This is a genomic window from Enterobacter sp. EGD-HP1 (genome assembly GCF_000733275.2).
Classification (GTDB): Bacteria; Pseudomonadota; Gammaproteobacteria; order Enterobacterales; family Enterobacteriaceae; genus Enterobacter.
In genome coordinates, this window is the sequence record NZ_AVOP01000001.1 from 339,864 (window position 1) to 565,120 (window position 225,257).

The 225,257-nt window shown below is 55.1% G+C and carries 236 protein-coding genes, 4 tRNA genes, 1 other RNA gene, 4 pseudogenes and 1 riboswitch (2 of these 246 cut by a window edge); of the genes and pseudogenes, 96 read left to right on the top strand and 149 right to left on the bottom strand.

Annotation, left to right across the window (positions count from 1 at the left end):
* From N037_RS01655 to N037_RS01710, 12 genes and pseudogenes are all read right to left on the bottom strand, one after another.
* Positions 1–261, bottom strand: partial view of a C40 family peptidase gene (locus N037_RS01655; protein ID WP_032638499.1) — the 5' end (the start) only. It extends 459 nt beyond the left edge of the window; 261 of the gene's 720 nt are visible here — the first part of the coding sequence; the start codon lies at positions 259–261; its stop codon lies off the left edge, out of view.
* Between the two features lie 2 nt (positions 262–263).
* Entirely contained in the window at positions 264–1,001 is a 738-nt protein-coding gene (locus N037_RS01660; protein ID WP_032638501.1) for a phage minor tail protein L, read from the bottom strand.
* A 55-nt stretch (positions 1,002–1,056) separates the two neighbouring features.
* A complete protein-coding gene (locus tag N037_RS01665) occupies positions 1,057–1,395 on the bottom strand; it encodes a phage tail protein (RefSeq protein ID WP_001704112.1) in 339 nt (112 codons plus the stop codon).
* Complete coding sequence (locus N037_RS01670) at positions 1,392–4,529, bottom strand: phage tail tape measure protein (protein ID WP_032638503.1); 3,138 nt, start codon at positions 4,527–4,529, stop codon at positions 1,392–1,394. Before N037_RS01670 ends, N037_RS01665 begins: the two co-directional genes overlap by 4 nt.
* On the bottom strand, positions 4,513–4,785 hold the full coding sequence (locus N037_RS01675) for a phage tail assembly protein T (protein ID WP_010429901.1): 273 nt from the start codon (positions 4,783–4,785) through the stop codon (positions 4,513–4,515). The genes N037_RS01670 and N037_RS01675 overlap by 17 nt, the downstream gene beginning before the upstream one ends.
* Positions 4,786–4,835: 50 nt before the next feature.
* Positions 4,836–5,267 (bottom strand): phage tail assembly chaperone G, encoded by a 432-nt coding sequence (gene gpG, locus N037_RS01680; RefSeq protein WP_032638505.1) that lies wholly within the window; start codon positions 5,265–5,267, stop codon positions 4,836–4,838.
* A 10-nt stretch (positions 5,268–5,277) separates the two neighbouring features.
* The gene (locus N037_RS01685; RefSeq protein WP_001704116.1) at positions 5,278–6,021 is read right to left on the bottom strand and encodes a phage tail protein; all 744 of its coding nucleotides are present in this window, start codon (positions 6,019–6,021) and stop codon (positions 5,278–5,280) included.
* Positions 6,022–6,030: 9 nt separating this feature from the next.
* Positions 6,031–6,432 carry a phage minor tail U family protein gene (locus N037_RS01690; RefSeq protein WP_001704117.1) on the bottom strand — a complete coding sequence of 134 codons (402 nt, stop codon included), beginning with the start codon at positions 6,430–6,432 and terminating at the stop codon, positions 6,031–6,033.
* Positions 6,429–7,007 carry a phage tail protein gene (locus N037_RS01695; protein ID WP_032638507.1) on the bottom strand — a complete coding sequence of 193 codons (579 nt, stop codon included), beginning with the start codon at positions 7,005–7,007 and terminating at the stop codon, positions 6,429–6,431. The genes N037_RS01690 and N037_RS01695 overlap by 4 nt, the downstream gene beginning before the upstream one ends.
* Positions 7,008–7,016: 9 nt before the next feature.
* Positions 7,017–7,259 carry a DNA breaking-rejoining protein gene (locus tag N037_RS01700; protein ID WP_231686662.1) on the bottom strand — a complete coding sequence of 81 codons (243 nt, stop codon included), beginning with the start codon at positions 7,257–7,259 and terminating at the stop codon, positions 7,017–7,019.
* 25 nt (positions 7,260–7,284) lie between these two features.
* Complete coding sequence (locus N037_RS01705; protein WP_001704120.1) at positions 7,285–7,611, bottom strand: DUF2190 family protein; 327 nt, start codon at positions 7,609–7,611, stop codon at positions 7,285–7,287.
* 82 nt (positions 7,612–7,693) lie between these two features.
* Positions 7,694–9,349: pseudogene (locus N037_RS01710) on the bottom strand (ClpP-like prohead protease/major capsid protein fusion protein); the annotation flags it as partial.
* A 370-nt stretch (positions 9,350–9,719) separates the two neighbouring features.
* Here N037_RS01710 and N037_RS01715 point away from each other — a divergent pair.
* Positions 9,720–10,871: a hypothetical protein gene (locus tag N037_RS01715; protein ID WP_032638512.1), complete on the top strand. Its 1,152-nt coding sequence runs from the start codon at positions 9,720–9,722 to the stop codon at positions 10,869–10,871.
* A gap of 186 nt (positions 10,872–11,057) precedes the next feature.
* Here the strand turns inward: N037_RS01715 and N037_RS25350 are convergent.
* The 8 genes and pseudogenes from N037_RS25350 to N037_RS23355 all read right to left on the bottom strand — a co-directional run.
* Positions 11,058–11,183, bottom strand: a pseudogene (locus N037_RS25350) (DUF1441 family protein); the annotation flags it as partial.
* Positions 11,184–11,395: 212 nt separating this feature from the next.
* Positions 11,396–13,312, bottom strand: coding sequence for a ClpP-like prohead protease/major capsid protein fusion protein (locus N037_RS01720; RefSeq protein ID WP_032638514.1), 1,917 nt, complete (start codon positions 13,310–13,312; stop codon positions 11,396–11,398).
* Positions 13,309–13,521 carry a hypothetical protein gene (locus N037_RS01725; protein WP_032638516.1) on the bottom strand — a complete coding sequence of 71 codons (213 nt, stop codon included), beginning with the start codon at positions 13,519–13,521 and terminating at the stop codon, positions 13,309–13,311. The genes N037_RS01720 and N037_RS01725 overlap by 4 nt, the downstream gene beginning before the upstream one ends.
* Before the next feature lie 150 nt (positions 13,522–13,671).
* Positions 13,672–14,037: a 4-fold beta flower protein gene (locus N037_RS24760; protein ID WP_156369698.1), complete on the bottom strand. Its 366-nt coding sequence runs from the start codon at positions 14,035–14,037 to the stop codon at positions 13,672–13,674.
* 366 nt (positions 14,038–14,403) lie between these two features.
* Positions 14,404–16,203: a DNA primase family protein gene (locus tag N037_RS01730; protein ID WP_032638519.1), complete on the bottom strand. Its 1,800-nt coding sequence runs from the start codon at positions 16,201–16,203 to the stop codon at positions 14,404–14,406.
* On the bottom strand, positions 16,200–16,523 hold the full coding sequence (locus N037_RS01735) for a DUF4222 domain-containing protein (RefSeq protein ID WP_032638521.1): 324 nt from the start codon (positions 16,521–16,523) through the stop codon (positions 16,200–16,202). The genes N037_RS01730 and N037_RS01735 overlap by 4 nt, the downstream gene beginning before the upstream one ends.
* A 4-nt stretch (positions 16,524–16,527) precedes the next feature.
* Positions 16,528–16,707, bottom strand: a complete 180-nt coding sequence (locus tag N037_RS01740; protein ID WP_032638524.1) for a hypothetical protein — start codon at positions 16,705–16,707, stop codon at positions 16,528–16,530.
* The gene (locus N037_RS23355; RefSeq protein WP_072163842.1) at positions 16,700–16,987 is read right to left on the bottom strand and encodes a host cell division inhibitor Icd-like protein; all 288 of its coding nucleotides are present in this window, start codon (positions 16,985–16,987) and stop codon (positions 16,700–16,702) included. Before N037_RS23355 ends, N037_RS01740 begins: the two co-directional genes overlap by 8 nt.
* 188 nt (positions 16,988–17,175) lie before the next feature.
* On the opposite strand from N037_RS23355, the gene N037_RS25015 reads away from it, so the two are divergent.
* On the top strand, positions 17,176–17,358 hold the full coding sequence (locus tag N037_RS25015; RefSeq protein WP_032638526.1) for a YlcI/YnfO family protein: 183 nt from the start codon (positions 17,176–17,178) through the stop codon (positions 17,356–17,358).
* Positions 17,359–17,512: 154 nt separating this feature from the next.
* On the opposite strand, the gene N037_RS01750 is transcribed toward N037_RS25015, so the two are convergent.
* From N037_RS01750 to N037_RS01785, 8 genes are read right to left on the bottom strand one after another with little or no spacing between them, the layout of a single operon-like run.
* A complete protein-coding gene (locus tag N037_RS01750) occupies positions 17,513–18,349 on the bottom strand; it encodes a DUF2971 domain-containing protein (RefSeq protein WP_032638528.1) in 837 nt (278 codons plus the stop codon).
* Between the two features lie 58 nt (positions 18,350–18,407).
* Entirely contained in the window at positions 18,408–18,638 is a 231-nt protein-coding gene (locus N037_RS01755; RefSeq protein WP_032638530.1) for a helix-turn-helix transcriptional regulator, read from the bottom strand.
* Position 18,639: 1 nt separating this feature from the next.
* A complete protein-coding gene (locus tag N037_RS01760; RefSeq protein ID WP_032638531.1) occupies positions 18,640–19,875 on the bottom strand; it encodes a tyrosine-type recombinase/integrase in 1,236 nt (411 codons plus the stop codon).
* Positions 19,823–20,410, bottom strand: coding sequence for a head maturation protease, ClpP-related (locus N037_RS25140; protein WP_231686663.1), 588 nt, complete (start codon positions 20,408–20,410; stop codon positions 19,823–19,825). Before N037_RS25140 ends, N037_RS01760 begins: the two co-directional genes overlap by 53 nt.
* Positions 20,355–21,854 carry a phage portal protein gene (locus N037_RS01770; RefSeq protein ID WP_032638537.1) on the bottom strand — a complete coding sequence of 500 codons (1,500 nt, stop codon included), beginning with the start codon at positions 21,852–21,854 and terminating at the stop codon, positions 20,355–20,357. The genes N037_RS25140 and N037_RS01770 overlap by 56 nt, the downstream gene beginning before the upstream one ends.
* Positions 21,851–22,066 carry a hypothetical protein gene (locus N037_RS01775; protein ID WP_001704123.1) on the bottom strand — a complete coding sequence of 72 codons (216 nt, stop codon included), beginning with the start codon at positions 22,064–22,066 and terminating at the stop codon, positions 21,851–21,853. The genes N037_RS01770 and N037_RS01775 overlap by 4 nt, the downstream gene beginning before the upstream one ends.
* Positions 22,063–24,165 carry a phage terminase large subunit family protein gene (locus N037_RS01780; protein WP_032638539.1) on the bottom strand — a complete coding sequence of 701 codons (2,103 nt, stop codon included), beginning with the start codon at positions 24,163–24,165 and terminating at the stop codon, positions 22,063–22,065. The genes N037_RS01775 and N037_RS01780 overlap by 4 nt, the downstream gene beginning before the upstream one ends.
* Positions 24,165–24,653 (bottom strand): DUF1441 family protein, encoded by a 489-nt coding sequence (locus N037_RS01785; RefSeq protein ID WP_032638541.1) that lies wholly within the window; start codon positions 24,651–24,653, stop codon positions 24,165–24,167. Before N037_RS01785 ends, N037_RS01780 begins: the two co-directional genes overlap by 1 nt.
* A 433-nt stretch (positions 24,654–25,086) precedes the next feature.
* Between N037_RS01785 and N037_RS01790 the strand changes: the two genes are divergently transcribed.
* On the top strand, positions 25,087–25,329 hold the full coding sequence (locus N037_RS01790; RefSeq protein ID WP_032638543.1) for a hypothetical protein: 243 nt from the start codon (positions 25,087–25,089) through the stop codon (positions 25,327–25,329).
* Positions 25,330–25,348: 19 nt separating this feature from the next.
* Here N037_RS01790 and N037_RS01795 read toward each other — a convergent pair whose 3' ends face one another.
* From N037_RS01795 to N037_RS01805, 3 genes are read right to left on the bottom strand one after another with little or no spacing between them, the layout of a single operon-like run.
* Positions 25,349–25,885 carry a hypothetical protein gene (locus tag N037_RS01795; protein ID WP_231686664.1) on the bottom strand — a complete coding sequence of 179 codons (537 nt, stop codon included), beginning with the start codon at positions 25,883–25,885 and terminating at the stop codon, positions 25,349–25,351.
* Positions 25,882–26,418, bottom strand: coding sequence for a lysozyme (locus tag N037_RS01800; protein ID WP_032638546.1), 537 nt, complete (start codon positions 26,416–26,418; stop codon positions 25,882–25,884). The genes N037_RS01795 and N037_RS01800 overlap by 4 nt, the downstream gene beginning before the upstream one ends.
* Positions 26,418–26,720 (bottom strand): hypothetical protein, encoded by a 303-nt coding sequence (locus N037_RS01805; protein ID WP_048338962.1) that lies wholly within the window; start codon positions 26,718–26,720, stop codon positions 26,418–26,420. Before N037_RS01805 ends, N037_RS01800 begins: the two co-directional genes overlap by 1 nt.
* Positions 26,721–27,303: 583 nt before the next feature.
* Between N037_RS01805 and N037_RS01810 the strand changes: the two genes are divergently transcribed.
* Positions 27,304–28,104, top strand: coding sequence for an FRG domain-containing protein (locus tag N037_RS01810; protein ID WP_032638548.1), 801 nt, complete (start codon positions 27,304–27,306; stop codon positions 28,102–28,104).
* Between the two features lie 45 nt (positions 28,105–28,149).
* Here N037_RS01810 and N037_RS01815 read toward each other — a convergent pair whose 3' ends face one another.
* The 5 genes from N037_RS01815 to N037_RS24540 all read right to left on the bottom strand — a co-directional run bounded on the left by N037_RS01815 (position 28,150) and on the right by N037_RS24540 (position 30,089).
* Positions 28,150–28,515: an antiterminator Q family protein gene (locus N037_RS01815; RefSeq protein WP_032638550.1), complete on the bottom strand. Its 366-nt coding sequence runs from the start codon at positions 28,513–28,515 to the stop codon at positions 28,150–28,152.
* Between the two features lie 72 nt (positions 28,516–28,587).
* Complete coding sequence (locus N037_RS01820; RefSeq protein WP_032638553.1) at positions 28,588–28,944, bottom strand: RusA family crossover junction endodeoxyribonuclease; 357 nt, start codon at positions 28,942–28,944, stop codon at positions 28,588–28,590.
* Entirely contained in the window at positions 28,937–29,230 is a 294-nt protein-coding gene (locus N037_RS01825) for a Ref family recombination enhancement nuclease (RefSeq protein WP_032638555.1), read from the bottom strand. Before N037_RS01825 ends, N037_RS01820 begins: the two co-directional genes overlap by 8 nt.
* Before the next feature lie 144 nt (positions 29,231–29,374).
* The gene (locus N037_RS01830) at positions 29,375–29,593 is read right to left on the bottom strand and encodes a hypothetical protein (protein ID WP_032638557.1); all 219 of its coding nucleotides are present in this window, start codon (positions 29,591–29,593) and stop codon (positions 29,375–29,377) included.
* A 172-nt stretch (positions 29,594–29,765) separates the two neighbouring features.
* Positions 29,766–30,089 carry a hypothetical protein gene (locus tag N037_RS24540; RefSeq protein WP_032638559.1) on the bottom strand — a complete coding sequence of 108 codons (324 nt, stop codon included), beginning with the start codon at positions 30,087–30,089 and terminating at the stop codon, positions 29,766–29,768.
* 363 nt (positions 30,090–30,452) lie between these two features.
* Here N037_RS24540 and N037_RS01840 point away from each other — a divergent pair, with 363 nt between their 5' ends.
* Both N037_RS01840 and N037_RS01845 read left to right on the top strand, forming a co-directional pair.
* Complete coding sequence (locus N037_RS01840; protein ID WP_069601930.1) at positions 30,453–31,121, top strand: epoxyqueuosine reductase QueH; 669 nt, start codon at positions 30,453–30,455, stop codon at positions 31,119–31,121.
* A gap of 187 nt (positions 31,122–31,308) precedes the next feature.
* Entirely contained in the window at positions 31,309–33,030 is a 1,722-nt protein-coding gene (locus N037_RS01845) for an AIPR family protein (protein ID WP_082440879.1), read from the top strand.
* A gap of 272 nt (positions 33,031–33,302) precedes the next feature.
* On the opposite strand, the gene N037_RS01850 is transcribed toward N037_RS01845, so the two are convergent.
* The 5 genes from N037_RS01850 to N037_RS01870 are packed head-to-tail and all read right to left on the bottom strand — an operon-like array spanning position 33,303 to position 36,372.
* Positions 33,303–33,962, bottom strand: coding sequence for a DUF1627 domain-containing protein (locus N037_RS01850; RefSeq protein ID WP_032638566.1), 660 nt, complete (start codon positions 33,960–33,962; stop codon positions 33,303–33,305).
* 17 nt (positions 33,963–33,979) lie between these two features.
* Entirely contained in the window at positions 33,980–34,720 is a 741-nt protein-coding gene (locus tag N037_RS01855) for an ATP-binding protein (RefSeq protein WP_032638568.1), read from the bottom strand.
* Between the two features lie 2 nt (positions 34,721–34,722).
* Entirely contained in the window at positions 34,723–35,640 is a 918-nt protein-coding gene (locus tag N037_RS01860; RefSeq protein ID WP_032638570.1) for a helix-turn-helix domain-containing protein, read from the bottom strand.
* A gap of 22 nt (positions 35,641–35,662) precedes the next feature.
* A complete protein-coding gene (locus tag N037_RS01865; protein ID WP_032638573.1) occupies positions 35,663–36,115 on the bottom strand; it encodes a toxin YdaT family protein in 453 nt (150 codons plus the stop codon).
* Positions 36,115–36,372: a transcriptional regulator gene (locus N037_RS01870; protein WP_050511208.1), complete on the bottom strand. Its 258-nt coding sequence runs from the start codon at positions 36,370–36,372 to the stop codon at positions 36,115–36,117. The genes N037_RS01865 and N037_RS01870 overlap by 1 nt, the downstream gene beginning before the upstream one ends.
* Positions 36,373–36,466: 94 nt before the next feature.
* On the opposite strand from N037_RS01870, the gene N037_RS01875 reads away from it, so the two are divergent.
* The 9 genes from N037_RS01875 (at position 36,467) to N037_RS01915 (ending at position 45,311) form a co-directional block, all read left to right on the top strand.
* Positions 36,467–36,862, top strand: coding sequence for a hypothetical protein (locus tag N037_RS01875; protein ID WP_050511209.1), 396 nt, complete (start codon positions 36,467–36,469; stop codon positions 36,860–36,862).
* An 855-nt stretch (positions 36,863–37,717) separates the two neighbouring features.
* On the top strand, positions 37,718–37,990 hold the full coding sequence (locus N037_RS01880) for a hypothetical protein (RefSeq protein ID WP_010429810.1): 273 nt from the start codon (positions 37,718–37,720) through the stop codon (positions 37,988–37,990).
* Between the two features lie 223 nt (positions 37,991–38,213).
* The gene (locus tag N037_RS01885; RefSeq protein WP_032638575.1) at positions 38,214–40,100 is read left to right on the top strand and encodes a hypothetical protein; all 1,887 of its coding nucleotides are present in this window, start codon (positions 38,214–38,216) and stop codon (positions 40,098–40,100) included.
* Positions 40,021–40,326 carry a DUF4060 family protein gene (locus N037_RS01890; protein WP_275990997.1) on the top strand — a complete coding sequence of 102 codons (306 nt, stop codon included), beginning with the start codon at positions 40,021–40,023 and terminating at the stop codon, positions 40,324–40,326. The genes N037_RS01885 and N037_RS01890 overlap by 80 nt, the downstream gene beginning before the upstream one ends.
* 61 nt (positions 40,327–40,387) lie before the next feature.
* Complete coding sequence (gene xisR, locus N037_RS01895; RefSeq protein ID WP_032638577.1) at positions 40,388–40,603, top strand: excisionase family protein; 216 nt, start codon at positions 40,388–40,390, stop codon at positions 40,601–40,603.
* Positions 40,603–41,889 (top strand): site-specific integrase, encoded by a 1,287-nt coding sequence (locus N037_RS01900; protein ID WP_032638579.1) that lies wholly within the window; start codon positions 40,603–40,605, stop codon positions 41,887–41,889. Before xisR ends, N037_RS01900 begins: the two co-directional genes overlap by 1 nt.
* A 73-nt stretch (positions 41,890–41,962) precedes the next feature.
* Positions 41,963–42,634 (top strand): two-component system response regulator PhoP, encoded by a 672-nt coding sequence (gene phoP / locus N037_RS01905; RefSeq protein WP_028019015.1) that lies wholly within the window; start codon positions 41,963–41,965, stop codon positions 42,632–42,634.
* A complete protein-coding gene (phoQ, locus tag N037_RS01910; protein WP_023335311.1) occupies positions 42,635–44,098 on the top strand; it encodes a two-component system sensor histidine kinase PhoQ in 1,464 nt (487 codons plus the stop codon).
* Positions 44,099–44,189: 91 nt separating this feature from the next.
* Positions 44,190–45,311 (top strand): ribosomal protein uL16 3-hydroxylase, encoded by a 1,122-nt coding sequence (locus N037_RS01915; protein ID WP_032638582.1) that lies wholly within the window; start codon positions 44,190–44,192, stop codon positions 45,309–45,311.
* Between the two features lie 85 nt (positions 45,312–45,396).
* On the opposite strand, the gene N037_RS24545 is transcribed toward N037_RS01915, so the two are convergent.
* Both N037_RS24545 and pepT read right to left on the bottom strand, forming a co-directional pair.
* A complete protein-coding gene (locus tag N037_RS24545) occupies positions 45,397–45,888 on the bottom strand; it encodes an REP-associated tyrosine transposase (protein ID WP_032638585.1) in 492 nt (163 codons plus the stop codon).
* Between the two features lie 96 nt (positions 45,889–45,984).
* Complete coding sequence (gene pepT / locus N037_RS01925; RefSeq protein WP_032638588.1) at positions 45,985–47,208, bottom strand: peptidase T; 1,224 nt, start codon at positions 47,206–47,208, stop codon at positions 45,985–45,987.
* Positions 47,209–47,445: 237 nt separating this feature from the next.
* Here pepT and potA point away from each other — a divergent pair, with 237 nt between their 5' ends.
* From potA to potD, 4 genes are read left to right on the top strand one after another with little or no spacing between them, the layout of a single operon-like run.
* Positions 47,446–48,594, top strand: coding sequence for a spermidine/putrescine ABC transporter ATP-binding protein PotA (gene potA, locus N037_RS01930; protein WP_197278569.1), 1,149 nt, complete (start codon positions 47,446–47,448; stop codon positions 48,592–48,594).
* Positions 48,578–49,435 carry a spermidine/putrescine ABC transporter permease PotB gene (gene potB / locus N037_RS01935; RefSeq protein WP_032638592.1) on the top strand — a complete coding sequence of 286 codons (858 nt, stop codon included), beginning with the start codon at positions 48,578–48,580 and terminating at the stop codon, positions 49,433–49,435. The genes potA and potB overlap by 17 nt, the downstream gene beginning before the upstream one ends.
* Complete coding sequence (gene potC / locus N037_RS01940; RefSeq protein WP_023335305.1) at positions 49,432–50,223, top strand: spermidine/putrescine ABC transporter permease PotC; 792 nt, start codon at positions 49,432–49,434, stop codon at positions 50,221–50,223. Before potB ends, potC begins: the two co-directional genes overlap by 4 nt.
* On the top strand, positions 50,220–51,254 hold the full coding sequence (potD, locus tag N037_RS01945; RefSeq protein WP_023335304.1) for a spermidine/putrescine ABC transporter substrate-binding protein PotD: 1,035 nt from the start codon (positions 50,220–50,222) through the stop codon (positions 51,252–51,254). Before potC ends, potD begins: the two co-directional genes overlap by 4 nt.
* A gap of 47 nt (positions 51,255–51,301) precedes the next feature.
* On the opposite strand, the gene N037_RS01950 is transcribed toward potD, so the two are convergent.
* Positions 51,302–52,531: an EAL and HDOD domain-containing protein gene (locus N037_RS01950; protein WP_032638594.1), complete on the bottom strand. Its 1,230-nt coding sequence runs from the start codon at positions 52,529–52,531 to the stop codon at positions 51,302–51,304.
* A 238-nt stretch (positions 52,532–52,769) separates the two neighbouring features.
* Between N037_RS01950 and N037_RS01955 the strand changes: the two genes are divergently transcribed.
* Positions 52,770–54,701: a methyl-accepting chemotaxis protein gene (locus N037_RS01955; RefSeq protein WP_032638596.1), complete on the top strand. Its 1,932-nt coding sequence runs from the start codon at positions 52,770–52,772 to the stop codon at positions 54,699–54,701.
* A gap of 44 nt (positions 54,702–54,745) precedes the next feature.
* Here N037_RS01955 and cobB read toward each other — a convergent pair whose 3' ends face one another.
* The 5 genes from cobB to lolC are packed head-to-tail and all read right to left on the bottom strand — an operon-like array spanning position 54,746 to position 59,684.
* Positions 54,746–55,567: a Sir2 family NAD+-dependent deacetylase gene (gene cobB / locus N037_RS01960; protein ID WP_032638598.1), complete on the bottom strand. Its 822-nt coding sequence runs from the start codon at positions 55,565–55,567 to the stop codon at positions 54,746–54,748.
* Between the two features lie 14 nt (positions 55,568–55,581).
* The gene (gene nagK, locus N037_RS01965) at positions 55,582–56,493 is read right to left on the bottom strand and encodes an N-acetylglucosamine kinase (protein WP_032638600.1); all 912 of its coding nucleotides are present in this window, start codon (positions 56,491–56,493) and stop codon (positions 55,582–55,584) included.
* Positions 56,494–56,546: 53 nt separating this feature from the next.
* Positions 56,547–57,791: a lipoprotein-releasing ABC transporter permease subunit LolE gene (gene lolE / locus N037_RS01970; RefSeq protein ID WP_023335299.1), complete on the bottom strand. Its 1,245-nt coding sequence runs from the start codon at positions 57,789–57,791 to the stop codon at positions 56,547–56,549.
* Positions 57,791–58,492 carry a lipoprotein-releasing ABC transporter ATP-binding protein LolD gene (gene lolD / locus N037_RS01975; RefSeq protein WP_008500772.1) on the bottom strand — a complete coding sequence of 234 codons (702 nt, stop codon included), beginning with the start codon at positions 58,490–58,492 and terminating at the stop codon, positions 57,791–57,793. Before lolD ends, lolE begins: the two co-directional genes overlap by 1 nt.
* Positions 58,485–59,684, bottom strand: a complete 1,200-nt coding sequence (lolC, locus tag N037_RS01980; protein WP_032638602.1) for a lipoprotein-releasing ABC transporter permease subunit LolC — start codon at positions 59,682–59,684, stop codon at positions 58,485–58,487. Before lolC ends, lolD begins: the two co-directional genes overlap by 8 nt.
* Before the next feature lie 256 nt (positions 59,685–59,940).
* On the opposite strand from lolC, the gene N037_RS01985 reads away from it, so the two are divergent.
* The 3 genes from N037_RS01985 (at position 59,941) to ldtC (ending at position 66,054) form a co-directional block, all read left to right on the top strand.
* Positions 59,941–61,014, top strand: coding sequence for an acyltransferase family protein (locus N037_RS01985; protein WP_032638604.1), 1,074 nt, complete (start codon positions 59,941–59,943; stop codon positions 61,012–61,014).
* Between the two features lie 149 nt (positions 61,015–61,163).
* Positions 61,164–64,610: a transcription-repair coupling factor gene (gene mfd, locus N037_RS01990; RefSeq protein WP_023335295.1), complete on the top strand. Its 3,447-nt coding sequence runs from the start codon at positions 61,164–61,166 to the stop codon at positions 64,608–64,610.
* A gap of 478 nt (positions 64,611–65,088) precedes the next feature.
* Positions 65,089–66,054 carry a L,D-transpeptidase LdtC gene (gene ldtC, locus N037_RS02000; protein ID WP_023335294.1) on the top strand — a complete coding sequence of 322 codons (966 nt, stop codon included), beginning with the start codon at positions 65,089–65,091 and terminating at the stop codon, positions 66,052–66,054.
* Between the two features lie 76 nt (positions 66,055–66,130).
* Here the strand turns inward: ldtC and bhsA are convergent, their stop codons facing one another.
* A complete protein-coding gene (gene bhsA / locus N037_RS02005) occupies positions 66,131–66,388 on the bottom strand; it encodes a multiple stress resistance protein BhsA (RefSeq protein WP_032639138.1) in 258 nt (85 codons plus the stop codon).
* Between the two features lie 244 nt (positions 66,389–66,632).
* Between bhsA and comR the strand changes: the two genes are divergently transcribed.
* Positions 66,633–67,268, top strand: coding sequence for a TetR family copper-responsive transcriptional repressor ComR (gene comR / locus N037_RS02010; RefSeq protein WP_023335292.1), 636 nt, complete (start codon positions 66,633–66,635; stop codon positions 67,266–67,268).
* 60 nt (positions 67,269–67,328) lie between these two features.
* Here the strand turns inward: comR and N037_RS02015 are convergent, their stop codons facing one another.
* From N037_RS02015 to hinT, 8 genes are all read right to left on the bottom strand, one after another.
* Entirely contained in the window at positions 67,329–67,868 is a 540-nt protein-coding gene (locus N037_RS02015) for a glycine zipper 2TM domain-containing protein (RefSeq protein ID WP_008500779.1), read from the bottom strand.
* Positions 67,869–68,061: 193 nt separating this feature from the next.
* The gene (locus N037_RS02020; RefSeq protein ID WP_023335290.1) at positions 68,062–69,366 is read right to left on the bottom strand and encodes an NAD(P)/FAD-dependent oxidoreductase; all 1,305 of its coding nucleotides are present in this window, start codon (positions 69,364–69,366) and stop codon (positions 68,062–68,064) included.
* Between the two features lie 240 nt (positions 69,367–69,606).
* Positions 69,607–70,149, bottom strand: coding sequence for an alpha/beta hydrolase YcfP (gene ycfP, locus N037_RS02025; RefSeq protein ID WP_008500781.1), 543 nt, complete (start codon positions 70,147–70,149; stop codon positions 69,607–69,609).
* A 34-nt stretch (positions 70,150–70,183) separates the two neighbouring features.
* Positions 70,184–71,209, bottom strand: coding sequence for a beta-N-acetylhexosaminidase (nagZ, locus tag N037_RS02030; protein ID WP_032639139.1), 1,026 nt, complete (start codon positions 71,207–71,209; stop codon positions 70,184–70,186).
* 11 nt (positions 71,210–71,220) lie between these two features.
* Complete coding sequence (gene thiK / locus N037_RS02035) at positions 71,221–72,045, bottom strand: thiamine kinase (RefSeq protein WP_032638608.1); 825 nt, start codon at positions 72,043–72,045, stop codon at positions 71,221–71,223.
* Positions 72,026–72,670 carry a penicillin-binding protein activator LpoB gene (gene lpoB, locus N037_RS02040; protein WP_155858078.1) on the bottom strand — a complete coding sequence of 215 codons (645 nt, stop codon included), beginning with the start codon at positions 72,668–72,670 and terminating at the stop codon, positions 72,026–72,028. Before lpoB ends, thiK begins: the two co-directional genes overlap by 20 nt.
* Before the next feature lie 13 nt (positions 72,671–72,683).
* Positions 72,684–73,058: a YcfL family protein gene (locus tag N037_RS02045; RefSeq protein ID WP_023335286.1), complete on the bottom strand. Its 375-nt coding sequence runs from the start codon at positions 73,056–73,058 to the stop codon at positions 72,684–72,686.
* A 1-nt stretch (position 73,059) separates the two neighbouring features.
* Positions 73,060–73,419 (bottom strand): purine nucleoside phosphoramidase, encoded by a 360-nt coding sequence (gene hinT, locus N037_RS02050; RefSeq protein WP_006809243.1) that lies wholly within the window; start codon positions 73,417–73,419, stop codon positions 73,060–73,062.
* Between the two features lie 349 nt (positions 73,420–73,768).
* Here hinT and fhuE point away from each other — a divergent pair, with 349 nt between their 5' ends.
* On the top strand, positions 73,769–75,958 hold the full coding sequence (fhuE, locus tag N037_RS02055) for a ferric-rhodotorulic acid/ferric-coprogen receptor FhuE (RefSeq protein ID WP_032638610.1): 2,190 nt from the start codon (positions 73,769–73,771) through the stop codon (positions 75,956–75,958).
* Between the two features lie 100 nt (positions 75,959–76,058).
* Here fhuE and ptsG read toward each other — a convergent pair whose 3' ends face one another.
* The 14 genes from ptsG to yceD form a co-directional block, all read right to left on the bottom strand.
* Complete coding sequence (gene ptsG / locus N037_RS02060; protein WP_023311158.1) at positions 76,059–77,492, bottom strand: PTS glucose transporter subunit IIBC; 1,434 nt, start codon at positions 77,490–77,492, stop codon at positions 76,059–76,061.
* A gap of 297 nt (positions 77,493–77,789) precedes the next feature.
* The gene (locus N037_RS02065; RefSeq protein ID WP_032638612.1) at positions 77,790–78,584 is read right to left on the bottom strand and encodes a metal-dependent hydrolase; all 795 of its coding nucleotides are present in this window, start codon (positions 78,582–78,584) and stop codon (positions 77,790–77,792) included.
* 10 nt (positions 78,585–78,594) lie between these two features.
* A complete protein-coding gene (gene holB, locus N037_RS02070; protein ID WP_032638614.1) occupies positions 78,595–79,599 on the bottom strand; it encodes a DNA polymerase III subunit delta' in 1,005 nt (334 codons plus the stop codon).
* Entirely contained in the window at positions 79,596–80,237 is a 642-nt protein-coding gene (tmk, locus tag N037_RS02075) for a dTMP kinase (protein WP_032638616.1), read from the bottom strand. The genes holB and tmk overlap by 4 nt, the downstream gene beginning before the upstream one ends.
* Entirely contained in the window at positions 80,227–81,249 is a 1,023-nt protein-coding gene (gene yceG, locus N037_RS02080) for a cell division protein YceG (RefSeq protein ID WP_032638619.1), read from the bottom strand. The genes tmk and yceG overlap by 11 nt, the downstream gene beginning before the upstream one ends.
* A gap of 2 nt (positions 81,250–81,251) precedes the next feature.
* Positions 81,252–82,061, bottom strand: a complete 810-nt coding sequence (gene pabC, locus N037_RS02085) for an aminodeoxychorismate lyase (RefSeq protein WP_032638621.1) — start codon at positions 82,059–82,061, stop codon at positions 81,252–81,254.
* Positions 82,062–82,181: 120 nt separating this feature from the next.
* Positions 82,182–83,423: a beta-ketoacyl-ACP synthase II gene (gene fabF / locus N037_RS02090; protein WP_032638623.1), complete on the bottom strand. Its 1,242-nt coding sequence runs from the start codon at positions 83,421–83,423 to the stop codon at positions 82,182–82,184.
* A gap of 91 nt (positions 83,424–83,514) precedes the next feature.
* Positions 83,515–83,751, bottom strand: a complete 237-nt coding sequence (acpP, locus tag N037_RS02095; protein ID WP_003857954.1) for an acyl carrier protein — start codon at positions 83,749–83,751, stop codon at positions 83,515–83,517.
* A 154-nt stretch (positions 83,752–83,905) separates the two neighbouring features.
* Entirely contained in the window at positions 83,906–84,640 is a 735-nt protein-coding gene (fabG, locus tag N037_RS02100; RefSeq protein WP_008500795.1) for a 3-oxoacyl-ACP reductase FabG, read from the bottom strand.
* A gap of 12 nt (positions 84,641–84,652) precedes the next feature.
* The gene (gene fabD / locus N037_RS02105; RefSeq protein WP_032638625.1) at positions 84,653–85,582 is read right to left on the bottom strand and encodes an ACP S-malonyltransferase; all 930 of its coding nucleotides are present in this window, start codon (positions 85,580–85,582) and stop codon (positions 84,653–84,655) included.
* A gap of 15 nt (positions 85,583–85,597) precedes the next feature.
* Positions 85,598–86,551 (bottom strand): beta-ketoacyl-ACP synthase III, encoded by a 954-nt coding sequence (locus N037_RS02110; protein WP_032638627.1) that lies wholly within the window; start codon positions 86,549–86,551, stop codon positions 85,598–85,600.
* 6 nt (positions 86,552–86,557) lie between these two features.
* Positions 86,558–87,592 (bottom strand): phosphate acyltransferase PlsX, encoded by a 1,035-nt coding sequence (gene plsX, locus N037_RS02115; RefSeq protein WP_059290957.1) that lies wholly within the window; start codon positions 87,590–87,592, stop codon positions 86,558–86,560.
* Between the two features lie 80 nt (positions 87,593–87,672).
* Positions 87,673–87,846, bottom strand: coding sequence for a 50S ribosomal protein L32 (gene rpmF, locus N037_RS02120; RefSeq protein ID WP_003857964.1), 174 nt, complete (start codon positions 87,844–87,846; stop codon positions 87,673–87,675).
* Between the two features lie 16 nt (positions 87,847–87,862).
* Positions 87,863–88,384, bottom strand: coding sequence for a 23S rRNA accumulation protein YceD (gene yceD / locus N037_RS02125; protein ID WP_014883375.1), 522 nt, complete (start codon positions 88,382–88,384; stop codon positions 87,863–87,865).
* Between the two features lie 140 nt (positions 88,385–88,524).
* On the opposite strand from yceD, the gene N037_RS02130 reads away from it, so the two are divergent.
* A complete protein-coding gene (locus tag N037_RS02130) occupies positions 88,525–89,109 on the top strand; it encodes a Maf family protein (RefSeq protein WP_032638629.1) in 585 nt (194 codons plus the stop codon).
* A gap of 132 nt (positions 89,110–89,241) precedes the next feature.
* On the opposite strand, the gene rluC is transcribed toward N037_RS02130, so the two are convergent.
* Positions 89,242–90,189, bottom strand: coding sequence for a 23S rRNA pseudouridine(955/2504/2580) synthase RluC (rluC, locus tag N037_RS02135; protein ID WP_032638633.1), 948 nt, complete (start codon positions 90,187–90,189; stop codon positions 89,242–89,244).
* 572 nt (positions 90,190–90,761) lie between these two features.
* On the opposite strand from rluC, the gene rne reads away from it, so the two are divergent.
* Positions 90,762–93,884 (top strand): ribonuclease E, encoded by a 3,123-nt coding sequence (rne, locus tag N037_RS02140; protein WP_032638636.1) that lies wholly within the window; start codon positions 90,762–90,764, stop codon positions 93,882–93,884.
* Between the two features lie 41 nt (positions 93,885–93,925).
* On the opposite strand, the gene N037_RS02145 is transcribed toward rne, so the two are convergent.
* Positions 93,926–94,828: a LysR family transcriptional regulator gene (locus N037_RS02145; RefSeq protein ID WP_072163846.1), complete on the bottom strand. Its 903-nt coding sequence runs from the start codon at positions 94,826–94,828 to the stop codon at positions 93,926–93,928.
* A 145-nt stretch (positions 94,829–94,973) separates the two neighbouring features.
* On the opposite strand from N037_RS02145, the gene N037_RS02150 reads away from it, so the two are divergent.
* Positions 94,974–96,188, top strand: coding sequence for an MFS transporter (locus N037_RS02150; RefSeq protein WP_032638642.1), 1,215 nt, complete (start codon positions 94,974–94,976; stop codon positions 96,186–96,188).
* A 73-nt stretch (positions 96,189–96,261) separates the two neighbouring features.
* Here N037_RS02150 and flgL read toward each other — a convergent pair whose 3' ends face one another.
* The 11 genes from flgL to flgB form a co-directional block, all read right to left on the bottom strand.
* Entirely contained in the window at positions 96,262–97,215 is a 954-nt protein-coding gene (gene flgL, locus N037_RS02155) for a flagellar hook-associated protein FlgL (RefSeq protein ID WP_023335271.1), read from the bottom strand.
* A 14-nt stretch (positions 97,216–97,229) separates the two neighbouring features.
* Positions 97,230–98,870 carry a flagellar hook-associated protein FlgK gene (gene flgK, locus N037_RS02160; RefSeq protein ID WP_023335270.1) on the bottom strand — a complete coding sequence of 547 codons (1,641 nt, stop codon included), beginning with the start codon at positions 98,868–98,870 and terminating at the stop codon, positions 97,230–97,232.
* A 75-nt stretch (positions 98,871–98,945) separates the two neighbouring features.
* Positions 98,946–99,899: a flagellar assembly peptidoglycan hydrolase FlgJ gene (gene flgJ, locus N037_RS02165; protein WP_032638644.1), complete on the bottom strand. Its 954-nt coding sequence runs from the start codon at positions 99,897–99,899 to the stop codon at positions 98,946–98,948.
* Positions 99,899–100,996, bottom strand: a complete 1,098-nt coding sequence (locus N037_RS02170; RefSeq protein WP_023335268.1) for a flagellar basal body P-ring protein FlgI — start codon at positions 100,994–100,996, stop codon at positions 99,899–99,901. Before N037_RS02170 ends, flgJ begins: the two co-directional genes overlap by 1 nt.
* 12 nt (positions 100,997–101,008) lie before the next feature.
* Complete coding sequence (flgH, locus tag N037_RS02175) at positions 101,009–101,707, bottom strand: flagellar basal body L-ring protein FlgH (protein ID WP_023335267.1); 699 nt, start codon at positions 101,705–101,707, stop codon at positions 101,009–101,011.
* 57 nt (positions 101,708–101,764) lie between these two features.
* On the bottom strand, positions 101,765–102,547 hold the full coding sequence (gene flgG / locus N037_RS02180; RefSeq protein ID WP_008500810.1) for a flagellar basal-body rod protein FlgG: 783 nt from the start codon (positions 102,545–102,547) through the stop codon (positions 101,765–101,767).
* An 11-nt stretch (positions 102,548–102,558) separates the two neighbouring features.
* Positions 102,559–103,314: a flagellar basal body rod protein FlgF gene (locus N037_RS02185; RefSeq protein ID WP_029740347.1), complete on the bottom strand. Its 756-nt coding sequence runs from the start codon at positions 103,312–103,314 to the stop codon at positions 102,559–102,561.
* Between the two features lie 20 nt (positions 103,315–103,334).
* Entirely contained in the window at positions 103,335–104,543 is a 1,209-nt protein-coding gene (gene flgE, locus N037_RS02190; protein ID WP_023335265.1) for a flagellar hook protein FlgE, read from the bottom strand.
* Between the two features lie 26 nt (positions 104,544–104,569).
* The gene (flgD, locus tag N037_RS02195; protein ID WP_023335264.1) at positions 104,570–105,280 is read right to left on the bottom strand and encodes a flagellar hook assembly protein FlgD; all 711 of its coding nucleotides are present in this window, start codon (positions 105,278–105,280) and stop codon (positions 104,570–104,572) included.
* 11 nt (positions 105,281–105,291) lie between these two features.
* Positions 105,292–105,696, bottom strand: a complete 405-nt coding sequence (gene flgC, locus N037_RS02200; RefSeq protein ID WP_032638646.1) for a flagellar basal body rod protein FlgC — start codon at positions 105,694–105,696, stop codon at positions 105,292–105,294.
* A gap of 3 nt (positions 105,697–105,699) precedes the next feature.
* A complete protein-coding gene (flgB, locus tag N037_RS02205; protein WP_023311135.1) occupies positions 105,700–106,116 on the bottom strand; it encodes a flagellar basal body rod protein FlgB in 417 nt (138 codons plus the stop codon).
* A 157-nt stretch (positions 106,117–106,273) separates the two neighbouring features.
* On the opposite strand from flgB, the gene flgA reads away from it, so the two are divergent.
* The 3 genes from flgA (at position 106,274) to flgN (ending at position 107,750) form a co-directional block, all read left to right on the top strand.
* A complete protein-coding gene (flgA, locus tag N037_RS02210; RefSeq protein ID WP_032638649.1) occupies positions 106,274–106,933 on the top strand; it encodes a flagellar basal body P-ring formation chaperone FlgA in 660 nt (219 codons plus the stop codon).
* A gap of 93 nt (positions 106,934–107,026) precedes the next feature.
* The gene (gene flgM, locus N037_RS02215; protein ID WP_023335261.1) at positions 107,027–107,320 is read left to right on the top strand and encodes a flagellar biosynthesis anti-sigma factor FlgM; all 294 of its coding nucleotides are present in this window, start codon (positions 107,027–107,029) and stop codon (positions 107,318–107,320) included.
* Between the two features lie 4 nt (positions 107,321–107,324).
* The gene (gene flgN / locus N037_RS02220) at positions 107,325–107,750 is read left to right on the top strand and encodes a flagella biosynthesis chaperone FlgN (RefSeq protein WP_023335260.1); all 426 of its coding nucleotides are present in this window, start codon (positions 107,325–107,327) and stop codon (positions 107,748–107,750) included.
* A 59-nt stretch (positions 107,751–107,809) separates the two neighbouring features.
* Here the strand turns inward: flgN and murJ are convergent, their stop codons facing one another.
* The 4 genes from murJ to rimJ all read right to left on the bottom strand — a co-directional run bounded on the left by murJ (position 107,810) and on the right by rimJ (position 111,645).
* Positions 107,810–109,345 carry a murein biosynthesis integral membrane protein MurJ gene (gene murJ / locus N037_RS02225; protein WP_023335259.1) on the bottom strand — a complete coding sequence of 512 codons (1,536 nt, stop codon included), beginning with the start codon at positions 109,343–109,345 and terminating at the stop codon, positions 107,810–107,812.
* A gap of 129 nt (positions 109,346–109,474) precedes the next feature.
* Positions 109,475–110,398, bottom strand: a complete 924-nt coding sequence (locus tag N037_RS02230; protein WP_032638653.1) for a Gfo/Idh/MocA family protein — start codon at positions 110,396–110,398, stop codon at positions 109,475–109,477.
* Between the two features lie 2 nt (positions 110,399–110,400).
* Positions 110,401–111,051, bottom strand: a complete 651-nt coding sequence (locus tag N037_RS02235; protein ID WP_023335257.1) for a YceH family protein — start codon at positions 111,049–111,051, stop codon at positions 110,401–110,403.
* Between the two features lie 9 nt (positions 111,052–111,060).
* On the bottom strand, positions 111,061–111,645 hold the full coding sequence (gene rimJ / locus N037_RS02240; RefSeq protein WP_008500822.1) for a ribosomal protein S5-alanine N-acetyltransferase: 585 nt from the start codon (positions 111,643–111,645) through the stop codon (positions 111,061–111,063).
* 236 nt (positions 111,646–111,881) lie between these two features.
* Between rimJ and mdtH the strand changes: the two genes are divergently transcribed.
* From mdtH to N037_RS02280, 9 genes are all read left to right on the top strand, one after another.
* A complete protein-coding gene (gene mdtH / locus N037_RS02245) occupies positions 111,882–113,090 on the top strand; it encodes a multidrug efflux MFS transporter MdtH (RefSeq protein ID WP_023335256.1) in 1,209 nt (402 codons plus the stop codon).
* Between the two features lie 123 nt (positions 113,091–113,213).
* Positions 113,214–113,774 carry a lipoprotein gene (locus tag N037_RS02250; protein WP_023311126.1) on the top strand — a complete coding sequence of 187 codons (561 nt, stop codon included), beginning with the start codon at positions 113,214–113,216 and terminating at the stop codon, positions 113,772–113,774.
* A 126-nt stretch (positions 113,775–113,900) separates the two neighbouring features.
* Positions 113,901–114,947: a dihydroorotase gene (gene pyrC, locus N037_RS02255; RefSeq protein ID WP_032638655.1), complete on the top strand. Its 1,047-nt coding sequence runs from the start codon at positions 113,901–113,903 to the stop codon at positions 114,945–114,947.
* Between the two features lie 74 nt (positions 114,948–115,021).
* Complete coding sequence (gene dinI, locus N037_RS02260; RefSeq protein ID WP_032638656.1) at positions 115,022–115,267, top strand: DNA damage-inducible protein I; 246 nt, start codon at positions 115,022–115,024, stop codon at positions 115,265–115,267.
* Positions 115,268–115,541: 274 nt separating this feature from the next.
* Complete coding sequence (gene bssS / locus N037_RS02265) at positions 115,542–115,796, top strand: biofilm formation regulator BssS (protein ID WP_008500827.1); 255 nt, start codon at positions 115,542–115,544, stop codon at positions 115,794–115,796.
* Between the two features lie 116 nt (positions 115,797–115,912).
* Positions 115,913–117,031 (top strand): N-methyl-L-tryptophan oxidase, encoded by a 1,119-nt coding sequence (gene solA, locus N037_RS02270; protein WP_032639140.1) that lies wholly within the window; start codon positions 115,913–115,915, stop codon positions 117,029–117,031.
* Between the two features lie 60 nt (positions 117,032–117,091).
* Positions 117,092–117,205 carry a YceO family protein gene (locus N037_RS23390; RefSeq protein WP_032638658.1) on the top strand — a complete coding sequence of 38 codons (114 nt, stop codon included), beginning with the start codon at positions 117,092–117,094 and terminating at the stop codon, positions 117,203–117,205.
* Between the two features lie 207 nt (positions 117,206–117,412).
* Positions 117,413–117,979 (top strand): cytochrome b, encoded by a 567-nt coding sequence (locus tag N037_RS02275; RefSeq protein WP_023335252.1) that lies wholly within the window; start codon positions 117,413–117,415, stop codon positions 117,977–117,979.
* A gap of 1 nt (position 117,980) precedes the next feature.
* Positions 117,981–118,559 (top strand): YceI family protein, encoded by a 579-nt coding sequence (locus N037_RS02280; RefSeq protein ID WP_024909002.1) that lies wholly within the window; start codon positions 117,981–117,983, stop codon positions 118,557–118,559.
* A gap of 41 nt (positions 118,560–118,600) precedes the next feature.
* Here N037_RS02280 and trhO read toward each other — a convergent pair whose 3' ends face one another.
* A complete protein-coding gene (trhO, locus tag N037_RS02285) occupies positions 118,601–119,650 on the bottom strand; it encodes an oxygen-dependent tRNA uridine(34) hydroxylase TrhO (RefSeq protein WP_032638663.1) in 1,050 nt (349 codons plus the stop codon).
* A 221-nt stretch (positions 119,651–119,871) separates the two neighbouring features.
* On the opposite strand from trhO, the gene N037_RS02290 reads away from it, so the two are divergent.
* The 3 genes from N037_RS02290 to N037_RS02300 all read left to right on the top strand — a co-directional run bounded on the left by N037_RS02290 (position 119,872) and on the right by N037_RS02300 (position 122,628).
* Positions 119,872–120,798: a Kdo(2)-lipid IV(A) acyltransferase gene (locus N037_RS02290; RefSeq protein WP_032638664.1), complete on the top strand. Its 927-nt coding sequence runs from the start codon at positions 119,872–119,874 to the stop codon at positions 120,796–120,798.
* 140 nt (positions 120,799–120,938) lie between these two features.
* Complete coding sequence (mdtG, locus tag N037_RS02295) at positions 120,939–122,156, top strand: multidrug efflux MFS transporter MdtG (protein ID WP_032638666.1); 1,218 nt, start codon at positions 120,939–120,941, stop codon at positions 122,154–122,156.
* A 97-nt stretch (positions 122,157–122,253) separates the two neighbouring features.
* Positions 122,254–122,628: a MysB family protein gene (locus N037_RS02300; RefSeq protein WP_023311118.1), complete on the top strand. Its 375-nt coding sequence runs from the start codon at positions 122,254–122,256 to the stop codon at positions 122,626–122,628.
* 6 nt (positions 122,629–122,634) lie between these two features.
* Here the strand turns inward: N037_RS02300 and N037_RS02305 are convergent, their stop codons facing one another.
* From N037_RS02305 to mdoG, 3 genes are all read right to left on the bottom strand, one after another.
* On the bottom strand, positions 122,635–122,862 hold the full coding sequence (locus N037_RS02305; RefSeq protein WP_024908995.1) for a YceK/YidQ family lipoprotein: 228 nt from the start codon (positions 122,860–122,862) through the stop codon (positions 122,635–122,637).
* A gap of 85 nt (positions 122,863–122,947) precedes the next feature.
* The gene (gene mdoH, locus N037_RS02310; RefSeq protein ID WP_032638668.1) at positions 122,948–125,476 is read right to left on the bottom strand and encodes a glucans biosynthesis glucosyltransferase MdoH; all 2,529 of its coding nucleotides are present in this window, start codon (positions 125,474–125,476) and stop codon (positions 122,948–122,950) included.
* Positions 125,469–127,022: a glucans biosynthesis protein MdoG gene (mdoG, locus tag N037_RS02315; RefSeq protein ID WP_032638672.1), complete on the bottom strand. Its 1,554-nt coding sequence runs from the start codon at positions 127,020–127,022 to the stop codon at positions 125,469–125,471. Before mdoG ends, mdoH begins: the two co-directional genes overlap by 8 nt.
* A 254-nt stretch (positions 127,023–127,276) precedes the next feature.
* Here mdoG and mdoC point away from each other — a divergent pair, with 254 nt between their 5' ends.
* On the top strand, positions 127,277–128,416 hold the full coding sequence (gene mdoC, locus N037_RS02320) for a glucans biosynthesis protein MdoC (RefSeq protein ID WP_032638674.1): 1,140 nt from the start codon (positions 127,277–127,279) through the stop codon (positions 128,414–128,416).
* 33 nt (positions 128,417–128,449) lie between these two features.
* Here the strand turns inward: mdoC and ymdB are convergent, their stop codons facing one another.
* The 5 genes from ymdB to csgB form a co-directional block, all read right to left on the bottom strand.
* Positions 128,450–128,992 (bottom strand): O-acetyl-ADP-ribose deacetylase, encoded by a 543-nt coding sequence (gene ymdB / locus N037_RS02325; RefSeq protein WP_023335243.1) that lies wholly within the window; start codon positions 128,990–128,992, stop codon positions 128,450–128,452.
* A gap of 106 nt (positions 128,993–129,098) precedes the next feature.
* The gene (locus tag N037_RS02330) at positions 129,099–129,419 is read right to left on the bottom strand and encodes a hypothetical protein (RefSeq protein ID WP_023335242.1); all 321 of its coding nucleotides are present in this window, start codon (positions 129,417–129,419) and stop codon (positions 129,099–129,101) included.
* 164 nt (positions 129,420–129,583) lie between these two features.
* Positions 129,584–129,916, bottom strand: a complete 333-nt coding sequence (gene csgC / locus N037_RS02335; RefSeq protein WP_023335241.1) for a curli assembly chaperone CsgC — start codon at positions 129,914–129,916, stop codon at positions 129,584–129,586.
* A 62-nt stretch (positions 129,917–129,978) separates the two neighbouring features.
* On the bottom strand, positions 129,979–130,431 hold the full coding sequence (gene csgA, locus N037_RS02340; RefSeq protein WP_032638676.1) for a curli major subunit CsgA: 453 nt from the start codon (positions 130,429–130,431) through the stop codon (positions 129,979–129,981).
* A 40-nt stretch (positions 130,432–130,471) separates the two neighbouring features.
* Positions 130,472–130,927 (bottom strand): curli minor subunit CsgB, encoded by a 456-nt coding sequence (csgB, locus tag N037_RS02345; protein ID WP_023335239.1) that lies wholly within the window; start codon positions 130,925–130,927, stop codon positions 130,472–130,474.
* Between the two features lie 762 nt (positions 130,928–131,689).
* Here csgB and csgD point away from each other — a divergent pair.
* From csgD to csgG, 4 genes are read left to right on the top strand one after another with little or no spacing between them, the layout of a single operon-like run.
* The gene (gene csgD, locus N037_RS02350; RefSeq protein WP_023335238.1) at positions 131,690–132,340 is read left to right on the top strand and encodes a biofilm master transcriptional regulator CsgD; all 651 of its coding nucleotides are present in this window, start codon (positions 131,690–131,692) and stop codon (positions 132,338–132,340) included.
* Positions 132,341–132,344: 4 nt separating this feature from the next.
* Positions 132,345–132,734 (top strand): curli production assembly/transport protein CsgE, encoded by a 390-nt coding sequence (csgE, locus tag N037_RS02355; RefSeq protein ID WP_023335237.1) that lies wholly within the window; start codon positions 132,345–132,347, stop codon positions 132,732–132,734.
* A 23-nt stretch (positions 132,735–132,757) separates the two neighbouring features.
* A complete protein-coding gene (gene csgF, locus N037_RS02360; RefSeq protein WP_023335236.1) occupies positions 132,758–133,171 on the top strand; it encodes a curli production assembly/transport protein CsgF in 414 nt (137 codons plus the stop codon).
* Positions 133,172–133,197: 26 nt separating this feature from the next.
* Positions 133,198–134,031 (top strand): curli production assembly/transport protein CsgG, encoded by an 834-nt coding sequence (gene csgG, locus N037_RS02365; protein ID WP_023335235.1) that lies wholly within the window; start codon positions 133,198–133,200, stop codon positions 134,029–134,031.
* Between the two features lie 43 nt (positions 134,032–134,074).
* Here the strand turns inward: csgG and N037_RS02370 are convergent, their stop codons facing one another.
* The 4 genes from N037_RS02370 to ghrA all read right to left on the bottom strand — a co-directional run bounded on the left by N037_RS02370 (position 134,075) and on the right by ghrA (position 136,990).
* Positions 134,075–134,557, bottom strand: a complete 483-nt coding sequence (locus N037_RS02370; RefSeq protein WP_072163868.1) for a DUF1097 domain-containing protein — start codon at positions 134,555–134,557, stop codon at positions 134,075–134,077.
* A gap of 96 nt (positions 134,558–134,653) precedes the next feature.
* A complete protein-coding gene (locus N037_RS02375; RefSeq protein ID WP_032638680.1) occupies positions 134,654–135,208 on the bottom strand; it encodes a TorD/DmsD family molecular chaperone in 555 nt (184 codons plus the stop codon).
* A gap of 21 nt (positions 135,209–135,229) precedes the next feature.
* Positions 135,230–135,967 carry a phosphatase gene (locus N037_RS02380; RefSeq protein ID WP_023335232.1) on the bottom strand — a complete coding sequence of 246 codons (738 nt, stop codon included), beginning with the start codon at positions 135,965–135,967 and terminating at the stop codon, positions 135,230–135,232.
* 84 nt (positions 135,968–136,051) lie between these two features.
* Positions 136,052–136,990 carry a glyoxylate/hydroxypyruvate reductase GhrA gene (gene ghrA / locus N037_RS02385; protein ID WP_032638682.1) on the bottom strand — a complete coding sequence of 313 codons (939 nt, stop codon included), beginning with the start codon at positions 136,988–136,990 and terminating at the stop codon, positions 136,052–136,054.
* A gap of 232 nt (positions 136,991–137,222) precedes the next feature.
* Here ghrA and N037_RS02390 point away from each other — a divergent pair.
* Positions 137,223–137,310, top strand: a tRNA-Ser gene (locus N037_RS02390).
* Between the two features lie 243 nt (positions 137,311–137,553).
* Here N037_RS02390 and N037_RS02395 read toward each other — a convergent pair.
* On the bottom strand, positions 137,554–138,459 hold the full coding sequence (locus tag N037_RS02395; protein WP_032638684.1) for a LysR family transcriptional regulator: 906 nt from the start codon (positions 138,457–138,459) through the stop codon (positions 137,554–137,556).
* A 109-nt stretch (positions 138,460–138,568) separates the two neighbouring features.
* Between N037_RS02395 and N037_RS02400 the strand changes: the two are divergent.
* The 4 genes and pseudogenes from N037_RS02400 to N037_RS23405 all read left to right on the top strand — a co-directional run bounded on the left by N037_RS02400 (position 138,569) and on the right by N037_RS23405 (position 140,544).
* A pseudogene (locus tag N037_RS02400) lies at positions 138,569–139,429 on the top strand (pirin family protein).
* A 20-nt stretch (positions 139,430–139,449) separates the two neighbouring features.
* Positions 139,450–140,127 (top strand): isochorismatase family protein, encoded by a 678-nt coding sequence (locus N037_RS02405; RefSeq protein WP_032638688.1) that lies wholly within the window; start codon positions 139,450–139,452, stop codon positions 140,125–140,127.
* Positions 140,128–140,274: 147 nt separating this feature from the next.
* A tRNA-Ser gene (locus tag N037_RS02410) sits at positions 140,275–140,362 on the top strand.
* A gap of 44 nt (positions 140,363–140,406) precedes the next feature.
* A non-coding RNA gene (locus tag N037_RS23405) (RtT sRNA) lies at positions 140,407–140,544 on the top strand.
* Between the two features lie 240 nt (positions 140,545–140,784).
* Here the strand turns inward: N037_RS23405 and N037_RS02415 are convergent.
* The 5 genes from N037_RS02415 to efeU all read right to left on the bottom strand — a co-directional run bounded on the left by N037_RS02415 (position 140,785) and on the right by efeU (position 147,266).
* The gene (locus tag N037_RS02415) at positions 140,785–142,290 is read right to left on the bottom strand and encodes an alanine/glycine:cation symporter family protein (RefSeq protein ID WP_029740193.1); all 1,506 of its coding nucleotides are present in this window, start codon (positions 142,288–142,290) and stop codon (positions 140,785–140,787) included.
* Positions 142,291–142,683: 393 nt separating this feature from the next.
* Complete coding sequence (phoH, locus tag N037_RS02420) at positions 142,684–143,475, bottom strand: phosphate starvation-inducible protein PhoH (protein WP_029740192.1); 792 nt, start codon at positions 143,473–143,475, stop codon at positions 142,684–142,686.
* 500 nt (positions 143,476–143,975) lie between these two features.
* Positions 143,976–145,259: an iron uptake transporter deferrochelatase/peroxidase subunit gene (gene efeB / locus N037_RS02425; RefSeq protein WP_032638690.1), complete on the bottom strand. Its 1,284-nt coding sequence runs from the start codon at positions 145,257–145,259 to the stop codon at positions 143,976–143,978.
* 5 nt (positions 145,260–145,264) lie between these two features.
* Positions 145,265–146,392, bottom strand: coding sequence for an iron uptake system protein EfeO (efeO, locus tag N037_RS02430; protein WP_032638693.1), 1,128 nt, complete (start codon positions 146,390–146,392; stop codon positions 145,265–145,267).
* A 40-nt stretch (positions 146,393–146,432) separates the two neighbouring features.
* Entirely contained in the window at positions 146,433–147,266 is an 834-nt protein-coding gene (gene efeU, locus N037_RS02435) for an iron uptake transporter permease EfeU (protein WP_023335223.1), read from the bottom strand.
* A 251-nt stretch (positions 147,267–147,517) separates the two neighbouring features.
* Between efeU and N037_RS02440 the strand changes: the two genes are divergently transcribed.
* Positions 147,518–148,702 carry a NupC/NupG family nucleoside CNT transporter gene (locus N037_RS02440; protein ID WP_032638697.1) on the top strand — a complete coding sequence of 395 codons (1,185 nt, stop codon included), beginning with the start codon at positions 147,518–147,520 and terminating at the stop codon, positions 148,700–148,702.
* Between the two features lie 72 nt (positions 148,703–148,774).
* Here N037_RS02440 and N037_RS02445 read toward each other — a convergent pair whose 3' ends face one another.
* Both N037_RS02445 and putP read right to left on the bottom strand, forming a co-directional pair.
* Positions 148,775–149,194 carry a DUF3574 domain-containing protein gene (locus tag N037_RS02445; RefSeq protein ID WP_032638698.1) on the bottom strand — a complete coding sequence of 140 codons (420 nt, stop codon included), beginning with the start codon at positions 149,192–149,194 and terminating at the stop codon, positions 148,775–148,777.
* Between the two features lie 115 nt (positions 149,195–149,309).
* Positions 149,310–150,818, bottom strand: coding sequence for a sodium/proline symporter PutP (gene putP, locus N037_RS02450; protein WP_023335220.1), 1,509 nt, complete (start codon positions 150,816–150,818; stop codon positions 149,310–149,312).
* Between the two features lie 422 nt (positions 150,819–151,240).
* On the opposite strand from putP, the gene putA reads away from it, so the two are divergent.
* Both putA and N037_RS02460 read left to right on the top strand, forming a co-directional pair.
* On the top strand, positions 151,241–155,203 hold the full coding sequence (gene putA, locus N037_RS02455; RefSeq protein ID WP_032638700.1) for a trifunctional transcriptional regulator/proline dehydrogenase/L-glutamate gamma-semialdehyde dehydrogenase: 3,963 nt from the start codon (positions 151,241–151,243) through the stop codon (positions 155,201–155,203).
* A 101-nt stretch (positions 155,204–155,304) separates the two neighbouring features.
* Positions 155,305–155,697 carry a lysozyme inhibitor LprI family protein gene (locus tag N037_RS02460; protein ID WP_023335218.1) on the top strand — a complete coding sequence of 131 codons (393 nt, stop codon included), beginning with the start codon at positions 155,305–155,307 and terminating at the stop codon, positions 155,695–155,697.
* A 72-nt stretch (positions 155,698–155,769) separates the two neighbouring features.
* On the opposite strand, the gene rutR is transcribed toward N037_RS02460, so the two are convergent.
* Positions 155,770–156,408 carry an HTH-type transcriptional regulator RutR gene (gene rutR, locus N037_RS02465; protein ID WP_032638701.1) on the bottom strand — a complete coding sequence of 213 codons (639 nt, stop codon included), beginning with the start codon at positions 156,406–156,408 and terminating at the stop codon, positions 155,770–155,772.
* 245 nt (positions 156,409–156,653) lie between these two features.
* On the opposite strand from rutR, the gene rutA reads away from it, so the two are divergent.
* From rutA to rutG, 7 genes are read left to right on the top strand one after another with little or no spacing between them, the layout of a single operon-like run.
* The gene (gene rutA, locus N037_RS02470; protein WP_032638703.1) at positions 156,654–157,745 is read left to right on the top strand and encodes a pyrimidine utilization protein A; all 1,092 of its coding nucleotides are present in this window, start codon (positions 156,654–156,656) and stop codon (positions 157,743–157,745) included.
* Positions 157,745–158,434, top strand: a complete 690-nt coding sequence (rutB, locus tag N037_RS02475) for a pyrimidine utilization protein B (RefSeq protein WP_032638705.1) — start codon at positions 157,745–157,747, stop codon at positions 158,432–158,434. Before rutA ends, rutB begins: the two co-directional genes overlap by 1 nt.
* An 11-nt stretch (positions 158,435–158,445) precedes the next feature.
* A complete protein-coding gene (rutC, locus tag N037_RS02480) occupies positions 158,446–158,832 on the top strand; it encodes a pyrimidine utilization protein C (RefSeq protein ID WP_010429508.1) in 387 nt (128 codons plus the stop codon).
* 7 nt (positions 158,833–158,839) lie between these two features.
* Positions 158,840–159,640 carry a pyrimidine utilization protein D gene (gene rutD, locus N037_RS02485; protein ID WP_032638706.1) on the top strand — a complete coding sequence of 267 codons (801 nt, stop codon included), beginning with the start codon at positions 158,840–158,842 and terminating at the stop codon, positions 159,638–159,640.
* Between the two features lie 9 nt (positions 159,641–159,649).
* The gene (locus N037_RS02490; protein ID WP_032638708.1) at positions 159,650–160,240 is read left to right on the top strand and encodes a malonic semialdehyde reductase; all 591 of its coding nucleotides are present in this window, start codon (positions 159,650–159,652) and stop codon (positions 160,238–160,240) included.
* 9 nt (positions 160,241–160,249) lie between these two features.
* Complete coding sequence (gene rutF, locus N037_RS02495; protein WP_023327078.1) at positions 160,250–160,744, top strand: NADH-dependent FMN reductase RutF; 495 nt, start codon at positions 160,250–160,252, stop codon at positions 160,742–160,744.
* A gap of 21 nt (positions 160,745–160,765) precedes the next feature.
* Positions 160,766–162,088 (top strand): pyrimidine utilization transport protein G, encoded by a 1,323-nt coding sequence (rutG, locus tag N037_RS02500; RefSeq protein WP_032638710.1) that lies wholly within the window; start codon positions 160,766–160,768, stop codon positions 162,086–162,088.
* Positions 162,089–162,198: 110 nt separating this feature from the next.
* On the opposite strand, the gene N037_RS02505 is transcribed toward rutG, so the two are convergent.
* A complete protein-coding gene (locus tag N037_RS02505; RefSeq protein ID WP_032638713.1) occupies positions 162,199–163,119 on the bottom strand; it encodes a DMT family transporter in 921 nt (306 codons plus the stop codon).
* A gap of 117 nt (positions 163,120–163,236) precedes the next feature.
* Positions 163,237–163,410 (bottom strand): general stress protein, encoded by a 174-nt coding sequence (locus tag N037_RS02510; RefSeq protein ID WP_024909630.1) that lies wholly within the window; start codon positions 163,408–163,410, stop codon positions 163,237–163,239.
* A gap of 390 nt (positions 163,411–163,800) precedes the next feature.
* Here N037_RS02510 and wrbA point away from each other — a divergent pair, with 390 nt between their 5' ends.
* Both wrbA and N037_RS02520 read left to right on the top strand, forming a co-directional pair.
* A complete protein-coding gene (wrbA, locus tag N037_RS02515; RefSeq protein ID WP_023335210.1) occupies positions 163,801–164,397 on the top strand; it encodes an NAD(P)H:quinone oxidoreductase in 597 nt (198 codons plus the stop codon).
* 20 nt (positions 164,398–164,417) lie between these two features.
* A complete protein-coding gene (locus N037_RS02520) occupies positions 164,418–164,645 on the top strand; it encodes a YccJ family protein (protein ID WP_008499832.1) in 228 nt (75 codons plus the stop codon).
* 33 nt (positions 164,646–164,678) lie between these two features.
* Here the strand turns inward: N037_RS02520 and agp are convergent, their stop codons facing one another.
* Positions 164,679–165,920, bottom strand: a complete 1,242-nt coding sequence (gene agp, locus N037_RS02525) for a bifunctional glucose-1-phosphatase/inositol phosphatase (protein WP_023335209.1) — start codon at positions 165,918–165,920, stop codon at positions 164,679–164,681.
* A 152-nt stretch (positions 165,921–166,072) separates the two neighbouring features.
* Here agp and N037_RS02530 point away from each other — a divergent pair, with 152 nt between their 5' ends.
* Together N037_RS02530 and N037_RS02535 are read left to right on the top strand one after the other, a co-directional pair.
* Positions 166,073–166,516 (top strand): winged helix-turn-helix transcriptional regulator, encoded by a 444-nt coding sequence (locus N037_RS02530; protein WP_032638715.1) that lies wholly within the window; start codon positions 166,073–166,075, stop codon positions 166,514–166,516.
* A 125-nt stretch (positions 166,517–166,641) separates the two neighbouring features.
* Positions 166,642–167,436 carry an SDR family NAD(P)-dependent oxidoreductase gene (locus N037_RS02535; protein ID WP_032638717.1) on the top strand — a complete coding sequence of 265 codons (795 nt, stop codon included), beginning with the start codon at positions 166,642–166,644 and terminating at the stop codon, positions 167,434–167,436.
* Between the two features lies 1 nt (position 167,437).
* Here the strand turns inward: N037_RS02535 and N037_RS02540 are convergent, their stop codons facing one another.
* Positions 167,438–167,797, bottom strand: a complete 360-nt coding sequence (locus tag N037_RS02540; protein ID WP_032638720.1) for a winged helix-turn-helix transcriptional regulator — start codon at positions 167,795–167,797, stop codon at positions 167,438–167,440.
* A 100-nt stretch (positions 167,798–167,897) separates the two neighbouring features.
* On the opposite strand from N037_RS02540, the gene N037_RS02545 reads away from it, so the two are divergent.
* On the top strand, positions 167,898–168,647 hold the full coding sequence (locus tag N037_RS02545) for an SDR family oxidoreductase (protein ID WP_032638722.1): 750 nt from the start codon (positions 167,898–167,900) through the stop codon (positions 168,645–168,647).
* Position 168,648: 1 nt separating this feature from the next.
* Here the strand turns inward: N037_RS02545 and N037_RS02550 are convergent, their stop codons facing one another.
* Positions 168,649–169,152 (bottom strand): DedA family protein, encoded by a 504-nt coding sequence (locus N037_RS02550; RefSeq protein ID WP_032638724.1) that lies wholly within the window; start codon positions 169,150–169,152, stop codon positions 168,649–168,651.
* Between the two features lie 159 nt (positions 169,153–169,311).
* Positions 169,312–169,481, top strand: a riboswitch (M-box (ykoK) riboswitch).
* Positions 169,482–169,541: 60 nt separating this feature from the next.
* Here N037_RS02550 and N037_RS02555 point away from each other — a divergent pair.
* Positions 169,542–170,543, top strand: coding sequence for a magnesium transporter (locus N037_RS02555; RefSeq protein ID WP_023335203.1), 1,002 nt, complete (start codon positions 169,542–169,544; stop codon positions 170,541–170,543).
* A gap of 84 nt (positions 170,544–170,627) precedes the next feature.
* Here N037_RS02555 and hpxK read toward each other — a convergent pair whose 3' ends face one another.
* The 7 genes from hpxK to hpxU all read right to left on the bottom strand — a co-directional run bounded on the left by hpxK (position 170,628) and on the right by hpxU (position 176,966).
* Positions 170,628–171,857: an allantoate amidohydrolase gene (hpxK, locus tag N037_RS02560; RefSeq protein ID WP_032638726.1), complete on the bottom strand. Its 1,230-nt coding sequence runs from the start codon at positions 171,855–171,857 to the stop codon at positions 170,628–170,630.
* Entirely contained in the window at positions 171,854–173,095 is a 1,242-nt protein-coding gene (locus tag N037_RS02565) for a pyridoxal-phosphate-dependent aminotransferase family protein (RefSeq protein ID WP_032638728.1), read from the bottom strand. The genes hpxK and N037_RS02565 overlap by 4 nt, the downstream gene beginning before the upstream one ends.
* A 13-nt stretch (positions 173,096–173,108) precedes the next feature.
* The gene (locus N037_RS02570; protein ID WP_032638731.1) at positions 173,109–173,846 is read right to left on the bottom strand and encodes an amino acid ABC transporter ATP-binding protein; all 738 of its coding nucleotides are present in this window, start codon (positions 173,844–173,846) and stop codon (positions 173,109–173,111) included.
* On the bottom strand, positions 173,827–174,483 hold the full coding sequence (locus tag N037_RS02575) for an amino acid ABC transporter permease (RefSeq protein WP_071787484.1): 657 nt from the start codon (positions 174,481–174,483) through the stop codon (positions 173,827–173,829). The genes N037_RS02570 and N037_RS02575 overlap by 20 nt, the downstream gene beginning before the upstream one ends.
* The gene (locus N037_RS02580) at positions 174,483–175,148 is read right to left on the bottom strand and encodes an amino acid ABC transporter permease (RefSeq protein WP_032638735.1); all 666 of its coding nucleotides are present in this window, start codon (positions 175,146–175,148) and stop codon (positions 174,483–174,485) included. Before N037_RS02580 ends, N037_RS02575 begins: the two co-directional genes overlap by 1 nt.
* A gap of 4 nt (positions 175,149–175,152) precedes the next feature.
* The gene (locus N037_RS02585; RefSeq protein ID WP_010429429.1) at positions 175,153–175,935 is read right to left on the bottom strand and encodes a transporter substrate-binding domain-containing protein; all 783 of its coding nucleotides are present in this window, start codon (positions 175,933–175,935) and stop codon (positions 175,153–175,155) included.
* Positions 175,936–176,126: 191 nt separating this feature from the next.
* Positions 176,127–176,966, bottom strand: a complete 840-nt coding sequence (hpxU, locus tag N037_RS02590) for a MurR/RpiR family transcriptional regulator HpxU (protein ID WP_032638737.1) — start codon at positions 176,964–176,966, stop codon at positions 176,127–176,129.
* A gap of 142 nt (positions 176,967–177,108) precedes the next feature.
* Between hpxU and hpxW the strand changes: the two genes are divergently transcribed.
* Genes hpxW through hpxZ form a run of 4 tightly spaced genes read left to right on the top strand, consistent with a single transcriptional unit; the run spans position 177,109 to position 180,668 of the window.
* Positions 177,109–178,692 (top strand): oxamate amidohydrolase, encoded by a 1,584-nt coding sequence (hpxW, locus tag N037_RS02595; protein WP_032638739.1) that lies wholly within the window; start codon positions 177,109–177,111, stop codon positions 178,690–178,692.
* Between the two features lie 10 nt (positions 178,693–178,702).
* Positions 178,703–178,891: an oxalurate catabolism protein HpxX gene (gene hpxX / locus N037_RS02600; protein WP_032638742.1), complete on the top strand. Its 189-nt coding sequence runs from the start codon at positions 178,703–178,705 to the stop codon at positions 178,889–178,891.
* Positions 178,888–180,285: an AtzE family amidohydrolase gene (locus N037_RS02605; protein WP_032638744.1), complete on the top strand. Its 1,398-nt coding sequence runs from the start codon at positions 178,888–178,890 to the stop codon at positions 180,283–180,285. Before hpxX ends, N037_RS02605 begins: the two co-directional genes overlap by 4 nt.
* Positions 180,282–180,668 carry an oxalurate catabolism protein HpxZ gene (gene hpxZ, locus N037_RS02610; protein ID WP_032638746.1) on the top strand — a complete coding sequence of 129 codons (387 nt, stop codon included), beginning with the start codon at positions 180,282–180,284 and terminating at the stop codon, positions 180,666–180,668. The genes N037_RS02605 and hpxZ overlap by 4 nt, the downstream gene beginning before the upstream one ends.
* A 73-nt stretch (positions 180,669–180,741) precedes the next feature.
* Here hpxZ and N037_RS02615 read toward each other — a convergent pair whose 3' ends face one another.
* From N037_RS02615 to N037_RS02635, 5 genes and pseudogenes are all read right to left on the bottom strand, one after another.
* Positions 180,742–181,032: a DUF6966 domain-containing protein gene (locus N037_RS02615; RefSeq protein WP_023335192.1), complete on the bottom strand. Its 291-nt coding sequence runs from the start codon at positions 181,030–181,032 to the stop codon at positions 180,742–180,744.
* Positions 181,029–182,180: a hypothetical protein gene (locus N037_RS02620; protein ID WP_032638748.1), complete on the bottom strand. Its 1,152-nt coding sequence runs from the start codon at positions 182,178–182,180 to the stop codon at positions 181,029–181,031. The genes N037_RS02615 and N037_RS02620 overlap by 4 nt, the downstream gene beginning before the upstream one ends.
* A 190-nt stretch (positions 182,181–182,370) precedes the next feature.
* Positions 182,371–183,270, bottom strand: a complete 900-nt coding sequence (puuE, locus tag N037_RS02625; protein WP_231686666.1) for an allantoinase PuuE — start codon at positions 183,268–183,270, stop codon at positions 182,371–182,373.
* A pseudogene (gene hpxA / locus N037_RS02630) lies at positions 183,188–184,062 on the bottom strand (allantoin racemase). Before hpxA ends, puuE begins: the two are co-directional and overlap by 83 nt.
* Positions 184,062–184,778, bottom strand: a complete 717-nt coding sequence (locus tag N037_RS02635; RefSeq protein WP_032638755.1) for a GntR family transcriptional regulator — start codon at positions 184,776–184,778, stop codon at positions 184,062–184,064. The pseudogene hpxA and the gene N037_RS02635 overlap by 1 nt, the downstream one beginning before the upstream one ends.
* A gap of 144 nt (positions 184,779–184,922) precedes the next feature.
* On the opposite strand from N037_RS02635, the gene N037_RS02640 reads away from it, so the two are divergent.
* Entirely contained in the window at positions 184,923–186,419 is a 1,497-nt protein-coding gene (locus N037_RS02640; RefSeq protein ID WP_032638757.1) for an NCS1 family nucleobase:cation symporter-1, read from the top strand.
* A gap of 104 nt (positions 186,420–186,523) precedes the next feature.
* Positions 186,524–187,840, top strand: a complete 1,317-nt coding sequence (guaD, locus tag N037_RS02645) for a guanine deaminase (protein ID WP_032638759.1) — start codon at positions 186,524–186,526, stop codon at positions 187,838–187,840.
* On the opposite strand, the gene uraH is transcribed toward guaD, so the two are convergent.
* On the bottom strand, positions 187,820–188,143 hold the full coding sequence (gene uraH, locus N037_RS02650) for a hydroxyisourate hydrolase (protein ID WP_032638761.1): 324 nt from the start codon (positions 188,141–188,143) through the stop codon (positions 187,820–187,822). The two genes, guaD and uraH, sit on opposite strands and share 21 nt — an antisense overlap.
* Positions 188,140–188,640: a 2-oxo-4-hydroxy-4-carboxy-5-ureidoimidazoline decarboxylase gene (gene uraD / locus N037_RS02655; RefSeq protein ID WP_023335184.1), complete on the bottom strand. Its 501-nt coding sequence runs from the start codon at positions 188,638–188,640 to the stop codon at positions 188,140–188,142. Before uraD ends, uraH begins: the two co-directional genes overlap by 4 nt.
* A gap of 239 nt (positions 188,641–188,879) precedes the next feature.
* Between uraD and hpxO the strand changes: the two genes are divergently transcribed.
* From hpxO to N037_RS02670, 3 genes are read left to right on the top strand one after another with little or no spacing between them, the layout of a single operon-like run.
* Entirely contained in the window at positions 188,880–190,034 is a 1,155-nt protein-coding gene (gene hpxO, locus N037_RS02660; protein ID WP_032638763.1) for an FAD-dependent urate hydroxylase HpxO, read from the top strand.
* A gap of 17 nt (positions 190,035–190,051) precedes the next feature.
* Complete coding sequence (hpxD, locus tag N037_RS02665) at positions 190,052–191,086, top strand: molybdenum cofactor-independent xanthine hydroxylase subunit HpxD (RefSeq protein WP_032638766.1); 1,035 nt, start codon at positions 190,052–190,054, stop codon at positions 191,084–191,086.
* An 11-nt stretch (positions 191,087–191,097) separates the two neighbouring features.
* The gene (locus tag N037_RS02670) at positions 191,098–192,033 is read left to right on the top strand and encodes a PDR/VanB family oxidoreductase (RefSeq protein ID WP_032638768.1); all 936 of its coding nucleotides are present in this window, start codon (positions 191,098–191,100) and stop codon (positions 192,031–192,033) included.
* A gap of 123 nt (positions 192,034–192,156) precedes the next feature.
* On the opposite strand, the gene N037_RS02675 is transcribed toward N037_RS02670, so the two are convergent.
* The 4 genes from N037_RS02675 to N037_RS02690 are packed head-to-tail and all read right to left on the bottom strand — an operon-like array spanning position 192,157 to position 197,081.
* Positions 192,157–192,738, bottom strand: coding sequence for a DJ-1/PfpI family protein (locus N037_RS02675; protein ID WP_032638770.1), 582 nt, complete (start codon positions 192,736–192,738; stop codon positions 192,157–192,159).
* Between the two features lie 23 nt (positions 192,739–192,761).
* Positions 192,762–193,952: a glycoside hydrolase family 88 protein gene (locus tag N037_RS02680; RefSeq protein WP_032638772.1), complete on the bottom strand. Its 1,191-nt coding sequence runs from the start codon at positions 193,950–193,952 to the stop codon at positions 192,762–192,764.
* 13 nt (positions 193,953–193,965) lie between these two features.
* Complete coding sequence (locus N037_RS02685; RefSeq protein ID WP_032638773.1) at positions 193,966–195,246, bottom strand: oligosaccharide MFS transporter; 1,281 nt, start codon at positions 195,244–195,246, stop codon at positions 193,966–193,968.
* A complete protein-coding gene (locus N037_RS02690; RefSeq protein WP_032638776.1) occupies positions 195,243–197,081 on the bottom strand; it encodes a DUF2264 domain-containing protein in 1,839 nt (612 codons plus the stop codon). Before N037_RS02690 ends, N037_RS02685 begins: the two co-directional genes overlap by 4 nt.
* A gap of 229 nt (positions 197,082–197,310) precedes the next feature.
* Between N037_RS02690 and N037_RS02695 the strand changes: the two genes are divergently transcribed.
* The gene (locus tag N037_RS02695) at positions 197,311–198,177 is read left to right on the top strand and encodes an AraC family transcriptional regulator (protein ID WP_023335176.1); all 867 of its coding nucleotides are present in this window, start codon (positions 197,311–197,313) and stop codon (positions 198,175–198,177) included.
* Between the two features lie 75 nt (positions 198,178–198,252).
* On the opposite strand, the gene N037_RS02700 is transcribed toward N037_RS02695, so the two are convergent.
* A tRNA-Ser gene (locus N037_RS02700) sits at positions 198,253–198,340 on the bottom strand.
* A 278-nt stretch (positions 198,341–198,618) separates the two neighbouring features.
* Between N037_RS02700 and N037_RS02705 the strand changes: the two genes are divergently transcribed.
* From N037_RS02705 to N037_RS02725, 5 genes are all read left to right on the top strand, one after another.
* Positions 198,619–199,755, top strand: coding sequence for a D-alanyl-lipoteichoic acid biosynthesis protein DltD (locus tag N037_RS02705; RefSeq protein ID WP_032638777.1), 1,137 nt, complete (start codon positions 198,619–198,621; stop codon positions 199,753–199,755).
* 128 nt (positions 199,756–199,883) lie between these two features.
* Positions 199,884–201,002, top strand: a complete 1,119-nt coding sequence (locus N037_RS02710; RefSeq protein WP_032638779.1) for an MBOAT family O-acyltransferase — start codon at positions 199,884–199,886, stop codon at positions 201,000–201,002.
* A complete protein-coding gene (locus N037_RS02715) occupies positions 200,999–202,432 on the top strand; it encodes an AMP-binding protein (RefSeq protein ID WP_032638781.1) in 1,434 nt (477 codons plus the stop codon). Before N037_RS02710 ends, N037_RS02715 begins: the two co-directional genes overlap by 4 nt.
* Positions 202,433–202,449: 17 nt before the next feature.
* Complete coding sequence (locus N037_RS02720) at positions 202,450–202,668, top strand: acyl carrier protein (RefSeq protein ID WP_008499867.1); 219 nt, start codon at positions 202,450–202,452, stop codon at positions 202,666–202,668.
* Positions 202,669–202,920: 252 nt separating this feature from the next.
* Positions 202,921–203,757 carry an alpha/beta fold hydrolase gene (locus N037_RS02725; RefSeq protein ID WP_032638783.1) on the top strand — a complete coding sequence of 279 codons (837 nt, stop codon included), beginning with the start codon at positions 202,921–202,923 and terminating at the stop codon, positions 203,755–203,757.
* Positions 203,758–203,801: 44 nt separating this feature from the next.
* On the opposite strand, the gene N037_RS02730 is transcribed toward N037_RS02725, so the two are convergent.
* The 4 genes from N037_RS02730 to N037_RS02745 form a co-directional block, all read right to left on the bottom strand.
* A complete protein-coding gene (locus N037_RS02730) occupies positions 203,802–204,509 on the bottom strand; it encodes an SAM-dependent methyltransferase (RefSeq protein WP_032638784.1) in 708 nt (235 codons plus the stop codon).
* 9 nt (positions 204,510–204,518) lie between these two features.
* Positions 204,519–204,776 (bottom strand): YjhX family toxin, encoded by a 258-nt coding sequence (locus N037_RS02735; RefSeq protein WP_032638786.1) that lies wholly within the window; start codon positions 204,774–204,776, stop codon positions 204,519–204,521.
* A 291-nt stretch (positions 204,777–205,067) separates the two neighbouring features.
* Positions 205,068–205,155, bottom strand: a tRNA-Ser gene (locus tag N037_RS02740).
* Between the two features lie 130 nt (positions 205,156–205,285).
* Positions 205,286–206,914 carry an ABC transporter substrate-binding protein gene (locus N037_RS02745; RefSeq protein WP_032638788.1) on the bottom strand — a complete coding sequence of 543 codons (1,629 nt, stop codon included), beginning with the start codon at positions 206,912–206,914 and terminating at the stop codon, positions 205,286–205,288.
* 269 nt (positions 206,915–207,183) lie between these two features.
* On the opposite strand from N037_RS02745, the gene yccA reads away from it, so the two are divergent.
* Together yccA and tusE are read left to right on the top strand one after the other, a co-directional pair.
* Entirely contained in the window at positions 207,184–207,843 is a 660-nt protein-coding gene (gene yccA, locus N037_RS02750) for an FtsH protease modulator YccA (protein ID WP_023335168.1), read from the top strand.
* Between the two features lie 87 nt (positions 207,844–207,930).
* Complete coding sequence (tusE, locus tag N037_RS02755; protein WP_014883264.1) at positions 207,931–208,260, top strand: sulfurtransferase TusE; 330 nt, start codon at positions 207,931–207,933, stop codon at positions 208,258–208,260.
* On the opposite strand, the gene yccX is transcribed toward tusE, so the two are convergent.
* From yccX to N037_RS02770, 3 genes are read right to left on the bottom strand one after another with little or no spacing between them, the layout of a single operon-like run.
* Positions 208,257–208,538, bottom strand: a complete 282-nt coding sequence (yccX, locus tag N037_RS02760; RefSeq protein ID WP_008499914.1) for an acylphosphatase — start codon at positions 208,536–208,538, stop codon at positions 208,257–208,259. The genes tusE and yccX overlap by 4 nt on opposite strands.
* Positions 208,539–208,549: 11 nt before the next feature.
* Positions 208,550–209,338 carry an AraC family transcriptional regulator gene (locus N037_RS02765; RefSeq protein WP_032638789.1) on the bottom strand — a complete coding sequence of 263 codons (789 nt, stop codon included), beginning with the start codon at positions 209,336–209,338 and terminating at the stop codon, positions 208,550–208,552.
* A 10-nt stretch (positions 209,339–209,348) separates the two neighbouring features.
* A complete protein-coding gene (locus N037_RS02770) occupies positions 209,349–209,906 on the bottom strand; it encodes a kinase inhibitor (RefSeq protein ID WP_023335164.1) in 558 nt (185 codons plus the stop codon).
* A 173-nt stretch (positions 209,907–210,079) separates the two neighbouring features.
* On the opposite strand from N037_RS02770, the gene rlmI reads away from it, so the two are divergent.
* Together rlmI and hspQ are read left to right on the top strand one after the other, a co-directional pair.
* Positions 210,080–211,270, top strand: a complete 1,191-nt coding sequence (gene rlmI / locus N037_RS02775; protein WP_032638791.1) for a 23S rRNA (cytosine(1962)-C(5))-methyltransferase RlmI — start codon at positions 210,080–210,082, stop codon at positions 211,268–211,270.
* A gap of 60 nt (positions 211,271–211,330) precedes the next feature.
* Positions 211,331–211,648 (top strand): heat shock protein HspQ, encoded by a 318-nt coding sequence (hspQ, locus tag N037_RS02780; protein WP_008499919.1) that lies wholly within the window; start codon positions 211,331–211,333, stop codon positions 211,646–211,648.
* Between the two features lie 33 nt (positions 211,649–211,681).
* Here hspQ and N037_RS02785 read toward each other — a convergent pair whose 3' ends face one another.
* Positions 211,682–212,095 carry a CoA-binding protein gene (locus N037_RS02785; RefSeq protein WP_008499920.1) on the bottom strand — a complete coding sequence of 138 codons (414 nt, stop codon included), beginning with the start codon at positions 212,093–212,095 and terminating at the stop codon, positions 211,682–211,684.
* 173 nt (positions 212,096–212,268) lie between these two features.
* On the opposite strand from N037_RS02785, the gene csgI reads away from it, so the two are divergent.
* Both csgI and mgsA read left to right on the top strand, forming a co-directional pair.
* On the top strand, positions 212,269–212,931 hold the full coding sequence (gene csgI, locus N037_RS02790) for a curli synthesis inhibitor (protein ID WP_032638793.1): 663 nt from the start codon (positions 212,269–212,271) through the stop codon (positions 212,929–212,931).
* A gap of 80 nt (positions 212,932–213,011) precedes the next feature.
* The gene (gene mgsA, locus N037_RS02795; RefSeq protein WP_023335161.1) at positions 213,012–213,470 is read left to right on the top strand and encodes a methylglyoxal synthase; all 459 of its coding nucleotides are present in this window, start codon (positions 213,012–213,014) and stop codon (positions 213,468–213,470) included.
* A gap of 58 nt (positions 213,471–213,528) precedes the next feature.
* Here mgsA and helD read toward each other — a convergent pair whose 3' ends face one another.
* Positions 213,529–215,583 (bottom strand): DNA helicase IV, encoded by a 2,055-nt coding sequence (helD, locus tag N037_RS02800; protein ID WP_032638795.1) that lies wholly within the window; start codon positions 215,581–215,583, stop codon positions 213,529–213,531.
* A gap of 123 nt (positions 215,584–215,706) precedes the next feature.
* Between helD and N037_RS02805 the strand changes: the two genes are divergently transcribed.
* Positions 215,707–216,153 (top strand): YccF domain-containing protein, encoded by a 447-nt coding sequence (locus N037_RS02805; protein WP_023335159.1) that lies wholly within the window; start codon positions 215,707–215,709, stop codon positions 216,151–216,153.
* Positions 216,154–216,172: 19 nt separating this feature from the next.
* A complete protein-coding gene (gene yccS / locus N037_RS02810; protein WP_023335158.1) occupies positions 216,173–218,335 on the top strand; it encodes a YccS family putative transporter in 2,163 nt (720 codons plus the stop codon).
* On the opposite strand, the gene N037_RS02815 is transcribed toward yccS, so the two are convergent.
* Positions 218,292–218,918 carry a TfoX/Sxy family DNA transformation protein gene (locus N037_RS02815; RefSeq protein ID WP_023335157.1) on the bottom strand — a complete coding sequence of 209 codons (627 nt, stop codon included), beginning with the start codon at positions 218,916–218,918 and terminating at the stop codon, positions 218,292–218,294. The two genes, yccS and N037_RS02815, sit on opposite strands and share 44 nt — an antisense overlap.
* A gap of 217 nt (positions 218,919–219,135) precedes the next feature.
* Here N037_RS02815 and sulA point away from each other — a divergent pair, with 217 nt between their 5' ends.
* Together sulA and ompA are read left to right on the top strand one after the other, a co-directional pair.
* Entirely contained in the window at positions 219,136–219,645 is a 510-nt protein-coding gene (gene sulA, locus N037_RS02820) for an SOS-induced cell division inhibitor SulA (RefSeq protein WP_032638797.1), read from the top strand.
* Between the two features lie 354 nt (positions 219,646–219,999).
* Positions 220,000–221,055, top strand: coding sequence for a porin OmpA (gene ompA, locus N037_RS02825; protein WP_023335155.1), 1,056 nt, complete (start codon positions 220,000–220,002; stop codon positions 221,053–221,055).
* A gap of 63 nt (positions 221,056–221,118) precedes the next feature.
* On the opposite strand, the gene matP is transcribed toward ompA, so the two are convergent.
* Positions 221,119–221,571 (bottom strand): macrodomain Ter protein MatP, encoded by a 453-nt coding sequence (matP, locus tag N037_RS02830; protein ID WP_008499929.1) that lies wholly within the window; start codon positions 221,569–221,571, stop codon positions 221,119–221,121.
* Positions 221,572–221,757: 186 nt separating this feature from the next.
* Between matP and N037_RS02835 the strand changes: the two genes are divergently transcribed.
* Positions 221,758–223,518, top strand: a complete 1,761-nt coding sequence (locus N037_RS02835) for an AAA family ATPase (RefSeq protein WP_032638801.1) — start codon at positions 221,758–221,760, stop codon at positions 223,516–223,518.
* A 68-nt stretch (positions 223,519–223,586) separates the two neighbouring features.
* Entirely contained in the window at positions 223,587–224,105 is a 519-nt protein-coding gene (gene fabA / locus N037_RS02840) for a 3-hydroxyacyl-[acyl-carrier-protein] dehydratase FabA (RefSeq protein WP_008499931.1), read from the top strand.
* Positions 224,106–224,176: 71 nt separating this feature from the next.
* Here fabA and rmf read toward each other — a convergent pair whose 3' ends face one another.
* The 3 genes from rmf to pqiB form a co-directional block, all read right to left on the bottom strand.
* On the bottom strand, positions 224,177–224,344 hold the full coding sequence (rmf, locus tag N037_RS23425; protein ID WP_013097261.1) for a ribosome modulation factor: 168 nt from the start codon (positions 224,342–224,344) through the stop codon (positions 224,177–224,179).
* Between the two features lie 256 nt (positions 224,345–224,600).
* Entirely contained in the window at positions 224,601–225,167 is a 567-nt protein-coding gene (pqiC, locus tag N037_RS02845) for a membrane integrity-associated transporter subunit PqiC (RefSeq protein ID WP_023335153.1), read from the bottom strand.
* Positions 225,164–225,257 carry the 3' portion of an intermembrane transport protein PqiB gene (gene pqiB, locus N037_RS02850; protein ID WP_023311025.1) on the bottom strand. It continues 1,547 nt past the right edge of the window, so only the last 94 of its 1,641 coding nucleotides appear in the window; its start codon lies beyond the right edge, outside the window; its stop codon occupies positions 225,164–225,166. The genes pqiC and pqiB overlap by 4 nt, the downstream gene beginning before the upstream one ends.

The following is a 225,257-nucleotide window of genomic DNA, read 5'->3' on the forward strand; positions in this document are numbered from 1 at the left end:
GCACTGGATCCGGTCCAGCTCTGAGGGCACCAGCCGAACCACATCCGGATGGGAATGAATGAGCATGATGATCTCACCGCGCGCGCGGGCAGCGAGCTGGTCTTCCGGGGAGAGCGTGAATGTCTCCTCGGGTTTATCGGCAATGTTGCGGCAGGGAATATAGATTTGCTGCTGGCCTGACTGAACAATCAGGCCGCAGGCTTCTTTGGGGTATTCAGCAGCGACGTGCTGACGGATAGCATCCAGCAATTTTTCACGCATTTTTATTTCCCCTGCAGGTTTGCAGCCGGAAAACCGCCGAACGGCAGCGGCGCGTCCGGGCCGTGACGATCCTGACAATCCTGCCGGCGGCCGCCACAAACATCTTTCGACGGGTCATCGGTCGGCGTACCGTCTTTGGTAAAGTATTTCGTGCCGTTGTAATCGCATCCGGTCCCGCTTCGGTACCAGCCCCGCATACACCAGGTGCAGACAGGAGTAATCTGCCGTGTCGGCAGCTGCAGGCTCTGAATATCGAAAGGAGAACACAGCTCGAAATCAACCTGTACCCGCGTCTCTGCGGTTTTAGCATTGACGTAAAAGAGCTGTACGCGCTCATCGGCCGGGCTGGCACCCGGATTACCGTTTTTCCAGTTGGCAGCATCGAGATACTTCGAAAGCGTGGTATGGATTTTGACCTTAGCCCTGACCATATCGTCATATTCAAGACACAGCGCGGTGACATAGTTTCCGACGTTCCCGATGGACAGCGTGGGCGTTGGCTGGGAACCTGTACTCGATAACTCCATCCCCTTCAGTTCGTAGGGATGGGGATCGTACTGGTTTCCCTGCCAGATAATGGCGGGCAGATTTGCTGCGGCGAAGGCTGCCCACCCCTCTTCCTGAATATTGTGCGCATGAAAACGCAGCACCTGATCCATACCGAATTCAGTGCCGTCGATCTCAATCAGCTGAATAACGCTGCCGGGCTCAAGCTGTTGGATGTCTGCCGTAAAACTCATACTCCCCCCATAAAAAAAGCCGCCCGGAGGCAGCTTTCAGTGTTTGTCGAGAAAATCAGGGCGCGAACGCCTGTTCAAAAGTGAAGGCCACAGTGGCTTTTTTCCCGGTAGGGAAAGAAACGCTGAACGAATCGGCCTTCATTCTGAACAGCTTTTTTTCCCCCCATGGAGTGGTCCACCAGAACGATTTAGTAACGTGAGACATCAGGAAAGCGCGCAGCGCAGCCGCCTCCTGTCTGGTGCCCGTCCAGTCCAGGTTCCACGTTTCCTGTTTGTCGTTGATCCCCATCCCCGCTATCTGTTTGTAGCCATCCCCGAACTGGGCCTGCAGCGTTCGGGCTGTTTCAGTACCCTGCGCTGTTTTTCGCGTGCGCCAGGTAAACGTGTCCGTCACTGTGTCCTCCTCGAATAAAGCACGCCGCCTGCGGACATTTCTTTTTTCAGTCGCTCGGTGATTGTCTGCTGAACAATCGCCTGCAGCTGTTTCGCCGTCCCCGTGGCGTTCGCCTGATTTATGCTCCCGTCACTCCCCTGCTGGCTGATGCTGACTGGGGCATAAACACTGATCCCGCCCATGCCAGCACCGGCTGCGCTACCGCCGCCGACCAGACCACCCGAGGCATACCCGCGCATCAGGCGATAGAGATTAGCCACGCCGATGCGGCTGGTTGATTCTTTGGTGAAGACGAATTCCCCGCGGTGAACGATACCGGCTGGCTCGTACTTGCCGCCGTGCCCGGTAAAACCGCCCACGTCAAAACCCTGTGGCCGGTATGACGGGACCGCGAATGACTGACCTGCAGAGGAGGTTTTCGCCCCGCCGCTAACCCAGCCCATTGCGCTCTGGATGGTGTAAGCCACCAGCAGCTGGTTGATAACGGACACTATCATTTTAAGGATCGAGCTGGTGAAGTCCCTGAAGCTCGCCTTCCCGGTTGTCGTCAGGCTGGTAAGCTGGCCCGCCAGCCCGCTGAACGTAGCCTGCGAAATCTGCTGAACAGAGCTGAAAACGTTTGTCGCTGAATCCTGATATTCGGCCCAGCCCTGTTTCGCACCGGCCAGCCAGTTCGCGCGCAGGGCATCTTCAGCCTCGAACGTCGCCCTTTGCTCTTCGAGAACCTTTTGCTGCGCCTGAGGGTTGTACGAATAGCTTTCGCTGAGACGCTGCAGCGTAGTTTGTCGCCCGGCTTCCCGGGTGGATACCCCCTCAGACTGAGCCTGCAGGCCCGCCCTGGCGGCTTTTTGCTGCTGCTCAAACTTCACGGCCTGATCGGCCAGCTGGTTGAGCTTTTGCTGGCTGGCAACCTTATCGCCCAGATCGGCCAGCTGCCGCTTGTACTCGAGCGTTTCTTCCTTGTGCGCCAGCAGGGATTTTTCCTGCGCCGTAAGCTGACGACGCCCCGCGGCCTCTTGCAGAACGGTGAACTGATTTTCAGTCTGCCAGAGATCCTGACGCTGTTTGCTTATGACGTCGTTCACGCTGGTATGCTGCTCAAGCGTTTTAAGCTGGGCCTGAAGGGTGAGAAGTTCGGCCTGCGCCTTTTCCTCGGCTTTATCCCCGGCGGGCGTTGAGTAGCTTTTGCCTTTCGGCGTTTTTGGATCCTTCCACTGCTTTTCAATCCCGGCGCGGGCAGCGGCAATGTCCTTTTCAGTCCACAGCGTGGCGACACCGTCTTTCGCATCCTGGCGGTTTTTCTCAATAAGCTGACTGAGCTTTTTCTCTGCTGAAGCCCGCTTTTCTGCCGCCGTCGCGCCGGACTCCACCAGCTGGTTAAACTGCTGCTGGCTGCGGATTGCCTGAGCCTGCTGGTCCGTTCGCATTTTTTCCCGCGCGGCTGCCAGCCCTTCCTGGGCGTATTGCTGATCGGCAAGATCGTAAGCCTGCTTTTTCAGCTCCACCTGCTGGCGCGCGTTTCTTAGCCTTTCCGCATCAGCTTTCTGCAGAACGTTGTTACCGGCATAATCCGGGTCGACCTTAAGATTTTTGGACAGCGCGCGGTACTCTTTCTCTGCTGCCTGCCATTCAGCAAAAGAGTCCTGGCGCTTCATAGCGGTGTCAGGATTACGCCCGACGCCCAGCATCGCATCCCATGCCCCGGAGGCTGCATTCTTCAGCCAGTTCCAGGCTTTTTCGAGGGTTCCGAGATTATCCTCGACCGCACCGGCACGCTGAATGACCGCGTCGGAATATGCCCGCATTGCCAGCTCGGCGGCCTTCTGAGAATCCCCCAGCGCCTGAGCAGAAGCTATCTGTTCATACTGGGTGGCCGTCAGAAAATGAAGGGAATCGTTGAGCGTCGCGACCGCGTTAACCGGATCATCCTTCAGGCGCTTAAACTGATTAATGGTTTCGTCAACGGCCTGCCCGGTAGCCTGCTGCAGCCTGGCGGCAACATTGCTGACCATGCTGACGTCATTACCGCTGAATGCGCCGCTGCCAACGACCTGCGCCAGCACACCAGCAGCGGCATGCTGTGTAATGCCATTACCGGCCAGCGAGCGCGCCAGCGCCTGAAGCTGCCCTGACGTTTTCCCCGCGTAGTTCCCGGTCAGGATCAGCTGCCTGTTAAATTCCTCAGACTCTTTGCTGCCGTCATACCAGGCCTTACCCAGCCCGAATACCGCCGCGGCAATCCCTCCGACCATGCCGGCGATCCCCAGGCCGCGCAACGACAGCAACTGGTCTATCCACCCTGCCCGGTTCGCCAGCGTGATCCCGGAGCCGCGCAGCGCGCCGAAGTTACCGCGCATGACCTCGCCGATCAGTATCCCCAGTTCCTGCCGTGCGGCAGCACTTTGCAGCCCCAGACCGTGCGTGGCCACTCTCGCAGCTTCAAGCTTGCGGATATAGACCTCAGCCGCATCGCTGGCACCGACCTGCGCCGCCTTCATGCGCAGTAGCTCGGTACCGGAGAGCTTTTGCTCTGCAACCTGTTGCTTCAGCTGGCTGAGGAATCGCGTGCGCGCTGCGGCCGATTTTTCCTCCACGATCTGCAGTTCTTTTTGCCGGGCCGTGGTGCGGGAAATAAGGGCGAGATAATCCTGCTGGGTTATGTTGCCCTGTGCCCTCGCTGCGCGAAAGCGCGCCTGCACGTTCGCAAGCGACTGTGTCTCACCATTGAGCTGGCGAACGCCGTCAATCTGGCGGAAAAATGATGCCGCCAGTTCATCCTGTCGACGAGCAAGCGCTGCGGCCTGCCCGTCATTCTCACGCATGCGCTGATTAAGCTCGGTCACGCGGCGGTGAGTTTCATCAACGGACTTTGAAACGTTCTGCCAGTCTTTGGTCAGCCCTTCCGTTGCGGCCGACTGGCGGGATTTCATATCTGCGGCAGCCGCCGCGCCAGCGTCGCCCACGGTTTTAAACGCAGCCGCCTGCCGCTCGGAAGCGCGCTGCATTCGCGTCTGGACTTTTTCAGAGTCCTCAGCCATCCCGGTTAGCTGGCCCTTTATGCGGGCAACCTGCTCACTAAACGTGGCGCTGTCGACGTCAAGGTTGATGACCAGATCGCTAATCTGCTGGGCCATATCGGATACCTCCTGTTATTCCCTCAGCTGCGGCCATCAGCGCATCATCATCCGGCTCGTCATCGCTGATGACGATACCGGAAGGAGAAAGCAGGCTGAAATGTGCGGGGGTAAGTTCCGGGTCGCGGAAGAAAAGAGTGGAGATGGAATAAAGCAGCTCTGAGAAATGCGCATCGAGCTGCGCGTCCTGAAAATAATGCTCCCGGTAGAACTGGTGCCAGTCGCCCAGCTCACTGGAAGTCATTCCAGCCAGCATGGCGCGCCAGTCGGGTCGCCCGAACTCGCGCGCCAGATTCAGGACAAACTTTAGCTCGCTGGCAAGGGCTTTTCCGCCGTAACGGGTTCAGCGCTTTCGGCCTCCGCTGAGGCATCCGGATCGGCAACGTTGTCATCCTCAACCGGAACGAGCATGCCGGAGAGCAGCTTTATTTCCATTTCTGCTTTACCGATCGCCTCTGGCGGCCAGCCGCTAAGCACCTGCTGATAAAGCGTTTCCACATCCGTGCCAGCCGGATCGTTATGCCACAAAGACATCGCGATCAAACGCGCACCGCAGCGAATATTTGAGCCTATCAGCCTGGCCGTCATTTCCTGATCGCTGATGCCGTCGCTGTCAGCGCTGACGGCCTTTTCCTCTGCGGCCATAAACGTGATGTACTCAATACGCTGCAGCGCCGACAGCTCGAAGATGGTCAGGGATTCTGTTTGCCAGGTGAACTTCTCTTTTTTCAGAAACATGCGTCCTTCCTTACGCTGCAGTTACGGTGACTTTGCAGACCGCAACGAAATTACCGTCGCTGGTCATAACAATAACGTCAGCGGTGCCTGCCGCCACGCCGGTGACGGTGATCGCGTTGCCGCTAACGGTGACCGTTGCTTTTGCCCCGTCGGAGGTTGCCACGCGGAACGAAGTATCTGAGGCACTGGCAGGGTTAACCGTCACATTGAGCGTTGTGGTTGCGCCGACGGCCACGCTTGCCGTGGCTTTATCGAGCGTAACGCCGGTCACGGGGATATTCGGGGTCCCGCTTTCTTCTGCCAGTTCCGGCTTACCGGTATTGGTGATTTTCGCTGTACGGGTAATGACCTCTTTTGCCGGAATGGCTTTACCCAGGCTGCTGCACCAGCCGCGGAAAACGTCGACGGTACCGTTCGGGTATTTGATTTTGTAATAGCGTACTGAGCCATCAATAAACCATGCGACAAGGTCTTTTTGCCCTTCTTCGCCCGGCTTCCAGGCGAGGGTGAACGAGGTATCGCCAGCAGATTTTGCCCCCTGGGCCGTCGCGTTCCAGTCGGCATCTTCGTCGTCGAGGTAAGTGTCGTCATACGATTCGGCGGTCATTTCGCCCGGCGTCAGCTCTTTAATTTTCGCCAGGCGGTTCCAGTCGATATCCGAGAGTGGGTTAGCGAAAGCGTTGCCCGTTCCGGTGTAAAGCCAAAGGGTGGTACCGGCACCTTTCACGGGGGCCAGCGGGTTTGGAGTAGGCATAAGTACCTCTTAAATTGAATAGGTGATTAAGTACGTGAAATCGACTGAACCCCAGGTGGCCATTTCATCATCCCGCTGATAGTCATAACCCTGCGGGGTGAACGTCTCGACCAGTTCGGTCAGGCCCGGGATGAAGGCCATTGCCGGATACACTTTCTCTTCCATCCAGGAATCAAGCGCGCTGTCGGGGCTGGAGGCTTTAAGAAATACCTCGATGTGAACAACTGCCTGCCACGAATCTTCGTCAAGCGAATCGCCGGTGTACTCCGCGTCAGAAAGGTATACAGCCACGGCAGGGAGATCCTGCTCTTCAAGAAAAACAGGGCGCCCGTCAAACCAGGTGACCGTGTCGGTGATCTCGGCTTTCAGTTTTGCCAGAATGGCTGCACGAATTGCGCTGTGTCTGTTCATCGCTTCAGGTGGATCCTCAGTTGGTTTTTCAGGGCTGCGGAAAGTTCTTTAGGCATATCGCTTTCAATAAGGCGCTTTGAAATAGCGATGAATGCCAGGGTGAGCGGTGTCTCAAGAGGAACTTTGACCACATCAATCGGATAACGGGCCTGACCTACGCGCCGCATGACCTGCCAGCGCCCGTTCGCAAGCTGTTGAATAAAAGCGTTACGAAAGGTATAGGGTCCGATTTTGAGGACGCTACCCGCTCCGTTTCTGGCCCCTTTTTTACGCGAGAGCCGGACGCGCGCCGTGCCGAGCTTTATCGCAGGAAGATTACCGCGGTTGATTTTTATCGACGCGACCGGGCGATCGTGACGGGCCTTGCGCAGACGGGAACGCTGGCGGACCAGACGAACCGGAAGCCCCTTTTTCCGGTTATCATCCACCTTTGCCTCTTTCGCTACAGCTTTGCTCCCCTGGCTTATCGTTCTGCTGGCCACCCGGTTAAGTGCTTTTGCGGTTGCCTCAGGAACGATTAACCGGCTGAGGCTGTTCAGGTTCTGAATAGCCCTTTCCAGTCCTTTCACAGACATAGCGCCTCCTCATTCGAGATGGATGCGGGGTTTTCCGTTGAACATGTCATAGCGGGTAACGGTCAAGTTCTTACCGTCGTAGTCGACACTGTCGTTTCGGCGTGGCTGGTAAAGCTCAGAGAAAACTACCAGCGAAGTACCCATTCCCGACAATGGTCCCATTTCCTCGAGCTGCTCGGCGGGAACAACGTCATAGCTGCTGCCATTTATGATCGCTGTCTTTCCCATCTTTTTTATGGTGGCCGCGTCCATGCGTGCCGCCATCCGGTCAAAGGGGTTAGGCATTGATCTTAACTTCAACAACGGTGGTGTTTGCCCCTGCATCTTCCCAGGCGATGCCGGCGGCAACAGCGTCCGTTTCTTCGATCGTGATTTTGCCGTCCTTCAGATACACCTGCGCCCCGGCAGTAACCGCATCTGCGGAAACTTTTGGCAGGAGGAAAACGCCCTCAGTAAAACCGTCCCCGGTATCGCCAGCCGGGATATCGGTAATTGCAACCGCGATAAGTTTTCCAACAACAACCGGGTCGCCGCTGTGAACATCGGTTGCACCACTGTTTACCAGAGGGATCGTTTTCCCGTCCTGCGCATAGTTCTTAGCCATAACTTCTCCATTCAGCCCCTTACGGGGCTGGTTTCAGGTATAAAAAAAGCCCTTACGGGCGTCTGTTTGTCAGGACTGTTTTTTACTGACCAGAGGATTTGGTCATGCCGCGATAGTCCAGCGGCGCCACACCTGCATCAATACGCACTTTCGTGGCGATACCATCAGTGGTGAAGCCTTCCTGCTGATCGATGTATGGCGTGTCGACGCCGTTGAGATAAGCGACCTCGATGGTGTCGGTGCCCTTCGCGGCAGCCAGATACCAGGCTTTCGCATCAGCTTCATCCAGGCGTGGTTCGGCAATGACTTCTGCAAAGTTCTGGATAGGGTTAACGATCCCGGCATTGATGTCTGCACCTTTAACACTGGCCGACTTGATGGTCTGATTTGCCAGAGTTTCCAGGGCGACGGGGACCAGCATGTAGGCCGGACGGATATTCAGGGTTCGCTCCCCCTCCTTCTGCAGACGCATCAGCTTGCGCGATTCGTCCAGGCTGGCCACAGAAATTGCGCCTGAGCTCAGGTTCTTGTGATCGGCATGGAACAGCGCCTTTCCGTCTGAGAGTTTCGGGTTTTTGGTCAGAATGGCGTAAACCAGATCGCCAATCGTTGCTTTCGCCGCGCGCCCCATCTTCATCGGTACGTCGGTAAGCTGGTTCAGATCGTCGTTGATGATCGCCTGGCGGGTTACTGAGAAGATTTCACCATACGTGGCAAGCGCGATGGTTTCGCCTTTGTCACTGGTAGTGATGTACTTGTACTCAGCCCCTTCGCGAACCTGTCGCAGAGAAGGGAAACCACCCATTCCGACACGATGCGCCGTTTTGAAGTCCGACAGCTGGCCTTTTTTGGTCCACTGCTCGAAGGTTTCCTGTGCCTCGTCCCAGCCCTGAATCAGCGCTTTGTTCGCAACATCAAGCAGAATGTTGCCAAAATCAGAGGTGCTGTGCGTCAGCGCCAGGCCAACCATCTGCATCGGGTTGTAGCTGGCCACGCCGATACCTTTTTCTGTCAGGGCCATACGCGCATACTCGCGCAGCGTCATACCGTTATAAACGTTATCCCGCTCCTGACCTTCGAACCCGGCACGCGCCATCAGTGCCTGGCGAATACCATCCGCGACGAAGTTACCGTTGCCCGCATGAATATGCGGCTGGGTGGTTTTATTGGAAGGCGTGGCCGTTTTACCGAGTTCTGCCAGCAGCAAATCTTTCGCCTTATCGACGGAACAATCAGGGTCGGCCACACACTGATTTTGCAGATCCATGTGCTTATTGCCGAACATGGCAAAGAGATCGCCGATAGCGTTAACACGGGCTTTCTGCTCAGCCAACACCTGCGCGCGGATCGCATTTTCATCCGGTGCCGGGTCTGTTTTTGCCTGCGGTGCCTGAGGCTGGGTAATAACCGGGTCACGCTGGGTAGTGTTGCGCGGCGGGGTGATCATGTTGCGAATGCTTTTTGGCATTTTTTCAAATTCCTCAATACGTTTTGAATGAATACAGGCCATAGCCTGAAGGGATGGTGTCACCTGGTCGGCAAAACCCAGTTCAAGGCACTCGCTGCCGTTCATCCAGGTTTCGTCCTCCAGCATTGCCGCAATTTCTTCGGTGGATTTTCCGGTTTTCTGCGCATAAGCCGGGATAAGAACGGATTCAACCTTGTCGAGAAGATCCGCATAGTCGCGCATATCGCTCGCGTCACCACCAGCAAACCCCCAGGGCTTATGGATCATCATGCAATGTGTTGATAAAAAACTGTTGATTTTTAAACACTTTATTACCAAGATATTACTTCATTCCTTTTGACTGCAATACACACTGCAATACACTTCACTTCGGTAGATGACTATGAGACGCGACGAATTTATAGCTAAGATAACTGACATATTTTCCTCTATAGAAAAAGTACGCAATAAACTAAATAACGGTTCCGATAACTCTTTTACCATTTCAAAAACAAAAAGTTATTTGCACACACTTAATAAAATATATGACAACATATCAGTGATAAATAAATACAGCTTCCACTCGAACCCTCAATATTATTCAAGGAACGAAAGAGAGGCTATCGAGGAGACAATTCTAACTTTAGACAGGCATCTATCAATGGCTGCTGAAGCTTTAATAACTGAAGAGAATTTCGAAATAGTAAGCAATATTTCTGATGCACTTGTTGGATATTCAAGAATTGCAAGATTAATTAGTCACACAGTAAACAGCAACAATATCAATGCCACCATTGATAATAAAATCGCTGGGGAAATTTTAAAAATATCAGAGTTAAAAAATGAAATAGACATTAGTTTAACTAGCACCAGAACAATGCTCAAGTCAAGCGCTGCAGCAAATGAAAAGATAGCAGAAATAACTAAAAGCCTTAATGAAGAAAAAGATAAGTCAATAAATGATAACAATGAGATATCAAATATACTATCTAGAAGTAGAACTATTTTAGGCAATATTGAAAGCATTAATGAAACACTGAAGAATGCTGATATTACTTTTGCAGAAATCTCTTCTCGATATAATAAATCCTATGATCACCTTTCAAATTTGGTGAATGATACCAAGCAAGAAATTGAAGATTTATTGGGTAAAACAGAAGCTATTAACAAGATAAACGGAGTAATTTCATCTGAGATATCTCAATCACAAGAATTACTGAGCAAAGCGAAATCGGCTTTAAATCTTTCCGGAACGTATAGGCTATCAAGACATTTCAAAAATGCATATGAACTTGCCAATAAAAACAAATGGTTATGGGGAGTAATATCAGTTATTTCAGCAATAGTGTGTATGGTGTTTATTGGCTACATGCTCTATGAAATGCATTACATAGATAAATCTCAAAGTGATTCTCAGGGCAGTCATTTATTCCTTCTTTTCCTAGCAAGATTTTCCATGATACCTATCCTAATAGGTTTTTTTGCATTTAGCGCTATGCAATACGTTAAACAAAATCAAATTACTGAAGATTATGCACATAAAAAGCTTTTATCAGAAACGCTAATATCTTTTAGGCAAGAGATCGAGCGAAACGGCTCTGACAAAGCATCTGTATTTATGGACAGTATTCTCAAAGCAGTATTGAATTCCCCGTTGAATTCCATTGATAAAAAAGCTCATGCAAATGAAGTCACCAAAATCAATGAATTAATTAACACATCCACACAGATTAATCGAGAAATATTGAATAGATTCACCTCTAGCTCAGAAAAAGACAAAAACGAAGAAGAAGAAAAATCCGTCAAGAAATGATTCACCTTTAAGATGGGGGGCATCCCCCATCTCTTAATCAAAAAAAGAAGATTCCTCTCCTACTCAAAAAAAATTTAATATCAAATAATGAACCAGCTATCTTCTTTGCATATCATCAACCTAAAAAACTTAAAAAGTTTTTCAAGTGTCTTTGATAAATATCAAAGGCAATGCGCATCGGAGATCATATATCTTTCTTTTTGAATTACTCCCCGGCAGTGGCTTAAGATTTTTCAAACGTTTCGAAACTGTTTGACGATGAACTCCCGTAACCCATGCAAGCTCGCTGATTGTTAGTTTTACTTGTAGCAAAGCACCTCCTGATGGTGAACAAAAAACATACAAATCATCATCTTTATAACTGTTGCGTTTTTTTATATATTCAATATCAGACAGTTAGCGCATGATGATGATGTCATTGAAATCAAAAAACTAGCCGTTTCCCGCGATGCCGCCGCCCCGTGGCAGGCATCCCCGCCGGGAGTACCTTTTAAAAAAGGGCAGCATCTGCCGCCCTCCTGTCGTCATGCCGCCCCGCTCGACTTCACCATGCCCCGATAATCCAGCGCCGCCACGCCAGCATCGATACGCACCTTCCATGCAATACCGTCCACGGTGAAGCCCTCTTGCTGCTCCAGATACGGCACGTCCATTCCATCCAGATATGCCACCTCGATAGTGTCGGTGCCTTGCGCTGCAGTGACGTACCACTCCTTGTTGTTGGCCTTGTCCAGTCGCGGCTCAACCACTACCTGCGCCATATCCTTCACGACGTTAATAATGCCGGGGTTTTGATTCAGCGTGCCACTCTGGTCTACCGGGAACAGTGAAGAGGAGGAGAGCACGGCTCGATTTGCCTGCCCTTCCAGCGCCGCCGGTACGAGAATATAGGCAGGAATGACGTTGATAGGGTCGCCGTTCGCATCCTCCTGTAGGCGCATGGCCTTACGGGCCTCATTGAGTCCGTCTGTATCCATCCCTTTAGCGATGAGGTTTTTATGGTCGGCGTGGAACAACGCTTTACCATCTGTGAATTTGCTGTTGGCGGTCAGTTGCAGGTAGACCAGATTGCCAACCGTTCGTGCGGCGGCACGCCCCATTGCCTGTGGGATGGTCGTGAGCTGGCTCAGGTCATCGTTGATAATCGCCTGACGGGTAACAGAGAAGATGTTTCCGTAGGTGGCCAGCGCGATCGGCACACCGCTGTCGCTGGTGGTGACATATTTATATTCAGCACCTTCCGGGACTTTATCCAGTTCTGAAAAACCATTCAGACCGACACGTTTAGCCTCATGGAAATTCGACAGAGAACCGGTCTTTGTCCACTGCTGGAAAGTTTCCCCGCTGTTCTGCCAGCCAGTCAGCACCGACTTTTCAGCACCACCAGCCAGGATATGAGAGAAATCACTGGTGCTGTGTGTAAATGCCAGGTTCACAATCTGCGAGCGATTCCCGAAACCACTGACGCTGATACCACGATCCACCAGCGAAGCCTGCGCCATTTCAAACAGACTCATCATGGCGTAAGGGTTTCCCCTTTCGGCGCGTTCGTGACCCAGACGGGCAAAAAGCCCCTGGCGGATAGCATCGCCGGTAATGTTGCCGTTACCTGCGTAAATGTGCGCGTTACTGGTTTTATCCGATGGGGTCGAAGTCTTACCCAGTGCCGTCAGCAGCATGTCTTTTGCTTTTTCAGGCGTGCAATCCACATCCTCCAGACACTGCATCTTGAGAGAATCATGCTTGCCGCCGAACATGGCAAACAGATCCTTAATCCCGTTGATGCGGTTCTGTTCCGGTACAGCGCTACTGGTGGAACCTTTCGGGCTGGTGATCATCCCTTTAATTTCTTTTGGCATATGCTCAAAATCCTCAATTCGTTTCGATTCAATACAGGCCATTGCGCTGACAGCCGGTAATAGCTCATCGGCGAAGCCCTGGGCCACACATTCACGGCCATCCATCCAGGTTTCATCCTCCAGCATCACCGCCAGCGATTCGGCTGATTTACCCGTTTTGCGGGCATACGCAGGGATAAGAACGCTCTCAACCTTATCCAGCAGTTCCGCATAGTCGCGCATATCGTTAGCGTTACCGCCAGAGATTCCCCACGGCTTGTGGATCATCATGAGGGCGTTTTCCGGCATAACGATTCGGTCGCCGGCCATCGCAATAACTGACGCCATTGAGGCGGCCAGACCGTCGATCTGCACCGTAACTTTTGCCGGGTGTTTGTTCAGAAGGTTGTAGATAGCGATGCCGTCGAAAACATCGCCACCGGGTGAATGAATATGCAGGCTGATATGGGAGATATCGCCTAGGGCTTTCAGGTCTTCGGAGAACTGCTGCGCCGTAATACCCCAGCCGCCGATCTCTTCGTAGATGCTGATATTGGCACTGGTGCCATCGCTGGCCGCTTTAATGGTGTACCAGCCTTTCATTTTTCACCTTCCGCTACAGCGAAGCCATTTTCATCAAGCCATGCATTGACGGCGTGCCGGACTATCTGTGCCACACCGGGCAATGGCTGGCCAGGAAGATTTTTCAGATGATCGTTACGGTATTGCTTAAGGCGTAAAACGGTCTGCGCGTCCAGATGTACAGAGCCGCCTTTGCTCTCGCCAGTGTTTAAATCGTTAATGTCACTCATGGTGTCCTCTACTGTATAAGTAAACAGGCCACAATGATTGATCACCAAAAGTGGTAAGTAAATCTATATTTATCTAAAAAACAGATTTACCATTTTATGTTACAAAAAAACCGGGATTAATCCCGGCTATTCTTTGTTCCAACTTAGCTTTTACTGATTTATCCATGTCCACCATTGCAAACTCGACCATCCACCAACAGGAGTAACCGGCTTAACAGGTCTTACAGGATTAACAGGACGAACTGGTGTCACAGGTGTCACAGGCATAACCGGCGATACAGGGGTGATTGGACGTGTAGAACCTTTAACCGGCATATTAGGTGAAAAGGCAACAACCTTTCCTTCTCTATCGAGAACACATCCGCCATTGAACGGACCAAGCCATTTTCTGTTTTTAACTGACCATACTTGCCCATTTTTTATGAATGCTAACCACTCCATGGATGTGCCAAATATATGCGAATTATCTTTTATCCATCCAACCAAGACGCAGTCAGGTGTAAACAGTGGCGTCATATCTTCCTCCAAGTGAACTACGATGACCATGTTTAGCGCTATTTAAAGCATCTTATCGTGTATGACTCATTTTAAATCAAGAACTAGATCAATTTGTAAGAGGTAAAATTATAAAAAATGCTTTTAAGTGTTCACCTGTTCACATTTTCATTTTTCACTAATAAATACATATAGTTAAGTGGTGATGAGTTTCATTTTAAGTATTCACAACTGTTCACCCTAACCGTTCACCATGTGACTAAAAAATAATCAAAAAGGTGAACAGATGAATAGTTGGTGAATAGTTTATAAATAAGTGCTCACCCCTTAATTCATTGTTATTCAATAGATTTTTGGATGGGTGAATAGTGGTGAACACTTTATCTATTACTTTTGATTTTCCCCGTTTGTACCGAGTGATTCATTGCATCTTGGTAACCACTCTTCTGAATCGTTATGAAGATTCACGTTTGAACGTAAACCCTGCTTGGTCTTCCTCTTCAGATACTCCTTGCCGTACTCAGCCATAGCACCTGGCATGTCGGTACCGAACCGGGTGAGCGAAACGGGTTTAGTCAGTCCGTTGGAGCGCATGTATTCCAGATAGGCGTGGTAGAGATAACGCCTCGGGCTGAACGGCATAATCCCCGCGTTACCAATCAACATGCCATCGCACACGCTGGAGGCCATAAGATAGCCGCAGAAATCCACCAGCGAATCACCTTCGCGCTTTATGGCCAGCGCCTCTTCTGATTTCTGCTGTTCATGCAAAAGCCGTTTGGCCTCGTTCTGGTCAGCAAAGCGCTTAATCAGGTGCCGGATAATAACCGCCAGCTCCCCCTCTATCTTTTCGGCCAGCATCGGATCACGTTCGTTTTCCGGCACCACCTCCGTGAAGTTGAATATCACCCGGCGACGGGAGATCCCCCCGCTCCGGTCGCTGAACGACATAGCGTTGTTGTTGACGGCCAGCACCACGGCAGGAATACGCGTTGAATATGGCGGTTTGTGTTTCGGGTCGATGGAAACCTTATCGCCGCCCGTTATGGCTTTAATCCCGGCCCCGTCTCCTGCATAACGGGTCATGTCCGGCAGAATAATCAGCGAATAACCCACTACCAGCGCCCTTTCACGCGGATTCTCCAGCGCGGCCATACTGGCCGATACTGTATTGGCTTTTCCCGCAAGCATGGTGCAGATCTCCGCCATGACGCTTTTACCGCTACCACCTGGCCCGGTGACCTCCAGAAACAGCTGCCAGTCATAGCGGTTGGCCAGCACCATAAACAGCGCCGCCAGCACCCGATCCGTTTTGTGGTCGCTGTTGGCCACTGAACGGCGTAACCACTTCCAGAAGTTAGGTGCATGGTTCGCCAGCGTCTCACCAGCAGCGGGTTCGCTGAACGGTAGATCACTTGCCACTATCAGCCAGTCCTCCGGGTCATTCGCGCGAAATTCGCCTTTCCGGGTATCAAAAACACCATTGCTGAAGCCGATAAGATTACGCGCCGTAACGCCCATAACCGGGAGGCCTAACTTCATCGTATCGACTGCAGATTTGATCGCGTTCTGCGAGTAGGCCACCTCCGCATCAATAAAAATCTGAGCCATTTGTCGCTGCAGCTCTTTATCCGTCAGCGGGAGCCATACCACGCCGTTGTAGTGGTGCACGGTGTCAGAATCTGAATGTACCGCCAGGTTGTCGTCGTAGTACGCCAGCAATATTTCACCGCGCTGGCTGGCGCCCATCTGGTTAAGGGCCGGTGCCACCTTCTCTTTGTGCGCGCTGACAGGTAATTTCACCACCACGCTTTCCCCGCGTTCGGCTTCCGCTTTCAACCCTTCCAGGCGAGGCGTCCAGTTCTCCAGAAGCTCTTTCGACTCGGAATAAAAACGCGCCTCCTTTACCCCGGCAAGCGCAAGGCAGGTAGCGATTCTGGTAATTTGCGCTTCGCTCAGCTCCCCGGCGCGGTAAATGCGTACAAATCTCCGGTCGTCGTCGATAATCGTGACGTTCTCCAGCTCGGCAAGCTGTTTTGGCCCGATTGTGATCGGCGGGATATCGTCGCCGGCAGTGTTATTTTCCTGCCAGTCTTTCGCATGTGTCCAGGCGTCAGCCCCCGCAAAAATAATCGCCTCAGTAAATTTGTCCTTTGGCAGTTTTTTCAGATTCGGTGCGTTTTTCATTTCAGCCCCTTATCCCATCCGTCAGATCCAACACTCAGCGGCAGAGAAGAGCGCAGAGCAGCGATTTTTTTACGCACGTTTTCTTTTACGGTCTCCTGCCACTCCCGGCTTTCCTCAGGGAGATAAATAAATTCTTTTCGGAACCGGTACTCAGAAAAAATACACTCATGTGAATACCCATCCCGGACATACGTAATACGGCTATCCGTTACGCATGTGACTGTAATTTTTTCTCCGCGAGAATCTTTCCAGCGACTGTTAAGCTCGATTTTTGGTTGAGCGATGCCCTCAGGCTGAACCTGATTGAATTTTTTAATCATGAATTTATTCCTTGTCGGTAGCCGTTAAACCGTATGCATCAGCAGCCTGACGAACTGCCTGGATAAAACCTTCCGGTGTGGCCACGATTTCATTCGAACGAAGGCGGCGCTCTGTAACCTGACCGTTTTTAACCGTCACCAGTACGCGGATCTCGTAATCTGCGGGTAAGTCGGACTTATGCATGGCCCACCTCCGTTGATACAGTTTCTGCACCGTAAGAATCGCTACCCAGAATGCTCCATAGGGTACGATTCTCAGGATCCATAAACGACACTGAGAGCGGGCTTTCGGTCCGGATTTTGGCGGCAAAGGTTAAGTCCCAGCCGCAGAACTTTGCACGAGCAGTGTCTTCAGTGTCTGCAACGGTGCGAAGAACTACCGGGAGACAGGAGTGACCTCTCGGCGTGCCAAGGAATAGCCATGTAAATTTGGGGTGAGTTTGGGTATGCTGTGTTCCAGCCATAGACGTTACTCCAGTTAACGGTTTGTGGTTAGAAGCCCGGTTAGTGTTGGCGCACTTCCGGGCTTCGCACTTCTAGGTGTATTTCACCTTTCCTTTCAAACTAGCCCAAAGTGAAATACACCTCAAGCCTTTTTTTCTCACTTTTTTTTGCATATACTGAAATACACCCAACACAAGGAGTTTCAGTAATGGCAACTGGTGCAAAGAACGGAAAGTCGCAAATGACTACGGTAAGGATCCCCCATGAAGTAATGGAAGATATAGAGCGACTAAGAGAAGATGGTGAAAGCACCGCTGGGTTTCTGGTTACAGCTGCCAAAAGTGAAATCAAGCGACGACAGCGCAAAATGGATAAGGAAATTGCTAAATAATGATCCACCACCACCGTTAAACGAAATATATTTTTTACGTCTCTAAAACAAGAAGTTCTTGTTTGGAGTTGAATTAAGCAGGCTGAAATTATTTGGAACCTCCACTTTCAGCCTATGAATTAATACCATATAAAAATAGACACAAAAATTCAAATCATATTTTATACGGTATTCCTGTAAAATCAATATCACAGCTCACATCATATTTTTTGAGAAACATTTTAACTGATCTATATAATAAATCAGGATCTCTACTAGGACCCAAAACTATTTTCTTAATAGGCAATTTTTTTTCACTATCACCGACCTCGACATATGGGATTAATGAATTATTACCAACTCTAAACTTTAGCGATTCATCACCATAAAATTTATGAACTATGATCCTAAACTCATTTTCCTCTTTAAAACCAGGGTGTTTAAAATAAGAAACAAGTAGATCTAAAATGAATGGAACTACAGTTATTTCAATCCCAATGTTAGGCACAAGAGACTTTGTATTTGTCCACACTTCTTCCATTGCCTTTATGAATAGGTGTGGTTCTTCAGGATTTACATATTCGACATCGTCAAAAGAAAAACTGTATTTACCTCCCTTAAAAACCTCGCCTTCGGCACTAAAAGAAACTTCATTTGTTTTATTTAAATGATTAATCAATTCGTCTTTATCGAAGACTATACATACACCTTGTTGTCCTCCACCATACCCCCTCCACTGACTTAGCTTATCGCTATCTTCCTTACAAAAACTTAATGAAAAAGCATTCGAAGCACTATATTTATCTTTATATTTTATATAATGCTTAACATACTCCTGCCACCCAGGATCCATAATATCACTTTCGAGAATAGATGCTGCTTTAGAAGCACACTCGATACCATGAAGAAACTCTGACTTATCATTGAGAAACATGTTGTGTGTTGCCCAGAGGACGTTACTTTGAATAATACCTTGAAAGCCGAATAAACTCGTATAGTGGCAAAGATCCATTCTATTCCCTTTATAATTGAAAAAATGCTGATATTAAACTTTAATTATCATCTTGTGGTTAGTCAATCTGCCACTTCCCTTTAATCCAAGCTTGCACCTCAGAGAGTCGGTAAGCAACTGCTGACGGCCCAATTTTGATTCGCTTAGGAAATTTTCCTTCCTGTTCCATGCGCCAGCGCGTTGAGTTAGACAACGTAGTCATAGCCCGGCATTCAGGTTCGCGAATCATTCTGTCAAGGTCAGGCATGTACTGGAGATCTTCTTTTTTCACAACGGATAACATAGCCATATCAGGCACTCCTTTTCTTAATTACTTTTACTGTATTTTCTTCACCCACCAGCCCATCAAGGTAGTCAACCCATCGGTCCAGTGCTTCTTGCTTTTGAGGGATATACTTGCTGCGGTTATAGATTCCGGCCACGCCCTTTATGGTATGCCCCAGCAGCTGCTCTACGACCATAAAATCAACGCCCATATCGTTAAGGCTTGTCGAGAACGTTCGTCTCAAATCATGTAATGACCAGCGTTTTTCATGTTTCAGAGAGATAAAGTTTGTGCATCCCATCGTACTGACGGTTGAATCAGATTTCAGTTCGCCAAGTATGTAGCCTCTCCTTTTAGTCTCTTCGTGCAGGTTTACGATCCACTGGCGCATTTTTTGAGGAACGGGGCGAATAATTTCTTCGCCGTTTTTACTGTGCTCTTTAGGTACTGTCCAAATCCACTTTTCGAAATCCCACTCATCCCATGTAGATAAACGCGCCTCACTCAGCCTGCAACCAAACACGAGACACAAAATCGCCATCCTTTTTTTGTAATTCATTACACGGGTTTTGCCTTTACCATGAAAGTACACTCCCCACAGATCGGCGACGTAGCTTTCCTCAAGTAGCCGCTCTCTCTTGTTCTGATACTTACCGATATAACTAGGGCTCAAATCATCCAGCACATTGCACCGCACATACTGGCGCACCCGGCAGTATTTGAAGATCTGCTTTAACTCAATCAGCATTGCAGCAGACTGAACCGGCGCGATTTTCTTTATGCGGTCGAAGCACTTGATCCAGTCTGACAGACCGCATTTTTCGACAGGAAACCCGCCGATGTAGGGAAAGATGTATCTCTCATAACGACGATAGAGCCGCACAGTCTCTTTGCGCTTTTCCCTGGCATAGTTATCAAACCAGTAATCGATAGCGTTCTTCACAGTTACTGGAGTGAACAGGTTCTCTTTGGTGAGTTTGTTCTCTATCCGTGGATCTAGCCCCTGTGATAACCAAGCCCGGCACTCATCCCTTTTCTCTCTGGCTTGTTTAAGCGTCATATCTGGATACTTGCCTAACGTCATCCAGACGGGGGCGCTTTGTCGGCCTGAATGTCTGAAGAAATAAACAAAGCTCACTGTGCCACTCATGCTCACTCTGACAGACAGTCCACGGCCATCTGCCACCATCTTTTGACGTGGCTGCGGTTTACCATGTAAGGCTTTTAACGCCTTGTCGCTTAACTTGTTCTCGCCCGCCATAAAACCTCATTCTGCAATACACATTGCAATACACACTCAACTGCAACGCCGAAAAACAGTAGAAAAGCAATGCAAACAACATTCTTTTCTTCTTCATAATTAACAATGAGTTAATGAATGAATCCGGTTCTTCATGCGTCCCCATGAGGTAGTGTGAAGGATAATGGATCATCATCATCGTGTTTTCAGGCATGATGACCGGATTGCCTACCATCGCAATCACCGAGGCCATGGAGGCCGCCAGACCGTCGATATGCACGGTAATCGCCGCGCCGTGATGCTTCAGCGCGTTATAAATAGCAATACCGTCGAAGACATCACCACCGGGGGAGTTGATATAAAGGTTGATGTGGGTGACGTCCCCAAGTGCCCGGAGATCATTAACGAACTGTTTCGCCGTTACACCCCAGTACCCGATTTCGTCATAAATAAAAATGTCGGCTTCGCTGTTATTGCTGGCCTGCATGCGGAACCACGAATTACTTTTTGCGCTGGCTTTCGGACGGTGGCGCGCCCGGTTCTTTGGCTTCGGCACTGGTGCCTCCTTTATCATTGGCGGGGTCGGTGTCAAACACCAGGCCCTGTTCACGGTTCTCGTCAACCTCCGCTTTACGGCGTGACTTAACATCATCCGGGTTGCGACCGCTGGCACGTATCCAGTCGGATTCAGTAGCAGCTCCGCCGCGGATCTGCGTTTTCCAAGCATTCGCTTCTTTAACGGGATCAATCCACGGCATAACGGGCCCCGAATAAACCGCGTTATAAAGCGAGTCCATATCGATGCCTCTCGGCAGCTTGATTTCTCCGGCAGCAATAGCCATCTTCAGCCAGGCCCGGTACATGGGCCGGGTCACTGAACCGATGAACCAGTCCTGAAGAATCAGATATCCGTCGGTTGACTCGACAAGCTCCTGCCGCTGGGCACTGTACGTTCCGTTGTAGTTTCTGGATGTGCTGGAAAAGCTGAGGCGACTGCCGGCGGACACGGCACGCAGCTGTCCGTTACGAAACGACTCGAGGTTAGGGTTCGGGCGATCCGATTTAATCATCCCGATCTCTTCCCCGGCCTGCAGCTCGTCATAGAGCATACCGGGCTGAATCATCAGCTCGCGGTCATCGCTGCCGGAATCAGACTCGAAGCTCTGTCCGTCGCCTTTTTTGATATACATGCCGAGTGCGGCAGCAATTCTGGCAGCGGTAAGCTCCGAGTCCTCGTACTCTTTCAGCGCGCTCAGACGCATCAGAACACCTGACAATAGAGACGTTCCGCGGGTCTGGTGCAAGCGTCGTGTGAATTTGAGATGAAGCATGTTTTCTGCATCTATCTCTTTGGTATCGAACTGACGCCCGGATACTGGCAGGCTTTTATAGACCTGATATTTTTTCGGGCGCCCCCAGTTATCGACAAAAACGCCCTGATTGAGCTGGGTGGCGGCATCGCTGTTCATCGGCACGAAGTCCGGCTCCAGCGCTTCCAGCCAGAACGGCACGCCAGCAACCGGCTGAAGACCATTTCCGGTACCGCGAACCAGCTGAGCAAATACCTCACCGTCCCGGAGCCACGTTCGCAGCATTAGCCGCTCCAGCATGGGGCGGGTAAACTGGGTTGTAACATCGGGTCTTACGGACCATTCGCCCCACTTTCTGCGGATATCAGTGGCCAGCTTTTTAGCTATGTTCCCGTTAGTCAGCATCGGATGCGGTTCAACTATGATGCCCTTCGCACCCACCACCCTTTCTTCCAGCTTGTCGAAAACGCCAATCACCAGATCGTGGTTGTTGTCCAGCCAGCGCGCCTGCTGCCTCAGTGAAACCGCCCCCATCTGGCTGAGCTGATCGGCTGAACGATTTTCCTTCTGGGCTTTGTGGGTACGCGTTTGCTTTACCGCCTCATACGCCTTAATAACTGCGCGGGCACGCAGGCGTGAGGCTTTCCAGCCTGGTGAAAACAGGCCTATCGCATCATCTAAAAAACTCATCCAAACCTCGCCAGCCTGTAGCCGGGTCGCCCGCGGCGTTTGTTATTGAGCGTAGCCAGTCGTCGCTCCCATTCCTGACGGCCTTTTCTGATTTCCGACAGGTTTTCGAGCGTCATCTGCTGCCCGTTGAAAGTGATTGATTTCCCCTCCAGAACAGACAGCTCGGCTGCAGCGTAGCGGTCGATCATGTTTTGAATATCTGCTGGATTCACACCCAACCTCCTGACGAAGACCACGGATTAGCCTGCTCGGTTACGGGCTTCTCACGTTTTGGTTTTGATTTAGATTTCGGCGCAGGCGGCGGGGATGGCATTTCGCCAGTTTCCGTCTGCGTGTCCTCGATCCACGTTTCCCGCCGTGCCCACTCAGGAGCTGACGGCCATTTGATTTTTTCGTAACCACTAAGGATGGCGAGCGCGTCGGCATAAACGAGCAGGTCAAATGCTTCGTTTGCGCCCCGGCCGGGCTTACTCCATTTCCCTTCATTCGAGCGTTCCTCATACGTCAGTTCGTCATAGAACCAGCTGCCCAGCCAGGCGGGGAAATGCACATAGCCAGGGCCGGGTGAATCACGCCACAGCGCATTATTCACCCGGTCTTTAAGGGCATCGGTCTGGAGAAGATAAAGAGGCACATCACCCGTCGCCTGTGCGCGGCGCGTTGATCTGCCCGTGTTGTCGGGAAACGTTCGCTGGATAAGTTTGCTGCGCCTGACGCTGTCCCCTTTGAAGAGATAGATACGCTTACCCAGCCCCTCACGGCGACATCTGCGCCAGAATTTGTAGGCATTATCCGTCACGCCATCTTCACCCCCTGAGTCCACGGCCATCGACATCAGCCGCATGCCCTTTGACGGGTCAGCTGCGAGTGGCCACGTTTTATCAAAGACGTCGGTGAGTAAAAGATCCCAGTCCTCCGGATAGCTCGCCGGATCCACCTGAATGCTTTCCCCGTTGCCGTCGCAGCGCAGCGAATGCCGGATGTTGTAACGGTCAACTATCCAGCGCTCACCCATACTTCCATAACCCGTAATCTGCACAACAAAGCGCCGGTTGCGCCCGGCCTGCACGTCCACGGTCGCAGTGAGAAACTGCACGCCATCGGGTACCGAACGTTTTGGGACTTCTTCGGCACGCTGCTCGAGCAATTCACTTTTACGCTGCTCCATGCTGGCCCGCGGCAAATAGGGCCTGCCGAAATCGGTGTTGATCACCGTCTTCAGGGTTTCTTCGCTGCGCGTGGATTCATATTCCTGCTCGGCGGTCAGGAACTTATAAATAAGCTGCGCCCAGGTCTGGTAAGCAGCTGCCGGACCTTCCATCCAGAAGGAGGCAATACGGGAACGACGGCCATCACCGCTAACCTGGCCTTTCCTGTCGATGGTTTGCCCGTCCCGGAGCCAGACACATTTCATGTTAAGCGCACGCTTCATGTCCGGTGTGATCCTGCCTTTACAGGCCGGGCACTGTAGAAAAGCCGCTTCGCTGGCAAGCACAGGATCGCTGCTGTCGCGGTACCCGGTCATATTGTCCATTTCCGGCTGGAAATATTCGCCGCAATGCGGGCATGGCCAGTAAAGACGACGGCGGTCACCACGGTTATAGAGCGATAAAATTCCGGTGGTCGGAGGGGCTTCATGGGGCGTGGAACGCCGCCATTTTGTGTCTCTGATATCCCTCCCGGGCGAGCTTTCAACCAGCGTCATCCCGGAGGACATGAATGTCGTGGTACGCTTCGATGCCAGTGAAAAAGCATCCCCCTCCCCGTCGATATCTTCCGGAAAGCGGTCATAATCCGTCAGCGCCACACTCTTATAGTCCGAGGACGACATGATATTGACGGATGGCCAGCCAAGCTTCAGATAGTTACCGGCGCGGAATGTACGGTCGTAGACGTTGTTATCGTTACGTCTTGGGTTTAGCCGGGTTTTAACTTCAGGGCTACAGCGAAAAGTACGGTCCAGGCGTTTTTTGGAATGCTCGCGAGCTTTTTCCTCAGATACCTGAATCACAAGCATATCTGCCGGATCGCAGACAATGTTATAAACAATCCAGCCGTCAATCAGCCCGATGGTTTTACCCGTTCGCGCCGGGCCCACAAACACCACCGCATCGTATTCACGCGATGCCAGGCAGTTCATCGGCTCAATCACATAGGGTGCCAGATCCGGATCCCATGGAACTGAGTTTCCCGCCCCCATTGGCACGCGCATATAAGTACTGACCGCATCGGCCACCGGCATACGACGCGGGGCTCGTAAAATACCGGAGACATCGCGGCGGATGTCCCTGGCGGATGCCCGCTTTGCCATCAGTCCTCCTCAGGCTCTTCCTCCTCTTTTTCAGCGTCCTGCACCCTCTCCGCCATCTGGTCGCGCAGATCATCAATAACGCTTTGCACACGAACTACCGCAGCAGGCGTTAAAGCACAGTCGCGCTCGAGCACATCCGGGAGGGTTTCAAGTACCATGACGACGGCTTTCGCCATCAATGAGAATTCTCGCGCCACTTCATCTGCGGGTATTAACTGCCCCGTATCCTGTTCGAACTTCAGCCTCTCATTCTCTGCTTTCCAGTGGGACAGCCTGTCAGAGGGGGGCATATCATCGATGTTGGCCGAAACGGTAGGGATCATCAGTTCGGTCAGAATGTCGGTCACCAGATAGAGCTTTAACTTGCTGTTGCTGCCTGAAGCAGGTTCAACATTTTTCAGTCTCGCGGCAACCGTCTGACGGTGTACGCCGGTTATCCCTGCCAGCTGATTGATATTGAGTTTTAAAGTGGCAATTTCCTGGTCCATGATGGTGAACACTTTTTGAACGATTCGACATCTTGCGAAAATGGCCTCTAATTAAATCAAAGACCTGCGCACATGATGATGATGACCCTGATTCCGAAAAACTAGCCGTTTCCCGCGAGCGCGCCGCCCCGTGGTATGCAACCCTGACGGGAGGACCCATGGAAATGAAAATCATTCACATCTTTCTAATTAACATTTTTCATAACCAAAATCTGATATCTAACTACCGGAGATAACGTTGAGTACTAGTGCAGAGCGAACAGTCAAGGCTCACAGCAAACCGTCTGGGTTTTGTGATGGAGATCAAATTAATAGACTCACAGAACAGTTGAGGTTTTGGTTGTGTTTGGGTAGTCATCTACTCGATCACACATATAAAGTTTTTCGACATACAGCCGATAACTTAGATCCCCTTTTTTTAATAAGGATTGTTATGCCTAAGTTTCAATTTCCAGACCCAGATGACCGTTCCATCAACAACCCAAGCACCATTGTTGATAGCGAGCGAGTTCTTAACTTATACAACCAAGAAAATAATGACGATCGTGAGCGTGTGACCGATAACGTCAAAAATTGGTTTAAGGACGAAGCCAAAAAGATCGGTTGGAATGATGCTGATTTTCACGGCAATGGCTGTGTTCTCAGCGTGAATATTCAAAAAACTGACAATAAGTAATCCTTCCGAGGGGTACTATCTACCCCTCGTTTCGCCGCTCTCGTTCTATCTTTCTGATCCCATTCAACTGGTTATTTGCCTTATCGATGGCAGCCAGCAACGGATTGATCCACAAAACAGCCTGGCAATACGTCAGCTTTCCGGCGGCAGCGGTACCAGTATCGGATTCGTCAGGGCTGCCGGTATCGGCGTGCACTGCCCCGGCACGTAGACGGTTCGTGTATTCGAGCAGCCCGGCAGCGACAGAAGCAGGCACAGGCAAATCACATGTTTTTTCACGTCTGAGAATCTCGCGGTATTCGATAACGTTATCATCGGTGTGGTAGTCAATCAGGGAATTTAACCGCCCTGTTTCCTCTGCAACCTGATTAAAGCGAGAGAAGTTGAAAGCCTGAGTGGCGATTACCTTCCCCTGTAATGTGTTGTCACTGCGCAGCACCTTCGCGTCTCGCTCAGCTATCGCCAGGTCGGAACGGCTTAACAACAGCAGAATGGCTAAGGCAGCGATAACTACTAACAGGCCGCCAGTCAGTAGTATTTTTACGGCGCTATTCACTGGTCTATCCCCCAGCACGTCAGCGCGCTTTCCTGATCACGCCGTTCAACCTGACCATAGCAGCCATTTTTTTGGCCTTTGGTCAGGCTACAATCACGGCCACCGTCTTTAATCCACCAGAGGATAGCTTCACAAGCCCCTTTCCGGTCGCCAGCATTAATGCGCTTATAGAAAGTGGAAGGGAAACATTTCCCCGGTCCGATGTTATATGGGCAAAAGGAAGCAATCCCAGCCTTCTGTGGTGCGCTTAGTGGAATGTCAATATTGCGTTCAACCCACGCAAGCGCTTTATCCCGTTCGATGGCGTTTACCTGGTCGCATTTCGCCTGTGTCAGCTTCATGCCCTGCACTACAGCTTTACCATCAACCATCGTGGCGCCGCGGCAAATAGTCCAGATACCACTGCCATCTTTGTACGCCGTGAGGCTGTTACCCTCTTTCTCATTCAGAAACTGATCGAGAATGACGGATGCAGGCGCACCAGCGAGTACCAATCCCAGAACAGTAGCACTCAGTTTTGCTCTGGTTCCCATCACTCACCTTCCTTTTGTAATGCCTCGACAACCACGCTTGCCGCAGCCGGACGTTCGTGAAGAGGTTTATCACCGACCCCTTTCAGGTAGTCATTGACCATTTTTGTTCGCTTCTCGTCTTCTTTACGCCTGCGATGTGCATCCACCCTTCCGTTGATGTAGGAGGCAAGCGAGATAAGCAGACCAGCAGCGCCAAAGAACATGAACACCAGATCCTGAGTGGTAAATCCAATGGCAGACGCCAGAGCTGCTACCCACGCGAAGAACTGCGTGAAGATGTTCCCTGAATCATTCATTTTCATCGTCTCTCACCTCGCTCTATGCGGGTGCTGTTTTGGGAATAAAAAAAGCCCGCTTTTGAAGGCGGGCTAATGAGTTGACTATTTATAAGGTAGGTGTGAGTGAGACCTATGCTCAGGAGTGAAGCTGTATCGGCTTATTCACTATAGGCTCAGGAAAACCACCGGAGAGGTAGGCACATCCCACAACTCAAAGCGTAGCAGCAGTTTACAAAACCATAAAAAAGGCCTGCTTTTTACGGCAGGCTCTCAAGGAATTTGAAATTTGTATTGTTGTTGTCATGGTGCCGGGTGCATCCCAGTGGAAACAGCGCAGTTTTTCGGTCACAGGACCTGATCCTGCGGAAATTGCAGAGTCTGAGCCAGCACTCAGGAATGATCACCCCCACAAAGACAGCCACACCGACCGTTTCCTATGGCTCACCCCTGAAAGGCTCTGTGGTTGAATTGCGCCGAGCGTGGCGCAGAAGGCAAAAAACCCCGCGGAAGCGAGGTTTTGATATGATAAGCGTCGTGTCGTGGTGACCAACCTTATCAGAATACATGTTAAAATGCGGACCGCGTAAATCTTTTTTTAGGTAAATGTATGAACAAACCAATTAATCCTCTTTTTGAGTATACGGTGAAGAGTTGGTCGGAAATTTGGGAACTGGCCACATACTTTGCTGATGATATGGGTTTCATTTTTAGGGGGCAGCGTTGCTCTAGTTGGACGCTAGAAACTTCTCTAGACAGACATCTAAAGAGAATAAAACCAGAAGAAATAAATTTAGATAGTACGTATGATTTTGTATTGCAAAACTTTGCGTTATCCTTACGTGGCCGCTCAGATATAGACAAGGATCATATTAGTAATATCGATGAATTATGGGCTTTAGGGCAGCATTATGGCCTCGCCACACCATTATTGGATTGGACTCGATCTCTGTTTGTGGCATTATATTTTGCTTTCGAGGATTATAACATATCAGATTCGGGTTATCGCAGTGTATGGGCACTTAACCTTTCGGGCACAGTATTAAATGCCATGAATAAATTCAATGAAGGAAAGGAAGAAAACAAACAATTCAGAATTGTCGAACCCATTTCTGATAAAAATCCTAGATTAATTTCCCAAAGTGGGTTATTTACAAAACAACCCATCAATTTTAGCATCCCAGATTGGGTAAAAGACAACTTACCGGATGATGCACCCTATTTAATGAAAATATCTATTAACGAATCAGAAAGAATGAAAATACTATCTTCATTAAAATTAATGAACATTCATCCGGCATCTCTCTTTCCGGAACCAGACGGCGCAGCAAAATATTGCAATCAGCTTCTAGAGTTACTGAGCCACAAAAACAACACATCTCTATTCGAGAAAAAAAAACCAAAAGGATAAGTAACAAAGACTATGTGCCCAGTATCGATTAGGGCACATATGATTTTAATATTCCATTTCAAGTTTAACATCTAACATAGAAAGACATCCATCTATAAAACCCTCAGCCATTTGAATTTCGATGCGAATAAGCTTCTCATCCTTCTTGCGTGCTTTCGCTATTTTTCGCTTAGAAATGCCGTACAAGTAATGAGCTACTAGTAAAGAATACTCATATGGTTTTTTCTTTTTTAGCCGCGCCAGGCAGCCTTCAATGATCAGGGCATCATTATCAGAACATGAGGGTCGAGATTTGCAAGTTTCAGTAATAAGCCCTTTAAAGCCAGCTGCTATGCTTGAGTAATCGACACCAGAGCTATCGCTCGCAGCCCATCCCCCCCAGAGTACAAGTACCATCTTGATATCACGCATTCCCGTCTGCCTCCATGATGTAAATGATATACCTGTCCTTTCGATAAAAATTGTTAAGTGGTAACGATAGTTTCATCTAATATCCTCGATAATTATCATTCCGGTTTCGCCCCACACTTTTGATGTCCGGGCGTCCCAAATGTGGGAGTCATCCTCAAACAAGGCGTCCAAAAGAGATTTTTTTAAGTTGTCCAGATCGGGCTTTTGTTGATGGGGCTGGCCGTCCATAGCATCGCGCTTTTTCTTGCTCCAGCTCGGCGGCATCGGCAAAACGAAGGTTATATGGGCGCCGCTCTCCGGCACCCTGATTCCATGCACGCGGGCTTCATCGCAAAACATGCGATAGCGCAACACTGGCGGGCGCTGTTTCCATTTATCGCGGCGAGTCATGCGGGGTTTTCCGACTGGGGTGATGATGTATTTAGGCATAGAACACTCCCAGCTCTAACTGGACCTGCTCCAGCAACTGCAACTCGGTACCGAAGTTTTTCTCCCATTGCTTACGACCAGCATGAATCGCCACACCATAACCGCCGTTGCGATGGTGCATATGGCACAGGGGAATTGATTTTCGATGGTCAGCGCGCTGGCTTGTGCCCTGCCCGGTTCGGAGATGGTGAATTTCAGCAGGCGTTTCGCCCAACTGCAGATTTCTGCACACGATGCAGCCCAATGCGGCCACACGCGAAAGATGGAGGCTATCTGCTTTCTTCATGCTGGACCACCAGCACAAGCAGAAACACCGTGCACGAACGTACGGTGTGAGTGACTTTGGGTAATGCTCTGCGCCATTTTGATTCCTCAGGTTGGCGCAGTAATCAGAGGGTGTTCAGCCCATTTGATTATTATAAATCAACACTTACGACTTGAGAACCTTAAGGTCCTCTCGCAAGGAGTTTAGGTTTACAACCCGGTCTTCATCACCCAGAACCTGGGATGAAAGCCTATCACCTTCCCGGCGAATCAGTGTGCGCAAGGCATTACTGGTCACCAGGTAATCGGTAATTTCACCATCGTTAAGACATAAAACAAGCAGTCCGTCTTTGGTGAGACCGGCGGCAAATTCATTCAATTTCATGGACACATCCCTAAAATGGCTTTCCCCTTGCGGGGGCGGTCCTTTTCTCCCTGCATGCTGATTTCATTAAGGGTTCCGCTAACCAAACGTCTAATAGGTTAGAAAGAGCAATTTCGTTTAATTGTTCTGTCTAACCGATCGGCATTCAAACACAGGGAACAGACCAGGCTTCCTAAATAACCGGTAAGTTATCAGTCACTGAAACACGGTTCAGAAGGAATGTGACAACCCCGATTACCTTCGCATCGTCCAGTGAATCACCTTCAATGGCCTCTCCCTCCTGTGTGATGAGTGCTTTTCCCTGAACTGTCACAATGTCCATTTTTCCGCAGAAGGAAATCAGTACCGAGTCACCCACGGAAGGTTGTTTGGCAACGTTAACGATCGCATAACCAGCCGACGTTTCTAGTGTGCGGCAATTGGCGTCATAGCCACAGATGCTGGTAATACTGAGTGACTGCTCTGTGTAATCTGCTGCTGGTGATGGAAAACCCATGATTTCTCCCCCTCGCACGATAACTGTACATTTATACAGTACACCGATGCATAAGTTTGATCAACGTCATAACCGCACGAAATGCTAATAGGGAAAACTAACTGTTTAAAAAGAAATCAGACAGGAGGATTTATGTATCATCAGAAATATCATCATCTTAACGCGATACATAGACCTGGGTCAGTAAGACGCTTAGCAGGGCTCTAACCATCGAAGATGCGCAAGAAGTGCCTTTTCTGCACTCCATATCCAACAGCAATAACTAGATAGGTTTCTTCACATACTGAGTGACATGCATTTTTTTCTACCGCCCTTTCAATGCTACTATTGCAGCAGGTATTTTATCTTCAAAAATAAGTGCTAATGATGACCACTAAAACTGAAAGACCCCAACTTGAACTCCCGGGCGGTGCCAACAAGTTATTGCTGCACTCATGTTGTGCTCCCTGCTCAGGTGAGGTTATGGAAGCTATTCAGGCATCAGGTATCGAATACACCGTATTCTTCTACAATCCGAATATTCATCCGCAGAAGGAATATCTCATTCGTAAGGAGGAGAACATTCGTTTTGCTGAGAAACACGGCGTACCCTTTGTTGACGCTGACTACGACACTGATAACTGGTTTGAGCGAGCTAAGGGGATGGAATGGGAGCCAGAGCGCGGTATCCGCTGCACAATGTGCTTCGATATGCGTTTCGAACGGACCGCCCTCTACGCCGCTGAAAATGGGTTTAGTGTTATCAGTAGTTCGCTGGGGATCTCAAGATGGAAGAACATGCAGCAAATCAATGATTGTGGGCAAAGAGCTGCTGCGCACTATCCGGGAATGGTTTACTGGGACTACAACTGGCGCAAACAAGGTGGCTCCGCGCGCATGATTGAGATCAGTAAACGGGAGCAGTTCTACCAGCAAGAATATTGTGGCTGTGTGTACTCTCTTCGTGACACCAACCAGCATCGTAAATCTCAAGGCAGACCACTTATCAAGATTGGAAAGCTCTTCTACGGTAACATGGATGAAGATCCTTAAGGCCAAGCATATCAAGTTAAAAAACATCTACTTTTGTAGATTACATAATAACTAACATGTTAAAGTATGGGTTTAAATCTACCAATTCTAGGATAGACACAACGGTCACATTCTGCCGTATAATTATCTATCACTTGATTATATGATAATTTTTTACACATACCTTCAATGTAAGAGGATTTGAGCCATGGCTGGAGTAAGAGAAATAACCATTTCAGGTATAAAGAAAAGATTACTATCCAGATATGGTGAATTCATAAATATGGATAATGTAGGTGGAAGTGAAGAATCAAAAGAGGTAGTCAAAGTCTCAAGAGCAATAGCCGCATTAGCTATAAATGTATTAAATCCAGAACTAAGTGAGGATGTTTGTTCTGATTCAGTATGCGATGGCAGCGATGATAGATGTATAGATGCTGTTTGTGTCAATCACGATAAAAAACAAGTAACTATAGTCCAGTCGAAATTTGACCAATCTGGAAACGGCTCAATATCCAGACAAGATATGGCGGATTATTTAACATCATGCAGAGATGTACTGATGGAGGAATATAATCTCTTCAACGAAAGATTTAAAAGATTCTCAGAATCACTAGAAATTGCCTATGACAATTCCTACAAATACTTTTTTGTTTTTGCTTATAGTGGAAGAGATGAATTATCAGAGGATGTTCAAAGACAAATTATACAACGAAAGGAAGAGTTTAACTTTGATCTTGATGGTGATTATATTGATATTCAGACCCTACCTTTAAGTAAAATAAAAGACTATTTGAGTAGAAGATCTCTTGGAAATATTGATATATCTGATGTTGAGATTTTTCAATATGGAGTAACAGAAGAACCTTTGAAAGCTGTTCATGGGTTGATTACTGGTGATCAGGTCGCTAGTTGGTGGGCAACCTATGGCGATCTACTTTTAGAAGACAATATTCGAGGAGGATTAGGTGAATTATCCGATGTAAACCAAGGTATAAAGAAAACACTGATAGACAGTCCCGAAATGTTCTACTATTTTAATAATGGAGTAACTATATTAGTTAATTCTATTACTCCAAAAATGAGAAATGGTAAAGCAAGGCGAGAGAGCGGTGGATTTGACTTAGTTAATGTGAATGTAATTAACGGTGCTCAAACTATTAGCACTATTGGCAAAGCCTATTTGGCTAATGAAGTCACCTTAGATCAGTTGGCTGAAGTAAAATTGCCTTGCCGTTTTATCAAAGTTGAAGACTATGGCAATGAAGATGGTAGAGGATTAGATATCGCTCTTTCAATAACCATAGCTAACAACAGCCAGAATAAAGTTACAGCTAGAGATTTCATCTCAAAGGACCCGTTCCAGATAGAGTTGAAGAGGTCTTTCTCTTTTGAAGAGCCATATGTTTATGAAATCAAGAGAAGTGAGCAAGATTCAATTAAATCCCCTAGTGTTAATATCATAACAATAGAAGATGCACTTTCTGCATTGGTTTGCAATTTAAACTCACCTCGATATATGGCGTTATTGAAATCAAATAGAGGACGTTTTTTTGAATCTATAACCAGCCCACTATATAAGGCGGTGTTTAATCCTAGTGTTCATTGTGTAATGTTAATCAATACGGTAAACATTTATCGCTCCGCGAATGAAGTACTTAGCTCCATGGAAAAAAACAGAAAAACAAAGCGCGACGAAAAGATTGTTATTCATGGTAAGTACATTTTCATTTCTTTAGTTATGAATAAATATCGAAAATTAATTGAGAAAAACTCAGTTATTCATAATGATAGCATCCCAGACCTGAAACCATTTATCTTCGAGACCTTCAAGAAAATAAAATCTCATATAGATGATAATTATGCAACAAGCCACATGCCTCGCTTTTTCGAAAATCAAGGTAAAGTGAAAGAGGTTATGTCCCTATAATAAAAAAATTAATATAAAACTATTTACCTTAAGTGTTAAGCCCTCTCCAATAGAGGGCTTATTTTATCTCCATTAATGTAATGGATAATTGATTCGTAGGCACAATCTGGCGAGAATTAGGTAAGTTATTTCATTGGTATTATTTTCTACTATTATAAGTTATATAATAAAATTATCATTTAACATATTTTGATGAACACCAACATTTATTATAAGGTTAAGTTTGTGATTCAAATGCTCTTTCTTACTAAAAATCTTTATTATCTTTTTTATTAATTGGTCAGTAACTCCAGTAGATTTTTATGGCGGCGCAACTGGCGAACGGCATCCTGAAGTCGTTTTAGATTTGTCAGATTTGCCTTTGTACGACGGATTTCTGCTGAGATAAATCGGGGCGACGGGACAATTAGATCATTTGGTCTTGCAGTAAATGCAGGTATGGTTTGGATGATTTCTTCGGTCGTTTTTCCTGGCTTTGCATACCTAGCCGTATCAGTTGCAACAGGTTCGGTTTCAGGAAGAGACCATGTTACACCCTTCCCCTGCCCGTTCTTGACGACAACCCCCTGACGCTCAAATGCCAGCATCACTGAGACCATTCCGCGAGCGTTACGCTGAACTGCGCTAGCCAACGCCGCTGTGGTCATTGCGCTATTTTCTCGGAGCAGTCGGCGGATCATATCAGCAGCAACAGGAGCCGGTTCCTCACCTTTCAGGCGTGGTGCATTATTCACTGGCGCGACAGCTCGCTGCTTTGCCTGTTCTTTTGCGGTACCGACTGACCAGGCTCCATCGAAGAAATCACATAAAACCTGCTCTTTCTGTTCGCGCAGCATGTTCAGCGCTTCCACAGGCTCGATATCCAGGCGCGCTGCAACCTCACGGTAAGTAGCTTTGCCCATTGCTTTCAGTGCGTCTAAAATAGTTTCCATAATTTTATCCTCAAAATTCACTTAACAGGTCTCAGGTGGCTGACGTTTCCGCGATAGCTCTCCCAGTCAAAATTCACCCAAATTCCGTTATCCATGCGCAGGCGATCGATAACTCTCGCGCCAACGGTCTCAACCAGTGCGTCATAATTCAGGTTGGTCAGAACGCCAACCGGGCGCATTGCGGCCAGGCGGCGATCAATAATCTGGTTCAACAAAACTTTCTCGCCGCGGCTTTCGCGCTGAATGCCGACTTCATCGAGCACCAGCAGATCCACTTTGCAGAGGTCATCCAGCAGCGCAGATTCGGACTGCCCTTCGTCGTAGCAAGCCCGGGCGCGCAGAGTAAGATCCGGCACTGTCACAATCAGGACCGTTCGCCCCTGCTTCAGCAGATAATTTCCGATGGCCGCTGAGAGGTGGTTTTTCCCCGTGCCGGGCTTTCCAGTGAAAACGAAACTGGCAAAGCCGGTGCCAAAATTTTGCGCGTAGCTCTTGGCCATACTCAGCGCATGGCGCTGGCCGTCGCCCTCCACCGCGTAATTTGCGAAGCTGCAGCTGCGGTGCAGGTTCTGGATCCCGGATCGCCCGAAAATTTTCTCTGCCCGCGCCTGCTGGTTGATCTTGTCGATCTCTGCTGCGCGCTTTATCCCTTCTTCGCGCTGCCAAACCATCAGCTCAGCTGCGCTGTTGAATTTGGGTTCAATGCCTGCCGGTATCACACGGCGAAGGCGATCGAGAATCGAACCTGCGTTTTGCATGCTTACCCCCTGAATCCTGGCGGTACAGTGTTATCCGGGCGGGAAATTTGATTGATATCCCGACCACCAGCCTTGTTTTGCGCAGCCCCCTGTGACGGAAGGCGAAGAACCAGGTCATCCCATTTTTCACGCAGTTTGGACGGTGACATCACGTTCCGGCACCAGAACGGATCACGCTGTACACGCGAAAACATTTCACAAATTTGCTTATGCGTTCTGCCGTCAATGGCACACATCAGCCGGATTTCGTTTGACCACGCTGCCCAGTTCGGTTCTTTTGGACGTACCAGCTCACCGTCGGTTTCCGCGGCTTTCTCGTAGAGCTTGACGATGCGATTCCACATCCACTTGGCGCAGGTGAGATCTTCTTTGCTGCCCCACTGCCGTTTTCCTGCATGGGCAACCACTGCCTCAGGATGACGATTTAAAAACGCATCTTTGGTCAGCTGTTCGTCCGAGAGCGAAGCGTCCGGACAAGAATTATTTTCTGGTTCTTTGACTGGTTCAGAAGAGTGACTGATTCTGGGTGAATCTCCTTCACTACCCCCTGGTGAATGTGGTGCACCATCTGGTGAATCTCCTTCACTACCCCCTAGTGAATTTGCTTCACTACCCTGGTGAATCTCATTCACTACCTTCGCACTGGGGTTTGCACCGCTCAGGGTTAGTCGGTAGAAATTGCTGCCATTGCCTTTCGGCCCCGATCTGGTCTCTTTTCGCATCAGTCCAGACTCGCAAAGCGCGGCAACATGATTCATGACTGAACGACGGCTGATCTCGCACTGATCAGCTATATGCTGATAACTCGGCCAGCACTCGCCCTGGTCGCTGGCGTTATCAGCCAACTTGAGGAGAACCAGCTTGCGCAGCGGGTTTCCTACTTTGACCTTCATCGCCTGAACCATCAGTTCCATGCTCATAGAACACCTCGATACAACTGAACTAGACTGCGTTCGAACAAGTCGAAACAAGCTTCACTTTGACGCCAACCAACTGCGCCAGCGCGTCGATGGCTTCCAGGGTCTCTCGCCGGATTACCGGTTGCGGCTTGCCGGTGAAGACCGCATTGGTGGCTTCGATACACTCTTTGTTAACCCTGGCCGCCCGGTAGTGCATGCAATCCTTCTGCGCCAGTTCGTTATCAATGGCTGTACGGATGGCATAGCTCAGCGCTTCCGCCTGTTTCAGGTAGTTCGGTGTATCGTTGCGGAACGCACGCTGAATAATCTGCTTGTTGTTGTGCAGCCGTCGCGCGTACTCATCCGGATCCGATACGTCATCAAGTGACTGAAGCAGATCGCCAAAGTGATGCGGGGTTATCAGCTGCGTGACCGTCTTCCAGCCCTTCTCCTGTGCCCAGGACTCCAACTCACAAGCCAGTTTTTTGATTTCCATCAGTCAGTATCCTCCTGAGCCGTTGTGCTATTTTTTGGCTTGTAATCAGGCCAAATTTCAGCCCAATCGCTTGGCCGCATATCAGATCGAGAAACCTTTCCATCGGTGAAGGTTTCGATAACGATGCATCGACTTGGCGAAATAGCAGCCCGCCCCGTTGCAAGTTGGGAGAGATAAGATTTCGATATCCCAAGGTGTTGCTCCAGCGCCTTACGAATCTTTGGCCCACCAGCTTTCAAAAAGTCATTGAGTTGCATAATTGCTCCTGTGTGTTTAGCTGTAAGTTTATAAACCACTAAACATTTATGTCAAGTTTTTGCTTGTTTAGAAATTACTAATCAAAATGGCTGCATGGACACAAAAGAAATCAGGCGTAAGCGCCTAGCGGCATGGTTTTCCAGCAGAACTTTGCCGGAGAAAGAGAAGAGCTACCTTTCACAGCTGATCAACGGCAAATCGTCGTTCGGCGAGAGAGCTGCGCGCCGTATTGAACGAGATTACGGCATGGCTCCTGGTTATCTTGATGAAGAACCTGTCGGTGAAGAGAGAAGATCTCCTCGCCCATTCGACGCGCGCCATGAAGAATTGCTTGACCTTTTCGACAGTCTTGCTGAATGGGAAAAAGAGCAGCACATGGTAAACCTTAGGGCTCAAGTAAACTCTATAGACAATGAGCTCAAGGCAAGACTGAAAGGCAAGTCCAAACAAGAAATCCTTCAGATGCTTAAAGACCTCGAGATAGACTAATTTCCCCTAAGACCGCCTGTTGCGGTCTTTTTTTCCTCCAAATACAATCACATCCAATTTTTCACATCTTTTTGTTTACCGTTAACTTTACATTTTGGTTTATTTATTTATAAACTAAGATTAACGAAACACGCAGTAATCAGTAAACGTTCCGCCTACCCGGCGATAAGGGTGATTAGCCAAGCAAAGCAGCAAACAGGGGTTCGAGATGGAAAAAGCATACGAAGAGTATTTCAACAGTCTGGCGGAGGGTGAAGAAGCACTGAGCTTTTCCGAGTTCGTCCAGGCAGTTTCTTGAATGTGGCGTAAGCCAAAGGCTTGAAGGCGGTTTTCTCAGGTTGCGCGCTAAAGCATAGCGGGGAGAACCTGGGGCGGAGAGCAAACCCCGCGTTGCAGGACTTGAAATACCTTCACAGACCAATAAGCCGACTGGCAGCGAAACTGCCCTTTACATCTGCCCTGGCGAGGTGGCGCCGCCAGACCAGGGCAGATGAATCGTCCACAACATGGAGGCGCATTCCACTCTTTCACTAATGGGGATTGGTTTGTTAGCTGGCGGAGTGTGCTTCCAGTTGTGGGCAATCGAAATTGTGGATGGCTGTTAATAACCTTATAGGGGATTCATTATGACAGACTTTAATCGTCAACCATCACGGCAACAGGCAGTCCGCCTTAACTGGTTTGAAATAAAACTTCGAAAACTTTGTTATTTGCTTGCTCAAAAAGGCAACCCTGAATTCTGAAGGTTAATAGCGTCGATAAAACGCAATAACCTGACTGTCATTTAATTATACACGATTAAAAACCATGCCTTAAACGGCAGGAATTCTCTCAACCTAAAACAAGGTGTCTGAAATGAAATTAGAAGTAACAACCATTGAAATGGGTCTTGCAATAGTAAACAAAGAAATTGCGACATTTAATATTAACGGGATTATTTCTGGCGTGGTTCATCTACCATCCTCTGGCCCTGTAACCGTAGTACTTGATGGTGGCTATGTGCTGGGCGAGTTTCATTGTCCAGTATGCGCTGTTAAGCACATTAGCTTGCTGTCTGTGAACTTCACAGAAGCACAGAACGCCTGCGGCATGTCCTATTACGATTACAAACGCCAACTACTTAACTGATATGGATGACATCATTTGTCATTGCGCCGTTTGCTGCCGCGAATATAAAAAATCGGAAATGCATGAAAGGAAAACAGACATATACCCCTTCAAGCGCACGATTTATTTATGTGAGCAATGCAATGAAAAAAGAGCAAGGCGTAACGCGTTAAAAAAGATTAAGCGTGTTATTCGTAAACCATATCGCTAAACATCACACACCCAAAAATTAATAGAGGTAATTATGTCTGTTGAATTAAAAGTTTTCGGCGGTGCTTATTTTCCAAAAGATAAAGCCTTGAAAAAATACCCGGACTTAAAGCCGCTTGCTACAGCAGTAAATTCGGCCACAAAAGCCATTGCTGAAGCTGTTATTTTCGGCAAGCTGGCGGCTGAACATCCTGAACATATAGATGATTATTTTAAGGTGAAAATTTGGGAGCACCACGAAGACCTTCCATGTCCTGAGCTTGATGTGTTTAGCGCTGATTTCTTTGGTGAGCACGTTGTCTGGAATACCAATCGAGGTGAACCAGCTGCTGCGCCACAACCAGAAATCGATAATAACGAAACCGTGCACACGGCGGGTATGAAGATTGTACGCAACCTTGACCAGGACTCCCGCGCGGCATGCCTCGCCCTCTTCGGCGCAGTGGAGGAGATCACCGATTCGCAATTCGGTCAGGTAGTCGATTTAAATAACGAAGACGATGGCAGCTTCCAACGAGAACTGGCCCAGGCTTTTGTGAAGGAACCTCGCGTGTTTGCCCTGAGCGGTGAGCGGCAGGAAGAACTACTGGCGTGGATTCGCAAAACTATGAAGGTCTCAACTCAGTGGCCTGATATCAAAAAAGGTATCACTAAATGGATCGACACTCCGGCAGCAAAGCGTGAGCCTGTTGCTACCGACATCAAACCGGACACAGAAGCCAGCCTGGGCGGTAATACCCCTACCGATCGCAGTCCTGATCTGGTGCATAATCTCGCAACTCTCCGCCTGGAAACCGCACTGGGCATTCTCTCGGCCGCGATGGATTTTGATATTTATGCCATTCCATCCGAAATTATCCGCCGCGCCAAAGAGATGGAAAGCGAGGGAAGAGATCCGCGCTTTTCTGCCTGGTGGAATAAATTACGCGGCACTCCGGGCATCCTGGACTTCTCCCGCGCCTCCATTATCGCGCTGATTAAAACCGCTCCGGAAGACCTTTACCTCAAGCCGGTCGATCTGCGTGCATATATTAACCGCAATCTGGTTGAATCGAATCATGCGAAACCGGATCAGAAAACAATCGATATCGCATGCGGCAATATCAAGCTGGAGACTGAAAATGATGAAACCAAACCGTCTGTACCGGGCGAAACTCCTCCACCAGCAGTTTGCCCTGGCAAAGCTGCGCAACTCGACAAAGAACTCAGCGAGGCATTCGCTCCGAACACGACTCCTGAAAAGCAAGCCGGCGGTCAGCCGCGTGTTGAGAACCTGGGTGGAGGAGTCTTCTCAGTCGATGCTCTGATAAATACCCCCTCCTCAAATGAAGTCGAAAAACAGGAAGTGCCTCCAGCTCAAGACGTTCGCGAAGCACCAGACGAACGCGAATTTTCGATTTTGCACGCACTAAATGATCTGATTTCTGGCCGCACCAATATCATGGGGAAAGAAGAGGCTGAGGGCGTGGTGGCATGCACAGGTCACCTCGTTTCCGATGTTATCCCGCTACTGATGGAAGATATCACCAACACTGAATATTGCCTGTCTCCTGTGTTTACCAACGAGGAGATCCACGATGTGGCAACAACCATGCTGGATAGCTGGTCCGACGATATTAGCGTTCGTCAGAAAATAGCTCTTGATGCGATCGTGGAATACCGCCGCCCCGAACCACCAAAATCGGTATTGCTCGATACACCAGCTGTAACAGCAAAACCTCAAAAGGCAGCTGATCCTGACCGTGAGGAACCAGATCTATCGGCGGCATCCTCATACCTGCAACAGCTAACGATCGCCGCACTGCAGGGCTTATGTTCCAACCCGGCTTATTGCAATCAGTATGAGGAATTACCGGCTATGGCCGCCGGACTTGCCCGTAGCGTTATCAACCATCAGGAAGGCTCCTGTGCGTCTGATTAACCGTAGCAAGGGAGACAGTATCGGCGGTCCAGCATGCGCCGCCGCGCTCAAATGCCATTTTGAGAAATATGGCGCGCATGGTCGCAGCGACAAGCAGACTTTTTACACCATCAAGTTCCAAGGGAGAAAAATTACGGTTGAGGTTGTTAACCGCCCCCGTAGTTACGTGGCCACGGCAATGACAGGTGCCAGGCATCTCCGGTGCCTCCCTGGCCTTGGTCGGTGATTTTTGACAATCAATATACTATCTGCCGCTGCGATATCGTGGCGGCGTCATGGAGTTAAGCATGGCGCAAATCATTTTTGATGAAGAGTGGATGGTGGCGGGAAAGCTAACTGAAAAAACGGGGCTGGATGACAGGCAAATAAAAGCTTATCGCCTCGGATGCTGGATTGAAGGGGTTCATTTTAAGCGAGTACCCGCGGTAGCCGGCGGAGAAAGCAAACGCGCTTTGGTCTGGTACAACTTCCCGCTGATTAATAGATTTATTCAGGAAGCATGATGAACTTTCCAACCGGCGTTGAACTTCATAACGGAAAAATAAGGATCACGTTTACCTATCGCGGCATTCGCTGCCGCGAAGTTCTCCGTGGCTGGGTGGTTAACAGCAGCAACATCAAGAAGGCTGGAAACCTTCGCGCCGTCATCGTGAGTGAGATACAGTTCGGCCAGTTCGACTACGCGGCGCGCTTCCCTGAATCGAAGGCTCTTAAAAAATTCTCATCAACTAAGCGGATCACGACGTTTAAAGAGCTGAGCGATTTTTTCATTGATACAAAAGCGCTGGAGGTGTCAGGGGCAACACTGCACTCTCTCACATCTACAGTTAATACCCTGAAGCGTGTTGTGGGAGAAAATACTCCCCTTGCTGATATTCAGCACGCCGACATCCTGAATTACCGTAAAGAGCTGCTGACCGGCAGCGTATTAAACCCATCAATGCCTAATCTGGTTAAAAAGGGACGCGCGCCCTCAACAGTCAATAAACAGATGGCGGTTTTATCAGAAATGCTGAAGCTTGCGAATCGAAGTCAGTTTATATTACACGCTCCTTATGAGGGCGTGTCCAGGCTCAAGCTATCTAAGGCAGACCCCGATCCGCTTCTACTTCATGAGTACCAGGCACTGATTGCCGCCCTTCCCCGAAAACTGGCTTTGATCATCATTGTAGCCGTCCATACGGGAATGAGGCCCGGCGAGATTTGTGCTCTGGCGTGGGAGGATATCGATCTGAGGAAAGGTGAGATTCACGTATCAAGAAGCCTGACGAACAAGCGGGTGTTTGTGCCGCCAAAAACAGATGCAGGCATCAGAACGATTACACTGCTTAAGCCTGCTCATGATGCGCTGCTCGAGCAGTTCGAAATCACCGGCAATAACCCAAGACAGCAGATCGTTTTCCATCACCGTGAAATTGGCAAAACCGAGCCGCAAAATCTGCGTTTTGTATTTACTCCTGAAAAGAAATCGTCAGTGAATGAGAGCTTTTTTTCCAAAAATTCGATTTCGTATGGATGGAAACGGGGAACTAAACTTTCTGGAATACGTGAGAGAAACCCTTATCAGTCCCGCCATACATACGCCTGCTGGACGCTTATGGCCGGTGCTAACCCTTCCTTTATCGCCAGCCAGATGGGCCATGAGGACGCGCGTATGGTTTATGAGGTTTACTCGAAGTGGATCGGCGATATGAACCAGGATCAGGTCAACATGCTGAACAATCAGATGCCGACAGCTATGCCCCCAGGACGCCCCCAAGGTATTGGGAACATTAAAAAAGTCATTTAATTTCATGACGCTGGTTTCAAACTACATAATCAGCGTTAAACTATTCATACCAATTATTTAGGGAGAAGAGATGATGCGCGTACTGGTTGTTGAGGATAACGCATTGCTACGTCATCACCTGAAGGTTCAGCTTCAGGAGATGGGACATCAGGTGGACGATGCTGAAGATGCAAAAGAAGCCGATTATTATCTCAATGAACACCTGCCGGATATCGCCATTGTCGATTTAGGGTTGCCTGACGAAGACGGTCTGTCATTAATTCGCCGCTGGCGCAGCCACGATGTCTCCCTGCCGGTTCTGGTTCTGACCGCCCGTGAAGGCTGGCAGGATAAGGTTGAAGTGCTCAGCGCGGGTGCGGATGATTACGTCACCAAGCCGTTTCATATTGAAGAGGTAGCGGCGCGCATGCAGGCGCTGTTACGCCGCAACAGCGGTCTGGCTTCACAGGTTATTTCCATCCCGCCTTTCCAGGTCGATCTCTCCCGCCGGGAATTAGCGATCAATGATGAAGTGATCAAGCTCACCGCCTTCGAATACACCATCATGGAAACGCTGATCCGCAACAATGGCAAAGTGGTGAGCAAAGATTCCTTAATGCTCCAGCTCTATCCTGATGCTGAACTGCGCGAGAGCCATACCATTGACGTACTGATGGGACGTTTGCGTAAGAAAATTCAGGCGCAGTATCCACAGGATGTGATTACCACCGTCCGCGGTCAGGGCTACCTGTTCGAATTACGCTAAATGAGACGGATTTTACGCCACATTCTGCCCCTCTCGCTGCGGGTTCGTTTCCTGCTGGCAACAGCCGCCGTCGTGCTGGTGCTGTCGCTCTCCTACGGCATGGTCGCCCTGGTGGGCTACAGCGTCAGCTTTGATAAAACCACCTTTCGCCTGTTGCGTGGCGAAAGCAATCTGTTTTATACCCTGGCGAAGTGGGAAAACAATAAAATCACCGTCGAAATGCCGGAAAACCTGAATCAGCAGAGCCCTACTCTAGCCCTGATTTATAACGAAAAGGGAAAGTTACTGTGGGCGCAGCGCGACATCCCCTGGCTGGTCAAAAGCATTCGTCCGGAGTGGCTTAAAACTAACGGGTTTCATGAGATTGAAGCCGATCTCAATACCACCAGCACGCTGATCCGCGAAGATCGCTCTATGCAGCAGAAGCTCAATGAAATTCGCGCTGATGATGCCGAGACGGAGATGACGCACTCCGTGGCGATCAATATTTACCCTGCGACAATGAACATGCCGCAGCTGACCATTGTGGTGATCGACACCATTCCGGTTGAGCTAAAACGCTCTTATAAGGTCTGGAGCTGGTTCGTGTATGTTCTTGCCGCCAATCTGCTGCTGGTGATCCCGCTGCTTTGGGTAGCGGCCTGGTGGAGCCTGCGGCCAATTGAATCTCTGGCCCGCGAGGTACGCGAGCTGGAAGAACATCATCGTGAGAAGCTGAACCCGGAAACGACCCGGGAGCTCACCAGCCTGGTGCGCAACCTCAACCGCCTGCTGAAAAGCGAACGCGAACGCTACGATAAATACCGCACCACCCTTACCGACCTGACCCACAGCCTGAAAACCCCGCTGGCCGTGATGCAAAGCACCCTGCGTTCAATGCGCAGTTCGAAGCTGAGCGTCGATGATGCCGAGCCGGTGATGCTGGAACAGATCAGCCGTATTTCACAGCAAATTGGCTATTACCTGCACCGCGCCAGCATGCGTTCCGGCAGCGCGCTTCTCAGCCGCGAGCTGCACCCGGTAGCCCCGCTTCTGGATAATCTCACGTCCGCCCTCAACAAGGTGTATCAGCGTAAAGGGGTGAACATCAGCCTCGATATCTCGCCAGAGATAAGCTTTGTGGGTGAAAAAAATGACTTCATGGAAGTGATGGGTAACCTGCTGGATAACGCCTGCAAATACTGCCTGGAGTTCGTGGAAGTCTCTGCGCGTCAGACGGAAAATGAGCTGCACATTATCGTTGAGGATGATGGCCCGGGGATCCCGCGCAATAAGCGTGACGTAGTGTTCGATCGCGGCCAGCGCGCCGATACGCTACGTCCAGGCCAGGGCGTTGGATTAGCCGTCGCCCGGGAGATTGTCGACCAGTACGACGGGAAAATCGAAACCAGTGAAAGCCTGCTGGGCGGCGCCAGAATGGAAGTCATTTTTGGTCGCCAGCAGCCCACATTGAACGATAGTTAACCCGTTATGTGAAAAATGCGAGGATCTCGCAGCCGGGGGGCTGAGCTTCCGTTATAATCCGAGTCAGTAAGAGCCTGCGGAATAAAAAAATATGGATTATCACTTAACGCTTAACTGGCCCGAGTTTATTGAACGTTACTGGCAAAAACGCCCGGTGGTTCTGAAACGCGGATTCAGCAATTTTGTCGACCCCATCTCGCCTGACGAACTGGCCGGTCTGGCCATGGAAAACGAAGTCGACAGTCGTCTGGTCAGCCACCAGGACGGAAAATGGCAGGTTAGCCACGGACCTTTCGAAAGCTACGATCACCTCGGTGAAAACAACTGGTCGCTGCTGGTGCAGGCGGTCAACCACTGGCACGAGCCAACTGCCGCCTTAATGCGCCCGTTCCGCGCCCTGCCCGACTGGCGGATGGACGATCTGATGATCTCCTTCTCGGTACCCGGCGGCGGCGTGGGTCCACACCTTGATCAGTACGACGTGTTCATCATTCAGGGTACGGGCCGCCGCCGCTGGCGCGTGGGCGAAAAAGTGCCAATGAAGCAGCACTGCCCGCATCCGGATCTGCTTCAGGTGGATCCGTTTGAAGGGATTATCGACGAAGAGCTGGAGCCGGGTGACATTCTCTACATTCCACCGGGATTCCCTCACGAAGGCTACTCCCTGGAAAATTCACTCAACTACTCCGTGGGATTCCGCGCGCCAAGCGGTCGCGAGATGATCAGCGGATTTGCCGACTACGTGTTGCAACGCGAGCTGGGCAGCTATCGTTACAGCGATCCTGATGTGCCTGCGCGCGAGCATCCGGCGGATATTCTGCCAGAAGAACTCGATAAGCTGCGCGGCATGATGCTGGATCTGATTAACGAGCCGGAGCACTTCAAACAGTGGTTTGGTGAGTTTATCAGCCAGTCTCGTCATGAGCTGGACGTTGCGCCGCCGGAGCCGCCGTATCAGGCTGACGAGATTTATGATGCGCTTCAGCAGGGCGACAAGCTGGCGCGTCTGGGCGGGTTGCGCGTGCTGCGCATTGGTGAAGAGGTGTTCGTCAACGGCGAGAAGCTGGATTCCCCACACCGTCCGGCGCTGGAAGCCATTGCCAGCCATCTGGTGTTGACTGCCGACACCTTTGGCGATGCGCTGGAAGACCCGTCCTTCCTCGCGATGCTGGCCGCGTTGGTCAACAGCGGGTACTGGTTTTTTGAGGACTGAGTCGCTTTAATGCCCGGTGGCGCTTCGCTTACCGGGCCTACGATCCGAATGTAGGCCGGGTAAGGCGTAGCCGCCACCCGGCTTTTTACTTCCGCTCCCCCGCTGCAAAATCCTCGATCTCTCCCGCCCAATCCTCCGGATACAACCCTTCCCGTACATCGCGATGAAACGTTGAATACGGCCAGTCGCTGACTTTGCTGACATAGCCATGCTTCAGCGGATTGATATAGACATAATCCATATGCCGCCGGTAGTCCTCTTCGTTACGGACGGTGTGCTCCCAGAAGCGTGGCTGCCAGATATGGCGCATTTCAATGTTGCGGCTAAATGTCTTTTTGATGTCGCGCCAGCGTGCCGAAAAATCACTGTCTCCTTCCGGTAGGGTCCAGATACAGTGCATATGTTCAGGCAAAATAACCCATGCGTTGATGGTGAAGGGCTTCGCACGCTTAACCGTTGCGGTGGCAGCACGCAGGCTGTCGATATGACGGGTAAGCAAATCGCTCTGGCGGTTTTGCAGGTTGACGGTGAAGAACCAGGTTCCACCGGGGACGTAGTGGCGACGATAGTTTGACATGGGCATTCCTTGCCTTGATGCCGGGTGGCGGCTGCGCCTTACCCGGCCTACATTCGGATCGTAGGCCCGGTAAGCGCAGCGCCACCGGGCATTTTCTTAGCGTTTAGCGGTCAACTCCGCTATCCGCACAATCACCTTCACCGCTTTTTCCATTCCTTCCAGCGTCACAAACTCGTGCTTACCATGGTAGTTGTAGCCACCGGTAAACAGGTTCGGGCACGGCAGCCCCATAAACGACAGCTGAGAACCATCGGTGCCGCCGCGAATCGGCTTCAGCTGCGGTTCAATATCGCAGTCGCGCATCGCCTGCTGGGCGATATCGAGAATATGCGGATGCGCCATCACCTTCTCGCGCATATTGTAATAACTGTCTTCAATGATCAGCTCAATATAGCAATCAGGGTGTAATCCTTTACCGACCTTCTTGGCGATCTCCATCATCTTACGCTTGCGGGACTCAAAGGCTTTGCGGTCGAAATCGCGGATGATGTAGTGCATCTGCGCGCTGTCCACGGTGCCTTTGATGCTGGTCAGATGATAGAAACCTTCATACCCTTCGGTCTGTTCCGGGCTCTCTTCCGCCGGAACTTCCGCATGAATGCGTGACGCCAGCGACAGCGCGTTCACCATCACGCCTTTCGCCGAACCGGGGTGAACGTTGTTGCCGACAATTTTGATCGTAACAGACGCGGCGTTGAAGTTTTCATACTCCAGTTCACCGACGCCGCCGCCGTCAACGGTATAGGCCCACTGCGCGTTAAAGGCCTCCACGTCGAAGTGCTTCGCCCCCTTGCCGACCTCTTCGTCAGGCGTAAAGGCCACGCGGATATCCCCGTGCGGGATATTTTTCTCTTTCAGCACCGCCAGCGCGGTCATGATCTCCGCGATACCCGCCTTGTCATCCGCCCCCAGCAGCGTTTTGCCGTCGGTGGTGATCAGCGTCTGGCCCAGCAGCTGGTGCAGAACCGGGAACATCACCGGAGAGAGCACTTCGTCGCCAATACCCAGCGCAATATCGCCGCCGCGGTAGTTTTCCACAATCTGCGGGTTCACATGTTTACCGCTAAAATCCGGAGAGGTGTCGACATGGGAGATAAAGCCAATCGCCGGAATATCGCCCTGGACATTCGCCGGCAGCGTTGCCATCACAGTGCCTTTTTCGCTTAACGTGACGTTGACCAGCCCCATGGCGTCAAGCTGCTCTTTAAGCAGGTTTAATAACTTCCACTGGCCTTCGGTGCTCGGCACCTGGCGAACACCCGGCTTAGATTGGGTATCCAGCGAAACGTACTGTAAAAAACGCTCAAGTAATTTATCCATGCAGTCACCCTCACTTTTTGTGACAACATTATCAATAAGCATCAAAACGCAAATATTGCGTCAGGTCACTTTTATCCCGCAAACGAGAATATTTTCCGTTTATATCGTTATGCGTTAATAAATGTAGCTTATGAATCAGTGACAAGGATTGGCGATTACAGGGGATTGCCGTAGAATGTCCGCCCTCATTACGAGTCACCAAGGTGGTTACACACAAACCCCGCTTCAGTCTGCTGCCTGAGGCGTCTATATGGGACAGCGCAAAAATTGAATACACAATCCCGTTCACGTTCACCGCTGGTGAAGCTGGAACGAATTCGTAAAAGCTTTGATGGCAAAGACGTCATTTCCGACCTCAATCTGACCATCAATGACGGTGAGTTTCTGACGCTGCTTGGCCCTTCCGGCTGCGGCAAAACAACCGTACTGCGCCTTATCGCCGGGCTGGAAAGCGTCGATAACGGCCACATCCATCTTGAAAACCAGGACATCACCCGGGTTCCTGCCGAAGATCGCCACGTCAATACCGTCTTTCAGAGCTATGCCCTGTTCCCGCACATGACCGTGTTTGAAAACGTGGCGTTTGGCCTGCGGATGCAAAAAACCCCGGCGAATGAGATCGAACCGCGCGTCACCGACGCCCTGCGCATGGTTCAGCTTGAGACGTTTGCCCAGCGTAAACCCCATCAGCTTTCCGGCGGCCAACAGCAGCGCGTGGCCATTGCCCGCGCCGTCGTCAACAAGCCGCGTCTGCTCCTGCTGGATGAATCCCTCTCTGCGCTGGATTACAAACTGCGCAAGCAGATGCAGAACGAGCTTAAAGCCCTGCAGCGCAAGCTCGGCATTACCTTTGTCTTCGTCACCCACGATCAGGAAGAGGCCCTGACCATGTCCGACCGCATCGTGGTGATGCGCGACGGCAAAATCGAGCAGGACGGCACGCCGCGCGAAATCTACGAAGAGCCGAAGAATCTGTTTGTCGCCAGCTTCATTGGCGAGATCAATATTTTCGACGCCACGGTGATTGAGCGTCTGGGCGACCAGCGCGTGCGCGCCAGCGTCGAAGGACGCGAGTGCAATATCACGGTGAATTTCCCCGTCGAAAAGGGACAAAAGCTCAACGTTCTGCTCCGCCCGGAAGATCTGCGCGTCGATGAAATTCACGGCAATACCGAGGCCGAAGGGTTAATCGGCTATATCCGCGAGCGCAACTACAAAGGGATGACGCTGGAGTCGGTCGTCGAGTTGGAAAACGGCAAAATGGTGATGGTCAGCGAATTCTTTAACGAAGACGACCCTGACTTCGACCACTCTCTCGACCAGAAAATGGTTATCAACTGGGTAGAAAGCTGGGAGGTTGTGCTGGCTGATGAAGAACACAAGTAAATTCCAGAATGTGGTGATCGCCACGATCGTCGGTTGGCTTGTGCTGTTTGTCTTTTTACCCAACCTGATGATCGTTGCTACCAGCTTCCTGACCCGCGACGACGCTAACTTCGTTTCACTGGTCTTTACGCTGGACAACTACGCGCGCCTGCTCGATCCGCTCTATTTTGACGTGCTGCTGCACTCGCTCAATATGGCGCTGATTGCCACCGTTGCCTGCCTGGTGCTGGGTTATCCCTTCGCATGGTTCCTCGCGGGCCTGCCGCAAAAGGTGCGGCCCCTGCTGCTGTTTTTACTGATTGTTCCCTTCTGGACGAACTCGCTTATCCGTATTTATGGCCTGAAGATTTTCCTCAGCACAAAGGGCTATCTCAATGAGTTTCTGCTGTGGCTGGGGGTGATTGATACGCCGATCCGTATTATGTTCACCCCGAGCGCGGTGATTGTCGGTCTGGTCTATATCCTGCTGCCGTTTATGGTGATGCCGCTCTACTCCAGCATTGAGAAGCTGGATAAACCGCTGCTGGAAGCGGCAAAAGATCTGGGTGCCAGCAGGCTGCAGACCTTTATCCGCATCATTCTTCCGCTGACGATGCCGGGCATTATCGCAGGCTGTCTGCTGGTGATGCTCCCGGCGATGGGCTTGTTCTATGTGTCGGATCTGATGGGTGGTGCGAAAAACCTGCTGATCGGTAACGTCATCAAGAGCCAGTTCCTGAACATCCGCGACTGGCCGTTCGGCTCCGCCACCAGCATTACGCTGACGGTGGTCATGGGCCTGATGCTGCTGGTCTACTGGCGCGCCTCACGCCTCCTGAATAAAAAGGTGGAACTCGAATGATCGGTCGACTGCTTCGCGGCGGTTTTATGACCGCCATTTATGCCTGGCTCTATATCCCGATCGTTATTTTGATCGTGAACTCATTCAACAGCTCACGCTTCGGGATTAACTGGCAGGGCTTTACCACTAACTGGTACAGCCTGCTGATGAACAATGACAGTCTCCTGCAGGCCGCGCAGCACTCGCTGACGATGGCGATCTTCTCCGCCACCTTCGCGACGCTGATTGGCTCGCTCACCGCCGTGGCGCTCTACCGCTATCGCTTTCGTGGCAAACCGTTCGTCAGCGGCATGCTGTTTGTGGTGATGATGTCACCGGACATCGTAATGGCCATTTCGCTGCTGGTGCTGTTTATGCTGCTGGGCGTACAGCTTGGCTTCTGGTCGCTGCTGTTTTCCCATATCACCTTCTGCCTGCCGTTTGTGGTGGTGACCGTCTTTGCGCGCCTGAAAGGGTTCGACGTGCGCATGCTGGAGGCGGCGAAAGATCTGGGCGCCAGCGAGATGACCATCCTGCGTAAAATCATTCTGCCGCTGGCGATGCCCGCCGTGGCGGCCGGATGGCTACTTAGCTTCACCCTGTCGATGGATGACGTGGTCGTGTCCTCCTTCGTCACCGGTCCGAGCTATGAAATTCTGCCGTTGAAGATCTATTCAATGGTGAAAGTCGGCGTCTCACCGGAGGTGAACGCGCTGGCGACCATTCTGCTGGTGTTTTCGCTGGTTCTGGTGATTGCCAGCCAGGTTATTGCTCGTGATAAAACAAAATCTCAGGGGACAATGAAATGAAAAAAATGCTCGCCGCTGCGGCGCTGGTGCTTGGCATGGGTGCCGCGCACGCTGATGACAGCAAAACGCTCTACTTCTACAACTGGACCGAATACGTGCCGCCAGGCCTGCTGGAACAGTTCACAAAGGAGACGGGCATCAAGGTGATCTACTCGACCTACGAGTCGAATGAAACCATGTACGCCAAGCTGAAAACCTACAAAGACGGCGCGTACGATCTGGTCGTGCCTTCCACCTACTTTGTCGACAAAATGCGTAAAGAGGGCATGATCCAGAAGATCGACAAAACGAAGCTAGCTAATTTTTCAAACCTCGATCCGGAGATGCTCAACAAGCCGTTCGACCCGAATAACGACTACTCCATTCCGTACATCTGGGGGGCAACCGCGATTGGCGTGAACAGTGATGCCGTCGATCCGAAGTCGGTCACCAGCTGGGCCGACCTGTGGAAACCGGAATACAAGGGTAGCCTGCTGTTAACAGACGACGCGCGTGAAGTGTTCCAGGTCGCGCTGCGCAAGCTGGGCTATTCGGGTAACACGACGGATCCCAAAGAGATCGAAGCGGCGTATAACGAGCTGAAAAAGCTGATGCCTAACGTGGCGGCGTTCAACTCTGATAACCCGGCAAACCCGTATATGGAAGGCGAAGTGAATCTGGGGATGGTGTGGAACGGCTCCGCGTACGTGGCCCGCCAGGCCGGGACACCGCTTGAGGTGGTCTGGCCGAAAGAAGGCGGGATCTTCTGGATGGACAGCCTTGCGATCCCCGCCAACGCGAAAAACGTTGAAGGGGCGCATAAGCTGATTAACTTCCTGCTGCGCCCGGACGTGGCGAAACAGGTTGCCGAGACGATAGGCTACCCGACGCCAAACCTCGCCGCACGCAAGCTGCTGAAGCCTGAGGTAGCTAACGATAAATCGCTCTATCCGGATGCCGAAACCATCAGCAAAGGTGAATGGCAGAACGATGTCGGTGACGCCAGCCGCCTCTACGAAGAGTATTATCAGAAATTAAAAGCGGGCCGATAAACGGTATCGCGTTCTTCCTCGCGCCGCCCGTACCGCGTGAGGAAGAATCAACTGACCGCATTCTCCCCTGCCCAGATCGTCGCCTTTCTCATCGCCTCAACCACGTCCTCATCGGACAAACCCAGCGCCTGACGAACCCGGGTTGCCTCGTCCCACTGCTGCTGTTCATAGTAACGGCAAAGGCTCACCATATCGGCCAGACATCCCTCCTGGTGACACAGCGCATTGCTCACGCTTTGCGGCACCGCAATTTGCTTCATCAACTCTGCCATCGGCAGCTCAAGGAGGGTATCGAGCAGAGAGAACAGGCCGCACATGAAGGCATTTTCCGCCAGCGCCGGTTCTTTCATCGTCTCAGCTATCAGCTCACAGAACTTACCGCGCATCATACTCAGCGGGTAAAGCTCGCTGACGGTGTCATTGCCCGCGCTGGCGAGGACCACAACGGCAACAAACCGTCTCAGCTGGTTTTCCCCGAGGTATCTCAGCACTTCGCTCAGGGTTAACTTACTGAAATTACAGGCACCGACATGTTTAAATGCGGTGTGTTTCATGTAGCGCATGATCTTATAGGACAGCGTGAGGTCGGTTTTAATCAACGACTCGACGATCCGAAAATCGGGTTTATTGCGCCCAACCTCCATTTGCAGCCGAAAAATCGCCAGCTGATTTTGCGATAGCCGTTTATATTTAATGACCTCCGGACGGCAGAAAAAATAGCCCTGAAAAAGAGAAAAGCCTTCTTTCCGGTATTGTTCGAATTCCTCTTTAGTCTCAATTTTTTCAGCGAGATATTTAATATGCCCGGTCAGATGTTTACGCTCTTCCAGATACGCTTTAATTTGCGCTAAGGAATAATTTCTGACGTCGAATTTCAGTATCGAAATATAGGGTAAAAAAGCATCCCATTCAGGTGCAAGGGTGAAATCATCAAGCGCAAACTGATAGCCGTGCGCATTCATCTCGCTGACGGCCTGCAGCAGTTCAGCCCCTGGCACCGCATCTTCAAGGATCTCAATGACCACGCTCTCTTTATCGAGCGCTTCACCACTGCGGTCAATGACCATTCGTGACGGGAAATTAATAAACGACGTGTGCATCCCGGCAATGCGCTGGGACGGCACACATAAAAACTGGTCCGATATCATTCTGGATGTGGCATATTCCGCCGACACATCCGGAAAACGGTTTGTCATCCCATCTCTGAAGAGCAGCTCATAGGCCACCGTCTTCATCTCAGGGTTAAAAATGGGTTGTCGCGCAATAAATCCGTACATATCCCATCCTCCTCTACACCTTTATATTTATTAGCATCCTCTTTCTACACCACGATAACGAGCATTATCGAGCGCTATTTTGATTGAATGCACAAAATAAAAGCATCCACACTAATTAACGGGATTTAATATTATGGAAATTTAAATTAAATATATCCGGCGCTCTACAGAAAGAGGACGAAATATCCGATAAGTACTGAGTGCCTGCCCGACATGCACGCCATTACGGGAGAAGAGAATGAAAGACGCCATGGTCCGAAAACAAAAAATAAGAGTCAAGACGTTGATGCTATTGTCCATTTTCCTCACCGTGACGGTGGGCTTTACGGCAACGATCGGGTTTATGATGTGGCAGTGGATGGCGCAGCAGGAGGTTCTGGCCAAAAAACATATCCGCCAGATTGCCGAAGTGCAATCGTTGCAGGTCAGCAAACAGCTGGATTCTGCCCTGACCGCCGCCCGAGACATGGGCAACAGCGCCCTGGCGCTGCGCGAGGCGGGCGTATCCGATCGCCAGAGTCTGAACCAGCTGCTCATCCACTACCTTTCGGCTCACCCGCAGTTTCTCTCTATGTCGATGGCCTTTGAGCCCAACGCGTTCGACGATAAAGATGCCGCCTGGGCCGGTCAGACCGGTGAAGATCCTACCGGGCGCTACGCCCGCTACGTTGACCGGGACGCCACCGGCAAACCGGCATTACACCTGCTGACGGACATCGAAACCCCCGGCAGCGGTGATTATTATCTGCTGCCGAAACAACGGCATAAAGATGTGATCATCGAGCCCTATATTTATCCCTACAACGGCGTGGACGTGATGCTCACCTCGATTGCCGCCCCCATCATGCGCGACGGTCAGTTCCTGGGCTCGGTCACCTCTGACTTCTCGCTCGCCACGCTGCAATCGACGATCGGCGCGATTAAACCGTGGAACGGCACCGGCTACGCCCTGCTCCTTTCAGCGGGTAATAACGTGGTGTCCAGCCCGGACAAGCGCGCGGCAGGTAAGCCTTACGCCGGTCAGATTACCGGTCATGACGTCACCCGGGTAAACGATCCGCTGCTGAAGGAAGACGTGTTCATCACCTGGCAGGACATCACCGTCGGTAATAGCCAGACGCCGTGGAAACTCGCCATTATCACCCCGGTCAGCGAAGTGATGGCCGAAGCGCGCGCATTTTTACTAAAAGCCATCATCCTGATGGTGTTAAGCATCGTTGCGGTTAGCATGGTCATGGCGCAGATTTTTACCCGTAAAGTTGACCGTCCGGTTGGGGGTGAGCCTTCGGAAGCCGCCGGGATCGCCCTGGCCGTTGCCCGGGGAGAGCTGAACAACACCATCCCGGTACGTTCCGGGGATACCCACAGCATTTTTTATGCCCTGCACACCATGCAGATGCAGCTCAAGCGCATCGTCGACAATATCAGCGAAGCCAGCCATTCCGTGCACGGCGGCACCAGCGAAATTTCGGCGGGCAATCTTGACCTCGCCTCGCGAACCGAAGAACAGGCGGCGGCGATTGTTGAAACGGCAGCCAGCATGGAAGAGATTTCGGTCACGGTGAAAAATAACGCCGACAACGCCCACAAGGCGACGACGCTGACCGATCGCGCCGCGAGCCTCGCCGGGCATGGCGAAACGCTGGTGAACGACGTGGTCGTTGTGATCGGAGAGATTGATGAGAGCGCGCGTAAGATTGGCGAGATTAACAGTATTGTCGACGGCATCGCCTTCCAGACCAATATCCTGGCGCTGAATGCTGCCGTTGAAGCGGCGCGGGCTGGCGAACAGGGGCGCGGCTTCGCGGTTGTCGCAGGGGAAGTGCGCAATCTTGCCCAGCGAAGCGCCAACGCGGCAAAAGAGATCTCTCAGCTAATTGCCGAGTCCTCAGGCCGCGTAAGCAAAGGCGTTGAGCTGGTCAATGAAACCGGGGTGATGATGAAACAGGTGATTGAAGCGGTGTCGCATGTGCATCTGGTCATCAACGATATCGTTCAGGCGCTGGACGAGCAAAATCGGGGGATTAGCCAGGTCAGCACCGCCGTTAACCAGATGGACAGCACGACCCAGCAGAACGCCTCGCTGGTTCAGCAGATCTCTGCCGCGGCGCTCTCGCTGGATGAGCAGGCTAAATCGCTCGAGAAGACGCTGGCGTTCTTCCATTCATAACAAAAAGGCACCCGTCCAGCGGGTGCCTTTTCACGCGATTGCCGTTACAGCCCTTTCAGCAGCTTGTCGACAAACGCCGGGACGACCGCGCTTGCCAGACCGTAGTGTTTCTCTTCAAACTCGCTGCCTACCTGGCTTGGCTCAAGGTTCAGTTCAACCGTATGCGCACCGTGCAGTCGCGCTTCGTGGACAAACCCCGCCGCCGGGTAAACATGTCCGGATGTGCCGATGGCGATAAACACGTCAGCCATCGCCAGCGCACTGTAGATCTCATCCATGCCCAGCGGCATTTCGCCGAACCAGACCACGTGCGGGCGCAGGCGCGACGGGAACTGGCAGCAGTGGCACTTATCCTCTGGCAGTACGTCTTCTTTCCAGTCCAGCACCTGGCCGCTCCAGGCGCAGCGAACCTTGAGCAGCTCGCCGTGCATGTGGATGATGTTCTTGTTACCGGCCCGCTCGTGCAGGTTGTCGATATTCTGCGTCACCAGCAGAAAACGATCGCCCAGCGCCTCTTCCAGCTTCGCCAGCGCCAGATGCGCCGCATTCGGCGCGACCTCAGGCTGCTGAAGCTGACGACGGCGGGCGTTGTAAAACGCCTGCACGAGATCCGGATCGCGGGCAAAGCCTTCCGGCGTGGCCACATCCTCCACGCGGTGCTCTTCCCACAGCCCGTCCGCCGCGCGGAAGGTTCGAATTCCTGACTCGGCGGAGATCCCCGCCCCGGTCAGCACCACCACTCTGGGTTTATCCATCGCTTCTGGCATCATTCTGTCTCTGAAAAAGATCCGCTGGCGCAAGCGCTCACGCAAGCGGCGTTTGTTTTTGCGAAAACGGCTGAGTCGACCCTGGCGACGCGACAGCATAGAAACCTCGTAAACTAATCGGTGAGATGAAGGAATGCGGCTCCGCGCATGCCTCCTGCGTCCCCGTGTCGCGCGCGTTCAATACGCGGCACGCGGGCAACCGGCAATAAGTGTCGGGGCAAACGCCCGGACAACCGTTCCGTAATCGCGGTAAAGTTTGAAAGCCCTCCCCCGATCACCAGCAGATCCGGGTCGACGATGGTGAGAATATTTCCCAGACACACCGCCAGCAGATCCAGATAGCGCTCGACGTGCTCACGCGCCTGCGCATCCCCTTGCTCCCACAGGGTAATGATTTGAGGGGCTTCAAGTTTCTGATGATAGAAGTGTTCGTAAAGCCATGCAAACCCGCGGCCGGAAAGATAGTTCTCAATGCAGCCGTGCTGGCCGCAGCCGCAGCGGGTCAGCGGGAAATCACGCCCCACCACCTCCAGGGCATCCACCGGCAGACGGATATGGCCAAACTCGCCGGTGATGTAGCTGCGCCCGGTAATCGGCTTACCGTTGATCACAATGCCCCCGCCGACGCCGGTACCGAGGATCAGCCCCATCACCAGCGGATAGCGGCGGAATTCATCGTCCCAGGCTTCGGAGAGCGCAAAGCAGTTAGCATCATTGTCTAAACGCACGTCGCGTTCAAGGAGGGCAGAGAGATCGGCGCGCAGCGGTTTACCGCTGGCGGCAGGGACGTTGGCGGCATACAGCGTGCCGTCGTCGGTTTCGGGCATCCCGGGAATGCCGATGCCGACGCTGCCTTTCACGCCAAAGCGTTCATCGGCCTGCGCCACCAGCGCGGCAATCGCGGTTAAAAATTCGTCGTAGCTTTCGCGCGGCGTGGGAACGCGGGTTTCCCACTGCAGCTTGAGGTCTTTATCAAACACGCCGAGCGCAATCTTGGTGCCGCCAATATCAAATCCATAATACATAACGCATTCCTCTTTCGACCTGGCGGCCCGAAAGCCGCTAGATCATGACGTAATTACTGGCCACTTAATACCCTCGCCGGATCAATTCGGCTTGCGCGACGCGCCGGATACCAGCTTGCCAGCAGACTCAGTAAAAGTGCTGTAACCAGCACATAAAAAACATCCAGCCAGTGCAGCTCAGACGGCAGGAAGTCAATAAAATAGATATCACCCGACAGGAACTGGTGGCCGATAAGCTTTTCGATCCCGTTGATAATGGGGGTCAGCTGCAGGGAAACCACCACGCCAATCACCACGCCGCACAGGCTGCCAAACAGCCCCGCCAGCAAACCGTACCAGACGAAGATGGCGCGAATAAGACCGTCTTTCGCCCCCAGCGTACGCAGCACCGCGATGTCGCCGCTCTTGTCCTTGACCGCCATCACCAGCGTCGAGACGATATTAAAGCACGCCACACCAATCACCAGCACCATCGCCAGATACATGATGGCGCGGATCATCTGGATATCACGGTACATATACCCGTAAGTGCCGATCCAGCTTTTGATGTAGACATAGTTATTGGTCACGCTGCCCGCGTCGCGGACCAGCCTGTTGGCGTTAAAGACGTCGTTCACCTTAATGGCAATCCCCGTCACGCTGTCGCCCATATCGAGATACTGGCGCGCATCTTCCATCGGCACCATGGCGAAGCTGTGATCGAGCTGACCGCTCAGCTGAAGAATACCGGTGACGTGCAGGCGCACGCGCTTAGGCTGCTGCAGCTTGTGGTCGGCGCTGGCGTTCGGGATCATGATTGACACCCAGTCGCCCTGCTTCACCTTCAGGGCATCGGCAACGCCTTTACCCATGATGATCTGCTGCTCACCGGCCTTAAAGTTGGCCCACGCGCCGTTCTGCACATAGTTTGGCAGCGCGCTGAGACGCGCTTCCTGGGCGGGGTTGACCCCTTTCACCTGAATGGCGCGCAGGTTTACCCCGCTCTCCACCAGCCCGGTAAAGTTGATGTAGGGCGCGGCCGCGGCAATGCCGGGCACTTTTTCAACTTTGTTGAGCGCATCGCTCCAGTTCGTCCACGGCTGGTTAACCGGCTCGATCTCCCCGTGCGGCACCACCGCCAGAATGCGGTTATTCAGCTCGCGCTCAAAGCCGTTCATGGCGCTTAAGCCCACAATCAGCACCGCCACGCCCAGCGCAATACCGATGGTCGAGATGACGGAGATCAGCGACACCATGCCGCCGCGACGGCGGCCGCGGCTAAAACGTAAACCGATGAGTAACGATAACGGTGACGCCATTACTCTGCTCCCATCAGGGTCAGTTCCGCATTCAGATGGCCGTCGCGCATCTCAAGCTGACGCCCCATGCGTTTTGCCAGCTGCAGATCGTGGGTCACGACCAAAAACGCGGTGCCCTGGGAAGCGTTCAGCTCGCCCAGAAGCTGGAAAATACTGTCCGCATTGCGGGCATCCAGGTTACCGGTAGGCTCATCCGCCAGCACCAGACGCGGGTTGTTGACCAGCGCACGGGCAATCGCCACGCGCTGGCGCTCGCCGCCGGAAAGCTCAGAGGGACGGTGGTTACCGCGATGGCCCAGCCCTACCGCTTTCAGCATATCGCTGGCACGAGCGTTAATTTCTGCCGGTTTCTTTTTGCCAATCAGCAGCGGCATCGCCACGTTTTCCAGCGCCGTGAAATCCGGCAGCAGGTGGTGGAACTGGTAGATAAAGCCCAGCTCGCGGTTGCGCAGCTCGGCCTTCGCCGCGGAGGACATTTTGCTCATCGGCTGGCCGGAGAAAATCACGTCGCCGTTGGTTGGCGTATCCAGCCCGCCCAGCAGATGCAGCAGCGTACTTTTGCCCGAGCCGGAGCTGCCGACAATCGCCATCATCTCGCCTTCGCCCACGCTGAAGCTCACATTGTGCAGCACGTCGGTTTGCACAGTGCCTTCCTGATAGCGTTTGGACAGGTTGTCGCATTGCAACAGGATCTTATTCATAACGTAAAGCCTCAGCGGGTTGAGTGGCGGCGGCGCGCCAGGAAGGATAAAGCGTAGAAAGCAGCGCAATGGCCATCGCGGCCAGCGCAATACCGACCACCTGCAGCGGCTCGATAGCCACCGGCAGCGCCGCGCCGTCAAGCAGCGCGCCGATGATCGGCATTAAGTTATTAAGCTGGCTGGCAAGCAATGCCCCCAGCACGGCACCGAGCAGCGCGCCGATGATGCCTGCGCTGGCCCCCTGCACCATAAACACCGCCATGATCTGGCGCGGCGTGAGCCCCTGGGTTTGCAGAATAGCGACTTCGCCCTGCTTCTCCATTACCATCAGGCCCAGCGAGGTGATGATGTTAAAGGCGGCCACGGCCACGATCAGGCTCAGCAGCAGCCCCATCATGTTTTTCTCCATGCGCACGGCCTGGAACAGTTCGCCTTTACGCTCGCGCCAGTCCTGCCATTTCGTGCCTTCCGGCAGGCTTTGCTGGCTGAGGGTATCGACCTTCAGCGGCTGATCGAGCCACAGGCGCCAGCCGGTGATATTCCCAGCCGGGTAGCGCATCAGGCGTGAAGCGTCCTGAATGTTGACCAGCATCTGGTAGCCATCGACTTCGCTGTTAGCGGCAAAGGTACCAATCACGTTGAACAGGCGCTGGCTTGGCAGGCGCCCCATCGGCGTAAACTGGCTGGCAGAAGGGACCATCACGCGCAGCTGATCGCCACGGTTGACGCCAAGCTGACCGGCAAGCTGTTCACCCAGAATCACGTTGTATTTTCCGGCCTCCAGATCGGTCTGCTTCACGTTAACCAGATACGGCGTCAGCGGATCGTTTTGCGCCGGGTCAATACCCAGCATCACGCCGACCGCCACGCTGCGGGCGCTTTGCAGCACCACGTCGCCGGTCGTCAACGGCGCAACGCGCGTGACGCCCTGTAACTTCGCCGCGCTTTCCGGCAGCTGTTGCGGGTTAACCGAACCATTGGAGGATGAGAGAACGGCCTGCGGCATCAGCCCCAGGATGTTGTTTTGCAGCTCGCGTTCGAAGCCATTCATGACGGAAAGCACCGTCACCAGTGCCATCACGCCAAGCGTAATGCCAATAGTCGAAAGCCAGGAGACAAAGCGACCGAAGCGGTCCGCGGCGCGCCCACGCATGTAACGTAAGCCTATGAAGAGTGCGACAGGTTGATACATGAAATCCGTCTGTTTGCTGATAGCAGACCCACGAGTATATAAGCGAATCCGTTAAGCGTAAATGACTGAAACCGTAAGCTTTGGTAATCATTTTTCCGAAAAATTCAGATAAATCAGGGTGCTATTGTCGGAATACTCACCTCGCACCCTCCACCTTTTCCGAAAAACCTCCTGATACAGACTGTTACCCATTACATCCTGGCTTCGTTTTACAACAATTGTTCGTTCGTTTATGGCAAAAAGGTAGTGGCGAACAATGAAGCAAAAAGCATTATGGATTAACCAGATAAAAGGGCTGTGTATCTGCCTGGTGGTTATCTATCATTCGGTGATCACGTTTTATCCGCATCTGATCGGGCTGCAACACCCGCTCTCCGGCCTTCTCGCCAAATGTTGGGTCTATTTTAACCTCTATCTCGCACCGTTTCGTATGCCGGTCTTCTTCTTCATCTCCGGCTATCTGATCCGTCGTTATATTGACGAGGTGGACTGGCGAACCAGTCTCGACAAACGGATCTGGAGCATTGTCTGGGTCCTGGCGCTGTGGGGCGTCCTGCAATGGCAGGCGTTGACCCACCTGAACGCCTGGCTGGCACCCGAGCGCGAGCTTGCCACCTCGTCGAACGCGGCCTACGCCGACTCGTTCTCAGGCTTTGTGCTGGGGATGGTCACTGCCAGCACCAGCCTGTGGTACCTGTATGCGCTGGTGGTCTACTTCACGCTGTGTAAACTGTTGAGCCGCTGGAAGCTGCCGGTACTGGGACTGCTGGCGCTGGCAAGCATCGCGATTAACTTCCTGCCGCTGCCGTGGTGGGGGATGAACAGCGTGGTACGCAACATGATCTACTACAGCCTCGGGGCGTGGTATGGCGCAGAGCTGATGGCGTGGATGAAAAGCGTCAACCTGCGTCGCATCTGGCTGGCAACCGGCGCTTTCGCCGCCGTCTCCGTGGTGCTGTGGTTTGCTAATGTTCCGCTGCTGCTCTCATTGCTGTCGATTGTGCTGATTATGAAGCTGTTCTACAGCCTTGAGCAGCGCTATGCCGTTCACCCGAACAATCTGCTGAACGTGATTGGCTCAAACACCATTGCGATTTATACCACCCACCGCATTCTGATTGAGGCCTTTAGCCTGTTCCTGATTAGCGAGATGAATGCCGCATATTGGCCGGTCTGGGCCGAGCTGGGCTTAATCCTAGTCTACCCGTTTGCCAGCCTGCTGATCTGTACCCTTGCCGGGCTTGGGGTGCGTAAACTCTCCACCACGCTGTTTGGGGATGTTTTCTTCTCTCCTCCGTCTTCGCTGCCCCTGTCACCTTCTACGCGTTAATGCCCTCTCCGCCCCCGTTTCGGGGGCGTTTAGCCCTTCCGTACGGTTACGATTTGCTTATGTAAAACGATCGAGGATAATAAAGACATTGCGTATCAGAGATATGCCCCAATACTGTTGGTATATCCATAAGAGACTCTGACATAGCCATGCCTGAACACTATCGTTATTCCTTGCCTGTCAAAGCGGGCGACCAGCGCCAGCTGGGTGAACTCACTGGCGCGGCGTGCGCCACGCTGGTAGCGGAAATCGCCGAGCGTCATCCTGGCCCGGTGATCCTGGTTGCCCCGGATATGCAAAATGCCCTGCGCCTGCACGACGAAATTCGCCAGTTCACCGATAGCCTGGTGTTCAGCCTGGCCGACTGGGAAACGCTGCCCTATGACAGCTTCTCTCCGCATCAGGAGATTATCTCCTCGCGCCTGTCGACGCTCTATCAACTCCCGACCATGCAGCGCGGCGTGCTGATTGTGCCGGTAAATACCCTGATGCAGCGCGTCTGTCCGCACAGCTATCTGCACGGTCACGCGCTGGTGATGAAAAAAGGCCAGCGCCTGTCCCGTGATGCCCTGCGCGCGCAGCTTGACGGTGCCGGCTATCGCCACGTCGACCAGGTTATGGAGCACGGGGAATACGCGACCCGCGGCGCGCTGCTTGACCTTTACCCGATGGGCAGCGACCAGCCGTATCGTCTGGATTTCTTTGATGATGAAATTGACAGCCTGCGCGTATTCGACGCCGACACGCAGCGCACGCTGGAAGAAGTGGAGTCCATTAATTTACTGCCCGCACATGAGTTCCCCACGGACAAAACCGCTATCGAGCTGTTCCGCAGCCAGTGGCGCGATAAGTTCGAGGTGAAGCGCGACGCGGAACATATTTATCAGCAGGTCAGCAAAGGCACGCTTCCTGCCGGGATCGAATACTGGCAGCCGCTGTTCTTCAACGAGCCGCTGCCTGCCCTGTTCAGCTACTTCCCGGCGAACACGCTGATTGTCAACACCGGGGATATCGACGCCAGCGCCAGCCGCTTTGAAAGCGAAACCCGCGCCCGCTTTGAAAACCGTGGCGTTGACCCGATGCGCCCGCTGCTGCCGCCGGAAGCGCTGTGGCTGCGCACCGACGAGCTCAACGCCGAACTGAAGCGCTGGCCGCGCATGCAGCTGAAAACCGATTCGCTTGCCGATAAGGCCGCCAACACCAACCTCGCCTTCCGGACGCTGCCGGACCTGGCCGTTCAGGCGCAGCAGAAATCCCCGCTGGATAATCTGCGCAAGTTCCTGGAGTCCTTTACCGGCCCGGTGGTGTTCTCCGTTGAGAGCGAAGGCCGCCGCGAAGCGTTAGGTGAGCTGCTGGGACGCATTAAGGTGGCGCCGAAGCGCATCCTGCGTCTGAGCGAGGCGACCGGAAACGGTCGTTACCTGATGATTGGTGCCGCCGAGCACGGGTTCATCGACACGCTCAACAACCTGGCGCTGATTTGCGAAAGCGACCTGCTGGGCGAGCGCGTCGCGCGTCGCCGTCAGGACAGCCGTCGCACCATCAACCCGGACACGCTGATCCGTAACCTGGCCGAGCTGCACCCGGGCCAGCCGATTGTTCACCTGGAACACGGCGTTGGGCGCTATCAGGGTATGACCACGCTGGAAGCGGGCGGCATCAAAGGTGAATACCTGATGCTGACCTACGCTAATGACGCCAAACTGTATGTTCCGGTTTCCTCCCTCCATCTGATCAGCCGCTACGCGGGGGGTGCCGAAGACAATGCGCCGCTGCACAAGCTGGGCGGCGATGCCTGGGCGCGCGCGCGCCAGAAGGCGGCGGAAAAAGTGCGCGACGTGGCGGCCGAGCTGCTGGATATCTACGCCCAGCGCGCGGCCAAACAGGGCTTCGCCTTTAAGCATGATAAAGAACAGTACCAGCTGTTCTGCGACAGCTTCCCGTTTGAAACCACGCCGGATCAGGCCCAGGCCATCAACGCCGTGCTGAGCGACATGTGCCAGCCGCTGGCAATGGACCGCTTAGTCTGCGGCGACGTCGGCTTCGGCAAAACCGAAGTGGCGATGCGCGCCGCCTTCCTTGCGGTGGAAAACAACAAGCAGGTGGCGGTGCTGGTGCCGACCACCCTGCTCGCTCAGCAGCACTTCGACAACTTCCGCGACCGTTTCGCCAACTGGCCGGTACGTATTGAGATGCTCTCGCGTTTTCGCAGTACCAAAGAACAGACCCAGATTCTGGAACAGGCCAGCGAGGGTAAAATCGACATTCTGATCGGCACCCACAAGCTGCTGCAAAGCGATGTGAAGTGGAAAGATCTGGGGCTGCTGATCGTCGACGAAGAGCACCGCTTCGGGGTGCGCCACAAAGAGCGCATCAAAGCGATGCGCGCCGACGTCGATATCCTCACCCTAACCGCAACGCCAATCCCGCGAACCCTGAACATGGCGATGAGCGGCATGCGCGATCTGTCGATTATCGCCACGCCGCCGGCGCGCCGTCTGGCGGTAAAAACCTTTGTTCGCGAGTACGATAATCTGGTGGTGCGTGAGGCCATTCTGCGTGAAGTGCTGCGCGGAGGGCAGGTGTACTATCTCTACAACGACGTAGAGAACATTCAAAAAGCGGCGGACAGGCTGGCGGAGCTGGTGCCGGAAGCGCGTATCGCTATCGGTCACGGGCAGATGCGCGAGCGCGAGCTGGAGCGGGTGATGAATGATTTCCACCACCAGCGCTTCAACGTGCTGGTGTGTACCACCATCATTGAAACCGGTATTGATATCCCGACCGCGAACACGATTATTATCGAACGCGCGGATCACTTTGGTCTGGCGCAGCTTCACCAGCTGCGCGGTCGCGTCGGGCGTTCGCACCATCAGGCCTACGCCTGGCTGCTGACGCCGCATCCGAAAGCGATGACCACCGACGCGCAAAAGCGTCTGGAAGCCATCGCCTCGCTGGAAGACCTTGGCGCAGGCTTTGCGCTGGCCACGCACGATCTCGAGATCCGCGGTGCCGGCGAACTGCTGGGTGAGGACCAGAGCGGCTCGATGGAGACCATCGGCTTCTCGCTCTATATGGAACTGCTGGAAAACGCGGTTGACGCCCTGAAGGCCGGACGCGAGCCGTCGCTGGAAGATCTCACCAGCCAGCAGACCGAGGTCGAGTTGCGTATGCCTTCTCTGCTGCCGGACGATTTCATTCCGGACGTGAATACCCGTCTATCTTTCTACAAGCGCATCGCCAGTGCGAAGACGGAAAACGAACTGGAAGAGATTAAGGTTGAGCTGATCGACCGCTTTGGCCTGCTGCCCGATGCGGCGCGAAATCTTCTGGATATCGCTCGCCTGCGCCAGCAGGCGCAGAAGCTGGGCATTCGCAAGCTTGAAGGCAACGAAAAAGGCGGCGTGATTGAGTTCGCGGAGAAGAATCACGTCAACCCGATGTGGCTGATTGGCCTGCTGCAAAAACAGCCGCAGCATTTCCGTCTGGATGGTCCAACCCGTCTGAAATTTACCCAGGAGCTGACGGAGCGCAAAACCCGCATGGACTGGGTGCGTCACTTTATGCGTCAGCTGGAAGAGAACGCGATCGCATAACCTCCATTCCCCTGTTACCTGAGGAATTTCATGTAGTTTATTAACCGGAAGCGATGAAAGTTGCTTCCGGAAAATGAATAGCTTACAGCGACACCCTGGTCCGGCTGTAAATCGCTGAAGCGTTTCCTGCAGGCCGGGGCGAGGCGCAGGGAGCCCGGGTTGTCAGGGTGGTGGCGATTGAGCCACCCTGGCACGTTCACCGGTCATGTCGTTACAAAGCAGCAAGGAACATAAAGTGAACGGAATGACCACCAGAGCCGTATGTTCCCCCTCACCCCAGCCCTCTCCCTCAAGGGAGAGGGGGTCGTCCGTGCAGGCATTATTTTATGGGGATCCCTTCCCCTGTTAGCCCAGCGCTACGGGGGGACAATTTACAAACTCTTTGCACTTCACCCGATCTTCCCGACACTCCCATTCGCCATAATTATCGTTAACCCCTTATAAAACAATAACCTTATCATTTGCATGGATTATGGTGATGATGACCTCTTCGCGTTTTACTCGCTGGTTAACCCTGTTTGCGCTGGCAGCCACCCTCGCGGTTGCGCTTCCCGCTCGCGCAAATACCTGGCCCCTTCCTCCGCCCGGCAGCAAGGTGGTGGGGGAAAACCGCTTTCATGTGGTTGAAAATAATGGCGGTTCGCTGGAAGCGATTGCCAAAAAATATAACGTCGGTTTTCTGGCCCTGCTGCAGGCGAACCCTGGCGTCGACCCGTACGTCCCGCGCGCGGGCAGCGTGTTGACTATCCCGTTACAGGCTATTCTGCCGGACGCTCCGCGTGAGGGGATCGTTATAAATCTGGCGGAGCTGCGTCTGTACTATTACCCGCCGGGTAAAAATGAGGTGACCGTCTACCCAATTGGGATTGGTCAGCTGGGCGGCGACACCCTGACGCCGACGATGGTCACGACCGTCTCGGATAAACGCGCGAATCCAACCTGGACCCCGACGGCCAATATTCGTGCCCGTTATAAGGCCCAGGGCATCGATCTTCCTGCCGTGGTGCCGGCAGGCCCGGATAACCCGATGGGGCACCACGCGATCCGCCTGGCGGCATACGGCGGTGTCTACCTGCTGCACGGCACGAATGCGGACTTTGGCATCGGCATGCGCGTCAGCTCCGGCTGTATTCGTCTGCGCGATGACGATATCAAAACGCTGTTTAACGTCGTTACGCCGGGAACCAAAGTGAATATTATCAATACGCCGATTAAGGTTTCTGAGGAGCCGGGCGGCGTGCGGCTGGTTGAGATTCACCAGCCGTTATCGAAAAACATTGGCGACGATCCGCAGACACTGCCCATTAACCTGAATGCCGCGATGGTAAGCTTCAAAACGAACGCGAATACCAATAGCGTAGTGATGGAGCGGGCGATGGAAGCGCGGTCAGGCATGCCGACCGACGTCACCCGGCATCACGGCGTCGTCCCGCAGTCGATGTAAATCAGAAATAAAAAAAGGCCCTGCTGAGCAGGGCCTTTTTTTATTGCAGTGGCATAAATGAGGGTTTATGCCCGGCTTATTTGTAGATGACAGCCGTGCCGTGCAGGGTGTTAGGACCGGTCACAGAGGTGATGCGGTAAGATTTAGCACCCATCTCTTGCGCTTTTTGCGCCAGCTGATCTTCCAGTGAACTCAGGTTAGTACCGGCAGACGCAGAGATTGTCCCGACTTTATGCTGGTCAGCAGGGGTGGATTGCACCTGTACAGCAGCAAAGCTTGCAAAAGAGAGTGAACTCAGAACAGCGGCAGCGATGAGGGTTTTTACGTTTTTCATGATGTTTACCTTTAGCAGATGAATTTGGAGGTCGTTAATCATTTAGTTAACGATCGATAGGTAAATCATAAATGTGATCCAGGTCACGCGTCAACATAATTTTATAACGAGCGTTAACTTAATTTTAAAATTCTTATTTTTCATACATATATGATTAATTTATTTTTAAGCATTCAGCACTGGTGGTGGGTTGCGTTTATTTTTATAATGGTCGTTCACCAAACCAACAGAGGACCAACGGCAAATGACAACCGATGTCACGAGTTGTGCGAAGAAAAGCCGTGGCCGACCAAAAGTGTTTGACAGGGATGCAGCGCTTGATAAGGCCATGACTCTCTTCTGGCAACATGGGTATGAAGCAACCTCGCTTTCCGATCTGGTAGAAGCCACCGGAGCCAAAGCGCCAACGCTGTATGCCGAATTTACCAATAAAGAGGGGCTGTTCAGGGCGGTGCTGGACAGATACATTTCGCGCTTTGCGGCGAAACACGAAGCCCAGCTGTTCTGTGAAGAGAAAAGCGTTGAACAGGCGCTTCGCGACTATTTCACTGCCGTCGCGACCTGTTTCACCAGTAAAGATACGCCTGCGGGCTGCTTTATGATTAACACCTCAGCCACCCTTGCGGCGTCCTCTAAAGAGATTGCCAATACGGTGAAATCGCGGCATGCCATGCAGGAGGAGACGCTCAGTGCATTTCTGGCTCAGCGCCAGCAGCGCGGTGAAATCCCTGCGCAGTGCAACCCTCAGCTGCTGGCGCAATACCTGAGCTGTATTTTGCAGGGGATGTCGATCAGCGCCCGTGAAGGGGCCACGCTGGAAAAACTGCAGCATATTAGCGACACCACGCTGCGGCTGTGGCCTGAGCTACTGAAAATCTGACGCAAAAAAAAAGCTCCTCAGCCTGAGCGCATGAGGAGCTAAATTCAGAGAACATCTTTTTTACACTTTGTTATTCAGAACCAGCTGGCCATTTCCATCCAGTGGAATTTGCGTGCCCGGGTCTTTATCCATGCGGATTTTGCCCTGCTGATCGCCAATTTTGTACGTCACGTCATAGCCCAGCATTTTTTCCGACTTGTCATAGACGGTTTTGCAGCGTTGCTGAGTCGTGGTGTAGGTATCATTATCCTGCATCGCGCCCTGCACCTGGTTACCGGCATAGCCCCCCCCCAGCGCGCCGACCACGGTCGCCACATCTTTACCCCGGCCGCCGCCAAACTGGTGACCAATCACGCCACCCGCTACCGCCCCCAGAACAGAACCGGCAATGCGGTTTTCATCCTGGACAGGACGACGGTGCGTCACGGAGACGTTGCGGCACTCCTGACGAGGGGTTTTCACGGTTTCTTTAATCGGTGTAGCAGAAACCACCTGTGCATACTGCGGGCCGCGATCTAATACGTTGAGACTGGCAACGGCAGCCACACCTAACGCAGCCGCGACGCCAATCCCTATACCCGCCAACATTGATTTATTCACGGGACTTCCTCCTTTGTTGCTATTGGTAACAATTTTGCAATGGAGGCAACGCTTCGCCAATCAGATAAAGGATCAAAAAAGGGGCATAGCGAGGAGATATATTCTATTTAGGAGAACTCTTAAGCAGTCAAACTGTGATCTACAGCATGAAATGCTAAAAACTCCCTCCGGAGAGTCCGGAGGGAGTGAAAGATTAGTGCAGCTTCAGACGCGGACGGATCACGCGGTTGATTCTGCCCACTAGCATCATCAGCCCGGTTTTAAAGTAGCCGTGCAGCGCAATCTGGTGCATACGGTACAGGGAGATATACACGAAGCGAGCGATACGCCCTTCCACCATCATCGAGCCACGCATCAGGTTGCCCATCAGGCTGCCGACGGTAGAGAAGTTTGACAGTGACACCAGTGAACCGTGGTCTTTGTAGACATAGGCCTTCATTGGCTTGCCTTTGTACTGCGCCAGAATGTTGTGCAGCACCAGGCTTGCCATCTGGTGAGCGGCCTGCGCGCGCGGAGGCACAAACCCACCTTCAGGACGCGCGCAGGAGGCACAGTCGCCGATAGCGAAGATTTCAGGGTCACGCGTGGTTTGCAGCGTTGGCTCGGTTACCAGCTGGTTAATGCGGTTCGTTTCCAGACCGCCGATCTCTTTCATAAAGTCAGGCGCTTTGATACCTGCCGCCCAGACCATCAGATCCGCTTTGATATATTCGCCGTCTTTGGTGTGCAGACCGCCTTCGTCGGCGCTGGTCACCATGGTCTGCGTCAGCACCCGCACGCCCAGCTTGGTGAGCTCATTGTGCGCCGCACCGGAAATTCGCGGAGGCAGCGCAGGCAGGATGCGTTCACCGGCTTCAACCAGCGTGACGTTCAGCGCTTCGTTAGTTAACCCTTTGTAACCGTAGCTGTGCAGCTGTTTCACCGCATTGTGCAGCTCCGCAGACAGCTCAACGCCCGTCGCGCCGCCGCCGACAATGGCGATATTCACCTTACCGTTCGCACCCATATTGCTGGTGTACTTCAGGAACAGGTTCAGCATTTCCTGATGGAAACGACGCGCCTGGTGCGGGTTATCGAGGAAGATACAGTGCTCTTTCACGCCCGGCGTGTTGAAATCGTTGGAGGTACTGCCCAGCGCCATGACCAGCGTGTCATACGCCAGTTTACGCTCGGGAACCAGCAACTCCCCTTTTTCATCGCGCAGCTCTGCCAGGGTGATGGTTTTGCTTTCACGGTTGATGTCCACCACCGAGCCCAGCTGGAACTGGAAATGATGGTTGCGCGCGTGTGCCAGATAGCTGAGCGCGTCCACGCCCTCATCCAGAGAACCGGTTGCCACTTCATGCAGCAGCGGTTTCCACAGGTGGCTGTGGTTACGATCCACCAGCGTAATTTTGGCTTTTTTACCGCGACCCAGCTTCTTGCCCAGCTGTGTAGCCAGCTCCAGCCCGCCAGCACCACCGCCTACAATCACTATCTTTTTCAATGGCGTAGTCAACGTGACCCCCTCAAATTATTAACCAATTGTTAATTAAAAGTTATAAAAATAACCCTTAATTAACAACAGGTTACATCACTGAAACCATTCAGGTGCATTGAGAATACCACGTCAGGCGCATTGGTCATACCAAAATTGATATGCATCAAGTTTTGATGGCTTAAAAGTAGACAATTCTGGTCAAAAAGAAAGCCCGGTACGCTTTCGCGGCCGGGCTTTGATGCCTGCGGGTATATAGGGTTAACCCAGCGTTTTAAACGCTTTGATACGCTGCAGATGCGGGGAGATGTTTTTGAACTTGTGGGTCTGTTCTTCGTCCCAGACGATCTCATAGTAATGATGTAACAATTCTGCTGCCCGATGGCTGTTGAGCGCTTCATCATTACGGGAGAGGATCACCAGGCAGCGGTCGCGGTTTTTCTCACGAAAATTGCTGACGCACTTGGTCGCAATATCGACATACTCTTCCGGGCGGTCAATTTTGCCTTCCATGTTCTCGTTCGGGAACAGGTTAGGATTGAACACCACCTGGCGAATGTCGCACAGGAAGCCAATGCGCTCCGCCCAGTAGCCGCCCAGCCCCACGCCGCAGATCAACGGGCGGTCGTCGACGTTGAGCTGCAGCATTTTGTCCACCTCTTTGAGCAGATGCTGCATATCATGCTTCGGATGGCGCGTGCTGTAGCTGATCAACCGTACATCCGGATCGATAAACTGCAGCTGCAGCACCTTCTCATGATTACCAGGGCTGTTTGAGTCAAAACCGTGTAAATAGATGATCATCGTCTTCTCACCACGCTACGCCTTCCGGGAGGGTTTACAGGCTGGCTTTATGTGCCTGCCAGCGCTCATTCAGGTCTTCAAGCCGGGCGTTGACCGTCTTCCAGCGCGCCGAATCCATCAGCTCCTGACGGCTAAATGAACCTTTATGATACAATTGTGTAACACGCTCTGCATTGATCGGCGACAGGTTATCCAGCACGCTAACGGCACCTTTACGATTATTGCAGACCAGGATCATATCGCAACCTGCATCCAGCGACGCCTGACCGCGCTCAGCGTAGCTGCCCATGATCGCCGCCCCTTCCATGGATAAATCGTCAGAGAAAATCACGCCGTTGAAGCCCAGTTCCTGACGCAGAACGGTTTTCAGCCAGTGCGGAGAGCCGCTGGCAGGACGCGGATCAACGTCGCTGTAAATCACGTGCGCGGGCATAATGGCATCCAGCTTGTTGCCGGTGATAAGCGACTGGAAAACTGACATATCTTTGGCGCGGATCTCCGCTTCCGGGCGCGGATCGCGCGGCGTCTCTTTGTGGGAATCTGCCGTCACTGCCCCGTGGCCCGGGAAGTGTTTCCCGGTGGTTTTCATTCCTGCGTCGTGCATGCCGTCGATGAACCGGGTTGCCACTGCCAGCGCAATACGCGGATCTTCATGGTATGAGCGCTCGCCAATGGCAGCGCTGATATGCCCTACATCCAGCACCGGGGCAAAGCTGATGTCGATATCCATGGCAATCATTTCGCTGGCCATCAGCCAGCCGGCCTCCTGCGCCAGTTTTCCACCCTCTTCCGTGCCGAGCAACGCGGCAAAAGACTGGGCGGCGGGCAGGCGGGTAAACCCTTCGCGAAAACGCTGCACGCGTCCGCCTTCCTGATCGACGGCCACCACCAGATGGTTACGCGACGCGGCGCGGATCTGACGCACCAGCTCGCGCAGCTGCGCCGGATCGTGATAGTTGCGGGTAAACAGGATCAGGCCACCCACCAGCGGATGCGCCAGAATTTCGCGCTCCTCCGCATCCAGCTCAAACCCTTCTACATCCAACATGACTGGACCCACATCCACCTCTCTTATCCTTTAGTTTGTAACTGACGCCAGGCATCGTCTGCCAGCGCAATAAATTGTTTGTCTCTGGACTGCCGATAGCGCATTTCAAACCAGCCAGCCATTAACATCACGACCCAGGGTCGCCAGCGTCTGACCTGACGCTTCAGCGCGTCGGGGTCAATATGTGCCAGTCGGGCGTAGTCCCTGATGAGCATCTGCCGCGCGGCGTCACTCTCCGCCCAGACTGCCGCCAGCTCCAGCGCCACGTCGCCGTCTCCGGCATACTCCCAGTCGATAAGCCTGATGCCCGCTGACGTATGTACAATATTTCCGGCATGAACATCCATGTGCAGCGGCGAGAGCCGAATCGGCTGCGGCTCGCCCGTTTTACGCAGCCGCTTGAGATGTGCCAGCCACACTGGAGTACGCCTCTCAGGCAGGGCCTGCTGCCAGTAGTGCTCAAGCAGCGGGAATAACGTGATTCGCCATCCCAGGCGCGGCTGCCGGTGCAGATGATACAGCATCGCCGCAAGCTCCGGCGTGTCCGGCAGCGCGCTTTTAACGTCACCCTCAAGATAGTCGACGGCCATCCAGCCCTGTCTGAAAAAACGAGGGGCAGGCACGAGACCCGCCGGAAGGCGTCTCAGGGCACGAAACTGACGACGGAAATGGGAGGCAGGCGCAAAGGGGTCGTGATTTTGCCGCAAGACCAGACGTCGTTCGCCCTGCTCTATAATGCAACTCGCGCCGCCAAGCCCGGAATGGGCCTGCGGCGCGATAAGGCGGTACTGAGGAAAATAGCGCGTCAGAATCTCTTCACGCGTGCTGTCATTGTTGCGTAACCGCACCTTTACCTGACCAGATAATTTCGCCTGTCTGAACCAGCATCAGCTGCATCTGCAGGGCTGGGGTATTCACGTTACCGGTGGCGTTAGAGTACAGGACATACTGTGCGCCAACGTTACGGGCAATGCCGATCGCCTTGCTGCGCGTGCCGAGGCTATCCTGCGGCGACAGGCCCAGCTGCTGCTTGGCGACCGCGAGCTGCTGAGCCGAGACCAGCGTAAACTTGCCGTTGTTAGCCAGAGCATTGCGCAGGGTTTCCGTCGCTTCACCCGCGTTCAGCGAACCGTTGGTACGGTTGTTGACGCTGTCGACCAGCAACACGCTGCCCGCCGTCACGCCCTGCGCCTGCAGCATTTTGCCGACCATCGGCTGCATGGCCCCGTTCCAGTCGTAATGGCGCACGCGCGGCGTGGGCTGTGACGTCTGGTCCGGATGTTCAATCGGGCCTGGCTGTGACGGAATAGACGGTACAGACGGCACGGTTGGCTGCTGCTGCGTTGGCGGCGTCGGCTGTTCAGTACCCGGTTTAGCCTCTTCCACAGGCGCTGGCTGTTCAGTTCGGGTCACACACCCTGCGAGAAACAGAGCGAAAGCTGTCACGAGCGCATAGCGGCTCAAATTATTAATCAAGGTTCACCCCTCAGAGATAAAGATAAAGTCTCACCTTATGTGCACCCAGATAGTTGGCGCTGCCATAGAGCGTCACCGACGACCTGGCCGGAATGGTGACGCTGCGCGGCGCCTCCAGCGGATGCATTTCAAGACCTCTTACGTCATACCAGAAAAAACGGTAGTGCACCGTCACGGGTTCATGTCTTTCATTAAAGAGCGTAGAGGAGGCAGATGAGTTGATTTCACTGATGGTCAACGCGGGCTGTTGCGCCGTGATGCCCGCGGCAAGCACGGAGGACTCCATGACCAGCGTCTGTTCATCATTTACGGGGATCGCCGGATGCGAGCTGCACCCCACAATCATCATCGTCATTACCAGCGCTGCAATACGCCCTTTAAGCATGTCAAAGACCTTTATGTGCCAGCATCGGCCCCAGAGGACGTCCACCCAGCAGATGCATGTGAATATGATAAACTTCCTGACCACCATGACGGTTGCAGTTCATGATCAAACGGTAACCGTCTTCTGCAATCCCTTCCTGTTCAGCGATTTTCGCGGCCACCGTCAGCATACGACCTAACGCCACTTCATGCTCGGTTTTTACGTCATTTACAGTCGGAATCAGAATATTGGGAATGATAAGGATGTGCGTCGGGGCCTGAGGGGAAATGTCCCGGAAAGCCGTCACCAGCTCATCCTGATAGACGATATCTGACGGAATTTCGCGGCGGATAATTTTACTGAAAATCGTTTCTTCAGCCATGACCTTTTCCTTTTTTGTTTAATCTGGCGCAATGCGTCCGCTGTAAACACACTCCCGGGATCGGTGTGTGACACAATTCAAGAGTATGAGCGAGTTTCTCCTGTCCTTTCAACCTCCTCCCTCGATTTCTTTCCTGAATGTTCATCAGCTGCGTGAAGAGTGACCGCTCGTATGCCACAACGGGCTGAAACATTATTTCAGTTCCGGTCGACACATCTGTTTACAGCATTAATAGCAATGCGTATATTTCGCATTTGCATTTTCATGCGCATTTTTAACATAGAAAACGACGCCAGCCCGTTTCTGCGGGACTGACGCATACCCTCTTCACCGTTATAAGGGTTTGATAATGTCTTTCATTAATCACACCAGGGATGGGCAATATCAGCCTGTCGCAACGCCTTCGTTGCTGGCAGCCTGCATTGCTATGGCATTGACGCCAGCCACCGCTTTCGCTGCATCACCAGCCGAAGATACCGTCATCGTAGACGAAGGTTTTGACAATACACAGGATCCTTCCGCAAACCAGGCTCAGGATTACAGCGTAAAAACCACCACCACCGGCACCAAACTGCTGCTGGTTCCCCGCGATATCCCACAGTCCGTCAGCGTGATTAGCCAGCAGCGCATGGTCGATCAGAACCTGCAGTCCATCGGTCAGGTGTTAACCAACACCACGGGCGTAACGGCGCAGGTGCAGGACAGCGATCGTACCGTGTTTTACTCACGCGGGTTCTTCGTTAGCAACTACGCCTATGACGACCTTCCTACCTCCATCAGCGAGGTGTGGAACTTTGGCGATACCGCCGCCGATACCGCGATCTACGACCGTATAGAAGTGGTACGCGGCGCAACCGGCCTGATGTCCGGTACGGGCAACCCGGCGGCGTACGTCAATATGGTGCGTAAGCATGCGGACAGTAATGAATTCAAAGGGAATGTCTCGGCCAGCTACGGCAGCTGGGACAAGCAGCGCTACGTGCTGGATTTGCAGGCGCCGCTGGTGGAGTCCGGTAAGGTGCGGGGCCGCCTGATTACGGGTTATCAGGATAACGACAGCTTCGTGGATAACTACCACTATCGGAAGAAATTCCTCTACGGCGTGATGGATGCGGATGTCACCGACAGCACTACCCTCTCTGTGGGGTATGAGTATCAGGAAAGTAACACCGACGACCCGACCTGGGGCGGACTGCCGACCTGGTACAGCGACGGGAGCAAAACCCATTACAATCGTAGCCAGACCGTCGCGCCTGACTGGACCTACTCGGACAAGGACAGCACCCGTATCTTCGCTAACCTGACCCAGCGTTTCGATAACGGCTGGGAGGCGCACGTCAACGGCATGCACGCGGAGACCAACTTCGACAGCAAGCTGATGTATATGTCCGGTTATCCGGATAAAGAGACCGGCGCGGGTATGGTGGGCTACGGCGGCTGGAACCGTGGAGAACGTAAACAGGATGCGGTGGACGCTTTCCTGCGCGGTGGTTTCGATCTCTTTGGCCGCCAGCACGAAATGATGTTCGGCGGCAGCTTCAGCCGCCAGCGTAACCATTACGACAACACCATGCCTGACGCGGTTTATGGCATGGTTGATATAGGTAACTTTAAGAACTGGAACGGGAACATTGCCGACCCGCAGTGGACGCCGTGGAAGCTCTACAGCCAGGACGACATCCGCCAGTCCTCAGCGTATACCTCCGCCCGCTTCTCGCTCGCCGACCCGCTGCATCTGATCCTCGGCGCGCGTTATACCAACTATAATATTCGCTATAACCCAGCGGGCTCCCCGAACACCCGTCTGGAAAGCACTAAAGATGACGTAACGCCCTACGCGGGCGTGGTCTACGACATCAATGAAGACTGGTCGACCTACGTCAGCTATACCTCCATCTTCCAGCCGCAGGACAAGCGTAACGCCAGCGGACGCTATCTCGACCCGACCACGGGCAAAAGCTACGAAGCCGGTGTGAAGGCAGACTGGTTCAATACCCGTCTGACCACCTCGCTGGCGATTTTCCGCATTGAGCAGGATAACGTAGCAAGCAACACGTATACCTACATGCCGAGCGGTGAGTCGATATATCAATCCCTGGACGGCGTCGTGAGCAAAGGGATTGAGTTCGAGCTGAACGGCGCGCTGACCGATAGCTGGCAATTGACCTTCGGCGCGACACGCTACATTGCTGAAGATAAGAATGGCAACGCCGTCAGCGCCGATCAGCCGCGCACGACCATGAAACTGTTTACTCGTTATCAGTTGCCAATGCTGCCAGCGCTGGCCGTGGGCGGAGGCGTAAACTGGCAGAACAAAGTGTGGACGGACGTGGAAGGCGGCCCGGCAGGACGTTCCCGCGCGGAGCAAGGCAGCTACGGGCTGGTTAACCTGTTCAGCCGTTATCAGGTCACCAAAGATTTTGCTGTTCAGGCGAACGTCAACAACCTGTTCGACAAAGAGTATTACGATTACGTCGGCTCTTATGTGGTTTATGGCGCGCCGCTGAACGTCTCGGTAAGCGCGAGCTACGACTTCTGAGTGACGTAGGCCGGGTAAGGCGCAGCCGCCACCCGGCACCACAAACCGCAGTAATAAAAAAGGCAGCCATTCGGCTGCCTTAGTCTCCCCAGGTCACAACTTAGTTGCTGCGGATGTACTCATCCATTTCGGTTTTCAGGTTATCGGATTTGGTACCGAAGATTGCCTGTACACCAGAACCTGCAACAACTACGCCCGCTGCGCCCAGTTTTTTCAGACCCGGCTGGTCTACTTTCGCTACGTCGGCAACGCTCACACGCAGACGAGTGATGCACGCGTCCAGGTTAGTGATGTTCTCTTTACCGCCGAACGCTGCGACCAGTGCCGGAGCCATTTCGCTGGTCGCGCCAGCTTTGCTGTCTTCTGTCGCATCTTCACGACCCGGAGTTTTCAGGTCCAGTGCTTTAATCAGCACGCGGAAGATGGTGTAGTAAACGACGGCATAGCACGCACCCACGATTGGGAACAGCCACAGTTTGCTGCTGTTACCGGACAGAACGATGAAGTCGATCAGACCGTGAGAGAAGGACGTACCGTCACGCATACCCAGCAGGATACAGATAGGGAACGCCAGACCCGCCAGAATCGCGTGGATAACGTACAGGATCGGCGCAACGAACATGAAGGAGAACTCGATCGGCTCGGTGATACCGGTCAGGAACGAGGTCAACGCTGCGGAGATCATGATACCGCCCACTTTTGCACGGTTCTCTGGCTTAGCAGAGTGCCAGATAGCAATCGCAGCGGCCGGCAGACCGTACATTTTGAACAGGAAGCCACCAGACAGTTTACCTGCAGTTGGGTCACCCGCCATGTAACGTGGGATATCGCCGTGGAATACCTGGCCTGCTGCGTTGGTGAATTCACCAATCTGCATCTGGAATGGAACGTTCCAGATGTGGTGCAGACCGAATGGCACCAGGCAACGCTCGATGAAGCCGTAGATACCAAACGCCACAACCGGGTTCTGGTAAGCCGCCCACTGAGAGAAGGTCTGGATAGCGGAACCGATCGGTGGCCAGATGAAGGACAGGATCACGCCAGTGAAAATCGCTGCCAGACCAGAGATGATCGGAACGAAACGCTTGCCCGCGAAGAAGCCCAGATACTCAGGCAGCTTGATGCGATAGAAGCGGTTAAACATATACGCTGCAATCGCACCGGAGATGATACCGCCCAGAACACCGGTGTCCGCCAGGTGTTTCGCGGCGATCTCTTCTGCCGGTAAATGCAGAACCAGCGGCGCAACCACAGCCATGGTTTTCACCATGATGCCGTAGGCAACCACTGCAGCCAGCGCAGAAACGCCGTCGTTATTGGTGAAGCCCAGAGCCACACCGATCGCGAAGATCAGTGGCATGTTAGCAAAGACAGAACCGCCTGCTTCGGCCATCACGTGGGACACTACGGCTGGCAGCCAGCTGAAGTTAGCAGAACCGACACCCAGCAGGATACCTGCGATAGGCAGTACGGATACTGGCAGCATCAGCGATTTACCGACCTTTTGCAGGTTAGCAAATGCATTCTTAAACATAATTGAGAGTGCTCCTGAGTATTTGTGCTTTTTTTACGCTTTCACGCATTGGCCCGGGGGGAGTACCGTGCCGTGGACAGGACATCTAAGCGCCCTTTATTTATTACACAGAGTAAAATAATTCCCTCTGAGTTTGTTTGACGGCTATCACGTTTCAGCTTAAGGCGGTCGAAAAACTTTCAGTTATTTACAAAAAGCATGTCCGGATGTGTCTAAAAACACCCTCACCGCCCCAAATGAGGCGGTGAACTTTACTCGCTTTACCTATTAATTACGAGCCTAAAAAAAACAGGCGTATCAGAGAGATTGCAGGCGGGCGGGGTCAATATGGAACAGCGTGGAGAAGTTTTCCGTCGTCACGCGGGCCAGCTCGTCAATGCTGACGCCCTTCAGTACGGCCATGTACTCAGCCACATCTCTCGTCATAGCGGGCTGGTTCTCTTTACCGCGATGCGGTACCGGGGCGAGATACGGAGAATCTGTCTCCACCAGAATGCGATCGAGCGGAACATAACGCGCAGCATCACGGAGCTGCTCAGCGTTACGGAACGTTACGATCCCCGAAAACGAGATATAAAACCCCAAATCAAGCAGCTTACCCGCCGTTTCTCTGTCTTCTGTGAAACAGTGTAGTACGCCACCGCATTCCGTCACGTTTTCTTCCCGGAGGATCGTCAGGGTATCCGCACGCGCGTCGCGGGTGTGGACGATAACCGGTTTGTTCAGCTCCCGGCCAATGCGAATATGGTTGCGGAAGGACGCCTGCTGGCGCGGTTTGGTTTCCGGCGTGTAAAAATAGTCCAGCCCGGTCTCGCCCATTGCCACCACGCCCTCTTCTGCTGCCAGTCGGCGCAGATCCTCAACGTCGTACGCCTCGTCCTGATTCAACGGATGCACGCCGCAGGAGAACACCACGTTATCGCGAACGCCCACCAGCTCACGCATGGAGCGGTAGCCCGGCAGCGTGGTTGCTACCGCAAGACAGAATTTCACATCGCGGGCAGCGGCTTTTGCCAGCACGTCATCCACGTTTTTATGCAGGGATTGATAATCCAGGCCATCAAGATGGCAGTGTGAGTCGACTAAAAACATAATGTCTCTCTCAGAGATGGGAAACAGGCGGTGTGACGCCGGGTTGCAGGTAATGTTCGATACGCAGTAGCTGGTCGGTCAGTAAAAGCTCGCGATTTAGACCCGTCACGGTTAAAAGCTGTTCACGACTCTGGCAAATTTCATGGAGTATCGCGTGAAGAGTCTTTCCTGAGAGGCGGTTCGCCAGCGTATTCACCAGCAGCCACGCATCCGGGTTAGTCAGAAGCGTTGCCCCTTGCTGGATTTTGAGCGCATCCAGCAGCAAGGAGGCCAGCCAGTGCAGACGCTCAACGGCCCGATCGCTGTTAAGCGCAGGCAGTAAACTTAGCCAGTCCTGACTGTTCAGTGAGGCATCCAGGGCCCGGCAGAGCGTTTCGCGCTCAGACCAGACGTCAGGCTGCAGTAATGCCAGCGCCGCAGCAGGCGCGCCGCTGCTCAGGCGCAAGGCGGTCAGCGCGCTCTCTGGTGACGTTGTCACCTCACGCTCAAGCCAGCTCAGCGCCCACGATTCCTGAGGCACCGCGAGGTGATGAAGACGACAACGGCTGCGCAACGTCGCCAGCAATCGTCCCGGGTCACGGCACGAGAGGAAAAACCACGTTTTAACCGGCGGCTCTTCCAGGGTTTTGAGCAGGGCGTTAGCCGCCGCCTCGGTGAGCAGCGTGGCGTCTTTAAGCCAGACCACTTTGGCCCCGTTAAGCCGCGCGTGTTCATACAGTTTTTCACTGACTTCACGCACGGCGTCAATACCGAGCGCGCTTTTACCCTTCTCAGGCTCAAGGGTGTAGTAGTCAGGATGCGTGCCCGCCTGCATCAGCTGACAGCCACGGCATTTGCCACAGCTCTTGTGCCCTTCCGGCTGCTGACACATCAGAAAACGGGTGATGGCATAAATCAACGCATCATCACCCATCCCTGGCAATGCCTGAATCAGTAACGCATGATGCCCCCGACCCGCCTGATAGCTGCCGATCAGCTGTTCAAAGTGTGGGCGCAACCATGGATACCATTTCATGCCTGCTGCTCCTGCACCCACTGCGTAATGGTGTGCTGAATGTCACGCGTAACGTCGTCCAGGGACTGCGTCGCATCAATGGTACAAATTGAGCTGTCCTGTGCGGCCAGCTCAAGATAGCGCGCGCGGGTGCGGTTAAAGAAATCAAACGACTCTTGTTCAATGCGGTCCAGCTCGCCGCGCGCGCGGGCACGCTTGAGGCCCACTTCCGGGGTCACATCCAGATAGAGCGTCAGGTCGGGGCGAAAATCACCTAATACGGCATTACGCAACGTGGCCAGCATTGTCTGGTCGATACCGCGTCCTCCGCCCTGATAGGCCTGAGTCGACAGATCGTGACGGTCACCGATCACCCACTTGCCCTCGGCCAGGGCGGGTTTGATCACCGTCTCAACCAGCTGAACGCGCGCCGCGTAGAACATCAGCACTTCGGCTTTGTCAGTGATAACCTCGTCGCCGACGGATTTAATATCCAGCACCAGGCTGCGCAGCTTTTCAGCCAGCTGCGTGCCGCCCGGCTCGCGGGTAAATACCATGTCCGCCACGCCTAGCGTTTTGAGCGTATCCACCACCACGTTGCGGGCGGTGGTTTTACCCGCCCCTTCGAGTCCCTCAATGACAATGTATTTACTGCGCATTTTTTTCCTTAAGTGCCTTCAGATAGTCCTGAACAGAGCGATTGTGGCTGACAAGGTTGGTGTTAAAGGTATGCCCCCCTTTTCCATCAGCCACAAAATAGAGATACGGTGTTTTAGCCGGATGCGCGGCGGCTTTGAGCGACGCCTCGCTCGGCGTGGCAATCGGGCCCGGCGGTAAACCGCTAATCACGTAGGTATTATACGCCGTTGGCGTCTCCAGATCTTTTCTTGAGATCTTGCCAGTGTAGCTCTCACCCATGCCGTAGATTACGGTAGGGTCGGTTTGCAGACGCATGCCGATGCGCAGACGGTTGATAAAGACTGACGCCACCCGATCGCGCTCGGCGGCGACGGCCGTCTCTTTCTCGATAATCGAGGCCATGGTCACGAACTGGTTCGGATCGCTGTAAGGCAATCCTTCCATTCGCCCTTTCCAGGCGGCATCTACGGCGGCAACCATTTTTTTGTGCGCCCGCTTCAGGATAGCCACATCGGTCGTGCCTGCCGTGTACATCCAGGTGTCTGGCCAGAACCAGCCTTCCACCCATTCCGGGTGGTCGAGCTTCAGCGCTTCTGCCACCGTCTGATAGCTATCGTCTTTTAACGTATGTTTGATATACGGCGCGTCACGCAGCTGTTTGAGATAATCGCTCAGGCGCATCCCTTCCACAAACCGCAGGGGGAACTGGGCTTCTTTGCCGCTTTCCAGCAGCTGCAGCATCTCTCTGACGGTCATGCCCGGCGTAAAGCGATAGGTACCGGCTTTGAAATGCGACAGCTCAGGCTCCACGCGCAATAGCCATTGGAAGACCCGTGGACGATTGATAATCTTGTCACCATAGAGCTGTTCCCCAAGCGCCTGACGGCCGGTTCCCGCTTTCAGGGTAAAGATCGTTTCATCTTTAACCAGGATCTTGCTGTCAGCCAGCTGGCGAACTTTCCATACGCCAGCTCCGCCAGCGACGCCCAGCGCAACGATGAGGATAAGGACAAAGCGCAACATTTTTTTCATGACTATCTGGTTTGCTCACATATCGGGGCCAAAAACTGAAACAGTTCGCGCGAAGACCAGCGTTGTTGGCCATACGCACGGACGGGTACAACAGGCATCAGCGCATTGCAGATGATGACTTCATCGGCAGTCTGTAGCGCGTTTTCTCCTGCGCTAACTTCGACAACGCGAAAGCCAGAGCGTGCCAGCTGCTCCAGACAAAACTGACGCATCAACCCATTTACGCCAGCGTATTCCAGCGACGGAGTGAACACCTCTCCCCCCTGCCGCCAGAGTAAATTAGCCGCACAGCATTCCGTAATGAACCCTTCGCTGTCAAGAACCAGCGCCTCATCGGCGTCCGTCTGTTCAAGATGAGTACGAATGAGCACCTGCTCAAGGCGATTGAGATGTTTAAGCCCGGCCAGCATCGGGTTTCGTCCCAGTCGTACCGGGCTCAGCGTCAGCGTGACGCCGTCTTCTCGCCAGCGAGAGTAATGCGCGGGATAGGCAGACACGGAGAGGATACGCGTTGGGTTGATACACGATGCGGCGCTGTAGCCCCGGCCACCACTGCCGCGGCTGATGATGACTTTGAGTACGCCGCTGTGCTGACCTGATGCGAGCTGGCACATTTCCTGACGCAGTGTGTCCCAGTGCGTAAAGGGGATCATTAGCTTTTCACAGACGTGCTGCAGGCGTCGAATGTGCGCCTCCAGCAGGCAGACATCGCCATCCAGAATGCGCGCCGTCGTAAAGCAACCATCACCGAACTGAATCGCCCTGTCGCTGGCAGGAAGCGTGTCCTGCTCAAGGCCATTGATTAAAAACATGGTGGCTCCTTATGCGTGGGCGTTTAGTCTGGCAGGATGTCATGCAGTCGACAAGAAGATTAGGCTTAATAAAAAAGGCCCGGCAAGCGGACCTTTTTAGATGCTATCAGAACGTCAGGATCAGATCTTTTTGAAGATCAGAGAACCATTGGTACCGCCGAAGCCGAAGGAGTTACACAGGGTGTACTCCATACCGCTAACCTGACGCGCTTCGTGAGGAACGAAGTCCAGATCGCAACCTTCATCCGGGTTATCCAGGTTGATGGTTGGCGGAACAGCCTGATCGCGCAGCGCAAGGATGGAGTAGATTGACTCTACCGCACCCGCCGCACCCAACAGGTGACCGGTCATGGACTTCGTAGAGCTCACCATTACGCGGCTGGCAGATTCGCCGAAGATAGACTTAACAGCCTGAGCTTCAGCTTTATCGCCTGCAGGCGTAGAGGTGCCGTGCGCGTTCACGTAGCCAATTTGTGCTGGGGTAATACCCGCATCACGAATCGCGTTTTCCATCGCCAGCGCAGCACCCGCGCCGTTCTCAGGAGGAGACGTCATGTGGTAAGCATCGCTGCTCATGCCGAAACCAACGACTTCAGCATAAATTTTCGCACCGCGCTTTTTCGCGTGCTCGTACTCTTCCAGTACGATCATACCCGCCCCGTCGCCCAGCACGAAGCCGTCACGGTCTTTGTCCCACGGACGGCTCGCCGCCTGCGGGTTATCATTACGGGTAGACAGCGCACGCGCCGCGCCAAAACCGCCGACACCCAGTGGGGTACTGGCTTTTTCAGCACCGCCCGCAACCATAGCATCTGCATCGCCGTACGCAATAATGCGCGCGGCCTGGCCGATGTTATGTACGCCAGACGTACAGGCGGTCGCGATAGAAATGCTTGGCCCACGCAGGCCGAACATGATGGTCAGGTGACCCGCCACCATGTTAACAATCGTGGACGGAACGAAGAACGGGCTGATCTTACGCGGGCCGCCATTCATCAGAGATGTATGGTTTTCCTCGATCAGGCCAAGACCGCCAATCCCGGAGCCGATAGCGGCGCCAATACGGGTTGCGTTCTCTTCCGTAATCACAAGGCCAGAATCCTGCATGGCCTGAACGCCAGCGACAATTCCATATTGAATGAAGGCATCCATCTTGCGCTGTTCTTTGCGCGAGATGATCTCTTCACAGTTAAAATCCTTTACTAAGCCAGCAAATTTCGTTGCATAGGCGCTAGTATCGAAATGGTCGATTAGGCTGATGCCGCTCTGACCGGCAAGGAGAGCTTTCCAGGTGGACTCTACGGTATTGCCGACAGGAGACAACATGCCAAGTCCGGTCACAACTACACGACGCTTAGACACGTTTGTCCTCCAGGGAGGGATAAAAAAAGAGATTCGTGGGACTAAAAAAGATAAAACTCAGGCGGTCGAATGACCGCCTGGAGATGTTCACTTACGCCTGGTGACCGTTGATGTAATCAATGGCAGCCTGAACGGTGGTGATCTTCTCAGCTTCTTCGTCCGGAATCTCAGTATCAAACTCTTCTTCCAGAGCCATTACCAGCTCAACGGTGTCAAGAGAATCTGCGCCCAGGTCTTCAACGAAGGAAGCGGAGTTCACAACTTCTTCCTGCTTAACGCCCAGCTGTTCGCCGATAATTTTCTTAACGCGTTCTTCGATAGTGCTCATACTCTTAAATTTCCTATCAAAACTCGCTTTCGCGATGGTTTTCGTAGTGTATAAAATGTTGAAAAATTTGCAACTAAATCCCGGCAGTTCTTACCACGATTTTACGTTATTTTGAGGCTATTCGCCCTAATAACGCAAATATTTTTCATCGTGGTTAAACCATATACATCCCGCCGTTGACGTGGAGGGTCTCACCAGTGATGTAACCCGCTTCGTCAGAGGCTAAAAATGCAACCGCACTGGCGATTTCTTTAGGGTCGCCAAGACGACCCGCCGGAACTGCCGCCAGCGTACCCGCACGCTGCTCATCAGTCAGCGCACGCGTCATGTCCGTTTCAATAAAGCCCGGAGCAACAACGTTTACCGTAATACCGCGGGACGCAACTTCACGCGCCAGCGACTTACTGAAACCAATCAGGCCTGCTTTCGCCGCAGCGTAGTTAGCCTGACCAGCATTTCCCATGGTACCAACCACAGAACCGACAGTGATAATACGACCATGACGCTTTTTCATCATAGCGCGCATTACCGCTTTTGACAGACGGAATACAGATGACAGGTTGGTTTCGATGATATCGTTCCACTCGTCGTCTTTCATTCGCATTAACAGGTTATCGCGAGTGATCCCGGCATTGTTTACCAGAATATCCACTTCGCCAAACTCTGCGCGAATATTTTCCAGAACAGATTCGATAGATGCAGGTTCAGTCACATTCAGTACCAGACCTTTACCGTTAGCACCCAGATATTCGCTGATGGCCTGAGCGCCATTCTCGCTGGTTGCTGTACCAATCACCTTCGCGCCGCGCGCAACCAGTGTTTCAGCAATTGCACGCCCGATACCGCGGCTTGCGCCAGTGACCAGGGCGATTTTTCCTTCAAAACTCATGGTATTCCTCTTTTATTGCGAGAGTGCCGCTGACATCGCTTCCGGCTCGTTAATCGCCGAGGCTGTCAGGGTGTCAACAATACGTTTTGTCAGGCCGGTGAGGACTTTACCTGGGCCGACTTCATACAGATGCTCAACGCCCTCCGCTGCCATAAACTCAACGGTTTTGGTCCACTGTACCGGGCTGTAGAGCTGGCGAACCAGCGCGTCACGGATAGCTTCCGGCGTGGTTTCGCATTTCACATCGACGTTGTTCACAACGGAGATCGTCGGTGCGTTAAACGTAATTTTTTCCAGCTCAACCGCCAGTTTCTCGGCAGCAGGTTTCATCAGCGCACAGTGAGACGGCACGCTAACAGGCAGTGGCAGTGCACGTTTAGCGCCCGCAGCTTTACAGGCAGCACCGGCACGTTCAACCGCTTCTTTATGACCAGCGATAACCACCTGGCCCGGCGAGTTGAAGTTTACCGGAGAGACAACCTGGCCTTCAGCGGATTCTTCACACGCTTTTGCAATTGCAGCATCATCCAGACCGATGATCGCAGACATGCCGCCCGTACCTTCCGGCACCGCTTCCTGCATGAATTTACCGCGCAGTTCAACCAGACGTACCGCGTCAGCAAAGGCGATCACACCGGCACAGACCAGCGCAGAGTATTCACCCAGGCTATGACCCGCGAGCAGCGCTGGCGCTTTACCGCCCTGCTGCTGCCAGGCGCGCCACAGCGCAACGGACGCAGTCAGCAGCGCTGGCTGGGTCTGCCAGGTTTTGTTCAGTTCTTCGGCCGGACCCTGCTGGGTCAGCGCCCATAAATCATAACCCAGTGCATCAGAAGCTTCACGGAAAGTCTCTTCAATTACCGGGTAGTTTGCTGCCATTTCAGACAACATCCCAACGGTTTGAGAGCCCTGGCCCGGGAACACAAAAGCAAATTGCGTCATTTTTTATTCCTTATACTAGAAACGAACCAGCGCGGAACCCCAGGTGAACCCGCCACCGAAGGCTTCAAGCAAGACCAGCTGGCCCCGTTTGATTCGTCCATCGCGTACCGCTTCATCAAATGCGCACGGTACCGACGCCGCAGAGGTGTTGCCGTGACGATCCAGCGTCACCACAACGTTATCCATCGACATGCCCAGCTTTTTCGCGGTGGCGCTGATGATACGCAGGTTCGCCTGATGCGGCACCAGCCAGTCGAGCGCGGAGCGCTCAAGGTTATTCGCTTCCAGCGTTTCATCAACGATGTGTGCAAGCTCAGTCACCGCCACCTTGAACACTTCATTCCCTGCCATCGTCAGGTAAATGGAGTTGTCCGGATTAACGCGATCGGCGTTAGGCAGGGTCAACAGTTCGCCATAGCTGCCATCAGCATGCAGATGCGTGGAGATAATGCCCGGTTCTTCGGACTGCCCCAGCAGCACCGCACCCGCACCATCACCAAAAATAATGATCGTTCCACGATCGGTTGGATCGCAGGTGCGCGCCAGCACGTCAGCACCGATCACCAGCGCATATTTAACGGCACCGGATTTCACGTACTGATCGGCAACGCTCAGCGCATAGGTGAAGCCTGCGCACGCGGCAGCGACGTCAAACGCCGGACAGCCTTTAATACCGAGCATGTTTTGCACCTGGCACGCCGCGCTTGGGAAAGCATGCGTGGCAGACGTCGTGGCGACCACGATCAAACCAATCTGTTCTTTATCAATGCCCGCCATTTCGATAGCACGCAGTGCGGCTTCGTAACCCATGGTCGACACGGTTTCGTCTGGCGCGGCAATACGACGTTCACGGATACCTGTGCGCGTGACAATCCACTCGTCAGACGTATCTACCATTTTTTCCAGATCGGCGTTGGTACGCACTTGTTTTGGCAGGTAGCTGCCGGTACCTAAAATCTTCGTATACATGTACGCTCAGTCACTTTTAGCTAATACAGATTCCAGGCGAGCGGCAATCCGCTGAGGGACTTGTCGCTGCACCGCCTGCACTGCCTGTTCAATCGCGACAGCAAATGCTCGCTGATTGGCGGCGCCATGACTCTTAATCACGATGCCGCGCAATCCTAACAGACAGGCGCCATTATACTGGTCGGGGTTGAGGTGACTGAATCGCCGCGTCAGGCTCTTTTGTAGCCAACGCTTCAATAAAATCAGCCACCAGGCGCTTTTTTTACCTTCTCCCTGAGATTTCAGCAGAGAAAGGAACATGCGCACGACCCCTTCCATGGTCTTCAACGTGACGTTTCCGGTGAAGCCATCGCACACCAGAACATCCGTTTTACCCGTCAACAACTCATTGGCCTCGAGATAACCAATATAGTTGATGGAGGGAACCTGTTTGAGCAATTCAGCCGCTTCGCGAATGCTGTCCAGGCCTTTGGTCTCTTCTTCACCAATGTTCAGTAACGCAACACGGGGAGTGTTGATCCCGACCACCTCTTCTGCCAGCACCGATCCCATCACGGCAAACTGAGCCAGCATAGTACTATCACAGTCGACGTTCGCGCCCAAATCGAGCACCACCGTCTTGCCCTTCTGCTGATGCGGTAACACCGTCACCAGCGCCGGACGCTCAATACCCTCAATAGGTTTGAGCAGCAGTTTCGACAGCCCCATCAGCGCGCCGGTATTTCCGGCGCTAACGCAAGCCTGGGCTCGCCCTTCTTTCACCAGCTCCAGCGCTATCCGCATAGAGCTGCCACGACTATTGCGAATAGCCTGCGAGGGTCGGGCATCACTGGCAATAACTGACTGCGCAGGAATAATCTGCAGACGCGAACGTTGTTCAAAGTCAGCTTTTGCGAGTAATGGCGTGATTGTGTCGGGATTGCCGACTAAAAGAAGTGTGAGTTGCGAATTAGAATTCAGTGCCTGCAATGCTGCAGGCACTGTCACGGAAGGGCCAAAATCTCCCCCCATGACATCTAACGCCAGGGTTAGACGTGTCAAGGTATCGTCGCAGCCTGGTTCGGTAAATTCCCCGTTTGCACGGGGAAATCCTCACTAAGCCTAATCACGCTTGCGCGTGATTACTTAGTGATAACCTTGCGGCCGCGGTAGAAACCGTCAGCGGTGATGTGGTGACGCAGGTGTTTCTCACCAGAAGTCTTGTCTACAGACAGGCTGGTAACTGCAGTCAGCGCGTCATGGGAACGACGCATGCCACGTTTGGAACGGGTTGGTTTATTCTGTTGTACGGCCATGGACCTTACTCCTCAATTACTTACGCTTTAAGCTGGCTAATACGGCAAATGGGTTTGGTTTTTGCGCTTCATCAGGCAGTTCCCCAAAGACCATGTCCGCCTCGGACACTTCACAGTGTTCAGAATCATGCACCGGAACCACTGGCAAGGTGAGGATGATTTCATCTTCAACCAGAGCCAGAAGATCGATTTCACCGAATTCGTTAACCTCAATCGGCTCATACGCTTCCGGGAGTGCTTCAGCCTGTTCGTCAGAACGAACCGGACTGAAACAATACGTTGTGTGAACATGCTGTACAAACGGTTTCCCGCAACGCTGGCACTCGAGCGTTACCGTCACCTTTGCATCACCGGTTAAAACGGCGAGACGCTGGTTGTCGATAGCGAACGACATGGAGCATTCTACATCACTGTCCACACTGACTACAGATTCGGCAATACGCTCAGCCTGATCGGAAGTATAGATACCTTCATAATCGAGGCGTTTTTGAGCCGTACGAACCGGATCAAGAGTCAGGGGTAATTTTACCTTTTGCATAGGGCGCGCATATTAACTTTGTAACGTCATAGAGTCAAAGAAAAAGGCAACCAGAGCTGCCTTTTGCCAATTATTCGCACACATTGCGGCCTGTAGTTTAAAATGGCTGGCATCGATACGCTATATCTGGTGATAAAAATATGCCAAATCTCGTCCTTGCTTCCACTTCTCCCTACCGCCGAACGCTGCTGGAAAAGCTCGGGATCCCGTTTGAATGCGCCGCGCCAGAGGTTGATGAGACGCCACAGCCGGGCGAGTCACCGCGTCATCTGGTGACGCGTCTTGCTAAGGAGAAAGCGCAGTCGCTGGCCGCACGCTATCCTTCGCATTTGATTATAGGCTCCGATCAGGTTTGTGTGCTTGACGGCGAAATCACCGGCAAGCCCCATACGGAGGAGAACGCCTGCCAGCAGCTTCTGCGTGCGCGAGGCACTATCGTGACCTTTTATACGGGCCTGGCGCTCTATAACTCCGCCAACGGTCATCTGCAAACGGAGTGCGAACCGTTCGACGTACACTTCCGCCATCTCAGCGAGCAAGAGATAGTGGATTATGTGCGGCGGGAACGACCGCTGAACTGTGCGGGGAGTTTTAAAAGTGAAGGCTTGGGGATTGCGCTGTTCGACAAGCTGGACGGTCGCGATCCCAACACGCTGGTGGGGTTACCGCTGATTGCCTTATGTCAGATGTTACGGCGCGAAGCGTGTAATCCGCTGGCCATGTGATTTTTGCCCAGCGGCGCTTCGCTTGCATGGGCCTACTAAACTGCGGCCTGATGCTCTCACCCCGGCCCTCTCCCACAGGGAGAGGGAGCAAACATTAAAAACGGCAACATTCGTTGCCGTTTTGCGTTTACCTTAGCCGCGAAGGACCTTAAGACAGCGTTTCAACTGCTCATCCAGCGGCGCTTCAATACGGATCACTTCACCGGTATTCGGATGGGTAAACTTCAGCGCTGCCGCATGCAGGAACAGACGCGACAGTCCCGTCCCCACCAGCTGCTTATCAAACTCGCGGTCGCCATAGCGGTCATCAAACGCAATAGGATGCCCGGCAAACTGGGTATGCACGCGAATCTGATGGGTACGCCCCGTCACCGGACTGCAGCGCACCAGCGTGGCAAACTCGTAGCGCTCTTCAACCTTAAATCGCGTCTCAGACGGTTTCCCTTCCTGGCTCACGCGGACAATACGCTCACCGCTTTGCAGAATGTTCTTCAGCAGCGGCGCCTGCACCACTTTTACATGGGACTGCCACTGCCCGCGAACCAGCGCCAGGTAGTCTTTCTGCATCCCTTTTTCACGCAGCTGTTCATGCAGAGAACGCAGCGCAGAACGCTTTTTCGCCACCAGCAGTACGCCAGAGGTATCACGGTCAAGACGGTGCACCAGTTCAAGGAAACGCGCTTCCGGGCGCAGGGCCCGCAGTCCTTCAATCACGCCGAAGCTAAGACCGCTACCGCCGTGGACAGCTGTTCCTGACGGCTTATTCAGCACCAGAATGTGGTCATCTTCGTAAAGGATCACATCGCTCAGGGCTGCCACTTTCTGCAACTTCGGCGAAACAGTCTCTTCTTCACGCTCCGCAACGCGCACTGGCGGAATACGCACTTCATCGCCCGCCTCAAGTTTGTACTCGGGCTTCACGCGTTTTTTGTTAACCCGCACCTCGCCCTTACGCAGGATGCGGTAAATCATGCTCTTTGGCACACCTTTCAACTGGGTGCGCAAAAAGTTATCGATACGTTGCCCCGCGTCATCTTCGGCAATGGCAACCATTTTTACGGCTGGAGTCTCTGTTTTCATGGTTGGCGATTCTAAATATCGTCAGCCATTAGCGCCACTCATTTTTCTATGCTTATATTTACTTTTATCCGGCCAGCTCCCCGTTTCGCGCAACCGATTTGGTGGTTATTAAACCAATCGCCATTCTGAAGTGAAGAAACTGTGAGTAACCGGGTGATAATTGGTAAAAGTCATCTTGCTATAACCCGGCGAGCAGTGGAATAATGAGGCTGTTTTCCGTGTTAAATCCTGGTTAAGTAAGGATGTTGACGGAATGACCAATTTTGTCTGACCGATCATCCACGCAGCAATGGCGTAAGACGTATTGATCTTTCAGGCAGTTAGCGGGCTGCGGGTTGCAGTACTTCCCGGTATAAGGATTGTTCTCTGGAGAGTTCTACCCAGGCAATTCCCCTGATAATTGCGCTGTGTTTCCGTATGAAACACAGGCAACCGACACTCTGCGCCTCTTAAGCGAGCGACAACCGTGAGGTTGGCGACGTGAACAGACACGAGGCCATCGGTTCATACCCCGGAAAGCGTCACCTTGCCCGCAGCTTTGTCGTCAATGTAAGAATAACGAGTAAGTTACGATGAAAAGAATGTTAATCAACGCAACTCAGCAAGAAGAGTTGCGTGTCGCCCTTGTGGATGGGCAGCGCCTGTACGATCTGGATATCGAAAGTCCTGGACACGAACAGAAAAAAGCGAACATTTACAAAGGTAAAATCACCCGCATTGAACCAAGCCTTGAAGCTGCATTTGTCGATTACGGTGCTGAGCGTCATGGTTTCCTCCCTCTGAAAGAAATCGCCCGCGAATATTTCCCTGCAAACTACAACGCCCATGGCCGCCCAAACATCAAAGATGTTCTGCGTGAAGGTCAGGAAGTTATCGTTCAGATTGATAAAGAAGAGCGTGGCAACAAAGGTGCCGCACTGACCACCTTTATCAGCCTGGCAGGGAGCTATCTGGTTCTGATGCCTAACAACCCGCGTGCAGGTGGCATCTCTCGCCGTATCGAAGGTGATGACCGTACCGAGCTGAAAGAAGCACTGGCAAGCCTCGAACTGCCTGATGGCATGGGGCTTATCGTGCGTACCGCAGGCGTAGGCAAATCTGCCGAAGCGCTGCAGTGGGACCTGAGCTTCCGTCTGAAGCACTGGGAAGCCATTCAGAAAGCGGCGGAAAGCCGCCCTGCTCCATTCCTGATCCACCAGGAAAGCAACGTTATCGTGCGTGCCTTCCGTGATTACCTGCGTCAGGACATCGGTGAGATTCTGATCGATAACCCGAAAGTGCTTGAGCTGGCGCGCCAGCACATCGCCGCGCTGGGTCGTCCGGATTTCACCAGCAAAATTAAACTGTACACCGGTGAAATTCCGTTGTTCAGCCACTATCAGATCGAATCCCAGATTGAGTCCGCCTTCCAGCGTGAAGTGCGTCTGCCTTCCGGCGGTTCTATCGTTATCGATACCACTGAAGCGCTGACCGCTATCGACATCAACTCCGCACGTGCAACGCGCGGTGGCGATATTGAAGAGACCGCCTACAACACGAACCTCGAAGCCGCTGATGAAATCGCCCGCCAGCTCCGCCTGCGCGACCTGGGTGGTCTGATCGTTATCGACTTCATCGACATGACCCCTGTTCGTCACCAGCGTGCGGTTGAAAACCGTCTGCGCGAAGCGGTGCGTCAGGATCGAGCGCGTATCCAGATTAGCCATATCTCACGCTTTGGCCTGCTGGAGATGTCCCGTCAGCGTCTGAGCCCGTCTCTCGGCGAGTCCAGCCATCACGTTTGTCCGCGCTGCTCCGGCACCGGTACCGTACGTGACAACGAATCTCTGTCTCTCTCCATTCTGCGTCTGATTGAAGAAGAAGCGCTGAAAGAGAACACCAAAGAGGTTCACGCCATTGTGCCGGTTCCCGTTGCCTCTTACCTGCTGAACGAAAAACGTGCAGCGGTAAGTGCAATTGAGGCGCGTCAGGGCGGCGTTCGCTGCATCATCGTACCAAACGACCAGATGCAGACTCCGCACTATCACGTACTGCGCGTGCGTAAGGGCGAAGAGACGACCACCCTCAGCTACCTGCTGCCGAAGCTGCATGAAGAAGAGATGGCCCTGCCTTCCGATGAAGAGCCTGCCGAGCGTAAACTGCCAGAGCAGCCTGCGTTAGCGACCTTCATCATGCCAGAAGCGCCACCGGAAGCAGCTCTGGAAAAACCTGCCGCCAAACCTGAAGCGAAGAAACCAGAAGCAGCGGCAGCGAAAGCCCAGCCGGCACAGCCGGGTCTGCTGAGCCGCTTCTTTGGTGCGCTGAAGAAGATGTTTGCTGAAGAAGACGTTCAGCCAGAACAGCCGAAAGAAGAGCCTAAAGCGGCCAAACCAGAGCGTCAGCAGGACCGCCGCAAGCGTCAGAACAACCGCCGCGATCGTAATGACCGCAACGACCGTAATGACCGCAGCGAGCGTCGTGACAACCGTGACAATCGCTCTGAGAATAACGAAGGCCGTGAGCAACGCGAGGACAACCGTCGCAACCGTCGCGAGAAACAACAGTCGAATGTTGAAGATCGTGAAATTCGCCAGCAGGCGGGCGATGAGTCTGAGAAGAGCAAACAGCGTGATGAGCAGCAGCCGCGCCGTGAACGCAGCCGTCGTCGCAACGACGAGAAGCGTCAGGCACAGCAGGAAGTCAAAAACCTGAACCGCGAAGAGCCTGTGGAACAGCAGGACGGCGAGCAGGAAGAACGTACCCAGGTTATGCCGCGTCGTAAGCAGCGCCAGCTTGCTCAGAAAGTTCGCTTCGCCTCTGAAGTAACCGAAGAGTCAGCCGTTGTCGCGATTGAATCCCGCGAGAACGAAACCGGTACGCAGCTGGCGAAAGTTGACCTGCCAGCGGTCGTTGAAAACAACGTTGAGCAGGATGATAACGGTGAAAACCGTGATAACGCCGGTATGCCGCGCCGTTCACGCCGTTCTCCACGTCATCTGCGCGTCAGCGGCCAGCGCCGCCGTCGCTATCGTGACGAGCGTTACCCGACTCAGTCGCCAATGCCGCTGACCATTGCCTGTGCTTCACCAGAAATGGCCTCCGGCAAAGTCTGGATCCGCTACCCGGTTGCTCGCCCGGAGCAGGTTGTTGAAGAACAGCCTGTAACCGAAGAGGTGATTGCACCTGCTGCAGCTGCGGTAGAAGACGTCGTGACTGAAGCGGCAACCGTAGTTGAGCCTCAGGTTGTTGAAACTGAAGCCCCTCAGGCAGTGGACGTCGAAACCACTCATCCGAAAGTGATTGCCGCGCCGGTTGATGCCGCACCGCAGCTTATTGCTGAAGAAGATGTCGTGGTAGCTGAGGAAATCGCTGAAGAGGCTGAACCTGTAGCCGCAGTGGAGGACACCGCTGAAGCCATCGTCGAAACTACCGCTGAAGAAGTCGTTCAGGACGTTGAGATTCAGGTTGAACCGGTTATTGAAGAGCCGAAAGCGCCTGAAGTGAAACCTGAGCCGGTTGTTTCTGCGCCAGCCGCTGCCCACGTGGCGACAGCACCAATGACGCGCGCCCCGGCGCCGGATTACGTGCCTGAAGCCCCGCGTCACAGTGACTGGGTACGCCCGGCGTTCAGCTTCGACGGTAAAGGCGCTGCAGGCGGCCACAGTGCAACGCATCAGGCGACTGCACCGGCAACGCGTCCGCAGTCTGTCGAATAACGACGCTGAAAGTAAAAAGCCGACCTTAGGGTCGGCTTTTTTTATGGCTGCTGCACGGGCTTTCTCATCCCGGTGACCTCAGGCATGACCTGCCGCATTAACTCAAGAAAACGTCGCAAGCGTGCCGGATAATAACGAGACCAGGGGTAAACCAGATGCACCGGTAACGCCGCTGGCTGCCAGTCTGGCAGCAAATGCACCAGCCGCCCTTCCCGAATATCATCCTGTACCGTCCAGCTGGATACCACCGCCACGCCAAGGCCGGTGAGCGCCGTGTTGCGTGCAACATACAGACTATCGGTGCTGAGGCGTGGGGTAATCGCCACTCGCGCGGTGGCCGGTGATGCATCGTGAAAAAGCTCCACATGACGCTGGTAGAAAGAGCTGATCGCTATCCAGGGAAACTGCTGCAAATCCTCCGGCGTGGTCACCGTTGGAAAACGGGCCAGCAGCGCCGGTGAAGCCACCACCGAGCGCGGCACTTCCGCCAGCAGCACGGATACGGTCGCCGGATCGACCTCCACGCCCACCCGAATAGCACAGTCAAGGTTGTCGCCGAGGAAATCGGCCGAGCGATCGTTAAGCATCCACTCAATTGAAAGCTGCGGATAGCGTTGCAAAAATTCGGTTACGGGTTTCAGAAGCTGGTCCTGACCAAACGCGTGGGGTGCCCGCACCCGCAGCACGCCTACGGGCTCATCTTCCGTCTGCCCCACCTCATCCTCCAGCGCCAGCCAGCTGTCAATCACTCGACGAGCGTGCTGATAGCAGCGCTCGCCGTCATCCGTCAGCCGCGTCGTGTGGGTGGTGCGCAATATCAGGCGCACCCCCAGCATGGTCTCCAGCGACTGTAACCGTCTGCTCACCGTGGCCTGGGTGGTGGCCAGCTGCCGCGCCGCCGCAGAGAGGGAACCCGCCTCCACAATACGGACAAACGTCCGCATTAACTCCACCCTATCTATACGCTCAGCTCTTTTCATTGCATTTTCACTTATACGTTCAACGTATAAGCGTTTTACCACCGGGCCCGCTACCGTCGCAAGGCGTACTGATAAAAAATAGCCTCACACGACGAATGAGGAACTTCTTATGAACACAACAACCGCCGCCCATGCCGTGAGCCGCTGGGTAATCTTAATGCTGGCGATAGGTGCAGGTTTTAGCGTGGCATCTATCTATTATGCCCAGCCTCTGCTGCCGCTGATGGGCGCAGACCTCCACCTGAGTATCGAAGGAATGGGCCTGGTCCCGACGCTCACCCAGGCGGGATATGCCCTGGGGATCCTGTTCCTGCTACCGCTCGGCGATCGCCACGACCGCAGGACGTTAATCCTGGTAAAGAGTGCGGCGCTGGCGCTGTTTCTTCTCGGCTGTAGCCTGACCGGGCAGATCCATTCCCTGCTGCTGGCAAGCCTGCTCATCGGCATGGCCGCCACCATGGCACAGGATATTGTCCCCGCCGCGGCGATTCTTGCGCCAGAAGGTAAACAGGGGAAAACCGTGGGCACGGTAATGACCGGGTTGCTGATGGGTATCTTATTATCAAGAACCGTAAGCGGCGTGGTGGGTGAAGCGTTTGGCTGGCGCGTCATGTACCAGCTGGCGGCGGCGAGCATTGCGTTCATCGGGGTGATGATGTGGTTTGTGCTTCCCCGTTTTGCCATTCACTCCACGCTGAGCTATCCCGCGCTGATGCGCTCAATGGAACATCTGTGGCGTCGCTATCCGGCGTTGCGCCGTGCGGCGCTGGCTCAGGGTTTTCTGTCGATTGCCTTTAGCGCCTTCTGGTCTACGCTTGCGGTCATGCTGCTGGAGCGCTATCACCTGGGGAGTGCCGTCGCGGGGGGTTTTGGTATTGCAGGTGCCGCCGGTGCGTTAGCCGCCCCGCTGGCAGGCGGGCTGGCGGACAAACTGGGCGCGGGAAAAGTCACGCAGATGGGTGCCGTTCTTGTGACCGTCTCATTCGCCCTGATGTTCCTGATGCCCGCTCTGGGTGTTCATGGACAGCTGATGCTGATCGCCGTCTCTGCCGTCGGGTTCGACCTGGGTCTGCAGTCCAGCCTGGTCGCTCACCAGAACCTGGTATACGGCCTTGAGCCGCAGGCGCGGGGTCGTCTCAATGCCCTGCTCTTTACGGTGGTCTTTATCGGGATGGCGCTGGGTTCCGCGTTAGGTAGCAATATCTACTCGCTGGCTGGCTGGACGGGCGTGGTCGCCCTGGCGACAGTCTGTGGCATCATTGCGCTGGTCATCCGTCTGATTGAAAGCGCACGTGTCGCCTCCGTACCGGCGGAAGTTGCATAAAAAAATGCCCAATCCAGATGGATTGGGCAGAAAACATGTCCAGTTTCAAGACATGTTCTAAGAGGTCAAGATGTTATTTGTTCAGCTGGAACAGAGACATGCCCTGCATATCGCTAAACGCTTTATAAGACGCCTGCAAGGCCGCCTGCTGCATGGTGTAAGAGGAAATCGCTTCGTTCCAGTCAACATCAACCAGGTCGCTCATCTGCTTGGTCTGACCCAGGGCGCGGTCATCACCCAACGTATCGAGTTTTTCCAGCTCGTTCATCTTGGTTCCCACATCCGCTACGACCGTCAGGACATTGTTCTGGGAATTTTTGATGCCGATTTGCGCATTGGCTATCACCTGGCTTTGCGCCGTTGCGGCAGCAGGATCGTTCTCAATCGGTGTCTTCAGCGACGCAATGGCCGAATCGAGGATTTTGAACATGTTTGTTTCGCCATATCCACCGCCAGGCAGCTCTTCCGCATTACTGGTAATGCTGTTAAAAATCTGCTGACCGGTATGGCTAATCGCCATATTTCGCGCCGTATCGACCTGCTGCGTGATGGCCTCAGTGCCGCCGTTGTAATCTCCGGTCGCGGCATCAAACGGTGCGCTCTCGGTTTTGTATCCCGCAAAGATAAAGCGACCATTACCATCCGTCGTGTTGGCCAGGTTCATCAGCTGATCGCGGATCCCCTGAATATCGGTGGCCAGAGAAAGACGGTCGTCATCGCTTAACGTGCCGTTCGAGGCGTAAACCAGCTTCTCGCGCACGCTTGAGATCGCAGTGTTCACCTGGCTTAACACGTTATCTTCCAGTGAGACCTTCTGCGTCGCAAAGGTACGCGCGAGGGCAAACTGGCTGTTTTGCGACTGCGATTGTGACAGAACGATGGCCTGCGACGCGGCGATAGGATCGTCGGACGGGCGGTTGACGCGCTTGCCGGTGGACATCTGCTCACCGTAGCTCAGCCATCTGCTCTGAGAATCGGTGATCCCACGCATATTCTGTTCGTACATCATCTGGGTGCTAATGCGCATTGTTCACCTCAACCTTAACGAATATTGATAATTGCATCGAAGAGCGTACTGGCAGTTTGTAAAACCTGGGCATTGGCCAGGTAATACTGCTGATAACGCTGCAAATTGCCATACTCTTCGTCGAGGTTTACCCCAGAGATGGTCTGCTGCTGCTTGGTTAACTGTGTTTCCACATTGGCTTTCGTCTGGCTACTCACCTTCAGAGACGCCGTGGTGCTACCGACGGTACTGACCAGAGAGGCATACGCGTCGTTGAAGGTTTTGTTGCCCCCCACCACTTTAGCGTTTTGCAGGTCGAGCAGTTTTTGGCCGTTACGGTTGTCGCTTTCACCGCCGTTCTGCACCGACGCCATCGCCAGTTTAGACTCGTCGCTGATCGCCAGATCCATATTCATGATGACGTTGGAAACAGGCTTCACGGTAAAGCTGTCTTTGGTATTTGCCGTGCCGCTCACATTGACGTTAAGGCCATCAAACGACAGATTGCCGCTGGCATCCGGGGTCATCGTAAAGCTGGTTTTGTCTGACGTGCGGGTGACGGTCCAGTCGGTGCCGTTAAATTGCAGCTTATAATCTGTTGCCTGAACTTGTTTACTGTCCGCCACAGATGCCGTGACAACAGCGGAACCACCATTCTTGCTGTTGGAGAGCACCGCCGGAGAACCAAAGTCGAACAGCTTACCGCCCGCATCACCGTTAGCATCAAAACCGGCTTCATGCTGCGTGTTCATCGCATCGGCAAAGGCCAGTGCCATCTGGTTCAGGCTGTTACGGGCTTTATCAAGATCTTCAGAACGGAAGGTCAGTAAACCACCTAAAGAACCGGTGGTAATAAGTTTTTCCGGGATCTCAATATTGCCCGACACGTCATCGACATAGGCGATAGTGGTACGAGCCGGATCGGCGCTGGACTTCACGGCCGCCAGCTGGCTGGCTTTGCTGCCCTGCACCAGGCTGTAACCGTTACCGAGAGAGATATTAAACGTGCCGCTATCCTGTACGGAGACTTCCACACCCACGATTTTGTTCAGTTCAGTCACGAGCTGATCGCGCTGGTCAAGAAGATCGTTAGGTGACGCGCCCGCGCCAACGCCGGTCAGCCGGGAGATCTGATCGTTCAGATTCGCAATCTGTGCCGCGTAGTTGTTGATCTGAGACACGCTGCTTGAGATGGCGGTATTAACCTGCGCATCCTGGTCACGGAGATACTGATCGTTGGTTTTAAACTGATTGACCAGACCACCCGCTTTACCCAGCACCGTCTGACGTGCCGCCGGGTCTTCCGCGTTGCTCACCAGGGTTTGCAGGCTTTTGAAGAAGTCCTGCAGCGTGGTGGAGAGCGAGTTGGTGGTATCGGAGAGCACATCGTCGATTTTTGACATCTGCTGATAGCGCGTCGTCAGACCGCTGCTCTGCGTCTGCGCGGCGCGCAGCTGGTTGGTGATGAAAGCGTCATACTCACGCTGGACACCGGAGACATACACCCCGTTACCCACCCAGCCACCGCCGGTCAGCGTGCTGTTAGAGGCACCCAGCACGGTCGTCTGGCGGGTGTAACCTGCCACGTTGTAGCTTGAAATATTATTACTGACGGTATTGAGTGCCGACTGCGCGGCACTGAGGCCACTCATGGCGCTGTTAATCAAACTGGACATGGGGGTTCCTTTTATACGTTCAGACACGAGTCCTGATGAAAGTTATCGGCAACCGCCACCGGGACTTGAGAACTTTCAGAACAGATTTTCAATATCTGTGCTATAGGCTTTGCTGACCTTCTCGCCCATGGATTTCAGCTGCTGAATCATGCTGGTGAGCTTGCGCGCATAGTTCGGGTCGGTCGCGTAGCCCGCGTTTTGCAGAGCCTGCGCCCCCTGCTCCGCCGTCGCCGCCTGCGTTACGGCGGTATAGCGCGGATTTCGGCTTAGCAGGCCCACATAATCGGACAACGCTTCCAGATAAGAGCTGTAGACGCGGAATTTTGCTTTGACCTTCACCGCCGCACCGTTCTCGTACTCGGTGGTGGTAATTTCCGTCGTCGGCCCCTTCCAGCTGGAAGTGGCTTTCACGCCGAAGATGTTGAAGCTCGGCTCGCCGTTTTCCTTGCGGATCTGGCGCTGACCCCAGCCCGACTCCAGCGCGGCCTGTGCCAGAATCAGGTGATGCGGCACGCCGCTCTGCTGGCTGGCAAGGCGCGCAGGCAGCGAAAGCTGCGCCAGGAAGTCTTTGCTGTCACCCGAGAGCGGCTCATCGCTACTGTCCGTCGCTTTCGGTATGGCTTTACGGACCAGCTGCGTCAGCGCCTGGTTCTGATAACTGGTCACCGTTTCCAGATCGAACTTCATCGGCACCTGCTGCGGCGCGTCCTCAGGCTGGATCCCCTGCGCGGCTGCGGTCTGTTTCACAATCATGTCAGCCAGACCGAGGCCTTTACCGGCGGTCATCTGCTGCGCAATCTGCTGGTCATACATGCTGGTGTAGAGACGCGTTGAATCGCTGCTGAACATCCCGTCTTTCGGCAGGGTTTCGCGCATACTTTTCAGCATCATCTGTACAAACATCCCCTCCACCTGGCGGGCGACCGGGCGGATATTCGCCGCCGGGTCTTTTCCTGCTTTGGTTTTCAGTTCGTTGAGCGACTGGGCATCCCAGGCTGCACTGGTCAACAGTTTGCTATCGGTCAGCATTAGATGATTTCCAGTTTGGCGCGCAGGCAGCCCGCGCTTTGCATGGATTGCAGGATGGACATCAGGTCCATCGGTGTTGCCCCCAGGGCATTCAGGGCACGCACCACGCTGTTCAGGTTGGCGCTGGAGCGAACGCTCTGCAGCGACCCGCCGCTCTGACGCATATCAATCTGCGTTTGCGGCGTCACAACCGTCTGACCGCCGCCAAATGGCGTGTTCGGCTGGCTGACGTTCGCGGAGCGGTTAACCGTCACGGAGAGGTTACCCTGGGCGACGGCACAGCTGTCCAGCGACACTTCCCGGTTCATGACCACCGAGCCGGTACGGGAGTTGATGATCACCTTCGCATCCTGTACCGGAACGTTCACTTCCATATTCTGGATATCTGCCAGCATACGCACCTGGTTGCTGCTGCCCGGGGAGGTACGGATCTGCACGGTACGCGCATCCAGCGCCGTTGCATTGCCGTAGCCGCGGCTGCGATTGATGGTATCGGCAATTTGCTGTGCCATCGTGAAGTCTTCATTATTGAGCTGCAGGTTAATAGTATTGCCCGCGCCAAACTGGGTCGGCAGTTCACGCTCAATGATCGCCCCGTTGGTGATACGTCCACCGTTAAGCTGGTTCACCTGCACGCTGCTTCCGCCTGCGGATGCACCCGCCCCGCCAACCAGAATGTTCCCCTGCGCCAGCGCATAGACCTGGCTGTCAACGCCCTTCAGCGGGGTCATCAGCAGCGTACCGCCGCGCAGGCTTTTGGCGTTACCCATTGAGGAAACCACCACGTCAATGGTCTGCCCCTGACGCGCGAACGCCGGGTAGGACGCGGTGACCATCACCGCTGCCACGTTTTTCAGCTGCATGTTGGTTCCCGCCGGCACGGTAATGCCGAGCTGGGAAAGCATGTTGTTCAGGCTTTGGGTCGTGAAGGGCGTCTGGGTCGTCTGGTCACCGGTACCATCCAGCCCCACCACCAGGCCATAGCCAATCAGCGAGTTCTCACGTACGCCCTGGACGCTGGTGAGATCGCGAATACGGTCAGCCTGGGCAAACGTTGCCACCAGCGCGAGCGCCACGGCGAAGATCGATTTAAACATGGGTCACCTCGCTTACATCGGCGATAAATTAAGGAAGAAGCGCTGCAGCCAACCCATATTTTGCGCTTCATTGATATAGCCGTTACCGACGTACTCAATGCGCGCATCCGCCACCTGGGTGGACGGAACGGTGTTGGTGCCGCTGATGGTGCGAGGGTTAACCACGCCCGAGAAGCGAATGAATTCAGTGCCCTGGTTGATGGCGATCTGTTTTTCACCCACAACGTGTAAGTTGCCGTTAACCAGCACCTGGTCAACCGTGACCGTCAGCGTGCCGCTGAAGGTGTTGCTGGCGTTCGCGCCGCCTTTACCATTGAAGGTGTTGCCGCCAGAGGCATCGACATCAGCACGCGCATTGCCGAACAGGCCCTGCAGATAGCGCGGTACGGTATCGAAGCCAAAATTCGTTTTGCCATCGCGGCTGGCATTCGCCGACGAGCTCTTGCTCGCGCTGACGTTTTCCTGCAGCACAATGGTCAATGTATCGCCGACGTTACGCGGGCGGCGATCTTCAAACAGCGGCTGATAGCCGTAATTAATCGGCTGCGCGGTCTGGAAAATGGAGCCGTTTACCACTGGCGCGGGACCAGGAACGGGTTGGGCAGTCGTCGCACCCTGGACTAATGGTTTAGACGGGATCAAAGCACACCCGCTGAGGGTGACAGCCAGAACAGTCAGTATCGGATAACGAAACGCCGCGTTTTTTTGCATTGCCTTCATCTTCGAAAACAGGGAGCCGGTGCGGCGTTTACCGCACCGGGCTACACCTTAGAGTTGCGTCAGTTTCTGCAGCATCTGGTCGGTCGTCGACACTGCTTTACTGTTAATTTCATACGCGCGCTGAACCTGGATCATATTCACCAGCTCTTCCGCCACGTTCACGTTGGACGTTTCAACATAGCCCTGGTACAGCAGGCCCGCACCGTTCAGGCCCGGGGTGCTCTCATTTGGCGTACCGGAGGATTGCGTTTCGGTGTAGAGGTTCTCACCAATGCTTTCCAGACCGGTATCGTTCATGAAGGTGGTCAGGTTGAGCTGTCCAACCTGCACCGGCGCGGCCTGTCCCTGCTGGGTCACGCTGACCACGCCGTCACGTCCGATGGTGATGCTCAGGGCGTTCGCCGGAATGGTAATCGCAGGCTGAACCTGGAAACCGCCCGCCGTCACCAGCTGGCCGTTCTGATCGACCTGGAACGAGCCGTCGCGGGTATAGGCAGAGGTGCCGTCAGGCAGCTGCACCTGGAAGAAGCCCTGGCCTTTGATGGCTACGTCTTTGCTGTTGTTGGTCTGAGACAGGTTGCCCTGGCTGTGCAGACGCTCGGTGGCGACCGGACGAACGCCGGTACCGATCTGCAGGCCTGACGGCAGCGTCGTCTGTTCAGAAGACTGCGCGCCCGGCTGGCGGATGGTTTGATAAAGCAAATCTTCGAAAACGGCGCGCTGACGCTTGAAACCATTGGTGCTCACGTTTGCCAGGTTGTTGGCAATCACGTCCATATTGGTTTGCTGGGCGTCCAGGCCTGTTTTCGCGATCCATAAGGAACTGATCATAAGGAGTCCTGTTAACTCATAGCCAGAAGTTGGTTAGCCTTGCCCGCGTTTTCATCCACGCTGCTGATGATCTTCATCTGCATTTCAAAGCGGCGGGCGCTGGCGATCATGTCGCTCATGGCGGCTACCGGCTTAACGTTGCTGCCTTCCAGCACGCCGGACATCACGCGGATGCTCGGGTCGGCCTGTAATGTGGCACCACGCGTCGCCTGCGCCGCCTGGGTCAGACGGAACATGCCGTCGTCGCCACGCTGCACGTCTTTGCCTTCCGCTTTCACCAGCTTCAGGCGTCCGACGGGTGCAACGGTGTTGGCCGGATCGCCCGGGTTCAGCGCCGAAATGGTGCCGTCCGCGGCGATAGTCAGCTCAGAGCCTTCCGGCACGGTCAGCGGACCCGCTTCCCCCATCACCGGATGCCCCTGAATCGTCAGCTGGCCCGTCGCGCTCACCTGGATATTGCCGTTACGGGTATAGCCTTCGCTGCCGTCCGCCGTTTGCACCGCCAGCCAGCCGTCCTGCTGCAGAGCAACGTCCAGCGGGCGTGAGGTGTAATCCATCTGCCCTGGCGTCATATCTGCGCCAGGGGTCGATGCGGTGACCAGCGTACGGGTCGGCAGGGAGAGCCCTTCAACCGGCACCGCGCGCAGCGCATTAAGCTGTGCGCGAAAGCCCGGCGTAGAGGCGTTTGCCAGGTTGCTGGCGGTAACGGCCTGCTGATTGAGCGTCTGGCTTGCCGCGCCCATCGCGGTATATATTGCGTGATCCATTGCGCTTTCCTGTTAGCCGCTTAACGCAGGTTAACCAGCGTGTTGAGGATCTGGTCCTGGGTTTTGATGGTCTGCGCGTTCGACTGATAGTTACGCTGCGCGACGATCATGTTCACCAGTTCTTTACTCAGATCGACGTTAGAGGCTTCCAGCGCGCCGTTGGTCAGCGTGCCGAAGTTACCGCTTCCGGCCGTACCCAACAGCGCCACGCCGGAGGACTGGGTGGCAGACCAGACGTTGTCGCCTTCCGATTTCAGACCTTCGTTGTTGGCGAAGTTTGCCAGCACGATCTGGCCCAGAACCTGGGTCTGTTCGTTGGAGTAGTTACCGACCACAGTGCCGTCGTCATTGATTTGGTAGCTCACCAGGTCGCCTGGTTTAAAACCATTCTGGCTGGTCGCGACGATATTGTTCGCACCGGTGTTCTGCTGCATGGAGTTAGCAAAACTCATGGCGAAGGTCGCTGGCGTCGCACCAGGGATGGTCGCGGTAGTGATGTTGATATTTCCACCGCCGGTCAGCGTACCGTTATTATCGAAGGTCAGCGTGGTGGCCAGTGCCGCCGTGCTGCCTGCGACGCTACCGTCCTGGGCATACACTTTCCAGGAGTTAGCCGGGGTTGCATCTTTGACGTAAAACAGGTTCATGTTGTGCGCATTACCCTGGCTATCAAAGACGGTCACCGTACCTTTTTTGTTGTACGTGTCCGGGTTAGTCGGATCAAAGGCGGTGGTCGGTGCGGTATCGGTGGAATTCAGGTTAATCTGCTGGGAAGCCGTGGTGGTGGACTTCGCGGCCATCAACGTGGTCGGGATATTAATGGCCTGTGGGTTCGCCCCGGTCTGAACCGTTGATGGCGTTCCGGCAACCGGATAACCGGTTAACTGCATCCCCTGCATGTTCACCAGGTTACGGTTTTCGTCCAGCTTGAACTGGCCGTTACGGCTGTAGAACACCGAGCCGTTTGCATCGACCATACGGAAGAAACCGTTCTGGCTAATGGCAACGTCCAGACCGCGACCGGTATTGGTAGTGGTGCCGTCGGTAAAGTCCTGAGTGATGCCCGCAACTTTCACGCCGAGGCCGACTTTGGAACCGGCAAACATGTCTGCAAAGGAAGCAGAACCGGATTTAAAACCATAGGTCGCGGAGTTGGCGATGTTGTTGCCAATGACGTCCAGGTTTGTGGCCGCAGCATTCAGGCCGCTGACCGCTTGAGAAAAGGCCATGACTTACTCCTGATAAGTGTTAAGGCTTAGATAATCTGCCGAACTTCGTCGAGTGTGGTGGTACCAGAGGTACCCAAATCCAGTTTGTTGCCGTCGCTACCTTTAATTACGCCCTGGACCAGCGCGAACTGCAGCGGCTGTGCCACCAGCTGGGTCGTCCCGTTGCTGGCGCTGATTGCCACTTTGTAGGAACCGTTCGGCGCTTTAGTACCGTCGGTCAGGCTGCCATCCCACGTAAAGGTGTGAACGCCCGCCTTCAGTTCACCAATTTCGATGGTGCGAACCACCGCGCCGGTTGAGTCGGTGATCGTCGCGGTCACTTTGTCAGCCGGCTGCTGCAGTTCAACGCCAAACGGCGTGGTGGTCGTGGTGGTGTTGCCATCGGTGGTGCTGCTGCCCGCCAGGATCGTGGTACCCGGGATCATCACCCCGTGACCAATCAGGCTTGCCGCCTGCAGAGACTGGGCGCTGTTAATCTGCCCGGAGACGGAACCGAGGGTGGTGTTCAGTTTCTCAATGCCGCTCACGGTGCTGATCTGCGCAAGCTGCGTAGTCAGTTCGTTGTTCTGCATTGGGTTAGTCGGGTCCTGGTTCTTAAGCTGCGCCACCAGCAGCGTCAGAAAGCTGCCCTGAAGGTCGGCGGCGTTACTCCCCGTCAGGGAGTTAGAACCTGTCGAACTGTTCGTGTTATTAACACCCGAGTTCGTAGGATCATTCACATTTACGGCGATGGACATGCATGTCTCCTTTACTGGCCGAGAGTGAGCGTTTTGAGCATCATGCTCTTCACGGTATTAAGCACTTCGACGTTGGCCTGGTAGCTGCGGGAAGCCGACATGGAGTTCACCATCTCACCCACCACATCCACGTTTGGCATCTTCACGTATCCGCTGGCATCCGCGAGCGGGTTACCTGGCTCATACACCAGCCTGTCCGGCGCCTGGCTCTCTACCACATCAGACACCTTCACGCCGCCCGTCGCCGCGCCTGGCGCAGCATCGACCTGAAAGACAACCTGTTTGGCACGGTAAGGCTGCCCGTCAGGTCCGGTCACGCTGTCGGCGTTCGCCAGGTTACTGGCAGCCACGTTCAGGCGCTGGGACTGTGCGGTTAATGCCGAACCGGCAATATCAAAAATATTCAGCAAGGCCATCTATCAGTTCCCCCCCTGCAGGACGTTCATCATGCCTTTGATTTGTCCGCCGAGTACGGTCAGGCCCGTCTGATATTTCAGGCTGTTATCGGCAAACTGCGTACGCTCCCGGTCCATATCCACGGTGTTACCGTCGAGTGAGGGCTGATCGGGGATGCGGTAAAGTAAATCGGTCGCTGGCGCGGTCATCGCCTGAGCAGGAATATGGCGAGAGGATGTCATGGCAAGTGCAACACCCGTTCCTTCGGCACGTCCACGCTCCATCACCTTTTTGAGTTCACTGGAAAAATCAATATCGCGCGCCTGAAACCCTGGGGTATCGGCGTTAGCGATGTTGGCGGCTAAAATCTCCTGCCGCTGGGCGCGTAAATTGAGCGCTTCCTGCTGAAAACGTAACGCGGCGTCGAGTTTATCGAGCATGTCTCCTCCGCTGATGGCAAAATTTCAGTTCACAGCTTAAATCTCACCCGGTCTCCCCTATCGACGGAATAAGCGCAAAATGCGTCGCTATTTATTGCGTTGATGCAAAACCACTGCAGGTAGAATTCATTCAACTCTGGAAACGGTGGAACTTGCGATGCAAACGTTAAAACGTGGCCTGATGGCAACCTTCTTGCTGTTTAGCCCTCTGGTACAGGCTGATGGCTTACAGGATCAGCTGACGGCTTTTTTTGCTGAAAAGCTGGCGGGCTTTAGCGATGAGGTTAACGTTACCGTGCGCACCCCACCGAATCTGTACCCGACCTGTGACCAACCGTCATTCAGCGTGACGGGGACCACCAGGCTGTGGGGGAATGTGAACGTGCTGGCACGCTGCGCCAACGAAAAACGCTATTTACAGGTTGCAGTTCAGGCGACGGGCAATTATGTTGTCGCCGCCGTGCCCATTGCGCGCGGCACCGTGCTGCAGACGAACAGCGTGACGTTAAAGCGCGGCCGTCTGGATCAGTTGCCTCCACGCACCATGCTGGAAATGAACCAGGCACAGGACGCCGTCAGCCTGCGCGATGTCGCCCCCGGCCAGCCGATACAGCTCTCGATGCTGCGTCAGTCGTGGCGGGTAAAAGCGGGTCAACAGGTGATGGTCGTGGCCAACGGAGATGGCTTTAGCATCAACAGCGAAGGGAAAGCGTTAAACAATGCCGCGGTGGCGCAAAATGCCCGCGTCAGAATGTCCTCAGGCCAGGTGGTGAGCGGAATCGTCGATTCTGATGGGAATATTCTGATTAACCTATAATCTTTTTAAAGATTTTGCGGCGCGTGCCGATAAATATTCCATTAATGATGATGTCAGGCGCAAACGCCGCGAACCCTCGATGAGGACAACACTATGAGCATTGATCGTACATCAGCCCTGAAGCCGGTAAGCGCTGTACAACCTCGCGAAACGAATGACGCGACGACGCAAAAAACGCGTCTGGAAAAGCCGTCAACGTCCAACAGCACCAGCGTAACCCTGAGCGACGCGCAGGCAAAACTGATGCAGCCAGGCAGCAACGATATCAATATGGAACGTGTTGAAGCGCTGAAAACGGCTATTCGTAACGGTGAGCTGAAAATGGACACCAGCAAAATCGCTGATGCCCTGATTCAGGAAGCACAGAGTTTCTTGCAGAGTAACTAACCGTATGAGTCGACTGTCAGAAATACTGGATCAAATGACGGTAGTCCTGAACGACCTGAAAACGGTAATGGACGCTGAACAGCAGCATCTCTCTTCCGGTCACATCAACGGCAGCGCGCTGCAGCGTATTACTGAAGACAAAAGTTCGCTTCTGGCAACGCTGGATTATCTGGAGCAGCAGCGCCGCGCTGAGCAAGATCCAAAGCGCAGCGCCAATGACGATATTGTTGAGCGCTGGCAAACCATTACCGCAAAAACCCAGCATCTGCGCGACCTTAACCAGCACAACGGCTGGCTGCTTGAAGGTCAGATTGAGCGTAATCAGCAGGCGCTTGAAGTGTTGAAACCGCATAAAGAAACCGGACTGTACGGTGCGGATGGTCAGACGGCGACTGCGCGTATTGCGGGAGTTAAAAAGATTTCGATTTGAAGCCTCAGCGACAAATCTTGCAATGGGGAGCACCATAAGGTGAACTCCCCTTTTGGCGTTTATGCCGTACGGCGGGCAAACTCTTTCACTTTGAAGCCCAGCACTGCCAGCGTGGCAAAGTAAGCCACCACCCCGACGCCTACCACGGCCATCAGCCGCATCAGACGGTAGGGCATGGTGCCCAGGGACCACTCCGGCATCACGTACATCATGCCGAGCAGCGCGGCAGACATCACCAGTACCGCAACGATCAGACGCACCAGGAAACTCCCCCAGCCCGGCTGCGGCGTGAAAATATCCTGCTTGCGCAGCTGCCAGTACAGCAGCCCGGCATTCAGGCAGGCCGCCAGACCAATTGATAATGACAGGCCGGCATGCTTCAGCGGACCAATAAACGCCAGGTTCATCAGCTGCGTCATAATCAGCGTCACAATGGCAATTTTCACCGGCGTTTTGATGTCCTGACGCGAGTAGAAGCCTGGTGCCAGCACCTTGACAACGATCAGCCCCATCAATCCGACCGAGTAGGCAATCAGCGCGCGCTGGGTCATGGCGGCATCAAAGGCGGTAAATTTCCCGTACTGGAAGAGCGACACCGTCAGCGGTTTGGCCAGAATACCCAGCGCCACCGCGCTTGGCAGGGCCAGCAGGAAGCAGAGACGTAACCCCCAGTCCATCAGGCGGCAATATTCATCATGATTGCCGCTGGCAAAACTTTTCGACAGCGACGGCAGCAGGATGGTCCCCAGCGCCACGCCCAGCACCCCGGACGGGAACTCCATCAGACGGTCGGCGTAGTACATCCAGGAAACCGAGCCGGACACGAGGAAAGAGGCAAAGATGGTGTTGATGATAAGCGAGATCTGGCTGACGGAGACGCCGAGAATGGCGGGTCCCATCTGCTTGATCACGCGCATCGCCCCGGCATCTTTGAGATTAATGCGCGGCAGCACCAGCATGCCGATTTTTTTCAGATGCGGCAGCTGATACGCCAGCTGCAGCACGCCGCCGACGGTAACCGCCCAGGCCAGCGCCAGCACCGGCGGGTTGAAGTGCGGCGCGGCGAACAGGGCAAAACCGATCATGCTGACGTTAAGAAAGGTCGGCGCAAACGCCGGAACAGAGAAGCGGTTCCAGGTGTTGAGGATCGCCCCCACCAGCGAGGCCAGCGAGATGAGCAGAATATAGGGAAAAGTAATGCGCAGCAGCTGCGAGGTCAGCGCAAATTTGTCAGCCGTATCGGCAAAACCGGGCGCGGTCACCATAATCACCCACGGCGCCGCCAGCATCCCAATGACGGTCACCACCGCCAGGGCCAGCGTCAGCAGCCCGGAGACATACGAAACAAATACGCGCGTCGCGTCTTCACCCTGTTTGCTTTTATATTCCGCCAGGATGGGAACGAACGCCTGGGAAAACGCCCCTTCAGCAAAAATGCGGCGCAGGAGGTTCGGCAATTTAAACGCGACGAAAAAGGCGTCCGTTGCCATCCCTGCACCAAAGACCCTTGCCACAATGGCATCACGCGCAAAACCCAGCACGCGGGAAAACATGGTCATCGAGCTGACGGCTGCCAGCGATTTTAATAAGTTCATTAACGTGAATTTCCAGAACCATACGGATTTGTAGGCCAGGTAAGCGAAAGCGCCACCCGGCAAAGCCAACAAGCGGCGCTTAGTCTAACCTGATTTCAACGAATTACTATCCGCAGATGTTACAGCGAGTTATTCACTCATGGCTTCGCGCCAGAGCCTTTCCACAATGCGCTGCGCCATAATGGCCTGCTCGCCGGACGTTTCAGGAACCGTCTGATTTTGCACACAGGTAATAAAGTGGCGGGCGCATCCTGCAAAGCCGCGCTGCTCGAGGGTACTCTGCCAGCCGGGCGCCGGGAGCGTCACCACGCCGTTGCCCTTCTCTTCCCGCCACTCGCGCATGTCCGTAATGTCGTACAGCGCGCCGTCGGTCACCGCCTGCACGGATTCACGCTGACTTCCCGCCCGACGGTGCATGCTGGTGGTAATCTGAAGATGCTCAACGGCAAAGTGGTGTTCCGCGTAAACCATCTGCCCCTGATCGTTTGTCACCAGGGTACCGCTTTTCAGCAGCGCATTACCGTTGCTCAGCCACAGCGCCGTATCCACAACGTGCAGATAGTCATCCAGAAGGGTGAAGCGCAGATCGTTTGGCCCAATGCTGTCGGTACGGTGCTTATCCATGCGCAGCGAGGCGAGCGTGCTCGACTGCGCCTTTAGCTGCTGATAAAGCGGCGCGAAACGGCGGTTGAAGCCCACCATCAGCGTCAGGTTTTTGCGCGCGGCCAGCTCAATCAGCCGTTCGGCATCCTGAACATTTTCCGCCAGCGGTTTATCCACGCAGACGTGAACGCCCGCCTTGAGCAACTCGCTCACCACCTGATAGTGGGTTGCCGTTGAAGTATGAACAAAGACCGCATCGCACTCGCGGGCCAAATCCTGCAGGGAGGCAGCATACGGAATGCGCCAGGTTTCGCAGATACGTTCTGCCTTTTCGCGGGTGGGTGACCATGCCCCTTGCAGGATCCAGTCCGTCGCTGCACCTAAAACAGGCAGCCAGGCTTTTTGCGCGATGCCGCCCAGCCCCACTACGCCTACACGTAATTTTTTCACCGTCAGTCTCCCAGGTGTGCCAGCAACGCATCCAGACGCTGTTTCAGGCCGGCGACCTCGTCTTCCAGCGCCTCGACGCGCGCGGCAAGAGTGTCATTGCTTGCTGAGGATCCCGCGTCGCTCGCCACGGTCGCGGCATCCACGTCGCCGCTGAACAGGTGCATATAGCGGCTTTCACGCTTGCCCGGCTCGCGGGCCAGACGCACCACGTAAGGGCCGTCTTCACGAGAAGCCAGCCCTTCAAGCGTCTGCTCGACCTCCTGCATATCGCTGAACTCATGCATACGGGAAGCGCGCGTGCGCAGCTCCCCCGGCGTCTGCGCCCCGCGCAGCAGCAGCGTGGCGATGACCGCCACTTCCGCACTGCTCAGCTTCAGGTCGCCAAATTCGGAGTTACAAAAGCGCTGTTCGTACTTGGTCACGCGGTTGCCAAAGCCGCTGACGGTGCGCAGATAGTGGCGTTTTACCAGCGCATCCAGCACGTCCTGAACGTCATGCTCGCTGAGGTTCATCACCGGCTCGCGGTTGGTCTTCTGGTTGCAGGCCATGGTCACGGCGTTGACGGAGAGCGGATACTGCTCCGGCGTGGTGACCTGTTTTTCGAGTAAGCACCCAATCACGCGCGCTTCTGTACCGTTTAGCTGATACTTCATCTTTTCTCCTTAACGACCTGCGGTCCAGTCCCGGGTGGTTAACGCCGTCAGAACGTGGTCGCGCCACTCTCCGTCTATCAGCAGATAGTCTTTGGCGTAACCCTCTTTCTCAAACCCTAAACGCGCCAGCAAATTGCCGCTGCGCTGATTATGCGGCATATAGTTCGCCATGATGCGATGGATATGCTGCGTGCGCTGCATATAGCGGATCGCCACCGTTAACGCCTCGTACATCAGCCCCTGCCCCTGCCATTTCTGGCCGATGGAGTAGCCAAGGTAGCAGGCGTGAAACGATCCGCGCACCACGTTTGAAAAATTGGCGATCCCGATAATCTCTTTCTCTTCAGGATCCAGCAGCGCGAAATAAAACGCGCTGCCCTGCTTGTGAAATTCCGTAATCATGCTGAGGCGCGCCTGCCAGCCTGAAGGGTAACAATGGCTCTCATCCCGAACGGGTTCCCAGGGTTTTAAAAACTGGCGATTCTCGGCGTAATAATCCGCCAGACGCCAGGCATCACGCTCATGCACCAGACGAACGACCAGCCTGTCCGTTGTCAGACGCACTTTTGGCACATTACTGCGATAGCCAAACATCGATACCACTCCTTCCCGTCACTTCTGCTTACCCATTAGCTTTACTATACCTGCGCCTGCGCCGTCTGTGAAAACAGTGACATACCATTTTGCCCTCTTTTCACACTTTTCGATGAGAACTCTCTATCAAAGCACCCTTTTGATAAAAAAATATTGTCACGCCCGGGGGTGGGAAAAAACCTGGCAACACCGCAGAATGTTAGCGTGCTCACCTTCTTATTTTCCCTGGAGGGAAAATGTCCCGCGTATCACAGGCCAGGAGCCTGGGTAAATATTTCCTGCTCGTCGATAACATGCTGGTCGTGCTCGGCTTTTTTGTCGTTTTTCCATTGATATCGATTCGCTTTGTCGATCAAATGGGCTGGGCGGCATTAATGGTTGGCATTGCCCTGGGGTTACGCCAGTTTGTCCAGCAGGGGCTGGGGGTCTTTGGCGGAGCCATCGCCGACCGCTTTGGCGCCAAGCCGATGATCGTGACCGGTATGCTGCTGCGCGCGGCAGGCTTTGCCACGATGGCGATTGCCCATGAGCCCTGGCTGCTCTGGTTCTCCTGCTTCCTCTCCGGTATCGGGGGCACGCTGTTCGATCCGCCGCGCACTGCGCTGGTGGTGAAGCTTATTCGCCCGCAGCATCGCGGTCGTTTCTTCTCGATTCTGATGATGCAGGACAGTGCCGGGGCGGTTATCGGCGCCCTGCTGGGAAGCTGGCTGCTGCAGTATGACTTCCGTCTGGTCTGCGCGGCGGGAGCGGTGCTCTTTATTCTGTGCGCGCTGTTTAATGGCCTGTTCCTGCCCGCCTGGAAACTGTCGACGGTCAAAGCGCCGGTCCGGGAAGGGCTTGGCCGCGTCCTGCGCGACAAACGTTTTGTCACCTATGTGTTGACCCTGACGGGCTACTACATGCTGGCTGTGCAGGTCATGCTGATGCTGCCGATCATGGTTAACGACATTGCGGGCACGCCTGCTGCCGTTAAATGGATGTATGCCATTGAAGCCGCACTTTCCCTGACGCTGCTCTATCCGATAGCCCGCTGGAGCGAGCGGCGTTTTCGTCTGGAGCATCGCCTGATGGCAGGGCTGTTCCTGATGACGCTGAGCATGATGCCGATCGGCCTGGTGAACTCTCTCCAGCAGCTGTTTACCCTGATTTGCACGTTCTACATAGGGTCGATCATCGCCGAGCCTGCCCGCGAAACGCTGAGCGCCTCCCTTGCGGATGCGCGTGCGCGCGGCAGCTATATGGGCTTCAGCCGGCTGGGGCTGGCGCTTGGCGGCGCATTAGGTTACGCCGGTGGCGGCTGGCTGTTTGATGCCGGCAAAGCGTTAAACCAGCCCGAACTCCCGTGGATGATGCTCGGCGTGGTGGGCTTTATGACGCTCCTTGCCCTGTGGTGGCAGTTCAGCCAGAAACGCAGCGCGAGCGGTATGCTCGAACCTGGCGCGTAGCCTTTCCCTCGGGCGGGAGCCGCTCCCGCCCCACTTCTCAGTTTTTTCTGCTGGTTTCTGCTAATTCACACTGACATACTGACGTAACAGGACAGAAGCGCCGATTTTTCGTTGAGGAACACTATGAAGAAAATTGTCTTTGCCGCGGCATTAGTTGTCAGCGGTCTGCTGGTTGGCTGTAACCAGCTCACGCAATATACCGTCAGTGAACAGGAAATTAATCAGGCGCTGGAAAAACATAATAATTTTTCTAAAGACATTGGCGTGCCGGGGCTGGCGGACGCGCATATCGTGCTCACGAATCTGACCAGCCAGATCGGACGTGAAGAACCAAACAAAGTCACCCTGGCCGGCGATGCGGATCTTGATATGTCATCCCTCTTCGGTAATCAGAAAGCCAACATCAAGCTCAAGCTGAAGGCGCTCCCCGTTTTCAACAAAGAAAAAGGGGCCATTTTCCTGCAGGAGATGGAAGTCGTCGATGCGCAGGTGTCGCCGGACAAGATGGCACCGGTTCTGCAAACCCTGATGCCCTATCTGAACCAGTCGCTGCGTAATTATTTTAACCAGCAACCCGCGTACGTCTTAAGTGAAGACAAAAGCAAGGGTGAAGCTCTGGCGAAAAAATACGCAAAAGGGATAGAGGTGAAACCGGGTGAAATTATCATTCCTTTCACCGATTAACCTGAAGGGCGCTGCGGCGCCCTTTTTTTTACGGAAAAGTGTGCAAACGAAAACGTTTCCGCTTATGATTTGTGTCCGGCAAAAACAGCCATCCTTATGACTGATTCCTGACAAGCCGGAGCTTCCATGACTGCACAACCCCAGGTTCTTAAAATCCGCCGCCCAGACGACTGGCATATCCATCTGCGTGATGGCGATATGCTGAAAACCGTCGTGCCTTATACCAGCGAAATTTATGGCCGCGCGATTGTCATGCCTAACCTGGTTCCACCAGTCACCACCGTCGATGCCGCGATCGCCTATCGCCAGCGCATTATGGATGCCGTGCCTGCGGGGCACGATTTTACCCCGTTGATGACCTGCTATCTGACCGACTCGCTGGACCCGAACGAAGTGGAGCGCGGGTTTAACGAAGGCGTATTTACGGCGGCGAAACTCTACCCGGCGAATGCCACCACCAACTCCAGCCACGGCGTCACCAGCATTGATGCCATCATGCCGGTTCTGGAACGCATGCAGAAACTGGGCATGCCGCTGCTGGTCCACGGTGAAGTCACGCACGCCGAGATTGACATCTTCGACCGTGAAGCCCGCTTTATCGAGACCGTAATGGAGCCTCTGCGCCAGCGCCTGCCCGCGCTTAAAGTGGTCTTTGAGCACATCACCACTAAAGACGCGGCAGAGTATGTGCGTGACGGCAACGATCTTATCGCCGCCACCATTACGCCGCAGCACCTGATGTTTAACCGTAACCACATGCTGGTAGGCGGGGTGCGCCCTCACCTGTACTGCCTGCCGATTCTCAAGCGCAACATCCACCAGCAGGCGCTGCGCGAGCTGGTTGCCAGCGGCTTCTCCCGCGCGTTCCTCGGCACCGATTCCGCGCCTCACGCCCGCCATCGTAAAGAGGCGAGCTGCGGCTGCGCAGGCTGCTTCAACGCCCCAACGGCGCTTGCCAGCTACGCGACCGCATTTGAAGAGATGAACGCGCTGGAACATTTCGAAGCGTTCTGCTCCCTTAACGGCCCGCGTTTCTACGGCCTGCCGGTCAATGACACCTTCATCGAACTGGAGCGTAAAGCGAGCCACGTTGAGGAGTCCATTGCGCTGACGGATGACACGCTGATCCCATTCCTGGCAGGCGAAACCGTCAACTGGACGGTAAAACGTTAAAAAATCAGTGCCCCTTGTTGTCAAACCGATAATATACCTGTATAAATAAACAGTATATTACACAGGGGGCATTTATGCGTATTGAAGTCACCATAGCCAAAACAACCGTTCTGCCTGCCGGCGCGCTTGATGCACTGGCAGGCGAATTATCCCGCCGTATTAACAACACTTTTCCCGACAATACCGGTGCCGTAACGGTACGTTACGCCGCGGCGAACAACCTCTCTGTCATTGGTGCTGCGAAAGAAGATAAAGACCGCATCAGCGAAATCCTGCAGGAAACGTGGGAAAGCGCAGAAGACTGGTTTATCACAGATTAACACTGCTCCCTCATTGTGTTTTTTTGCCGGGTCGCCCCGGCTTTTTTTTGCCTAAAAATTCTGTAAGTTCAAATTAATTCGGCATCTTCTTTAAGAATCGTGAACAAGATGGTGTTTTATTGTTCGAACAATCCTAAAAAGCAGAAAAATGTGTTGCCACCTGTTTATTTTTCCCGTCGGAACCCTTATTACTTGGTATACTGAAGATGCTTTCAGAAAAACATGCATTGAACCTCAGAGCCGTTGTCTTCTAACACGCATTAAGGGGGTTATAATGGAAAAGAATAGTGAAGTGATCCAGACCCATCCACTTGTTGGCTGGGATATCAGTACCGTAGATAGCTACGATGCGCTGATGCTGCGTTTGCACTACCAGACCCCGAATCAACTCAACCGTGAAGAAGCGGAAGTTGGACAGACGCTGTGGCTTACAACAGACGTCGCCCGTCAGTTTATTTCTATTTTAGAGGCAGGTATTGCAAAAATAGAATCTGGCGACTATCAGGAAAATGAGTATAAACGGCACTAAGCTTATGCCCACTTTTCTCTCTACAGGCACCCTCGCGGTGCCTTATTTATTTCTCCCTTGTCTAACCCCGCGTTGTTAATTACTCTGCTAACAAAACATCAGTTTACGAGATGCATATGAGATACGACTTAATCATTATTGGTAGTGGCTCCGTGGGTTCCGCTGCCGGTTATTACGCAACACAGGCGGGTCTGAAGGTCCTGATGATCGATGCCCATCTTCCTCCCCATGCGGAGGGTAGCCATCATGGCGATACCCGCCTCATGCGCCATGCATATGGAGAAGGTGAGCGCTATGTTCCGCTGGTGCTTCGCGCCCAGACGCTGTGGGACGAGCTGGCGAAACAGACCGAAGAGCGTATTTTCGAGTGCACCGGCGTCATTAACCTTGGCCCTGCCCATTCTGATTTTCTCGCCGGCGTTGAGCGCAGCGCGAGAGCCTTTAATCTCGATGTTGAGAAGCTGGACGCCACGGGCATTACCGCTCGCTGGCCTGAAATTACCGTCCCGGACGATTACATCGGCCTCTTTGAAGCCCATTCCGGCGTATTGCATTGTGAAACGGCGATCAAAACCTGGATCGATCTTGCTGCGAAAGCCGGCTGTGCGCAGCTTTTTAACTGTCCGGTAGAGACCATTACCCATGACGACAATGGCGTCACGGTAACGACTATTGACGGCGACTATTCAGCGTCCCGCCTGCTCGTCAGTGCAGGAACCTGGGTCACACGACTGCTGCCGGAACTGCCGATCCTGCCGGTACGCAAGGTCTTCTCCTGGTTCCAGTCGGATGGACGCTACAGCGCGCAGAATAAATTCCCGGCCTTCACCGGCGAATTACCGAATGGCGATCAGTTCTACGGCTTCCCTTCCGAGAAGGACGCGCTGAAAATCGGTAAACACAACGGTGGCCAGGCTATCGCCTCCCCTGAAGAGCGTAAGCCTTTCGGCGCCGTCCCACAGGATGGCTCAGAAGCCTTCTCGTTCCTGCGTACTATTCTTCCTGGCGTCGGTGGCTTGCTGTATGGCGCGGCCTGTACCTACGACAACACGCCGGATGAAGACTTTATCATTGATACGCTGCCAGGGCATGACAACGTTCTGCTGATCACCGGGCTGAGCGGCCATGGCTTTAAGTTCGCTTCCGTGCTGGGTGAAATCGCCGCGCAGTTTGCCCAGGGTATCACGCCGCAGTTTGATCTGACGCCCTTCTCACTCTCGCGTTTTAACGGATAATCCGCCACGGGCTCCGGACGTCCCGGGGCCCGTTTCATTCACACTGCATTTCGGGGCGTTATGCGCAGAATCGTTAGCTTTCTGATGAATAATATTCGCGAGCATTTCATGCTCTATATCTTATTGTGGGCGCTGCTGGCTATTATTGATTTTGTTTACATTGTATTTTATTGAAAAGTCGAACTGACAATAATTGACATTAGCTTAGCTTTATTGAAACTCTCTATTTTACTTGCACGAAGACATTGAATTACCTTTATCGATCCCGTTCAAAATCGCTGAAATAAATAAAATAAAAATCAATAGACAATTATTTCAGTTGCAATATCCCATCTTCCCGTTCATTTTTACCCTTCGGTTAATTTGAAAATGGACATTCTGATGCAATTGCGTAACACCTCCCGGCGCTACGGAATAATATCCATAGGTTTGCACTGGATATTTGCTATTGCCGTCTACGGTATGTTTGGACTTGGGCTCTGGATGGTCACGCTCAGCTATTACGACGGCTGGTATCATCAGGCACCGGAGTTACATAAAAGCATTGGTGTTCTCCTGATGCTGGGGCTCATTTTTCGCGTGATCTGGCGACATATTTCCCCGCCGCCCGCCGCGCCGAGGACCCACGGTAAGATGACACGCGTCAGTGCGGTTGCCGCGCATATCGCGCTCTATGCGCTGCTCTTCGCCATTCTGATTAGCGGCTACCTTATCTCGACGGCAGACGGTAAGCCAATTAGCGTCTTTGGCCTTTTTGACGTCCCGGCAACGCTCAGCGATGCGGGCGCTCAGGCTGACACCGCCGGGGTCATTCACCTCTGGCTTGCGTGGAGCGTCGTGATCCTGTCCGTGCTGCACGGTCTTGCAGCCCTCAAACACCACTTTATTGATAAAGACGATACGCTAAAGCGCATGCTTGGCCGCTCGTCAGTTGACTCTGGAGCATAAAATGAAAAAACACCTGCTGGGTATCGCATTGGGTTCTCTGTTATTCACCGCCGGTTCTGCCGTAGCGGCTGATTATAAAATTGATAAAGAGGGCCAGCACGCTTTCGTCAATTTCCGTATTCAGCACCTGGGATATAGCTGGCTATACGGTACCTTTAAGGATTTTGACGGCACATTCACCTTTGACGAGAAAAATCCTGCCGCCGACAAGGTCAACGTGACCATTAATACTAACAGCGTGGATACCAATCATGCTGAACGCGATAAACATCTGCGCAGCGGGGAATTCCTCAATGTCGGGAAATACCCACAGGCTACTTTCACCTCCACGGAAGTGAAAAAAGACGGTGATAAGCTGAATATTACCGGCAACCTGACGCTTAATGGCGTAACAAAACCGGTCACGCTTGATGCAAAATTACTGGGTCAGGGTGACGACCCGTGGGGCGGTAAACGCGCAGGATTTGAAGCGGCGGGCAAAATTCACCTGAAAGATTTTAATATCACAACGGATTTAGGCCCGGCGTCTCAGGACGTTGAGCTGATTATTTCCGTTGAAGGTGTCCAGCAGAAATCATAATAGATTCGCCCGGCAGGCTTTCGCCGTGCCGGGCGTTATTATCATTCGGGATCAGGGATACCCAGTTTGGTATTCAGACGGCCGCGTGATTTATTGAAAATCTTGTTGCCGTTTTCACGTCCTGCGCGACGGCGACGCTGCTCTTCTTCCGGCAGGATGCTCTCTTCGCTGCACAATTCGCTACAGCAGCCGTTAAACTTCTCGGCACAGGCCGGACACTGAATAAACAGCAGATGGCACCCGTCGTTTTTGCAGTTGGTATGGGTATCGCACGGCGCGCCGCACTGGTGGCACTGGGCAATAACGTCTTCCGAGATACGCTCACCCATACGCTCGTCAAAGACAAAGTTTTTCCCGATAAAGCGTACCGGTAAACCCTGCTCGCGGGCGCGGCGGGCGTACTCGATAATGCCGCCTTCAATATGCCAGACCTTATTAAAGCCGTTGTGCTTCATCCACGCGCTGGCTTTCTCACAGCGGATACCGCCGGTGCAGTACATAACGATCTTTTTATCCTTATGTTCCTGCATCATCTCAACCGCTTTGGGCAGCTGCTCGCGGAAGGTGTCGGCCGGGATTTCCATCGCGTTCTCGAAATGCCCCACTTCGTACTCATAGTGGTTACGCATATCAATGAACACGGCATCCGGATCGTCCAGCATCGCATTCACTTCCGCAGCCTTGAGATATTCACCGACATCCGCCGCGTTAAACTTAGGATCGTCGATACCGTCCGCCACGATGCGCTCACGCACCTTCATGCGCAGCACCCAGAAGGATTTCCCGTCATCGTCCAGGGCAATGTTCAGGCGCAAGCCGTCGAGGGCCGGATCGAACTGATAAAGCACGTCGCGGAAAGCGCTGACTTTGCTTTCCGGTACGCTAATTTGCGCGTTAATGCCTTCACGGGCAAGGTAGACGCGGCCGAAGACGTTCAGCGCCGTGAACGCCTGATAAAGCGCGTCGCGGGTCGCCTGCGGATCGTTGATGGTGAAGTATTTGTAGAAAGAGATGGTTGTGCGCGGTTCGGTTTCAGCCAACATGCGCGCTTTTAACATCTCGTTCGACACGCGGTTGTGTAACACTGGCATGGTGTACAGTCCTGGAATCGTTAGAGAGAATGAAAAATCGGTCGGCATCATATAGCAAACAAAACCAATTTACATCCACACAATTTACGCTACATTTCACACACCCTGATTAATCAGGCTTAACAATTGCTGTATTCGTGCACGCTTCGAAAGCAGATATTTTGGCTACGTCTCAAAAAATGAGACACTAGCAAAACAGGACGTTTGAACACAGGAATGACATGACCCAGTTACCAAAATTTACTGCCGCCCTTTTGCATCCCCGCTATTGGTTGACCTGGCTTGGCATCGGCTTTTTATGGCTTCTGGTACAGCTTCCCTACCCTGTTATTTTTCGGTTGGGTAAATTTCTGGGCCGTTTCGCGCAACTGTTCATGAAGCGTCGCGCCAGAATCGCGTACCGCAATCTTGAGCTGTGTTTTCCGCAGATGAGCGAATCAGAGCGTCACGATATGGTCGCGAAGAATTTCGAATCTGTCGGGATGGGGCTCATGGAAACCGGTATGGCCTGGTTCTGGCCGGACAAACGCATGGCCCGCTGGAGCGAGGTGACGGGAACCGGTATGGAGCCGGTACATACGCTTCAGGCCAATCAGACGGGTGTGCTGCTGATCGGCGTCCATTTCCTGACGCTGGAAATCGGGGCGCGCATGTTCGGCATGCAGGCGCCGGGCATTGGCGTTTATCGTCCAAACGATAACCCGGTCATCGACTTAATCCAGACCAACGGCCGCATGCGCTCCAACAAAAGCATGATCGACCGTAAGGATCTGAAGGGGATGATCCGCGCCCTGAAATCCGGTGAAGTGGTCTGGTATGCCCCCGACCACGACTATGGCCCACAGGCCAGCGTATTTGTCCCCTTCTTCGCCGTTGAAGAGGCCGCCACAACGACCGGTACCTGGATGCTGGCGCGTATGTCCAAAGCCGCCATCGTGCCTTTTGTTCCCCGCCGTAAGCCGGATGGGTCAGGCTACGAGCTGATGATGCTGGAGCCGGAACTCGCGCCGCCGCTTGACGATGCGGAAACCACCGCACGCTGGATGAACAGCGTTGTGGAGAAGTGCATCATGCTGGCGCCTGAACAGTATATGTGGCTGCACCGCCGTTTTAAAACGCGGCCAAAAGGCACCCCGTCCCGCTATTAATCCTCATGCGGCCCTCAGGGCCGCATGCCGTTTTAGCTTTAAAAGCTCCTCCTCATTGCGGCAATCATAACCCAGGCGCATAATTAGCAGGCTTATTACTTTATGCTTCAGGTGCACTGCACCTCATTATGCGGATAGTTATGTCACCCTCAGATGCCCCCATAAACTGGAAGCGTAACCTCACGGTTGCGTGGCTTGGCTGTTTTCTTACCGGCGCGGCGTTTAGCCTGGTCATGCCCTTCCTGCCGCTCTATGTCGAACAGCTGGGCGTGACGGGCCACAGTGCGCTCAATATGTGGTCTGGCCTGGTATTCAGCATCACGTTTCTCTTTTCCGCGATAGCCTCGCCCTTCTGGGGCGGCCTTGCCGACCGCAAGGGACGTAAAATCATGCTGCTGCGTTCGGCGCTGGGGATGGCCATTATCATGGCGCTGATGGGCGTGGCGCAGAACGTCTGGCAGTTTCTGATCCTGCGCGCGCTGCTGGGCCTGCTGGGGGGATTTATTCCCAATGCGAATGCCTTAATCGCCACGCAAATCCCCCGCCATAAGAGCGGCTGGGCGCTGGGGACACTCTCCACCGGCGGCGTGAGCGGTGCTCTGCTGGGGCCACTGGCCGGTGGATTACTGGCGGATAACTACGGCCTGCGCCCGGTCTTTTTCATCACCGCTAGCGTGTTGTTCCTGTGCTTTATCGTCACCCTGCTCTGTATTCGTGAAAACTTCACGCCTGTCGCCAAAAAAGAGATGCTCCACGCCAGGGAGGTGCTGACCTCGCTTAAAAATCCCAGACTGGTGCTGAGCCTGTTCGTGACGACAATGATTATCCAGGTGGCTACCGGGTCTATTGCCCCTATTCTGACGCTGTACGTTCGCGATCTGGCGGGTAGCGTCAGCAATATTGCGTTCATCAGCGGGCTGATCGCCTCCGTACCCGGCGTGGCGGCGCTGCTGAGCGCCCCGAGGCTGGGAAAGCTGGGGGATCGGGTGGGTCCGGAAAAAATCCTGATCTGCGCGCTGGTCATTTCCGTCCTGCTGCTTATCCCGATGTCGATAGTGCAGTCTCCGTGGCAGCTGGGTTTACTTCGCTTTTTACTGGGTGCCGCCGACGGCGCGTTGCTGCCCGCCGTACAGACCCTGCTGGTCTACAACTCCACGAACCAGATTGCCGGGCGTATCTTCAGCTATAACCAGTCATTCCGGGATATCGGTAACGTCACCGGACCGCTGCTCGGTGCCGGGATTTCCGCCAGCTTCGGTTTTCGCGCCGTCTTTATTGTGACGGCAGGCGTCGTGTTGTTCAATGCCATTTATTCATGGTTCAGTTTATCCCGCGCGCTGCGGCCCGCGACGGAATAAGACGAACGCCTGACGGCTTATTTTCGCATTCATACTTGCAGAATCTTATATTCAGCTATTCTTTCCCTGAAACCTTCTGGAAAACAGGGAGACACCAATGACCATGTACGCCACGCTGGAAGAAGCTATTGATGCCGCTCGTGAAGAATTCCTCGCCGACAACCCCGGCGTTGAAGAAGAAGATGCTGACGTGCAACAGCTTAATATCCAAAAATACGTTCTGCAGGATGGGGATATTATGTGGCAGGCCGAATTCTTTGCCGATGAAGGGGAAGAAGGGGAATGTTTGCCGATATTAAGCGGTGAAGGTGCGCAGGCCGTCTTTGATGGCGACTATGACGAAATTGAACTTCGGCAGGAATGGCTGGAAGAGAACACCCTGCACGAGTGGGATGAGGGTGAGTTTCAGCTCGAGCCACCGCTGGATACGGAAGAAGGTCAAACCGCAGCCGATGAGTGGGACGAGCGTTAATTTACGCTATTCGTAAGGGCCGTGGCTGGCATCGATCGGCAGCAAAAGCGTGTCGAAAATCAGCGAGAACGGCAGATCGAGCACGGTCAGATAGCGCCATGCGGAATCACGGAGATCCCATTTCACGCCCGGGTAATACTGATTCCCATGGCCTTGCCCTGGAATGGTGCGGCTGATGATACTCCCGCAGCCGCTGAGCAGGCATGCCATCATGACGACGATGATTATTCTCATCTCTAACCTCTAAAAAAATACCGGCCTCACAGCCGGTATTTTATCTGGCGGGTGGCGCTTCGCTTACCCGCCTCTTCTTAACAATTTACTTCGCCTTCAGGGCGAGCGGGTTCAGCTTCACGTCCTTATAGTAGTTCACCCACGAAGAGTATTTCTCCGGAGCGGACCACACGCGGTAGTGAAGACGCGCCATTGTCACCGGGTCGCTCAACAGCACCAGACGACGGTCGCGGTTGAGTTTTTCCGGGGTCTCGTTAAGCGCCTGCTCAACGTGACGATCGCGAGCAATCTCCAGCACCTGGCTGGCACGGTGGCGCGCAGTGGCCATCGCCGTTGCCAGGGCGTTGAATGACGGGTTAAACACGGCGTGCATGAAGCCGTCATCCAGTGAGCGACTGCGGTTCTGTTCCAGGTAACGATCGGTATCCACCAGCACCTGCGGCGGGGAATACTCTTCCGGGATCAGGAACAGTTTCCAGCGTTTGGTTCTGAGCCCCACCGTTGAACGGCTGGAAATCACGGACACAAACGGCGACAGGATCAGCGAGAAGACAATCGGCGCCAGCCAGAACAGGAAGCGCAGATCCAGCCAGGCCATCCCGGCCGCCCACACCAGACCCAGCAGCAGCTGAGACCCGTGGCGCATAAAGGCTTCACTCCACGGCGTGGAGTCGTCGTCACGCTGCGGTGAGTTCCAGACCACTTCCCAGCCCAGGAACGCACTGACCACAAACACGGTGTGGAACAGCATACGTACCGGCGCCAGCAAGACGGAGAACAGCACTTCCAGCAGCAGAGAAAGGGTCACGCGGAAGAAACCGCCGTACTCCTTCGAGCCTTTGCACCAGATCAGAATGATGCTGAGCAGCTTAGGCAGGAACAGCAGCACCATGGTGGAGGCAAACAGCGCAATCGCCAGCTCCGGACGCCACTGCGGCCACACCGGGAACAGCTGGCGCGGTTGCAGGAAGTATTGCGGCTCCGTGAGGGCATGGACGACCTGCAGCGCAGTGGAGAGCGCGAGGAACATAAACCACAGCGGTGCGGAGAGATAAGACATCACGCCCGTCAGGAACACCGCACGGTGAACCGGGTGCATCCCTTTTACCAGGAACAGGCGGAAGTTCATCAGGTTACCGTGACACCAGCGGCGGTCACGCTTGAGTTCGTCCAGCAGGTTCGGCGGCAGCTCTTCGTACGATCCCGGCAGGTCGTAGGCAATCCAGACGCCCCAGCCAGCACGACGCATCAACGCCGCTTCTACGAAGTCATGCGACAGAATAGAGCCCGCAAACGAACCCTCACCCGGCAGCGGCGCCAGCGCACAGTGCTCAATGAACGGCTTCACGCGGATGATGGCATTGTGACCCCAGTAGTGGGATTCACCCAGCTGCCAGAAGTGCAGACCCGCCGTAAACAGCGGCCCGTAAACACGGGTGGCGAACTGCTGGCAGCGCGCATACAGCGTGTCCATACCGGACGCTTTTGGCGAGGACTGAATGATACCCGCGTTAGGGTTGGCTTCCATCAGGCGCACCAGACCGCTCAGGCAGTCTCCGCTCATGACGGAGTCAGCATCCAGTACCACCATATAGCTGTACTGGTTACCCCAGCGACGGCAGAAGTCATCAATGTTACCGCTTTTACGCTTCACACGGCGGCGGCGGCGGCGGTAGAAGATCTGGCCTTCGCCCTGCACTTCGGCAATCAGCTCCATCCACGCTTTTTGTTCTGCCACGCAGATATCCGGGTTGTAGCTGTCGCTCAGGATGTAAACGTCGAAATGCGCCGCGTTGCCGGTCGCCTTCACGGACTCCCAGGTCGCACGCAGGCCCGCAAATACGCGGTCAACGTCTTCGTTACAGATAGGCATAATCAGCGCGGTACGGTGCTCAGGATTGAGGGGTTCATCCCCGACCGTTGACGCTGAAATGCTGTATTTGTCACGCCCCATCAGCAGCTGCAGGAAGCCCATCAGCGCGGTCCAGAAACCGGCCGAGACCCAGCAGAAGAGAACCGCGAACAGCAGGAGAATACCGCTCTGCAGGATATACGGCAGCAGCTGCATGAAGGAGACCCAGAGATCCTGGCCCATCATGTCCGTCGGGTTGATAAACGCCCAGCCCTGGTAAGGCAGAATGGTTTTCATGTACCAGGTCGCGACGACCGTCTGCGCCAGCGTCAGTAGGAGTAGAATGTAGCGACGGATGGTCCCCACGGTACGCCATTTCTGTTCGGACGCCTGCTCTTCTTTCGTCAGGCGTGACAGATAGCGCGGCGTCACATCACGCCCGCGCAGGCGATCCCAGAAGCGACCCACCGGGTTGGTTCGCCATGGATCGGGGAACATCGAGGAGCGCGTGGCCTTCGGCATCGCCTGAAGCTGATCGCGTCCTTCATCGTCTTTAATCAACTGCCCTTCCGCCAGCGAGTCCGGCCAGGCCTGCTCCAGACGCGCCTTGACTGACCCGAGCGGCGTATCATCATCACGGGAAAACTGACGATGTTCACCATCCAGCGCGGTGTGAACCGCGCGGATGTCGCTCTTAGGCAGTGCCGCTTTTTCGATATCCGTCAGCGGCATGGCATCAATATATTCAGATGTATTATTCATTGGCAGGTAGCTGATAGCTCCAGGTTTCACTCAGCGGCTGATCGTCACTGACCAGCGCAGCGCGCATTTCAGTGGTCTGTTTCGGATCTTTCACTTTCACGCGCAGGGTCAGACGCCAGCCTTTGGTTACCGGGTTGTAACGCACGGTATTCTCAACGATTTCACCGTTATCCCCGATGCTTGCCTGAGCGGCAACGGCGGTATCCGGTGACAGTTTCTTCATATCCTGACCTGTGAAGTCCACGACGAACGCCACGGTACCGTCAGGCTGACGGATAAGATTAGACTGCTTCACATCCCCCGTTGAGCGGCGAGTCTGCATTACATACGCGTTATCCGGCGCATGCAGCTTATCTTCGTCGCGGCTGAAGGTAATGGTGTACTTGAAGTTCATCTCTTTACCGGCTTCCGGGAGCTGATCCGGTGTCCAGTAAGCGACGATGTTATCGTTGGTTTCGTCGTTGGTTGGAATTTCTACCAGCTCGACCTTACCTTTACCCCAGTCACCGTTTGGCGTGACCCAGGCGCTTGGACGCTGGTCATAGCGATCGTCCAAATCTTCAAAGCGGGAAAACTGACGACCACGCTGCAGCAGGCCGAAACCTTGCGGGTTTTCCATCGCGTAGCTGCTAACCGCCAGATGTTTCGGGTTATTCAGCGGACGCCAGATCCACTCACCGTTACCGGCATGAATAGACAGACCGTTGGAGTCATGCAGTTCCGGGCGGAAGTTGGTTGCCGGAGACGGCTGGTTCGGCCCAAACAGGAACATACTGGTCAGTGGTGCAACACCCAGTTTGCCCACTTTATCACGCAGGTAAACTTTGGACTGCACGTCAACTACCGTGTCACGGCCCGGCATAATCACAAAGCGATAGGCACCGGTTGCACGCGGGGAATCCAGCAGTGCATAAATGGTCAGACGTTTGTCCGTTGGTTTTGGACGTTCAATCCAGAACTCACGAAAACGCGGGAACTCTTCACCTGATGGCAGCGCGGTATCAATAGCCAACCCACGCGCAGAAAGCCCGTACACCTGCCCCGCGCCAATGACGCGGAAATAGCTGGCACCCAGCATGCTGACGATTTCGTCGTTTTTATCTTTGCTGTTGATCGGGTAAAGCACCTTAAAGCCTGCGAAGCCCAGGTCTTTCACCGTATCTTTGTCGTGTTGCACATTGCCAAAATTGAAGTAATCCGGGCTGTACTTGATCTTACGTACTGCTGTCGCCGTCACTTCATTGATGGCAACAGGCGTGTCGAAGTACATACCCTGATGATAAAACTCAAGCTTGAACGGGGTCTTTATATTGCTCCAGTACGCTTTGTCGTGATTGAACTGGATCTGCTGATAGTCCGCATACTTCATGTCGCGGAAAACGGAGGGCAAGTTACTTTTCGGCGCTTCGTAGCTCTTGCCTGCCATCGATTTTGCCTGTTTTGCGACATCGTCGATGTTAAAGGCCAGTGCCGATGAGGTATACAGTGATAACACCACTGCAGCACCCAACCAACGCATTTTCATCATCTGTGGTTTATGTTTCATAATAAGTAAGCACTTCCCCCTTTGTGTGCTTATATCGATCCGATCCATTTTAATGGAAACTCAGGCAATCCGACAACATTATCACTGCTTTGTTCAGCTGCTGGCTCATGGAATAAGCAAATGAAAGAACCCGCTTTTCACTTTGCGTGCTTATCCTGGAGACAGGGTGTCGGTCTTGGTGTAGGGTTGGCTTCGAATGTAACCATTATGAGTCTTAGGGATAAGACGAAAAGTCTGAGAATGCACAACGTTATATGAGCACAACACCAACAGAACGTGAATATTTCCTCGACTCGATCCGGGCATGGCTGATGCTATTGGGGATCCCCTTTCACATTTCACTGATTTACTCCAGCCATACCTGGCATGTGAATAGCCAGATGCCCTCCTGGTGGCTGACGCTGTTTAATGACTTTATTCACGCCTTCCGTATGCAGGTGTTTTTTGTCATATCCGGCTATTTTTCCTACATGCTGTTTCTGCGCTACCCGCTCAAGCGCTGGTGGAAGGTGCGCGTAGAGCGCGTGGGCATACCGATGTTGACGGCCATTCCGCTGCTGACGCTGCCTCAGTTCATTATGTTGCAGTACGTCAAAGGCAAGGCGGAGAACTGGCCGAATCTTACGCCGTATGAAAAGTACAATACGCTGGTCTGGGAGCTGGTGTCTCACCTGTGGTTCCTGCTGGTCCTGGTGGTGCTCACATCGGTGAGCCTATTGATTTTCAGCCGCCTGCGTCACCATCTAAATACGAAAGCCGACACCTTTTTCGCCAACGTTACGATGGGCAAATTGTCAGTAATTTTCTTGCTGCTGGGGATTGCCTACGCTGCCGTGCGACGGACCCTGCTTATCATCTACCCGCCGATTTTAAGCGACGGGCTATTTAATTTTGTGGTGATGCAGTCACTGTTCTACATTCCGTTCTTTTTAATCGGCGCGCTGGCTTTTATTCATCCAAAGCTTAAATCGCTGTTTGTCACCCCGTCACCGTGGTGCGCGCTGGGAGCCACCCTCGCGTTCGCGGCCTATCTGCTGAATCAGCGCTACGGCAGCGGCGACGCCTGGATGTATGAAACGGAAAGCGTGATCACTATGCTGCTGGGCCTGTGGATGGTGAACGTGGTATTCGCGCTGGGCCACCGCCTGCTGAACTTCAAGTCCAGCCGCGTGACTTACTTCGTGAATGCTTCGCTGTTTATCTATCTGGTGCATCACCCGTTGACGCTCTTCTTCGGGGCATACATCACACCGCACATCGCCTCCAATACGCTGGGCTTCTTTACCGGGCTGGTGTTTGTGGTGGGGGTGGCGATCGTACTTTACGAAATCCATCTGCGGATCCCGCTCCTGCGTTTCCTCTTTTCGGGAAAACCACCGGCGAAAGCCTCATAAACCTCGCGGCGCACCAGATGCGCCGCGTTTGCTTTAACTTTCCAGCTCTTGTCTGCGCTGAGTCAGAAGCCGCTGGTAAAGATGCGTGGTGTCGTCGTCAAAACAGACAAAAATCACCTTCTCTGGCAGCGGTTTTAAAGACAGATAGCGATAAACGGTTTCTACGGCGATCGTAGCGGCGGCGGCCTTAGGATAACCATAGACGCCGGTGCTGATGGCCGGGAACGCCATCGTTTTATAACCGTTGTCGGCGGCCAGTCGCAGACAGTTGCGGTAAGCCTCTTCCAGGATACTTGCTTCGTGCTGGTCTCCGCCATGCCAGACGGGCCCTACGGCGTGAATGACCGCTCTGGCAGGCAGATTACCCGCCAGCGTAATCACCGCGTGACCGGGAGGACATTCGCCCTGCTGTTGCCGCACGGTTTTACAGGCTTCCAGCAGCTGCGGTCCGGCAGCGCGGTGGATAGCCCCGTCCACACCGCCTCCCCCCATCAGGGATGGATTGGCCGCATTGACGATAACATCGACGTGCATTGTCGTAATATCGCCATGAATAATTTCAATTTGCGGTTTCATAAAGCCCCTCTGCAACCCGCCTTTTTCTTAAGTGTATCGCAGAGGAGACTGGGAGAAAAAACTATCAGAAAAAATCCTCCTCCACCGCAGGGCGGGAGAGACCGCATTAGCGATACTGGATTTCGACAACCGCGAGCGTTTTTTCAGGATTCAGGTACTTCATATTGAGCGTCGCCAGGCTTGAATCACTCACTTTCCCGTTGAGCGCCTCTTCATAGCTGACCATACGCGTTTGCATCCGGTTATTATTTGGACATGACAACGCAAACTGTTGCTTCTGGGGAGTGACTTCACAGGGATCTGCAACAATAGCACCGCGAAAATGAATGACACCACCTTCAACAAGGGTGGCCGAATAAGCCGGAATACTCAAAGCAGAAACGACCAGACCCAGACCTGCCACGAGTCGAGCAAAATAGTTGTTCATTATAGGTACTCCTCAATGAAAATCGTCCATGAGGGGTAAACGCGCTTCATTTATTATGGCAAACGAAGTTTCACGTTACGGAACATAACGACCTGGTCCCTGATATCAGCATAGCTCAACGGCACATACCCGCCACCTTCGCAACATATTGATTTCATGAATATTTAAAGCGAACGCTCCGCTGGCGACCACTGTTGTGATAAATGCAGCGATTTACCGTCTGACACGGTGACAACGATTTTTACCGTGTCTCCCGCGCTTATATTTAAACTCAGGCGCGTTAAATCAATCGTCTGATTAGCGGGTATAAAAAGTGCGTTTTGCTGTCGGGAAGAACTTTGTCCCCCCTGCCCTTCTCGCACAGAAACAATCTGAACCTGACAATCACACGATTGCGCCAGAGTGACCTGGGGAATAATGGTGGTCATATTTTCCTGCTGTGAGGTTTTGAAGGTTATCTGGCTGGAAAGGGCGGCAAGGAGAATTAAGGTATTCATGATGAACTCCCGAAAAAAAACAGGGCTGATGCCCTGTTTTTTTGTAGCACAGATATCAGGTATCAGTACTGATGAGCTGTCGCGTGGTTACCAAAACCGATCTGGGTCACGTTTACAGTCGAGTTAGACGCAGTCTGGTCTACCAGCGCACCGTTAAGACCGCCGTACTGGCTAACATTCATTTTGGAATCTTTACTGTTCCACTGATCAAGGGTTGCACTGTTACCAAAACCGTTCTGGGTCAGACTGATATTACTGTCATCAGACCCCTGGCCAACGTCGGCACCGTTACCGCCACCCGTCTGGCTAATACTCAGGACGGAATTTCTGGCGTCTGTCTGCAATGCTACAGCAGAGTTACCGCCACCGTTTTGGTAAATATTCAGGGTTGAATTTGGGCCACCGTATCCGCCATGGCCATGGTCATCACCCCATCCGCCCTGATTAATCAGACCAGCCATTGCACTACCAGAAACTACGATTGCTGCAAGTGCTGCCACTTTGATAAATTTCATGGTAAACCCCCATCGGATTGATTAAATTCGTCGCGAGAAGCTAGCGTTGAATAACGCGAATAGCCATCTGCGACTGTTTCTGCACTACAACTGCGGTTTTCTGCGTACCGTACTGCGTAATATTTGCTCTATTACCCGACCCTTTCTGGATAATTTTCGCACTATTACCATATCCATCTTGCGTAATGCCTGCATCATTCCCGTTACCGCTCTGATCGATCCAGGCTATATTGTAACTCCCTGATTGATCAACCCTGGCTCTGTTTCCTGCCCCGTCCTGGGAAACAATGGACATTAATTTTGAACCGTCCTGGCGTACCTGAGCGTCATTAAATACACCCTGTTGACCAATAATGGCTGCCTGATTAAGTGATGAAAGACTTAATTCGTTAACCGCAAAGTTATATTCAGGATTTGCCATATCTGAATTAGCTGCAGTTACAAATCCAGGCGCACTCAGTAATGTAAACATCATAAATAACGATGTGTTTTTCATGTTGTCACCCTGGACCTGGCTATTTAATCACACTCTAGCCCTATAATACTGTTACTTGTTAAAACGACTCGTAATGTGTTAACGCGTCGTTACGGTGAAGAGTATGTCCGCTGAAACATTTTAAATATCTCACCCACGCGGCTTATTTTTATTTATCGGCTCACCACAAAGTCGTAATTTACATCAAAAATCACTTTAATTAGGCCAGCTTATATTTTTTATTAAATGTGTCTTGCGGGAGGGTTGTACAACGAGACGAAGGCTGGCCGCGCTTCTTTCTGGGCGTTTAAACGTAACGGCAGGAGAACATCTTTACACAGTCCGTGACACACAACCTGTTTTCTTAAGTCAGACAGTAGCTCATTCGTGGACTTAGAAAAAATGCACAACTCATACTTCATTCTCATTTCACATAAATAACAAAAAATCATAAATATTATTATCTTAAAAATATTTGTATGATTTTTAAAATGTGTGCATCTCTATTTACATGTACAACTTTCTCATCAATTCTCGCCATTCACCACCACTGGTTTTCACAAATTAATATTTATTTTTACATTATGTTACATGTTTAACACTTGCTTTAAACTTCGTAAAAGCTAGATTGAAATTAGATGTACGAAATTGGTTTTATATTTACCTCCCTGTGGAGGTTATGGTCTGATTCTACACACAGCAGTGCAACATCTGTCAGTACTTCTGGTGTCCTCTTTTAAAAGGAGGACAGCTGCCAGGTGCCTAAAAAAGTGGGGTTTCATCATGTATAATGAAGTCCATAGTTTACATGGTCATACATTACTGTTGATCACAAAACCTTCTTTGCAAGCGACAGCGTTATTACAACATTTAAAGCAATCTTTATCATTGAACGGGAAATTGCATAATATTCAACGTTCTTTTGATGATATTGCGCCTGGCAGCATCATTCTGCTCGATATGATGGAAGCTGATAAAAAGCTTATCCATTACTGGCAAGATATTTTAAGCAGGAAAAACAATAATATCCGCGTGCTATTATTGAATACACCTGATGAGTACCCTTTCAGAGATATTGAAAGCTGGCCGCATATCAATGGCGTGTTCTACGTCACTGAAGAAGAGGACCGGGTGGTAGAGGGGCTGCAAGGTATATTGCGCGGAGAATGTTATTTTTCGCAAAAACTTGCCAGCTATCTCATCACGCACTCCGGAAATTATCGCTATAACAGCTCAGAGTCAGCACTGCTCACGCACCGTGAGAAAGAGATCCTGAACAAGTTACGCATTGGTGCTTCAAATATTGAAATCGCCCGTTCGTTATTTATCAGCGAAAATACGGTAAAGACGCACCTTTATAATCTTTTCAAGAAGATAGCTGTGAAAAACCGAACTCAGGCTGTTTCGTGGGCAAACGATAACCTCAGGCGTTAAACACATGAAGCGCACGTTGAGTTGGATCGCCGCAGCGAGTTTCCTGCTCGCTGCAGGGAATCTGAAGGCCGTCGAGGTCGAAGTTCCCGGATTGTTGACTGACCACACTGTCTCCTCTATCGGGCACAGTTTTTACCGCGCCTTCAGTGATAAATGGGACAGTACTTACAAGGGTAATATAACAATCAACGAGCGGCCCAGTGCACGATGGGGAAGTTGGATAACAATAACGGCTAATCAGGACGTTATTTTCCAAACCTTTTTATTCCCCACAAAAATGGACTTCGATAAAAACGTAGCCATAGCACTGGCACAATCAGAAGACGCTATTAATCGCCTGCAAATAGATAAAGCCCTATTAAGCACCAGCGATTTAGCAAAAGACGAGTTCTAGCGAACCGATATGCGGAGGCTGTCATGCGTATTGCATATGCAGTTGTTTCGATAATGCTGATAACACCCATAAGCTGGGCTGGAAACATGACGTTTCAGTTCCGTAACCCTAACTTTGGCGGTAACCCTAACAACGGCGCGTTCATGTTAAATGAAGCTCAGGCGCAAAACTCCTATAAAGATCCAAGCTTTAAGGATTTTAACGTTGATACCCCGTCCGCACTGGACAATTTCACTCAGGCTATCCAGTCGCAGATTTTAGGTGGGTTACTGACCAACATTAATACCGGGAAACCCGGCCGAATGGTGACTAACGACTTTATTGTCGACATCGCTAACAGGGACGGACAACTCCAGTTGAACGTGACCGATCGAAAAACCGGAAAAACCTCAACGATTCAGGTTTCCGGCCTACAAACTAATTCAACTGACTTTTAAACAATAGCTAAATAAGGACAACGATCATGCAGCGCTTCCTGATATTTGTTGCAGTGTGCTTATTGAGCGGTTGTTTAACTGCTCCACCTAAAGAAGCTGCAAAACCAACATTAATGCCTCGGGCCCAGAGTTATCGTGATTTAACACATTTACCTTCCCCTACCGGGAAAATATTTGTCTCCGTATATAACATTCAGGATGAAACCGGGCAATTCAAGCCTTACCCGGCAAGTAACTTCTCCACGGCAGTGCCGCAAAGCGCCACCGCCATGTTGGTTACCGCGCTCAAGGATTCGCACTGGTTTATTCCGCTGGAACGTCAGGGGCTTCAGAACCTGTTGAATGAACGCAAAATCATTCGTGCCGCACAGGAGAATGGCACCGTCGCGGACAATAACCGAACGCCGCTGCAATCCCTGGCGGCAGCAAACGTGATGATTGAAGGATCAATTATTGGCTACGAAAGTAACGTTAAATCGGGTGGTGCAGGAGCACGTTACTTCGGTATCGGTGCAGATACCCAGTACCAGCTCGACCAAATCGCCGTTAACCTGCGTGTGGTCAACGTCAGTACAGGCGAAGTGCTCTCTTCGGTGAACACCAGTAAAACCATTCTGTCTTATGAAGTCCAGGCAGGGGTCTTCCGCTTTATCGATTACCAGCGCTTGCTGGAGGGTGAAATTGGCTACACATCTAACGAGCCGGTCATGATGTGTCTGATGTCAGCCATTGAAACAGGCGTTATTTTCTTAATCAATGATGGTATCGACCGCGGGCTGTGGGATCTGCAAAACAAAGCAGACGTGCAGAACCCGATACTGGTGAAATACCGCGATATGTCAGTACCTCCGGAATCCTGACAGGAAGCGCATAAAAAAGGCGAGATAACTATCTCGCCTTTTTTTATTCACTCACCGCAGTAATGTTTTGCGCTTTTTCCCGCCGGGACGCCAGCCAAAGACCGCTGTTTTTCATGGCATAGCCAAACAGCAACCCCAGCGCCAGTGAGGGGACCACCAGCTTCCAGTCACCCAGCCCTGCAAAGGTCGCGCACGCCCCCATAAAGGTTCCGGGAACAAATGAAAGCAGCAGATGCTTAGCCTGGATGCACATTAAAAAGGCGACGACACCCGTCATCACGTATCCCAGTATTTCCAGATGTGGCGCCAGCGCGCTGCCTTTCATGATCACCAGCGCCCAGATAACACCGCTCATCAACGTGCAGCCTGAGATAAAGAGCCCTTTGACTCCCCCCTGCGGGCAGGCGAAATAGGCGGTGCAGCCGAGGAACCCGGCCCAGCTGAGCAATCCGAGAGACACGGCCACCCATCCCCAGAGTCCGGAGAGAATACCTGTCGTAATTGCGATACAAAGTAATATGTTCATGGCGCGCATCTTAGCAGAAGCGCACCATAGAAATGAGATCAGCCGCACATTACGTGCAAGTTGGAATGTTGAGTTGCAGAATTTATGTGATCTAAATCACTCTCCGTTCTCTTCTTCCAGCTCATCCCACATTGCCGCGATAGCGTCGCGGGTCAGCGGGGCCAGCGTTCTCCAGAATGGCGAGGTGGCATGCGCTTCAACTTTACCCAGGAATGTTCCGACCCACGGCAGCAGGTACGTTTCGAACAGGGTTTCGATAGCTTCGTTCTCATCATCACCGGCGTTGTCTTCGATCCAGGACGCCGCCAGCAGCAGCGTACCGATATGATCGGCTGGCGTATCGCTCAGCGGCATACCGCGCGAAGAGAGGAAAGCACGGACTTCTGCTTCCGTTGCCCCGTCCTGCCAGGCTGAACGGTATGGCGAAACGCGGCATTCATCGCCGACAAACAGCGCATTGTAGTCCGTCGCAATCTGCTGCATGTCGCAGCTTTTTTGCAGACGTTCCAGTAAATCATCCTGTTCCAGCGGCCAGTTCTGCGCCAGTTTACCTTCACGGATTAACGTAAAAAGTGGAACCAACAGCGGGTCTTGCGGCTGGCGATAGTAGAGCGTACCCAGCACGCGACAAAGGATGGAAAACTCGTTCATTTTTATAATTCCATTACACAATTAAAGATCGGCAAATTCGGCAATCGGCTCCATTCCGCGCGACTCGAGGAAATCGAGCATGCGGCGTGGGGTCACGTTCAGGATTTGCGCTTCCGGGAAGTTAACATCATTCAGCACTTTCAGGCACTCGCTGAAATCACCCAGCGTAAACGCGGTATGAGAGTCTGAGCCCAGCGCCACCATGCCACCCGCATCACGCACGGCGGCCGCCACTTCGCGACAGTTGGCTTCACTGCCCTTACGCGAGTGAACAAAGGAGGAGTTATTGATCTCCAGCGCCACGCGGTGCTTCGCCGCCGCCTGCGCGACAGCCTGAATATCAATCGGGTACTTCGGGTTACCCGGGTGACTAATAATATGCACGTTGCCGCTGGCAATGGTGGCAATCATCGCCGCGGTGTTGGTGTCTTTATCCTGAGGCGGGAAAACCGGTTCGTGGAAACCGGCGAGAATCAGGTCAAGAGACGTCAGCATCGGGCCGGTGCAGTCGATCTCACCGTCGACATTTTTGATGTTCGCCTCAATGCCGCGCAGTATCCCAATGCCGTCCACCAGACGTGGCCAGATCCGCATATTCACAAAATGCCAGTAGTGCGGCGCATCCGCCATGTCCGGGCCATGATCGGTGATCGCGAACAGCTTAATACCTTTAAGCTTCGCCTGGGCGATATAATCATGGAGGTTGCTATACGCGTGGGTGCTGGCGACGGTGTGCATATGCAGGTCAACGGGATACATCTCTCTCTCCTCTGCGGTTTTTCCAAAGGATAGCAGTTATCAGCGGCGAATATTAGCAAAAACCCGGCGAACGCCGGGTTTCTCTCAGTAGCCGCGCTGTCTGTCGACCTGTCCGGTGACCGCGTTACCCTTTTCCATTTCGCTGATGGTATGGGATATATATGCCACCGCTTCTGCCGGACGCGTCACAGCAGCCACGTGCGGGGTCATCGCCACGCGAGGGTGCGACCACAGCGGGCTTTCCGCGGGCAGCGGCTCACGGCTGTAAACGTCCAGCATAGCGCCTTTTAGCTTGCCGCTGTCCAGCGCCTTAAGCAGATCGCCTTCCACGACATGGACCCCGCGCGCCAGGTTCATTAAATAGCTCTGCTCGGCTAACTGGTTCAGGAGAGTACTATTGATAATGCCCACCGTTTCGGCGGTATTCGGCAGCAGGTTGATAAGCACGCGAGTCCCTTTCAGGAACGCAGGAAGCTCATCCGTTCCGGCAAAACTCTCAACGCCCGGATAGTCCTTACGGCTGCGGCTCCAGCAGCGCAGCGGGAAGCCCCACGGGGCGAGTGCTTCTGCCACTTTTGAGCCGAGCACACCCGCGCCGAGGATCCCAACGGTAAAATCTTCATGTCGATAATCCGGGAGCGGCTCCCAGTGGGATTGCTGTTTAAAGGCCTGATAATCGTCGAAGCGGCGGAACCAGTGCAGCACCTGGCTCACGGCATACTCCTGCATCTGCTGGCCCATTCCGGTATCTTCCAGGCGGAAAAGGGGGACGTCTTCCGGCAGCATTTCAGGATGTGCCTTCAGTTTGCTCAGAATGGAATCCACGCCGGCTCCCAGGGCGAAAACCGCCTTCAGATTGCGCCCCTGCAGCATCTCAACCGGCGGGTGCCAGACCAGCGCATAGTCGGCATATTCATTATCGCCACGCTTCCACTCGCGTACGCGTGCGCCGGGCAGCGCCGCAGAAAGTGCGTCAATCCAGTAAGCGGTATCAAATGTTGGGTGATAGAAGAGAATATCCATGGTCATTCCTGCCTTTTATTGCGCTGTTTTGTTTTCGTTTTCAAGTGGATTGCCAGCATAACAAATTTATCAGGAAACCGCGTTGCTGATAAAAGAGGCGCTTTGTGCACATTTAGGAGTCAGGTTGCTTGAAGTTTGTCTAAACGCGCTAAATTACTGAAAAAGTGAGTTGACGGCAGTTCGGCTTTTCCTTACATTAGCGCCCGTCCCGGCAACAACGGGATGACAATATGGTGAGGTGTCCGAGTGGCTGAAGGAGCACGCCTGGAAAGTGTGTATACGGCAACGTATCGGGGGTTCGAATCCCCCCCTCACCGCCATATTTGAAGAAGAGCTCGCATGAAAATGCGGGCTTTTTTTTTCGCATATTGCACGTCTGTGGGGGGATGAGAACCCCCGACCGGGGTTCGACAACTGGCGACAGCCAGTTGGACAGACTGAGAGCGCAGCGAACAGGCTACCCGCAGGGCGAGCGAAGCGAATCAATCCCCCCCGGTGCTATATGCAGCTCGGTGCGGCCTGAGCCCCTCACCCTGCCCCTCTCCCTAGGGGAGAGGGAAGTATTATTCTTCCACCATCTTTGCATACTCTTCGGTCAGAAAATCCACCAGCGTTCTGACGGATGGCAGCAAACCTCGTCTGGAAGGATAAACCGCGTGAATCACTTCCCGCCGGGGTTCCCACGCGTCCAGCACCCGCAACAGTTCGCCTGACGCAAGCTGATCCTTCACCATCAAGATCGGCAACTGCACTACGCCGATGCCTGCCATGGCCGCTTCACGAAGCGCCAGCATATCGGTGGTGATCAATCGAGGGTGGTAATGGATCTCCGCTTTTGCGCCTCCGGGACCGGACAGCTCCCACTTATGAATATGTTTCCCCTCGTTCATGCTTAACCCGGGCCAGGCACTGAGTTCAGACGGGACGACGGGTTCTCCCATGCGTTGAATCAAGGCCGGACCTGCGACCAGACAATGCCCCCTGTCAGCCAGCACCCTTAGCACCAGGTCGCTGTCATCAAATGGACGCGGGCGTACGCGGATCGCGATATCTACCCCCTCGCCCACCAGATCTACCCGCCGGTTGGTCGCCTCAAGCTGAAGGTTGATGCCGGGGTAGCGCGCCATAAATCTTGCCAGCATCGGGCCCACGTGGACATGCAATAAGGTTATCGGACACGTGATCCTGACGATACCGCGCGGTTCAGCCTGCAGTGCCGCAACGGCTTCCTCGGCGGCCTCGGCCTCCACCATCATCGCTTTACAGTGCTGATAGAAAGTCTGCCCAACTTCGGTCACCGTAAACTGTCGGGTTGTTCGGTGGATGAGCCGCACGCCCAGGCGTTCCTCGAGCTGCGCTATCCGGCGGCTTAGCCTGGACTTTGGCAGGTCAAGCGCCCTTCCCGCCGCCGCAAAACCACCGTAGTCCACCACCTTCACAAACCAGACGAAGTCATTGAGATCCTGCATAAATCCTCATCGTTCTATTTTAAGAACAGTGAATGCTATTTTCACTATCTACCGGGACATTAACTCTGAATATAAGCTAATTACATCAACAGAACATCAGGAGTTAATCATGAAAAACGTAACAGGCGTTTATACCGCTCCGCGTCAGCACTGGGTTGGCGATGGTTTCCCGGTCCGTTCAATGTTTTCTTACCAAACCCACGGCGAGCCGCTGAGTCCGTTCCTGCTGCTGGACTACGCGGGTCCGTACACCTTTCCGGCAGATGGGGCGAAACGCGGCGTAGGCCAGCACCCTCACCGGGGTTTTGAAACAGTCACCATCGTCTATTCCGGTGAAGTGGAGCACCGCGACTCCACGGGTAAAGGCGGTGTTATTGGCCCCGGCGACGTGCAGTGGATGACCGCAGGTGCAGGCATTTTGCACGAGGAGTTCCACTCCAGCGCGTTTTCGCAGAAAGGCGGAGAACTGAAAATGATGCAGCTCTGAGTCAACCTGCCAGCCAAAGACAAGATGGCGGCACCGGGCTACCAGAGCATTACCAAAAGCGACATCCCGGCTGTGGCGCTACCGGACAACAGCGGAACGGTACGGGTTATCGCCGGACGCTACAGCGATATTACCGGCCCGGCGCACACCTTCTCACCGCTCAACGTCTGGGACATCGCGCTGAACCAGGGAAGCCATCTGACGCTCAATCAGCCCGAAGGCTGGAGCACCGCGCTGGTCGTGCTTGAAGGCAACATCACGGTAAACGGTGCAACGCAGGCAGGTGAAGCCCAGCTTGTCGTACTGAGTCAGGAAGGCGACAAACTTCACCTGGAGGCGAACAGCGATGCAAAAGTGCTGCTGATGGCCGGCGAGCCGCTGAATGAACCCATCGTGGGCTATGGCCCGTTTGTGATGAACAGTAAAAGCGAAATCAACGAAGCCATTCGTGATTTTAACTCTGGCCGCTTCGGCCAGATCTAAACGTAATAAAGGAGAAGAAGATGTCTACACCTGCAAATTTTAACGGCACTCGTCCGGTTATTGATGTGAACGATGCGGTGATGTTGCTTATCGATCACCAGAGCGGCCTGTTCCAGACCGTTGGGGATATGCCCATGCCGGAACTGCGTGCCCGTGCGGCAGCGCTCGCAAAGATCGCTACGCTGGCGAAGATCCCGGTGATCACCACCGCGTCCGTTCCACAGGGACCGAACGGACCGCTTATCCCCGAGATCCACGCCAACGCGCCGCATGCGCAATATGTTGCCCGTAAAGGCGAGATCAACGCCTGGGATAATCCGGAGTTTGTTGCGGCGGTGAAAGCGACCGGGCGCAAGACGCTGATTATCGCGGGCACTATCACCAGCGTCTGCATGGCCTTCCCGTCAATCAGCGCGGTGGCGGACGGCTATAAAGTGTTTGCGGTGATTGATGCCTCCGGTACCTACAGCAAAATGGCGCAGGAGATCACCCTGGCGCGGGTTGTGCAGGCCGGTGTCGTGCCAATGGATACCGCGGCGGTGGCCTCTGAGATCCAGCGAACCTGGAACCGTGAGGACGCAGCCGAGTGGGCTGAGGTGTATACCCACATCTTCCCGGCTTACCAGCTGTTGATCGAAAGCTACGGCAAAGCACAGGAAGTGGTTAAAAACAGTGAAGTGCTCGATTCACAGCGTTAATCCCCTGCTCCACGGCATAAAAACCGTGGGGCTGATTAATGCTTAACCGAACAGGCACTAAAGCTGAAAATCTGCTTGACCGTGTTAGCGCAACTCCCTATAGTAGCGCCCCGTTGCCCCCCAAGCGGTCAGGCAGCAAAACAATATGGTGAGGTGTCCGAGTGGCTGAAGGAGCACGCCTGGAAAGTGTGTATACGGCAACGTATCGGGGGTTCGAATCCCCCCCTCACCGCCATATTTAAGATGAGAGCTCGTACGACAGTACGGGCTTTTTTCTTTTATATTCTCCGAAAAGGGGGGATGAGAATCCCCGACCGGGGTTCGACAACTGGCAACAGCCAGTTGGACAGACTGAGAGCGCAGCGAACAGGCTGCCCGAAGGGCGAGCGAAGCGAGTCAATCCCCCCCTCACCGCCATATTTAAGATGAGAGCTCGTACGAAAGTACGGGCTTTTTTCTTTTATATTCTCCGAAAAGGGGGGGATGAGACCCCCCGACCGAGGTTCGACAACTGGCGACAGCCAGTTGGACAGACTGAGAGCGCAGCGAACAGGCTGCCCGCAAGGCGAGCGAAGCGAGTCAATCCCCCCCGGTGCGGACTGAGCCGCCTCACAAAAAAAAGCCCGAACTAATGCCCGGGCTTTTTTATTCTATTCCTCAGCTATTCAACTTTGCTGCCGGCTGCTTTCTTTCAAGCGATGAAACCTGCTCAGGCTGAACACCATCTTCATCCTTACGCCCATCAAGCCAGTAATCCGCATTTTTAATCCCCAGCCGAATCGGATCGAACTGTGGGTCCAGCCCTTGCGCATTCTGGATTTCATAATCCTTAAGGCTGGCAAACGCTTTTTTATGCAACAGAACAATGGCAATAATGTTGAGCCATGCCATCAGCCCTACCCCAATATCCCCCAGCCCCCATGCCAGATCCGCGGTGCGAACCGTACCATATACCGTGGAGGCCATCAGACATAGCTTGAGCAGGAAGGTCAGCCATGGACGGTGAATTTTACGGTTAATGAAGGCGATATTGGTTTCGGCAATATAGTAGTAGGCAATAATGGTAGTGAAGGCAAAGAAGAACAGCGCAATGGCAACAAAGTAATTACCAAAGCCCGGCATCATACTTTCCATCGCCGTCTGCACATAGCCAGGACCCGCGGCCACGCCTGCAATCCCTGTATACAGCGCTGCGCCGTCGACGCCCTGGACGTTATACAGCCCGGTGATCAGCAGCATAAATCCGGTCGCGGAGCAGACAAACAGCGTGTCGATGTAGACCGAGAACGCCTGAACCAGCCCCTGCTTCACCGGGTGGCTTACCGCCGCTGCAGATGATGCATGCGGCCCTGTCCCCTGCGCGGCCTCGTTGGAATAGACGCCGCGCTTAACGCCCCACATGATGGCCTGACCCAGGATGGCACCGAAACCTGCTTCAAGGCCGAACGCACTTTTCCAGATCAGCAGAATAACCGAAGGGAGCTGGTTAATATTAATGGCGATAATCACACAGGCGACAATAATATAACCCAGCGCCATAAATGGAACGACCATGCTGCTAAAGCTGGCGATCCTTTTCACGCCGCCGAAAATAATAAAACTTAACAGCACAGCAAGTAATGCCGCCGTAACATTCGGGCTCAGACCAAAAGCAATATCCAGGCTTGCCCCAATCGAGTTTGCCTGCACGCCAGGAAGTAATAATCCGCAGGAGAAAATAGTCACAATAGCAAATAGCCATGCGTACCACTTAACGCCTAAACCTTTTTCAATATAAAAGGCTGGACCACCGCGATATTCGCCGTTAATTTTTTCTTTATAAACTTGCCCCAGGGTGGATTCGACAAATGCGGAGCTGGCGCCTAAAAAAGCGACTATCCACATCCAGAAAAGCGCGCCCGGACCGCCAAAGGTAATTGCCGTGGCCACACCGGCGATATTCCCTGTCCCCACGCGGCCTGCCAGCGTCATCGTCAGCGCCTGAAACGACGATACGCCTGCATCGGTAGGACGCCCCTGGAACATCAGGGTAATCATATGTTTGATATGGCGTAATTGCAGGAAGCGACTACGCAGCGAGAAATAGAGGCCGACACCCAGGCATAAAAATATTAACGCAGGGCTCCAGATTACACCATTAATAGCACCAACCAGTTCGTTCATGTATGACCCTCAGCGTGATGTTTCAGGGAAAAGGCTCCCCTGTTGTGTTTCTTCTTAGAATTTTGTTCGAACAAGTACGAAACATAGATAACTCACCTGAAGACACCAACTTAATTTTTACTTCGTAGTAATGTTCTGTGACAACATTCACGTTTAATTTTTAACTAACAATTAGCGCGCTCATTATATTCACAGGTATTTTGTGGGTATTATCACCTCACATCACACTTCTGCAAAAAAACAATAAAACACCCGCCCGCTTAATAATCGACATTATTAATTCAGCAACTCGGTGTTTAAATAAGGGGAGTTTCTGTGGAGTATAAACAACGCTTCCCGGCATTACGCCGGGAAGAAATTACAGGAAAGAGGCAAAACGATAATGCTTTACCTTTAGTCGGAATAGACCTGCAGCGTGCGCTGGCAGAGCGCTGAACGCACGCAGTCCTCTTTGGTGAAGCGTACCACCCCAATCATCTCATCTTCCTCAAAACGTGACATGGCGTCGCTCAGCCCGGATTTCACGCCGGATGGCAGGTCACACTGGGTAATATCGCCGTTAACGATAACCGTCACGTTCTCCCCGAGGCGCGTTAAAAACATCTTCATTTGCGCAGCGGTCACGTTCTGAGCCTCGTCAAGAATGACGACCGCATTTTCAAATGTACGTCCGCGCATATAGGCGAACGGCGCGATTTCCACCTTGCCAATCTCTGGCCGCAGGCAGTACTGCATAAAGGATGCACCCAGTCGCTTCACCAGCACGTCATAGACGGGCCTGAAGTACGGAGCAAACTTCTCCGAAATATCTCCGGGCAGGAAGCCGAGATCTTCATCAGCCTGCAGTACCGGACGGGTAACAATGATTCTCTCCACGTCCTTATGGATCAGCGCTTCCGCCGCTTTGGCCGCACTAATCCAGGTTTTCCCGCATCCGGCTTCACCGGTTGCAAAGATGAGCTGTTTACTCTCGATAGCATTCAGGTAGTGCGCCTGAGCCTCATTGCGCGCCACAATTGGAGAATTATCACGGCTGTCTCGGGCCATGCCAATTGCTTCTACGCCACTCATCTGCACAAGCGAGGTGACCGATTCTTCTTCACGCTGTTTATGGCTACGTGAATCCCGTCTCAGCACACGTTTTGCTTCGCGACGAGCTTTGATCACTGCTTTTTGTCTTCCCATGGATAGCACCTTGAGTTGTTGGTATTCATCACACGCGCCAGCTTCGGCACGATTATGCGCACGAACATCAGAGGGTTGGCTTCCTTGTAAGCCATTGCTTGCTTTATCGGATGACGATACGGAACAGCTACGCGCACCGTTCTGCACGTCGGTCGAATCAGATTCTTGAGGAAGGGGGGAGAATTTAGTGGTGAGGAAATCGCTGCCGGAGTCTGAGCCTCCGCGCCGGGTGCTGCGGTTGTTATGTTTACCTTGTCCAGTACAGGACGCAACCATTCGCGATCTCCATTGTGATTCAGCATCACTGCCGGGAACTACCGCTGTCTTATCTTAAGTACATCAGGAGTTATCATAAATGCAACATTTATTTTACCTGAATGCAACTTTTAAGACTGTCCCTACAGGTGGAATCAGTCTCATATAGAAATATTACAGAAATATAACAGGAGGATAGTCATATGAAAAAATAATGTCCCCGCGAACGGTTGCGGGGACAATTATCAGGCTTCAATAAGACCCTGAGCGAGATACGCGTTCCGATCGCGCACGCCCGGCAGGGCAAAGAAATAGCCGCCGCCGATGGGCTTAATGTACTCTTCCAGCGCTTCGCCGTTGAGCCGCTTCTGCACGGTCAGGAAGCCTTTTTCCAGATCGTGCTGATAGCAGACGAACAGCAGCCCCATATCGAGCTGGCCGGCGTTGGTCACGCCCAGCGAATAGCTGTAGCCCCGACGCATCATCAGGCTCGACTGCGTCTCTTTGGTGCGCGGATTGGCCAGACGGATGTGGCTGTCCAGCGCGATGGTATCGCCATTGGGATCGCTGGCGTAGTCGGGCACGTCATGCTCGTTCTTCATGCCGAGCGGCGCGCCGCTTTGCTTATCGCGACCAAAGATGGTCTGCTGCTCTTTGAGCGGCGTGCGGTCCCAGAACTCCACGTGGAACTGAATGATCCGCACCGCCTGATAGCTTCCGCCTACCGCCCATGCCGGTTCACCCTGATCGGCAGTGACCCACACCACCTCTTTCATCAGTGCAGCATCGCTGCTGTCAGGGTTGGCGGTACCGTCCTTAAAGCCCAGTAGGTTCACAGGGGTCTCTTTCCCTTTGCTGCGGGCGGCGTGGTCCGAGATAAACCCTTCCCGCTTCCAGCGCACGCTCAGCAGATCCGGCGTGTGCTTGATGATATCGCGCAGGGCGTGGATCACCGTGTCCTGGGTATTGGCACAAATCTGCAGGAGCAGGTCGCCATGACAGAGCGCCGCGTCCAGGGAGTCATTCGGGAAACGCGTCATTTTCTGCAGCGCTTTCGGCTTCTGTTTTGCCAGCCCATAGCGCGCATCAAACAGCGTTTCACCGAGCGAAACGGTAATGGTCAGGTTATCCGGGGCGATAAACGGCCCCAGAATGCCGGAGTCCATTGGCGGCAGGCGCGGGTTCGGCGTATCGGGTGCCGGTCCGCCGGCGGTGAGAAACGCGATGCGCGTCGTCAGCAGGCGGAACAGGCGCTCCAGATCGGCTTTATCGCTGGCCAGCGAATCAAAGGCCACCAGCATCATGGACGCCTGCTGCGGCGTCAGGATGCCCGACTGATGCTCGCCATAAAACGGCTGCGTCTCCATGCGGGCATTGGGTGACAGCGTGCCGGGCGCGCTTTGCGGTTTCGCCGCATGCGCTACCGGACAGCCACCGGCCAGCGCAAGGGCGCCCCCCAGCGCCCCCACTCCTTTTAACAATCGGCGACGTGAAGGCTCAACCACGTCGTTCTCGCTATGCTTATTCATCGTGCTTAGTCCAGACCCAGTACGCCGCGCAGCAGAGAGAGATCTTCCGCCAGGGCGGTAATCGGGCCTTTCAGCGCGTTACGGTCGGCATCGGTCAGCTTGTCGTAGGTTTCAAATCCGTCTTTGGTACGGTACTTCGCCAGAATGGTGTCGACTTTTTTGAAGTTGGCATCCACCTTGGCCAGCAGTTCGCCGTTCTCTTTCTGCAGCTGAGGACGCAGGAGGTTAACAATTTTCTGCGCGCCGTCGACGTTGGCCTGGAAGTCCCACAGGTCGGTATGGCTGTAGCGATCTTCTTCGCCGCTGATTTTGCTCGCGGCCACTTCTTCAATCAGGCCGGCCGCGCCGCCCACCACTTTTGACGGCGGGAAGGCCAGCTCGCTGATGCGCTTTTGCAGCTCCAGCACGTCGCCGTTCAGCTGTTCCGCATATTTCTCCATCCCTTTGGTAGAGTTGTCGCCAAACAGGGCTTTCTCCAGACGGTGGAAACCGGTGAATTTCGGATCGGCGGCCTTCTGCTCGAAATCATCTTCGCGGGCATCAATGCTGCCATCAAGGTCAGAGAACAGCTCGGCAATCGGCTCGATGCGCTCGTAGTGCTGACGGGTTGGCGCATACAAGGATTTCGCTTTTTCGATGTCACCGGCCTTCACCGCATCGGTGAAAGCTTTGGTTGCCGCCGCCAGGTCCGCCGTCTCTTTCGTGACATAGGCCTTATACGCGGTAATGGCATCACCCAGGCTCAGCACCGCAGCGCCTTTCGCCGCATCGGCCGTCGCTTCACCTTTGACGATAAGCTTCCCTTTAGGGTTGGTCAGCAGGCCGCAGGTCATCTCATACTCGCCCGGCTGCAGGTTGGCGGTCATCTTCTGGCTGAAGCCAGGGGCGATATTTTCACGCTCCTCCACCACCAGAACGCCTTTCAGGATCTCCCACTCCAGCGCCTTCTGGCTGTGGTTCTGAATAATGAACTGGGTTTTGCCACTGTTCACCGTGAGGGTCATCGGCTCACACTGCTTGTCATTGACGGTCACTTTAACCTGAGGAACATCCGCGCCCCAGGTGGAGAATGCAGAAGCGAACAGCGCGGCAATGCCTGCGCATAACGCACTACGACGGAACTGAATTGCCATGACTCTTCCCTTTAAAAGTATGTTGTAACTAAAACAAAAATTATGGCGTAACGCGTGACGCCTGCGTGCCGGTACGCGGCGGCATAGCGAACAGCACCAGCGCCGGAACCAGATAAATAAAGTACATCGCCACTTCGCTGACGCTCGGCGTTTCCTGATAGCCGAAGATACCTTCGAGCAGGGTGCCGGTCAGAGAATGGGTGGAGAGCACGTTGCTGAGGTCGAACGCCACGTCCTGGAAGTGGTTCCACAGGCCCGCCTCGTGGAAGGCGCGTATCGCCCCTGCCGCCAGCCCTGCCGCCACCAGCAGAATAAACAGGCTGGTCCACTTGAAGAAGGCGCCCAGGTTAAGGCGAATACCGCCCCAGTAGAGCAGGAAACCAAGCACCACGGCCGTAGCAAGACCCAGCACGGCTCCCAGCGGTGGCCAGATGCCCACATCCTGCTGAAACGCCGCCAGCAGGAAGAAAACGGACTCCAGGCCTTCACGCGCGACGGCAAAAAAGACCATCATGATCAGCGCCCAGCCGTGGTTATTGCCCTTTTGCAGCGCGTTATCCACCGCCTGCTCCAGCTGCACCTTCACGTTACGGGAGACTTTACGCATCCAGAACACCATCCAGGTAAGGATCACCACCGCAATTACGGCGACGATCCCTTCAAACAGCTCCTGCTCTTTCTGCGGGAACTCCCCGGTGGTTTCGTTGATGAGGATACCGAGGCCCAGACAGAGTGCCGCGGCAAGGAAAACCCCGATCCACATGACGCCAATCCACCGTCCGCGCTGGGTTCGCTTCAGATAACTGGCGATGAGGCTCACGATGAGGGCAGCTTCAAGCCCTTCACGTAACATAATGAGAAATGGAACAAACATGCCGACACCTTAAATGTTTATCGCGGTCAACTGATGCAAAGAAAGGTAAATTCTTGTGATAGTGATTATCATTACGGCGAAAAGAAACACAAGCGAAATGTGTGGTGTTTTGATGACGAGTTGTAAACGCCCAGCCTGGTAATAGTCACATACGTAACGTTCAAGTTTATAAGTTATAACGAAAATGCCCATTTACGGTTAACCAGCGCTGTGGCTAAATATCCGCCTCAAACACCTGGTGAAAATTAATTATGTTTAAAATTGTCCATTTCCTGCTGGCACTGGTCATTATTCTTGCGCTTGCCTGGCTGGTGAGTTTCGACCGCCGAAAAATTCGCATTCGTTTTGTTTTACAGCTGATTGTCATAGAAATTGCCCTGGCGTTCTTTTTCCTGCACGCCGAAAGCGGGTTATTCCTGATTAAATACGTCTCGGGATTTTTTGAGTCACTGCTTAAATTTGCCGGTGAAGGCACCAATTTCGTCTTTGGCGGAATGGGGGAAAAAGGGCTGGCGTTCATTTTCCTCGGCGTACTGTGCCCGATTATTTTTATTTCCGCGCTGATTGGTATTCTTCAGCACTGGCGGATCCTGCCGATTTTTATTCGGGTCATCGGTACGCTGCTGTCAAAACTGAACGGCATGGGCAAGCTGGAATCCTTTAACGCGGTGAGTTCGCTGATCCTCGGGCAGTCGGAAAACTTCATTGCCTACAAAGGCGTGCTGGGCGATCTCTCTTCTCGTCGTCTGTTCACCATGGCGGCCACGGCAATGTCGACGGTCTCCCTGTCGATTGTCGGTGCCTATATGACCATGCTCGACGCCAAATTTGTCGTCGCGGCGCTGATTCTGAACATGTTCAGCACCTTTATTATTCTCTCCGTCATCAACCCGGCGCGCCCGGAAGCGGAGCCGGATATCCGGCTTGAAAAACTGCATGAATCGCAGAGCTTCTTCGAAATGCTCGGCGAGTATATTCTGGCCGGCTTTAAGGTGGCGATGATTATTCTGGCCATGCTGATTGGCTTTATCGCGCTTATTAGCGCCGTTAACGCCCTCTTCTCCAGCGTATTTGGTATGAGCTTCCAGCAGATCCTGGGCTATGTATTTTATCCCCTGGCGTGGCTGGTGGGTATTCCGCTGAGCGATGCCTTAAACGCGGGCAGTATTATGGCAACCAAGCTGGTGGCGAATGAATTTGTGGCGATGATTGAGCTGCAAAAAATCGCCCATCAGATGTCCCCGCGCGGGCTGGGCATTTTATCCGTCTTCCTGGTGTCGTTCGCGAACTTCGCCTCCATCGGCATTGTGGCCGGGGCGATTAAGGGCCTGAACGAGCAGCAGGGGAACGTGGTGTCGCGCTTCGGCCTGCGTCTGGTGTACGGCGCGACGCTGGTGAGCCTGCTGTCGGCGAGCTTTGCGGGGTTGGTGTTGTAAGTATTTTTGCCGGGTGGCGCGCAGCGATCCCGGCCTACAAAACAACAACGGCGGGTTATCCCGCCGTTTTTATTAGAACTGCACGCACACCGGCTGATCGACGCGCATCACCGACTCCTGGGCGAAGCGAGATTTATAAATCCCGCGTAACGCTTCGATGTTCTTCTCGCTCTGCGCATCTTTACCGTGGATTAGCATCAGCGCTTTGCTGGGTTCACGCGCCACTTTCCCGTCGTTCCCCAGCCACTGGCCGCGCGCATCAAACACCGTCAAGCCATCGCGGAAACGCGGCGTCACGTCCTGGTCAACAAACTGCTGCCATTCGTTGCTGGTGATCTGCGCCCCGGCAGGACGATTTAAGCCGAAATAGAGCGTGGTTTGCTGCATCTGGTTATCCGCTTTGCAGGTCTCTACCGCCGCGTGCTGCGATGGCACCGTGCAGCCAGCCAGCATCAGTAATGCCGCCGCCATTACCCCTGTTTTGATGGTCATGTGTCGCTATCCTCATTGTTATAAGTGCAGCGATATCAACGTAATTCTGGAAAATTTGCAAGAAAAAGCCGGGTGGCGCTAACGCTTACCCGGCCTACGGTGTTACGTGAGAAAATTATTCCGGCTGCAGCTTAGACGGCGGCGCGGAGTGGTAGTGCGCGTCGGCTTCAGCAAAGCGTTTCTGCATGGAGGCAGACGGTGCTTTACCCAGCAGGCTGAACACCACGATGCCGATGCTGCCGAAGATGAAGCCCGGAATGATTTCGTACAGGCCCAGCCAGGCGAACTGTTTCCAGACGATAACGGTCACCGCACCGATGATCATCCCCGCCAGCGCGCCGTTACGGGTCATACGTGACCACATGACGGAGAACAGCACGACCGGACCAAACGCCGCGCCGAAGCCCGCCCACGCGTAGCTCACCAGGCCCAGCACGCGGTTATCAGGGTTAGCCGCCAGCGCGATGGCAATCAGCGCCACCACCAGCACCATAAAGCGCCCTACCCACACCAGCTCTTTCTGGCTCGCGTTTTTACGCAGGAAGGCTTTGTAGAGGTCTTCGGTGATCGCACTGGAGCAGACCAGCAGCTGGCAGCTCAGGGTGGACATTACCGCCGCCAGGATCGCAGAGAGCAGGATACCGGCAATCCACGGGTTAAACAGTATCTGCGCCAGCTCGATGAACACGCGCTCGGCGTTCTGGTTGACCGCGCCCGCCTGCGCCGGGTTGTTGTTGAAGTACGCGATACCGAAGAAGCCGACCGCACACGCGCCCGCCAGACAGAGGATCATCCACGTCATGCTGATGCGACGGGCATGAACGATGGTGTGGTGAGAATCCGCCGCCATGAAGCGCGCCAGAATATGCGGCTGACCGAAGTAGCCCAGACCCCAGCCCATCAGGGAGACGATGGCCACGAAGTTCAGCCCTTTCAGCATGTCGACGTTTTCGATGCTCTTCTGCTTGATCACTTCCAGCGATTCGCCAAAGCCGCCAACGGTGAAAATCACAATCACCGGCGTCAGGATCAGGGCGAAGATCATCAGGCTCGCCTGCACGGTGTCGGTCCAGCTTACGGCCAGGAAGCCGCCCACGAAGGTATAGAGGATGGTCGCCGCCGCACCGGCCCACAGGGCGGTTTCGTAGCTCATGCCGAAGGTGCTTTCGAACAGACGCGCACCGGCCACGATGCCGGAGGCGCAGTAGATGGTGAAGAACAGCAGGATAACCACCGCGGAGATAATGCGCAGAATGCGGCTGTTATCTTCAAAGCGTCCGGTGAAGTAATCCGGCAGCGTCAGGGCGTTATTGTTGGCCTCGGTATGCACGCGCAGACGGCCTGCCACCAGCTTCCAGTTGATCCACGCGCCGACGGTCAGACCGATGGCGATCCAGCTTTCAGAGATACCGGAGATGAAAATCGCGCCCGGCAGCCCCATCAGCAGCCAGCCGCTCATGTCGGATGCGCCCGCAGAGAGTGCGGTCACCATCGGGCCTAAACTGCGTCCGCCCAGAATGTAGTCGTCAAAGTTCTTTGTTGAACGCCATGCCAAAAACCCTATCAGGATCATGCCAAATATATAAACGAGAAATGTCACCAGCATCGGTGTGCTAATAGCCATTCAAATTCTCCAAAATGTCGAGCGACAACCATCCGGGCTGCCTTGTTATATGATCACCGGAACGAGGTGAATGTATCTTGTGTTTCGGTTGGGCGCGCTATCCTGCCGTATGCGCCTTCCGCTGACAAACGATTTAACACTGCATTTACATCAATTTCATCCCCGGTTTGATACGAGTTTCCTATAGGTTGCACTCGCTCACGCTTTTACGGGTTGCACCTTTGAAAAGTGTTAACTTCCGCATAAAAACAGGCCTTCCGCACAAAAGCCAGCGCGTTTTTCCAGCTAACCATTCGTTAACAATCCATTCATTTTCCGGGTTGCAAACCAGGTCACATTTAACACGGTTGCACAAAGTTGCAACATGGGGGATATTTCACGCTATCTACAGAACGCTATTACAGAACAACAGGAGCTTTGGCATGGGTATGACCACCATGGGGGTTAAGCTGGATGACGCTACCCGCGAACGGATTAAGACCGCAGCAACCCGCATTGACCGCACGCCGCACTGGTTAATTAAGCAGGCGATTTTTAACTATCTCGAAAGACTCGAGAGCGATGAAGGTCTGCCGGAACTGCCTGCCCTGCTGGCCGGCGCGGCGAACGAAAGCGAGGAAGCGCCAGCCGCTGGCGACGAGAACCATCAGCCGTTCCTCGAATTCGCCGAGCAGATCCTGCCGCAGTCCGTCAGCCGTGCCGCCATTACCGGCGCCTACCGCCGCGCCGAAACCGACGCCGTGCCGATGCTGCTGGAGCAGGCTCGCCTGCCGGAAGCCATTGCCACGCAGGCGCACAGCCTGGCGTATCAATTAGCCGACAAGCTGCGCAACCAGAAAACCGCCACCGGCCGCGCCGGGATGGTTCAGGGTCTGCTGCAGGAGTTTTCCCTCTCCTCTCAGGAAGGCGTGGCGCTGATGTGCCTGGCGGAAGCGCTGCTGCGTATTCCGGATAAAGCCACCCGCGACGCGCTGATCCGCGACAAGATCAGCAACGGCAACTGGCACTCCCATATTGGCCGCAGCCCGTCGCTGTTCGTCAACGCCGCCACCTGGGGCCTGCTGTTTACCGGCAAACTGGTCTCCACCCATAACGAAGCCAACCTCTCCCGCTCCCTGAACCGCATCATCGGCAAGAGCGGCGAGCCGCTGATCCGCAAAGGCGTGGACATGGCGATGCGCCTGATGGGCGAGCAGTTCGTCACCGGGGAAACCATTGCCGAAGCGCTGGCGAACGCCCGCAAGCTGGAAGACAAAGGCTTCCGCTACTCCTACGACATGCTGGGTGAAGCGGCGCTGACCGCCGCCGACGCGCAGGCCTACATGGTCTCTTACCAGCAGGCGATCCACGCCATCGGTAAAGCGTCCAACGGTCGCGGTATTTATGAAGGCCCGGGCATCTCTATTAAGCTCTCCGCCCTGCACCCGCGCTACAGCCGCGCGCAGTACGACCGGGTGATGGAAGAACTCTACCCGCGCCTGAAGTCCCTGACCCTGCTGGCGCGCCAGTATGACATCGGCATCAACATCGACGCCGAAGAGGCCGACCGTCTGGAGATCTCCCTCGATCTACTGGAAAAACTGTGCTTCGAACCGGAGCTGGCGGGCTGGAACGGGATTGGTTTCGTCATCCAGGCCTACCAGAAGCGCTGCCCGTTCGTCATTGATTACCTGATTGACCTGGCAAGCCGCAGCCGCCGTCGCCTGATGATCCGTCTGGTGAAAGGCGCCTACTGGGACAGCGAAATCAAACGCGCCCAGATGGAAGGGCTGGAAGGCTATCCGGTCTATACCCGCAAGGTTTACACCGACGTTTCTTACCTCGCCTGTGCGAAAAAGCTGCTCGGCGTACCGAACCTGATCTATCCGCAGTTCGCTACCCACAACGCCCACACCCTGGCGGCGATCTACAGCCTGGCCGGGCAGAACTACTACCCGGGCCAGTACGAGTTCCAGTGCCTGCACGGCATGGGTGAACCGCTGTACGAGCAGGTCACCGGTAAAGTGGCGGACGGCAAGCTGAACCGCCCGTGCCGTATTTACGCCCCGGTAGGTACGCACGAAACCCTGCTGGCCTACCTGGTGCGTCGTCTGCTGGAAAACGGCGCGAACACCTCCTTCGTTAACCGCATCGCCGACACCACCCTGCCGCTGGACGAGCTGGTGGCCGACCCGGTGCAGGCCGTTGAGAAGATGGCGGCGCAGGAAGGCCAGATTGGCCTGCCGCATCCGAAGATTGCCCTGCCGCGCGAGCTGTATGGCGCAGGCCGCGTCAACTCGGCGGGTCTGGATCTCGCCAACGAACATCGTCTGGCGTCGCTCTCCTCTGCCCTGCTCAACAGCGCATTGCAGAAATGGCAGGCCAAACCGATCCTCGAGCAGTCCGTCGAGGACGGCGACATGCAGCCGGTGATCAACCCGGCCGAGCCAAAAGATATCGTCGGCTACGTGCGTGAAGCCACCGAAGCGGAAGTGGATCAGGCCCTGGAGAGCGCGGTGAACAACGCCCCTATCTGGTTTGCCACGCCGCCGCAGGAGCGCGCCGCGATTCTGGAACGCGCCGCCGTGCTGATGGAAGATCAGATGCAACAGCTCATCGGCATTCTGGTGCGCGAAGCGGGTAAAACCTTCAGCAACGCCATCGCCGAAGTGCGCGAGGCCGTCGACTTCCTGCACTACTACGCGGGCCAGGTACGCGATGATTTCGATAACGAAACCCACCGTCCGCTGGGTCCGGTCGTCTGTATCAGCCCGTGGAACTTCCCGCTGGCGATCTTCACCGGCCAGATTGCCGCCGCGCTTGCCGCAGGCAACAGCGTGCTGGCAAAACCGGCAGAGCAGACCCCGCTGATTGCCGCGCAGGGTATCAACATTCTTCTGGAAGCCGGCGTGCCTGCGGGCGTGGTTCAGCTGCTGCCGGGCCGCGGTGAAACCGTCGGTGCTAAGCTGACCTCCGATAACCGCGTGCGCGGCGTGATGTTTACCGGCTCGACCGAAGTGGCGTCTCTGCTGCAGCGCAACATTGCCACCCGTCTGGATGCGCAGGGTCGTCCTACGCCGCTCATCGCAGAAACCGGCGGGATGAACGCCATGATCGTTGACTCCTCCGCGCTCACCGAGCAGGTCGTAGTCGACGTGCTCGCCTCCGCCTTCGACAGCGCCGGTCAGCGCTGCTCCGCCCTGCGCGTGCTGTGCCTGCAGGACGACGTGGCGGACCACACGCTGAAGATGCTGCGCGGCGCGATGGCCGAATGCCGCATGGGCAACCCGGGCCGTCTCACCACCGACATCGGACCGGTGATCGACGCGGAAGCCAAAGCCAACATTGAAAACCACATTCAGACCATGCGCGCGAAAGGCCGTCCGGTGTTCCAGGCGGTGCGCGAGAACAGCGAAGATGCCCGCGAATGGCGGACCGGCACCTTTGTGCCGCCAACGCTGATTGAGCTGGCGAGCTTCGACGAGCTGAAAAAAGAGGTCTTCGGCCCGGTGCTGCACGTGGTGCGCTACAACCGTAACAACCTGAACGAGCTGGTTGAGCAGATCAACGCCTCCGGCTACGGCCTGACGCTCGGCGTGCATACCCGTATCGACGAGACTATCGCGCAGGTCACCGGCAGCGCCAAAGTGGGCAACCTGTACGTTAACCGCAACATGGTTGGCGCGGTCGTGGGCGTGCAGCCGTTCGGCGGCGAAGGCCTTTCCGGCACCGGACCGAAAGCGGGCGGTCCGCTCTACCTGTACCGTCTGCTGGCGAACCGTCCGGAGAACGCCCTGGGCGTCACCCTGGCACGCCAGGATGCGGACTATCCGGTGGATGCGCAGCTGAAAACCGTACTGACGCAGCCGCTGGAGGCGCTGATCGCCTGGGCGGAAAAACGTCCTGAACTGCGTGCCGTTGCTCAGCAGTACGGCGAACTGGCCCAGGCGGGCACGCAGCGTCTGCTGCCGGGGCCTACCGGCGAGCGCAACACCTGGACGCTGATGCCGCGCGAGCGCGTGCTGTGCGTGGCCGATAACGAGCAGGACGCGCTGGTGCAGCTGGCTGCCGCGATGGCAACCGGGTGTGAAGTGCTGTGGCCGGAAGATGCGCTGCATCGCGAGCTCGGCAAACAGCTGCCGAAAGCGGTCTCGGCCCGCATTCGCTTCGCGAAAGCCGATGCGTTGCTGACGCAGCCGTTTGATGCGGTGATCTACCACGGTGATTCTGACCAGCTGCGCGAACTGTGCGAGCAGGTGGCGGCCCGCAGCGGCGCCATCGTTTCCGTGCAGGGCTTCGCCCGCGGGGAAACCAACCTGCTGCTGGAACGTCTGTACGTGGAGCGCTCGCTCAGCGTCAACACGGCGGCGGCAGGCGGTAACGCCAGCCTGATGACAATCGGTTAATCGTGTAAACTTTCCCCGGTGGCGCTACGCTTACCGGGGCTACAAAACAACCGTAGGCCGGATAAGCGCAGCGCATCCGGCTTTTTTACGCGGAGGGAATGATGAAAAGAGTATTTCTCGCAGGCGCAGCACTGCTGCTTAGCGCAAGCGCGCTGGCCGACGAGTGCGACAACGCGACCACCCAGCTTGAGCTGAATACCTGTAGCGCGCAGCAGTACCAGGCTGCCGATAAAAAGCTCAATCAGACCTATCAGGCCGCCGTTAAGCGTGCGGCAGCCCCCCAGCGTGACCTGCTGAAAAAAGCGCAGCAGGCGTGGATTACCCTGCGCGACGCGGACTGCGCATTTATCGGTTCGGGAACGGAAGGCGGGAGCGTCCAGCCAATGATTGTTAACCAGTGCCTGGCGGAAAAAACCGTGGAGCGCGAAGCGTTTCTGGCCTCGCTGATGCAGTGTGAAGAGGGCGACTTAAGCTGCCCTCTCCCGCCGGGCTGAGGGATCCCCACAAAATAATGCCTGCACGGACGGCCCCTCTCCCTTGAGGGAGAGGGCTGGGGTGAGGGGGAACTAGCGCAGGCGGATCCCTTCAATAATCATCCGCTGCACGTTTTCCAGGGTGCTGTGGAAAAACGCCTCGTCCTGGAGCGTTTTACCGGTCACCGCCTCAACCTGGGCCGCAAAATCAGCGTAATGCTGGGTGGAGGCCCAAATCATAAAGATCAGGTGATGCGGGTCGACCGGGGCCAGCTTTCCGCGGGCGACCCACCCGGCAATAATGGCCGACTTATCGTCCACCAGCTGCTTTAAATCTCCGGTGAGTTCCGCCTGCAACAGCGGCGCGCCCTGCAGCATCTCAAGGCAGAACAGCCTTGATGCCTGCGGGTAATCGCGCGACACCTCCAGCTTCAGGCGAATGTACTCTTTAATCGCCACCAGCGGGGCCAGCTCTGCGCGGAAGGCCTTCAGCGGCGCCAGCCAGATATCGAGGATCTGCTGCATCACCGCGATATAGAGCGCCTCTTTCGACGGGTAGTAGTAGAGCAGATTGGTTTTGGATACGCCGGACTGCTCCGCCACCTGCTCCAGGCGCGTGCCGTGAATACCAAACTGCGAAAAGGTCTCCAGCGCCGCGCTGAGGATCGCCTGCTTCTTGGCGCTCACCGCCTGCGAACGTTTACCTGGTGTTTTCACTGCGCCTTGTGCCATTCCCGCTCTCCTTATTCTGCGTTGCCCTCAGCATAGCAAAACCCCCGTCTCGCCACGACATCCTGCACTCCGATCGCGCATGAATGCCTGTTTTCTGTGCAATGTTTTTGACCAGTTAGTCCACATTTAGCCGCATCAATCCACCAACTTCCGATTAACACATTAATAACACTGCCATTTTCAAAACTGGCACCGCCTTTGCAAAAACACCGTTACACCTGCGACGTAATGAAGAGAGGTTCGTGATGAAAATTGGCGTATTTGTACCCATCGGCAACAACGGCTGGCTTATCTCGACCGCTGCACCGCAGTACATGCCGACCTTTGAGCTGAATAAAGCCATCGTGCAGAAAGCGGAGCACTACCATTTCGACTTTGCGCTTTCGATGATCAAGCTGCGCGGCTTTGGCGGTAAAACCGAATTCTGGGATCACAACCTGGAGTCCTTCACCCTGATGGCCGGGCTGGCCGCGGTCACCTCGCGTATTCAGATTTACGCGACCGCCGCCACCCTCACCCTGCCCCCGGCGATCGTGGCGCGCATGGCCTCGACCATCGACTCCATCTCCGGCGGGCGCTTTGGCGTCAACCTGGTCACCGGCTGGCAAAAACCCGAGTACGAGCAGATGGGGCTCTGGCCGGGTGACGATTACTTCTCTCGCCGCTACGACTACCTGACCGAATACGTGCAGGTCCTGCGCGATCTGTGGGGCACCGGCAAAAGCGACTTCAAAGGTGACTTCTTCACCATGAACGACTGTCGCGTCAGCCCGCAGCCGTCGGTGCCGATGAAGGTAATTTGCGCCGGGCAGAGCGACGCGGGGATGGAATTTTCCGCCAAATACGCCGACTTCAACTTCTGCTTCGGAAAAGGGGTCAACACGCCTGCCGCCTTCGCCCCAACCGCCGCGCGAATGAAAGAGGCCGCCGACAAAACCGGGCGCGACGTGGGCTCCTACGTGCTGTTTATGGTCATCGCCGACGAGACCGACGACGCCGCGCGCGCGAAATGGGAGCGCTATAAGGACGGCGCCGACGAGGAGGCCCTGAGCTGGCTCACCGAGCAGAGCCAGAAGGATACCCGTTCCGGGGCGGATACCAACGTTCGCCAGATGGCCGACCCGACCTCCGCGGTCAATATCAACATGGGCACACTGGTCGGCTCTTATGCCAGCGTCGCCAGAATGCTCGACGAAGTGGCGGCCGTCCCCGGCGCGGAAGGCGTCCTGCTGACCTTCGATGATTTCCTCACCGGCGTGGAGACCTTCGGCGAGCGCATCCAGCCGCTGATGCAGTGCCGCGCCCACATCCCTGCCGTCACGAAGGAGGTGGCGTAATGACGACCCTTAACGCACGCCCGGAAGCCATCACCTTTGCGCCAGAGCAAAGCGCGCTGATCGTAGTGGATATGCAAAATGCCTACGCCAGCCAGGGCGGCTATCTGGATCTGGCGGGGTTCGACGTCTCCGCCACCCGGCCGGTGATTGAGAACATCAAAACCGCCGTCGCCGCCGCGCGCGCTGCGGGCATGCTCATCATCTGGTTCCAGAACGGCTGGGATGACCAGTACGTCGAGGCCGGCGGCCCCGGCTCGCCCAACTTCCACAAGTCGAACGCCCTGAAAACCATGCGTAAACGGCCCGAACTGCAGGGCAAGCTGCTGGCGAAAGGCGGCTGGGACTATCAGCTGGTGGATGAGCTGGTCCCGCAGGCAGGCGATATCGTCCTGCCGAAACCGCGCTACAGCGGCTTTTTCAATACCCCGCTCGACAGCCTGCTGCGCAGCCGGGGTATTCGCCACCTGGTGTTTACCGGGATCGCCACCAACGTCTGCGTGGAGTCGACCCTGCGCGACGGCTTTTTCCTCGAGTATTTCGGCGTGGTGCTGGAAGACGCGACCCATCAGGCCGGGCCGGATTTCGCCCAGAAAGCGGCTCTGTTCAATATCGAAACCTTTTTTGGCTGGGTCAGTAACGTCAATGATTTCTGCGACGCCCTGAATCCCCCGCTCGCCCGTATCGCCTGAGGAGACACCTGATGCCAAAATCCGTGATTATTCCGCCGGGCACCAGCACGCCCATTGCCCCGTTCGTTCCCGGCACCCTCGCCGACGGCGTGGTGTATGTCTCCGGCACGCTGCCCTTTGATAAAGACAACAACGTGGTGTTTATCAACGACCCAAAGGCGCAAACCCGCCACGTGCTGGAGACGATCAAAACCGTGATCGAAACGGCGGGTGGCACGATGGAGGATGTGACCTTCAACAGCATCTTTATCACCGACTGGAAAAACTACGCCGCGATTAACGAGATTTACGCCGAGTTCTTCCCCGGCGATAAACCGGCGCGTTTCTGCATTCAGTGCGGGCTGGTGAAGCCAGAGGCGCTGGTTGAAATCGCCACCGTTGCGCACATCGCGAAGTGAGGCAGGTATGAAACTCTCCGTCTCGCCGCCCCCGTATGAGGGTGCGCCCGTGGTGGTCTTAATTTCCGGTCTCGGCGGCAGCGGGAGCTACTGGCTCCCCCAACTGGCCGCGCTTGAGCCGGAGTATCAGGTGGTGTGCTATGACCAGCGGGGAACAGGCAATAACCCCGCCATCCTGCCGGAAGGGTACAGCCTTGCGCAGATGGCGGACGAGCTGGCCCAGGCGCTGGCGGATGCCGGGATTGCCCGCTACAGCGTCGTGGGTCACGCGCTGGGGGCGCTGGTCGGCCTGCAGCTGGCCCTCGACAGGCCCGACGCCCTCACCGCGCTGGTGTGCGTCAACGGCTGGCTGACCCTCAACGCCCACACCCGCCGCTGCTTTCAGATCCGCGAGCGCCTGCTGCATTACGGCGGCGCGCAGGCGTGGGTCGAGGCGCAGCCGCTGTTTCTCTACCCGGCGGACTGGATGGCCGCCCGCGCCCCTCGTCTGGAGGCAGAAGAGGCGCTGGCGCTGGCCCATTTCCAGGGCAAAACCAACCTGCTGCACAGGCTCAGCGCCCTGAAAAAGGCCGACTTCAGCCGTCATGCCGCGCGCATTCGCTGCCCGGTACAGATCGTCTGTTCCGCCGACGACATGCTGGTGCCCTCCGTCTGCTCGTCGGAACTGCAGGCCGCGATCCCGCACAGCCACAGCGCGGTGATGCGCCAGGGCGGGCATGCCTGCAACGTCACCGAGCCGGATACCTTTAACACCCTGCTGCTGAACGGGCTTGCCAGCCTGCTGCACAGCCATGAACACGCTTTATAAGGAGCTTTAATGAGCGAAGCCATTACCCCCGCCGCGCTGGAAACGCTGTTTACCGGCGCCCGCACCCACAACGGCTGGCAGGATATACCCGTCAGCGATGAAACGCTGCGCGAAATCTACAACCTGATGAAGTGGGGGCCAACGTCCGCCAACTGCTCCCCGGCGCGAATTGTGTTTGTGCGAAGCGCGGAGGGAAAAGAGAAGCTGCGCCCGGCGCTCTCCAGCGGCAACCTCGAGAAAACGCTCACCGCCCCGGTCACGGCGATTGTCGCCTGGGACGGCGAATTCTACGAGCGCCTGCCCGCGCTGTTCCCGCACGGCGATGCAAAGAGCTGGTTTACCACCAGCCCCGCGCATGCGGAAGAGACCGCCTTTCGCAACAGCTCAATGCAGGCCGCCTACCTGATTTTTGCCTGCCGCGCCCTGGGGCTGGACACCGGCCCGATGTCGGGCTTTGACCGCCAAAAGGTCGACGAGGCCTTTTTCACCGGCACCACGCTTAAAAGCAATCTGCTGATCAACATTGGCTATGGCGATACCCGCAAACTGTACGGGCGCCTGCCGCGTCTGGACTTCGACGATGCCTGCGGGCTGGCGTAAGGAGCGATGATGACGACACCGGATAAACAAACCTTTCGCGACGCCATGGCCTGCGTTGGCGCGGCGGTCAACATCATCACCACCGACGGCCCGGCGGGGATGGCAGGCTTCACCGCCAGCGCGGTGTGCAGCGTAACGGATTCACCGCCCACCCTGCTGGTGTGCCTGAACCGCGGCGCGTCCGTCTGGCCAACGTTTAGCGAAAACCGCACCCTTTGCGTGAATACCCTGAGCGCCGGACAGGAGCCTTTATCAAACCTGTTTGGCGGGAAAACGCCGATGGAGGAACGCTTTGCCGCCGCCCGCTGGCAGACGGGCGACACGGGCTGCCCGCGCCTGGAGGATGCGCTGGCCTCGTTTGACTGCCGCATCAGCCAGGTGGTCAGCGTCGGTACCCACGACATTCTGTTTTGCGACATTGTTTCGATTATCCGCCACCCCGCGCCGCAAGGGCTGGTGTGGTTTGACCGCGGCTACCACGCGCTTATGCGCCCTGCCTGCTAACCCGCCTTAAGGAGACAGACCATGTTCGGATTGCCCCACTGGCAGTTGAAATCGACCTCCACAGAAGCAGGCGTGGTCGCGCCGGATGAACGCCTCCCGCTCGGGCAGACGATGGTGATGGGCGTGCAGCACGCGGTTGCCATGTTCGGCGCGACGGTGCTGATGCCGATGCTGATGGGACTCGATCCTAACCTCTCTATTTTGATGTCGGGTATCGGTACCCTGCTGTTCTTTTTTGTTACCGGCGGGCGCGTGCCCAGCTATCTCGGTTCCAGCGCCGCCTTTGTCGGAGTGGTCATCGCCACCACCGGGTTTAACGGCCAGGGGATCAACCCCAACCTGAGCGTGGCCCTCGGCGGCATCATCGCCTGCGGTCTGGTGTACACCCTGATTGGCCTGGTGGTGATGAAGATCGGCACGCGCTGGATCGAACGCATGATGCCCCCGGTCGTGACGGGCGCCGTGGTGATGGCGATAGGCCTCAACCTCGCGCCGATTGCGGTCAGGAGCGTCTCCGCCTCGCCGTTTGAAAGCTGGATGGCGGTGATCACCGTGCTGTGCATTGGCCTGGTGGCGGTCTTTACGCGGGGGATGATCCAGCGGCTGCTGATCCTGGTTGGGCTGATTGTCGCCTGTCTGGTCTACGCCCTGCTGGCCAACGTTTTCGGGCTGGGTAAGCCGGTTGATTTTACGCTGCTTCATCAGGCCGCCTGGTTCGGCCTGCCGAAGATCACCTCCCCCACCTTCAACACGCAGGCGATGATGCTTATCGCGCCCGTCGCCGTTATCCTGGTGGCGGAGAACTTAGGCCACCTGAAAGCGGTCGCGGGCATGACCGGGCGCAGCATGGATCCGTACATGGGCCGCGCGTTCGTCGGTGACGGGCTGGCGACCATGCTCTCCGGTTCCGTGGGCGGCAGCGGCGTTACCACCTATGCCGAAAACATCGGCGTGATGGCGGTGACCAAAGTCTACTCGACGCTGGTCTTCGTGGCGGCGGCGGTAATGGCGATGCTGCTCGGCTTCTCACCGAAGTTCGGCGCGCTGATCCACACCATTCCGTCACCGGTCATCGGCGGCGCATCAATTGTGGTGTTTGGGCTGATCGCCGTGGCCGGGGCACGCATCTGGGTGCAGCATCGGGTCGATCTCAGCCAGAACGGCAACCTGATTATGGTGGCGGTCACGCTGGTGCTGGGCGCAGGCGATTTTGCCCTGACGCTGGGCGGGTTTACGATTGGCGGAATTGGCACGGCGACCTTCGGCGCGATCCTGCTTAACGCCCTGCTGAGCCGCCGGAAAGGGGATGAAGCGCAGGCGGAAGCCATTACCCCCTCCACCTGAAATAAGTGCCGCTTTCTTGCCGGGTGACGCTGCGCTTACCCGGCCTACAATGAGTATGTAGGCCCGCGCAAGCGTAGCGCCGCCGGGCAAAACGGGCAGCGTGCGCGTTGTTAGCTATCTGCCCCTTGTTCAGCGCTCATCCCGGCAATCGCCTTGCGTCGTTTTTTTAGCTTTAACTCGCTCACCAGCACCCCGGCGACAATAAATGCCGCGCCCACCAGGGCCAGAAGCGGCAATCGCTCACCTGCAATGCGTCCGAAAATCCCCGCCCAGACCGGTTCACCGGTATAAATCACCGTCGCGCGGGTTGGCGATACGCTGCGCTGCGCCCAGTTCATGGTGACCTGAATAATAGCGCTGAAGATACCCAGCCCCAGCGCGACCACAACCAGCCCGGTGGACATCGGCGGCACGGACTCCCCGGCAGGCACCATCGTCGCAAACGCCACCAGCGACGCGGTGGCGAGCTGCACCACCGTCACCCGCTTAACGTCGACCTTGCCCGCCCAGGCGCTAATCAGAATAATTTCCGCCGCAATGGCAATCGCCCCAATCAGGGTGATGATTTCGCCCGGCCCCAGCGCGAGCAGGTTGTTTTCCGGCCCGGCCAGTAAGATCAGTCCGATAAACGCCAGTACGATGCCAATACAGGACATCAGTCCCGGCATTCTGCGGAGACAGAGCCACTGCAAGAGCGGCACCAGGGGCACATACATGGCGGTGATAAACGCAGATTTACTGCTGGAGATGGTCTGCAATCCCCACGTCTGCAGGCTGTAGCCCATCGCTATCGCCACCCCGATCGCCACGCCGGCCTTGAGCTCTTTTAGCGTCAGCCCGCGCAGGGTTTTAAGCGATATCAGCCCGACGGCAATCGCCGCCGTCGCAAAGCGCAGGCCGACAAAGAAGAAGGGATCGCTCAGGGTCACCGCGTACTGGACGGCCAGAAACGTCCCGCCCCAGAACATGGTAATGAGTATCAGGATCGCTTCCTGCGGCTTAACGGAGAATTTGAAACGGGAAACAGACATGCGGCACTCGCAGTTAACATCAATTCTCTAGTGTGCGTTGCCTTTGGTTACAGTTCAATGTTGCAGAAATAAAAAAACCGCCGGGAGATCCCGGCGGCAGGGGTTCAACCCGGCGTGCTACTTACTGCTGCTGCCGTGGCTGTTTTTGCCCCCTTTCTTGCCAGCTTCAGATGCGCGTTGCGGGTCATTCTTAAAATTGCCCCCGCTATGCTGGCCACCTTTACGGCCTGCTTCTGATGCTCTTTCACGGTCTTCTGCGAAATTACCTGAACCACCACGATGGTTTGCCATCTCTAACCTCCAGAATGTGAAACATTAGACATCATATTGCATTCAGTAAAAGAGGAATCTTTCACCTCGCAACACAAGGACAGTGCCTTTATCTGTGCCGCGTGAAACTAAGCTTAGTGGAATGCCGCTATCCGGCAAGCCGCAGGTAATATTCTGCAACATGAACTCAGCCTTTCGGGTGAGATGACGCGACGGCTATTCATAAGCCCTTCTTATCATTTCAAAAATCCGTCGCCGAAAAGTTGTTTCATTTTGCTACAACGCCTTTTTGTAACCATATTGTTATAAATCAAAGAAATGCCGTTCATTTTTGCAGTCTGGCTGTGATGGCATATCTTTAAAAGAACGCAGCGATCCGCTGTCAGAAAAACCAACGAGGAGTGATGCAAAATGGCAAAAGTTCTGGTGCTCTATTATTCCATGTATGGACACATTGAAACCATGGCTCACGCGGTAGCAGAAGGTGCAAACAGAGTTGATGGCGTTGAGGTTGTGGTCAAACGCGTACCGGAAACCATGAATGCCGAGGCGTTTTTAAAAGCGGGCGGTAAAACGCAAAACGCGCCTCAGGCTACCCCGCAGGAGCTGGCTGACTATGATGCCATCATCTTCGGCACCCCAACCCGCTTCGGCAATATGTCGGGCCAGATGCGTACCTTCCTCGATCAAACCGGCGGGCTTTGGGCATCCGGGGCGCTCTACGGCAAACTCGCCAGCGTATTCAGCTCTACCGGCACCGGCGGCGGTCAGGAGCAGACGATTACCTCAACCTGGACTACCCTTGCTCATCACGGGATGGTGATTGTGCCGATCGGCTACGGCGCGCAGGAGCTGTTTGACGTTTCCCAGGTGCGCGGCGGTACGCCGTACGGCGCAACCACTATTGCCGGTGGGGATGGCTCACGTCAGCCAAGCAATGAAGAACTGGCTATCGCCCGCTATCAGGGTGAATACGTCGCGGGTCTGGCCAAAAAACTGAACGGCTAACACCCAACAGGAGGACAAGCATGCCAACTCAAGAATCCAAAGCTCACCACGTGGGCGAATGGGCAAGTTTACGCAACACCTCTCCGGAGATTGCCGAAGCTATCTTTGAAGTCGCTAAATACGATGAAAAGCTGGCCGAGCAGATTTGGGAGGAAGGTAACGATGAGGTGCTGGTGCGCGCCTTCGAAAAAACGGATAAAGACTCGCTCTTCTGGGGCGAGCAAACCATCGAACGTAAAAACGTCTAAGCGTTTCCCCCCGCCGCAGCGGGGGGGTCTCCCTTACTTGGCCGCGTTATTCATCACCGCATTGAATTTATCGACAGGACAGAAGCCGTTCGCATCCACCGGGCAGCCTTTCAGCTCCAGCGTCACGCGCTGCGCGGGCGACTGCAGCGACAGCACGCTGGCGTTACGCAGCTGCTCCGAGCTCTGGTAGACATACTCAATTTTCATCAGCTCCTGGTTGGCATTTTTGTCATGCCAGCGCTGGAAGACAATCTTGCCGCCAATCGGGGTGCGCTCCTGCTGGTCGTGCAGCTGATACGGTTTGAAATCCAGGGCCGTCAGCAGGGAAGCAATGTTCGAGTCATGCCCCACCAGCAGGGTGATTTTCGGCGCTTTCGCCTGTTCGGTGACCAGGGTTTTATCGATATATTTCACCAGCGGTTTCGCCACGTTTTGCGCCACCTCGGTAGAGGTAAACAGCGAATCCTGATAGCCGTTCTTCAGCTTCGACAGCACGCGCCACTGCTGGTCGGTTTTGATTTCGCCCCAGGCCACCTGATCGGCCGGGAAGCCTTCGTAGTACTGCAGCGTGAACGCGTCCACCAGCGAGTTACCCACCTTCAGCGGCCCGGATACGCCAGGCTCTTTTTCATAGTCGGCGCTGAAGGTATCTTTCGCGTCCGCCAGCGAGCAGACCTTTTTCTCTTTGCACGACGGCGAATCGGCGTAGTTCGTCATCTGCTCCAGCAGCTTATAGCTGTCTGCGAGCTGCATTTTCTGCCGCTCGGTCTCCATCGCCTTGAGCGCTTTTTCACGGAATTCCGGCGAGTTATCGGTAATCACCGGATTGAAGGTCGGATCCATGGTGCCCATTTTTTCCTGATGGTGCACGGGAACGTCGCAGCCCGGGAACGCGCCGGTGATAAAGAACTGCGCGGTCGCGACGGTACGCTGCAGGCTGTTAGCGTAAGCATAAACGCTATCCGCCGCCGGACACTCTCCCGTCTTCACCATCCCCTGCTCTGCCAGCCACTCGCGCATGTAATGGCCCATGTAGACTTCCAGCACGCCGCCCTTGGTGGTGAGCTGACCGCCCGGCACCTCCCACTCCGGCCACTGCTTAGGCGTGGACTGCTCCAGCACGCTGCCGTTATTGGCGAGCGGCGCGCGCAGGTTATGGCGACTCATGATTAAAACTTGCTCCAGCTGATACCCTTCCGGCGTCTCTTGCGCCTGCACGCCAAACGTTGCTGAAATGGAACCGGCGACCGCCAGCGCGAGTAGTGCTTTTCTCATCCCTAATTCCTCACTCGTTTTAAAATGTCACGTTCAGTGTGACAGATTCGTGACAATTTTCCGGGAAGCATTTCTCATACTGATGATTAACCTGCTTACGGTGTGTGCCAATTAGTTTTATAATAAAACCACACACCACCGGAGAATTGACCGTGAAACGTACCCGCCTTGAAGAGAGCACCTGCCCCGTCGCCCGTTCACTGGATATCATCGGCGACTGGTGGTCGCTGCTGATCGTGCGCGACGCGCTGCGCGGGGTTAAGCGCTTCGGCGAGTTCCAGAAAAGTCTCGGCATCGCGAAAAACATGCTGACCGCGCGGCTAAAACTGCTCGTCGACCAAGGCATCCTCCGGCTTCAGCCCGCGTCCGACGGCAGCGCCTGGCAGGAATACGTCCTGACCGACAAGGGACGCGCCCTGCAAACGGTGCTGGTTGCCCTGTCCCAGTGGGGGAATGAATTTTTGTTTGCGGAAAACGAATGCGGCACCGTGCTGGTCGATACCGAACAGCGAAAACCCCTGCGTAAGCTGGCGCTTATCGCCGACGATGGGCGCGAACTGACGCCTGAAGAGATCGTGGCAAAACTCCCCTCCTGATCGTTCCCGACGGCAAAAGCACAAAATGCTCAGCAAAATGGTTGCATTATAAAACCAAATAGCAGAGAGTTTATTCAGTTTCATCTTGAAACCAAATAACCCACTTTGCCCTGAGGTAACACACGATGACTACGCAAATCACCACCGCCCTGATTACGGGCGCCTCTTCCGGGATTGGTGCCGTTTATGCCGATCGCCTTGCCGCGCGCGGCGCTAACCTGGTGCTGGTCGCCCGTCGCGAAGATCGCCTGAAAACCCTTGCCGCCGACCTTCGCGCGCGCTATGGCGTGGCCGTCGATATTCTGGTGGCCGATCTTACCGATGAAGCCGGGATCCGCGTCGTGGAAGAGGCGCTGCGCAGCAATACCGCCATTGATACGCTGGTTAACAACGCGGGCACCGCGCAGATGGCACCGTTCCTCGCGGGCGAGGTGGCGCAGCATCAGGCCATTAACACCCTGAACACCACGGCGCTGATGCGCTTAACCTACGCCATCCTGCCCCGCCTGGCGCAGAACAATCGCGGCACGCTGATCAATATCGCGTCGGTATTAGCGCTGCACGTCCGCGCCGGTAGCGCCCTCTACAGCGCCACCAAGGCGTGGGTGTTGAGCTTTACCCGTGGGTTACAGGAAGAGTTTGCCGACAGCAGCGTGCGCATTCAGGCCGTACTGCCCGCCGCCACGGCGACAGAAATCTGGAGCCACTCGGGCGTCACGGTGAACGATCTGCCGGAAGGATCGGTGATGACCACCGATGATATGGTGGATGCATCGCTGGCGGGTCTGGATCAGGGTGAACCGATCACCATCCCGCCGATGCATGACGCCGGCCTGTGGGATCGCTACGAAGCGGCACGTCTTGAGCTGTTCAACAGCGCGTGCACCGGCATTCCGGCACCGCGCTACGTAAAACAGTAGACTAACGCTCCAGCTGGTCGCCGTACTCGCTCATCCAGGCGGCCAGCGGCGAAAGTGCGTCCTGCAGGGTTAGCCCCAGCTCGGTGATTTGATACTCCACGCGCGGGGGGATCTCCGGGTAGACCGTCCGCGTCACCAGCCCGCGCTGCTCAAACAGGCGCAGCTGCTTCGTCAGCTCTTTCTGCGTGATGGGGGCAGCGGCCCGCAGAAGATCGCCAAATCGAACGGGCGTATTAAAGACAATCAGGCGATAGAGAATGGGGAGCGCCCACTTACCGGAGATCAGGTTGACAAACTGCGTCATCGGGCAGGTATACGCCTCAGATTTTTTTTCGCAGCACACCTCCAGCCTTTCTGCCATAGCACACCTCTTGCCTCTTTAGTATCCATTTGGTACCTGGTTTCTTTTAGATACTAACGTTTCTATAGTGCTTTCTCCAGTGACATTTCAGGAGAAGAACATGGGTCGTTTAACAGATAAATATACGCTGATTACCGGCGGCACCAGCGGCATCGGTCTCGCCACCGCGCAGGCGTTTATCGCCGAAGGCGCGCGCGTCGCCGTGACCGGACGCAACCCGGACACCCTCGCCGAAGCAGAGCGCATTCTGGGCGATAAGGCCTGGGTGATCCCGACCGATGCGGGCGATATCGCGTCGCAGAAAGCGCTGGCGGAGACGCTCGCCGCCCGCTGGCCGCGCCTGGACGCGGTGTTTCTCAACGCGGGCGACGTAACGCACGCCCCGCTGGAAGCGTGGCAGGAAGAGGCCTGGGACCGCCTGATGGGCATCAACCTGAAGGGACCGTTCTTTTTAATTCAGGCGCTGCTGCCGCTGCTGAATAACCCGTCGTCGGTGATCCTCTGCGGCTCCGTTAGCGCGCGCATCGGCCTGCCCACCAGCAGCGTATATGCCGCGAGCAAGGCCGCCCTGCTGTCGCTGGCGCGCACGCTGTCGGCGGAGCTGCTGCCGCGCGGGATCCGCGTCAACGGCCTGAGCCCCGGCCCGGTGGAAACCCCGGCGTTTACGAAGACGGGCCTAAGCGACGAGGCGCTTAACGCGATGATGGCAGAGGTGATTAAGCTGGTGCCGCTCGGCAGAATGGGCTCGACGACGGAGCTGGCAAAAGCCGCGCTCTATCTGGCGTCCGACGAGTCGAGCTACACGGTGGGAACGGAGCTGCTGGTCGACGGCGGCATGGGAAGTCTGTAGTTCAAAAGGCGCTGATGCCGGTGACGATGCCGACATACAGCGCCGCCCATACGCAGGCGGAAAGCAGGCTGACGGCGTAGACCTTGACCGCATTCAGCCTGAGCATCCCCGCCGCCAGCGGCACGATATAGCGCAACACCGCCAGAAAACGCGACGTGAACAGCACGACGACGCCGTTCTTTTGCAGCTGATGCTGAACCCGCAAGAACTTGTCGGTATGCTTTGAGGTGAAACGCGTGACCAGCCGGCAGTGCCCCATCAGCTGGCCGATATGGTAGTTCAGCACCGACCCCGCCGTTGCCCCCAATACCACGGCCAGCCACGCCAGCGCAGGATGCATGGTCGCCTGGCTGACGGTAATCCCCGCCAGCAGCATCACCGAGACGGGCGGCAGCACGGAGGAGATCAGCACCGTCGATTTACTCAGCGCCATCATAAATAACAGCGCGAAAAGATGTGCCGGATAGAGCGCAAAATGATTCAGCAGATTATCAAACCACGCCATTTCCCTCTCCTCCGTTGATTATATAATCCTCCATTAGAAATGAATTATCTTAAATAAACCCTCAACGCTTTATTAATAAGATTCTCCTAAACCGTTCTTAAACATTATTTAATTTCCCGAGCGGCAATATCAAATAAGCGTATTATTTCTCACGTTTTACAACGATCTCGTTATGGCGAGGCTCCTGTACAAATACACGTTATCGCTCTGGTAGGTTCGAGAGAATCGACACAGGGTAAAACAGGCACTGTCGAATCAAGGCTTTGTCAGTATAACTTCCCGCACGGGATACGGTGTACAGTGCTGAACCCAGGACGTGGGGATCTCCTCTTCGACATGCCCTGTCTTGCTCGCCCCTGAGAGATGTTATTATTCAAAGGGAATTCACTATGTCTTACGCTATTCACAACCAAAATCTGGCATTCAATGACAGCGCGATCGCGCAATATATGAATACCGATTTTATTGTCCTCGATATTTCATTATGCGTGGCGCTGGCGCGCGAGCAATTCTTCGAAAAATTAAAAGACGACGATATTCCGTCTCATATTTTTATTGAAGACAATGGCCGCCTGGCGGGCATGATTGCCGTGCGCAAATTGCTGCAAACCGCCGATACGGTACGGCCGGTGAAGTCGCTGATGATTTCGCAGTTTTTGCAGGTCAAACCGGAGGATGAACGTGCCGACGTTGCCGGACTGCTGGCGCACGGCGGCGCGGACGTGGTGCCCGTGGTCACCCACGGCAAGCTCGTCGGCTGTCTGACCGAACGCGAAATCGCCCATCTGCTGGAAGATGACGTCACCGAAGATGCCCAGCTTCAGGGGGCGACGCTGCCGCTGGAGAAGCCCTATCTGGACACCAGCCCGTATAGCCTGTGGAAGAAACGCTCCGTCTGGCTGCTGCTGCTGTTTGTCGCGGAGGCCTACACCAGCTCGGTGATCCAGCATTTTGAAGAGGCGCTGGAGTCCGCCATCGCGCTGGCGTTCTTTATTCCGCTGCTGATCGGCACGGGCGGCAACAGCGGGACGCAGATCACCTCCACGCTGGTGCGCGCCATGGCGCTGGGGGAAGTCCGTCTCCGCGACGTTGGCCGCGTGCTGCGTAAAGAGATGACCACCTCGCTAATGATTGCCGCCACGCTCGGTATTGCCGGGTGTATTCGCGCCTGGATGATGGGTATTGGGCTGGAAATCACGCTTATCGTCAGCCTGACGCTGGTGTGCATTACGCTGTGGAGCGCCATCGTCTCGTCCGTGATCCCCATGGTGCTCAAGCGCTGCGGCATTGACCCGGCGGTCGTCTCCGCGCCGTTCATCGCGACGCTTATCGACGGCACCGGGCTGATTATCTACTTTAAAATCGCGCAATATACGCTGGGGCTGGAGTAACGCGGTTCCCTGCCGGGTGGCGCTGCGCTTACCCGGCCTACCCGTCCCGTAGGCCCGTGCAAGCGTAGCGCCGCCGGGCAATACTCAGATCGCACCAAGCGCGCTCACCGCCCGCCCAAACGCCTCAATCGCCAGGGCAACATCCTCAGCCATCACCGATTCTGCCGGATGATGGCTGACGCCCCCTTTGCAGCGTACAAACAGCATGCCGACCGGCCAGCGTTCTGCCAGCGCGATGGTGTCATGCCCGGCACCGCTCGGCAGCGATAATGAGCGCCCCTGCACCGATTCAACGGCCTGTCCCAGCAGCTCCTGCAAACGCGCATCGCACGGCGTGGCGGCGATACGGTAAAACTCCTCGGCGCTGAAGCTCAGCCCGCGACGGGCGGCAATGGCCTGCGCCTGCGCCAGCAGTTCCGCGAGCAGCGCGTCAAGCGGGGCATCCTGCGGGCCGCGAATATCCAGCGAGAGCGCAACCTCGCCCGGGATCACGTTGACCGCACCGGGCAGGCAGCGCAGCTCCCCGACCGTCGCCACCAGGTTGCCGCCCTGCTGTCGGGTGGTGTTTTCGATCAGCACCATCCACTCGGCGGCGGCGGCCAGGGCATCCTTACGGTGATTCATCGGTACGGTACCCGCGTGTCCGGCTTCGCCGGTGAAGCGGCAGCTGAGGCGGCGCGCGCCGTTAATGGCTTCCACCACGCCCAGCGCCAGACCTTCCTGCTCCAGACACGGCCCCTGTTCGATGTGCAGCTCCAGACAGGCGCTGAAATCGTCCTGATGGCGTGCCGCCAGCGCCACGCGGGCGGGATCGAGCCCCGCCTGCACCATCGCCTGCGCCACGCTGATGCCGCTGGCATCACACGTCTCCAGCCAGCCCTGCGGCCAGGTGCCCGTGATGCCCCGGCTGCCTAACAGGGTGATGCCAAAACGGGTGCCCTCTTCGTCGCCAAACCCGACAATCTCGATGGCCTGGGTCAGATGCCGCCCCTGCTGGTGCAGGCTGTCCACCACCTCAATGGCGGTGAGCACCCCGAGCATGCCGTCGTAGCGCCCGGCGTTGCGCACGGTATCGAGATGCGAGCCGAGCAGCACCGCCTGCGCCCCTTCCTGCGCGCCCTCATAGCGTCCACAGATATTGCCCACGCTGTCCTGCCAGACGGTCATACCCGCCTGGCGCATCCACTCGCCGACCAGCTGGTTGGCCTGCAGATGCTGCGTGGAGAGATAGACCCTCGTCAGCGCATCCGGGGTTTCGCTGATGGCGGCCAGCGCGTCGGCGCGCGCCATCACCCGTTCTGCCGCCGGGCTCATTGCGGCGTCTCGCGGCGATAGTGGTCCCACGCGGCCTGCATGGCGGCACCCTGCGTGGTGGTGAACTTCAGGTAGTTCAGCACCGACTCCAGCGCGCTCAGGGTGGTCATCACGCAGTCTTTACGCGCGTTATAGCCCATGGTGCCAATGCGCCACACTTTGCCGTGCAGCGGGCCAAACGAGGTGCCGATTTCAATCCCGAAATCCTCCAGCATCAGCTTACGCACCTGGTCGCCGTTGACGCCCTGCGGGATAACCACGCCCAGCACGTTGTTCATCTTGTGCTTCAGGTCGCCGAAGGTCTCCAGCCCCATCGCCTGAATGCCCTTCAGCAGCGCATCGCCGTGCAGCTTATGGCGCGCGATGCCGTTATCCAGCCCTTCCTGCAGGATCAGCCGCGCGCATTCGCGGGCGCCAAACAGCGCAGTGGTCGCTTCGGTATGGTGGTTCAGCCGCTCCGGCCCCCAGTAGTCCATCACCATGCCGAGATCGAAATAGTTGGAGTAGATCATCTCCTCGTCGCCGTCGCGGTGGACGTCGGTGCGTATGCCCTCCTCAACGCATTTGCGGCGGCGGATCGCCTCCTCCATGCGCGCGCTCAGGGTGATCGGCGAGGTGCCCGACGGGCCGCCGAGGCACTTCTGCATCCCGGCCGAGACGGCGTCCAGCCCCCAGGCGTCGGTCTCCAGCGCGTTGCCGCCGAGCGACGCGGTGGCGTCGGTGTAAAACAGCACGTCGTGGCGGCGGCAGATGGCCCCGAGCTCGGCGAGCGGCTGCAGCATGGTGGTGGAGGTGTCGCCCTGCACGGTCAGCAGCAGGCGCGGGCGAATACGCTTAATCGCATCCTCGACCCGGTCCGGGGTGAACACTTCGCCCCACGGCACCTCGATGGTATGCACCTCCGCGTGGCAGCGGCGGGCAATTTCGCACAGCAGATGACCAAAGCGGCCAAAGACCGGCACCAGCACCTTATCTCCCGGGCGAATGGCGGAGACCAGAATGGCTTCAATTCCCGCGCGGGAGGTGCCGTCCACCAGCATCGTCCAGCGGTTCTCGGTGCGGAACACCCCGCGATAGAGCGCCATCACCTCGTTCATGTAGTGGGTCATGGCCGGATCGTACTGGCCGATCAGCTGGCTCGACATGGCGCGCAGCACGCGCGGGTCGGCGTTGATCGGGCCCGGCCCCATGAGCAGGCGCTGGGGCGGGTTGATTTGCGGAAATTGTGCGATATCCATTGTTAAGTCCTTATCAGTTGAGGCCGCGCACGGAGGAGATGAACTGCTTCAGTTCCGTGGTCTGCGGATTGGCGAACAGCGTTTTGCTGTCGCCCTGCTCCCAGACTTTCCCCTGGTGCATAAACACCACGCGGTCGCCCACTTCGCGGGCAAAATTCATTTCATGGGTAACCAGTATGAGCGTCATCCCCTCGGCCGCCAGCTGCTCCAGCACCTTGAGCACTTCGCCCACCAGCTCCGGGTCGAGCGCGGAGGTGATCTCGTCACAGAGTAAAACTTTAGGCGACATGGCCAGCGCCCGGGCAATCGCCACGCGCTGCTGCTGGCCGCCGGAGAGGCTCGACGGGTAGTAATCCAGACGATCGCCTAAGCCCACTTTCTCCAGCATCTGCTGCGCCAGCTCGCGGCATTCGGCGGCGCTTTTCTTCAGCACCCGACGCGGGGCGAGCATCACGTTTTCCAGCGCCGTCATGTGCGGGAACAGGTTGAAGCTCTGGAACACCATCCCGACCGAGCGGCTGATTTCACGCGCCTGAGAATCCCGGTCGGTAATGGTCATGCCGCCCAGCTTGATGCTGCCGTCCTGATAGCCTTCGAGTCCGTTAATGCAGCGCAGCAGCGTGCTTTTGCCCGACCCGCTGCGCCCGATAATAGAGATCACCTGGCCCATGTCGATATCCAGATCGACGCCCTTGAGCACGTGGTTATCGCCGTAGTACTTCTGCACCTGATTAATGGTGATGAGAGGCATTGAATTTCGTCTCCAGATAGCGGCTGTAGCGCGACAGCGGATAACACAGAATAAAGTAGCCGAGCGCCACCAGCGCAAAGACCTTAAACGGCTGATACGTCACGTTGGTCAGCATGGTCCCGGCCTTGGTCAGCTCGATAAAGCCGATAATCGACGCCAGCGCGGTGCCCTTGATCACCTGCACGGCAAAGCCGACCGTCGGGGCGATGCCGATGCGCAGCGCCTGCGGGGCGACGACGCGAAACAGGGTCTGCCCGAAGGTCAGCCCCAGACAGCGCGACGCTTCCCACTGCCCTTTCGGCAGGGCGCGAATGCTGCCAAACCAGATATCGAGCAGAAACGCGCTGGTGTAGAAGGTGAGCGCCAGCGAGGCGGCGGTCCACGGCGAGACGTCGATGCCGAACAGCGCCACGCCGAAGAAGGCCAGGAACAGCTGCATCAGCAGCGGCGTGCCCTGGAACAGCTCAATATAGCCGCGGATGATGCGCCTCACCGCGCGCCCGCCCGTCAGGCGCAGCAGCAGGAGCGGCAGCGTCACCGCCGCCCCGCCGACAAATGCCACCAGCGACAGCAGCACCGTCCAGCGTCCGGCCAGCAGCAGGTTGCGAATAATGTCCCAGTCGGTAAAGGTGGTCATCATGCCTGCACCCCCAGCCATTTGCGTCCTGCCGCCATCATCAGCTGGCGCAGGGTAATCGACAGCGCTAAGTAAATCCCGGTTGTCACCAGATAAACCTCAAAGCTCAGAAACGTTCTGGACTGGATCAGGTTGGCGGCGAAGGTCAGCTCTTCATACGAGACCTGCGACACCACCGACGAGCCGAGCATCACGATGATGCACTGGCTCACCAGCGCCGGGTAAATGCGCTGCAGCGCGGGCGGCAGAACCACGCGAATAAAGGTCTGCAGGCGGGTCAGCCCCAGCACGCGTCCGGCCTCCCACTGCCCTTTCGGCGTGACCTGAATGCCCGCGCGGATAATCTCGGTGCTGTAGGCGCCCAGGTTCACCACCATGGCCAGCAGCGCCGCTTCCCCCGCCGTCATCTTCAGCCCCAGATTCGGCAGGCCGAAGACGATGAAAAACAGCTGCACAACAAACGGCGTGTTGCGGATGATCTCCACGTACGCGCCCCAGATCCGGCTGAACCAGGTGGTGCGTCCGCTGCGGATCGCCGCCCCGAAAATCCCTATCGCCAGCCCGCCCATGGTCGCCATCACCGTCAGTTGAACGGTGACCCACAGCCCCGCCAGCAGCTCCGGCCAGTGCGGCCAGAGCGCTGAAAAATCGAGTTGCTCAGCCATAGCCTTAAACGCCGAGGCTTGCCGGCAGCGGGGCCTTCAGCCATTGCTCGGACAGGCCGTTCAGCGTGCCGTCCTTGATGCCCTGCTCAATCAGCGCATCCACTTTTGCCTTCAGGGCCGGTTCGTTTTTCTTCAGGCCAATAAAGCACGGCGAGTCTTTCAGCATAAAGCTCGGCACCGGGGCTTTATCCGCGTTCTGGCGCGAAATGGCCGCCACCACGAGGTTGCCGGTTGCCACGTACTGCACCTGTCCAGAGAGGTAGGCGGAGAGCGTGGTGTTGTTGTCTTCGTAGCGTTTCACGTCCGCGTCTTTCGGCGCCAGGCCAGTCAGCACCATGTCCTCCACCGCTCCGCGCGTCACGCCGATGGTTTTTCCGCTCAGCGCGGCGGCATCTTTCAGCTCGGCGCCTTTCGGACCAAACACGCCGAGGAAGAACGGCGCGTAGGCGCGGCTGAAGTCGATCACCTTCTCGCGCTCCGGGTTTTTACCGAGGCTTGAAATGACCAGATCCACCTTATCGGTTTGCAGGTACGGCACGCGGTTGGCGCTGGTCACCGGCACCAGCTGCAGCTTGAGCTTCATCTGTTTGGCCAGATAGCGCGCCATGTCGATGTCGTAGCCCTGCGGCTGCAGATCGGTCCCCACCGAGCCAAACGGCGGGAAGTCCTGCGGAACGGCAATGCGGATGGTACCGCGCTTCTCGATATCCTGAAGCTGGTCAGCCTTTGCCGGCAGCTGTGTGAAGAGACATGCGGCCCCGGCAAGTGCAATCAACAATTTTTTCATGGTGCTTCCCCGTAACGTTAGCATGAAACAAAAGATTCTTTGAATGTGATTTTGCAACTAATGTGCCAGATAGGGCGAAGCGGGGAATATTCTTGTAAAGCCTGATAAAACGCGGACGGGTCGAAAAAACCTGCGTTTCTCCGAGCCGACAGCTGCACCATTTTAATGCAAAGCACCAGCCTGATGCCCCATTATCGCTGTTCGAGTTCGTCCAGCTGCTGGTAGAGGGAGGCAATGTCGTGAATGCGGGGACGGCCTTTATCGAGGATTTCATGCAGGAAGGCATTCGCCAGCAGGTTGATCAGGCTATTGACCGAGGAGTAGCTGTCATAGGCCGAGACGCTGTCCAGCGGGGCGCAGAGCTGCCAGCTCGCCAGCGGAAACAGGCTGTGCGCCTGCGGCTCGCACATCAGCAGCACCGGAATGCCGCGACTCTGAAGCTGCTGCATCATCGGACGGATAATGCGCGGGCGGCGGCGAAAGGCCATCATAACCACCAGATCGTCCGGCGTTATATCCACCAGCTCTTCGCCCAGGCTCTGCCCCGGCTGCGGCAGGACCAGCACCTGACCGCGCGCCTGCAGCAGCTGCTGGCGCAGGTGCAGCGCCGCCGGATAGGCGTTACGCATGCCGATAATGACGATGCGCCGCGCCTTCACCATGCAGGCCATGGCCTCGGCAAACTGCTGCGCGTCGAGGGCATTGACCCACTGGGTCAGGTTCGCCATCTCCTGCTTATAGTGGCGTGCCAGCAGCGTATTGCCCTGCACCGCGTCGCGGTTATCGGTGAGCGGCATCCCGCTCTGGCGCAGGGTGCGCAGCTCGTCGCGCATGTCCTTATATTTCTCATAGCCCAGACGCTTAAACAGACGGCTGACCGTGGCTTTCGACACCCCGCTCAGCTGCGCCAGCTCGGCGCTGTTGTAGCTAATCAGATCGTCAAAATGATCGAAAATAAAATCCGCCACCCGCTGCTCCTGCGGCGACAGCGACGGGTACTGTGCTTTCAGACGTTCATCCAGTTGTTCCATAGCGCCTCTGTAACTTTTGTTTCATCACATTTTGCCTTTCATTCTACCTTTCATTATACGTGCCAGTTTACTGAAACTTTTCTTTCAGAACTGGAACAGCTTTTGCAGCACCTTGTGACTTTCAGGGTTACGAGGACTTTTCATGCAAAGTAATGTCTCCACGCACGGCATGGCCGTTGCGCCCCACCATCTTGCCAGCCAGAGCGCGCTGGCGGTGCTGCGCGAAGGCGGCAGCGCCATAGAGGCGATGGTCGCGGCGGCGGCCACCGTTGCCGTGGTTTATCCGCACATGAACGGGCTGGGCGGCGACGGCTTCTGGCTTATCGTGCCGCCGGAAGGCGAACCTGTTGCCATTGATGCCAGCGGCGCGGCGGGTTCTCGCGCAACGCTCGCCGCCTACGACGGGCTGGCGCATATTCCCCATCGCGGCCCACGCGCGGCGCTCACCGTCGCCGGCACGGTGAGCGGCTGGGACGAGGCGCTGAAGGTCTCGCGCGAGATAACCGGCAAGGCGTTGCCGCTGGCTCGCCTGCTGGCCGACGCCATTGATTACGCACAGAACGGCACGCCGGTCACGGCCTCTCAGGCCCACGCCACGGCCAGCAAATTCGACGAGCTAAAGGATATCCCCGGCTTCGCGGAAACCTGGCTGGTGGACGGTAAGCCGCCAGATGTCGGGAGCCGCTTTTATCAACCGGCCATGGCGTCCACCCTTACGCGCCTTGTGGAAGACGGTCTGGACAGCTTCTATCGCGGCCCGCTGGCGGACGTGCTGGCGCACGGCATGGAGACGCTGGGCCTGCCCGTGACGCTGGCCGATTTACGCGCGCACGCCGCCCGACGCACCGCGCCGCTGAAGCTGCAGCATCAGCAGGGGGAGATCTTTAACCACGCCCCGCCGACGCAGGGCCTGGTTTCGCTGGCGATACTCGGCATCACTGACCGCCTGAACATGGCGGATGCCGACGACGCCGAAACCCTTCACCGCATCGTGGAAGCCACCAAGCTGGCCTTTGGCCTGCGCGATGCCCACATCACCGACCCGCGCGAGTTGAAAACCGATATTCAGAGCCTGCTGGATCCCGCATCCCTTCAGGCGCTTGCCGACAGGGTTGACGACGGCCGCGCCGCGCCGTGGGGCACCGGAAAAGGCCCCGGCGACACGGTGTGGATGGGCGTGATGGATAACAGCGGCCTTGCCGTGTCGTTTATCCAGAGCATTTATCACGAGTTCGGCAGCGGCGTGGTGCTGCCCGATACCGGCATCGTCTGGCAGAACCGGGGCGCATCGTTCAGCCTCGATCCCGATAGTCTTCTGGCCCTCGCGCCGGGCAAGCAGCCTTTCCATACCCTGAACCCGGCGGCGGCGCGTCTTAAGGACGGGCGCGTGATGGTCTACGGATCGATGGGCGGTGACGGCCAGCCGCAAACTCAGGCCGCGCTCTTTACCCGCTACGCGATTCAGGGCGTGCCTTTACAGGAGAGCATTTCCCGCCCGCGCTGGCTGCTGGGGCGCACCTGGGGACAAACCTCAGACACCTTAAAGCTGGAAGGACGCTTTAGCGCTGAAACGGTCGCACGGCTTCAGGCGCTCGGACACGAGGTGGAAATGTTCCCTGACTTCAGCGAAGCGATGGGCCACGCGGGCGCGATTGTTCGCCACCCCAACGGGCTGTTCGAAGGGGCATTTGACCCGCGCAGCAACGGCGCGGCCGCCGGATTCTGAGGAGAAAACAATGACGACACCACAACCCGACTGGCAGGCGTATCTGGCGCAAATGGAGTCCGTGCTCGGCGTGACGCTGGACGATGCCCGCCGCGCCGAGCTGCAATTGCAGTTCAGCCGCATTGCAAACATGGCCGCCCCGCTGATGGCGCTGCCGCTCGACGACCGTCTGGAGATCGCAGGAGTATACAAAGCATGAGGCTACACGAGATGAGTATCAGCGCGATCCAGCATGCGCTGAGCGCGGGCGAGCTGAGCGCTCGCGAGATTGCTCGCCAGACGCTGGAGGCAATTGCGCGCGTGAACCCGCTGATTAACGCCTGGACCGCCGTGACGGAAGCGCGCATGCTCGCCGAGGCCGAGAGCATCGACACCCTGCGCCGCGAGAAGCGCCCCCTGCCGCCGCTGGCGGGCGTGCCCTACGCGGTAAAAAATCTGTTCGACGTGGCCGGTCACACCACCCTCGCCGGCGCAGAACTGTTCAGTCAGCGGCCCGCCGCGGCCGCTGACAGCTTCGCGGTGCGCCAGCTGCGCAGCGCGGGCGGGCTGCTGACCGGGATGGTGAATATGGACGCCTACGCCTACGGATTCACAACAGAAAACAGCCATTACGGCACGACGCGTAACCCGCACGATCTGGCGCGCATTGCGGGCGGGTCGTCCGGCGGTTCAGCCGCCGCCGTGGCCGCCGGGCTGGTGCACTTTTCGCTCGGCACCGACACCAACGGCTCGATTCGCGTTCCGGCCTCCCTGTGCGGCATCTATGGCCTGAAGCCCACCTTTGGCCGCCTGTCGCGATCCGGCAGCCATCCGTTTGTCGCGAGCCTGGATCATATCGGCCCCTTTGCCCGCCGCGTGTGCGACCTGGCGTCCGTATACGACGCGCTGCAGGGGCGGGACAGCAGCGACGGTTTTCAGGCAGAGAGCTCGCGCGAGCAGACGCGTCCCCTGCTCGATCGCGGGCTTGACGGCCTGCGCTGCGCGGTGCTCGGCGGCTACTTCACCACCTGGTGCGACGCGGATGCCCGAGACGCCGTGGCGCGGGTGGCGAAGGCGCTCGACGTGCAGGATGAGCTGCAGTTTCCGGACGCCGAGCTGGCGCGCTCCGCGGCGTTTATCATCAGCGCCTCCGAAGGGGGAAATCAGTACCTGCCCGCGCTTCGCCGTGAGCCCGAGCGTTTTGAACCGCACTCCCGCGAACGCCTGCTGGCCGGGGCGATGATCCCCTCCGCCTGGTACATTCAGGCCCAGCGGTTTCGCGCGCACGCCCGGCAGGCGTTTAAAACCCTGTTCGCGCAGGCCGACGTGCTGATCGCCCCGGCGACGCCGCGCAGCGCGACGCTCGCGGGTGAGCAGAACATGGAGCTTAACGGCCAGCCGCTCCCCATTCGCGCCAGCATGGGGATGCTGACCCAGCCGATTTCGTTTTTGGGCCTGCCCGTGACCACCGTTCCGCTGCGCACCGCCCAGGGTGCGCCGATTGGCCTGCAGCTGATTGCCGCGCCGTTTAACGAGCAGGCGTGCCTGCGCGTCGCGCGCGTGCTGGAGGAGAGTGGGATCGCCGATGCCCGCCCGGCGGAGGTGGCCGCATGATGAGTCACGATGACATTAACCTGCCGTGGGTGGTTGCCGAGGTGACCGCCGCGTTTTACCGCTATGAAGACGCGCTGGTCAGCAACAACGTTGCGGTGCTGGACGAGCTGTTCTGGCACGACAAAAACACGGTGCGTCTGGGAGCGGGTGAAAACCTGTACGGGATTGATGAAATCCGCGCCTTCCGCGCGGCGCGCCCCGCCGCCGGGCTGCAGCGGACGCTGCGCCACACCGTGATCACCACCTTCGGGGAGGATTATGCGGTGTGCAGCACCGAGTTTACCCGGGAGGGCACGGAACGCACTGGACGCCAGCAGCAGACGTGGGTGCGGTTTGCCTGCGGCTGGCGGATCGTGGCAGCGCAGGTGAGTTTGATGGTGTAATGATTTGCAGCTCAGGGCGGGAAATCGCCCTGAGCGCTTTTTTAGCGATGCGCGTTATAAGCTGTTATGGTAATTAACCTGCTTTTAACAAGCCGATGGCATAATCGAGTTGCTTGTAGAGTTTGTGTCTCAAATCTTCTAACTCGTCATTTTCTCGAATGAGAGGTATTCCATTTTTGTGAAGAACAATATCGTTAAATGATCCCATTCCACCGTAGAGTTTTTTCAATGAGTAAATGGATGACTCATAATCAACATCGAGTTCGAAGCACAGTTTTTCAAATGTTTTAGCCCATGCGTCCTCATCATTTGAGGACAATATGGTGATGATATCAATTACCGTTTTCTTTATTTCATTTTTCATTTTAAACCACCATATCCAAGTATCTTAATGCCAGGTATTTTCCACGGTGCAGGAACTATAACTTGCTCAGTTCCACCGGAATAAAGGTCTGTTTGATAACCTACCTTTCCAACATATACTTTTGTTCCTGCGGGTATTTGAATCTCGTGATAGCTATCTAGAGGAGATTCACTTCCATTGGGCCATTTAGGTAGCAGTGCCTTATCTACCCTTGTTTGAAGTACTCCTCGAGGTTGTTCATATCCGAAAAATTGACCTAATGGTCGCCCCTCAACACCACCTCTATAAAAACTTGTATCTGTTGATAGAGAGATCTCTTTGTATGTACCACTGGAAAAGGTTTCTGCTAGCTCTTTAGGTAATGGCCCGGGCTTTATCATCGAATATTCACCCTCAACTTTTCCCAGAACGTGAAGATCGTTAATCCCACTAGCAGCCCCTAATCGGCCAAGACCAAGACCCGCAGCAACAGAAGCGCCAGCAATGATTAACCCTTTGTTGTCCATAACCTGATCGTAACCTGCTGGAGCATCGCCGCCTAGCTGCTGTGCGGTCTCATGAAATCCCTCTATGTTGCCGTTGTAGATGCCACCCGCAGCAAGAAGCCTTCCCGCGGCTTTGCTGTCGATGGTTTTCGCTGCCTGCGCGTGCTGTAATGGGGCGTCGGAATAGTGTTGTTTAACGGTCGGCGCGGGCTTTCTACCTTGCTGTTCGTTCAGAACGTACTCGTAAATCCGGCGTACTTCCTGCGGGAAACTCTCGCCGTAGGTGTCCATAAAACAGTCATAAACCAGATTACAGTCGTCATCGAAGGAGAACGGATTGCAATACTTATCCCACTTTTCCCCCGTGTTCACGCCGAGCATCCAGCCGTGCTCGAGATTCCATTTCACTTCATCATAAAGTCCGTCATATTCGGAACACTGCTTGCGTTTATAGGGCTGCGTCGCGTGGCGGTGGTGAACGCCTTGTCGTCGCTTCGGGACGCTGTTACGGCATAGGGGGTTACGCTGGTAGTCGTACTCCAGGTAATCCAGTTCGTAAAATATGCTCGCCATCTCCAGTGTTTTACGTGGCGTGAGGATGAACTGAATATCATCCGGCGCCAGTATTCGCTGGGCTTCCCATCTCATGTAGAGCGTGAACATCCGGTTCCTTCCTTTTCCCTTTAAAGTGCAGGGATTTTCCGGCTGAAGTGACGAAAAATCAATCGTTCAGATAAAGAAAGCCTAATGCCCCGTGGCGGCGCAGGTGAGTTTGATGGCGTAATGTCACCGGGCATGCGACGTCCTGTAGGCCGGGTAAGGCGCAGCCGCCACCCGGCAAAACGTCGCACAATTACTTCTGAAACGGATGCACCTCCCGCCAGTGGTCGGCAATCTGCTGGCGGGTACAGACCCACACCCGCTCGTGCTGCTGCACGTAATCCAGAAACCGCTGCAGCGCGCGAAAACGCCCCGGCCGACCCAGCAGGCGGCAGTGCATGCCGATGGACATCATCTTCGGCGCGCTTTCCCCCTCTTCGTACAGCACGTCAAAACTGTCCTTCAGATAGGTGTAAAACTGCTCGGCGGTGTTAAACCCCTGCGCGGTCGCGAAGCGCATGTCGTTCGCATCCAGCGTATAGGGCACAACCAGGTGCGGTTTGCGGGTGCCGTCGCCGCACATCACCTCTGTCCAGAACGGTAAGTCGTCGCCGTAGTAGTCGCTGTCGTAGTCGAAACCGCCGTGCTCCACCACCAGCTGGCGGGTGTTGGGGCTGTCGCGCCCGGTGTACCAGCCCGTCGGCGGCTTGCCGAACAGGTCGGTCAGCACCTGCACCGCCTTGTGCAGGTGTTCGCGCTCCTGTTGGATATCCATGTGTTGATAGTGGATCCAGCGCCAGCCGTGGCTCACCACGTCGTAATCCGCTGCCTTGATTGCCTCGACGATCTCAGGATGACGCGCCAGCGCCATCGCCACGCCAAAGACCGTCAGCAGCAGGCCGCGCTTTTGAAATTCACCGTGGATCCGCCAGAACCCGGCGCGGCTGCCGTATTCGTAGAGGGAGTCCATCGACATGTGTTTATCCGGGTAGCTGGCCGCGCCGATGATGTCCGACAGGAACTGCTCGGAGCCGGCATCGCCGTGCAGAACGTGGTTTTCCGCCCCTTCCTCATAATTGAGCACAAACTGCACGGCGACGCGCGCCTGATTCGGCCACCGCGCGTGCGGCGGGTTGCCCGCGTAGCCGCGCAGATCCCGCGGGTAATCCTGTTCAAAAAGCCCCATTGCCACCCCCAAAAATTAAAATGGATTCAGTGCCTGAAACTGTCCGCTTAACGCTTTTTTCTCGGGGAACGCCAGATCCCCGTGCTTGCTGGTCGACAGCCCCAGCGCCACCAGCGATTCCACCATCTTCACCGCCGCGCTGACGCCGTCGATGACCGGCACGCGCAGCTCGCGGGTCAGCTCCTGCGCAAGGGTCGCCATGCCGCCGCAGCCGAGCACGATGGCGCCGCAGCCATCCTCTTTCAGCGCCTGTATACAGCGCGCACGCACCTGCTCCTGCGCCAGACCGCTGCCGTCTTCCAGCGCCAGCACCGGGAGATCGATAGCGTGCAGCGCCGCGCAATGGTCCTGAAAGCCATACTGGTGCAGCAGATGACGGGCAATAATCAGCGTGCGCGGCAGCGTGGTCACCACCGAAAAGCGCGTCGCCACCAGCGTCGCCATATGCATAGCTGCTTCCGCAATACCCACCACCGGCCCCTGCGCCAGCTCGCGCGCCGCCAGCAGGCCCGGATCGCCAAAGCAGGCGATGACGTGACCGTCCACGCCCTGCTCTCTGCCGAGCTTGATCTGTTCGAGAACCCCCACGGCGGCGATGGCTTCATCAAAGTGTCCCTCGATAGACGGCACGCCCGCGCTCGGGCAGACCGCGAGGATCTCCGTCCCCGGTGCCGCCACCGCGCGGGCCGCCGCGCCGATGGTTTCCGTCATCGCGAGGCTGGTGTTGGGGTTGATCACTTGTATACGGACAGAGGACATTACGACTCCTTGTGGCCGGCAAACAGCCGGGCAAAATCAGGCAGGCACTCGCCCGCCCGCTCGAAGCAGAGGCTGGCGACGATATGTTCAAAATGGTGCATTAAGGCATCGCTTAGGGGCTGGAGCGCCTTCTGGCGCAGCAGATCCACCAGCTGTTCGTGATCGTTGCAGCGGCAGCCCTGACGCCACGGCGCGCCCCAGGTGGCAATCACCAGCGAGGAGCGCTGGCTCAGGCTGGTCACCATCTCCGTCAGCACCTGGTTGCCGGAGATGGCCTGCAGCTGAATGTGGAAATTGGCAGAGTGGCGGATCGCCGCCGGGCCGTCGTACGCCTCGTGCGCCTGCTGCTCCTGGCGAATAATGGCCTCCAGCGCGGCAAGGTGCGGCGGCTGACAGCGGGCCAGCACGTCCGGCAGGTTGGCCACCTCCAGCAGGGCGCGGGTGCGGAAGATATGCTGCGCCTCTTCCACCGTTGGGCTGGCAACGTGTGCACCACGCTTGGGCGTTAAGGTGACCATTTGCACAGCCGCGAGTCGCTGCAGCACCTTACGGATGCCCGTGCGGCTTACGCCAAACACCTCGGCCAGCGCCTCTTCCGGCAGCTTGCTCCCCGGCAGCAGCTGATGTTCGACAATCGCGGTCATCAGCGCCTGAAAGATGGATTCATCTTTGTCATGCAGGTCTGGCGCGGTCTGCAGGGCGTTTATGTTGTTCATTCACCACTCCGTCTTTTACTCTTCGTTATCGAATCGTATACATAAAAATAAAATATTGCATACAAGATTTATTATTTTGGCCTGAATCCTGCAACACCGTTTGCACTCCCACTCAACGGGTTTTCATTCACAGGAGCAGGTTTCATGCCAAACAGTCAAAACGCGCAGCAGGGTACGGCCGCTGATTCCGGTGCGGTTTACAGCCCACGTCTTTGCAATGAGGATCTGGCACCGACGCGTGACCAGAACTGGAGCTGGTACAACATCTTTTCGTTCTGGATGTCGGACGTTCACAGCATGGGGGGTTATGTTGTCGCCGCGAGCTTCTTTACGCTCGGTCTGGCAAGCTGGCAGGTGCTGCTTTGCCTGCTGGTGGGGATTTGCATCGTGCAGCTGTGCGCTAACCTGGTGGCGAAACCGAGCCAGATGGCGGGCGTGCCCTACGCGGTGATCAGCCGTCAGGCGTTTGGCGTCTTCGGGGCCAATATTCCGGCGGTGATCCGCGGGCTGATTGCCTTTGCGTGGTACGGCATTCAGACCTATCTGGCCGCCAACGCCCTGATGCTGGTGGCGCTGAAGTTCTGGCCGTCGCTCTCTTCGCTCACTACCGGCGCGTTCCTGGGGCTATCGCATCTGGGCTGGATCTGCTTTGCCATCATGTGGATCCTGCAGGCGATGGTCTTCTGGCACGGCATGAGCGCCATCAAGCGCTTTATTGATATCGCCGGTCCGGCGGTCTACGTGGTGATGCTGGCCCTTGCAGGCTGGATTGTATACAAGACCGGTTTTGACGGCATTTCCTTCACCCTCGCCAGCAAATCCCTGAGCGCGGGCGAGCAGACCTGGCAGATGATCACCGCGACCGCGCTGGTGGTGTCTTACTTCTCCGGCCCGCTGCTGAACTTTGGCGACTTCTCCCGCTACGGCAAAAGCATGGGCGAGATCCGCCGCGGTAACCGCTGGGGTCTGCCGTTTAACTTCCTGCTGTTCTCGATTGTTACCGTGGTCATTGTCTCCGGCACCCAGTCGCTGTTTGGCCGCATGATCACCGACCCGATTGAAACCGTCAGCCGCGTGGGCAACGATCTGGCCGTGGCGATTGGCCTGCTGACGATGATCACCGCCACCATCGGGATCAACATCGTCGCGAACTTCGTCTCCCCGGCGTTTGATTTCTCTAACTGCTCGCCGCAGAAAATCAGCTTCCGCACCGGGGGGATGATTGCCGCCGTCGGCTCGATCCTGCTCACCCCGTGGAACCTGTTCAACTCGCCGGAGCTTATCCACTACACCCTGGACGTGCTCGGGGCGTTCATCGGCCCGCTGTTCGGCATTCTGATTGCCGACTTCTACCTGATTAAGCGCGGCAAGGTGTCGGTCGACGATCTGTTCGACGACACGCCAAAGGGCAAATACTGGTACCGCAACGGCTTTAACCCGAAAGCCATTGGCGCGCTGATCCCGTCCGTTGCCGTGGGCCTGGTGATTAGCTTCATCCCGGCTCTGCATGAGGTGGCGAACTTCAGCTGGTTCATCGGCGTCTTCCTCGGCGGCGTGACCTACCGCTGGCTGGCGCGGGAAGATCGCGAGACGGCGGGCGTAACGTCGTTCGGCTCCCGCGTGGCAACGCAAAAAGAGTAATCCCCTCCTTCCGGCCGCAGGGTATCTGCGGCCCGTCCATTTTTTGGCACCGTTCTTGCTGCGCCTTTTCACCCCGCTACGCAAACACTAAGGCAGGAACCATGATGGATTACCAGACAGCGATCCGCGGCGCATTTTTTGATATTGCCCAGGTCTGCGACAGCGCAGACGCGATTGCCCGGCACGCGCGCTACCTTGAGGACGGGGTGCTGTTTATAGAGAACGGAAAAATTCTGGCGCAGATGCCGTGGCAGGAGGGCGAGCAGTATCTTGCCCCCCACAAGGGCTACACCGACCTGCGCGGCAGGCTGCTGCTGCCCGGTTTTGTCGACACCCACGTCCATTACCCGCAAACGGAGATGATCGGCGCCTTTGGCGAACAGCTGCTGGAGTGGCTGACCACCTACACCTTCCCGGTGGAGAGCCAGTTTTCCGATGAAGCCTACGCGAAAGAGATCGCCGAATTCTTTATTAACCAGCTGGTGAGCAACGGCACCACCACCGCGCTGGTGTTTTGCACGCTGCATCCGGAATCGGTCGAGGCACTGTTTACCGAAGCCCTGCGCCTCAACATGCGCCTTATAGCCGGCAAGGTGATGATGGACAGACACGCGCCGGACTACCTGAGCGAAGACGCGAAGCAGAGCTACCGGCAGACGCGGGCGCTGATCCAGCGCTGGCATCACCGTGGACGCCTGGGCTACGCCATTACCCCGCGCTTTGCCCCGACATCATCCCCCGAGCTGCTCGCCGCGGTCAGCCTGCTCAGAGAGGAGTTCCCGGATACCTGGATGCAGACCCACCTGAGCGAAAACCCCAACGAAGTGGCCTGGGTAAGCGACCTCTGGCCGGAGCACGAGCGCTATCTGGACGTGTATCACCACTACGGTCTGACCGGCGAACGCAGCGTGTTTGCCCATGCGATTCACCTTCACCACAGCGAGTGGCAGTGCCTGCATGACACCGGTTCGGCGGTGGCGTTTTGCCCCACCTCGAACCTGTTTCTCGGCAGCGGGCTGTTTCGCCTGCCCGCCTGCTGGCAGTACAGGGTGCGGATGGGCATCGGCACCGACGTCGGCGCGGGTACCACCTTCAGCATGCTGCGCACCCTGGGGGAAGCCTACAAGGTCGGCCAGCTTCAGAGCTACCGCCTGCGCGCCAGCGAGGCCTTTTACCACGCCACGCTGGGCGGCGCGCACGCCCTCCGCCTGGACGATAAGATTGGCAACTTCGCGCCCGGCAAAGAGGCGGATTTCGTGGTGATCGACCCTGACGTAACGCCGCTGCAGCGTCTGCGCAATCGCCGCTGTCAGGATATCTACGAGCAGCTTTTCGTGCTGATGACCCTCGGCGACGAGCGCAACATCAGCGAGACCTGGGTCAACGGCGAGCGGGTATGGTCAACTGCCCCGGTAGGTTGACCACCCGCCGGGCGCAATCACAAACGGCAGGTGGAAATGCTCGTCTGCCGCTTCTCCCGTCACAAAATCAATCTGCGCGCAGGGATAGAGCGTGTCGCGACCCGTTGCGCTAAACCACGCGCCGATCTCCGCCACCAGCCGATAGCGGCCTTTTGGCAGGAAAGGGACAAATTCGGTGATGCGACCCTTTACGTTGGTCACGCCCGTCGCCATGATTTCGCCCTCCCGTTCAAGATGAACCGTCACGCCCGCTGCGGGTTTGCCCGTCGAGATATCGAGAATATGGGTGCTAAGTGTGCTCATTCGCCAATAGCTCCTTCCAGCCGTAGCAGCGTAATTTCCCGCAGCTGTTCCAGCGCGGCCAGTACTTCCTGCGCGTCGCTGTTCTCCAGCCGCGCGTGCAGCGCCTGTAAAATCTCCTCGCCGCTGCGGCCCTTCGCACGGATCAGAAAGACCCGTCCGAAGCGGGCCTCGTAGCGGGCATTCCCCTCGCGCAGCGCCTGCGCAAGGGCGGCATCACGGTCATTCACCGCGCCCTGCTCCTGGCGCGACAGCGCCGCCTCCGCCTGTGAGCCCGCGGGCTTTTCCCCGATGCGCGGATGGGCGCTCAATGCTTGCGTCAATGCCGCTTCGTCCCAGGCTTGCGCCAGCGCGTTTGCCGTAGTGAACAATTCATCCCGGCTGGCGTAGGGCCGCCCCAGAGCCAGCGCGTCGGCCCAGTCGGGGAGCGCAACGCAGGGGTGAATTAGCGCTAACGCCTTTTCGTGGGAAAGAGAGTTGAACTCGTGCAGTGCGATCATAGTGTCTCCTTTATGGTCTTCCTCCAGGTTATTGCACAAACCACGCCACTCTGAGCGCAGGCGTGAAACAGTCGATTCCGCATCGCTCAACCGGAAATTTTTGATTCAAAAAAAGGCACGCTCACCGCGTTTGCGCACCTTAGCAGTGCAAACTCACCTCTCACAACGCCGTTTTCGCCACTCTGCAGCCTGGTACGCAAATTGCTGAACGTCTTTACACCCTGCAAAAGGAGAGAAGCATGAGAGCAATCGTCATTGGTGCGGGTATTGGCGGCCTGAGCGCTGCCGTCGCGCTGAAGAAAGCGGGCATCGACTGTACCGTGTTTGAAGCCGTAAAAGAGATCAGGCCCGTCGGGGCGGCCATCTCCATCTGGCCTAACGGCGTGAAATGCATGCAGCACCTCGGCATGGGCGACATCATCGAGACGTACGGCGGGCCGATGCGCTTTATGGCCTACAAGGATTACCGGCGCGGCGAGACCCTGACCCGCTTTAGCCTTGCCCCGCTGGTTGAGCGTACCGGCGGGCGTCCCTGCCCCGTCTCGCGCGCTGAACTCCAGCGCGAAATGCTGGACTTCTGGGGCCGCGACAGGGTGCAGTTCGGCAAGCGCGTGGAACACGTTCATGAAGACGACGCGGGCGTGAGCGTGACCTTCACCGACGGCACCACGGCATCCGGCGATTTTCTGATTGCCGCCGACGGCAGCCACTCGGCGGTTCGTCCTTACGTGCTGGGCTACACCCCGGAGCGCCGCTACGCCGGGTACGTGAACTGGAACGGGCTGGTGAAGATTGACGAAGAGATCGCCCCGGCGCACCAGTGGACCACCTTCGTTGGCGAAGGCAAACGCGTATCGCTGATGCCCGTCTCCGGCGGACGCTTCTACTTCTTTTTTGACGTGCCGCTGCCCGCGGGGCTGGCGGAGGATCGCACCACCCTGCGCGCCGATCTCACGGGCTACTTCCGCGGCTGGGCGCCGCCGGTGCAGACGCTTATCGCGGCGCTGGATCCCGAGACCACCAACCGCATTGAGATCCACGACATCGAGCCCTTCGACAGCCTGGTGCGCGGCAACGTCGCGCTGCTCGGCGATGCCGCGCACAGCACCACGCCGGACATCGGCCAGGGCGGCTGCGCGGCGATGGAAGATGCCGTGGTGCTGGGTGAATGCCTGCGTGAAAACCACAGCATTACGCTGGCGCTGCGGCAGTACGAAGCGCTGCGCTGCGACCGGGTGCGCGACCTGGTGCTGAAGGCGCGTAAACGCTGCGACGTCACCCACGGGAAAGACATGGCGTTGACGCAGGCCTGGTATCAGGAGCTCCAAGAGGAGACCGGCGAGCGCATCATCAACGGTCTGTGCGAGACCATTCAGGGCGGCCCGTTAGGCTGAACGCAAGAGGGACAACGATGAAAAGAGAACCGACTCCACCCGCCCACTGCACATTCGAACCAGAGGACTGGCTGCGCCTGGCGAAATGCTGGCATCCGGTCGCGCGCGCCTGCGACGTCGGCCCGGCGCCGGTCAAAGCGACCCTGCTGGATGAACAGCTGGTGATTTACCGGATTAACGACCAGGTCGTGGTCGCCCGTGACGTCTGCCCGCACCGCGGCGTGCCGCTGACGCTGGGCTTTCACGACGAGCACGGGATTATCTGCCCCTATCACGGCCTCCGCTTTGGGGAGGACGGGCGCTGCAACCGTATTCCGTCCAGCCCCGACCAGCCCGTTCCGGCGAAGCTGAACCTGATTAACTACGCCGTGGAGGAGCGCTTCGGTCTGATCTGGACCTGCCTGGCGTTTGACCCGGACAATCCTGCGCCGCTGCCCGCCATGCCGCACTGGGATGACGACGGATTTCAGCAGATCAACTGCCCGGCGTTCGAGGTGAACGGCTTTGCCGGGCGTCAGGTGGAGGGGTTTCTGGACGTGGCGCACTTTGCGTGGATCCATACCGATACCTTTGCCGATCCCAATAATCAGCTTGTGCCCGCCTATCAGCCGCAGGAGACGCCGTTCGGCTTCGTGGCGGATTACTGGAGTTCCGTGAGCAACTATCCCGCCAGTTCGGACGTGCAGGCGCCAGAAGGGTTTCAGTGGTTGCGCCATTTTGAAATGCATCTGCCGTTTACCGCCACCCTGACGATTCATTTTCCGGGAGAGTCAAGACTGGTCATCATGAACGCCGCGTCGCCCGTGTCATCGCGCGTCACCCGCATGTTCGCCCCTATCGCCCGCAATTTTGACCTGCATATTCCGGTGGAGGATGTTCATGCCTTTAACCTGCGCATCTTCGAAGAAGACCGCCTGATGGTGGAAACCCAGCGTCCGGAAAGCCTGCCGCTGGACCTGACGCTGGAAGCCCATATTCCCGCCGATAAAAGCTCAATTGCCTACCGTCGGGGGCTGAAAAAGATGGGCTTTGGCGAATTTTTCCTCGTATGACGGAGGCCGATATGCTGAGCGTAATTGTTGACGGGCTGTGGCGCGAGGGCGACAAAAGCCTCGCCGTCAGGCTGGTGGCTGAAGACGGCGAAGCGCTGCCGTCGTGGCAGCCCGGCGCGCACATTGATGTGCATCTGCCCTGCGGCGTGGTCCGCCAGTATTCCCTGACCGGGGCATCCGGGAACGAGAGCTATCTTATCTGCGTGGGACGGGAAACCGCCTCGCGCGGCGGGTCGCGCTACGTTCACGAGACGCTGCGTCCCGGGCAGACGCTAACGATCTCGACCCCGCGTAACCTGTTTCCGCTTGGTCAGGCAAAGCGGGTTTTGCTGCTGGCAGCGGGCATTGGCATTACGCCGCTGTATGCAATGGCCCTGCAGCTGAAGGCGACCGGAACGCCGTTTACGCTGCATTATTACGTCAAAAAACGCGAAAGCGCGGCGTTTGCGCGTGAACTCTCGCAGTGCGGTGAGTGCATCATTCATACAATAAGCCCGCGCACAGCGCTGGCAGAGCATCTCCCGGCGGCGGAGTCGGGGCTTCACGCCTGGATCTGCGGGCCCGCAGGGTTTATGGAAAAAGTGCGTGAGGTCGCCACGGCGAAAGGGTGGGAGGACGACCACCTTCACAGCGAGGCGTTTCAGCCCGCTGCTCCTGCAGCAGGCGGTGAAACCGGCGAGATCTTCACGGTCAAACTGGCCTCCACCGGGGAGCGCTGGCCGGTGCCTGCGGACAAGACCATCGCCCAGGTGCTGCAGGCAAACGGCGTGGACGTGCCGCTGTCCTGCGAGATGGGGATCTGCGGCGCCTGCCTGACGCCGGTGATTGACGGCGTGGTGGATCACCGGGACAGCGTGCAGTCGGAGGCGGAAAAAAGCTCAACCAACCAGCAGGTGGCGCTGTGCTGCTCGCGGAGCCATTCGGGGGAGCTGGTGATCGGGCTGTAAACCACCTGCACAGTCTTTCTTGCCGGGTGGCGCTGCGCTTACCCGGCCTACATTGCGCAGACTTTTCAATTGGTTGCACGTTTTATTGTAGGCCCGTGCAAGCGTAGCGCCGCCGGGCGAAACTCACAAATCGCAGGGATCGCTATCCTGCCACGCGTACTCAATATGACTGGCCTGATCGCGCGCCAGTGCCCCATCGCCCTGTAATCGCGCCGCCAGGGTAAAGGCGAAATCAAACACGTTGCCCAGCCCGCGGCCGCTTAGCAGATTGCCGTCCTCCACCACGTCGGCATTGACGTAAATGCCATCGCTGACCGTTTTCCACAACTCGCCGGAACAGACATAGCGGCGCCCCTTCAGCAGTCCATTGCCGCCCAGCACGCGGGCGGCGGCGGAGCAGATCGGGCAGATATATTTGCCCGCTTCATCATGGCGGCGAACGAAGGCAATCACCTCCGCGCTTTTCGCCAGGTTGACGCTGCCTTCCGGGCCGCCCGGCAGCACCACGGCGTCAAAGGTCCGATCGAGGCTGGCCTTCAGGGTACTATCCGCCACCATTGGGATGGCGTGATAGCTCACCACTTCTCGACGCTCGCCGCAGGCAATCGTCTGCACCGTCATATTCAGGCGGCGCAGGATATCGATAGTGACAATCGCTTCCCCCTCTTCAAAACCGGGGGCTAATAGCACGGCTACGCTTTTCATCTTGCTCTCCATTGCTTCAGGGGTTACCAGTACGGATGCCAAACCTGCCGCAGCCGCACCAGCAGCTCAAGATAGAAATAGTCACCCCAGCTACAGCACTGATCGACGCCCTTACCGCTGCCCATATGATAAACCGAGTGCTGCAGCAGCCCTTCGGTCGGATCGTCGTCATGAGCAAGGTAGTTATCGGTCAGCGACTGCGCAATACGCAGCGCCATCTCTTCATAGTACGCACGGTTTGCGTCGAGCGTCGGCAATGCCTTGACCAGATCCAGCAGGCCACAGGCGGCAATCGCCGCCGCTGAACTGTCGCGCACGGCGTCGGTACCGAGCAGCGCCAGATCCCAGTGGCAAACATCATCCTCCGGCAGACGGTTGAGGAAGTAATGCGCCAGGCTGCGCGACAGCTCCACCATCTGCTTATCGCCGGTGTGCTGATAGCTGAGCAGAAAGCCGTAAATGCCCCACGCCTGGCCGCGCGACCAGCACGAGGTATCGCTATAGCCCTGATGGGTATTGCCAAAGCGCGGCTCGCCCGTCTGCACGTCCATATAGTAAGTGTGATACGTCGAGGCATCTTCACGCACGATATAGTTCGCGGCCTGTCCTGCATGAGCCGTCGCCGCCTGCGCATAGCGCGGATCCCCGGTCTGTTCGCTGGCCCAGTACAGCAGCGGCAGGTTCATATTGCAGTCGATGATCATTCTCCCCTGCTGCTCCGGGTCGTTTAAATCACCCCACGCCTGAATAATGTTGGCCGTCGGGTTAAAACGCTCCATCAGGCGCTCGGCTGCCAGCAGCGCCGACTGGCGAGCGGCTTCGTTGCCGGTGAGGCGCCAGGCGCTGACGCAGGAGAGCGAATAGAGGAACCCGAGATCGTGCGTTGCGGTGTCGATGCGCTGCTCAATACGCCGGGCGAACGACGGTAAATAGCGCTCGGCGGCTTCGCGATAATGCGCTTTGCCGGTCATCTCCCACGCCAGCCACAGCTGGCCTGGCCAAAAGCTGGTGGTCCATTCCACGTTATCGGTGCGCGGCCAGACCCCCTTCTCACAGGCTTCACCGGGGAATTTATCGCCGAAGGCGACAATATTTTTGTCAAGCTTGCGCGTTACGCGGGTTAAGGCCGCTTCCAGCTTCTGGCTCAGCGCCAGGCGATCGACCTGATGCAGTTCGATCGGCCGCAGCGCTTCGGTGATAACAGATTTGGTCATAACAACTCCTGAATTAATGTTTGGCCGGTTCAACCGGGGCGGTATCTAAAGCCGGAGCAAAGGCTCGTGAGTCATCGTGCGTCGAGTGGCAGCGCGATAGCGTAAAGGCGGAAATCAGCGTAAATATCAGGGCGCAGCAGCCCATCAGCAGATAGGTATGCTCAAAGCCTATCCTGTCGTACAGGTAGCCGGCGGGCGGGGCGACCACAATCGAGCCAACGTAAATCATCGCCTGGTAGCCCAGCAGGTACATCGTGGCGTTAACCCGACGATGGAAATGTTCGGCGATGTATTTGAAGACCGATATCAGCAGCAGCGCGATCTCGACGCCATAAAACGGTTTGATGATGGAGATAACAATCGGGTCGCTGGTCAGTCCGGAGGCGATCAGGCGTGCTCCGACCACGCAGCCGCAGAACAGCATGCCGCGCTTGGCGCCATAGCGGTTCACCAGCCACGGGATAAACATCATCATCAAGAACTCCATCCCCGACTGGACGGTGCTCAGGTAACCGTACCAGGCATTTCCCTGCTCTTTGGTGGCGAAAAACGACACGAAGTAGCGCGGGAACTGCTGTTCGGCGATAAACATCATCCACGCCACCCCGGCGACGTAGAGGCTGAACATCCAGAATTTGCGATTTTTCAGCAGCATCAGCACGTCGGCAAAAACGATCTTATTGGCGGAGATGACGTTGTTATTGCGCAATTGCTCGTCGCCGATTTTGAGGCTAATCAGCACCAGCAGCATCACTACCGAGGTACCGCTGCTGAGCAGAAAGTTGGCCAGCGGCGTGAAGTTAAACAACAGCCCGGAGACCGAAGCGGCCATCGCCCAGCCCAGCGAACCCCACATTCTGATGCGGCCAAACTCCAGCCCGTACAGGCGGCTAAAACGGTCGGCGTAAGATTCAGACGCCGCCACGCCGGCGTACCAGCCGAGGCTCAGATACAGCGCGCCGATGATAATCCCCGCCATCGCATGGCTTTGCAGCAGCGGCTGGTACACCAGCGTGAAGAACGGCGCCATCAGCGCAGAAATGGCGCAGACAAAATAGAGCAGCCACTTGCTCATGCCGATTTTGTCCATGATGTAGCCGTACACCGGCTTCAGGACCACCGCGAAGACGCCGTTGATGGCGAACACGCTGCCGATGGTAACGCTATCGAGGCCCACTCTCTGGCTCAGCCATAGGGCGTAAAGGCCAAAGCTGGATGACCAGGTGAAGAAGTAAAGAAAAATAAAGGTACTCATTTTGTACTGTGCGGCGCGTACGGATGATGATGTGCTCATAGCGATGCCTCCGGGGCCAGAACGAGCGTCGTTTCCTGTCGTGCCGTCACGAAGCGTACCGCGTCATCGCTAAAGATGGCCTGTGGGTAGCGTTGCGGATCGAAGTCGACGGCATTTCCCGCCCACACCGCGCTTATCAACACATGCTTACCGGGGTCGAGCTCGCCGCGCAGCACCGGCACCGCCGCGCGCTCGGCGAACAGCAGATTACTGTTTGGCGGCGTCACCACCGTTTCGCCGCGGCGAGCGTGCGGATGTAAACAAAAGATGGCCGATACGTCCCGGGCAGTGCGTAACCAGCAGGCGCTGTCACTCTCGTGGACCTGCGGCTGCGGGCGGTTTGCCAGGCTAAAGCCGCCTTCTGCGCAATCCAGCGCGCGTCGGGTATTGATACGATGGACGCGCAGCTGCCAGTCGCCCAGCGCCAGCAGCCAGCTCTCAATCGCCACGTCGCGCCACGGCAGCCAGAGGCTGTAAATGGTACCGTCAGCGGTGACCACGTGCTGGCATTCGCGGCGGCCGCGCCAGTAGTTATCCTTTTCTGCCAGCAGCAGCGTCGAATCGGGCGCGGCATGGTTCAGGCCGTAGCGCCCGCGTTCGATGGTGAAGCCAAAGCGGGTGGAATAGGCAAATTTGCAGTATTTCGCTTCGGTATTCACAAAGTTGTTCAGCTCCAGCTGGCCAGAAGTCAGCATCCACAGGTGATCGGCCTGATGCACCACCACCTGGTCCGCGTGGGCTATCGTGTGCCGGGCGGGTAACGGTGGCAGCGGCAGCTCAGCCGCCTGCCAGAAGGCATCGCCCTCATCTAATGCCAGCACCAGCAGGGTCTTCAGGCCCCAGTACGGCGAACCCGGCGCGTTGTAGTCTTCCGCCATCGCCAGATTCGGGTAGCTGTAGCCGACGCTGAGTACGCCGTCGCGGTCGAACAGCGGCTGCTTCAGCCACCAGCGCAGATGGCGCAGAACGATGCCCTTAATCACGCCAGGCGAAAAGACTTCCAGCCCGGCGAAGGCCGCCGCACTCCAGAACGCCGCCTCGGCAAAGCGGTAGGTCAGGCTACGGCCAAACGGGATCGCCGCGCCGTCTTCGGCGAAGAAATGGATGAAGTCAGAGGAGAAACGCGCGGCGCGGTGACGCAGCGTTGCGCAACGCTCTGGATCGACCTCGACCATGAGCTTCGCGTAAATCAGGCCATAGAAATGAAAGCCCATCGAGATGTAATAGTCGCGCGGCCGCCCCGGACCATCGGAGTACCAGCCGTCGCCGAGATAGTAGTGCTCCATGGCAGCAAAATGATTTTCCAGCACCTGCGGGTTGGTCGGCATGCCGCAATAATGGAAGCCGACCTGCACCAAAATCGGAAAGAAGTGCCAGTTGTTATCGGGGATCGCCTGGGTCTCGCACTGCTTTAGCCAGCGCCATAAATTCGCTTTCTCCGTCTCACTGAAGTGCGCCAGTACGGTATCGCCCGCCAGCGCCAGCAGCAGCCCGTAGGCTGCCATCTCGACGATTAGCTGATCGTAGGGCGCGACGTCGCCCCAGTAATCGGCATGCTGCGGATTGGTGCCGTTTTTTATCGCCTGTAAGTAGAAAGAGAAACGCTGCGGCTCACTGCCGCCGGCCAACAGCGGCGTCACGCCCCACAGCAGGCGGGAAAACGTTTCCATGCTCGCGACCTGCTGGCCGTAGTGAGCGGTAAAGTTCGCTAAATCAATGCGGCTGGCGTCTTTTTTAAAATAAGGCGTCACCGCGTTCAGCATGTCGTTGACCAGCCGTAGTACCTCTTCCCGGCTTTTCAGTGGGTTATCCAGATTAATGTTTTCAGGTTGCACAGGGTCCTCCCGCATTACACGAGGGTAGAGATAAGTTATTGTTATTAGGCTTTTTAAAAGCCATGTGTGCGACGTCTGGATGAAGAGTAACTGCTTTTATTCCCGATGCTGAGTGAGCGGACTCACAAAATTGAACCGCTATTTCATTTTCACTGGATTTTGTCGATCGGGAGGGGGATAAATTACAAATGATGGACTAAAAATTTAAATCTGTTGTCCTGGAGGTAAAATGGGTGAAACGCAGCTGCTGGAACGCATTACGCTCGATCGGCAGGCCATTTCTTTTAACCGCATGTACGCCACCAGCGCGATTTACTACCACTGGCATCAATGCGTTGAATTGCTCTATATTTCCAGCGGCTACGGCATCGTGGTGGTGGATAATCAGCACTACACCGCCCGTCCGGGGCGATTATTTATCTTCCCGCCCTTCCGCTTGCACAAAGTACAGGTCGATCATAGCGATAAGAACCCCTATCACCGCACCACTATGCACATTGAGCAAGCGGTCGTCGAAAGTGCGCTCAGCGCCTTCCCGCGCCATCAGGCCCGGTTTGCCGCGCTGGCCGCCAGCAATCTGCCGGCGCAAATCTACGATCTCAGCGAGCACGCGGCGTTTATCGAGAGGATCCTTGAACAGTTTCAGCGCCTGGGGGGCAGCGAGCGGACCGAGGCCTGCGAGGTGGCATTTCTGGTGATGCAGCTCATGACATTCCTGCCCGAGCAGCCGCAGCCCTACCCGCCGCGCCAGCAGACCGTGGCCTCGCGGATTATGAGCTGGATTGAAGCCCACTATGCCAGCAAGTTTTCGCTCGACCAGCTAGCCCACGACCTGGGGCTCTCGCGCAGCTATACCTCACGCATTTTCCGCCAGCAGACCGGGGGCAGCATCCACGAATATTTGCTGACCCGGCGGATAAAAAGCAGCTGCGATCGATTACGGTACAGCGATGAGACGATTGACGCCATTGCCCTGGCCGTCGGGTTTAGCGAGGTGACCTATTTCATCACCTGCTTTAAAAAGATGATGCGTCAGACGCCACTGCAGTATCGACGCAGTATCCTTAGCGCCAGAACGTCCCGTTCCCGTATTTGAACGTCATTAACAGATAGAAAAGGGTTTTCTGCGCATAAAAAAACCCAGATCGCATAACGACCTGGGTTTCGAATTTGGCGGAAGCGTAGAGATTCGAACTCTAGAACCCTTTCGGGTCGCCGGTTTTCAAGACCGGTGCCTTCAACCGCTCGGCCACGCTTCCAAAGTGAGGCGCACTATAAACATCTATTAGCGCCTTGTAAAGCAGGAATTTTTCTATTTTTACCCACAGGCGTTTGACTGCGCAAAAGTCATCCAGGCGCTTGCCTCGCGTCACGCTCTGCTCACTTGTACATACCGTAACACAGCAACGCTCATCCTTTTAAACCGCTCTGGTATAGAATGCCCAAAAAAATAAACGGCCATTTGTTGTGTAATTGTTATAAATCTGAGTCCCCACAGATTGTAGAAATTACTGCCATGTAGTCTTACTGGTTGATAATGAAAATCAAAAATACGCTTTGCTTACATATCCTGATGGCGATCCTGGCCATATTGGTTCTTTGTATTCACCCGCTCGTGACGAGCTTCGATCCGCCGCTCACCTTCCAGCCGCTGATTAAATCAATGGCGGGCACGCCTAAAGAGCAAGCGGAAAAAATTGCCACTATTTCTCATGCCTTAGAAGGGAATGCTATTTTCTTCATCGGCGCGTCTGAGGTGGCCACCTCAGAAGATGAACATTACGCTGTCTATAATTACTTTAATAAGCAATTGCACCAACCCGTCGTGGCGTATGGCGATGCGTTCGTCGATGATGAAACGCAATTTCTATTTTTCTCACGTTTTAAAAATAGCCTTAACGCAAACAGTAAAGTTGTTTTGCTTCTGGCTCCTGACAGTTTTTACTCCAAAGGGCTGCCACCGGCTATCTATGCCGATAATTTCCCCGGCTCTATTTTTAATCCGCTGATGAAGGATCCGCAGGCGCGCCCGCTGCTGGTTAATTATTTAAAGCATATTGATAGTAAAGAAATAAGCCATTTAACCTTTGGCCAAATGCGCGTCTTTGGCTGGCACCCCGATCTGATGTGGGACGAGCTGAGTTTCCAGTTTGCCAACGTCTGTACGATGATTAAAAACGACTGGCTAGCCCTGCTCAACGTGACGCCCGCGACGGCACGGTCCTGGCCGCAGCAGCCCACCGCCCACATAGCGCCTGACTGGGATAAAGAGCTGGCGAACGCGCGCGAGTTAAATAAAAAACGCCAGCAGAGCGCGGCCACGCTGTGGATGGACAAAACGATTTACGAAGAGGACGGTAAGCCGCAACAGTGGGATGACACGCCGGTCGTGCCGGCACAAATCGCCGCTCTGAGTAAAACCGTCCGGCTGCTGAAGGACCATCACGTGCAGGTCATCGCTATCGTCGACCCGGTTAACCCGTGGGCGCTTTACAATACCGATACCTTCCGCCCGGTTGATAAGCAAATTAAAACCATTCTGGAAAGTAACCAGATCCCTTATTTAGATATGTACGCCATGCCTTATCAGAATGGCTGGAACTGGGATCGTTTGCACCCTTCCGAACTTGCCTGGGTTCCTATGATTCGCTTTATTGCACAGAGTTTTAAATGATGAAAATCGCGATCCGTCTTTTTTTCCTTTATCTCCTGCTGGCAATAACTATTGTCGCGTGGACCTCTGTCGATGACAGCATGAGTATGCAGCTGCATTTTGAATATCAAAAGTTCTGAGGCCGAATGATGTACAGCTCAGGCATGTTTTTCGTTTATTTGTTTTCCTCCGCCCTGGCGTTTGCGCTGGTCAATCGTGTATTACGCCATCGCCTGACCTGGCTATCCGCGATATCGGCACTGACGGCCGTCGGCTGGGGCTATATATTTCAGGGGGATTATATTGTCCCCGCAGCCGTTTTTTTCAGTTTTTATGTTTTCGCCTCGTTAAAAGAGAAAGGATGGTTAAAAACATGGCAGGCAGTCGTTTTGACATTATTGCCGTTGTTGCTGGTGAAATTGCACTTAAATAACCACTGGGGCATGATCGGCCTCTCTTTCATGACGTTCCGCGCGGTGGACGTGCTGCTCTATCGCAGTAAAAAAGAAGGTCAGAATTTCCTGCACTATTTCTGCTATCTGTTTATGCCCTTTATTATCCTGGCCGGCCCCATGTACCGCTGGCGGACATGGATGAGTGATGTCAGTAAACCCGTATTTGCCCTTAACCGTGAACAGTTTTTAGTCGCGTTAGAGCAAATCATTACCGGCATTGTCCAGAAGTTCCTGTTTGCCATGCTGATTGATTCGCTTGTCGTGCAGCCCTGGAGCCATAAGCCGTTTACGCTGACCGTCGGTGTGGTGATGTCGATTGCCTATAGCGCCTACCTCTACTTTGATTTTGCGGGTTACAGCAATATGGCCATCGGCGCAGGCCGCCTGTTTGGGCTCAACATCCCGGCAAACTTCAACATGCCGATTCTGGCAAAGAACCCGCAGGATTTCTGGCGCCGCTTCCACATCAGTCTGTCTGAATGGCTGCGCGATGTGGTCTTTATGCCCGTGTATATGAACCTGATGAAATTCAACTTTTTCCGCCAGAACAAAACGCTGGCGCAAAATATCGGTATTTTTTGCACCCTGTTCTGCATGGGGGCATGGAATGGCCTGGAACGCCATTACGTCATCAGCGGCGCGCTGTTTGGCGCGATTTCCGTCACGCATAACATGCTGCTGTGGTCAGCCAAACGCAGCCCGGCATTGCACCGCGGTTTGCAGCATCCAGCCGTTGCGTTTTTAGGGCGAATCCTGACGCTGGGAAGCGCAGCAGGATCCCTTTACATCTTTAGTGGAATGTCCCCTCTATGAAAAATCACTCCGATCTTCAGGAACTGCAGTGTTTCTTGCGTGCGGCATTATGCGATCCTACCTCCCCGCAGCAGTTGGCCATCAGCGGCAGCGACGACGCCTTAAGCTGGCTGCAGCTTTCCGCGGCCGTCACGGACTGGGCACTGCGCTATCAGCGCTGCCAGCCTGCTGCCGGTACGCCGGTCGTCTTGTACGGACACCAGCAGGCCGAATTCGCCGTGGCGATTTATAGCTGCCTGCTGAACAACATTCCGTACATCCCGGTGGACTGCATTTACCCGCAGGAGCGCCTCCGGGAGATCTGTCATCTGGCCAATGCCCCTTACTATTATGACGTCGCGACCCGGCAGTTCATCGCCACCGGTGAACCGGGCAAGGTACTGGAGGAGCAGGATCTGGCCTATATCATGTTTACCTCAGGCAGCACCGGTAAACCGAAAGGCGTGCAGATTGGGCGTGAAAGCGTATGGCATTTTATGAAATGGGTCAGCCGGGACTTTTCGCTGCCGGAAAAACCGGTGCTGATGAACCACGCGGTGTTCAGTTTTGACCTCTCCCTGATCCCTTTGCTGGCGAACCTGGCGATGGGCGGACACATCGTGCTGAACGCCAAAGACGATATTCAGAAAGCGAACTGGCTGGAGCGACTGAAAAGCAACGCCGTCTCCGCCTGGGTTTCCACCCCCTCTTTTGCCTACCAGCAGCTGCTTTCCCCGCAGTTTAACAGCGAGTATTTACCTGAACTCAGCGTCTTCATCTTCATTGGTGAAGTGTTGAATAAAGCGCTGGTTAAACAGCTCCGACGCCGTTTCCCGCAGGCCAAAATCATCAACTCCTATGGCCCTACGGAAGCGACTATCGCGACAACCGTGGTTGAAATCACGGATGAGATCCTGAACAGCGACAGCGCCGTGCTGCCGGTGGGGGTCATGATGCCTGAGAGCAAAATGGAAATTTCCCCCGACGGCGAGCTGATTATCTGGGGTAAAAACGTCATGCGTGGCTACCTCGGCCTGCCGCAGGAGAACGCGGAAAAATTACTCCATCGGGAAAATGAAGCGTTTCGCGGCTACCGGACCGGCGATCTGGGCTATGAAGCAGGGCTTATTTACTGTCAGGGCCGCAACGACAGCCAGGTCAAACTGAATGGCTACCGTATTGAAATCAATGAGATTGAAAACCGCCTGCTGGCCATGTCCGGCATCAACGAAGCGGTGGTTCTGCCGCTGATGAAATCCTGCGGCAGCGTGCTGCGCATTGCCGCGTTCTGCGTGACGGAGCTGGCACCGGATACCATCAAAACGTCGCTGTCGAAGGTGGTTCCGCACTATATGGTGCCTTCACAAATTATCGTAAAAGACGCTTTGCCGCTGAATCCTAACGGCAAAATTGACCGCAAGCTGCTGGACGCTTACGCCCGCACAAATTAATGACTCCAGGAAAAATTATGGAACAAGAAATTCTCGCCCTGTTCGAAAAAGTGTTATCCCGTAAGGTGGGCTTTCACGATGAGCTGATTGAATCCGACATTCTCGACTCCATCCTGGCAGTCGATATGGTGCTGGAAGTGCAGGACGTTTACGGCTGCATGATCCCGCCAACTGACGTGGCGACCGTGCTGAAAACCCCGGCGGACCTTGCCCGCTATATTGAAGAAAACCGCTAAACGCCTCTGCTGTTAATGCTGCCCTGAAGGCTCTGGAGGATCTGTCCAGAGCCTTCATTCGTTCCCCCTCCCGCCTGAACGCTGCCTTGCCCCCTTTCACAGGAATGAAACCGACTGCTTTTACTATTTCACCTACACTTTAGGAGTACTGTCGGTACGGGAAACAGAATAAAGCCAACTTAATTAAGGCATTAGCGATTCGCTGCGCGCTCAGCCGGCGAACGTTTTGTCTTTAACAGAGGAGTCTGCTGTATGGCATTCGTAACAACGAAAGACGGCGTCAACATTTACTACAAAGACTGGGGTCCAAAAGAGGCTCAGCCTATTGTCTTCCACCACGGCTGGCCGTTGAGTGCCGATGACTGGGATAACCAGATGCTCTTCTTCCTCTCAGAAGGCTATCGCGTTATCGCTATCGATCGTCGTGGTCATGGGCGTTCGGACCAGGTGAGTGAAGGCCACGATATGGATCATTATGCGTCCGATGCGTCGGCCGTTGTAGAAAGCCTGGACTTACGCAATGCGGTGCACGTCGGCCACTCCACCGGCGGCGGCCAGGTCGCCCGCTATGTGGCGAAGTACGGCCAGCCGCAGGGGCGCGTCGCCAAAGCGGTGCTTGTCAGCTCTGTCCCGCCGCTGATGGTCAAAACGGACAGTAACCCCGGCGGAACGCCCATCGAGGTTTTCGACGGCTTCCGTAAAGCGCTGGCGGCTAACCGCGCCCAGTTTTACCTCGACGTCGCCAGCGGGCCTTTCTACGGCTTCAACCGGGAGGGGGCAGATGTTTCGCAGGGTACGATCCAGAACTGGTGGCGGCAGGGCATGATCGGCAGCGCCAAAGCCCACTATGAGGGGATTAAGGCATTTTCAGAAACCGACCAGACGGAAGATTTGAAAACCATCACGGTCCCCGTTCTGGTGATGCAGGGCGACGACGATCAGGTCGTGCCGTATAAGAATGCTGCCCTGCTGCAGGACAAGCTGTTGGCGAACAGCGTACTGAAAATTTATCCAGGCTTCCCGCACGGGATGCATACCACGCACGCGGATACCATCAACGCGGACATCCTGGCCTTTATCCGCTCTTAAACGTCATGTTCAACGCCACCCGAGGGTGGCGTTATTTATTGCCCTTAGCGCTTCTGCGCAACCAGTTGGATCATGTTGAAATAGGCCCCGGCGCCCGCATCCATAATGGGCACCATCATCTCCTGGGCGATCTCGCATTGCATAAACTCATCCCACGCCTGCTGGCAGGTATCCATCTCACGCACGGTGGTCAGCGCCGCACCGGGCTCTTTTTCCCACAGCGCCTTCCACCAGGAGAGCGGATAGAAATACCACTCTGGGGTCCAGAAAGGCTTAACCACCTCCGGAAGATGCGTTTCGTTGTATTCACCGATAAACCCGGGAACGGCAACCGCAATATGTCCTCCGGGTTTCAGGAAAGGTAGCAGCGTGCCCAGCATGGCATCATTGTTGCCAAAGTATTGATATGCGTCCACGCTCACGATCAGGTCAAAGTAATCATGCGCGAAGGGGATCGCTTTCGTGGCATCAACCCGCAGGGGATAGATTTTTCCGTCCAGGCCCCGTTCGCTGAAACGCGCTGCATTTTCGCCCGGCGTAATCCACAGATCGGCGGCAAAAACCGTGGCGTCATATTTTTCGGCGAGCAGGATAGAAGAGATCCCTTTCCCGCAGCCTAGATCGAGAATGCGCATTCCGGGATCAATCTGCAGTTGAGCAACCAGCTCCTCGGTAAGCCGCATGGCGTTTGGGCCCATCATGGTGTCGAGCAAAAAAGTGCGGTCATAGCTATCTGTGTAAGGTGTATTCATCACTTCTCCTTAGCGATTATCCAGCTGGGCGCGAACGTTGTTCAGCCCGGTGGTGTTGATGCGGTAAGCCTGCCCGTTCACGGATCGGATCAGCTTTTTGGTGCGGAGTTTTTTAAAGACGCTAAGCGTGCAGTCGCTCAATACCAGCCCTTCACGGGTGTAGCACTCAACGGACGTGACGCGACCAGAACTGTCGCGGACGTGCACAATACGTCCACCTTTGGCGAGAACGTGTAAGGTACGTTGTTCCTGACGGGATAAATTCATACTGGAAAACCTGTGTAATCATCATGCGTAAAAACGAGCCCACACCTGCAGGTGCGTGCGTAAGGTTTAAGCGCAGCGATAACCAGTCCGTCCTGATAAGGGCGGGAAACTGATTATCTGATGAAAACATTCTCCAGCATCAAAGCCTCGGTAAGAGATGAAAAGATATTTACGGGGTGAATGATAACGCCTGATTTTTACAGGGGAATAACGGGAGGTTAAAAGTGTGAGGCGGATCGGTCAATCCAAAAGAAAAAACCCCAGGTTAACGAGTAACCTGGGGTTTATATTTGGCGGAAGCGCAGAGATTCGAACTCTGGAACCCTTTCGGGTCGCCGGTTTTCAAGACCGGTGCCTTCAACCGCTCGGCCACACTTCCTAAGTGAGGCGAACTATAAACACCTCACCGCGTACTGTAAAGAGTCGCGGCATTCGTTCGCTGTAAAAATAGTCAAAACGTGTTTAATCGGTTGAACTGACGACACATCGACGATTTTATCAGCACCCGCTTAGTGTTTTTTGATGTACATATCTTTCGTATAGTAGTACCCCAGCTTATCCGGCGTAAATCCTCCCACCCACGGTTTCACCAGGTGCGTACGGACGTAGTGATAAACCGGAATGGCCGGCACATCGCGTCCCAGCAGATCTTCCGCCTGCTGATAGTACTTACCCCGCTCCTCGGCTGTTTTGGCTTTAGCGGCATTCACCAGCGCGCCATCGTAGTCAGGATTGCTGTACTGGCTGGTGTTTTCGCTGTCGCCGGTGCGGAAGTTGTTCAGGAAGGTTGTCGCGTCGTCGTAATCGGCAATCCAGGCGTAGCGCACCGCGTCAAAGTTGTGGGTGTGCATGGTATCCAGCATGGTTTTCCACTCCTGGTTTTGCAGCTTCGCGTCCACGCCGAGGTTTTTCTTCCACATGGAGCTGGCCGCAATCGCGATGCGCTGGTGCGATTCAGAGGTGTTATAGAGCAGGTTGAAGCTGAGAGGATGGCTTTCGTTGTACCCCGCCTCGTTGAGCAGTTTTTTCGCCTCGGCGATGCGCTTGTCCAGCGGCCAGCTGGCGTAATCGGGGTTTTGTAGCTTAACGCTGCCGATATCCGGCTGGCTGATGAGCCACGCCGGGCGCTGCCCCTGGCCTAGCACTTTTCCGGCAATGATGTCTTTATCCAGCGCCATGTTCAGCGCCTTACGCACGCGCGCGTCGTTGAACGGCGGACGGGTGGTATTGAATTCGTAGTAATAGGTCGCAAGCTGAGGTGAAACGTCCAGCTCGCTGCCCAGGGTTTTCTTGAGCTGAGCAAACTGGTTAATCGGCACCGTGTACACAATATCAATTTCGCCCGCTTTATAGCGGTTCACATCCGAGGCCTCAGACGTGATGGGCAGATAGGTGACCTTGTTAATCACGGTGTGCGCGTTGTCCCAGTAGCGCGGGTTACGCTCCGCCACGATGCGTTCGTTGACCACCCACTGCGACAGCTTATATGCCCCACTGCTGACGAAATGTTCCGGCTTGGTCCACTTATCGCCGAAACGGCCAATCAACACTTTATCCACCGGCATCAGCGACGGGTGCGCCAGCATCGCGAGGAATGCCGCGTTTGGCTGCGTAAGCGTCACTTCCAGCGTGGTGTCGTTAATCGCTTTTACGCCCAGCGTATCGGGCGCTTTTTTCCCCTGGGCGATATCGGCCGCGTTGACGATATGCATGTTTCCCGGATAGCTCGCGTACGGCGAAGCGGTTTTCGGGTCGATCAGGCGCTGCCAGCTCCAGACCACATCCTCTGCGGTAATCGCCGTGCCGTCGCTCCAGGTGATGCCCGGACGCAAATGGAACGTCCAGACGGTGTTGTCCTTGTTCTCCCATTTTTCCGCCAGTCGGGGTTGGACTTCTCCGGCCGGGGAAACGCTGACCAGCCCTTCGAATAAATCACTGATAATATTGAATTCGACATCGCTTTCGACTTTATGCGGGTCGAGCGAAGCCGGTTCACTGCCATTGTTTCTGACCAGTTCCTGTTTATCGGCCAGCGCGGTTCCTGCCGGCACGTTAGCCGCCCAGGCTGCCGTGCTGGCGCACAGGATCCCTGCGGTTAATAAAGAGAGCGTAAAGTGCGTGCGTGTTTGTGGTTTCATTTCCTTCGCCTTATAGTCTGTTTTATGACGATCCGGAAATAACTCTTAGCGTTCGAATGGTAATAACGCAATATTTTTCAGTAACCTATAAGAGCTTGATCTGGTAAATTGTCGCAAACCGCTGTTCATACTGGCGAAACGGATTTCTGCAGAAGAAATAACCACCTCCTGAGCTAACGTGCTGAGTAAAGATGGGTAAAACCACTTTGAGACTGGCGTGTCGTTTCCTATTCTTTCCACTAATTACATCTGTCATAAGAGAGTGACTCATGGATCGTATAATTACTTCTTCACGCGACCGCACATCGCTACTCAGTACCCACAAGGTGCTGCGCAATACCTATTTCATGCTCAGCCTGACGCTGGCATTCTCAGCGATCACGGCCACCGCCAGCACCGTGCTCATGCTGCCGTCTCCGGGGCTGATCCTGACGCTGGTGGGTATGTATGGTCTGATGTTCCTGACCTACAAAACGGCTGACAAACCGGTTGGTATTCTGTCAGCGTTTGCCTTCACCGGCTTCCTGGGCTACATCCTGGGGCCGATGCTGAATGCGTATCTGTCTGCCGGAATGGGTGACCTTATCGGTATGGCGCTGGGCGGTACCGCGCTGGTGTTCTTCTGCTGCTCGGCCTACGTGCTGACCACCCGTAAGGACATGTCCTTCCTCGGCGGTATGCTTATGGCGGGCGTTGTCGTGGTGCTGGTGGGCATGGTGGCAAACATCTTCCTGCAGCTGCCTGCCCTGCATCTGGCGATCAGCGCCGTGTTTATACTGATTTCTTCAGGCGCGATCCTGTTTGAAACCAGCAACATCATTCGCGGCGGTGAGACGAACTATATCCGCGCCACCGTAAGTCTGTATGTGTCGCTGTACAACATCTTTGTCAGCCTGCTGAGCATCCTGGGCTTCGCCAGCCGCGATTAAGCTGCAGCGCTGTGAACATGGCCCCGCTTATGCGGGGCTTTGTTTTTTGTTACACTGCTGCGGTTTTTGACTGACGCGTGAATGACTATGTTGAGTTTTGAAGGCAAAGAGATCGAGACCGATAACGACGGTTATCTGAAAGAGAGTGGCCAGTGGAGCGAAGCGCTGGCAGAAGTCATTGCTGAGAAAGAAGGGATTACCCTCTCTCCCGAACACTGGGAAGTGGTGCGTTTTGTCCGCGAGTTCTATCTTGAATTCAACACCTCTCCGGCGATCCGCATGCTGGTCAAGGCGATGGCCAATAAGTTCGGCGAAGAGAAAGGCAACAGCCGCTATCTTTATCGTCTGTTCCCGAAAGGCCCGGCAAAACAGGCAACAAAGATTGCTGGTCTGCCTAAGCCTGTGAAGTGTATTTAATAGCGAATACCGAAGTTAACGTACTCCCGGCCGGGTTGATGCGGTTCCGTTAGCACCTTATCAACCCGCGCGCTGCGCGGCCCACCCGCTTTCAGCCACGCCACCAGCTTGTCGACCTGCTCCGCTTCGCCGCAGGCGACCACCTCAACGCTGCCGTCATCCATGTTTCGCGCGTACCCCGTGAGCCCAAGCTCAATCGCTTCGCGCTGGGTGCTGTAGCGGAACCCGACGCCCTGAACAACGCCGTGAACCCAGGCAATGGTGCAGACTTTTGACATTTTTCTTCTCCTTAACGTAGCGTTTTCGGCAAACAGCCATAGTGCTGCCGGAAACGGGCGGTGAAACGAGAGCTGGAAAGATACCCACATTGTAATGCGATTTCGCCAATTGGTAATCGGGTTGACTGTAGCTGTGACAAAGCAACGGCCATCCTCACCTCCTCCACGATCTGGCGAAAACTCTGCGACTCTTCACGTAAGCGTCTGCGCAGCGTCGGCACGCTTAAGGCCAGACGGCTGGCGACGTCCTGGGTGGTCCAGGCTCTGGCGGGCGACAGCATAATGAACTGCCGCACCTGCTCCGTCAGGTTACTGTTTCGCTCAACAAGCAGCGGTCCCGCCACGCCATCATGCAGCAAGGCCAGCAAAAGGCCAAAAGCCTGATGCTTTTGTAGCGCCTCCGGTAAATCCTGACGCACGGCGTGCAGCAGGTTGTCCCACATAAACGCCAGCCCCTTGCTCAGCGGGGCGCAGAGCGAATGCAGCGTCGTGCGCGGCCAGGACTTCAGGTAATGCGCTTTAAACTCGGCGATAATCTCCGGGGACAACATCAGCAAATCCGAGTGAAACAGACCGTTTACAGGCTGATTGATAATCTCCATCGCCGTATTGGCCGGGATAATGATGAGCTCATCCCGGGTCGCTTCCAGGCGGTTATCATCCTGAACTATCACCTTAGTGCCGTGAGTGATATGACAAATAGCCGGAAAAAACAATTTAACCTGGTGCAGGCGATGCATTTTGCTGGCAGTCACTTCACCCGCCGTAAGATGGTTATGTCGAAAATGAAACTCCTGCACCCTGCCATCCTTATCTGCTGTAGGTTGCTGTTAACTGAGCCTTTGCCAGAACGTGACTATTGAGCATAAAGCCGACCAGCGCGCCGCTGGCATTGTTGTCGACGGGCAGTTTATCCACGTCCAGGGCCCAGACGGTAATCTGATAGCGATGAGGCTTGTCCCCTTCGGGTGGACATGCGCCGCCGAATCCAGAATAGCCGAAATCATTACGCCCCTGCACAACGCCGGCAGGTAATTTCTCGCCGCTCGGGTTACCGGCATCAGCGGGCAGCGTCAGTGTCTTCGCCGGGATATTGGCTACGGTCCAGTGCCACCAGCCGCTGCCGGTGGGCGCATCCGGGTCATATACCGTGACGGCAAAACTTTTCGACCCGGCAGGCGGATTTTCCCATGCCAGCTGTGGAGAAGTATTCCCACCGTGGCAGCCAAACCCCTCGAATACCTGCTGTTGCGCCAGCCGGCGTTTGCCGGAAATATCCTGGCTGGTCATGCTGAAAGGCGTTGTTGCTAAAACCTGAAAACTCATCGCCGCCAGAGCGGCTATTGCTATCACACTGCGCTTTTTCATGGGTGCTCCCTCTGCTGTACCGGAAGCCCCACTGTAAAGCCTGCTGCAACATCGTAATGTGCCTAAGCGATTTGATTTTGTGCCGAAACGCTCAACGGCATCCGCAGATGATTGCGCCTTGCTGAATGTGGTAATCTACGCGCCATTTCCTGAAATCGACAGAACAGCAAATTATGAGTGTACGTTTAGTGTTAGCCAAAGGGCGCGAGAAATCATTACTGCGCCGTCATCCCTGGGTCTTTTCCGGCGCGGTTGCCCGTATGGAAGGTAAAGCCAGCCTCGGTGAAACCATTGATATCGTTGACCATCACGGGAAATGGTTAGCGCGAGGCGCTTACTCGCCAGCGTCCCAGATCCGGGCTCGCGTCTGGACGTTCGATAAAGATGAAACCATCAACATCGACTTCTTCGTCCGCCGCCTGCAGCAGGCGCAGCAGTGGCGCGACTGGCTGGCAAAACGCGACGGGCTGGACAGCTACCGCCTGATTGCCGGTGAGTCCGACGGTCTGCCGGGCGTGACCATCGATCGCTTCGGTAACTTCCTGGTGCTGCAGCTCCTGAGCGCCGGAGCGGAATACCAGCGTGCCGCGCTGATTAGCGCGCTGCAAACGCTGTTCCCGCAGTGCGCCATTTATGACCGCAGCGATGTGGCGGTGCGCAAAAAAGAAGGCATGGAGCTGACGCAAGGCCCGGTCACCGGCGAACTGCCGCCTGCCCTGCTGCCGATTGAAGAGCACGGCATGAAGCTGCTGGTGGATATTCAGGGCGGGCACAAAACGGGTTACTACCTCGACCAGCGCGACAGCCGTCTGGCTACACGTCAGTACGTCGCCGACAAACGCGTTCTGAACTGCTTCTCCTATACCGGCGGCTTTGCCGTTTCGGCACTGATGGGCGGCTGTGCCCAGGTGGTGAGCGTGGACACCTCGCAGGAAGCGCTGGATGTGGCAAAACAGAACGTCGAGCTCAACAAGCTGGATTTGAGCAAAGCGGAGTTTGTACGCGATGACGTCTTCAAGCTGCTGCGTAAATATCGCGACCAGGGCGAGAAATTCGACGTCATCGTGATGGATCCACCTAAGTTTGTGGAAAACAAAAGCCAGCTGATGGGCGCGTGCCGTGGGTATAAAGATATCAACATGCTGGCTATCCAGCTGCTGAACCCGGGCGGAGTTCTGCTCACCTTCTCCTGCTCCGGCCTGATGACCACAGATTTATTTCAGAAAATCATCGCCGACGCCGCAATAGATGCTGGCCGTGATGTACAATTTATAGAGCAGTTCCGTCAGGCAGCCGATCATCCCGTGATTGCTACCTACCCGGAAGGACTGTATCTGAAAGGGTTTGCCTGTCGCGTCATGTAACTTGAAAAGAGAAATATTGCCCGCACATAACGTGTAAGTCGTATTTCCCGGGAGGTGACTATGATTGCCAGCAAATTCGGTATCGGCCAGCAGGTCCGCCACACTTTGCTAGGGTATTTGGGTGTGGTCGTGGATATCGACCCGGAGTATTCCCTTGATGAACCGTCAGCAGACGAGCTGGCGGTCAACGCAGAGCTTCGCGCCGCGCCCTGGTACCATGTGGTGATGGAAGGTGATGATGGACAACCCGTTCACACCTATCTGGCCGAAGCGCAGCTGAGTAGCGAGCTGCAGGAAGAGCATCCGGAGCAACCCACAATGGATGAGCTTGCTCAGACTATCCGCAAACAGTTACAGGCCCCGCGCCTGCGGAATTAAGCGTGTAAAAAAGCCCGATAAACGGGCTTTTTTTTACTTCGCCAGCCCCAGACGGGGAATGTCGATCGCCGGACAGCGGTCCATGACGACGTTCAACCCCGCATCCCGCGCCAGCACGGCGGCCTGCTCGTTAATCACGCCCAGCTGCATCCAAAGCGTTTTCGCGCCGACGGCAATAGCGTCCTGCGCCACTTCCCACGCCGCCTCGGAATTACGGAAGACATCGACCATATCAATTTTTTCCGGCACGTCAGCGAGCGTGGCATACCCCTGCTGCCCCAGCAAGGTTTTCCCCGCCACTTTTGGCGAGACCGGGATGACGTGATAACCCTGATCGAGAAGGTATTTCATCACCCGATAGCTTGGACGATCGGGTTTATCGCTCGCGCCCACCAGCGCAATGGTCCGCGTGGATGTCAGAATCTCGGCAATATCGTTCTCTTTCATGGTTTTTCTCCTGGCTTTTTTAAAAGTGTACGCCAAACCGCACATCTCAACCATCCATCCCATACAGATGCATGAGGGCAAAACGGTGAAATATGTCTATATGTTAGTAAACGTGATTCTCGAAAAATCTAGATACATTAATGCGGCGACAGGATTTCTGACGGGAGCCTTCTATGAAAACCGGTATTGCCACTGCTCTGATTGCGTTAGTGATGCCGGTCTGCGTTTTTGCTACCACGCTCCGACTCTCTACCGATATTGACCTCCTGGTCCTGGACGGGAAAAAGGTCTCCAGTTCGTTATTGCGGGGAGCAGACAGCATCGAGTTAGATAACGGACCGCATCAGTTGGTCTTCCGGGTAGAAAAATCGATCGGTCTGGCTAATCACGAGCAAAGGATGTACATCTCCCCGCCGCTGATCGTCAGCTTTAATACCCGGCAAATCAGTCAGGTGAATATCACCCTACCCCGCCTTGAAACGGAGAAGGAATCTGCGGCCTTCGACGCGTCACCCCGCATTGAACTGCTGGACGGGGATGCGATGCCGATTCCGGTGAAGCTGGATATTCTGGCGCTGACGACATCACCGAAAGGCCCGGATTACGAGGCCGCGACCCAGACCTATAACAAAGCGGGTAAACGCGCCTCGCTTCCGCAGTTTGCCACCATGATGGCGGACGACAGTACGCTGCTATCCGGCGTCTCTGAACTGGACGTTATTCCTCCCCAGTCCCAGACTCTGACGGAACAGCGCCTTAAATTCTGGTTCCAGCAGGCCGATCCCGACACGCGGGCCCGGTTTTTACAGTGGGCAAAACAACAACCTTCATCATAAGCCACATTTTTTACGCCTTTCTCTTGCAGCGTCAGACGGTTCCCGTCATCGTGTAGGCAGTTAACCTGATGGATATGATTATGGAACTGACAACACGCACGCTGCCTGAACGCAAACACATTGCTCTGGTGGCGCACGATCACTGTAAACAAATGCTGCTTAACTGGGTTCGCCGCCATCAGTCTTCGCTGGAGAAGCACGCCCTGTCGGCGACCGGCACAACCGGTAACCTGATCCAGCGCGAAACGGGTCTGCAGGTGAACGCCATGCTGAGCGGCCCGATGGGCGGCGATCAGCAGGTCGGCGCGCAGATTTCCGAAGGGAAAATTGATGTGCTGATCTTCTTCTGGGACCCGCTGAACGCGGTTCCGCACGATCCGGATGTTAAAGCGCTGCTGCGTCTGGCGACGGTATGGAATATTCCGGTGGCGACGAACCTGTCCACGGCGGATTTCATCATCGAATCGCCGCAGTTTAACTCACCGGTGGATATCCTTATTCCGGACTATGAGCGTTATCTTTCCGAAAGGTTGAAGTAGCTTTTTTGCCGGGTGGCGGCTACGCCTTACCCGGCCTACAAAATCTTGCCAGACATCGTTATGGTTTACGCGCTACCGGCACATCAATACTCTTCAGGATATCGACAAACACGGATGGCTCCTCTTTATTGAACAGCAGCCACACGCGATGCCGCGCGCGGGTGATGGCCACATACAGCAAACGCCGCTCTTCGGCATCCGGGAAGTCTTCCGGCACCGGCAGTAAGGCCTCTTCCATTACCGACTCGCGGGCCGGGGCCGGGAAACCATCGCTGCCCTCTTTCAGCCCCACCACAATCACATAATCAGCCTGCTGCCCTTTGCTGGCGTGAATGGTCATAAATTCAAGCTGCAGCTTCGGCCAGCGGGTAGCGGCTTTTTCCAGCGCCGCAGGTTTAAGGTGATGGTAGCGCGCCAGTACCAGAATACGTTCTTCGGGCTTTGCATAGCCGCTGAGCTTGTCCAGCAGGGGCTCCAGCTGGTCATCCGTCAGCAGGGTGACGGCTTTTTTATCCCCCGGCCGCAGGCTATTGAGCGGCTTAGCCAGCTGATGCGGGTTCTGCTGGATAAAGCGGTTGGCGATCTCGCCAATTCGTGAATTGAAGCGGTAGGTGGTATCCAGATCGCTGCGGTCGCCTTCGCCAAAATAGTGGTGGAACGCGGTCGTCAGGGAGAGCTGCGCCCCGCTGAAGCGATAGATGGCCTGCCAGTCGTCCCCCACCGCAAACAGCGACGTATGTTTATTTTGCGCCCGCAGCGCCGAGAGCAGTGCAGCACGCTGCGGTGAGATGTCCTGGAACTCATCCACCAGAATATGTTTCCACGGGCTGACAAAACGTCCCTTCTCAAGAATGATGATGGCCTGATGGATCAAACCGGAGAAATCGACGGCATTTTCCTCTTTCAGCGCGGTTTTCCAGGCTTTCAGCAGCGGAGCCATCAGCTTGACCCGTTTCGAAAACAGATCGCGGATCGCCTCCGGCGCGCTTTCAATCATCTCTGCCTGCGTTCCACCGTGCATTCGCATCAGGCTGACCCAGCGGTCAAGCCGCGAACCCAGCCGACGCGCCAGTTTGTCATCCTGCCAGAAGCTGCCCTCTGGCACCTCCCAGTTGAGCTCCTCCTCCAGCCACTGACGCCACCCTTTCGCCTGTGCTTTTTTCTCACTGCACTGCTGGCGCCACGTTTTGATGAACAGCGCCTGACGCGCCTGCGCGTCGTTTTCCAGCTTACTGACGGAAGGCACTTTTTTACTGCCCTGCTGAATAATATGCAGCGCAAGGGCATGGAAGGTTCTGGCCGTGATGTCCCGGGTGTGCAGGCGCTCCTGGATGCGTTCGTCCATCTCCTGGGCAGCCTTGCGGCCAAAAGCCAGAAGCAGTATTTGATCGGCTACCGCTTCCCCGGTCGTCAGCAGCCAGCCGGCACGCGCCACCAGCACCGACGTTTTACCGCTACCGGCCCCCGCCAGCACCAGCAGCGACTGCTCGCCGTTGACCACCGCGCGCGCCTGGGCAGGATTGAGCGGTGAAGACTCCACCGTACTGAAAAAGTCGGCGTATTGGGTGAGCATGGCGTCTGTCCAGGCCTGGTTATGGGCGAGACGGCTTTTATCCTTATCATTCAGCCAGGCCTGACACTGGCGCCAGGCGTCGCGACAGTTGTCAAACTCGTCGAGACGCGTCACGGAGAGCGGCAGCGCCGAAAGTGCCTGGCGGATCTTTTGCTGCAGCCCGGCGGTCTGCTGACGGGTCAGCCACGCGTGTTGCGCGTTGCTTTGCGCGATATCGTCCAGCACCTGCTGGAGCACCTGGGCGGCAATCACGCTCATATCCTGGCTCCACTGCTGCCAGAGCGCGTTCAGGTGATGATGGAAACGCTGGGTTTCCGCCCACTCGGTGCCGTGAAGACGCACGACTTTATCGTCAGGCAGAACGAACTCCAGCTCGCCCCACACCAGTCCGCGTTTGCAGTGGATAGCCAGAAGCTGATTAAACGGAATAAGGTATTCGTGGCGTTCCCCGGAGACTTTCACCCCGGCATTAAGGAGAACAACCCTGTCGTACGGGTGTTGCGCCAGGCGTTTGCCTAACGACGTTGCTTTCAGTTCCATGTTCCGCCAAATCCACGAAGAGATAATTTACCTGACAGTTTAACTGCCAGTTTTAAGGTGCTCCAGCCTAAAAAAACGTTACAATCATTGGGCGTTAATTTTATCGAAAGGAAGTGAGGGTTTATGCGTACCGTTCTGAATGTGTTGAATTTTGTGCTGGGCGGTTTTGCCACCACCCTTTCCTGGCTTTTTGCCACGCTGGTGAGCATCGTCCTGATTTTCACGCTTCCCCTGACCCGTTCCTGCTGGGAAATCACAAAACTCTCCTTCATCCCCTACGGGAATGAAGCCATCCACGTTGACGAGCTGAATCCGGAGAGCAAAAACGCCCTGATGAATACGGGTGGAACCCTGCTGAACATTCTGTGGCTGATTTTCTTCGGCTGGTGGCTGTGCATCATGCATATTTTTGCCGGAATTGCACAGTGCATCACGATTATTGGTATTCCGGTGGGGATCGCGAACTTTAAGATCGCCGCCATCGCCCTTTGGCCCGTTGGTCGCAGGGTTGTTCCGGTAGAAGTGGCCCAGGCGGCGCGTGAAGCAAACGCGCGTCGTCGTTTTCAGTAAATAAGGACTGGCCGCGTTTATGCTAAGCCCACTGCTTCGCCGTTATACCTGGAACAGCACCTGGCTTTACAACGTCAGGATATTTATCGCGCTTTGCGGCACGGTTGCCCTGCCCTGGTGGCTAAATGATGTCAAGCTCACCATTCCGCTCACGCTGGGGGTGGTGGCCGGGGCGCTGGCGGACCTGGACGATCGTCTGGCCGGGCGTTTACGCAACCTGGTCATTACGCTTGTCTGCTTTTTCATTGCGTCAGCGTCCGTTGAGCTGCTTTTCCCGTGGCCATGGCTGTTTGCCCTGGGCCTCACGCTCTCAACCAGCGGGTTTATTTTGCTGGGCGGTCTTGGGCAGCGCTATGCCACCATCGCTTTTGGCGCATTGCTGATCGCTATCTACACCATGCTGGGCGTTTCCCTGTATGACCAGTGGTACCAGCAGCCGGTTCTGCTGTTGCTGGGCGCTATCTGGTATAACCTGCTGACGCTAACCGGTCATCTGATCTTCCCGGTTCGCCCTCTGCAGGATAACCTTGCCCGCAGCTTTGAGCAGCTAGCCCACTATCTGGAACTGAAATCCCGGCTGTTCGACCCGGATATCGAGGAAGAAAGCCAGGCGCCGCTCTACGATCTGGCGCTGGCAAACGGCCAGCTGGTCGCCACCCTTAACCAGACGAAAGCCTCTCTGCTTACCCGCCTGCGCGGCGATCGCGGCCAGCGCGGAACCCGAAGGACCTTACACTACTACTTTGCAGCCCAGGACATTCATGAACGCGCCAGCTCTTCGCACGTTCAGTATGCAGCCCTGCGCGAGAAGTTCCGCTACAGCGACGTCATGTTCCGCTTCCAGCGCCTGCTGTCTATGCAGTCCCAGGCGTGCCAGCAGCTCTCGCGCTCCATTCTGCTGCGCACGCCCTATCAGCATGATCCCCGCTTTGAACGCGTATTCAGCCATCTGGATGCGGCGCTCGACCGCGTTCAGGCCAGCGGAACGTCACCGGAGCACATCAAAGCGCTGGGCTTTCTGCTGAACAACCTGCGGGCGATTGATGCTCAGCTGGCGACAATTGAGTCCGAACAGGCGATGGCGCTGCCGGGCAGTGAGGTGGAAAACCAGCTTGCTGATGACAGCGTGCACAGCGTTAGCGATATGTGGCTACGTCTGAGCCGCAACTTTACGCCGGAGTCGGCTCTCTTTCGCCACGCGGTGAGAATGTCGCTTGTCCTGTGCGTGGGTTATGCCTTTATACAGATAACCGGGCTGCACCACGGCTACTGGATCCTGTTGACCAGCCTGTTCGTCTGCCAGCCGAACTATAACGCTACCCGACACCGTCTAGCGCTGCGTATTATCGGCACGCTGGTTGGCGTCGCGATCGGCCTTCCGGTGCTCTATTTTGTGCCCTCCGTTGAAGGTCAATTGATCCTGATCGTGATCACCGGCGTGCTGTTCTTCGCGTTTCGCAACGTGCAGTATGCCCACGCTACCATGTTCATCACGCTGCTGGTGCTGCTCTGCTTTAACCTGCTGGGTGAGGGGTTTGAAGTCGCCCTGCCCCGCGTGATCGATACCCTGATTGGCTGCGCGATAGCCTGGGCCGCGGTCAGCTTTATCTGGCCGGACTGGCGTTTTCGCAATTTGCCGCGCGTGGTAGACAGGGCGATGAACGCCAACTGTCGATACCTTGACGCTATCCTGGAGCAGTACCACCAGGGGCGCGATAACCGCCTGGCTTACCGGATAGCACGTCGCGACGCGCACAACAGTGATGCAGAACTGGCCTCCGTTGTTTCTAACATGTCAACGGAGCCTCACGCCACGGCGGAGATCCGTGAGACCGCGTTCCGCCTGCTCTGCCTGAACCATACGTTCACCAGCTATATTTCGACGCTGGGTGCCCACCGTGAGAAACTCACCAACCCGGGTATTCTCAACCTGCTCGATGACGCCGTCTGCTATGTTGACGACGCGCTTCATCACCGACCGGCCGATGAGCCGCGCGTTCAACTGGCGCTGGATGAACTGGCTCAACGCATTGCGCATCTTGACCCGGGAAACGACAGCAAAGCGCCGCTGGTTCTTCAGCAGATAGGCCTGCTTATCGCTCTGCTGCCTGAAATTTGCCGGCTGCAACAGCAAATCGCTACCTGGAGGAGTGATTCTCCTGTGGCTCAGGCAGCGCATTAAACCACTCCGTCAGCTCCCGGCGAATGCCTGCCGGGAGTGCCGCCTCATGCAGTCCCACAATGGCCCCCTCCAGCGCGAAGAGCACTTTAATACTCAGCGCTTTGTTTTTTGCCCGCATCTTCAGCCAGCTTTCCCTCGCACCCAGCGCCCGCAGCGTCTCTTCATTAGTGATACCCGCTTCGAAGAGCAACACTTCCAGCTGAAAAGTGAGGTTTGGTAGATCTTTAAGACGGTTTCGCTGATGCCGCTGATAACGCTCTTTCCTTGCCGCATTGAGCGCGAATGAGGAGAGCTTTAGCAGACGCTCCCTGTCCTGCCACAGCCCGTCGTCTACACGATAGTAGTTGAGTAGCACAGGGCGACCCCGCTTCATCAGCGTCAAAAATGAAGAGGCATTCTTTACACAGTATTTCGCACTCTCCTCACAGGCCCGAAGATAAAGCTCGCCATCAGACACCATGGCAAAAACCGCATCATCCACCGCCAGGGTATAGCCGCCAAACAGCGCGCGATGGTGTATTTCGCCCAGCGGCGAGAGGTATTCCTGGGATTTATAAATCCGTTCATAAGATATCTTTTTCATGATATTTCCCTTCAAAATCATAAAGTAACAACGAAATTTCTTACTAGCGGATCCGTTAGCAGGAAAATAGGCAACTTAGCGCCGTTGAGCAAGATGATTTTTCGAGGGGCATCAAGATTGAATCAATTTTGCGAGTCGCTTTCCGAAAATGAGGTTGATCTTTATGCATACAGGGGTTACTGTATATCCATACAGTAACTACAGGGCTGGAATGAATATGCACACTTCAGGCTATGCAAATCGCTCAACCTCTCTCTCTTCTACCGCAGGCAATGTCGCGCAGAATTCCGTCGAGCGTGTTTCCACGGGGCTAATCAGTGAAGTGGTTTATCGTGAAGACCAGCCCCTGTTGACGCAACTTCTGCTGTTGCCGTTATTGCAACAGCTTGGTCAGCAATCGCGCTGGCAGCTTTGGCTCACGCCGCAGCAAAAATTGAGCCGCGAGTGGGTTCAGTCCGCAGGCCTTCCGCTCACCAAGGTTATGCAAATTAATCAGCTCTCGCCTTGCGATACCGTTGAGTCGATGATCCGCGCGTTACGCACCGGAAATTACAGCGTGGTGATTGGATGGTTATCGGAAGAGTTGACGGAAGAAGAACATTTCCGTCTAACTGAAGCAGCGGAAGAAGGGAATGCGATCGGCTTCATTATGCGTCCGGTTCGATCGGATTCTTACCGCAAAGGACAACATTCAGGGCTAAAAATTCACTCGAATTTGTATCATTGAGTGAAATTAAGATTTTTCCTGGAATTTTTTTTGACCCCAAGATGCGGTTTTAGTTCCCGGCCTCAAAATTGCGGCAAGGCTTGTCTGGTGCGGTTCTCCTTAATTTTATTGCACAAAATTCGTTCATAAAATGTTAAATAATAGGTATACGGAACTTTTTTTTTCATATGCCTGACGGACTTCACACTTGTAAGTTTTCAGCTACGTTGTAGACTTTACATCGCCAGGGGTGCTCGGCCTAAGCCGAAGATATCGGTAGATTTATATTTGACCACGCCCCCCGGTGAAGGATTTAACCGTGATTCTCTCTTGAGACTTTCATGGCGAATTTTGGATGATAACGAGGCGCAAAAAATGAAAAAGACAGCTATCGCGATTGCAGTGGCACTGGCTGGCTTCGCTACCGTAGCGCAGGCCGCTCCGAAAGATAATACCTGGTATGCAGGTGGTAAACTGGGCTGGTCTCAGTTCCATGACACCGGCTGGTACGACAGCGCAAACAACAATGATGGCCCTACTCACGAGAGCCAGCTTGGTGCAGGTGCGTTCGGTGGCTATCAGGTTAACCCGTATGTTGGTTTTGAAATGGGTTACGACTGGTTAGGTCGTATGCCATACAAAGGCGACACCGTAAACGGCGCTTTCAAAGCACAGGGCGTTCAGCTGACCGCTAAACTGGGTTACCCAGTAACTGACGATCTGGACGTGTACACCCGTCTGGGCGGCATGGTATGGCGCGCTGACTCCAGCAACAGCCGTGCTGGCGACGATCATGACACCGGTGTTTCCCCAGTATTCGCTGGTGGCGTTGAGTGGGCTATGACCCGTGACATCGCTACCCGTCTGGAATACCAGTGGGTTAACAACATCGGCGACGGCAACACCGTTGGTGTTCGTCCAGACAACGGCATGCTGAGCGTAGGTGTTTCCTACCGTTTCGGCCAGCAGGAAGATGCAGCACCAGTTGTTGCTCCAGCGCCGGCTCCAGCTCCAGAAGTACAGACCAAGCACTTCACTCTGAAGTCTGACGTTCTGTTCAACTTCAACAAAGCGACTCTGAAACCAGAAGGTCAGCAGGCACTGGATCAGCTGTACACCCAGCTGAGCAACCTGGATCCTAAAGACGGTTCTGTCGTGGTTCTGGGCTTCACCGACCGTATCGGTTCTGACGCTTACAACCAGAAACTGTCTGAGAAACGTGCTCAGTCTGTTGTTGATTACCTGATCTCTAAAGGTATCCCAGCTAACAAGATCTCCCCACGTGGTATGGGCGAATCTAACCCAGTTACTGGCAACACCTGTGACAACGTGAAAGCTCGCGCTGCACTGATCGACTGCCTGGCTCCAGATCGTCGCGTTGAGATCGAAGTTAAAGGCATCAAAGACGTTGTAACTCAGCCAGCGGCATAAGTTATCGTCTTATAAAAAAACCCCGCCATGCGGGGTTTTTTATTGTCCTAAGAAAAGAAAAATCTATTTTTTACCCAACAGAGCCTGAAGGTCATTCTTCAGCGTCGACATCTGGTTGGCGTATTTCTCTTTGTGTTCGGCATCCTCAATCAACTGCACGATGGTTTCCGAAAGCGTTTTGCCCCGTCGTTGCGCCAGCCCAGCGAGGCGTTGCCAGACAACGAACTCCAGATCGATTGATTTTTTGCGAGTGTGCTGATGCTCAGCATTAAAATGCCGTTTGCGTCGCGCGCGGATAGTTTGCTTCATCCGGTTTAACAACGCGGGATTGATGTGTTTCTCAATCCAGCCGTTAACCTGTACCGGTTCATTTTCGAGGGTCAGCAAAATATCCACGGCTTCTTGCGCAGCGCTGGCTTCGATGTAGCAGGTGATCAGCTCCCCTTCTCGGTGCTTTTTGACCAGGTACTTCCATTTCCAGCCGCTTTCGAGATTTTCCAGTTGTTGATATTTCATTGCGATCTCAGTGTTACCACGTAACTCTGTTCAGAATATCAGTTTTTTAGCAATCTGCTGAAAAGAAATCATATCCTGTGAGTGAATGCAGCCAATCGTCCTCTCGAAATCCCCAATCCTGCTTGGGTACAGCCCCCCGCTTACGGTATACTCCACGCTTTTACATCTGACTAAAAAACATCAACTTTGACCATTACGAAACTTGCATGGCGTGACCTTGTTCCGGATACCGAAAGTTTCCAGGAACTGTTTGCACAGCCCGAACTCGCAAAAGAACACGAATTCATCCTTAGCGATACGCAGCCTCGCTTGCATTATGCGCTTGAGCAGGTGTTAAGCCCGTGGGCAACAGCGCCCTTCATGCTGCTCAAGGCCCCGGAAGAAGCGGAATACCTGACGCTGCTCGGAGATGCCGTGCGCCAGCTGAAGCCGGAAGCTAACGCAGTTTTTGGCGGCCAGTATCGTATTGCGGGACATGATGTCACTTTCGAACCGGCGGCGCAGGCCGATGGCCGTTTTGCCGCTAAGGGCGAGGTGATCACCGCTAACTGGGTTGAGGCGGAACAACTCTTTGGTTGTCTGCGCCAGTTTAACGGCGAACTTTCGCTGCAGCCGGGGCTGGTACATCGCGCAAATGGCGGCGTTCTGATCATCTCATTGCGTACCCTGCTCTCGCAGCCACTGTTGTGGATGCGTCTGAAAACCATCGTGCACCAGCAGCGTTTCGACTGGGTCGGCTACGATGAGTCTCGTCCCCTGCCCGTCTCTGTTCCGTCTATGCCGCTGTCGCTGACCGTCGTGCTGACGGGTGACCGTGAATCGCTAGCGGACTTCCAGGAAATGGAGCCGGAGCTCGCTGAGCAGGCGGTGTATAGCGAATACGAAGACAACATCCAGATTGCTGACGCCGACGATATGGCGCAGTGGTGCCAGTGGGTGATGGCCGTTGCTGAGCGTTTTGCGCTGCCAACCCCTGCGGCTGACGCGTGGCCGGGCTTAATCCGCGAAGCGGTGCGCTACACCGGAGACCAGGAAACGCTGCCGCTTTGCCCGCTCTGGATCGGCAAACAGCTGCGTGAAGTGGGTGCGATCAGCGGTAACGGGGCATTTACCGGAGAACAGCTCACTCAGATGCTGGCTCAGCGTGAGTGGCGTGAAGGCTATCTTGCTGACCGTATGCAGGATGAAATTCTGCTCGAACAAATTCTGGTAGAAACTGAAGGCGAGCGCGTCGGGCAGATCAACGCCCTGTCGGTGATTGAATTTCCCGGCCATCCGCGCGCATTCGGGGAACCGTCTCGTATCAGCTGCGTTGTGCACATTGGCGATGGCGAGTTTACCGATATCGAACGGAAAGCCGAGCTGGGCGGCAACATTCACGCGAAAGGCATGATGATCATGCAGGCGTTTTTGATGTCAGAGCTGCAGCTTGAGCAACAGATACCCTTCTCCGCCTCGCTGACGTTTGAGCAGTCCTACAGCGAAGTGGATGGTGATAGCGCCTCTATGGCCGAACTGTGCGCCTTAATCAGCGCCCTGGCGGAAGTGCCCATCAATCAGAACATCGCGATCACCGGTTCGGTGGACCAGTTTGGTCGTGCTCAGCCAGTGGGAGGTCTCAACGAAAAAATTGAAGGCTTCTTCTCTATCTGTCAGCAGCGCGGTTTAAACGGCAAACAGGGTGTGATTATTCCTGCTCCCAACGCACGCCATTTGAGCCTCAGTCAGGACATTCTTGATGCGGTTGAGCAAGAGCAATTCGCTATCTGGGCCATCGAAGGGATTGAGGATGCGCTACCCTTACTGACAAATCTGGTTTGGGATGGCGAAGGGCAAACCACCCTGATGCAGACTATCCAGGAGCGCATAGCTCAGGCGACACAGCAGGATGCTCGTCATCGTTATCCATGGCCGTTACGCTGGCTGGGCTGGTTTAGTTCGAACTGATCGGACTTGTTCAGCGTACACGTGTTAGCTATCCTGCGTCCTTCACTAAAATAAGGCTTACTGAGAACATGGTAGATAAACGCGAATCCTATACAAAAGAAGATCTTCTTGCCTCTGGTCGCGGCGAACTGTTTGGCGCAAAAGGCCCACAGTTACCGGCCCCTAACATGCTGATGATGGACCGTGTCGTGAAAATGACCGAAACCGGCGGCAACTTCGATAAGGGTTACGTAGAAGCAGAACTCGATATCAACCCGGACCTGTGGTTCTTCGGTTGCCACTTTATTGGCGATCCGGTAATGCCTGGCTGTCTGGGCCTGGATGCCATGTGGCAGCTGGTTGGTTTCTATCTGGGCTGGCTGGGCGGAGAAGGTAAAGGCCGCGCGCTGGGCGTGGGCGAAGTCAAATTCACTGGCCAGGTTCTGCCTACAGCGAAGAAAGTGACCTATCGTATTCACTTCAAGCGCATCGTTAACCGCCGCCTGATTATGGGCCTGGCGGATGGCGAAGTGCTGGTAGACGGCCGTCTGATCTATAGCGCAAGCGACCTGAAAGTTGGCCTGTTCCAGGACACTTCCGCGTTCTGATTGTACTTTTCGTACCTCCAGAAAGGCGAAACCTCCGCATTGCGGAGGTTTCTTTTTTGAAAGAGACGTTATCAGGCTATGAGTGCCCTGTCGCCGATGGCTTCTCGCCAGCCTCCAAGCCATTGTGACCTTTGATTAATCGTCTGATAAGGACACATTTCTTTAGAACGTCCAGCGATGCCGGCCTGATAACCACGTTGATGAGCCCGTTCTAGGCGATCTCGTTTCTGTCTCTTCATGCCTCGTTTCCCTCATTCTTTTGTCTGGTGGAAAGAAAACAGTGTCTGCACTAGATGCACAGGCACAGATAACGAATACCCCGAATTAGTCGCAGCGTCAATGTTCAAAATTCATACGGGTGTCATATTTGTGAGCTACCTGGAAGTTCATTTGTACAAAAATTGTGACGTGGCACAAGTAACAATCTGAAGTGAAAACGAAAAAAAAACCGCAATCAGCGAAAGGCCAACTGCGGTTTTTGATGATGAATTTTACTTATGGCAGCCGGGAAATTTCTCTCGCGATGCTGGCCGACTCCTGTGCCCAACCCTGAGCCAGGACTTTCACCATTTCATCATAGCCATCTTTCTGCTGCTTCAGCTCCAGATGGAAAGGACGCTTAATCAGCTGACCCTGATGGTTCAGCAGCCACTCCCCGCTGATCACCACCGCACCGTCGTAACGGCCGTGGAAGCCCGTTACCGTGACGTTCAGCGTATCCTGGTCGTTACCCAGCGGCTGCGATGCGACAACCCAACCGGGAAGCTGGCTGCCCAGATTGGCCACCAGGGTGTTGCGCAGCTGCTGATCCAGCGGGCTGGCCCACAGGTTGTTTGTCGCAATCACGTATTTAACGTCGCTGGTCTGATAGACCACGCCATTTCCAGCCAGATAATCCGGCACCGCAACCTGCTCAACCCACAGCTGACGGTTTCCCTGGGTGGCCGTGCTTTGCCCACCGCTGTGGGTAGCCACAGGCAGCTGATAGTAGCTTTTATTATCTACCCCTGAACTGCACGCCGTTAACAGCAGAGCGCCAACCATCAATAGCCACTTTTTCATTCTTTTGCCCTCTTCGGCTCAGGATCCTTTTTATCTTTCGCTTCGAACACCAGCGCGTTGCTCTTCTCGTTGAGCGTTTTCAGCACCGGC

Excerpts from the sequence above, each read along its gene's own strand:
- ptsG (WP_023311158.1), bottom strand. The coding sequence starts at position 77,492 with ATGTTTAAGAATGCATTTGCTAACCTGCAAAAGGTCGGTAAATCGCTG.
- xisR (WP_032638577.1), top strand. The coding sequence starts at position 40,388 with ATGGCGCAAATCATTTTTGATGAAGAGTGGATGGTGGCGGGAAAGCTA.
- N037_RS23355 (WP_072163842.1), bottom strand. The coding sequence starts at position 16,987 with ATGGCTGGAACACAGCATACCCAAACTCACCCCAAATTTACATGGCTA.
- N037_RS02250 (WP_023311126.1), top strand. The coding sequence starts at position 113,214 with ATGAAGAAAATTGTCTTTGCCGCGGCATTAGTTGTCAGCGGTCTGCTG.
- csgG (WP_023335235.1), top strand. The coding sequence starts at position 133,198 with ATGCAGCGCTTCCTGATATTTGTTGCAGTGTGCTTATTGAGCGGTTGT.
- N037_RS01675 (WP_010429901.1), bottom strand. The coding sequence starts at position 4,785 with ATGCTGGCTGGAATGACTTCCAGTGAGCTGGGCGACTGGCACCAGTTC.
- yceG (WP_032638619.1), bottom strand. The coding sequence starts at position 81,249 with ATGAAAAAAATGTTGCGCTTTGTCCTTATCCTCATCGTTGCGCTGGGC.
- N037_RS02375 (WP_032638680.1), bottom strand. The coding sequence starts at position 135,208 with ATGAACGAGTTTTCCATCCTTTGTCGCGTGCTGGGTACGCTCTACTAT.
- N037_RS01815 (WP_032638550.1), bottom strand. The coding sequence starts at position 28,515 with ATGCGTGATATCAAGATGGTACTTGTACTCTGGGGGGGATGGGCTGCG.
- N037_RS02380 (WP_023335232.1), bottom strand. The coding sequence starts at position 135,967 with ATGTATCCCGTTGACCTGCATATGCACACCGTCGCCAGCACCCACGCG.
- N037_RS02730 (WP_032638784.1), bottom strand. The coding sequence starts at position 204,509 with ATGAATACACCTTACACAGATAGCTATGACCGCACTTTTTTGCTCGAC.
- phoH (WP_029740192.1), bottom strand. The coding sequence starts at position 143,475 with ATGGGAAGACAAAAAGCAGTGATCAAAGCTCGTCGCGAAGCAAAACGT.
- N037_RS23390 (WP_032638658.1), top strand. The coding sequence starts at position 117,092 with ATGCGCAGAATCGTTAGCTTTCTGATGAATAATATTCGCGAGCATTTC.
- N037_RS02290 (WP_032638664.1), top strand. The coding sequence starts at position 119,872 with ATGACCCAGTTACCAAAATTTACTGCCGCCCTTTTGCATCCCCGCTAT.
- flgD (WP_023335264.1), bottom strand. The coding sequence starts at position 105,280 with ATGTCCATCGCCGTAAATGTGAATGATCCTACGAACTCGGGTGTTAAT.
- putA (WP_032638700.1), top strand. The coding sequence starts at position 151,241 with ATGGGTATGACCACCATGGGGGTTAAGCTGGATGACGCTACCCGCGAA.
- N037_RS02735 (WP_032638786.1), bottom strand. The coding sequence starts at position 204,776 with ATGAATTTATCCCGTCAGGAACAACGTACCTTACACGTTCTCGCCAAA.
- N037_RS02620 (WP_032638748.1), bottom strand. The coding sequence starts at position 182,180 with ATGTTCACGCTCTACATGAGATGGGAAGCCCAGCGAATACTGGCGCCG.
- bssS (WP_008500827.1), top strand. The coding sequence starts at position 115,542 with ATGGAAAAGAATAGTGAAGTGATCCAGACCCATCCACTTGTTGGCTGG.
- mdoH (WP_032638668.1), bottom strand. The coding sequence starts at position 125,476 with ATGAATAATACATCTGAATATATTGATGCCATGCCGCTGACGGATATC.
- N037_RS02415 (WP_029740193.1), bottom strand. The coding sequence starts at position 142,290 with ATGAACGAACTGGTTGGTGCTATTAATGGTGTAATCTGGAGCCCTGCG.
- N037_RS02635 (WP_032638755.1), bottom strand. The coding sequence starts at position 184,778 with ATGAACAACATAAACGCCCTGCAGACCGCGCCAGACCTGCATGACAAA.
- N037_RS01760 (WP_032638531.1), bottom strand. The coding sequence starts at position 19,875 with ATGGCGGGCGAGAACAAGTTAAGCGACAAGGCGTTAAAAGCCTTACAT.
- rutR (WP_032638701.1), bottom strand. The coding sequence starts at position 156,408 with ATGGCACAAGGCGCAGTGAAAACACCAGGTAAACGTTCGCAGGCGGTG.
- N037_RS02490 (WP_032638708.1), top strand. The coding sequence starts at position 159,650 with ATGAGCGAAGCCATTACCCCCGCCGCGCTGGAAACGCTGTTTACCGGC.
- fabA (WP_008499931.1), top strand. The coding sequence starts at position 223,587 with ATGGTAGATAAACGCGAATCCTATACAAAAGAAGATCTTCTTGCCTCT.
- csgB (WP_023335239.1), bottom strand. The coding sequence starts at position 130,927 with ATGAAAAACACATCGTTATTTATGATGTTTACATTACTGAGTGCGCCT.
- hpxZ (WP_032638746.1), top strand. The coding sequence starts at position 180,282 with ATGATGAGTCACGATGACATTAACCTGCCGTGGGTGGTTGCCGAGGTG.
- csgF (WP_023335236.1), top strand. The coding sequence starts at position 132,758 with ATGCGTATTGCATATGCAGTTGTTTCGATAATGCTGATAACACCCATA.
- phoP (WP_028019015.1), top strand. The coding sequence starts at position 41,963 with ATGCGCGTACTGGTTGTTGAGGATAACGCATTGCTACGTCATCACCTG.
- acpP (WP_003857954.1), bottom strand. The coding sequence starts at position 83,751 with ATGAGCACTATCGAAGAACGCGTTAAGAAAATTATCGGCGAACAGCTG.
- N037_RS01770 (WP_032638537.1), bottom strand. The coding sequence starts at position 21,854 with ATGAGTTTTTTAGATGATGCGATAGGCCTGTTTTCACCAGGCTGGAAA.
- N037_RS02130 (WP_032638629.1), top strand. The coding sequence starts at position 88,525 with ATGCCAAATCTCGTCCTTGCTTCCACTTCTCCCTACCGCCGAACGCTG.
- N037_RS01790 (WP_032638543.1), top strand. The coding sequence starts at position 25,087 with ATGCCTAAGTTTCAATTTCCAGACCCAGATGACCGTTCCATCAACAAC.
- rluC (WP_032638633.1), bottom strand. The coding sequence starts at position 90,189 with ATGAAAACAGAGACTCCAGCCGTAAAAATGGTTGCCATTGCCGAAGAT.
- hpxW (WP_032638739.1), top strand. The coding sequence starts at position 177,109 with ATGCAAAGTAATGTCTCCACGCACGGCATGGCCGTTGCGCCCCACCAT.
- N037_RS02300 (WP_023311118.1), top strand. The coding sequence starts at position 122,254 with ATGACCATGTACGCCACGCTGGAAGAAGCTATTGATGCCGCTCGTGAA.
- N037_RS01730 (WP_032638519.1), bottom strand. The coding sequence starts at position 16,203 with ATGAAAAACGCACCGAATCTGAAAAAACTGCCAAAGGACAAATTTACT.
- N037_RS02535 (WP_032638717.1), top strand. The coding sequence starts at position 166,642 with ATGACTACGCAAATCACCACCGCCCTGATTACGGGCGCCTCTTCCGGG.
- flgB (WP_023311135.1), bottom strand. The coding sequence starts at position 106,116 with ATGCTCGATAAACTCGACGCCGCGTTACGTTTTCAGCAGGAAGCGCTC.
- N037_RS01670 (WP_032638503.1), bottom strand. The coding sequence starts at position 4,529 with ATGGCCCAGCAGATTAGCGATCTGGTCATCAACCTTGACGTCGACAGC.
- yceD (WP_014883375.1), bottom strand. The coding sequence starts at position 88,384 with ATGCAAAAGGTAAAATTACCCCTGACTCTTGATCCGGTTCGTACGGCT.
- N037_RS01685 (WP_001704116.1), bottom strand. The coding sequence starts at position 6,021 with ATGCCTACTCCAAACCCGCTGGCCCCCGTGAAAGGTGCCGGTACCACC.
- N037_RS01855 (WP_032638568.1), bottom strand. The coding sequence starts at position 34,720 with ATGCAAAACGCAGGTTCGATTCTCGATCGCCTTCGCCGTGTGATACCG.
- ompA (WP_023335155.1), top strand. The coding sequence starts at position 220,000 with ATGAAAAAGACAGCTATCGCGATTGCAGTGGCACTGGCTGGCTTCGCT.
- N037_RS01755 (WP_032638530.1), bottom strand. The coding sequence starts at position 18,638 with ATGGCTATGTTATCCGTTGTGAAAAAAGAAGATCTCCAGTACATGCCT.
- hpxU (WP_032638737.1), bottom strand. The coding sequence starts at position 176,966 with ATGGAACAACTGGATGAACGTCTGAAAGCACAGTACCCGTCGCTGTCG.
- N037_RS02685 (WP_032638773.1), bottom strand. The coding sequence starts at position 195,246 with ATGAGCACATCATCATCCGTACGCGCCGCACAGTACAAAATGAGTACC.
- N037_RS02680 (WP_032638772.1), bottom strand. The coding sequence starts at position 193,952 with ATGACCAAATCTGTTATCACCGAAGCGCTGCGGCCGATCGAACTGCAT.
- sulA (WP_032638797.1), top strand. The coding sequence starts at position 219,136 with ATGCACACTTCAGGCTATGCAAATCGCTCAACCTCTCTCTCTTCTACC.
- N037_RS24760 (WP_156369698.1), bottom strand. The coding sequence starts at position 14,037 with ATGACGCCACTGTTTACACCTGACTGCGTCTTGGTTGGATGGATAAAA.
- N037_RS01985 (WP_032638604.1), top strand. The coding sequence starts at position 59,941 with ATGAAGCAAAAAGCATTATGGATTAACCAGATAAAAGGGCTGTGTATC.
- N037_RS02045 (WP_023335286.1), bottom strand. The coding sequence starts at position 73,058 with ATGCTTAAAGGGCGTATTGCAGCGCTGGTAATGACGATGATGATTGTG.
- N037_RS02510 (WP_024909630.1), bottom strand. The coding sequence starts at position 163,410 with ATGGCAAACCATCGTGGTGGTTCAGGTAATTTCGCAGAAGACCGTGAA.
- yccA (WP_023335168.1), top strand. The coding sequence starts at position 207,184 with ATGGATCGTATAATTACTTCTTCACGCGACCGCACATCGCTACTCAGT.
- N037_RS02395 (WP_032638684.1), bottom strand. The coding sequence starts at position 138,459 with ATGCAGGATCTCAATGACTTCGTCTGGTTTGTGAAGGTGGTGGACTAC.
- N037_RS02275 (WP_023335252.1), top strand. The coding sequence starts at position 117,413 with ATGCAATTGCGTAACACCTCCCGGCGCTACGGAATAATATCCATAGGT.
- comR (WP_023335292.1), top strand. The coding sequence starts at position 66,633 with ATGACAACCGATGTCACGAGTTGTGCGAAGAAAAGCCGTGGCCGACCA.
- N037_RS01870 (WP_050511208.1), bottom strand. The coding sequence starts at position 36,372 with ATGCAACTCAATGACTTTTTGAAAGCTGGTGGGCCAAAGATTCGTAAG.
- lolE (WP_023335299.1), bottom strand. The coding sequence starts at position 57,791 with ATGGCGTCACCGTTATCGTTACTCATCGGTTTACGTTTTAGCCGCGGC.
- hinT (WP_006809243.1), bottom strand. The coding sequence starts at position 73,419 with ATGGCTGAAGAAACGATTTTCAGTAAAATTATCCGCCGCGAAATTCCG.
- matP (WP_008499929.1), bottom strand. The coding sequence starts at position 221,571 with ATGAAATATCAACAACTGGAAAATCTCGAAAGCGGCTGGAAATGGAAG.
- mgsA (WP_023335161.1), top strand. The coding sequence starts at position 213,012 with ATGGAACTGACAACACGCACGCTGCCTGAACGCAAACACATTGCTCTG.
- potC (WP_023335305.1), top strand. The coding sequence starts at position 49,432 with ATGATCGGTCGACTGCTTCGCGGCGGTTTTATGACCGCCATTTATGCC.
- pyrC (WP_032638655.1), top strand. The coding sequence starts at position 113,901 with ATGACTGCACAACCCCAGGTTCTTAAAATCCGCCGCCCAGACGACTGG.
- N037_RS02805 (WP_023335159.1), top strand. The coding sequence starts at position 215,707 with ATGCGTACCGTTCTGAATGTGTTGAATTTTGTGCTGGGCGGTTTTGCC.
- N037_RS01800 (WP_032638546.1), bottom strand. The coding sequence starts at position 26,418 with ATGGGAACCAGAGCAAAACTGAGTGCTACTGTTCTGGGATTGGTACTC.
- N037_RS01740 (WP_032638524.1), bottom strand. The coding sequence starts at position 16,707 with ATGCATAAGTCCGACTTACCCGCAGATTACGAGATCCGCGTACTGGTG.
- csgD (WP_023335238.1), top strand. The coding sequence starts at position 131,690 with ATGTATAATGAAGTCCATAGTTTACATGGTCATACATTACTGTTGATC.
- rlmI (WP_032638791.1), top strand. The coding sequence starts at position 210,080 with ATGAGTGTACGTTTAGTGTTAGCCAAAGGGCGCGAGAAATCATTACTG.
- N037_RS01690 (WP_001704117.1), bottom strand. The coding sequence starts at position 6,432 with ATGAACAGACACAGCGCAATTCGTGCAGCCATTCTGGCAAAACTGAAA.
- murJ (WP_023335259.1), bottom strand. The coding sequence starts at position 109,345 with ATGAACTTATTAAAATCGCTGGCAGCCGTCAGCTCGATGACCATGTTT.
- fabD (WP_032638625.1), bottom strand. The coding sequence starts at position 85,582 with ATGACGCAATTTGCTTTTGTGTTCCCGGGCCAGGGCTCTCAAACCGTT.
- rpmF (WP_003857964.1), bottom strand. The coding sequence starts at position 87,846 with ATGGCCGTACAACAGAATAAACCAACCCGTTCCAAACGTGGCATGCGT.
- N037_RS01820 (WP_032638553.1), bottom strand. The coding sequence starts at position 28,944 with ATGCCTAAATACATCATCACCCCAGTCGGAAAACCCCGCATGACTCGC.
- phoQ (WP_023335311.1), top strand. The coding sequence starts at position 42,635 with ATGAGACGGATTTTACGCCACATTCTGCCCCTCTCGCTGCGGGTTCGT.
- N037_RS02605 (WP_032638744.1), top strand. The coding sequence starts at position 178,888 with ATGAGGCTACACGAGATGAGTATCAGCGCGATCCAGCATGCGCTGAGC.
- hpxK (WP_032638726.1), bottom strand. The coding sequence starts at position 171,857 with ATGAGCCCGGCGGCAGAACGGGTGATGGCGCGCGCCGACGCGCTGGCC.
- N037_RS01915 (WP_032638582.1), top strand. The coding sequence starts at position 44,190 with ATGGATTATCACTTAACGCTTAACTGGCCCGAGTTTATTGAACGTTAC.
- flgG (WP_008500810.1), bottom strand. The coding sequence starts at position 102,547 with ATGATCAGTTCCTTATGGATCGCGAAAACAGGCCTGGACGCCCAGCAA.
- hpxO (WP_032638763.1), top strand. The coding sequence starts at position 188,880 with ATGAGAGCAATCGTCATTGGTGCGGGTATTGGCGGCCTGAGCGCTGCC.
- N037_RS02575 (WP_071787484.1), bottom strand. The coding sequence starts at position 174,483 with ATGACCACCTTTACCGACTGGGACATTATTCGCAACCTGCTGCTGGCC.
- ldtC (WP_023335294.1), top strand. The coding sequence starts at position 65,089 with ATGATGACCTCTTCGCGTTTTACTCGCTGGTTAACCCTGTTTGCGCTG.
- csgE (WP_023335237.1), top strand. The coding sequence starts at position 132,345 with ATGAAGCGCACGTTGAGTTGGATCGCCGCAGCGAGTTTCCTGCTCGCT.
- hpxX (WP_032638742.1), top strand. The coding sequence starts at position 178,703 with ATGACGACACCACAACCCGACTGGCAGGCGTATCTGGCGCAAATGGAG.
- N037_RS01810 (WP_032638548.1), top strand. The coding sequence starts at position 27,304 with ATGAACAAACCAATTAATCCTCTTTTTGAGTATACGGTGAAGAGTTGG.
- N037_RS01825 (WP_032638555.1), bottom strand. The coding sequence starts at position 29,230 with ATGAAGAAAGCAGATAGCCTCCATCTTTCGCGTGTGGCCGCATTGGGC.
- flgK (WP_023335270.1), bottom strand. The coding sequence starts at position 98,870 with ATGTCCAGTTTGATTAACAGCGCCATGAGTGGCCTCAGTGCCGCGCAG.
- rutB (WP_032638705.1), top strand. The coding sequence starts at position 157,745 with ATGACGACCCTTAACGCACGCCCGGAAGCCATCACCTTTGCGCCAGAG.
- N037_RS02540 (WP_032638720.1), bottom strand. The coding sequence starts at position 167,797 with ATGGCAGAAAGGCTGGAGGTGTGCTGCGAAAAAAAATCTGAGGCGTAT.
- N037_RS02705 (WP_032638777.1), top strand. The coding sequence starts at position 198,619 with ATGAAAATCAAAAATACGCTTTGCTTACATATCCTGATGGCGATCCTG.
- N037_RS02745 (WP_032638788.1), bottom strand. The coding sequence starts at position 206,914 with ATGAAACCACAAACACGCACGCACTTTACGCTCTCTTTATTAACCGCA.
- N037_RS02520 (WP_008499832.1), top strand. The coding sequence starts at position 164,418 with ATGCCAACTCAAGAATCCAAAGCTCACCACGTGGGCGAATGGGCAAGT.
- csgA (WP_032638676.1), bottom strand. The coding sequence starts at position 130,431 with ATGAAATTTATCAAAGTGGCAGCACTTGCAGCAATCGTAGTTTCTGGT.
- N037_RS02675 (WP_032638770.1), bottom strand. The coding sequence starts at position 192,738 with ATGAAAAGCGTAGCCGTGCTATTAGCCCCCGGTTTTGAAGAGGGGGAA.
- gpG (WP_032638505.1), bottom strand. The coding sequence starts at position 5,267 with ATGTTTCTGAAAAAAGAGAAGTTCACCTGGCAAACAGAATCCCTGACC.
- mdoG (WP_032638672.1), bottom strand. The coding sequence starts at position 127,022 with ATGAAACATAAACCACAGATGATGAAAATGCGTTGGTTGGGTGCTGCA.
- N037_RS01865 (WP_032638573.1), bottom strand. The coding sequence starts at position 36,115 with ATGGAAATCAAAAAACTGGCTTGTGAGTTGGAGTCCTGGGCACAGGAG.
- N037_RS02505 (WP_032638713.1), bottom strand. The coding sequence starts at position 163,119 with ATGTCTGTTTCCCGTTTCAAATTCTCCGTTAAGCCGCAGGAAGCGATC.
- guaD (WP_032638759.1), top strand. The coding sequence starts at position 186,524 with ATGGATTACCAGACAGCGATCCGCGGCGCATTTTTTGATATTGCCCAG.
- N037_RS02145 (WP_072163846.1), bottom strand. The coding sequence starts at position 94,828 with ATGCGGACGTTTGTCCGTATTGTGGAGGCGGGTTCCCTCTCTGCGGCG.
- pabC (WP_032638621.1), bottom strand. The coding sequence starts at position 82,061 with ATGTTTTTAATCAATGGCCTTGAGCAGGACACGCTTCCTGCCAGCGAC.
- N037_RS01880 (WP_010429810.1), top strand. The coding sequence starts at position 37,718 with ATGAAATTAGAAGTAACAACCATTGAAATGGGTCTTGCAATAGTAAAC.
- trhO (WP_032638663.1), bottom strand. The coding sequence starts at position 119,650 with ATGCCAGTGTTACACAACCGCGTGTCGAACGAGATGTTAAAAGCGCGC.
- N037_RS01715 (WP_032638512.1), top strand. The coding sequence starts at position 9,720 with ATGGCTGCTGAAGCTTTAATAACTGAAGAGAATTTCGAAATAGTAAGC.
- N037_RS01735 (WP_032638521.1), bottom strand. The coding sequence starts at position 16,523 with ATGATTAAAAAATTCAATCAGGTTCAGCCTGAGGGCATCGCTCAACCA.
- N037_RS01660 (WP_032638501.1), bottom strand. The coding sequence starts at position 1,001 with ATGAGTTTTACGGCAGACATCCAACAGCTTGAGCCCGGCAGCGTTATT.
- nagK (WP_032638600.1), bottom strand. The coding sequence starts at position 56,493 with ATGTATTATGGATTTGATATTGGCGGCACCAAGATTGCGCTCGGCGTG.
- rutD (WP_032638706.1), top strand. The coding sequence starts at position 158,840 with ATGAAACTCTCCGTCTCGCCGCCCCCGTATGAGGGTGCGCCCGTGGTG.
- N037_RS02405 (WP_032638688.1), top strand. The coding sequence starts at position 139,450 with ATGTCTACACCTGCAAATTTTAACGGCACTCGTCCGGTTATTGATGTG.
- N037_RS01750 (WP_032638528.1), bottom strand. The coding sequence starts at position 18,349 with ATGGATCTTTGCCACTATACGAGTTTATTCGGCTTTCAAGGTATTATT.
- flgC (WP_032638646.1), bottom strand. The coding sequence starts at position 105,696 with ATGGCCTTGCTGAATATTTTTGATATTGCCGGTTCGGCATTAACCGCA.
- N037_RS01830 (WP_032638557.1), bottom strand. The coding sequence starts at position 29,593 with ATGAAATTGAATGAATTTGCCGCCGGTCTCACCAAAGACGGACTGCTT.
- lolD (WP_008500772.1), bottom strand. The coding sequence starts at position 58,492 with ATGAATAAGATCCTGTTGCAATGCGACAACCTGTCCAAACGCTATCAG.
- N037_RS01950 (WP_032638594.1), bottom strand. The coding sequence starts at position 52,531 with ATGTACGGATTTATTGCGCGACAACCCATTTTTAACCCTGAGATGAAG.
- fabG (WP_008500795.1), bottom strand. The coding sequence starts at position 84,640 with ATGAGTTTTGAAGGAAAAATCGCCCTGGTCACTGGCGCAAGCCGCGGT.
- N037_RS02580 (WP_032638735.1), bottom strand. The coding sequence starts at position 175,148 with ATGGCTGAGCAACTCGATTTTTCAGCGCTCTGGCCGCACTGGCCGGAG.
- N037_RS24540 (WP_032638559.1), bottom strand. The coding sequence starts at position 30,089 with ATGGGTTTTCCATCACCAGCAGCAGATTACACAGAGCAGTCACTCAGT.
- rmf (WP_013097261.1), bottom strand. The coding sequence starts at position 224,344 with ATGAAGAGACAGAAACGAGATCGCCTAGAACGGGCTCATCAACGTGGT.
- N037_RS02170 (WP_023335268.1), bottom strand. The coding sequence starts at position 100,996 with ATGTTTAAATCGATCTTCGCCGTGGCGCTCGCGCTGGTGGCAACGTTT.
- N037_RS02720 (WP_008499867.1), top strand. The coding sequence starts at position 202,450 with ATGGAACAAGAAATTCTCGCCCTGTTCGAAAAAGTGTTATCCCGTAAG.
- N037_RS02445 (WP_032638698.1), bottom strand. The coding sequence starts at position 149,194 with ATGACCATCAAAACAGGGGTAATGGCGGCGGCATTACTGATGCTGGCT.
- N037_RS02615 (WP_023335192.1), bottom strand. The coding sequence starts at position 181,032 with ATGAAAAATGAAATAAAGAAAACGGTAATTGATATCATCACCATATTG.
- N037_RS02640 (WP_032638757.1), top strand. The coding sequence starts at position 184,923 with ATGCCAAACAGTCAAAACGCGCAGCAGGGTACGGCCGCTGATTCCGGT.
- N037_RS02555 (WP_023335203.1), top strand. The coding sequence starts at position 169,542 with ATGTCTTACGCTATTCACAACCAAAATCTGGCATTCAATGACAGCGCG.
- helD (WP_032638795.1), bottom strand. The coding sequence starts at position 215,583 with ATGGAACTGAAAGCAACGTCGTTAGGCAAACGCCTGGCGCAACACCCG.
- cobB (WP_032638598.1), bottom strand. The coding sequence starts at position 55,567 with ATGCTGTCGCGTCGCCAGGGTCGACTCAGCCGTTTTCGCAAAAACAAA.
- N037_RS02305 (WP_024908995.1), bottom strand. The coding sequence starts at position 122,862 with ATGAGAATAATCATCGTCGTCATGATGGCATGCCTGCTCAGCGGCTGC.
- N037_RS01955 (WP_032638596.1), top strand. The coding sequence starts at position 52,770 with ATGAAAGACGCCATGGTCCGAAAACAAAAAATAAGAGTCAAGACGTTG.
- N037_RS02440 (WP_032638697.1), top strand. The coding sequence starts at position 147,518 with ATGTTTAAAATTGTCCATTTCCTGCTGGCACTGGTCATTATTCTTGCG.
- tusE (WP_014883264.1), top strand. The coding sequence starts at position 207,931 with ATGTTGAGTTTTGAAGGCAAAGAGATCGAGACCGATAACGACGGTTAT.
- N037_RS24545 (WP_032638585.1), bottom strand. The coding sequence starts at position 45,888 with ATGTCAAACTATCGTCGCCACTACGTCCCCGGTGGAACCTGGTTCTTC.
- flgE (WP_023335265.1), bottom strand. The coding sequence starts at position 104,543 with ATGGCCTTTTCTCAAGCGGTCAGCGGCCTGAATGCTGCGGCCACAAAC.
- agp (WP_023335209.1), bottom strand. The coding sequence starts at position 165,920 with ATGAGAAAAGCACTACTCGCGCTGGCGGTCGCCGGTTCCATTTCAGCA.
- holB (WP_032638614.1), bottom strand. The coding sequence starts at position 79,599 with ATGAAATGGTATCCATGGTTGCGCCCACACTTTGAACAGCTGATCGGC.
- N037_RS01725 (WP_032638516.1), bottom strand. The coding sequence starts at position 13,521 with ATGAGTGACATTAACGATTTAAACACTGGCGAGAGCAAAGGCGGCTCT.
- N037_RS02460 (WP_023335218.1), top strand. The coding sequence starts at position 155,305 with ATGAAAAGAGTATTTCTCGCAGGCGCAGCACTGCTGCTTAGCGCAAGC.
- ymdB (WP_023335243.1), bottom strand. The coding sequence starts at position 128,992 with ATGAAACCGCAAATTGAAATTATTCATGGCGATATTACGACAATGCAC.
- N037_RS25015 (WP_032638526.1), top strand. The coding sequence starts at position 17,176 with ATGGCAACTGGTGCAAAGAACGGAAAGTCGCAAATGACTACGGTAAGG.
- flgL (WP_023335271.1), bottom strand. The coding sequence starts at position 97,215 with ATGCGCATTAGCACCCAGATGATGTACGAACAGAATATGCGTGGGATC.
- N037_RS01700 (WP_231686662.1), bottom strand. The coding sequence starts at position 7,259 with ATGGACGCGGCCACCATAAAAAAGATGGGAAAGACAGCGATCATAAAT.
- hpxD (WP_032638766.1), top strand. The coding sequence starts at position 190,052 with ATGAAAAGAGAACCGACTCCACCCGCCCACTGCACATTCGAACCAGAG.
- uraH (WP_032638761.1), bottom strand. The coding sequence starts at position 188,143 with ATGAGCACACTTAGCACCCATATTCTCGATATCTCGACGGGCAAACCC.
- flgN (WP_023335260.1), top strand. The coding sequence starts at position 107,325 with ATGAGTCGACTGTCAGAAATACTGGATCAAATGACGGTAGTCCTGAAC.
- N037_RS01900 (WP_032638579.1), top strand. The coding sequence starts at position 40,603 with ATGAACTTTCCAACCGGCGTTGAACTTCATAACGGAAAAATAAGGATC.
- N037_RS02585 (WP_010429429.1), bottom strand. The coding sequence starts at position 175,935 with ATGAAAAAATTGTTGATTGCACTTGCCGGGGCCGCATGTCTCTTCACA.
- mdoC (WP_032638674.1), top strand. The coding sequence starts at position 127,277 with ATGAGCACAACACCAACAGAACGTGAATATTTCCTCGACTCGATCCGG.
- pqiC (WP_023335153.1), bottom strand. The coding sequence starts at position 225,167 with ATGAAAAAGTGGCTATTGATGGTTGGCGCTCTGCTGTTAACGGCGTGC.
- N037_RS02280 (WP_024909002.1), top strand. The coding sequence starts at position 117,981 with ATGAAAAAACACCTGCTGGGTATCGCATTGGGTTCTCTGTTATTCACC.
- N037_RS02710 (WP_032638779.1), top strand. The coding sequence starts at position 199,884 with ATGTACAGCTCAGGCATGTTTTTCGTTTATTTGTTTTCCTCCGCCCTG.
- bhsA (WP_032639138.1), bottom strand. The coding sequence starts at position 66,388 with ATGAAAAACGTAAAAACCCTCATCGCTGCCGCTGTTCTGAGTTCACTC.
- mdtG (WP_032638666.1), top strand. The coding sequence starts at position 120,939 with ATGTCACCCTCAGATGCCCCCATAAACTGGAAGCGTAACCTCACGGTT.
- rimJ (WP_008500822.1), bottom strand. The coding sequence starts at position 111,645 with ATGTTTGGCTATCGCAGTAATGTGCCAAAAGTGCGTCTGACAACGGAC.
- yccX (WP_008499914.1), bottom strand. The coding sequence starts at position 208,538 with ATGTCAAAAGTCTGCACCATTGCCTGGGTTCACGGCGTTGTTCAGGGC.
- N037_RS01705 (WP_001704120.1), bottom strand. The coding sequence starts at position 7,611 with ATGGCTAAGAACTATGCGCAGGACGGGAAAACGATCCCTCTGGTAAAC.
- N037_RS01720 (WP_032638514.1), bottom strand. The coding sequence starts at position 13,312 with ATGAAAGGCTGGTACACCATTAAAGCGGCCAGCGATGGCACCAGTGCC.
- mfd (WP_023335295.1), top strand. The coding sequence starts at position 61,164 with ATGCCTGAACACTATCGTTATTCCTTGCCTGTCAAAGCGGGCGACCAG.
- N037_RS01780 (WP_032638539.1), bottom strand. The coding sequence starts at position 24,165 with ATGGCAAAGCGGGCATCCGCCAGGGACATCCGCCGCGATGTCTCCGGT.
- efeO (WP_032638693.1), bottom strand. The coding sequence starts at position 146,392 with ATGGCAATTCAGTTCCGTCGTAGTGCGTTATGCGCAGGCATTGCCGCG.
- rutC (WP_010429508.1), top strand. The coding sequence starts at position 158,446 with ATGCCAAAATCCGTGATTATTCCGCCGGGCACCAGCACGCCCATTGCC.
- N037_RS02695 (WP_023335176.1), top strand. The coding sequence starts at position 197,311 with ATGGGTGAAACGCAGCTGCTGGAACGCATTACGCTCGATCGGCAGGCC.
- rutA (WP_032638703.1), top strand. The coding sequence starts at position 156,654 with ATGAAAATTGGCGTATTTGTACCCATCGGCAACAACGGCTGGCTTATC.
- N037_RS02185 (WP_029740347.1), bottom strand. The coding sequence starts at position 103,314 with ATGGATCACGCAATATATACCGCGATGGGCGCGGCAAGCCAGACGCTC.
- N037_RS02065 (WP_032638612.1), bottom strand. The coding sequence starts at position 78,584 with ATGTTTTTAGTCGACTCACACTGCCATCTTGATGGCCTGGATTATCAA.
- N037_RS02150 (WP_032638642.1), top strand. The coding sequence starts at position 94,974 with ATGAACACAACAACCGCCGCCCATGCCGTGAGCCGCTGGGTAATCTTA.
- N037_RS02670 (WP_032638768.1), top strand. The coding sequence starts at position 191,098 with ATGCTGAGCGTAATTGTTGACGGGCTGTGGCGCGAGGGCGACAAAAGC.
- tmk (WP_032638616.1), bottom strand. The coding sequence starts at position 80,237 with ATGCGCAGTAAATACATTGTCATTGAGGGACTCGAAGGGGCGGGTAAA.
- N037_RS02570 (WP_032638731.1), bottom strand. The coding sequence starts at position 173,846 with ATGCCTCTCATCACCATTAATCAGGTGCAGAAGTACTACGGCGATAAC.
- potB (WP_032638592.1), top strand. The coding sequence starts at position 48,578 with ATGAAGAACACAAGTAAATTCCAGAATGTGGTGATCGCCACGATCGTC.
- N037_RS02330 (WP_023335242.1), bottom strand. The coding sequence starts at position 129,419 with ATGAACAACTATTTTGCTCGACTCGTGGCAGGTCTGGGTCTGGTCGTT.
- csgC (WP_023335241.1), bottom strand. The coding sequence starts at position 129,916 with ATGAATACCTTAATTCTCCTTGCCGCCCTTTCCAGCCAGATAACCTTC.
- N037_RS02550 (WP_032638724.1), bottom strand. The coding sequence starts at position 169,152 with ATGGCGTGGTTTGATAATCTGCTGAATCATTTTGCGCTCTATCCGGCA.
- N037_RS01850 (WP_032638566.1), bottom strand. The coding sequence starts at position 33,962 with ATGGAAACTATTTTAGACGCACTGAAAGCAATGGGCAAAGCTACTTAC.
- N037_RS01890 (WP_275990997.1), top strand. The coding sequence starts at position 40,021 with ATGAGGAATTACCGGCTATGGCCGCCGGACTTGCCCGTAGCGTTATCA.
- dinI (WP_032638656.1), top strand. The coding sequence starts at position 115,022 with ATGCGTATTGAAGTCACCATAGCCAAAACAACCGTTCTGCCTGCCGGC.
- hspQ (WP_008499919.1), top strand. The coding sequence starts at position 211,331 with ATGATTGCCAGCAAATTCGGTATCGGCCAGCAGGTCCGCCACACTTTG.
- N037_RS01860 (WP_032638570.1), bottom strand. The coding sequence starts at position 35,640 with ATGAGCATGGAACTGATGGTTCAGGCGATGAAGGTCAAAGTAGGAAAC.
- ycfP (WP_008500781.1), bottom strand. The coding sequence starts at position 70,149 with ATGATCATCTATTTACACGGTTTTGACTCAAACAGCCCTGGTAATCAT.
- flgJ (WP_032638644.1), bottom strand. The coding sequence starts at position 99,899 with ATGCTGACCGATAGCAAACTGTTGACCAGTGCAGCCTGGGATGCCCAG.
- N037_RS01845 (WP_082440879.1), top strand. The coding sequence starts at position 31,309 with ATGGCTGGAGTAAGAGAAATAACCATTTCAGGTATAAAGAAAAGATTA.
- N037_RS02110 (WP_032638627.1), bottom strand. The coding sequence starts at position 86,551 with ATGTATACGAAGATTTTAGGTACCGGCAGCTACCTGCCAAAACAAGTG.
- solA (WP_032639140.1), top strand. The coding sequence starts at position 115,913 with ATGAGATACGACTTAATCATTATTGGTAGTGGCTCCGTGGGTTCCGCT.
- pepT (WP_032638588.1), bottom strand. The coding sequence starts at position 47,208 with ATGGATAAATTACTTGAGCGTTTTTTACAGTACGTTTCGCTGGATACC.
- efeU (WP_023335223.1), bottom strand. The coding sequence starts at position 147,266 with ATGTTTGTTCCATTTCTCATTATGTTACGTGAAGGGCTTGAAGCTGCC.
- lolC (WP_032638602.1), bottom strand. The coding sequence starts at position 59,684 with ATGTATCAACCTGTCGCACTCTTCATAGGCTTACGTTACATGCGTGGG.
- N037_RS02770 (WP_023335164.1), bottom strand. The coding sequence starts at position 209,906 with ATGAAAAAGCGCAGTGTGATAGCAATAGCCGCTCTGGCGGCGATGAGT.
- wrbA (WP_023335210.1), top strand. The coding sequence starts at position 163,801 with ATGGCAAAAGTTCTGGTGCTCTATTATTCCATGTATGGACACATTGAA.
- potD (WP_023335304.1), top strand. The coding sequence starts at position 50,220 with ATGAAAAAAATGCTCGCCGCTGCGGCGCTGGTGCTTGGCATGGGTGCC.
- rutF (WP_023327078.1), top strand. The coding sequence starts at position 160,250 with ATGACGACACCGGATAAACAAACCTTTCGCGACGCCATGGCCTGCGTT.
- N037_RS02565 (WP_032638728.1), bottom strand. The coding sequence starts at position 173,095 with ATGGATATCGCACAATTTCCGCAAATCAACCCGCCCCAGCGCCTGCTC.
- efeB (WP_032638690.1), bottom strand. The coding sequence starts at position 145,259 with ATGAATAAGCATAGCGAGAACGACGTGGTTGAGCCTTCACGTCGCCGA.
- yccS (WP_023335158.1), top strand. The coding sequence starts at position 216,173 with ATGCTAAGCCCACTGCTTCGCCGTTATACCTGGAACAGCACCTGGCTT.
- N037_RS02235 (WP_023335257.1), bottom strand. The coding sequence starts at position 111,051 with ATGAAGTATCAGCTAAACGGTACAGAAGCGCGCGTGATTGGGTGCTTA.
- fhuE (WP_032638610.1), top strand. The coding sequence starts at position 73,769 with ATGTCTTTCATTAATCACACCAGGGATGGGCAATATCAGCCTGTCGCA.
- rne (WP_032638636.1), top strand. The coding sequence starts at position 90,762 with ATGAAAAGAATGTTAATCAACGCAACTCAGCAAGAAGAGTTGCGTGTC.
- N037_RS01805 (WP_048338962.1), bottom strand. The coding sequence starts at position 26,720 with ATGAAAATGAATGATTCAGGGAACATCTTCACGCAGTTCTTCGCGTGG.
- flgA (WP_032638649.1), top strand. The coding sequence starts at position 106,274 with ATGCAAACGTTAAAACGTGGCCTGATGGCAACCTTCTTGCTGTTTAGC.
- N037_RS01840 (WP_069601930.1), top strand. The coding sequence starts at position 30,453 with ATGATGACCACTAAAACTGAAAGACCCCAACTTGAACTCCCGGGCGGT.
- N037_RS02815 (WP_023335157.1), bottom strand. The coding sequence starts at position 218,918 with ATGAAAAAGATATCTTATGAACGGATTTATAAATCCCAGGAATACCTC.
- N037_RS02785 (WP_008499920.1), bottom strand. The coding sequence starts at position 212,095 with ATGAAAGAGAACGATATTGCCGAGATTCTGACATCCACGCGGACCATT.
- N037_RS02715 (WP_032638781.1), top strand. The coding sequence starts at position 200,999 with ATGAAAAATCACTCCGATCTTCAGGAACTGCAGTGTTTCTTGCGTGCG.
- rutG (WP_032638710.1), top strand. The coding sequence starts at position 160,766 with ATGTTCGGATTGCCCCACTGGCAGTTGAAATCGACCTCCACAGAAGCA.
- N037_RS02545 (WP_032638722.1), top strand. The coding sequence starts at position 167,898 with ATGGGTCGTTTAACAGATAAATATACGCTGATTACCGGCGGCACCAGC.
- N037_RS02725 (WP_032638783.1), top strand. The coding sequence starts at position 202,921 with ATGGCATTCGTAACAACGAAAGACGGCGTCAACATTTACTACAAAGAC.
- N037_RS02370 (WP_072163868.1), bottom strand. The coding sequence starts at position 134,557 with ATGAACATATTACTTTGTATCGCAATTACGACAGGTATTCTCTCCGGA.
- N037_RS01785 (WP_032638541.1), bottom strand. The coding sequence starts at position 24,653 with ATGGACCAGGAAATTGCCACTTTAAAACTCAATATCAATCAGCTGGCA.
- N037_RS01875 (WP_050511209.1), top strand. The coding sequence starts at position 36,467 with ATGGACACAAAAGAAATCAGGCGTAAGCGCCTAGCGGCATGGTTTTCC.
- mdtH (WP_023335256.1), top strand. The coding sequence starts at position 111,882 with ATGTCCCGCGTATCACAGGCCAGGAGCCTGGGTAAATATTTCCTGCTC.
- csgI (WP_032638793.1), top strand. The coding sequence starts at position 212,269 with ATGAAAACCGGTATTGCCACTGCTCTGATTGCGTTAGTGATGCCGGTC.
- flgM (WP_023335261.1), top strand. The coding sequence starts at position 107,027 with ATGAGCATTGATCGTACATCAGCCCTGAAGCCGGTAAGCGCTGTACAA.
- ghrA (WP_032638682.1), bottom strand. The coding sequence starts at position 136,990 with ATGGATATTCTCTTCTATCACCCAACATTTGATACCGCTTACTGGATT.
- putP (WP_023335220.1), bottom strand. The coding sequence starts at position 150,818 with ATGGCTATTAGCACACCGATGCTGGTGACATTTCTCGTTTATATATTT.
- uraD (WP_023335184.1), bottom strand. The coding sequence starts at position 188,640 with ATGATCGCACTGCACGAGTTCAACTCTCTTTCCCACGAAAAGGCGTTA.
- N037_RS01695 (WP_032638507.1), bottom strand. The coding sequence starts at position 7,007 with ATGTCTGTGAAAGGACTGGAAAGGGCTATTCAGAACCTGAACAGCCTC.
- flgH (WP_023335267.1), bottom strand. The coding sequence starts at position 101,707 with ATGCAAAAAAACGCGGCGTTTCGTTATCCGATACTGACTGTTCTGGCT.
- N037_RS01885 (WP_032638575.1), top strand. The coding sequence starts at position 38,214 with ATGTCTGTTGAATTAAAAGTTTTCGGCGGTGCTTATTTTCCAAAAGAT.